The organism is Tardiphaga sp. 709 (assembly GCF_032401055.1).
In the GTDB taxonomy this organism is placed as follows: domain Bacteria; phylum Pseudomonadota; class Alphaproteobacteria; order Rhizobiales; family Xanthobacteraceae; genus Tardiphaga.
This window is the reverse complement of the sequence record NZ_CP135529.1, coordinates 5,823,337-6,054,022: the sequence shown is the minus strand read 5'-3', so window position 1 is coordinate 6,054,022 and position 230,686 is coordinate 5,823,337. Positions and strand designations below refer to the sequence as shown.

204 protein-coding genes and 4 pseudogenes (2 of these 208 running past the window's edge) are annotated in these 230,686 nt (G+C 61.9%); 95 read left to right on the top strand and 113 right to left on the bottom strand.

The genetic code is table 11. The annotated features are described in order from the left end of the window. The 11 genes from RSO67_RS28925 to RSO67_RS28875 form a co-directional block, all read right to left on the bottom strand. Positions 1 to 454: the 5' portion of an aminotransferase gene (locus RSO67_RS28925; protein WP_315841664.1), read on the bottom strand. 701 nt of this gene lie to the left of the window's left edge; only the first 454 of its 1,155 coding nucleotides appear in the window; its start codon is at positions 452 to 454; its stop codon lies off the left edge, out of view. Between the two features lie 7 nt (positions 455 to 461). Beyond that, positions 462 to 794: a rhodanese-like domain-containing protein gene (locus RSO67_RS28920; protein ID WP_315841663.1), complete on the bottom strand. Its 333-nt coding sequence runs from the start codon at positions 792 to 794 to the stop codon at positions 462 to 464. A gap of 168 nt (positions 795 to 962) precedes the next feature. After that, positions 963 to 2,885, bottom strand: a complete 1,923-nt coding sequence (locus RSO67_RS28915; protein WP_315841662.1) for a potassium transporter Kup — start codon at positions 2,883 to 2,885, stop codon at positions 963 to 965. 124 nt (positions 2,886 to 3,009) lie between these two features. After that, positions 3,010 to 4,911: a potassium transporter Kup gene (locus RSO67_RS28910; RefSeq protein ID WP_315841661.1), complete on the bottom strand. Its 1,902-nt coding sequence runs from the start codon at positions 4,909 to 4,911 to the stop codon at positions 3,010 to 3,012. A gap of 170 nt (positions 4,912 to 5,081) precedes the next feature. After that, positions 5,082 to 5,906 (bottom strand): flagellar motor protein MotB, encoded by an 825-nt coding sequence (locus RSO67_RS28905; protein ID WP_315841660.1) that lies wholly within the window; start codon positions 5,904 to 5,906, stop codon positions 5,082 to 5,084. A gap of 30 nt (positions 5,907 to 5,936) precedes the next feature. Next, entirely contained in the window at positions 5,937 to 6,710 is a 774-nt protein-coding gene (locus RSO67_RS28900) for a motility protein A (protein ID WP_068730581.1), read from the bottom strand. 213 nt (positions 6,711 to 6,923) lie between these two features. Next, positions 6,924 to 7,670, bottom strand: coding sequence for a class I SAM-dependent methyltransferase (locus RSO67_RS28895; protein ID WP_315841659.1), 747 nt, complete (start codon positions 7,668 to 7,670; stop codon positions 6,924 to 6,926). 132 nt (positions 7,671 to 7,802) lie between these two features. Further along, entirely contained in the window at positions 7,803 to 8,522 is a 720-nt protein-coding gene (locus RSO67_RS28890; RefSeq protein ID WP_315841658.1) for an RraA family protein, read from the bottom strand. A 158-nt stretch (positions 8,523 to 8,680) separates the two neighbouring features. Continuing rightward, entirely contained in the window at positions 8,681 to 9,556 is an 876-nt protein-coding gene (gene pssA / locus RSO67_RS28885; protein WP_093758909.1) for a CDP-diacylglycerol--serine O-phosphatidyltransferase, read from the bottom strand. Positions 9,557 to 9,636: 80 nt separating this feature from the next. Then, entirely contained in the window at positions 9,637 to 10,335 is a 699-nt protein-coding gene (locus RSO67_RS28880; protein WP_068730577.1) for a phosphatidylserine decarboxylase, read from the bottom strand. Positions 10,336 to 10,386: 51 nt separating this feature from the next. Next, on the bottom strand, positions 10,387 to 12,342 hold the full coding sequence (locus tag RSO67_RS28875) for an ABC transporter ATP-binding protein/permease (RefSeq protein ID WP_315841657.1): 1,956 nt from the start codon (positions 12,340 to 12,342) through the stop codon (positions 10,387 to 10,389). A 209-nt stretch (positions 12,343 to 12,551) separates the two neighbouring features. Here RSO67_RS28875 and RSO67_RS28870 point away from each other — a divergent pair, with 209 nt between their 5' ends. Continuing rightward, the gene (locus tag RSO67_RS28870) at positions 12,552 to 13,157 is read left to right on the top strand and encodes a TIGR00730 family Rossman fold protein (protein WP_092151626.1); all 606 of its coding nucleotides are present in this window, start codon (positions 12,552 to 12,554) and stop codon (positions 13,155 to 13,157) included. Positions 13,158 to 13,163: 6 nt separating this feature from the next. Here the strand turns inward: RSO67_RS28870 and RSO67_RS28865 are convergent, their stop codons facing one another. From RSO67_RS28865 to cysS, 3 genes are all read right to left on the bottom strand, one after another. Next, a complete protein-coding gene (locus RSO67_RS28865; RefSeq protein ID WP_315841656.1) occupies positions 13,164 to 13,556 on the bottom strand; it encodes a VOC family protein in 393 nt (130 codons plus the stop codon). Positions 13,557 to 13,587: 31 nt separating this feature from the next. Beyond that, on the bottom strand, positions 13,588 to 14,082 hold the full coding sequence (locus tag RSO67_RS28860) for a GNAT family N-acetyltransferase (RefSeq protein WP_315844389.1): 495 nt from the start codon (positions 14,080 to 14,082) through the stop codon (positions 13,588 to 13,590). Positions 14,083 to 14,197: 115 nt separating this feature from the next. Further along, positions 14,198 to 15,592: a cysteine--tRNA ligase gene (gene cysS / locus RSO67_RS28855; protein ID WP_315841655.1), complete on the bottom strand. Its 1,395-nt coding sequence runs from the start codon at positions 15,590 to 15,592 to the stop codon at positions 14,198 to 14,200. Positions 15,593 to 15,894: 302 nt separating this feature from the next. Here cysS and RSO67_RS28850 point away from each other — a divergent pair, with 302 nt between their 5' ends. From RSO67_RS28850 to RSO67_RS28840, 3 genes are all read left to right on the top strand, one after another. Beyond that, positions 15,895 to 16,200: a hypothetical protein gene (locus tag RSO67_RS28850; RefSeq protein WP_089267154.1), complete on the top strand. Its 306-nt coding sequence runs from the start codon at positions 15,895 to 15,897 to the stop codon at positions 16,198 to 16,200. A 230-nt stretch (positions 16,201 to 16,430) separates the two neighbouring features. Continuing rightward, positions 16,431 to 17,615: a DUF2865 domain-containing protein gene (locus tag RSO67_RS28845; RefSeq protein WP_315841654.1), complete on the top strand. Its 1,185-nt coding sequence runs from the start codon at positions 16,431 to 16,433 to the stop codon at positions 17,613 to 17,615. Between the two features lie 108 nt (positions 17,616 to 17,723). Beyond that, entirely contained in the window at positions 17,724 to 19,781 is a 2,058-nt protein-coding gene (locus RSO67_RS28840; RefSeq protein WP_315841653.1) for a DUF1217 domain-containing protein, read from the top strand. Positions 19,782 to 19,836: 55 nt separating this feature from the next. Here RSO67_RS28840 and RSO67_RS28835 read toward each other — a convergent pair whose 3' ends face one another. From RSO67_RS28835 to RSO67_RS28825, 3 genes are read right to left on the bottom strand one after another with little or no spacing between them, the layout of a single operon-like run. Further along, on the bottom strand, positions 19,837 to 21,588 hold the full coding sequence (locus tag RSO67_RS28835) for an NAD+ synthase (protein WP_315841652.1): 1,752 nt from the start codon (positions 21,586 to 21,588) through the stop codon (positions 19,837 to 19,839). A gap of 43 nt (positions 21,589 to 21,631) precedes the next feature. Further along, complete coding sequence (locus tag RSO67_RS28830) at positions 21,632 to 21,985, bottom strand: diacylglycerol kinase (RefSeq protein ID WP_315841651.1); 354 nt, start codon at positions 21,983 to 21,985, stop codon at positions 21,632 to 21,634. Positions 21,986 to 21,987: 2 nt separating this feature from the next. Continuing rightward, on the bottom strand, positions 21,988 to 23,376 hold the full coding sequence (locus RSO67_RS28825) for a class II 3-deoxy-7-phosphoheptulonate synthase (protein ID WP_315841650.1): 1,389 nt from the start codon (positions 23,374 to 23,376) through the stop codon (positions 21,988 to 21,990). 159 nt (positions 23,377 to 23,535) lie between these two features. Here RSO67_RS28825 and RSO67_RS28820 point away from each other — a divergent pair, with 159 nt between their 5' ends. Further along, entirely contained in the window at positions 23,536 to 24,456 is a 921-nt protein-coding gene (locus RSO67_RS28820; protein WP_315841649.1) for an alpha/beta fold hydrolase, read from the top strand. 118 nt (positions 24,457 to 24,574) lie between these two features. Here RSO67_RS28820 and gor read toward each other — a convergent pair whose 3' ends face one another. The 3 genes from gor to rpiA are packed head-to-tail and all read right to left on the bottom strand — an operon-like array spanning position 24,575 to position 27,279. Next, the gene (gor, locus tag RSO67_RS28815) at positions 24,575 to 25,963 is read right to left on the bottom strand and encodes a glutathione-disulfide reductase (RefSeq protein ID WP_315841648.1); all 1,389 of its coding nucleotides are present in this window, start codon (positions 25,961 to 25,963) and stop codon (positions 24,575 to 24,577) included. A gap of 54 nt (positions 25,964 to 26,017) precedes the next feature. Next, a complete protein-coding gene (locus RSO67_RS28810; RefSeq protein WP_093758922.1) occupies positions 26,018 to 26,557 on the bottom strand; it encodes a DUF2059 domain-containing protein in 540 nt (179 codons plus the stop codon). Between the two features lie 23 nt (positions 26,558 to 26,580). Continuing rightward, on the bottom strand, positions 26,581 to 27,279 hold the full coding sequence (gene rpiA, locus RSO67_RS28805) for a ribose-5-phosphate isomerase RpiA (RefSeq protein ID WP_315841647.1): 699 nt from the start codon (positions 27,277 to 27,279) through the stop codon (positions 26,581 to 26,583). A gap of 192 nt (positions 27,280 to 27,471) precedes the next feature. On the opposite strand from rpiA, the gene RSO67_RS28800 reads away from it, so the two are divergent. The 6 genes from RSO67_RS28800 to RSO67_RS28775 all read left to right on the top strand — a co-directional run bounded on the left by RSO67_RS28800 (position 27,472) and on the right by RSO67_RS28775 (position 32,489). Continuing rightward, a complete protein-coding gene (locus tag RSO67_RS28800; protein ID WP_315841646.1) occupies positions 27,472 to 28,155 on the top strand; it encodes an HAD family hydrolase in 684 nt (227 codons plus the stop codon). A 148-nt stretch (positions 28,156 to 28,303) separates the two neighbouring features. Next, on the top strand, positions 28,304 to 28,747 hold the full coding sequence (locus RSO67_RS28795) for a hypothetical protein (RefSeq protein ID WP_089267143.1): 444 nt from the start codon (positions 28,304 to 28,306) through the stop codon (positions 28,745 to 28,747). 112 nt (positions 28,748 to 28,859) lie between these two features. Then, complete coding sequence (gene moaA / locus RSO67_RS28790) at positions 28,860 to 29,891, top strand: GTP 3',8-cyclase MoaA (RefSeq protein WP_315841645.1); 1,032 nt, start codon at positions 28,860 to 28,862, stop codon at positions 29,889 to 29,891. Positions 29,892 to 30,077: 186 nt separating this feature from the next. Further along, a complete protein-coding gene (locus RSO67_RS28785; protein WP_315841644.1) occupies positions 30,078 to 30,614 on the top strand; it encodes a TRAP transporter small permease subunit in 537 nt (178 codons plus the stop codon). Positions 30,615 to 30,689: 75 nt separating this feature from the next. Then, positions 30,690 to 32,099 carry a TRAP transporter large permease subunit gene (locus RSO67_RS28780; RefSeq protein ID WP_120290994.1) on the top strand — a complete coding sequence of 470 codons (1,410 nt, stop codon included), beginning with the start codon at positions 30,690 to 30,692 and terminating at the stop codon, positions 32,097 to 32,099. A 42-nt stretch (positions 32,100 to 32,141) separates the two neighbouring features. After that, positions 32,142 to 32,489 (top strand): GFA family protein, encoded by a 348-nt coding sequence (locus RSO67_RS28775; protein WP_315841643.1) that lies wholly within the window; start codon positions 32,142 to 32,144, stop codon positions 32,487 to 32,489. A gap of 5 nt (positions 32,490 to 32,494) precedes the next feature. Here the strand turns inward: RSO67_RS28775 and RSO67_RS28770 are convergent, their stop codons facing one another. From RSO67_RS28770 to apbC, 3 genes are all read right to left on the bottom strand, one after another. Beyond that, complete coding sequence (locus tag RSO67_RS28770) at positions 32,495 to 33,244, bottom strand: 2-keto-4-pentenoate hydratase (RefSeq protein ID WP_315841642.1); 750 nt, start codon at positions 33,242 to 33,244, stop codon at positions 32,495 to 32,497. Between the two features lie 152 nt (positions 33,245 to 33,396). Continuing rightward, complete coding sequence (locus RSO67_RS28765; protein ID WP_089267138.1) at positions 33,397 to 34,485, bottom strand: TRAP transporter substrate-binding protein; 1,089 nt, start codon at positions 34,483 to 34,485, stop codon at positions 33,397 to 33,399. Between the two features lie 203 nt (positions 34,486 to 34,688). Next, positions 34,689 to 35,870, bottom strand: a complete 1,182-nt coding sequence (gene apbC / locus RSO67_RS28760; RefSeq protein ID WP_315841641.1) for an iron-sulfur cluster carrier protein ApbC — start codon at positions 35,868 to 35,870, stop codon at positions 34,689 to 34,691. A gap of 313 nt (positions 35,871 to 36,183) precedes the next feature. On the opposite strand from apbC, the gene RSO67_RS28755 reads away from it, so the two are divergent. The 4 genes from RSO67_RS28755 (at position 36,184) to RSO67_RS28740 (ending at position 39,623) form a co-directional block, all read left to right on the top strand. Continuing rightward, positions 36,184 to 37,053, top strand: coding sequence for an NAD(P)-dependent oxidoreductase (locus tag RSO67_RS28755; protein WP_315841640.1), 870 nt, complete (start codon positions 36,184 to 36,186; stop codon positions 37,051 to 37,053). A 184-nt stretch (positions 37,054 to 37,237) separates the two neighbouring features. Continuing rightward, a complete protein-coding gene (locus RSO67_RS28750; RefSeq protein WP_315841639.1) occupies positions 37,238 to 38,839 on the top strand; it encodes a sensor histidine kinase in 1,602 nt (533 codons plus the stop codon). Positions 38,840 to 38,884: 45 nt separating this feature from the next. Continuing rightward, on the top strand, positions 38,885 to 39,100 hold the full coding sequence (locus RSO67_RS28745; RefSeq protein ID WP_315844388.1) for a DUF1289 domain-containing protein: 216 nt from the start codon (positions 38,885 to 38,887) through the stop codon (positions 39,098 to 39,100). Between the two features lie 10 nt (positions 39,101 to 39,110). Further along, positions 39,111 to 39,623 carry a TIGR02281 family clan AA aspartic protease gene (locus RSO67_RS28740; protein WP_315841638.1) on the top strand — a complete coding sequence of 171 codons (513 nt, stop codon included), beginning with the start codon at positions 39,111 to 39,113 and terminating at the stop codon, positions 39,621 to 39,623. Between the two features lie 5 nt (positions 39,624 to 39,628). Here RSO67_RS28740 and dusA read toward each other — a convergent pair whose 3' ends face one another. Together dusA and serA are read right to left on the bottom strand one after the other, a co-directional pair. Beyond that, positions 39,629 to 40,588, bottom strand: a complete 960-nt coding sequence (gene dusA / locus RSO67_RS28735; protein ID WP_315844387.1) for a tRNA dihydrouridine(20/20a) synthase DusA — start codon at positions 40,586 to 40,588, stop codon at positions 39,629 to 39,631. A gap of 74 nt (positions 40,589 to 40,662) precedes the next feature. Further along, on the bottom strand, positions 40,663 to 41,925 hold the full coding sequence (serA, locus tag RSO67_RS28730; protein ID WP_315844386.1) for a phosphoglycerate dehydrogenase: 1,263 nt from the start codon (positions 41,923 to 41,925) through the stop codon (positions 40,663 to 40,665). 484 nt (positions 41,926 to 42,409) lie between these two features. Between serA and RSO67_RS30565 the strand changes: the two are divergent. From RSO67_RS30565 to RSO67_RS28695, 6 genes and pseudogenes are all read left to right on the top strand, one after another. After that, positions 42,410 to 43,493: pseudogene (locus RSO67_RS30565) on the top strand (NAD(P)/FAD-dependent oxidoreductase). Between the two features lie 207 nt (positions 43,494 to 43,700). Beyond that, positions 43,701 to 44,507 carry an FAD binding domain-containing protein gene (locus RSO67_RS28715; RefSeq protein ID WP_315841635.1) on the top strand — a complete coding sequence of 269 codons (807 nt, stop codon included), beginning with the start codon at positions 43,701 to 43,703 and terminating at the stop codon, positions 44,505 to 44,507. Continuing rightward, entirely contained in the window at positions 44,504 to 46,858 is a 2,355-nt protein-coding gene (locus RSO67_RS28710) for a xanthine dehydrogenase family protein molybdopterin-binding subunit (RefSeq protein WP_315841634.1), read from the top strand. Before RSO67_RS28715 ends, RSO67_RS28710 begins: the two co-directional genes overlap by 4 nt. Further along, positions 46,855 to 47,334, top strand: coding sequence for a (2Fe-2S)-binding protein (locus RSO67_RS28705; protein ID WP_315841633.1), 480 nt, complete (start codon positions 46,855 to 46,857; stop codon positions 47,332 to 47,334). Before RSO67_RS28710 ends, RSO67_RS28705 begins: the two co-directional genes overlap by 4 nt. Further along, positions 47,331 to 47,732 (top strand): hypothetical protein, encoded by a 402-nt coding sequence (locus RSO67_RS28700; RefSeq protein WP_315841632.1) that lies wholly within the window; start codon positions 47,331 to 47,333, stop codon positions 47,730 to 47,732. Before RSO67_RS28705 ends, RSO67_RS28700 begins: the two co-directional genes overlap by 4 nt. Positions 47,733 to 47,743: 11 nt before the next feature. Beyond that, positions 47,744 to 49,642, top strand: a complete 1,899-nt coding sequence (locus RSO67_RS28695; protein WP_315841631.1) for a xanthine dehydrogenase family protein molybdopterin-binding subunit — start codon at positions 47,744 to 47,746, stop codon at positions 49,640 to 49,642. Here the strand turns inward: RSO67_RS28695 and RSO67_RS28690 are convergent, their stop codons facing one another. From RSO67_RS28690 to RSO67_RS28655, 8 genes are all read right to left on the bottom strand, one after another. Continuing rightward, on the bottom strand, positions 49,643 to 50,104 hold the full coding sequence (locus RSO67_RS28690) for a MarR family winged helix-turn-helix transcriptional regulator (protein WP_120290968.1): 462 nt from the start codon (positions 50,102 to 50,104) through the stop codon (positions 49,643 to 49,645). A gap of 69 nt (positions 50,105 to 50,173) precedes the next feature. Beyond that, positions 50,174 to 50,902, bottom strand: a complete 729-nt coding sequence (locus tag RSO67_RS28685) for an ABC transporter ATP-binding protein (protein WP_315841630.1) — start codon at positions 50,900 to 50,902, stop codon at positions 50,174 to 50,176. Continuing rightward, a complete protein-coding gene (locus RSO67_RS28680) occupies positions 50,902 to 51,669 on the bottom strand; it encodes an ABC transporter ATP-binding protein (RefSeq protein WP_315841629.1) in 768 nt (255 codons plus the stop codon). Before RSO67_RS28680 ends, RSO67_RS28685 begins: the two co-directional genes overlap by 1 nt. Then, positions 51,666 to 53,564, bottom strand: coding sequence for an ABC transporter permease (locus RSO67_RS28675; protein ID WP_315841628.1), 1,899 nt, complete (start codon positions 53,562 to 53,564; stop codon positions 51,666 to 51,668). The genes RSO67_RS28680 and RSO67_RS28675 overlap by 4 nt, the downstream gene beginning before the upstream one ends. A 70-nt stretch (positions 53,565 to 53,634) precedes the next feature. Further along, on the bottom strand, positions 53,635 to 54,855 hold the full coding sequence (locus tag RSO67_RS28670; RefSeq protein ID WP_120291209.1) for an ABC transporter substrate-binding protein: 1,221 nt from the start codon (positions 54,853 to 54,855) through the stop codon (positions 53,635 to 53,637). 305 nt (positions 54,856 to 55,160) lie between these two features. Continuing rightward, positions 55,161 to 55,970, bottom strand: coding sequence for an SDR family NAD(P)-dependent oxidoreductase (locus tag RSO67_RS28665; protein ID WP_315841627.1), 810 nt, complete (start codon positions 55,968 to 55,970; stop codon positions 55,161 to 55,163). Between the two features lie 42 nt (positions 55,971 to 56,012). Continuing rightward, the gene (locus tag RSO67_RS28660; RefSeq protein WP_315841626.1) at positions 56,013 to 56,801 is read right to left on the bottom strand and encodes an enoyl-CoA hydratase-related protein; all 789 of its coding nucleotides are present in this window, start codon (positions 56,799 to 56,801) and stop codon (positions 56,013 to 56,015) included. A 3-nt stretch (positions 56,802 to 56,804) separates the two neighbouring features. After that, on the bottom strand, positions 56,805 to 57,665 hold the full coding sequence (locus tag RSO67_RS28655) for an alpha/beta hydrolase (RefSeq protein WP_315841625.1): 861 nt from the start codon (positions 57,663 to 57,665) through the stop codon (positions 56,805 to 56,807). A 186-nt stretch (positions 57,666 to 57,851) separates the two neighbouring features. Here RSO67_RS28655 and RSO67_RS28650 point away from each other — a divergent pair, with 186 nt between their 5' ends. From RSO67_RS28650 to RSO67_RS28640, 3 genes are read left to right on the top strand one after another with little or no spacing between them, the layout of a single operon-like run. Beyond that, the gene (locus tag RSO67_RS28650; RefSeq protein WP_315841624.1) at positions 57,852 to 58,832 is read left to right on the top strand and encodes an ABC transporter substrate-binding protein; all 981 of its coding nucleotides are present in this window, start codon (positions 57,852 to 57,854) and stop codon (positions 58,830 to 58,832) included. Continuing rightward, positions 58,822 to 59,637 (top strand): ABC transporter permease, encoded by an 816-nt coding sequence (locus RSO67_RS28645; RefSeq protein ID WP_089267120.1) that lies wholly within the window; start codon positions 58,822 to 58,824, stop codon positions 59,635 to 59,637. The genes RSO67_RS28650 and RSO67_RS28645 overlap by 11 nt, the downstream gene beginning before the upstream one ends. Next, positions 59,634 to 60,416: an ABC transporter ATP-binding protein gene (locus RSO67_RS28640; RefSeq protein ID WP_315841623.1), complete on the top strand. Its 783-nt coding sequence runs from the start codon at positions 59,634 to 59,636 to the stop codon at positions 60,414 to 60,416. Before RSO67_RS28645 ends, RSO67_RS28640 begins: the two co-directional genes overlap by 4 nt. 128 nt (positions 60,417 to 60,544) lie before the next feature. Here the strand turns inward: RSO67_RS28640 and RSO67_RS28635 are convergent, their stop codons facing one another. Then, complete coding sequence (locus RSO67_RS28635) at positions 60,545 to 61,393, bottom strand: cyclase family protein (RefSeq protein ID WP_158005655.1); 849 nt, start codon at positions 61,391 to 61,393, stop codon at positions 60,545 to 60,547. A gap of 295 nt (positions 61,394 to 61,688) precedes the next feature. On the opposite strand from RSO67_RS28635, the gene pncB reads away from it, so the two are divergent. Next, on the top strand, positions 61,689 to 62,990 hold the full coding sequence (pncB, locus tag RSO67_RS28630; protein ID WP_315841621.1) for a nicotinate phosphoribosyltransferase: 1,302 nt from the start codon (positions 61,689 to 61,691) through the stop codon (positions 62,988 to 62,990). A 74-nt stretch (positions 62,991 to 63,064) separates the two neighbouring features. Here the strand turns inward: pncB and RSO67_RS28625 are convergent, their stop codons facing one another. After that, positions 63,065 to 65,227, bottom strand: coding sequence for an acetate--CoA ligase family protein (locus tag RSO67_RS28625; RefSeq protein ID WP_315841620.1), 2,163 nt, complete (start codon positions 65,225 to 65,227; stop codon positions 63,065 to 63,067). Positions 65,228 to 65,414: 187 nt separating this feature from the next. On the opposite strand from RSO67_RS28625, the gene RSO67_RS28620 reads away from it, so the two are divergent. The 3 genes from RSO67_RS28620 to frc all read left to right on the top strand — a co-directional run bounded on the left by RSO67_RS28620 (position 65,415) and on the right by frc (position 69,328). Continuing rightward, the gene (locus RSO67_RS28620) at positions 65,415 to 66,146 is read left to right on the top strand and encodes a GntR family transcriptional regulator (RefSeq protein WP_068730533.1); all 732 of its coding nucleotides are present in this window, start codon (positions 65,415 to 65,417) and stop codon (positions 66,144 to 66,146) included. Between the two features lie 85 nt (positions 66,147 to 66,231). Further along, positions 66,232 to 67,971, top strand: a complete 1,740-nt coding sequence (gene oxc / locus RSO67_RS28615) for an oxalyl-CoA decarboxylase (RefSeq protein ID WP_315841619.1) — start codon at positions 66,232 to 66,234, stop codon at positions 67,969 to 67,971. Between the two features lie 79 nt (positions 67,972 to 68,050). Next, the gene (gene frc, locus RSO67_RS28610; RefSeq protein ID WP_120290951.1) at positions 68,051 to 69,328 is read left to right on the top strand and encodes a formyl-CoA transferase; all 1,278 of its coding nucleotides are present in this window, start codon (positions 68,051 to 68,053) and stop codon (positions 69,326 to 69,328) included. Between the two features lie 204 nt (positions 69,329 to 69,532). On the opposite strand, the gene RSO67_RS28605 is transcribed toward frc, so the two are convergent. After that, positions 69,533 to 70,237, bottom strand: a complete 705-nt coding sequence (locus RSO67_RS28605; protein WP_315841618.1) for a substrate-binding domain-containing protein — start codon at positions 70,235 to 70,237, stop codon at positions 69,533 to 69,535. A gap of 272 nt (positions 70,238 to 70,509) precedes the next feature. Here RSO67_RS28605 and RSO67_RS28600 point away from each other — a divergent pair, with 272 nt between their 5' ends. From RSO67_RS28600 to RSO67_RS28545, 12 genes and pseudogenes are all read left to right on the top strand, one after another. Continuing rightward, complete coding sequence (locus tag RSO67_RS28600; protein ID WP_170849697.1) at positions 70,510 to 70,647, top strand: hypothetical protein; 138 nt, start codon at positions 70,510 to 70,512, stop codon at positions 70,645 to 70,647. A 499-nt stretch (positions 70,648 to 71,146) separates the two neighbouring features. Then, positions 71,147 to 72,160, top strand: coding sequence for a tripartite tricarboxylate transporter substrate binding protein (locus RSO67_RS28595; protein ID WP_315841617.1), 1,014 nt, complete (start codon positions 71,147 to 71,149; stop codon positions 72,158 to 72,160). A gap of 91 nt (positions 72,161 to 72,251) precedes the next feature. Then, a complete protein-coding gene (locus tag RSO67_RS28590; RefSeq protein WP_315841616.1) occupies positions 72,252 to 72,749 on the top strand; it encodes a tripartite tricarboxylate transporter TctB family protein in 498 nt (165 codons plus the stop codon). A 57-nt stretch (positions 72,750 to 72,806) separates the two neighbouring features. Next, positions 72,807 to 74,312, top strand: a complete 1,506-nt coding sequence (locus tag RSO67_RS28585; RefSeq protein ID WP_089267113.1) for a tripartite tricarboxylate transporter permease — start codon at positions 72,807 to 72,809, stop codon at positions 74,310 to 74,312. 209 nt (positions 74,313 to 74,521) lie between these two features. Further along, positions 74,522 to 75,811 carry an oxalate/formate MFS antiporter gene (gene oxlT / locus RSO67_RS28580; protein WP_089267112.1) on the top strand — a complete coding sequence of 430 codons (1,290 nt, stop codon included), beginning with the start codon at positions 74,522 to 74,524 and terminating at the stop codon, positions 75,809 to 75,811. A 231-nt stretch (positions 75,812 to 76,042) separates the two neighbouring features. After that, positions 76,043 to 77,353, top strand: a complete 1,311-nt coding sequence (oxlT, locus tag RSO67_RS28575) for an oxalate/formate MFS antiporter (protein WP_315841615.1) — start codon at positions 76,043 to 76,045, stop codon at positions 77,351 to 77,353. A gap of 273 nt (positions 77,354 to 77,626) precedes the next feature. Next, entirely contained in the window at positions 77,627 to 78,058 is a 432-nt protein-coding gene (locus tag RSO67_RS28570; protein ID WP_089267110.1) for a CBS domain-containing protein, read from the top strand. A 35-nt stretch (positions 78,059 to 78,093) separates the two neighbouring features. After that, positions 78,094 to 78,213, top strand: a pseudogene (locus RSO67_RS28565) (2-hydroxyhepta-2,4-diene-1,7-dioate isomerase); the annotation flags it as partial. Between the two features lie 150 nt (positions 78,214 to 78,363). After that, positions 78,364 to 79,359, top strand: a complete 996-nt coding sequence (locus RSO67_RS28560; protein WP_315841614.1) for a nitronate monooxygenase family protein — start codon at positions 78,364 to 78,366, stop codon at positions 79,357 to 79,359. A gap of 20 nt (positions 79,360 to 79,379) precedes the next feature. After that, positions 79,380 to 80,348, top strand: a complete 969-nt coding sequence (locus RSO67_RS28555) for a zinc-binding dehydrogenase (RefSeq protein WP_315841613.1) — start codon at positions 79,380 to 79,382, stop codon at positions 80,346 to 80,348. A 244-nt stretch (positions 80,349 to 80,592) separates the two neighbouring features. Further along, positions 80,593 to 82,917: a PAS domain-containing sensor histidine kinase gene (locus RSO67_RS28550; protein WP_315841612.1), complete on the top strand. Its 2,325-nt coding sequence runs from the start codon at positions 80,593 to 80,595 to the stop codon at positions 82,915 to 82,917. A 253-nt stretch (positions 82,918 to 83,170) separates the two neighbouring features. Beyond that, positions 83,171 to 84,142: a tripartite tricarboxylate transporter substrate binding protein gene (locus RSO67_RS28545; RefSeq protein ID WP_315841611.1), complete on the top strand. Its 972-nt coding sequence runs from the start codon at positions 83,171 to 83,173 to the stop codon at positions 84,140 to 84,142. Positions 84,143 to 84,273: 131 nt separating this feature from the next. Here the strand turns inward: RSO67_RS28545 and RSO67_RS28540 are convergent, their stop codons facing one another. The 5 genes from RSO67_RS28540 to RSO67_RS28520 form a co-directional block, all read right to left on the bottom strand. After that, positions 84,274 to 86,493, bottom strand: coding sequence for a TonB-dependent siderophore receptor (locus RSO67_RS28540; protein ID WP_315841610.1), 2,220 nt, complete (start codon positions 86,491 to 86,493; stop codon positions 84,274 to 84,276). A 325-nt stretch (positions 86,494 to 86,818) separates the two neighbouring features. Beyond that, on the bottom strand, positions 86,819 to 87,829 hold the full coding sequence (locus tag RSO67_RS28535; RefSeq protein ID WP_315841609.1) for a hypothetical protein: 1,011 nt from the start codon (positions 87,827 to 87,829) through the stop codon (positions 86,819 to 86,821). Positions 87,830 to 88,075: 246 nt separating this feature from the next. Further along, positions 88,076 to 91,039: a bifunctional [glutamine synthetase] adenylyltransferase/[glutamine synthetase]-adenylyl-L-tyrosine phosphorylase gene (locus tag RSO67_RS28530; protein ID WP_315841608.1), complete on the bottom strand. Its 2,964-nt coding sequence runs from the start codon at positions 91,037 to 91,039 to the stop codon at positions 88,076 to 88,078. Then, positions 91,036 to 92,496 (bottom strand): sensor histidine kinase, encoded by a 1,461-nt coding sequence (locus RSO67_RS28525; RefSeq protein WP_315841607.1) that lies wholly within the window; start codon positions 92,494 to 92,496, stop codon positions 91,036 to 91,038. Before RSO67_RS28525 ends, RSO67_RS28530 begins: the two co-directional genes overlap by 4 nt. 141 nt (positions 92,497 to 92,637) lie before the next feature. Continuing rightward, the gene (locus RSO67_RS28520; RefSeq protein WP_315841606.1) at positions 92,638 to 94,221 is read right to left on the bottom strand and encodes a winged helix-turn-helix domain-containing tetratricopeptide repeat protein; all 1,584 of its coding nucleotides are present in this window, start codon (positions 94,219 to 94,221) and stop codon (positions 92,638 to 92,640) included. A 248-nt stretch (positions 94,222 to 94,469) separates the two neighbouring features. Between RSO67_RS28520 and RSO67_RS28515 the strand changes: the two genes are divergently transcribed. Genes RSO67_RS28515 through RSO67_RS28505 form a run of 3 tightly spaced genes read left to right on the top strand, consistent with a single transcriptional unit; the run spans position 94,470 to position 96,921 of the window. Further along, a complete protein-coding gene (locus tag RSO67_RS28515; RefSeq protein ID WP_315841605.1) occupies positions 94,470 to 95,210 on the top strand; it encodes an SDR family oxidoreductase in 741 nt (246 codons plus the stop codon). 38 nt (positions 95,211 to 95,248) lie between these two features. After that, on the top strand, positions 95,249 to 96,223 hold the full coding sequence (locus RSO67_RS28510) for an alpha/beta fold hydrolase (RefSeq protein ID WP_410001790.1): 975 nt from the start codon (positions 95,249 to 95,251) through the stop codon (positions 96,221 to 96,223). 41 nt (positions 96,224 to 96,264) lie between these two features. After that, positions 96,265 to 96,921 (top strand): HD domain-containing protein, encoded by a 657-nt coding sequence (locus RSO67_RS28505; RefSeq protein ID WP_315841604.1) that lies wholly within the window; start codon positions 96,265 to 96,267, stop codon positions 96,919 to 96,921. Between the two features lie 21 nt (positions 96,922 to 96,942). Here the strand turns inward: RSO67_RS28505 and RSO67_RS28500 are convergent, their stop codons facing one another. The 4 genes from RSO67_RS28500 to RSO67_RS28485 form a co-directional block, all read right to left on the bottom strand. After that, a complete protein-coding gene (locus RSO67_RS28500; protein WP_315844384.1) occupies positions 96,943 to 97,623 on the bottom strand; it encodes a response regulator transcription factor in 681 nt (226 codons plus the stop codon). 280 nt (positions 97,624 to 97,903) lie between these two features. Beyond that, on the bottom strand, positions 97,904 to 99,496 hold the full coding sequence (locus RSO67_RS28495; protein ID WP_315841603.1) for a Do family serine endopeptidase: 1,593 nt from the start codon (positions 99,494 to 99,496) through the stop codon (positions 97,904 to 97,906). Positions 99,497 to 99,685: 189 nt separating this feature from the next. Next, positions 99,686 to 100,078 (bottom strand): carboxymuconolactone decarboxylase family protein, encoded by a 393-nt coding sequence (locus RSO67_RS28490; protein ID WP_315841602.1) that lies wholly within the window; start codon positions 100,076 to 100,078, stop codon positions 99,686 to 99,688. 38 nt (positions 100,079 to 100,116) lie between these two features. After that, positions 100,117 to 101,085 carry a tripartite tricarboxylate transporter substrate binding protein gene (locus RSO67_RS28485; RefSeq protein ID WP_315841601.1) on the bottom strand — a complete coding sequence of 323 codons (969 nt, stop codon included), beginning with the start codon at positions 101,083 to 101,085 and terminating at the stop codon, positions 100,117 to 100,119. Between the two features lie 136 nt (positions 101,086 to 101,221). On the opposite strand from RSO67_RS28485, the gene RSO67_RS28480 reads away from it, so the two are divergent. Beyond that, positions 101,222 to 102,121, top strand: coding sequence for an amidohydrolase family protein (locus RSO67_RS28480; protein WP_315841600.1), 900 nt, complete (start codon positions 101,222 to 101,224; stop codon positions 102,119 to 102,121). Positions 102,122 to 102,127: 6 nt separating this feature from the next. Beyond that, positions 102,128 to 102,814: a GntR family transcriptional regulator gene (locus tag RSO67_RS28475; protein ID WP_315841599.1), complete on the top strand. Its 687-nt coding sequence runs from the start codon at positions 102,128 to 102,130 to the stop codon at positions 102,812 to 102,814. Between the two features lie 21 nt (positions 102,815 to 102,835). Here RSO67_RS28475 and RSO67_RS28470 read toward each other — a convergent pair whose 3' ends face one another. Genes RSO67_RS28470 through ccmI form a run of 4 tightly spaced genes read right to left on the bottom strand, consistent with a single transcriptional unit; the run spans position 102,836 to position 106,930 of the window. Next, on the bottom strand, positions 102,836 to 103,333 hold the full coding sequence (locus RSO67_RS28470) for a cytochrome c-type biogenesis protein (RefSeq protein WP_315841598.1): 498 nt from the start codon (positions 103,331 to 103,333) through the stop codon (positions 102,836 to 102,838). Between the two features lie 4 nt (positions 103,334 to 103,337). Next, positions 103,338 to 105,320: a heme lyase CcmF/NrfE family subunit gene (locus RSO67_RS28465; RefSeq protein ID WP_315841597.1), complete on the bottom strand. Its 1,983-nt coding sequence runs from the start codon at positions 105,318 to 105,320 to the stop codon at positions 103,338 to 103,340. Continuing rightward, positions 105,317 to 105,805, bottom strand: a complete 489-nt coding sequence (gene ccmE, locus RSO67_RS28460; protein ID WP_315841596.1) for a cytochrome c maturation protein CcmE — start codon at positions 105,803 to 105,805, stop codon at positions 105,317 to 105,319. Before ccmE ends, RSO67_RS28465 begins: the two co-directional genes overlap by 4 nt. A 6-nt stretch (positions 105,806 to 105,811) precedes the next feature. Further along, the gene (ccmI, locus tag RSO67_RS28455; RefSeq protein WP_315841595.1) at positions 105,812 to 106,930 is read right to left on the bottom strand and encodes a c-type cytochrome biogenesis protein CcmI; all 1,119 of its coding nucleotides are present in this window, start codon (positions 106,928 to 106,930) and stop codon (positions 105,812 to 105,814) included. 373 nt (positions 106,931 to 107,303) lie between these two features. On the opposite strand from ccmI, the gene RSO67_RS28450 reads away from it, so the two are divergent. Further along, positions 107,304 to 107,921, top strand: coding sequence for a glutathione S-transferase (locus RSO67_RS28450; RefSeq protein WP_315841594.1), 618 nt, complete (start codon positions 107,304 to 107,306; stop codon positions 107,919 to 107,921). A gap of 57 nt (positions 107,922 to 107,978) precedes the next feature. After that, the gene (locus RSO67_RS28445) at positions 107,979 to 110,054 is read left to right on the top strand and encodes a pyridoxamine 5'-phosphate oxidase family protein (RefSeq protein ID WP_315841593.1); all 2,076 of its coding nucleotides are present in this window, start codon (positions 107,979 to 107,981) and stop codon (positions 110,052 to 110,054) included. 59 nt (positions 110,055 to 110,113) lie between these two features. On the opposite strand, the gene RSO67_RS28440 is transcribed toward RSO67_RS28445, so the two are convergent. The 10 genes from RSO67_RS28440 to RSO67_RS28395 form a co-directional block, all read right to left on the bottom strand. Next, complete coding sequence (locus RSO67_RS28440; protein ID WP_315841592.1) at positions 110,114 to 111,493, bottom strand: hypothetical protein; 1,380 nt, start codon at positions 111,491 to 111,493, stop codon at positions 110,114 to 110,116. A gap of 99 nt (positions 111,494 to 111,592) precedes the next feature. Next, positions 111,593 to 112,063 carry an RT0821/Lpp0805 family surface protein gene (locus RSO67_RS28435; RefSeq protein WP_315841591.1) on the bottom strand — a complete coding sequence of 157 codons (471 nt, stop codon included), beginning with the start codon at positions 112,061 to 112,063 and terminating at the stop codon, positions 111,593 to 111,595. A gap of 98 nt (positions 112,064 to 112,161) precedes the next feature. Then, a complete protein-coding gene (locus tag RSO67_RS28430; protein WP_315841590.1) occupies positions 112,162 to 113,538 on the bottom strand; it encodes a sensor histidine kinase in 1,377 nt (458 codons plus the stop codon). A 22-nt stretch (positions 113,539 to 113,560) separates the two neighbouring features. Continuing rightward, positions 113,561 to 114,226, bottom strand: coding sequence for a response regulator transcription factor (locus RSO67_RS28425; RefSeq protein WP_089267078.1), 666 nt, complete (start codon positions 114,224 to 114,226; stop codon positions 113,561 to 113,563). A gap of 75 nt (positions 114,227 to 114,301) precedes the next feature. Continuing rightward, positions 114,302 to 114,760: a hypothetical protein gene (locus tag RSO67_RS28420; RefSeq protein WP_315841589.1), complete on the bottom strand. Its 459-nt coding sequence runs from the start codon at positions 114,758 to 114,760 to the stop codon at positions 114,302 to 114,304. Further along, a complete protein-coding gene (locus tag RSO67_RS28415) occupies positions 114,744 to 115,226 on the bottom strand; it encodes a hypothetical protein (RefSeq protein ID WP_315841588.1) in 483 nt (160 codons plus the stop codon). The genes RSO67_RS28420 and RSO67_RS28415 overlap by 17 nt, the downstream gene beginning before the upstream one ends. 74 nt (positions 115,227 to 115,300) lie before the next feature. After that, on the bottom strand, positions 115,301 to 115,468 hold the full coding sequence (locus tag RSO67_RS28410; RefSeq protein ID WP_315841587.1) for a hypothetical protein: 168 nt from the start codon (positions 115,466 to 115,468) through the stop codon (positions 115,301 to 115,303). Between the two features lie 252 nt (positions 115,469 to 115,720). Then, a complete protein-coding gene (locus RSO67_RS28405; protein ID WP_315841586.1) occupies positions 115,721 to 116,029 on the bottom strand; it encodes a DUF3551 domain-containing protein in 309 nt (102 codons plus the stop codon). 29 nt (positions 116,030 to 116,058) lie between these two features. Beyond that, entirely contained in the window at positions 116,059 to 116,343 is a 285-nt protein-coding gene (locus RSO67_RS28400; RefSeq protein WP_315841585.1) for a DUF3551 domain-containing protein, read from the bottom strand. A gap of 165 nt (positions 116,344 to 116,508) precedes the next feature. Further along, positions 116,509 to 116,673, bottom strand: a complete 165-nt coding sequence (locus RSO67_RS28395; RefSeq protein WP_093759013.1) for a Flp family type IVb pilin — start codon at positions 116,671 to 116,673, stop codon at positions 116,509 to 116,511. 230 nt (positions 116,674 to 116,903) lie between these two features. Here RSO67_RS28395 and RSO67_RS28390 point away from each other — a divergent pair, with 230 nt between their 5' ends. Further along, entirely contained in the window at positions 116,904 to 118,391 is a 1,488-nt protein-coding gene (locus RSO67_RS28390) for a serine hydrolase (protein ID WP_315841584.1), read from the top strand. A 19-nt stretch (positions 118,392 to 118,410) separates the two neighbouring features. On the opposite strand, the gene RSO67_RS28385 is transcribed toward RSO67_RS28390, so the two are convergent. Together RSO67_RS28385 and RSO67_RS28380 are read right to left on the bottom strand one after the other, a co-directional pair. Then, positions 118,411 to 120,024 carry an MDR family MFS transporter gene (locus tag RSO67_RS28385; protein ID WP_315841583.1) on the bottom strand — a complete coding sequence of 538 codons (1,614 nt, stop codon included), beginning with the start codon at positions 120,022 to 120,024 and terminating at the stop codon, positions 118,411 to 118,413. Between the two features lie 194 nt (positions 120,025 to 120,218). Next, on the bottom strand, positions 120,219 to 120,731 hold the full coding sequence (locus RSO67_RS28380) for a YcgN family cysteine cluster protein (RefSeq protein WP_315841582.1): 513 nt from the start codon (positions 120,729 to 120,731) through the stop codon (positions 120,219 to 120,221). A 294-nt stretch (positions 120,732 to 121,025) separates the two neighbouring features. Here RSO67_RS28380 and RSO67_RS28375 point away from each other — a divergent pair, with 294 nt between their 5' ends. From RSO67_RS28375 to RSO67_RS28365, 3 genes are read left to right on the top strand one after another with little or no spacing between them, the layout of a single operon-like run. After that, on the top strand, positions 121,026 to 123,314 hold the full coding sequence (locus RSO67_RS28375) for a PBP1A family penicillin-binding protein (RefSeq protein WP_315841581.1): 2,289 nt from the start codon (positions 121,026 to 121,028) through the stop codon (positions 123,312 to 123,314). 24 nt (positions 123,315 to 123,338) lie between these two features. Beyond that, positions 123,339 to 123,917, top strand: coding sequence for a DUF1214 domain-containing protein (locus RSO67_RS28370; RefSeq protein WP_315841580.1), 579 nt, complete (start codon positions 123,339 to 123,341; stop codon positions 123,915 to 123,917). Continuing rightward, entirely contained in the window at positions 123,914 to 124,492 is a 579-nt protein-coding gene (locus RSO67_RS28365; protein WP_315841579.1) for a DUF1254 domain-containing protein, read from the top strand. Before RSO67_RS28370 ends, RSO67_RS28365 begins: the two co-directional genes overlap by 4 nt. A gap of 22 nt (positions 124,493 to 124,514) precedes the next feature. Here the strand turns inward: RSO67_RS28365 and RSO67_RS28360 are convergent, their stop codons facing one another. Further along, positions 124,515 to 125,654: a helix-turn-helix transcriptional regulator gene (locus RSO67_RS28360; protein WP_315841578.1), complete on the bottom strand. Its 1,140-nt coding sequence runs from the start codon at positions 125,652 to 125,654 to the stop codon at positions 124,515 to 124,517. 350 nt (positions 125,655 to 126,004) lie between these two features. Here RSO67_RS28360 and RSO67_RS28355 point away from each other — a divergent pair, with 350 nt between their 5' ends. Together RSO67_RS28355 and RSO67_RS28350 are read left to right on the top strand one after the other, a co-directional pair. Next, positions 126,005 to 126,694, top strand: a complete 690-nt coding sequence (locus tag RSO67_RS28355; RefSeq protein WP_315841577.1) for a porin family protein — start codon at positions 126,005 to 126,007, stop codon at positions 126,692 to 126,694. A gap of 132 nt (positions 126,695 to 126,826) precedes the next feature. Further along, the gene (locus RSO67_RS28350) at positions 126,827 to 127,807 is read left to right on the top strand and encodes a sterol desaturase family protein (protein WP_315841576.1); all 981 of its coding nucleotides are present in this window, start codon (positions 126,827 to 126,829) and stop codon (positions 127,805 to 127,807) included. 32 nt (positions 127,808 to 127,839) lie between these two features. On the opposite strand, the gene RSO67_RS28345 is transcribed toward RSO67_RS28350, so the two are convergent. After that, positions 127,840 to 128,631: a hypothetical protein gene (locus tag RSO67_RS28345; protein WP_315841575.1), complete on the bottom strand. Its 792-nt coding sequence runs from the start codon at positions 128,629 to 128,631 to the stop codon at positions 127,840 to 127,842. A gap of 16 nt (positions 128,632 to 128,647) precedes the next feature. Further along, positions 128,648 to 128,854: a hypothetical protein gene (locus tag RSO67_RS28340; RefSeq protein WP_068730489.1), complete on the bottom strand. Its 207-nt coding sequence runs from the start codon at positions 128,852 to 128,854 to the stop codon at positions 128,648 to 128,650. Positions 128,855 to 129,115: 261 nt separating this feature from the next. On the opposite strand from RSO67_RS28340, the gene RSO67_RS28335 reads away from it, so the two are divergent. Further along, on the top strand, positions 129,116 to 130,093 hold the full coding sequence (locus tag RSO67_RS28335) for a DUF2336 domain-containing protein (protein WP_315841574.1): 978 nt from the start codon (positions 129,116 to 129,118) through the stop codon (positions 130,091 to 130,093). 59 nt (positions 130,094 to 130,152) lie between these two features. Here the strand turns inward: RSO67_RS28335 and RSO67_RS28330 are convergent, their stop codons facing one another. Further along, positions 130,153 to 130,500, bottom strand: a complete 348-nt coding sequence (locus tag RSO67_RS28330; RefSeq protein ID WP_093759025.1) for a DUF1491 family protein — start codon at positions 130,498 to 130,500, stop codon at positions 130,153 to 130,155. 138 nt (positions 130,501 to 130,638) lie between these two features. On the opposite strand from RSO67_RS28330, the gene RSO67_RS28325 reads away from it, so the two are divergent. Together RSO67_RS28325 and RSO67_RS28320 are read left to right on the top strand one after the other, a co-directional pair. Further along, a complete protein-coding gene (locus RSO67_RS28325; RefSeq protein ID WP_315841573.1) occupies positions 130,639 to 131,073 on the top strand; it encodes a type II toxin-antitoxin system RelE/ParE family toxin in 435 nt (144 codons plus the stop codon). Then, positions 131,042 to 131,329, top strand: coding sequence for a helix-turn-helix transcriptional regulator (locus tag RSO67_RS28320; RefSeq protein ID WP_315841572.1), 288 nt, complete (start codon positions 131,042 to 131,044; stop codon positions 131,327 to 131,329). The genes RSO67_RS28325 and RSO67_RS28320 overlap by 32 nt, the downstream gene beginning before the upstream one ends. 32 nt (positions 131,330 to 131,361) lie before the next feature. Here the strand turns inward: RSO67_RS28320 and RSO67_RS28315 are convergent, their stop codons facing one another. Beyond that, the gene (locus RSO67_RS28315; protein WP_315841571.1) at positions 131,362 to 132,090 is read right to left on the bottom strand and encodes a peptidoglycan-binding domain-containing protein; all 729 of its coding nucleotides are present in this window, start codon (positions 132,088 to 132,090) and stop codon (positions 131,362 to 131,364) included. Beyond that, the gene (locus RSO67_RS28310) at positions 132,083 to 133,924 is read right to left on the bottom strand and encodes a PAS domain-containing sensor histidine kinase (RefSeq protein ID WP_315841570.1); all 1,842 of its coding nucleotides are present in this window, start codon (positions 133,922 to 133,924) and stop codon (positions 132,083 to 132,085) included. The genes RSO67_RS28315 and RSO67_RS28310 overlap by 8 nt, the downstream gene beginning before the upstream one ends. 409 nt (positions 133,925 to 134,333) lie before the next feature. Between RSO67_RS28310 and RSO67_RS28305 the strand changes: the two genes are divergently transcribed. Both RSO67_RS28305 and RSO67_RS28300 read left to right on the top strand, forming a co-directional pair. Further along, the gene (locus tag RSO67_RS28305; protein WP_315841569.1) at positions 134,334 to 134,723 is read left to right on the top strand and encodes a DUF5330 domain-containing protein; all 390 of its coding nucleotides are present in this window, start codon (positions 134,334 to 134,336) and stop codon (positions 134,721 to 134,723) included. Positions 134,724 to 134,815: 92 nt separating this feature from the next. Next, on the top strand, positions 134,816 to 135,259 hold the full coding sequence (locus RSO67_RS28300; RefSeq protein WP_068734257.1) for a SufE family protein: 444 nt from the start codon (positions 134,816 to 134,818) through the stop codon (positions 135,257 to 135,259). 72 nt (positions 135,260 to 135,331) lie between these two features. Here the strand turns inward: RSO67_RS28300 and thrS are convergent, their stop codons facing one another. The 4 genes from thrS to RSO67_RS28280 all read right to left on the bottom strand — a co-directional run bounded on the left by thrS (position 135,332) and on the right by RSO67_RS28280 (position 139,441). Continuing rightward, positions 135,332 to 136,744 (bottom strand): threonine--tRNA ligase, encoded by a 1,413-nt coding sequence (gene thrS, locus RSO67_RS28295; protein WP_315841568.1) that lies wholly within the window; start codon positions 136,742 to 136,744, stop codon positions 135,332 to 135,334. Between the two features lie 135 nt (positions 136,745 to 136,879). Then, the gene (locus tag RSO67_RS28290; RefSeq protein WP_315841567.1) at positions 136,880 to 137,476 is read right to left on the bottom strand and encodes a DUF6456 domain-containing protein; all 597 of its coding nucleotides are present in this window, start codon (positions 137,474 to 137,476) and stop codon (positions 136,880 to 136,882) included. A gap of 524 nt (positions 137,477 to 138,000) precedes the next feature. After that, a complete protein-coding gene (locus tag RSO67_RS28285) occupies positions 138,001 to 138,414 on the bottom strand; it encodes a MucR family transcriptional regulator (RefSeq protein WP_315841566.1) in 414 nt (137 codons plus the stop codon). Between the two features lie 163 nt (positions 138,415 to 138,577). Next, complete coding sequence (locus RSO67_RS28280; RefSeq protein ID WP_315841565.1) at positions 138,578 to 139,441, bottom strand: DUF308 domain-containing protein; 864 nt, start codon at positions 139,439 to 139,441, stop codon at positions 138,578 to 138,580. Between the two features lie 353 nt (positions 139,442 to 139,794). Between RSO67_RS28280 and RSO67_RS28275 the strand changes: the two genes are divergently transcribed. Continuing rightward, positions 139,795 to 141,444 carry a glycosyltransferase family 39 protein gene (locus tag RSO67_RS28275; RefSeq protein ID WP_315841564.1) on the top strand — a complete coding sequence of 550 codons (1,650 nt, stop codon included), beginning with the start codon at positions 139,795 to 139,797 and terminating at the stop codon, positions 141,442 to 141,444. 44 nt (positions 141,445 to 141,488) lie between these two features. On the opposite strand, the gene RSO67_RS28270 is transcribed toward RSO67_RS28275, so the two are convergent. Further along, positions 141,489 to 142,202: a DNA helicase gene (locus RSO67_RS28270; RefSeq protein WP_315841563.1), complete on the bottom strand. Its 714-nt coding sequence runs from the start codon at positions 142,200 to 142,202 to the stop codon at positions 141,489 to 141,491. 226 nt (positions 142,203 to 142,428) lie between these two features. Between RSO67_RS28270 and bla the strand changes: the two genes are divergently transcribed. Beyond that, positions 142,429 to 143,298, top strand: a complete 870-nt coding sequence (bla, locus tag RSO67_RS28265) for a class A beta-lactamase (RefSeq protein WP_315841562.1) — start codon at positions 142,429 to 142,431, stop codon at positions 143,296 to 143,298. Here the strand turns inward: bla and RSO67_RS28260 are convergent. Then, positions 143,258 to 144,214, bottom strand: coding sequence for a DMT family transporter (locus RSO67_RS28260; protein ID WP_315841561.1), 957 nt, complete (start codon positions 144,212 to 144,214; stop codon positions 143,258 to 143,260). The genes bla and RSO67_RS28260 overlap by 41 nt on opposite strands. Positions 144,215 to 144,323: 109 nt before the next feature. Between RSO67_RS28260 and RSO67_RS28255 the strand changes: the two genes are divergently transcribed. Beyond that, the gene (locus RSO67_RS28255) at positions 144,324 to 145,820 is read left to right on the top strand and encodes a PLP-dependent aminotransferase family protein (protein WP_315841560.1); all 1,497 of its coding nucleotides are present in this window, start codon (positions 144,324 to 144,326) and stop codon (positions 145,818 to 145,820) included. Between the two features lie 7 nt (positions 145,821 to 145,827). On the opposite strand, the gene RSO67_RS28250 is transcribed toward RSO67_RS28255, so the two are convergent. Both RSO67_RS28250 and RSO67_RS28245 read right to left on the bottom strand, forming a co-directional pair. Beyond that, the gene (locus RSO67_RS28250) at positions 145,828 to 146,199 is read right to left on the bottom strand and encodes a nuclear transport factor 2 family protein (protein WP_315841559.1); all 372 of its coding nucleotides are present in this window, start codon (positions 146,197 to 146,199) and stop codon (positions 145,828 to 145,830) included. 42 nt (positions 146,200 to 146,241) lie between these two features. Beyond that, on the bottom strand, positions 146,242 to 146,958 hold the full coding sequence (locus tag RSO67_RS28245; RefSeq protein WP_315841558.1) for a DJ-1/PfpI family protein: 717 nt from the start codon (positions 146,956 to 146,958) through the stop codon (positions 146,242 to 146,244). A gap of 61 nt (positions 146,959 to 147,019) precedes the next feature. Here RSO67_RS28245 and RSO67_RS28240 point away from each other — a divergent pair, with 61 nt between their 5' ends. After that, the gene (locus tag RSO67_RS28240; RefSeq protein WP_315844383.1) at positions 147,020 to 148,024 is read left to right on the top strand and encodes a GlxA family transcriptional regulator; all 1,005 of its coding nucleotides are present in this window, start codon (positions 147,020 to 147,022) and stop codon (positions 148,022 to 148,024) included. 129 nt (positions 148,025 to 148,153) lie between these two features. Beyond that, on the top strand, positions 148,154 to 148,936 hold the full coding sequence (locus tag RSO67_RS28235) for a class II aldolase/adducin family protein (protein ID WP_315841557.1): 783 nt from the start codon (positions 148,154 to 148,156) through the stop codon (positions 148,934 to 148,936). A gap of 122 nt (positions 148,937 to 149,058) precedes the next feature. Here RSO67_RS28235 and RSO67_RS28230 read toward each other — a convergent pair whose 3' ends face one another. The 4 genes from RSO67_RS28230 to RSO67_RS28215 all read right to left on the bottom strand — a co-directional run bounded on the left by RSO67_RS28230 (position 149,059) and on the right by RSO67_RS28215 (position 153,965). After that, positions 149,059 to 149,274, bottom strand: a complete 216-nt coding sequence (locus RSO67_RS28230) for a hypothetical protein (protein ID WP_315841556.1) — start codon at positions 149,272 to 149,274, stop codon at positions 149,059 to 149,061. 213 nt (positions 149,275 to 149,487) lie between these two features. After that, positions 149,488 to 150,891, bottom strand: a complete 1,404-nt coding sequence (locus RSO67_RS28225) for a M20/M25/M40 family metallo-hydrolase (RefSeq protein ID WP_315841555.1) — start codon at positions 150,889 to 150,891, stop codon at positions 149,488 to 149,490. Positions 150,892 to 150,903: 12 nt separating this feature from the next. Next, positions 150,904 to 152,196 carry a glycosyltransferase family 87 protein gene (locus RSO67_RS28220; RefSeq protein WP_315844382.1) on the bottom strand — a complete coding sequence of 431 codons (1,293 nt, stop codon included), beginning with the start codon at positions 152,194 to 152,196 and terminating at the stop codon, positions 150,904 to 150,906. Between the two features lie 140 nt (positions 152,197 to 152,336). Beyond that, positions 152,337 to 153,965 carry a helicase HerA-like domain-containing protein gene (locus RSO67_RS28215; RefSeq protein WP_315841554.1) on the bottom strand — a complete coding sequence of 543 codons (1,629 nt, stop codon included), beginning with the start codon at positions 153,963 to 153,965 and terminating at the stop codon, positions 152,337 to 152,339. Between the two features lie 369 nt (positions 153,966 to 154,334). Between RSO67_RS28215 and RSO67_RS28210 the strand changes: the two genes are divergently transcribed. The 16 genes and pseudogenes from RSO67_RS28210 to RSO67_RS28135 all read left to right on the top strand — a co-directional run bounded on the left by RSO67_RS28210 (position 154,335) and on the right by RSO67_RS28135 (position 167,259). Beyond that, the gene (locus RSO67_RS28210) at positions 154,335 to 154,700 is read left to right on the top strand and encodes a hypothetical protein (RefSeq protein ID WP_068734292.1); all 366 of its coding nucleotides are present in this window, start codon (positions 154,335 to 154,337) and stop codon (positions 154,698 to 154,700) included. A gap of 59 nt (positions 154,701 to 154,759) precedes the next feature. Beyond that, positions 154,760 to 155,167, top strand: a complete 408-nt coding sequence (locus RSO67_RS28205) for a DUF4332 domain-containing protein (RefSeq protein WP_089267001.1) — start codon at positions 154,760 to 154,762, stop codon at positions 155,165 to 155,167. A gap of 135 nt (positions 155,168 to 155,302) precedes the next feature. Beyond that, on the top strand, positions 155,303 to 156,148 hold the full coding sequence (gene folP, locus RSO67_RS28200; protein WP_315841553.1) for a dihydropteroate synthase: 846 nt from the start codon (positions 155,303 to 155,305) through the stop codon (positions 156,146 to 156,148). Next, positions 156,145 to 156,510, top strand: coding sequence for a dihydroneopterin aldolase (gene folB / locus RSO67_RS28195; RefSeq protein WP_089266999.1), 366 nt, complete (start codon positions 156,145 to 156,147; stop codon positions 156,508 to 156,510). Before folP ends, folB begins: the two co-directional genes overlap by 4 nt. 3 nt (positions 156,511 to 156,513) lie before the next feature. After that, positions 156,514 to 157,005 carry a 2-amino-4-hydroxy-6-hydroxymethyldihydropteridine diphosphokinase gene (gene folK / locus RSO67_RS28190; RefSeq protein ID WP_315841552.1) on the top strand — a complete coding sequence of 164 codons (492 nt, stop codon included), beginning with the start codon at positions 156,514 to 156,516 and terminating at the stop codon, positions 157,003 to 157,005. 348 nt (positions 157,006 to 157,353) lie between these two features. After that, positions 157,354 to 159,224, top strand: a pseudogene (locus RSO67_RS28185) (methylmalonyl-CoA mutase family protein). Between the two features lie 11 nt (positions 159,225 to 159,235). Further along, positions 159,236 to 159,703, top strand: coding sequence for a GFA family protein (locus RSO67_RS28180; protein ID WP_315841551.1), 468 nt, complete (start codon positions 159,236 to 159,238; stop codon positions 159,701 to 159,703). Between the two features lie 16 nt (positions 159,704 to 159,719). Then, positions 159,720 to 160,079, top strand: a complete 360-nt coding sequence (locus RSO67_RS28175; protein ID WP_315841550.1) for a hypothetical protein — start codon at positions 159,720 to 159,722, stop codon at positions 160,077 to 160,079. Between the two features lie 128 nt (positions 160,080 to 160,207). Beyond that, positions 160,208 to 162,361, top strand: a complete 2,154-nt coding sequence (scpA, locus tag RSO67_RS28170) for a methylmalonyl-CoA mutase (protein ID WP_315841549.1) — start codon at positions 160,208 to 160,210, stop codon at positions 162,359 to 162,361. 35 nt (positions 162,362 to 162,396) lie between these two features. Next, positions 162,397 to 162,711: a nucleotidyltransferase family protein gene (locus RSO67_RS28165; RefSeq protein ID WP_315841548.1), complete on the top strand. Its 315-nt coding sequence runs from the start codon at positions 162,397 to 162,399 to the stop codon at positions 162,709 to 162,711. Next, positions 162,711 to 163,049, top strand: coding sequence for a DUF86 domain-containing protein (locus RSO67_RS28160; RefSeq protein WP_315841547.1), 339 nt, complete (start codon positions 162,711 to 162,713; stop codon positions 163,047 to 163,049). The genes RSO67_RS28165 and RSO67_RS28160 overlap by 1 nt, the downstream gene beginning before the upstream one ends. Before the next feature lie 8 nt (positions 163,050 to 163,057). After that, complete coding sequence (locus RSO67_RS28155; RefSeq protein ID WP_315841546.1) at positions 163,058 to 163,840, top strand: DUF3298 and DUF4163 domain-containing protein; 783 nt, start codon at positions 163,058 to 163,060, stop codon at positions 163,838 to 163,840. Then, positions 163,837 to 164,823: a methylmalonyl Co-A mutase-associated GTPase MeaB gene (gene meaB / locus RSO67_RS28150; protein WP_315841544.1), complete on the top strand. Its 987-nt coding sequence runs from the start codon at positions 163,837 to 163,839 to the stop codon at positions 164,821 to 164,823. The genes RSO67_RS28155 and meaB overlap by 4 nt, the downstream gene beginning before the upstream one ends. Before the next feature lies 1 nt (position 164,824). Beyond that, the gene (locus tag RSO67_RS28145; RefSeq protein WP_315841543.1) at positions 164,825 to 165,481 is read left to right on the top strand and encodes a pyroglutamyl-peptidase I; all 657 of its coding nucleotides are present in this window, start codon (positions 164,825 to 164,827) and stop codon (positions 165,479 to 165,481) included. Between the two features lie 153 nt (positions 165,482 to 165,634). Continuing rightward, positions 165,635 to 166,888: a multidrug effflux MFS transporter gene (locus RSO67_RS28140; protein WP_315841542.1), complete on the top strand. Its 1,254-nt coding sequence runs from the start codon at positions 165,635 to 165,637 to the stop codon at positions 166,886 to 166,888. 113 nt (positions 166,889 to 167,001) lie between these two features. Then, complete coding sequence (locus tag RSO67_RS28135) at positions 167,002 to 167,259, top strand: hypothetical protein (protein WP_120291172.1); 258 nt, start codon at positions 167,002 to 167,004, stop codon at positions 167,257 to 167,259. A 102-nt stretch (positions 167,260 to 167,361) separates the two neighbouring features. Here RSO67_RS28135 and RSO67_RS28130 read toward each other — a convergent pair whose 3' ends face one another. Both RSO67_RS28130 and RSO67_RS28125 read right to left on the bottom strand, forming a co-directional pair. Next, on the bottom strand, positions 167,362 to 167,649 hold the full coding sequence (locus RSO67_RS28130) for an MAPEG family protein (protein ID WP_315841541.1): 288 nt from the start codon (positions 167,647 to 167,649) through the stop codon (positions 167,362 to 167,364). Between the two features lie 201 nt (positions 167,650 to 167,850). Further along, the gene (locus RSO67_RS28125) at positions 167,851 to 168,240 is read right to left on the bottom strand and encodes a DoxX family protein (protein WP_315841540.1); all 390 of its coding nucleotides are present in this window, start codon (positions 168,238 to 168,240) and stop codon (positions 167,851 to 167,853) included. Positions 168,241 to 168,389: 149 nt separating this feature from the next. Here RSO67_RS28125 and RSO67_RS28120 point away from each other — a divergent pair, with 149 nt between their 5' ends. Together RSO67_RS28120 and RSO67_RS28115 are read left to right on the top strand one after the other, a co-directional pair. Next, complete coding sequence (locus tag RSO67_RS28120) at positions 168,390 to 168,770, top strand: helix-turn-helix domain-containing protein (protein WP_315841539.1); 381 nt, start codon at positions 168,390 to 168,392, stop codon at positions 168,768 to 168,770. 1,100 nt (positions 168,771 to 169,870) lie between these two features. Then, on the top strand, positions 169,871 to 171,241 hold the full coding sequence (locus RSO67_RS28115) for a TIGR03808 family TAT-translocated repetitive protein (protein ID WP_315841538.1): 1,371 nt from the start codon (positions 169,871 to 169,873) through the stop codon (positions 171,239 to 171,241). On the opposite strand, the gene RSO67_RS28110 is transcribed toward RSO67_RS28115, so the two are convergent. From RSO67_RS28110 to RSO67_RS28095, 4 genes are all read right to left on the bottom strand, one after another. Beyond that, the gene (locus tag RSO67_RS28110; RefSeq protein ID WP_315841536.1) at positions 171,238 to 171,756 is read right to left on the bottom strand and encodes a TIGR03809 family protein; all 519 of its coding nucleotides are present in this window, start codon (positions 171,754 to 171,756) and stop codon (positions 171,238 to 171,240) included. The two genes, RSO67_RS28115 and RSO67_RS28110, sit on opposite strands and share 4 nt — an antisense overlap. Before the next feature lie 407 nt (positions 171,757 to 172,163). Next, positions 172,164 to 173,918 (bottom strand): S8 family serine peptidase, encoded by a 1,755-nt coding sequence (locus RSO67_RS28105; protein ID WP_315841535.1) that lies wholly within the window; start codon positions 173,916 to 173,918, stop codon positions 172,164 to 172,166. Between the two features lie 79 nt (positions 173,919 to 173,997). Further along, positions 173,998 to 174,726 carry a hypothetical protein gene (locus RSO67_RS28100; RefSeq protein WP_315841534.1) on the bottom strand — a complete coding sequence of 243 codons (729 nt, stop codon included), beginning with the start codon at positions 174,724 to 174,726 and terminating at the stop codon, positions 173,998 to 174,000. Beyond that, a complete protein-coding gene (locus tag RSO67_RS28095) occupies positions 174,723 to 175,292 on the bottom strand; it encodes a sigma-70 family RNA polymerase sigma factor (protein WP_089266985.1) in 570 nt (189 codons plus the stop codon). The genes RSO67_RS28100 and RSO67_RS28095 overlap by 4 nt, the downstream gene beginning before the upstream one ends. A gap of 630 nt (positions 175,293 to 175,922) precedes the next feature. Here RSO67_RS28095 and RSO67_RS28090 point away from each other — a divergent pair. The 4 genes from RSO67_RS28090 (at position 175,923) to RSO67_RS28075 (ending at position 180,665) form a co-directional block, all read left to right on the top strand. After that, positions 175,923 to 176,993, top strand: a complete 1,071-nt coding sequence (locus tag RSO67_RS28090) for a GGDEF domain-containing protein (protein ID WP_315841533.1) — start codon at positions 175,923 to 175,925, stop codon at positions 176,991 to 176,993. 69 nt (positions 176,994 to 177,062) lie between these two features. Beyond that, on the top strand, positions 177,063 to 178,175 hold the full coding sequence (locus RSO67_RS28085; RefSeq protein ID WP_315841532.1) for a DUF2336 domain-containing protein: 1,113 nt from the start codon (positions 177,063 to 177,065) through the stop codon (positions 178,173 to 178,175). Between the two features lie 190 nt (positions 178,176 to 178,365). Next, a complete protein-coding gene (locus RSO67_RS28080; RefSeq protein ID WP_315841531.1) occupies positions 178,366 to 179,340 on the top strand; it encodes an NAD-dependent epimerase/dehydratase family protein in 975 nt (324 codons plus the stop codon). Further along, positions 179,337 to 180,665 (top strand): flavin-containing monooxygenase, encoded by a 1,329-nt coding sequence (locus RSO67_RS28075; protein ID WP_315841530.1) that lies wholly within the window; start codon positions 179,337 to 179,339, stop codon positions 180,663 to 180,665. Before RSO67_RS28080 ends, RSO67_RS28075 begins: the two co-directional genes overlap by 4 nt. A gap of 40 nt (positions 180,666 to 180,705) precedes the next feature. Here the strand turns inward: RSO67_RS28075 and RSO67_RS28070 are convergent, their stop codons facing one another. Both RSO67_RS28070 and RSO67_RS28065 read right to left on the bottom strand, forming a co-directional pair. After that, complete coding sequence (locus tag RSO67_RS28070; protein WP_315841529.1) at positions 180,706 to 181,344, bottom strand: DUF1109 domain-containing protein; 639 nt, start codon at positions 181,342 to 181,344, stop codon at positions 180,706 to 180,708. 2 nt (positions 181,345 to 181,346) lie between these two features. Further along, positions 181,347 to 181,892 (bottom strand): sigma-70 family RNA polymerase sigma factor, encoded by a 546-nt coding sequence (locus RSO67_RS28065; RefSeq protein WP_315841528.1) that lies wholly within the window; start codon positions 181,890 to 181,892, stop codon positions 181,347 to 181,349. Positions 181,893 to 182,222: 330 nt separating this feature from the next. Between RSO67_RS28065 and RSO67_RS28060 the strand changes: the two genes are divergently transcribed. Together RSO67_RS28060 and RSO67_RS28055 are read left to right on the top strand one after the other, a co-directional pair. Continuing rightward, entirely contained in the window at positions 182,223 to 182,906 is a 684-nt protein-coding gene (locus RSO67_RS28060) for a hypothetical protein (protein ID WP_315841527.1), read from the top strand. A 77-nt stretch (positions 182,907 to 182,983) separates the two neighbouring features. After that, on the top strand, positions 182,984 to 183,763 hold the full coding sequence (locus tag RSO67_RS28055) for an enoyl-CoA hydratase (RefSeq protein ID WP_315841526.1): 780 nt from the start codon (positions 182,984 to 182,986) through the stop codon (positions 183,761 to 183,763). On the opposite strand, the gene RSO67_RS28050 is transcribed toward RSO67_RS28055, so the two are convergent. Beyond that, a complete protein-coding gene (locus RSO67_RS28050; RefSeq protein WP_315841525.1) occupies positions 183,760 to 185,610 on the bottom strand; it encodes an acetyl-CoA hydrolase/transferase C-terminal domain-containing protein in 1,851 nt (616 codons plus the stop codon). The genes RSO67_RS28055 and RSO67_RS28050 overlap by 4 nt on opposite strands. Before the next feature lie 330 nt (positions 185,611 to 185,940). On the opposite strand from RSO67_RS28050, the gene RSO67_RS28045 reads away from it, so the two are divergent. Continuing rightward, a complete protein-coding gene (locus tag RSO67_RS28045) occupies positions 185,941 to 187,356 on the top strand; it encodes a TolC family outer membrane protein (protein ID WP_410001789.1) in 1,416 nt (471 codons plus the stop codon). 1 nt (position 187,357) lies between these two features. Here the strand turns inward: RSO67_RS28045 and RSO67_RS28040 are convergent, their stop codons facing one another. From RSO67_RS28040 to RSO67_RS28025, 4 genes and pseudogenes are all read right to left on the bottom strand, one after another. Then, the gene (locus RSO67_RS28040; protein ID WP_315841523.1) at positions 187,358 to 189,922 is read right to left on the bottom strand and encodes an HWE histidine kinase domain-containing protein; all 2,565 of its coding nucleotides are present in this window, start codon (positions 189,920 to 189,922) and stop codon (positions 187,358 to 187,360) included. Between the two features lie 251 nt (positions 189,923 to 190,173). Further along, a pseudogene (locus RSO67_RS28035) lies at positions 190,174 to 193,297 on the bottom strand (efflux RND transporter permease subunit). Between the two features lie 36 nt (positions 193,298 to 193,333). Further along, positions 193,334 to 194,503 (bottom strand): efflux RND transporter periplasmic adaptor subunit, encoded by a 1,170-nt coding sequence (locus RSO67_RS28030; protein WP_315841522.1) that lies wholly within the window; start codon positions 194,501 to 194,503, stop codon positions 193,334 to 193,336. Between the two features lie 220 nt (positions 194,504 to 194,723). Next, positions 194,724 to 196,121: a CoA transferase gene (locus tag RSO67_RS28025; protein ID WP_315841521.1), complete on the bottom strand. Its 1,398-nt coding sequence runs from the start codon at positions 196,119 to 196,121 to the stop codon at positions 194,724 to 194,726. Between the two features lie 98 nt (positions 196,122 to 196,219). Here RSO67_RS28025 and RSO67_RS28020 point away from each other — a divergent pair, with 98 nt between their 5' ends. Beyond that, positions 196,220 to 196,507, top strand: coding sequence for a hypothetical protein (locus RSO67_RS28020; RefSeq protein WP_089266972.1), 288 nt, complete (start codon positions 196,220 to 196,222; stop codon positions 196,505 to 196,507). A gap of 32 nt (positions 196,508 to 196,539) precedes the next feature. Here the strand turns inward: RSO67_RS28020 and RSO67_RS28015 are convergent, their stop codons facing one another. The 3 genes from RSO67_RS28015 to RSO67_RS28005 are packed head-to-tail and all read right to left on the bottom strand — an operon-like array spanning position 196,540 to position 202,158. Further along, a complete protein-coding gene (locus RSO67_RS28015; RefSeq protein WP_315841520.1) occupies positions 196,540 to 199,890 on the bottom strand; it encodes an error-prone DNA polymerase in 3,351 nt (1,116 codons plus the stop codon). Then, positions 199,887 to 201,473, bottom strand: a complete 1,587-nt coding sequence (locus RSO67_RS28010) for a DNA polymerase Y family protein (protein ID WP_315841519.1) — start codon at positions 201,471 to 201,473, stop codon at positions 199,887 to 199,889. Before RSO67_RS28010 ends, RSO67_RS28015 begins: the two co-directional genes overlap by 4 nt. Further along, the gene (locus RSO67_RS28005; protein ID WP_315841518.1) at positions 201,367 to 202,158 is read right to left on the bottom strand and encodes a DNA repair protein; all 792 of its coding nucleotides are present in this window, start codon (positions 202,156 to 202,158) and stop codon (positions 201,367 to 201,369) included. The genes RSO67_RS28010 and RSO67_RS28005 overlap by 107 nt, the downstream gene beginning before the upstream one ends. A gap of 159 nt (positions 202,159 to 202,317) precedes the next feature. Here RSO67_RS28005 and RSO67_RS28000 point away from each other — a divergent pair, with 159 nt between their 5' ends. Then, positions 202,318 to 203,559 (top strand): putative DNA modification/repair radical SAM protein, encoded by a 1,242-nt coding sequence (locus tag RSO67_RS28000; protein WP_315841517.1) that lies wholly within the window; start codon positions 202,318 to 202,320, stop codon positions 203,557 to 203,559. A gap of 21 nt (positions 203,560 to 203,580) precedes the next feature. Further along, positions 203,581 to 205,044, top strand: a complete 1,464-nt coding sequence (locus tag RSO67_RS27995) for a UdgX family uracil-DNA binding protein (protein WP_315841516.1) — start codon at positions 203,581 to 203,583, stop codon at positions 205,042 to 205,044. Positions 205,045 to 205,047: 3 nt separating this feature from the next. Here RSO67_RS27995 and RSO67_RS27990 read toward each other — a convergent pair whose 3' ends face one another. The 12 genes from RSO67_RS27990 to RSO67_RS27935 form a co-directional block, all read right to left on the bottom strand. Further along, entirely contained in the window at positions 205,048 to 205,791 is a 744-nt protein-coding gene (locus RSO67_RS27990; protein ID WP_315841515.1) for a hypothetical protein, read from the bottom strand. A 127-nt stretch (positions 205,792 to 205,918) separates the two neighbouring features. Then, a complete protein-coding gene (locus RSO67_RS27985; protein ID WP_315841514.1) occupies positions 205,919 to 209,008 on the bottom strand; it encodes a MexW/MexI family multidrug efflux RND transporter permease subunit in 3,090 nt (1,029 codons plus the stop codon). A 116-nt stretch (positions 209,009 to 209,124) separates the two neighbouring features. Beyond that, the gene (locus RSO67_RS27980; protein ID WP_315841513.1) at positions 209,125 to 210,321 is read right to left on the bottom strand and encodes an efflux RND transporter periplasmic adaptor subunit; all 1,197 of its coding nucleotides are present in this window, start codon (positions 210,319 to 210,321) and stop codon (positions 209,125 to 209,127) included. A gap of 1 nt (position 210,322) precedes the next feature. Then, on the bottom strand, positions 210,323 to 211,030 hold the full coding sequence (locus RSO67_RS27975; protein WP_315841512.1) for a helix-turn-helix domain-containing protein: 708 nt from the start codon (positions 211,028 to 211,030) through the stop codon (positions 210,323 to 210,325). 386 nt (positions 211,031 to 211,416) lie between these two features. Continuing rightward, entirely contained in the window at positions 211,417 to 212,280 is an 864-nt protein-coding gene (locus RSO67_RS27970) for a sugar phosphate isomerase/epimerase family protein (RefSeq protein ID WP_315841511.1), read from the bottom strand. Position 212,281: 1 nt separating this feature from the next. Then, positions 212,282 to 213,481 carry a dihydrodipicolinate synthase family protein gene (locus RSO67_RS27965; RefSeq protein WP_315841510.1) on the bottom strand — a complete coding sequence of 400 codons (1,200 nt, stop codon included), beginning with the start codon at positions 213,479 to 213,481 and terminating at the stop codon, positions 212,282 to 212,284. A gap of 8 nt (positions 213,482 to 213,489) precedes the next feature. Then, positions 213,490 to 214,641 (bottom strand): Gfo/Idh/MocA family oxidoreductase, encoded by a 1,152-nt coding sequence (locus RSO67_RS27960; protein WP_315841509.1) that lies wholly within the window; start codon positions 214,639 to 214,641, stop codon positions 213,490 to 213,492. A 2-nt stretch (positions 214,642 to 214,643) separates the two neighbouring features. Next, positions 214,644 to 216,056 (bottom strand): hypothetical protein, encoded by a 1,413-nt coding sequence (locus RSO67_RS27955; RefSeq protein WP_315844381.1) that lies wholly within the window; start codon positions 216,054 to 216,056, stop codon positions 214,644 to 214,646. An 11-nt stretch (positions 216,057 to 216,067) separates the two neighbouring features. Then, positions 216,068 to 216,919 carry an ABC transporter ATP-binding protein gene (locus RSO67_RS27950; RefSeq protein WP_315841508.1) on the bottom strand — a complete coding sequence of 284 codons (852 nt, stop codon included), beginning with the start codon at positions 216,917 to 216,919 and terminating at the stop codon, positions 216,068 to 216,070. A gap of 50 nt (positions 216,920 to 216,969) precedes the next feature. Next, positions 216,970 to 217,962, bottom strand: a complete 993-nt coding sequence (locus RSO67_RS27945) for an ABC transporter substrate-binding protein (protein WP_315841507.1) — start codon at positions 217,960 to 217,962, stop codon at positions 216,970 to 216,972. A 73-nt stretch (positions 217,963 to 218,035) separates the two neighbouring features. Continuing rightward, entirely contained in the window at positions 218,036 to 218,767 is a 732-nt protein-coding gene (locus tag RSO67_RS27940; RefSeq protein WP_410001921.1) for an ABC transporter permease, read from the bottom strand. 194 nt (positions 218,768 to 218,961) lie between these two features. Next, positions 218,962 to 219,621, bottom strand: a complete 660-nt coding sequence (locus RSO67_RS27935) for a TetR/AcrR family transcriptional regulator (RefSeq protein WP_315844380.1) — start codon at positions 219,619 to 219,621, stop codon at positions 218,962 to 218,964. 231 nt (positions 219,622 to 219,852) lie between these two features. Here RSO67_RS27935 and RSO67_RS27930 point away from each other — a divergent pair, with 231 nt between their 5' ends. Continuing rightward, complete coding sequence (locus tag RSO67_RS27930; protein WP_315841505.1) at positions 219,853 to 220,614, top strand: sulfite exporter TauE/SafE family protein; 762 nt, start codon at positions 219,853 to 219,855, stop codon at positions 220,612 to 220,614. Between the two features lie 95 nt (positions 220,615 to 220,709). Here RSO67_RS27930 and RSO67_RS27925 read toward each other — a convergent pair whose 3' ends face one another. Then, a complete protein-coding gene (locus RSO67_RS27925; RefSeq protein ID WP_315841504.1) occupies positions 220,710 to 221,555 on the bottom strand; it encodes a VOC family protein in 846 nt (281 codons plus the stop codon). Positions 221,556 to 221,759: 204 nt separating this feature from the next. Between RSO67_RS27925 and RSO67_RS27920 the strand changes: the two genes are divergently transcribed. Both RSO67_RS27920 and RSO67_RS27915 read left to right on the top strand, forming a co-directional pair. Beyond that, positions 221,760 to 222,653, top strand: coding sequence for a sugar kinase (locus RSO67_RS27920; RefSeq protein ID WP_120291164.1), 894 nt, complete (start codon positions 221,760 to 221,762; stop codon positions 222,651 to 222,653). Positions 222,654 to 222,657: 4 nt separating this feature from the next. Then, entirely contained in the window at positions 222,658 to 223,569 is a 912-nt protein-coding gene (locus RSO67_RS27915) for a ribokinase (protein WP_315841503.1), read from the top strand. A 2-nt stretch (positions 223,570 to 223,571) separates the two neighbouring features. Here the strand turns inward: RSO67_RS27915 and RSO67_RS27910 are convergent, their stop codons facing one another. Further along, entirely contained in the window at positions 223,572 to 225,278 is a 1,707-nt protein-coding gene (locus RSO67_RS27910) for an IlvD/Edd family dehydratase (RefSeq protein ID WP_315841502.1), read from the bottom strand. A gap of 88 nt (positions 225,279 to 225,366) precedes the next feature. Next, positions 225,367 to 226,182 carry an NAD(P)-dependent oxidoreductase gene (locus tag RSO67_RS27905; RefSeq protein ID WP_315841501.1) on the bottom strand — a complete coding sequence of 272 codons (816 nt, stop codon included), beginning with the start codon at positions 226,180 to 226,182 and terminating at the stop codon, positions 225,367 to 225,369. Between the two features lie 146 nt (positions 226,183 to 226,328). Between RSO67_RS27905 and RSO67_RS27900 the strand changes: the two genes are divergently transcribed. Beyond that, a complete protein-coding gene (locus tag RSO67_RS27900) occupies positions 226,329 to 227,288 on the top strand; it encodes an SMP-30/gluconolactonase/LRE family protein (RefSeq protein ID WP_315841500.1) in 960 nt (319 codons plus the stop codon). A 134-nt stretch (positions 227,289 to 227,422) separates the two neighbouring features. On the opposite strand, the gene RSO67_RS27895 is transcribed toward RSO67_RS27900, so the two are convergent. From RSO67_RS27895 to RSO67_RS27885, 3 genes are all read right to left on the bottom strand, one after another. Then, positions 227,423 to 228,853: an aldehyde dehydrogenase family protein gene (locus tag RSO67_RS27895; protein WP_068738114.1), complete on the bottom strand. Its 1,431-nt coding sequence runs from the start codon at positions 228,851 to 228,853 to the stop codon at positions 227,423 to 227,425. Between the two features lie 275 nt (positions 228,854 to 229,128). Then, the gene (locus RSO67_RS27890; RefSeq protein ID WP_315841499.1) at positions 229,129 to 230,103 is read right to left on the bottom strand and encodes a DMT family transporter; all 975 of its coding nucleotides are present in this window, start codon (positions 230,101 to 230,103) and stop codon (positions 229,129 to 229,131) included. A gap of 155 nt (positions 230,104 to 230,258) precedes the next feature. Beyond that, positions 230,259 to 230,686 carry the 3' end of a cytochrome c gene (locus RSO67_RS27885; protein ID WP_315841498.1) on the bottom strand. 493 nt of this gene lie beyond the right edge of the window, so 428 of the gene's 921 nt are visible here — the last part of the coding sequence; the start codon falls outside the window, past its right edge; it ends in the stop codon at positions 230,259 to 230,261.

The following is a 230,686-nucleotide window of genomic DNA, read 5'->3' as shown; positions in this document are numbered from 1 at the left end:
CCGCGCGCAAATCTTCTTCCGTGAGACGCCAATGGGGTGGCTTGAGGCTGACGAGACGCGGAATGCCGCCGGCCTGGCGGATGATCGGCAGATAGGAATCATAGACCGGCTGAAAGCACACGACTTCGTCGCCGGGCTCGACCACCGCAAGGATCGACGAGGTCAATGCCTCGGTACCGCCGGAGGTCACCATCACCTCCGTCATCGGATCGAGCGAGAGCTTGTGCCAATGCTGGTAATGCGTGGCGATCGCCTGACGCAGCTCCGGGATGCCCATCATCGACGGATACTGGTTGTAACCGTTCAGCACAGCATCGGCGGCCGCCTGACGGATATCGTCGGGGCCGGGATGGTCGGGAAAGCCCTGCCCGAGATTGATGGCGTTATGGTCGCGCGCAAGCTGCGACATCGCCTCGAACACCGTGACGGGCAGCTCAGAGAAGATCTTGTTCATCGAGCGATCAGCCAGCCTTGGTCGGCAGGCCCGCAGCCTTCCACCCCAGAATGCCGCCGGCGAGATGCTTGTCATAGGCAAGGCCATCGGCCTGGGCGGCCAGCGAGGCGGTCACCGAGCGCTTGCCGGAGCGGCACGCAAACACGATCTGCTTGCCCGCCGGATCGGGCAGATCGGCGCTATCGAAGCCCGACAGCGGCACCACCACGGCATCCGGATAGGCCTCGACCGCGACCTCGTTGGGTTCGCGTACATCGACCAGCAGATACTTGCCGTCGGCGATCCCCTTGGACACTTCCTCCGGCGTCAAATCGTGAACGGTATGAGCTTCGCCTGCCACCACAACCTCCTGCCGCCCCGGTGTCCGGAGCGAATACGAAGGGGCGGAAACGCCCCTGTTTTCGGGCGCCAACGTCGCCTCTCGCGCCGCGAAAATCAAGCGTCGGAAGAGCTTATTGTCGGGCCTGATCTTGCCCGAAAGCCGCAAGCCCACTTTTCGGGATCAGGCCTAGATAGTCACCTGCGTGCCCACTTCGACCACCCTCCCTGTGGGGATCTGGAAATAGTCGGTCGCGTCATTGGCGGTGCGGCTGAGCGCGATGAACAAATGGTCCTGCCAGCGCGGCATGCCGGAATGCGCCGCAGGCTTCAGCGCCCTGCGCGACAGGAAGAACGACGTCGACATGATGTCGAACTGCCAGCCGGTCTTGCGCGCAATCGCCAGGGATTTCGGCACATTCGGCGATTCCATGAAGCCGAAGCGCAGCGTCACTTTCGAGAAGGTCGCGCTGATCTCTTCCATACGCACGCGTTCGCTCGGATCGATGCGCGGCGTCGGTGCGGTTTCGATGGTGAGAATAACGTTCTTCTCGTGAAGCACTTTGTAGTGTTTCAGACTATGCATCAGCGCCGTCGGCGCACTCTGCGGATCACTGGTGAGAAATACCGCCGTGCCGGCCACGCGCTGTGGCGGACGTTTCTCCAGCATGGCCACGAGATCGGCCAGCGGAAACTCCAGCTTGCGCGACTTCTCGAACAGCAGGCGGCTACCGCGCCGCCACGTATACATCATGAGAATGATCACGCCGCCCATCACCAGCGGCACCCAGCCGCCGTCGAACACCTTCAAGAGATTCGCGGTGAGGAACGTGACGTCGATCACCAGAAACGGCACGATCAGCGCCGCAGCCGCGATCGGCGACCACTTCCAGCCGCGCCAGATCACCACAAAGCCCATCATCGCAGTGACGACCATGGTGCCGGTGACCGAGATGCCATAGGCCGAGGCCAGCGAGCTCGATGACTTGAACAGCACGACAAGCACGATCACTGCAATGAACAGCAGCATATTGACGCGCGGAATGTAGATCTGGCCGGAATGCGACTCCGATGTGTGCCGGATTTCGAAACGCGGCAGCAGGCCAAGCTGGATCGCCTGCTGCGTCAGCGAATAGGCGCCGGTGATCACGGCTTGGCTCGCAATCACAGTGGCAGTCGCCGCGAGGATCACCATGGGGATCAGCGCCCAGTCGGGAAACATCAGATAGAACGGATTTTCCAGCGCGGTGGGATCATGCATCACCAGCGCAGCCTGGCCGAAATAGTTGATGGCCAGCGACGGCAGCACGAGAAACAGCCAGGCCAGCTGGATCGGTTTTTTGCCGAAATGGCCGAGATCGGCATAAAGCGCTTCGGCGCCGGTCACGGCGAGAAACACTGCGCCCAACGTCACGAAGGCGATGATGCCGTGATGGAACATGAAGTAGATCGCATGCACGGGATTGAGTGCCGCCAGCACTTCAGGATGCTTCACAATCTGCGGAATGGCCGCTACCGCGATCACGACGAACCATAGGCACATAATCGGTCCGAAGAACGTCGCGACCTTCGCAGTGCCGCGCGATTGCACGGCGAAAAGCGCCACAAGGATCACGATGGTGAGCGGTACGACATAGGGATCGAAGGCGGTGGTGACGAGCTTGACGCCCTCAATGGCTGACAGGACCGACAGTGCCGGCGTAATCACGGCGTCGCCGTAGAACAGCGCCGCGGCGATAATGCCGAGCATCACCACCACCGGCCCGCTCGATCCGATCGCGCGCTGGGCCAGCGCCATCAGGGCCAGCGGGCCACCCTCGCCGTTATTGTCGGCGCGCAGCAGCAGCACGACATATTTGAGCGTGACCACGATGATCAGTGCCCACAGGATCAGCGAGAGGACGCCCAGGATTGCTTCATTGTCGATGCCGGGCGCCTTGTGGCCCCCGGCCGCGACCAGCGCCTCACGGAGCGCGTAAAGCGGGCTGGTGCCGATGTCACCATAGACGACGCCGATACTGCCCATGACGAGCGAGCCGAAGCTGGCCGTCGAGTGCCCATGGGTAGGGTCCGCCGGGGATGCCGCGGCGGGAGATGCGCTATCGATGGTCATGGAAACGGCCTCGAAGACTTCTGAATCGCAGGTCTCTGAACAGCGGGGCAGCGAGGCCGTTCCCGGCCCCGATGATCACACCCGTTATAGCGCAAATCGGGGAACCGGACATGACAAAAGATGCTTAGATCGTCACCTGAGTACCGACCTCCACCACGCGTCCGGTGGGGATCTGGAAATAGTCGGTGGCGTCGTTCGCCGAACGGCTGAGCGCAATGAACAGATGATCCTGCCACAGCGGCATACCGGATTGCGCCGACGGCTTCAGCGAGCGCCGCGACACGAAGAACGACGTCGCCATGATGTCGAATTGCCAGCCGAGCTTACGCGCGACGACCAGCGCCTTGGGGACGTTTGGCGATTCCATGAAGCCGAAACGCAGCTTCACCATCGAGAACTTGTCGCTGATATTCTCCATACGAACGCGTTCGCCGAGATCGACCTTCGGCGTCTGCGCGGTCTCGATGGTCAGGATCACGTTGTGTTCGTGCAGAACCTTGTTGTGCTTCAGATTATGCAGCAGCGCCGTCGGCACGAATTCGGGATCGCTGGTGAGAAACACCGCGGTGCCCTTCACGATATGCGGGGGGCGCTTTTCCAGACTCTTGATGAGATCGCGCAACGGCACTTCGATACGGCGCGTCTTGGTGATCAGGATCGCCGCGCCGCGGCGCCAGGTCCAGATCATGCCGGCCATCAGCACGCCGAACAGCAACGGCACCCAAGCGCCTTCCAGCAGCTTCAGGAGATTGGCGCTGAGGAAGGCCAGATCAACGAACACCAGCGGCGCTATGATCGCAGCGGCAGTCGCGGCCTTCCAGTTCCACAGCTTCCAGATCACCACGAAGCCCATGATACCATCAGCCACCATGGTGGTGGAGACCGCGATGCCATAGGCCGAGGCCAGACCACTCGACGATTTGAACAGCAGCACCAGCAGCAGCACACCGATCAGCAGCAGACGATTGACCCGAGGCAAATAGATCTGGCCGGCATGGGTCTCGGAGGTGAAGCGCACTTCGAAGCGCGGCAGCAGGCCAAGCTGCACCGCCTGACGCACCAATGAATAGGCACCGGTGATCACCGCTTGGCTCGCGATCACGGTAGCGGCCGTCGCCAGCGCGATCAGCGGCAACAGCATCGATTCAGGTGCCATCCGATAGAACGGATTTTCGATCGCGGCCGGGTTCGACAGCACGAGCGCGCCCTGCCCGAAATAATTGATCATCAACGCCGGCAGCACGAAGAAGAACCAGCCGTATTGAATTGGTCTGCGACCGAAATGGCCGAGATCCGCGTAGAGCGCCTCACCGCCGGTCACGGCCAGGAAGACTGCGCCCAAGGTGACGAGACCAATGGTGCCGTGGCTCAACATGAACTGTACGGCATAATATGGATTGATCGCTTTCAGCACGGTCGGATCATCCGAGATGTGCGAAGCACCCATCAATGCCAGCGTCGTGAACCAGATGATCATCACCGGCCCGAAGGCGGATGCCACCTTGGCGGTACCGATCCGCTGAACGGAAAACAGCACCACGAGAATCGCGACCGTAACCGGCACGACATAGGGTTCGAGCGCGGGCGCCTTGAGTTTCAGACCTTCCACCGCCGACAGCACCGAAATCGCGGGAGTGATCATGGAATCGCCGATGAACATCGAGGCGCCGATCACGCCCAGTACCATCAGCGGCAAGCTCCGCCGACCCAAGGCACGCTGGCCGAGCGCCATCAGCGACAGCGTCCCGCCCTCGCCATTGTTGTCGGCGCGCAGCAGGAACAGCACGTATTTCGCTGTCACGACGATGAACAGCGCCCACAGGATCAATGAGAGCACGCCGAGCACGATGACGGGCGTCACCGGGGCGCCATGCGTCGCGCCGTGTACCGCCTCGCGGAAAGCGTAAAGTGGCGACGTTCCGATGTCGCCAAATACGACGCCGATACTGCCGACCGTGAGCGACCAGAAGCCGGTATGAACCGGAACTTCGATCGGTCCCTCGCCTGTTGTTTCCGTAACGGCCATTCTGCTCGTAACGCCTCTGGACAATCCGGACCCGGCTATGGCGCGCCGGGCAATGCCAGTCAACCGGGACACTAGCCTATACTGCCGCAGATCGCTTATCGGGAGCGCAGCAAAAATCGGCATTGCCCAGCAAAAAAGAGGCTGGAGCAGTAAAAAAGGAATTGACTGTTTTACGGCTTGAGGTTTGGCGGCAGCGGGGGGTCTTCCCGCATCAGCGTAATGGTCACCCGCCGGTTGGCAGCCATGGTCGGATCGTCGGGGAATAGCGGCTGGCTGTCCGCCTTGCCCGACACCGAGAAGATATGGGACGACGGCAGCCCTTCCCGTTCCAGAATCTGTCGAACGACATTGGCGCGATCGGCCGACAGATCGAATGCATCGTATTCGCTGCGCGCCGGTACGAAGCCCGCGGCGGTGTGACCGACGATAGCCACGCGCAGCGGTGTTGCCTTTAGTGGCCCGGCGAGCTTCTGCAGCAACAGACGTGTGCGCTCATAGGGAACCTTGGATCCGTCAGCAAACATCGAGCGGCCGTTCTGGTCGATGATTTCCAGATTGAGGCCCTGCTTGGTTTCCTCGAACATGATGTTCTTGGAGATCTCGTTGATCTCCGGCATGTCCTGCAGCGCCTGCCGCAGTGACGCCGAGGCGAGCGCGAATTCGCGGTCCATCTTCAGCTTGGCGCCCGCGGGACGGCCGCCCTTCTCGCTCGGACTGGTGACGTTGGACGCATCGTCCGGCGACACATGGTCCTTGTTCTTCGTCTGGCCGCGCGTCGGCAGACCATCGGATTCGATCACGCCCGAATATCGCGCATCGGATTGCACGCCGAAGGCTTCGCGGACCGAGCCGGCAACGATCTTGAGTTTGGCGCCGTCAGGGCTGGAGAATGCCACGAGCATGACGAAGTAGCTGAGCAGCAGCGCCATCAGGTCGGCGAAGGTCACGAACCAGCCGTGGCCGCCGTGTGCTTCTCCGCGCTTTTTCTTCGCCATCGGACGTGCTCCGAGCCTGCCTCCAGTGTATTACGCTGGGACCGGCTCACTTTCGTCATGGCGGTGCTTCTCGGGCAGATAGGCCAGCAGCATTTCGCGCACCAGCGCCGGGCTCTTCGAGTCGCGGATCATCAGGATGCCGTCGATGATGAGCGTGCGGTTGGTCTCTTCATCGAGCACCTTGACGTGCAGTTTGTCGGCGATGGGCAGACAGATCAGGTTGCCGACGATCGCGCCATACAGCGTCGCCAGCAGCGCGACGGCCATGAACGGTCCGAGCTTGGACGGATCGGACATGTTCGAGAACATCTGCACCATGCCCAGCAGCGTACCGATCATGCCGAAGGCCGGCGCGCAATCGCCGATGGCGCGGTAGATCTTCGAGCCTTCGTCGAGATGCATGAGGAAATTGTCGCGGTCGCGCTCAAGATTGTCGCGGATGAATTCGAGGTCGTAGCCGTCGGCAACGAAGCGGATTCCCTTGGCGAGGAATGCATCATCAGTTTCGACTTTTTCGAGTCCGACCGGTCCCTGCTTCCTTGCGATTTCCGCGATGCGAGCGAGTTCGTCAACGAGATCACGAGCGTTCAGACGGCTCAGCGTGAACGCAAATTTGGCGCCGAGCGGAATGCCATGAAGGATGGACGAGAGCGGAAAGCGGATCAGCGTCGCGGCAAACGAACCGCCGAAAATGATGATAACGGCATGGATGTCGTAGAACATCCCGAAGCTGCCGCCCATGAGGACCAGGGTACACAGCACAATGATGCCAGCGACAAAACCGACGAGTGTTGTGATATCCATGTCAACTCCGACGCTATACACGTATCGAACGACGCCCGTCCTGGACGGCGGCACGCCTCGAGATCAGGCCGCGCGAAGGTACCTTAGCGATACTGCGATTAAGGACGCGTTACCGCTTCACGGTTCATTAACGACAGATTAATGACGCGCGAGCGTGCGTGGAACGATACTGAAAGTTCGTTCAGCAGACAGATTGAGGGCGACTGTGCGGCGTCAGACAGCGCGCCGGACGACCACGAAGGTACGTGATCCCGGTGCGTGGGTCGGGTCATCGAGAAACTCGATGGGCTTGAGCCCAGCGGCCACGCAGAAGTCGGCGATCGTGCTCTTCGGCAGCGGCTTTGCACCACGCCACGACGTATCCGCCGTCAGCGGATCCTTGCCGAGCATCATCTTCAGGCGCTGGATGACAGGCGTCGGGACGAACTTGGCGATATGCCAGAGGATAGTCGGATACTCATGCGCCGTTCGGAAGTGAATGAGTCCAAGCGCGGATGGACGCAGGATGCGGGCGACCTCGACCAGATTGGCCTTCACGACGTCATGCGACGGCATGTGCTGAAAGACCTCATATGACCATACGAAATCCGCAGTTTCGGACGCCAAGGGAAACACGACGCCATTGCCGGCGACGAAGTCGAGATTGCTGAACGCCGCTGCCGCCGCCTTGGCCTTTTCCACCATGACGTCAGACACATCGATGCCGACAGCCCTGGTGAAACGCCGGCCAAGCGCCTGCGTGAAACGTCCGACGCCGCAGCCGATATCGACCGCCGTCTTGCCGACGGGATCAAGTGCATATTTTGCGAGAACAGGATCGATCAGCAGCGTTGCGCGTTCGCGACCGAGTGCGAAGAATTTTTCGGGATCGTGATCCCACAGCTCGGTCTCGACGTAAAAGAACGGGTCACGATTTGCTCGCTCATTCCAAGCTTTCTTCATATCCTTGGTCTGAGGCAATACCGTCTCCAATACCCGTCTCCACGGCGGAACGGGCAGTTAGCCCGAAGCCCTCCGGCCGCGCAAGCAACCGGAGCTGGTTCGGGTTGATCGGCATCTAACCTTTATCGTTAGTCTTAATAGCCCCGGATTTCAGTGTATTTCCGACGAGCGCGCCATCGCCTCTTTCAGCTTCTCGAGCGTGAATGACGGACTGCGCGCAATATCGAGAATGGGTGTCTCGCGCCGCCCGCACAGCTCCGCCGCTTCCGGCAGTTTCGCGGCGACATCGAGCGGGATCACAACCGCGCCGTGTTGATCGGCATGGATCAGATCGTCCGAACGAACACTCATGCCGGCCACGCGTATTTCATTGCCGAACTCGCTTACATGCACATGCGCATGCGACGGACCGATCGTGCCGGCGAGCGCTTGGAAGTCCGGGGCCCATTGCGGGATATCGCGGATCGAGCCATCGGTGACCACACCGAGGCAACCGAGCGCCTTGTGTACGGCGCTGTTCACCTCACCCCAGAACGCGCCATAGCCCGCGTCGGGCCCGTCGATATCCTGGATCACGCTGATGCGCGGACCGATGCCCGTACCGACATACTCGTAGTAAGCGAGCCGCCGCGCCTTCTGCTCCGCGGCAGGCAGACCAGACGCCATGGTCGCGCGAATGCTCGCGGTGCGCGCATAGCCGACGATGGGCGGCAGATTCGGAAACGGACAAACCAGCGGACGCGTGGTGTAGCCGATCAACCGGCGCTCGGGGGCGACGATCTCCATCGCATTGCAGATGGTCGGCGTGTCGTAGCGGCCCAGTGCTTCCAGAACGGATGCGGGCAGCGGACCGGTCGCGGAATTCGTCACGGCGTTTCTCCTGTGTGTGATTATCGCATCCCGTCTTCGCGGGACGTCGTCGTCGCTGAGTGACTTCGGATATAGCCGACTTCACTGCATGCCCAAAACGAAATGCAGCCGCTTTCGTCGTGGAAAGCGGCTGCATGAATTGTTCGCGAGATGGACAATCAGTTCAGGCGTGCGGGCCGATCATCCGGTGCGATCTCAGGTGCCCCCGGCGTATAGGGCGTCGACGCATGGGGCGCCGCCGGATCGACAGGGACCACCGACTGCGCGGCGAGCGCACGTTCCTGATCGCGATACGATTTCCAGCCCAGCGGAAGGCTCAGCAGATACATGATCGAGAGCGCCGACAGGATGTGCCAGGGGTAGCCGATCAGCAGCGCGATGAAGAGCACGACGCCGACGAACACCGGCAGCACCAGCTCACGCGGCACCCGCATGTTCACGGCCTTGCCGGAGAACACCGGCAGCCGCGACACCATCAGGAAGCCGACCAGCAGCGTGTAGAGGGTCGTCAGGATGGCGGGCGGCATCGGCATGCCCAGGAAGCCCAGATAGATCGGCAGCATCACGGTGAGCGCGCCCAGCGGCGCCGGCATGCCCGTGAAAAAGTTCGCGGCAAAGGCCGGCTTGTCCGGATCGTCCATAGTGGCGTTGAAACGCGCCAGCCGCAGACTGCCGGCGATGGCGAACACCATCGCGGCGATCCAGCCAGCATTGCTGAGATCATGGAGCTGCCAGAAATACAGGATCAGGCCAGGCGCAACGCCGAAATTGACGAAGTCAGCCAGGCTGTCGAGCTCGGCGCCGAATTTGGACTGGCCTTTGATCATGCGGGCGACACGGCCATCGACACCATCGAGCACGGCCGCGAAGACGATGGCCGCAACCGCGAGTTCCATCCGGCCCTCGGTGGACAGGCGGATCGCCGTCAGGCCGGCGCAGATCGCCAGCAGCGTGATCATGTTCGGCACCAGCATCCGGATCGGAATGGTCCGGAACCGGCGGCGGCGCGTCTCGGGAGACTGGTCAGGAGGCATTTGCATGGCGTGATCCTAGCAAATCCCACCCTGCTCCGCCATTGTGGCGTCCTGCCGCCCAAACCGGCAGGAAATCGGGGTTAATCGACGCGGTAGGTCCGGCCGCCGTCACCGATCCGGAAATCGGCCAGCACGGTCTCGCCGGCAATCGCGGTCTGCCCCACGGCCACCAGCGCCTTGCTGCCTTCCGGCAGGTAGATATCCAGCCGGGAGCCGAAGCGAATGAGGCCAAAGCGCTCGCCGGCGCTCAGGGTCTGGCCCTCGCGCACGAAGGACACGATCCGGCGCGCCACAAGCCCGGCGATCTGCACCACGCCGATCCGGCCGCCGGGGGTCGAAATCACCAGCGAATTGCGCTCATTGTCCTCGCTGGCCTTGTCCAGCTCAGCATTGATGAACTTGCCCGGCCGATAGGCAATGCGCTCGATCCGGCCAGCCACCGGGCTGCGGTTTACGTGGACGTTGAAGACGCTCATGAACACCGAGATACGCAGCAGCGGCTGGTCGCCAAGGCCGAGTTCGGCCGGCGGCAGCACCGGCTGCACCATCGACACTTTCCCGTCGGCGGGCGACACCACGACACCCTCGCGGGTCGGGGTTACGCGGACCGGATCGCGGAAGAACAGCGCACACCAGACCGTCAGGACCGTGCCGATCCATCCGAGCGGCGTCCAGATCCAGAACAGCACCAGGCTCGCCAGCGCAAAGGCGCCAATGAACGGATAGCCTTCCTTGTGGATCGGCGGGATCTGGCCACGGATGGAATTTGCGATGGACATGGGTGCTTAAAACCTGGGTTCGGGCAGAATCTGGCCCTGCTTTAGCAGAGATTATTCCGCCGCGTCAGGCGTCATCAGGCGATCGTCGTCGACCGGCGGCGGAGTGCGATTGGGGGCGATGGCATCGTCGCCTATCTGGGCGAGCCGTTCGCGGGCCTCCTGGGCCTCGCGCTGCCGGTTCCACATGCTGGCATAGAGACCGCCGGCGGCCAGCAACTGGCCATGGGTGCCGCGCTCGGCGATCCGGCCCTGGTCGAGCACGATGATCTCGTCGGCGCCGACAATGGTGGACAGTCGATGCGCAATCACCAGCGAGGTACGGCCCTGCGAGACCTTCTCCAGCGCGTCCTGGATCTCCTGCTCGGTATGGCTATCGAGCGCCGACGTCGCTTCGTCGAGCAGCAAGATCGGCGGGCCCTTCAGCACGGTCCGCGCAATGGCCACGCGCTGCTTCTCGCCGCCGGAGAGTTTCAGTCCGCGCTCGCCCACTTCGGTCTCGTAGCCCTTCGGCGACATCCGGATGAACGGGTCGATCTGCGCCATCCGGGCAGCTTCCTCGACCTCTTCGTCCGTCGCGTCCCAGCGGCCGTAGCGGATGTTGTAGCGAATGGTGTCGTTGAACAGCACGGTGTCCTGCGGGACCATGCCGATCGACTGGCGCAACGAGGCCTGCGTGACATTGCGAATGTTCTGGCCGTCGATGGAGATCGTGCCACCGGACACGTCATAGAGCCGGAACAGCAGCCGCGAGATCGTCGACTTGCCGGCGCCCGACGGGCCGACGATGGCGACGGTCTTGCCGGCCGGCACCTCGAAGGAGAGCCCCTTCAAGATTGGCCGCTCCGGATCGTAGGCGAAACGTACATCGTCGAAGCGCACAGCGCCGGATGTCACCAGCAGCGGCTTGGCTCCTGGAATATCCTTCACTTCCGGATTGCGGTTCAGGACACCGAACATCTTCTCGATGTCGATGATCGCCTGCTTGATCTCGCGATAGACCATGCCCATGAAATTCAGCGGCTGGTACAGCTGGATCATCATGGCGTTGATCATGACAAAATCGCCCACCGTGTGGGTGCCGTTGCGCACGCCGACCGCACACATCAGCATGGTCGATGTCAGACCGAGCGTGAAGATGATCGCCTGCCCGGTATTGAGGACAGCCAGCGAGGTATAGGTCTTGACGCTGGCGCGCTCGAAGCGCTCGACGGTCTTGTCATAGCGTTCGGCCTCACGCGTTTCGGCGCTGAAATATTTGACCGTCTCGTAGTTCAGCAGCGAGTCGATCGCCTTGGTATTCGCCTCGGTATCGGACTCGTTCATATTGCGGCGGATGGCGATGCGCCACTCGGTCGCCAGATACGTATAATACATGTAGACGACCACGGTGATCGCTACGACCAGCACATAGCGCCAGTCGAACTGCCAGAGCAGCACACCCATCACCAGCAACAGCTCGACGATGGTCGGCACCAGTTGCAGGATCACCATGCGCACGATGACTTCGATGCCTGCGCGGCCGCGTTCGAGCACGCGCGTCAAACCACCGGTCTTGCGCTCCAGATGAAAGCGCAGCGACAGTTCGTGCATATGGACGAAAGTGAGATAGGCCAGCTTGCGCACTGCATGCATCGCCACTTTGGCAAAGATGCCGTCGCGCCATTGCGTGAAGATCGCCATCAGCACGCGGATCGCGCCGTAGCTGACGGTCATGGCGACCGGCGATGCGATCAGCCACAGCGTCCAGTTCGAGGACTGGACCGGAGCCGTATCGGCGCCGGTCAGCGCATCGATCGCCCATTTGAAGGTGAACGGCACTGTCAGGGTGGCCGCCTTGGCGACCAGCAGCAGCAGCATGGACCAGACGACGCGCATCTTCAGGTCGTCGCGGTCGCCCGGCCAGATATAGGGCCACAAATGGGCGAGCGTTCCGAACAGCGTGCCGCGCTCGATATAGGCCGGGTTGGGAGCTGTCTCGTCGTTCAGCGCGGGATCGGAATCAGACATGCACGGCGCCTGGAGCGAACGGAGCTGCGGCCCGGGGCCGGCTCAAAATGGAGGTCGATTTCATTAGAATGCATATAGGCGCTTTGCCGGAACGTCGCACCCTCGCGGAGCATTCTTTTCCCTGCGGAGAGGTGTCCCGGGCAGGAATTTCCCGTATCGCGTTCATTCCGTGTCTTGACGCTGTTATCCCGCAGTGCCACATGGATTCCATGAGCACAATTAAAACGATTTGCGTCTATTGCGGCTCCGGCCCCGGTACCAATCCCAGTTTCGTCGAATCAGCCGTTACGCTCGGCAAGATCATGGCCGAGCAAGGTATCGGCCTAGTCTATGGCGGCGGCTCCATCGGCCTGATGGGCGCGGTAGCCAAGTCCGTGCTGGACAATGGCGGACGGGTCACCGGCATCATCCCGGAATTCCTGACCAAGCGCGAAAACGCGCTGACCGCCGCCCAGGAACTGATCGTCACCCACGACATGCATGAGCGCAAACGGCTGATGTTTGAGCGGTCGGACGCCTTCGTCGCCCTGCCCGGCGGCATCGGCACGTTGGAAGAGCTGGTCGAACAGCTCACCTGGCAACAGCTCGGCCGCCACAGCAAGCCGATCCTGATGGCCAATATCGATAACTTCTGGGAGCCGCTGCTCGAGCTGCTCAAACACATGCGCTCGACCGCCTTCATCCGGCCGACACTGCCGCTGGACGTGCTGACGGCCGACCGTGCCGAAGACATCCTGCCCCGGCTCCGCACCGCTGCGGCACTGGCCTCCGACGAAGCCAAGAAGCTGGCTCCGGACGTCGCGACGCGGCTCTGAGGCCTTCTACGACGTGGTGGCGTCGTCCTTCGGGAACGTCACCACCTCGATGCGATTGCCATCGGCATCGGCGATGAAAGTCGCATAGTAGCGCACGCGATCATGCGGCCGCAGCGAGGGCGCACTTTCCGAGACACCGCCGGCGGCCATGGCTGCCGCATAAAACGCATCAACCTCATCCGTCGTCTTCGCGCGCAGACAAAGATGCACACCGCTATCAAGCGGTAGCGGTGCCATGCCTGCACGCAGATTGAGCCAGATTTCGGGATAGGTCTTGCCGAACCCAACCATTGCCGGCCGTGTTACCAGCCGGGTCATGCCAAGCGGCGCGAAACTACGCTCGTAGAAGGGCACGGCACGTTCGAGATTGCTGACCGCGATGGAGATGTGATCGATCATCGGTCTTCCTCCCCTGCCTTCTTCATTCGATTTAGGACACCCCGGCTTCGCCCAGCGTCTTCTGCATCGTGGTGTTGGCAAGCCACTCATCATTCAGCGGCACGCTGTTGCGCTGTGTCGGGATATATCCGCGTTTCTTGAAGAAGGGCTCGGCGGTGTCGCTGGCATCCACGGTCAGCAGCTTGGCGCCGCGTGCACCTGCCAGCTTCTCGATCGCATCGATCAGCAGCGATGCCACACCCTGCAGGGCGGCATTGGGATGCACGTAAAGCAGATCGATGTGGTTGGCGCCTTTCAGCGATGCAAAGCCGACCGGCACGCCGTCCAGCGTCGCGATCAGCGTGAGTTGCGACGCCAGCCGCTTGCCGAAGGCCACCTCGTCGTCGACCGTTGCAGCCCAGGCTTCCTGCTGCGCTTCGCTGTAATCGTCGCCCGTCAATTCCTCGATGCTGGCCACATAGATCGCAGCCGCAATCGCGGTGTCATCCGGCAGGAACGGCCGCAGTGCCGGTTTCGCCTCGCCCATCGCGCTCACCAGAAATCCACCAGCTTCAGCGCCAGCGCTATCGCGCCGATGATCAGCGCCCATTTCAGCGCAATGTAATATTTCCAGTGCTTTGGAAACGGTGTGTCGGGTCGGCTCATCGCGCGATCTCCCAAGTGGTGCCTTCCTTCGAGTCCTTGATGACGACGCCCATGGCGGCAAGTTCGTCGCGGATACGATCGGACTCCTTGAAGTCCTTGCGAACCCGCGCGGCTGTACGATCCGCAATCAAACCATCGACCTTTGCTGCATCGATCCCGCTGGCCTGTTGTTTGCGTCCATTCCATGCAGCAGCCGTTTCCGACAGGAAACCGAGCGCACGCAACGACGCTGCAAATTGACTGCGATCGCCGTCATTGCCTGCTGCCGCACTGTTGCGAAGACCGTGCAACGCCGCAACAGCCAGCGACGTATTCAGATCGTCGAACATCGGCTCCATCACCTTGTCGGAGACGTCGCCACCTGTTGCATCCGCTGCGACCCAATACCAGTCATCGAGCGTCTTGGCGCTTTCTTCCAGACCTTTCACGGTCCAGTCGATCGGCGAACGATAGTGTGTCTTCAGCATGTTCAGGCGCAGCACTTCGCCCGGCCAATCTTGCAGCAGTTCACGGATCGTGAAGAAGTTGCCGAGGCTCTTCGACATCTTCTCGCCTTCGACCTGCAGGAAGCCGTTATGCATCCAGTAATTCGCCATCGCATGCGTACCGTGCGCGCAGCGCGACTGGGCGATTTCGTTTTCATGATGCGGGAAGATCAGGTCGAGGCCGCCGCCATGAATGTCGAAGATCGTGCCAAGATAGGCCTCCGCCATTGCCGAGCACTCGATGTGCCAGCCCGGACGGCCCCTGCCCCACGGGCTTTCCCAGCCGGGTTCTTCGGCGGATGACTGCTTCCACAACACGAAGTCGGTCGGATGCTTCTTGTGCGCATCGACGGCGACGCGCGCGCCGGCCTGCTGGTCTTCCAGTTTGCGGCCGGAGAGTGCGCCATAGTCGGCCATCGACTGGGTGTCGAACAACACTTCGCCCGCAGCCTCATAGGCATGGCCGCGCGCGATCAATTCCCTGATCAGCGTGACCATATCGGTCTTGCCGTCGGGCCGCGGCAGCACGAAGTCCGTCGCCCGCGGCTGCACTGTCGGCGACAAGCATCCCAGCGCCGCGACATCCGCCTGAAACTGGTTGGCCGTGGTCTCGGTGACCCGGCGGATTGCCTCGTTCAGCGGCAGGCCCGGAAAATCGCGCAACGCGCGGTCGTTGATCTTGTCGTCGACGTCGGTGATGTTGCGGACATAGGTGACCTTGTCGGCGCCGTAGATGTGCCGCAGCAGCCGGAACAGCACGTCGAACACGATCACCGGGCGCGCATTGCCGATATGGGCGAAGTCGTAGACCGTCGGCCCGCAGACATACATCCGGACGTTGTCGGCATCGATCGGCGTGAAGACGCGCTTCTCGCGGGTCAGAGTGTCGTAAAGGCGCAGTTCCATGGATGTCCGTCCCTTGCGGCCGGGCGTCTCCTCATCCCTCTTGAGATTGATCTCGTGTGAGAAAAGACGGCCTCAGCCAGCGAATCGCTAGCTCTTAATCTCGCGGCAAATGCCACAAATGGCGAGAGAACCGTTCATCGGGGCACCATGGGGCAACCCCAGGTGGCCCGTCAAGGGTGTGGAACTATGCCGTAAAGGGCTGATTTCGGCCTCAATCCATCGCTACGCCGCTCATGGTTAATGATTGTTAATCTTTGGGGCGTATCGAATGAGGGCGAATTTCCTCATTCATTCGGTGAGTTATGAAATCCATTTCAGTCGTTCTGACGGCGGCATTTGTTCTGGCCGCTTCCTCGGCCTTTGCCGATTCCCGCGTCTTCATCATCGCCAACCAGTCTGACGGTTACGGTATCGACCAGTGCCTCGCCCGCGGCGAGAAATGCGGCGCGCATGCCGCCCTGTCCTATTGCAAATCGCGCGCCTTCGACCAGGCCGTCGCCTATCGCCGCGTCGATCCCGATGAAGTGACCGGCTCGGTCCCGACGTCAGGCAGCGCCTGCCATCACGGCAAATGCGACGAATTCGTTGCGATTACCTGCCAGCGCTGACATCCCCCGGCTTGCGACTTTCTTGCGTCACGCTTGCGGCCACAGTGAGGCCCCGGAAACGACGTGACCCTGCCGCGAGAAGCAGCTATGGAAAGCCGCGTTCGCCGCCGCATTTTCATCGCGCGCGTCTGGCAACGTCGGCGAGAGGTTGGCGGCGGTATCGAAGCGCGATGCCGCACCACCCCGCTTGTTTCTGTCTCGCTCGCTTCTGACTCGCGCATTGGCCGGATATGTCTGACACTGTGACTGCTTCCCTTTCTCGCTGGGCTTTCGTTGGTGCCGCACTGGTTGGTGCGCTGTCGCTGGGCACTCCTGCATCGGCGCAGAACGGACCGCCCCCGGCCTATCCCGCGCAGCAGGTCTATCCGCCGAGCCAGGCGCAGCAGCAGGGCTCTGGCAATCCGATGTGCGGGCGCCTCGAGGCGCAGCTTGCGACCATCGATCGCGGTAACGGCCTCGATCCCGCGCGCGCCGAACAGCTTCGCCGCTATGAGGACGCCGCGTCCAAGCAGCAAAGCGAGCTCGACCGCGTTTCTGCGCAGGCCAAGCGGATGGGCTGCGACAGTTCCGGCTTCTTCTCGCTGTTCAATGGACAGTCGCAGCAGTGCGGCCCGGTCAACAATCAGATCCAGCAGATGCGCGGCAATCTGGATCAGATCACCAGCAATCTCGAACGCCTGCGCGTCGGCACGCCCGGCAGTTCGGACCGTGATACCCAGCGCCGCTCGGTGCTGCTGGCCCTCGCGCAGAACAATTGCGGCCCGCAATACGCCGCCGCTGCGCAGCGCGCCGCCCCGCAGAATTCAGGCCCCGGCGGTTTCCTGAGCAACCTGTTCGGCAATAACGAACCAAGCCCCGGCGCGCCGCCGCTGGACGGCAATATGTCGCCCGTTCCGTCCGGCACCTACCGCACCGTCTGCGTGCGCACCTGCGACGGCTTCTATTTCCCGATCTCGTTCGCGACGATCCCGGCGCGTTTCGGCGATGACGAGCGGACCTGCAAGAATCTCTGCCCGGCCTCCGACGCCAACCTGTTCACCTATCGCAATCCCGGCGAGGACATGAACTCGGCCGTCTCGGTTTCGGGGCAGCCCTATTCGTCATCGCCGAACGCTTTCAAGTATCGCACCGAATTCAATCCGTCGTGTTCCTGCAAGGCGCAAGGCCAGACCTGGTCCGAGGCGTTGAAGAATGTCGACGACAAATCAGCAGCGGAGAATGGTGACATCATCGTCACCGAGGAACGTGCCAAGCGGATGTCGCAGCCGCAAAAGGGCATGCCTGCCGCCTTGAAGAAGGGCGCAGCACCGGAGGCGCCAGCAGCAGCAGTTCCCGCGCAACCGGCGGCGCCGTCCACACCGGGCCAGATCCGCACGGTCGGTCCGCAATTCCTGCCGAACAACGCGCCGCGGTAGGCCCCGTGACGTCGCCCAGCCAGGCAGGGCGACGAGCGCACGGCCCCTGCGTCCAGCTTCGGACAACCTCCGAACGGTAGGCTCACGCCAAACCGCGAGGGTGTTCGGATGGTCTCGACTTATCTCAACTATAATATCGTCTCCCGCAATCTCACCCAATCGCTGACGCGGGTCTCGCAACAGGCCACCGTCTCGCGGGATACGGCCTATTACAAAGAGAACATCGGCAAGGTGAAAACCGTCGATGATCTCCTGAATGACTATCGGCTCTATACTTATGCAACGACGGCCTATGGTCTGGAGGACATGGCCTATGCCAAGGCCTTCCTGCGCAAGGTGCTGGAAAGCGATCTCTCCGACGCCAACAGTTTTGCCAACAAGCTGAGCGACAAACGCTACCGGGATTTCGCAGCGGCCTTCCCCTTCGGGACCACCAGCAGCAGCACCAACACCGCCCAGTCCGAGAACCAGGCCGACGACATGATCGGTCTGTACACGGCCGTAGCGCAGCGCGGGGTCGATGCCATCGACGCGAACAAGAACTACTACAATCTCACGATCGAAAAGATCACCAACGTCAATGGCCTGCTCGCCGACGACAAGCTGCGGAATTATGTTTTCTCGGCCTTCGGCATCGACAAGAATCGCTGGTCCCAGGACACGATCAGCAAGGTGCTGAGCAGCGATCCGTCCGATCCGAACAGCTATGTCAATTCCGTTTGGGTGTCGCAGAAAGCCGACATCAATGCGAATATCACCAAGGCCCAGGCAGCGATGCTCGACGCCGCCAGCAAGATCGACACATACATGGCGGCATTGAAACAGCCGGGCGCCGATATGGCCGACCTGCGCCAGAAGATCGAGCTGGAGCGCGCGCGCGGATCGATGAATGAGGTCAGCATCCTCAGCTATAAGGATGCACTCGAGACGATCGACAGCTATGTGGCGCTTGCGGGCGCTTTCGAGTTCTCGCCCGACGGCACGTTGCCCACCGGAACGTCTGCCCAGACAGCCGCGCAGCTGAGCGACACCCATGCCAAATATGTCAACAGCCAGGGCGCGACCTATCTCGCAGCGGACGAAAAGTACGCGGCATCGCTGATCAAGCAGTATCGCGCCGGTCTCGCCAAGGTGACCACGGTCGATGCTTTTCTCAAGACGCCAAACGTCTATAATTTTGCTCTGAAAGCATTTGGCCTTGATCCCGAAGAGGTTTCGCCGACGATCATCAAAAACGTGCTCAAAAGCGATCCGGACGATCCAAAGAGCTACGTGAACAAGCTGCACGACGACCGATACGTTCAGCTCGCTCGGGCATTCAATTTCGACAGCAGCGGACATATCACGACGCCTGTGGTGGCGCAGGACGCCGCGGAAGTCACCCAGGTGATGAAGGACTACATCATCGCCAAGACACGCTTCACGAAGGACAAGGAACAGGCCGAGCTGCGCAAGGCGGCCGACAAGGACGCGGTCTATTATCAGAAAAACATCGCCAATATCGAGAGCGTGAAGGATCTGCTTGCCGACAGGAAGCTCATCGACATCGCGCTCGTCGCCAAGGACCTCGACCCCGCCAAGGTGACCACCGCCGATCTGCGCAAGATGTTCGATTCCGACCTGAACGACCCCAAGAGCTTCGTCAACACGCAGAAGGATCCGCGTTTCGCGGAGCTGGTGGCCTCGTTCAATTTCGACGACGACGGCGAGATCGCGCGGCTACCGAAATTCGGGCCGCAGACCCGCGACCAGTTCATGGAAACCCAGCACAAATATCTGCAACAGACGCTGGAGACGCAGCAGGGCGAAAGCAATCCCGGCGTGCGGCTCGCGCTCTACTTCGAGCGCAAGGCGCCGAGCATCACCTCGGCATATGACCTGCTTGCAGACAAGGCGCTGGCGGAAGTGTTCCGCACCATCTTCAGCCTGCCGGACGAGGTCGGCGCGATGGATATCGATCAGCAGGCCAAGGTGGTGGAGAAACACCTCAATCTGAAGGACCTCGCCGATCCCGCCAAGCTGGCCAAACTGCTGAACCGTTTCTCGGCGCTGTATGACATCAAGAACAGCACCAGCGCCGCATCCTCACCCGTCGTCACCCTGTTTCAGGGCGGTGGCGTCCTGAGCGATTCAACCTTTGCGGCGGTGGCCAAAACGGCGCGGTGACGGGATCACGCGCCGATACACGACGGGTTTGTAGGGCGTCATTCGCCCTACAGCTTCATTCGAACGCTTCGCTGGTGCCCTTGCCGGGCCGCGTCACCAAGTCCTCATCGGGCCTCGGCAATGGATTGGCCAAATCGCGAAACTTGTTGGTGATCGGATAGCGGCGATCCCTACCAAAGTTCTTCCGCGTTACTTTCACGCCCGGTGCCGCCTGCCGGCGCTTGTATTCGGCGATGTTGAGCAGCCGGTCGATCCGCGTCACCACGTCCTTCTCGTAACCGGCGGCCACGATCTCCGACAACGGCTCCTCGCGTTCGACCAGGCGTTCGAGAATGCCATCGAGAATACCGTAGGGAGGTAGCGAGTCCTGGTCGGTCTGGTTTTCGCGCAGTTCGGCCGTGGGCGGACGGATAATGATGTTGTTGGGGATCACTTCGCCATCGGGACCGAGCGCGCCTTCGGGCTTCCATGAATTGCGCAAGGTCGAGATACGGAACACCTGGGTCTTGTAGAGATCCTTGATCGGATTGAAGCCGCCATTCATATCGCCATAGAGCGTGGCATAGCCTACCGACATTTCCGACTTGTTGCCTGTCGTGACGACCATCGCGCCGGTCTTGTTGGAGACGGCCATCAACAGCGTACCACGGGTGCGCGCTTGCAGGTTCTCTTCGGTGATGTCGCGCGCGAGACCCTTGAAGGTATCGGCAAGGATCTTCTCGAAGCCGTTGACCGCATCGGCGATGGGCAGGATCTCGTAACGGAAACCCAGCGCCTTCGCGAGCTTGTCGGCATCGTCGAGCGACACCTGCGCGGTGTAGCGGAATGGCAGCATGATGCCGCGCACGCGGTCGGCGCCGAGCGCATCCACGGCGATCGCGGCGCAAAGCGCGGAGTCGATACCGCCGGAGATGCCCATCAGCACGCCGGGGAAGCCGTTCTTGTTGACGTAATCGCGCAAGCCAAGCACACAGGCGGCGTAGTCGCCCTCGTCGCCTTCCGGTACCGGTGCGATCGGTCCGTCGCAGCGCCAGTGGCCGTCGATCTTCTCGAATGTCAGCGTCGTGATGCTCTCGGTGAAGGACGGCAATTGCGCGCCCAGCGAGCGGTCGGCATTGAGCACAAAGCTCGCGCCGTCGAACACCAGTTCGTCCTGACCGCCGACCTGATTAAGGTAGACCATCGGTAGATGGCTCTCGGTGACGCGGGCGACCTGCACCGACAAGCGCAGATCCGTCTTGCCGCGGGCATATGGCGAACCGTTCGGCACGATCAGGATTTCGGCGCCGGTCTCGGTCAGCGTCTCGACCACGTCTTCGTAATCGGCGGACTCTTCCATCCAGGTGTCTTCGCAGATCGGCACGCCGACGCGCAGGCCGCGGATGGTGACGGGTCCCGAGACCGAGCCGCGCGCGAAGACGCGCTTTTCGTCGAACACACCGTAATTCGGCAGATTGACCTTGAAGCGGATCGCGGCGATGCGGCCTTCGTCAAGCAACGCGCAGGCATTGTAGAGCTTGCCGCCGTCGACCCAGGGCGAACCGATCAGCACGGCCGGACCACCGTCCGCGGTCTCGCGTGCCAGATTCTCGATGGCCGCCCGGCAGGCCGCCTGAAAGGCCGGTTTCAGCACCAGGTCTTCCGGTGGGTAGCCGGCGATAAACAATTCAGGAAACACGATCAGCGTCGCGCCGTCGGCTTGGGCCTGCGCCCGCGCGGCGCGCGCCTTGGCGGCATTGCCGGTGATATCACCGACGATGGGATTGAGCTGGGCGAGCGTGACGGTGAAGCGCGTCAATTCTGTCATGGAAACATCCAAGCCTACCGGCTCACCCTTCGCAACTGCGGGATTAGAAGATGCCTATGCGCTCACCGAGCGCATACAGCCAGGTCATGCCGGCAATCACCAGTGCGACGCCGACGGCCGCCGATCCCATGTCCTTCACACGCCCGATCTGCGGATCGTGTTCGGTGGTGAGCCGGTCGGCCAGTTTCTCGATGGCGGTGTTGAGGAGTTCGACGGTGAGCAGCAGCAAAACCACCGCCACCAGCTCGAGCCGGCGCGCTGCGGTGGTGCCGATGAGGAATGACAGCGGCACCGCGAGGAGCAGCGCAAACAGCTCCTCGCGAATGGCCTGCTCCGATCGCGTTGCGAAGGTCAGGCCATTCCAGGTGTTGATGGTGGCCCGCCAGAGGCGCGACAAGTTTAGAGACCCGATGCCACCGGCAGCGGCTCCGCCCTGTCGACGCGGGACGTCTTCAGCAGTTCGGCGATCAGGAACGCCATGTCGATGGACTGCTCGGCATTCAGGCGCGGATCGCAGACCGTGTGGTAGCGGTCGTTGAGGTCCTCGTCCGAAATAGCGCGCGCGCCACCGGTGCATTCCGTCACGTTCTGGCCGGTCATCTCCAGATGTACGCCGCCGGCATGGGTGCCTTCGGCCGCATGAATCTGGAAGAACGACTTTACCTCGGACAGGATGCGGTCGAACGGCCGGGTCTTGTAGCCGGAATTCGACGTGATCGTGTTGCCGTGCATCGGATCGCACGACCATACCACCGAGCGCCCTTCCTTCTGCACCGCGCGGATGAAGCCCGGCAGATGCTCCCCCACCTTCTCGTGACCGAAGCGGTTGATCAGCGTGAGGCGGCCGGGCTCATTGTCCGGATTGAGGACGTCGATCAGCTTCAGCAGTTCATCAGGCTTCAGCGACGGGCCGCACTTCAGGCCGATCGGATTCTTGATGCCGCGGAAGTATTCGACATGGGCATGATCGAGCTGCCGCGTACGGTCGCCGATCCAGATCATATGGCCCGAGGTCGCGTACCAGTCGCCCGTCGTGGAATCGACGCGCGTGAAGGCCTGCTCGTAACCGAGCAGCAGCGCTTCGTGGCTGGTGTAGAAATCCGTCGAACGCAGTTCCGGATGGCTTTCCAGATTGAGGCCGCAGGCGCGCATGAAGTTCAGCGCGTCCGAGATGCGGTCGGCCAGTTCCTTGTAACGGCGCGACTGCTGCGAATCCTTCAGGAAGCCGAGCATCCACTGATGCACGCTGCCGAGATTGGCGAAGCCGCCGGTCGCGAAAGCGCGCAGCAGATTCAGCGTCGCCGCCGACTGGCGATAGGCCATCAGCTGGCGCTGCGGATCGGGCACGCGGGATTCTGGCGTGAAGGCGATGTCATTGATGATGTCGCCGCGATAGCTCGGCAGTTCGACGCCGTTGAGCTTCTCCATCGGCGAGGACCGCGGCTTGGCGAACTGACCGGCGATACGGCCGATCTTCACCACGGGCAGCGCGCCGGCATAGGTCAGCACCACCGACATCTGCAGGAAGGCTCGGAAGAAATCGCGGATATTGTTGGCGCCATGCTCGGCAAAGCTCTCGGCGCAATCGCCGCCCTGCAGCAGGAAGGCTTCGCCGGCAGCCACGCGGGCGAGCGACTTCTTCAGATTGCGCGCTTCACCTGCAAAAACCAGCGGCGGAAACGTGGCAAGCTGCGCCTCGACATCGCCAAGGGCCTTGAGATCCGGGTATTCCGGCATTTGCAGCACGGGCTTGCCGCGCCAGCTGTCGGGCGTCCAACGCTCGGACATCACTTCTCTCCTGAAAACCGCGCTTTATGGCTGCGGAGGCCGCGTTATACACAGCACAGATGGGGATCGCCAGTTCGAAATCCACATTGCGCCCCAAGCCCTTGCAGCCAAAGCCGAATTCGCATTTGCTAGGCTCGGGTAAGGAACATATGGGACACCATGGGAGAAACTGCGGTGTCGGAGGCTGCACTGGACGACGCTTTTGCCGATGACATTACCTTCCAGGCGACCGACGGCTATTCGTTGGGCGCGACGCTGTACCTGCCCCGCGGCGCCCGCACTCACGCGGTTCTGATCAATTCCGCAACCGCCGTTCCCCGCAAAATCTACAGAGGCTTCGCCAGCTACCTCGCGAGCCGTGGCTGTGCCGTGCTGACCTATGACTACCGCGGCACCGGGGATTCGCGGCCCAAGGCCGATCCCCTGTCCGGCCGGTCGAACGCTCTGGTGGGTTTCAAGGCGTCCATGACCGACTGGGCTGCGCTCGATGTCACCGCCGCGGTGATCTGGATGCGCGAGCGCTACAAGGCAATGCCACTTGCCTTTGTCGGCCATTCCTTCGGCGGTCAGGCGCTCGGCCTGATCCCCAACAATTCCGAGGTGTCACGCGCCCTGCTCATCGCGGCACAGGCCGGCACCTGGCGACTGATGACGCCGCCTGAGGGCTACCGCATCTACGCGCTGATGAAATTCGTCGGCGCACCGCTGGCGCGCGTCATCGGCTATGCACCCGGCAGGATCGGCCTCGGCTACGACCTGCCACGCGACGTGTTTCTGGAATGGGCGGGCTGGGTCACCAGCGATCGCTACTTCTTCGACGACCGCAAGCTCAGGGCGCTGGTGAATTTCCCGCGCTATCGCGGCGAGATGCGGGCCCTGAGCTTCTCGGACGATCCATGGGCCACACGCGCCGCCGTGGAAATGCTCTGTGCCGGCTTCACGTCGATCAAGCCGGAGATCGACAGTATCCGCCCCATCGAAGCCGGCTCGAAAAAGGTCGGCCATTTCGGATTCTTCCGGCCGGAACACCGCGACACACTGTGGCGCGGCGCTGCCGAATGGATCCAGATGGAGAAATAGCGGAGATCGTAGGATGGGTAGAGCGCAGCGAAACCCATCAATCTCTTCGGTGAAAGCGATGGGTTTCGCGAAGACGCTCTACCCATCCTACGATCGCAACGACGACGCCCTGGTCAAACTATTCCGCGGCAGCTTCACGCACGTAGCGCGCGGTCGGCGTGCGCATCGTCACCAGCTCCTCGGCCGCACTCGGATGCACGGCCACCGTGGCGTCGAAGTCAGCCTTGGTCGCCTTCAGCTTCACGCAGATGCCCAGCACCTGGATGAGTTCGGCCGCTTCCGGTCCGACGATATGGGCGCCGACCACGATATCCGTCGCGCCGTCGACCACCAGCTTCATCAGCACCCGGCTTTCGCTGCCGGAGATGGTCGACTTGATCGACCGGAAATTGGTCTTGTAGATATCGACGTGGCTGAAGGTGGCGCGCGCCTCTTCTTCGCTCATGCCGACGGTGCCGACCTCCGGCTGGGTGAACACGGCGGTCGGGATATTGCTGTGATCGACCTTCACGGTCTTCTTGCCGAATACCGTATCGGCAAAGGCGTGGCCTTCGCGAATCGCCACCGGCGTCAGGTTGATGCGGTTGGTGACGTCGCCGACCGCGTAGATATGCGGCACATTGGTCTGCGAGAACTCGTTGACGATGATGCCGCCATGGGCGGGCTTGAGTGCAACGCCAGCCTTCTCAAGACCGAGATTGGCGGTGTTCGGATTGCGGCCGATCGCGAACAACACCTGATCGGATGCGATGCTTGCGCCACTGGACAGATGCGTCGTGAATTCGTGCCGGTGTTTCTCGACCTTGGTCACCGTGCAGCCGGTCAGGATGGTGATGCCATCCTTTTCCATCTCGCTGCGGACATGGGCGCGCACGTCTTCATCGAAGCCGCGCAGGATGTTGTCGCCGCGATAGATCACCGTCACGTCGGAGCCCAATCCTGCAAAGATGCAGGCGAATTCGAGCGCGATATAGCCGCCGCCTTGGATCACGATGCGCCTCGGCAGTTCGGGCAGATGAAACACCTCGTTGGAGGAGATCACATGCTCAATGCCGGGAATCACAGGCCCATGATTGGGCGCGCCACCGGTCGCAATCAGGATATGCTTGGCGTTTACCGTCTCGCCGGTGCCGAGGCGCAGCGTGTGCGGATCCTCGAATACTGCGCGGGTCTTGACGGTCGTCGCGCCGGTCTTCTCCACATTGGACTGATAGATGCCCTCGAGCCGGGCGATCTCCTTGTCCTTGTTTGCGATGAAGGTCGACCAGTCGAACGTCGCCGTCGGGATCGTCCATCCGAAGCCCGCGGCATCGTCGATCTCGCGCTGGACGTGCGAGGCATAGACCATCAGCTTCTTCGGCACGCAGCCGCGTATCACGCAGGTGCCGCCGAAGCGATATTCCTCGGCCACCATGACCTTCGCGCCGTAGCCGGCAGCGATACGGGCGGCGCGCACGCCGCCTGAACCGCCACCAATGACAAACAGATCGACGTCGATGTCAGCCATGATCGCTCCGAACTGCGGACTGAGGCCCGGGATGACGGGCCTCAGCTTACGCCCTTAGATTTCCTTGCCGCGCTTGCGCATTTCAGCGCGGAACAGGCCGTTGACCTGCTCCGAAAACTGCTGCGCCCACTGCTGCATATAGGTCATGCTGGCGGAAATCGACTGGGGCTCCTGCACCAGAAGTTTCTGGCCAAGCGGCGATTTGTAGAAGGTCGCAAGGTCCTTCAACTCCGCCTCGGTGAAGTCGCTGGCATAGATCTTCGCCATCTGCTCGGTGATCTCCTTGTCGCGCCCGGCCATCGTCTGCGCGATGGTGATGGCGACCTCATTGAGATCCTTCTGATAGTTCAGATTGCTCTGCAGCAGCGAATCCTTGACGCGCTGAACCATGTTCGGCACCGCATTGGCATACATCGCGCTGGCGTTCTTCATCGCCAGAATTTCCTTGGCGTAAGCGATCGCAGCTGGCGATGCCGGCTTGATCGGACGAGCCTGTCCTTCCGGAGATGCCTGCTGCGCGGAGACCGGCAGCGCGATCACTGCAACGCTGAGCGCCAGACCAGCGGACAGCAGCATGTGCGAGAGCTTCTTCATTCCAATTCTCCTTGATTGCGCCGTTACGGACGCTCGAAAACGCGAATTCCCTGCGATCCTGCCAGCATGGCGGTGCTTGCCAGACTGATAAACAAACCGTGCTCGACCACTCCCGGAATGGCGCCGAGCAGCCCAGCCAGTCGGGGCGCATCGGTGATGGTCCCGAGCCGGGCGTCGATGATCCAGTGGCCACCATCGGTGACGAAAGCATGGCCGTCCTTGCCACCACGAATAGTCATTTCGCCGTGCAACCCGCACTTGGCGAACACATCGGCAATCGCGCGGCGCGTTGCCGACAGGCCGAACGGGATCACTTCCACAGGCAGCGGGAAGCGGCCGAGGGTCGGCACCCATTTGGAATCGTCGGCGATGACAATCATGCGGTCGGACGCCGCCGCCACGATCTTCTCGCGCAGCAATGCGCCGCCGCCGCCCTTGATGAGATTCAGCGCCGGATCGACTTCGTCGGCACCGTCGACCGTGAGATCGAGCCGATCGACCTCGTCGAGTGTGGTCAGCGGCACGCCGCAACGTTCGGCATCGGCCCGCGTGGCCTCGGACGTCGGAACGCCAATAACCTTGAGACCACCCGCCACGCGTTCACCGAGCAATTCGACGAAATGCTTCGCCGTCGATCCCGTGCCGAGTCCGAGCTTCATGCCGTCGCGTACGTGCTCAAGTGCCTTGGCGGCAGCCTGTCGTTTCAGCTCGTCCATATTCATCGGCGCGGCGGTCCTTGCAGTTCAAAAACGGTCCCGCGGACGGGATGCGCCGCATATCTAGCGACGTTTGGGGGCAAGGAACAGGGCGAAGGACGTGCTTTCCCTTGGAATGCAGGCCTGCATTCCAAGGGGGATGCTGGGCTACGTCCGCCCCCCTTGCGGGATCGGCCGCGGACCGGTAGCGATCCGCTCATGACCCAAGCACCCCTCGTCGTTTTCGACCTCGACGGCACCCTCGTCGATACCGCCCCTGATCTCATCAGCGCGCTGAATCATGTGCTCCATCAGGAGGGGTTGGCCCCCGTCCCGCTGGAATCCGCGCGGAAAATGATCGGCCAGGGCGCCCGGCGCCTGATCGAACGCGGGCTCGAGCTGGAAGGGCGCGAAATGAGCCCGGATGAGGTCACACGCCTGACCGAGGATTTCATCGCTTATTACGCGGAGCATATCGCCGACGAGTCGCGCCCCTTCGAGGGGCTGATTGCGGCGCTCGACGAGATGGCGGGGCGTGGCTACCGCTTCGCGGTCTGCACCAACAAGCTGGAATGGTTGTCGAAGCTGCTGCTCGACAAGCTGGAGCTGACGGACCGATTCGCGGCGATCTGCGGCGCTGACACCTTCGGCGTCGCGAAGCCCGACCCCGTCATCCTGCAGCAGACGGTAGCGCGTGCCGGTGGCGTGATGTCGTCCGTTGTCATGGTCGGAGATGCCGGCCCCGATGTCGGTGTGGCGCGGCGGGCCAATGTCCCGGTGATCGGCGTTACATTCGGCTATACCGATGTCCCGATTATCGATCTCAAGCCCGACATCGTGATCGACCATTTCCGCGATCTACCGACGACCGTCGACTGCCTGTTGCCCCGCCGCCTCGCCTAGCCTGTTCAGATAATTGAGTTTCTCAGATTATTTGGCGACTTCGTTAACCATCAATTAACTATAAGCGGCCTGCGTGTTGCGTCATATGTACGACGCTCCTATGGTTGCCGGGGATGGCGGCTAGCCGCAAAACGTGACGGATATACCCATGCGTAGAGTAATAGTTTTGGCAGCGGCAGGCCTGAGCCTGGCCGGTTGCACGTCGTTCTCCATGGACGCATTCAAGTCGGCACCGGAACCGGTTACCGTGCAGTTCGACTCGGTTCCGCCCGGCGCAGAAGTGGTCACGTCGATTGGCCCGAGCTGCAAGACCCCGTGCTCGCTGCCTCTGGCAACGGAAACCGGGTTCAGCGCAACCTTTACCCTCGCAAAATTCCAGCCGATGACAGTTCCGGTGACCGTCACCCGCGTTCCCGGGGATTTCACCTCACCGGCACGGACCACGGTCGATCCGAGCCCGGTCGTCGCCGAACTGCAGCCCGCAACGCCGCCACGCCGCGCCCGCAAGGCTGCAAAGCGTGCAGCAGCGCCTGCCGCGGCCCCGGCCGCCGCGGCATCTGCGGCGGGCTCGCCGTTCCCCGCCCCTCGCTGATCCACCAAACATATACGTTGGCGTGATTGTGCCAGCTGCAACCCGTGACTAGATTGAACGTGCGGCGTTTTTCGCCGCGCGAGCAATTCATGTTTTGCAGTCAGGCATCTGAATGACCGTCTCCGAGTTGAGCCCCGCCCTGGCCTCCTCTGCCATGACCGACCCCTTCGGTCGGCGGATCAGCTATTTGCGTGTCTCGGTCACGGATCGCTGCGATCTGCGCTGCTTCTACTGCATGTCGGAAGATATGACCTTCCTGCCCAAGGCCGACCTGCTGACGCTGGAAGAACTCGACCGGCTCTGTTCCGCATTCATCGCCAAGGGCGTCACCAAGCTGCGACTCACTGGCGGCGAACCGCTCGTCCGACGCAACGTCATGGGCCTCGTGCGTTCGCTGTCGCGCCACCTCAAGACCGGCGCACTGAAAGAGCTGACGCTGACCACCAACGGCTCGCTGCTGTCCAAATATGCCGCTGAGCTGGCCGATTGCGGCGTGAAGCGCATCAATGTCTCCCTGGACACGCTCGATCCCGCGAAATTCCGCACCATCACGCGCTGGGGCGATCTCTCCAAGGTGCTGACCGGCATCGACGCCGCGCAGGCAGCGGGCCTTGCCGTGAAGATCAATACCGTCGCCTTAAAGAACATGAATGAGCACGAGATCCCCTCATTGGTCGAATGGGCGCACGGCCGCGACATGGCACTGACCCTGATCGAAGTGATGCCCATGGGCGATATCGGCGAAGGTCGCATCGACCAGTATGTACCGCTGTCGCTGCTGCGCACGCGGCTCGCGGGTCAGTTCACGATGACGGATCTCCCGGACGACACCGGCGGTCCCGCCCGCTATGTCCGCGTTGCCGAAACTGGCGGCAAGATCGGCTTCATCACACCGATGACCCATAATTTCTGCGAATCCTGCAACCGCGTCCGCATCACCTGCACCGGCACGATTCACACCTGTTTGGGCCACGAGGATGCATCCGACCTGCGCAAGCCGCTGCGGGCTTCCGCCGACAATGACCTCCTGAACGCCACGATCGACCGCGCCATCGGCCTGAAGCCGAAGGGGCACGATTTCATCATCGATCGCCGCCACAACCGGCCGAGCGTCAGCCGGCATATGAGCGTGACCGGGGGGTAACCCCACCGGCGGTGCTCCGTCCTCCCCCTCGACCAATGGCCTGCGACAAACCGTCAATTTCCGATTGACGATTGCATGACGCGCTGAAATGGTGCCGCCGAATTCTTTCGCCCAGCGGAAAAAGCTACGCTTTCTCAGTGAGAAAGACGTGATGAGCGGACAGCGGGGCGACTTTCGGGGGAAACTGTGGACGTACTCAAATTCACACGTGCGATCGATGCACTGAGCGATGTGTTCGGCTTCATCGCCAAGTGGCTCGTGCTGCTCGCCTGCCTCGTCAGCGCCGGCAACGCCACGATCCGTTATCTCTTCAACTATTCGTCGAACGGCTGGCTCGAAATCCAGTGGTACATGTTCGCCGGCATCGTGTTTTTCGGCGCGGCGCAGACACTGCGCCTCAATGAGCATGTGCGCGTCGATCTGCTCTATTCGGCGGTCTCCGATCGCGCGCGGCTGTGGATCGACATCATCGGCCTCTGCATCTTCCTGCTGCCAGCGATGACATACCTCACTTACATGACGTTCCCGTTTTTCCTGAATTCCTGGAATTCGCAGGAGGTCTCCAGTAATGCGGGCGGCCTGATCCTGTGGCCAGTGAAGCTTGTGCTGCCGCTCGGCTTCGGTCTGCTGCTACTGCAGGGTCTGGCCGAACTCGCCAAGCGCATCGCCGCGCTCGCCGGCGTCGTCCAGATCGACACCCATTACGAAGCGCCGCTGCAATAGCGGCGTTCGCTTTTTCAGCCTCTCGCATTTCGACCAATCCGTTCGATAGAACCAGTTCGATAGTCAGGACCACCGATGTTTTCCTACGGCGTGTTCCCCCCGCTGATGTTCGGCACCATGATCTGCTTCATGGTGTTCGGCTTCCCGGTCGCCTTCTCGCTGGCCGCGGTCGGCCTGTTCTTCGGCATTCTCGGCATCTTCACCGGTCACTTCGATCCGTCCTTCCTGCAGGCGCTGCCGTTTCGCTTCTACGGCACGATCTCCAACGACCTGCTGCTGTCGATCCCGTTCTTCACCTTCATGGGCGCGATCCTCGAGCGCTGCGGCCTTGCTGAAGACCTGCTCGAAGGCACCGGCCAGTTGTTCGGCAAGATCCCCGGCGGTCTCGCTTATGCGGTGATTCTCGTCGGCGCCGTGCTCGGCGCCATCACCGGCACCGTTGCTGCTTCGGTCATCGCCATGGGCGTGATCTCGCTGCCGATCATGATGCGCTACGGCTACGACATGAAGCTCGCCACCGGCGTCATCGCCGCATCGGGCACCATCACGCAGCTCATCCCCCCGTCGCTGGTGCTGATCGTGCTCGCCGACCAGCTCGGCCGTTCGGTCGGCGACATGTATCTCGGCGCCATCGGCCCCTCGATCATCCAGGTCGTGATCTTCATTCTCTACATCGTCGTATTGTCGATCCTGAAGCCGAGCGCGATGCCGCCGATCCCGGAACATGCGCGCGAGCCCATGAACTGGAAGCTCATCAGCCGTGTGCTGTGGGGCATGATCCCCTCAATCGTGCTGATCTTCCTGGTGCTCGGCACCATCGGCCTCGGCCTCGCGACGCCAACCGAAGCCGGCGCCATGGGTGCGGTTGGCGCCATGGTGCTCGCCGCGCTGCATCGCCGCCTGACCTGGCCGCTGATCGACCAGGCGATGACATCGACCATGCGCCTGACCTCGATGGTGGTGTTCATCCTGATCGGCTCGACCTGCTTCAGCCTCGTCTTCCAGGGCATGGATGGCGCACGCTGGATTGAACATCTGCTCACCGGCCTGCCCGGCGGTGCGATCGGCTTCCTGATCTTCGTGAACATCTTCGTGTTCTTCCTGGCGTTCTTCCTCGACTTCTTCGAGATCGCCTTCATCATCATCCCGTTGCTGGCGCCGGTCGCGGCCAAGCTCGGCATCGATCTCGTATGGTTCGGCGTGCTGCTCTGCGTGAACATGCAGACGTCATTCATGCATCCGCCGTTCGGCTTCGCGCTGTTCTATCTGCGCGGCATTGCACCGCCCGAAGTGAAGAGCCGCGATATCTATCTCGGCGCGCTGCCATGGGTTGGGATGCAGATCATCCTGGTGATCATCGTGATCTACTGGCCCGGTCTCGTGACCTACTGGATCGACAACACGGCTGTGGATACGTCCAACGTGAAGATCGAGATTCCGCAAATCGAAATGCCTGCGATGCCCGACTTCGGGCCGGCAAAGTAGCGGATGACGTCGCTATCGCGCATGACGATCAGGGGATAGCCGATGCTGCATGAAGGAAGCTGCCATTGCGGCAACATTGCCTTTGAAGTCGAGGGCGACTTCAATTCGGCCATCGACTGCAACTGTTCGATGTGTCGGCGACGCGGCGGCCTGCTCGCTTTCGTTCCACGCGACAAACTGGTGCTGAAGACCGCGAAAGAAAGCCTGTCGACCTATACGTTCAATCACCACGCCATTCAGCATCACTTCTGCAGCACCTGCGGCATTGCCCCGTTCGGCGAAGGAAAAGCACCCAACGGAATGATGATGGCATCGGTCAATGTGCGCTGCCTGCCTGCGGTCGATCTGAGCGCTCTGGAAATCCAGCAGTTCGACGGCAAGGATCGCTAACGCGATCAGCCGACAAACATTATCTCGGCCTCGCCGAGCTTTTCAAATCGCACCACACAGCGATCGCCAGGCTTCAGGAACGGCAGCCCGGTCCAGCTGCCTGTGGTCACGATCTGACCGACCTTCACGCCGCCACCTGCGCGCATCATGTTCGCCAGCGCGACAGCGCCCGCGATGGGATCGTCGGTGGGATGGCCACCCTTGCGTTCGATCCGGATTTCACCATTCACGATGAACGTCATCTGCAGGTTCGGCAAATCGAGATGTGACCAGTCGGCCATCTCAGGCCCGAGCACCAGCCCGCCATTGATGCCGCAATCGGCAAGCTGCTCGAGCTTTGGCCGGCTCAGCGGCTCGCGAAAACGACTGGAGACCACCTCGATCACCGGAAGCACCGCGACGGCCTCTGCGATCTCGTCGCGGGTGTAAGCCTCGCTGCGCGCCGGCAGATTGCGGGTAAAGCGGAAGGCGACCTCGCCCTCGACGCCGAGATGCGGGACTTCAGCCACCGACATACGCGCCGGGCTCGAACGGATCATTCGGGCTTCGATCAGACCGCGCGTCGGTTCACCCTCGGGCGGCGCACCGGCCTTGAAGGCACCGATGGGCTGTCCAACGAGAAAGGACACGCGATCCTGAATCTCGTGCGCCTCTCCAACCGAAGATGGCGTGACCGGGAGTCCCTCGATCTGCGTCCCACTGCGGCGCGCCTCGGCAAGGATTTCTGCAGCGGCGGCGATCTCTGATTCGGTCATGGCGGCATCTCTCAAGGACACAGGCTTCGCGGTGTGTGCGAGACTTAGCGGATTTCTACGCCCGGCAATACCGCGCGGCACGCGCGCGTGCTCCAACAAAAAGCCCGACCTTCTCGCGAAGGCCGGGCTTCATGTTTGATCAAGGCTTAAGATCAGCCGCGGGTACGCGAGCGGATCATGAAGCTGTCGAAGGTGTATTCGGCAACCTGCCACCACAGATATTCGTCCGAACGATAGGCCTGCATCGCGTCGATCGACTTCTTGAAGTCGGCGTTCTTCGCGGAAATTTCAGCCCAGAGTTCGTTGGTGGCCTTGAGGCAGGCGTCCAGAACTTCATTGGTGAACGGACGCAGCTGCGTGCCACCGGCGACGAGCTGCTTCAACGCCGCCGGGTTCTGCATGTCGTAACGAGCGGCCATCCAGCTGTTGGCATTGGCGCAGGCATTGGTGAGGATCGCCTGATAGCTCTTCGGCAGCGCGTTGTACTTCTCGAGGTTAGTGAAGGCATGGACCGTTGGGCCGCCTTCCCAGAAACCTGGATAGTAGTAGTACTTCGCGACCTTCTGGAAGCCGAGCTTCTGATCGTCATATGGACCGACCCACTCGGCAGCATCGATGGTGCCTTTTTCCAGCGACGGATAGATGTCGCCGCCGGCGAGCTGCTGCGGCACGACGCCGACCTTCTGCAACACCTGACCGGCAATGCCGCCGATGCGCATCTTGAGGCCGGAGAGATCGGCAACAGTCTTGATCTCCTTGCGGAACCAACCGCCCATCTGCGTGCCGGTATTGCCGCAGGGATGACCGATGACGCCAAATTTCTTGAAGAACTCGTTGCCGAGCTGTTCGCCGCCGCCCTGATACCACCAGGAATTCTGCTGGCGCGCGTTCAGGCCGAACGGCACCGACGCGTAGATGGCGAAGGTCGGGTCCTTGCCGACATAGTAGTAAGACACAGTGTGGCACATTTCGACGGTGCCGTTCGAGGTCGCATCGAGCGCCTGCAGACCGGGGACCAGTTCACCGGCCGCGAAGACCTGGATCTGGAATTTGTTGTCGGTCATTTCGGCGACCTGCTTCGCCATCATCTCGGCGCCGCCATAGATGGTGTCGAGCGACTTCGGGAAGCTCGATGCGAGGCGCCATTTGACCTCGGGCGCGGACTGCGCGATCGCCGGCGAGGCAACGGCGGCCACCGCGGCGCCGGCCGTCGAAACCTTCAAAAACTCACGACGCTTCATTCAAGCTCTCCTTTTGCGGGCGTTTTCCCTAGAATTCCTTTGAGCATATTCAGCGGCAAATCGTTACGCGATTCAACCGAAGACGCTCTGGTGCAGAGGCTGTCTAACACGGTTATTCAGCCGCGGAAAACACGACGAACGTCGTTGCCAGCCCAATTGAACGAAAGTTCTATGCGACATCTCGGCCGCGGCCACCGGCCGGCTTACGCAGCCGCAATAACGCCCTGCAACCGGTCGCGGATCTGCGTGCCGATGGCCCGATAGATCGCGGCGTGGGGGCCGTTGGGCTCGCTCACGACCACCGGCGTGCCGGCATCCGACATGGCGCGGATGGACATGTGCAGCGGCACTTCGCCGAGGAACGGCACCTTGAGCCGCTCGGCCTCATGACGGGCGCCGCCATGGCCGAAAATGTCCGATCGGGTGCCGCATTCCGGGCACTGGAAATAACTCATGTTCTCGATGATGCCGAGCACGGGCACGTTGACTTTGGTGAACATCGCAAGGCCGCGCCGCGCGTCGATCAGCGCCAGATCCTGCGGCGTCGAGACGATCACAGCGCCCTTCAGGGGGACGTTCTGCGCCAGCGTGAGCTGTGCATCTCCAGTGCCAGGGGGCATGTCGACGATAAGGACGTCGAGCGTGCCCCAGGCGACATCGCGCAGCATCTGGGTGATCGCCGACATCACCATCGGCCCGCGCCAGATCATCGCGGTTTCCTCCTCGACGAGGAAGCCGATCGACATGATCGACAGACCGAAGCGTTCGATCGGGATCATCTTCCTGTTGTCGTCCAGGGTCGGCTTTTCATTGATGCCGGTCAGCCGCGGCACCGAAGGACCATAGATATCGGCGTCGAGCAAACCGACCTTCAGGCCGAGATCGCGCAGCCCCAGCGCCAGATTGAGTGCCGTCGTGGACTTGCCGACACCGCCCTTCCCCGAGGCCACCGCGATGATCGCGGCGACGCCAGGAATCTCAGCCTGTTTTGACATTGGCGAGTTGGCCGGGTTGGCGTGCGGGCGATGCGCCGAGACCGGCTGTACGCCGCCGGACTGCGGACCGTGCGAATGCCCGCCGGGGCCATGAGAATGCCCTGCATGGTCGTGGCGCTGCGGCGCAGGCGGTGCGCTGCCCGGCTTGCGCTCGGCGGTCAGCGCGACCATTGCGCCGGAGACACCAGGGATCGCTCGCACTGCGGCTTCCGCCTGCGCGCGCACGCTTTCCCAGGCCCGCGCTTCAGCGGCGTCCACATTGATCGAAAACAGCACCTTGCCGTCCGTCACGACGATCTCGGACAAAACATCCGCATGGATCAGCGGCACGCCGCGCGGCGATGTCACCTTGGCCAGACCATCCAGAACCTGCTGCTTCGAAACGCTCAATGCGTGTCTCCCGATCGACGGACAAACTAGACCGCACAGATAGAGAACTTCCGCCCTAAGTCCATGCCGTTTCTAGGCTATGTTGAGAATTCCGAGATTGCTCTGGCACAAGACCGGCATGAGATTTTCTTTCGCAGCGCACCATAAGCGACTGCAGCCATGAGTGGTAACGGGGGCTTTGCCGCGTCCTGTGCAGCGACTATGCTGGCGCTCCTCATCACCCGCGATCTCGCCGCCACGAACCAGGGCGGCGCCTCACTTCCCAACAGTCGACGTTCGGCAGCAAAGCCGACAGCATCCAAAGGGTACGGACATGGCTAAAGTTGCATTTATCGGTCTCGGCGTCATGGGTTTCCCTATGGCCGGTCACCTTGCCGCCAAGGGCGGCCACGAGGTCACCGTCTACAACCGCAACGCAGCCAAGGCCAAGGCATGGGTGGAGAAGTTCGGCGGCAAGTCCGCACCAACCCCGAAAGCGGCTGCCGAAGGCCAGGACTTCGTGATGTGCTGCGTCGGCAATGACGACGACCTGCGCTCGGTCACCACAAGCGCCGATGGCGCATTCTCCGGCATGGCCAAGGGCGCGATCTTCGTCGACCACACCACCGCCTCCGCCGAAGTGGCGCGCGAACTCGATGCGGCTGCGACCAAGGCCGGCTTCCACTTCATCGACGCGCCGGTGTCCGGCGGCCAGGCCGGCGCCGAAAACGGCGCCCTCACTGTGATGTGCGGCGGCGACGCCAAGGTCTATGCCAAGGTCGAGCCGATCATCACGGCCTACGCCAAGATGCAGAAGCTGCTCGGTCCCGCAGGCTCCGGCCAGCTCACCAAGATGGTCAACCAGATCTGCATCGCCGGCCTCGTCGAGGCACTGTCCGAAGGCATTCACTTCGCCAAGAAGGCCGGTCTCGACGTCAATGCGGTGGTCGAGGTGATCTCCAAGGGCGCCGCGCAGTCGTGGCAGATGGAGAACCGTCACAAGACCATGAATGACGGAAAATTCGACTTCGGCTTCGCCGTCGAATGGATGCGCAAGGACCTCTCGATTTGTCTCGCCGAGGCCCGCCGCAACGGTGCCAGCCTGCCGGTCACGGCAACTGTCGATCAGTTCTACGGCGAGGTCGAAGCACTCGGCGGCAAGCGATGGGACACTTCAAGTCTCTTGGCAAGATTGCCCCGGTAACCATCTAGGTTTCCTGAACAAATCACGGTGGAGCGGCGCCCTACAGGCGCCCTCCGTCGATACCATTTTTATTGAATATTAACCGGATTACTTCGTTCTTTAAGGCACCTCTTAATGATTGTGCGGCACAGATAGGGTCTGTGAAAAACCGCACGCGTTTGCGTGCAGGATTTGTGTACGAGTGATGAGTGAGCCCGCCGCCAGGCCCGAGGTCGTCCAGCTTCCGGCTGAAACGCCCGTCGCTGTTCCGCCGCGCAATCGCCGGGCGGCACAACAGCGGGTGCGCGAAGCGCGCGACCGGCTGACCTCGACTTCAGGAACACGCCCCGCATTCGATCGCGAACTGCTCCGCCAATACGCCCAGACCCGCCTCTCCGCCTCGCTTGTCATCACGCTGCTGGTCGTCGGCACAGGCATCCTGTTCGGGTTCTGGATGCAGCCGCTGCCGGCCGCCGCATGGTCATGCGGCATGCTGTGCATTCACGCGGTGATCCTGCGCGCCTGCAATCGCTATCTGGCGGAAACACCGACACCCAGCAGCACGCATAAATGGCGGCTGCGCTTTATCTTTCTGGACCTGCTCTACGGCCTGTCGTGGACAGTGATCCTGGTGCATCCGACCGGCGTCGACGTCGTCTCCAATTCACTGATGATGTTCCTGATGCTGCTGGTGGTCGCGGTCTCCAGCATGCTCGCCGCGAGCCTCCCGATTGCCGCCTTTGCCGCCACCGCGCCGGTGACCCTCGGCGTGGCGCTGAGCTTCATCCTGCGCGGCACCTTCGACAACTACGTGCTGGCCGTTCTGGCTGTCGCCGCCGAAGGCTATTTCGCCCTGCTCGCACAACGTCTGCACTCGACGACGCTTGCGACGCTGGAAGCTCGCGCCGAGAAAGACGCGCTGATCGGCGAACTCGAACAAGCCAAGGCAATCTCCGACGAAGCACGCCACCGCGCTGAAGCCGCCAATGTCGCCAAATCGCGCTTTCTTGCGCAGATGAGCCATGAATTGCGCACGCCACTGAACGCCATTCTCGGCTTCTCCGAAGTGATGAAGAGCGAAATCTTCGGCGGCCATGCCGTGCCAGTCTACAAGGACTATTCCGCCGACATCCATAATTCCGGCGTGCACCTTCTGAATCTCATCAACGAGATCCTCGATCTGTCACGCATCGAAGCCGGCCGCTACGAACTCAACGAAGAAGCCGTCTCGCTCGTGCATGTCGTCGCGGACTGCCATCATCTCCTGAAGCTGCGCGCATTGAGCCGCGGCATCACCATCCACGAAGTGTTCGAACACGGCATGCCGCGGGTCTGGGGCGACGAGCGCGCCTGCCGGCAGATCGTGCTGAACCTGCTGTCCAATTCGATCAAGTTCACGCCGCAGGGCGGCGAGATCTGGCTCAAGGTCGGCTGGACCGCCTCCGGCGGGCAGTATTTGAGCTGCAAGGACACTGGCTCGGGCATCGCCGAAGAAGAGATTCCGATCGTGCTGGCGTCGTTCGGTCAGGGATCGAACTCGATCAAATCTGCCGAACAGGGCGCGGGTCTCGGTCTGCCGATCGCCAAGAGCTTGGTCGACATGCATGGCGGCACCTTCACGCTGAAATCGAAGCTGCGGGTCGGCACCGAAGTGATCATCACCTTCCCACCGGAGCGCGTGATGTCGGCACTTGCGCCGATGACGCCCGATGCACCGCCGTTACAGCCGGAATACGAGACGAACATCGCCGATGAAAAGCGTCGGGTCCGCAACAAACCCATCATGAATGCAGGAACCGGGCTGTGATTTCGACGCTTGCGCAAGCAAGCCGATCCGCTTCAATATTACGGAATGAGCAAAGAAACACCGTGCATCGCAGTCTGCTTCATCGATCCCAAGACCAAGCTCTGCCTCGGCTGCGGACGCACGCTGCCGGAGATCGCGCGCTGGGGAAAAATGGACAGCGCGGAGCGTCTGGATACGATGGCGCTGCTGCCGGCCCGCATGGCCGAGGCCGGGCTGGAGCCTTCGTCGACATACGCAAGGAAGACATCCGCGGCCACCTGAGAGGCTCGCCATGAGCCGGGTCTTTCTTCTCGTCGCCGTCATCGTCGCGACCGCGGGCGCCGCCCTCGCTTATGGCGATCCCAAACAAATTTCCAAGGCCGGCAATCTCGTCACAGAAATTTTGCGCAAGCAGAGCCCGCCGCCACTGCGGCTGGTCGACGTCCCGCGCGGCAACACTGGCGAGTTCGGACTTCAGGTCAAGATCAACGGCGTCAAGACGGCGATGGTGATCGATACCGGCGCAACCTCGGTGGTGCTGACTTATGAGACCGCAAAGGCCGCGGGCCTGCCGCTCGAATTGCTCGACTACAATGTCGACGTCGAGACTGCCGGCGGTCGCACCAAGGCGGCACGATTGACGCTGGATCGTCTGGCCGTCGGCAAACTGGTGGAGCGTTCGGTGCCGGCACTGGTGGTGCCGCGTGGGCAGATGAAGACCAATCTGCTCGGCATGAGTTTTCTCGATCGCCTGGAAAGCTGGGAAGTCCGCGCCGACAGGCTGATGCTGCGCGGCTATCCGTAACCGGATTAGGCCGCTTCTGACACCGCCGGTTCATCCTCGACCAGCGCTATCGCATCGCGCAGTACATTGATGCCAGCGCCATGCTTGACGCCGTTCTCCGCAAGATGGCGCCGGAACGCGCGCGCACCGCGCACCGCGTGAAACGCGCCGACAAAATGCCTAGTGATCGAGTGCAGCCGCGTGCCTTGCGCGAGCTGATCCTCGATATAGGGCATCATCGCCTCGAACGCGTCTTTCATCGTCGCATGCGGCGCCGGCTCGCCGAACAATTCGGGATCCACCGACAGCAAGCGCCAAGGCTCCTGATAGGCGGCACGGCCGAGCATCGCGCCATCCACATGCACGAGATGAGCAACGGCTTCAGTGACACCGACGATGCCGCCATTGATCACGATCGGCACGCCGGGCATCGCCGCCTTCAGCCGATAGACACGGTCGTAATTCAGCGGCGGAATGTTGCGGTTCTCTTTCGGCGACAGGCCATTGAGCCACGCCTTGCGCGCATGCACGATCAGGCCGTCGGCGCCGGCGGCGACCACCGCTCGTGCCAGCGTATCGAGCGCCACTTCGGGATCCTGATCGTCGATGCCGATGCGGCACTTCACGGTGACCGGCACGTCCGCGGCCTGCTTCATCGCGGCCACACCGCGCGCCACCAGATCGGGCTCCGCCATCAGACACGCCCCGAAGCGCCCGTCCTTCACGCGATCCGAAGGACAGCCGACATTGATGTTGATTTCGTCATAGCCGAAATCCGCACCGATCTTTGCAGCCTCTGCGAGGTGCGCCGGCTCCGAACCACCAAGCTGCAGCGCCACCGGATGTTCGCTGGCGTCAAAGCCAAGCAACCGCCTACGATCGCCATGGATCACGGCGCCCGTCGTCAGCATCTCCGTATAGAGCCGCGCCCGCTTTGACAGTATCCGGTGAAATACCCTGCAATGGGTATCCGACCAGTCCATCATGGGCGCGACGGAGAAACGGATGTCCTCGTACTTCAAGCGTTTAATCCATGTCGTTCGTGCAGCAGAACTACCGCTCAGTCCTTGTATTCATACAACAAGCGGGCGCGGATGGTACCTTCCAGCGCCCGAATATCCGCCAGCACCCGCTCGCTGTCCGCCGCCGATGCATCGGCATCGAGCACGACATAGCCGATGTCGTTGTTGGTCTCGTAATATTGCGCGGCGATGTTGACCGCATGACGCGCCAGTACCTCGTTCAGCCGCCCCAGCATGCCCGGAACGTTGCGCTGGACCTGGATGAATCGTGTACCTGACGGGCGCGCCGGCAGTTGTACCTGCGGGAAGTTCACCGTGCCCATAGTCGACCCGCTGTCGCTGTAGTCGATCAGTTTGCGTGCGACTTCCGCGCCTATGCGCTCCTGAGCCTCTTCGGTGGAGCCGCCGACATGCGGCGTCAGGATGACGTTCTCCAGACCCTGCAGCGGCGTAACGAAGCGCTCCTGATTGGAGCTGGGCTCGACGGGGAATACGTCGACGGCTGCACCACGCACTTTGCCCTGGCGCAGTGCATCGGCCAGCGCATCGAGATCGACCACCGTGCCGCGGCTGTTGTTGATGAAATAGGCGCCGTCCTTCATGGCGGCGAACTCGTCGTGACCGATCATCCCCTGCGTGGCCGGTGTCTCCGGCACATGCATGCTGACCACATCGCTCTGCGCCAGCAGTTCCTGCAGGCTTCCGACAGGTTCGGTGTTGCCGTGACGCAATCGATCGGTGTGATCGTAGAAGATCACGCGCATGCCCAGCGCTTCCGCCAGGTTCGAGAGCTGCGAGCCGATGCTGCCGTAACCGACGATGCCGAGCGTCTTGCCGCGCACCTCATAGCTGTTATTGGCGGATTTCTCCCAACCGCCTTCATGCGCCAGATTGGAGCGCGAGATAATCCGGCGGAACAGCATGACGATCTCGCCGATCACGAGCTCGGCGACCGAGCGTGTATTCGAGAACGGCGCATTGAACACGGGAATGCCGCTGCGGCGCGCCGCGTCGATGTCCACCTGATTGGTGCCGACGCTGAAGCAGCCGATCGCGATCAGCCGGTCCGCGGCATCGAGCACGTCCTGGGTGATCTGCGTGCGCGACCGGATACCGAGAATGTGTACGCCCTTGAGCGCTTCCTTCAGCTCATTGCCACCGAGCGCCTTGGAGAGCCGCGTCACGCTCGAATAGCCCGCCGCCTCGATCAGCTCGACCGCGCTGTCGTTCACGCCTTCGAGCAGAAGGATTTTGATCTTGTCTTTCGGGAGGGAAAGCTGCGGCAAAGGCAGGCTATTCATGGTCACGGTCGCGGCGTCCTTTGAGCAATGAATGAGATAGAAACCACGCTGGAGCGGTAAAGCCCCGGTTGGTCCGGCTCACATCGTCTGGTTTGGTTTGGCGCCTGTTTAACGTCACCGCGCCGATCTTGCTACGGGTATCTAACCCGTTGAAATCACTTATCTCTGATCCAAAGTCGGAAGACCCCGCCTGGCTACCTGCCCCGGGTCGGCAAGAATCTGGCCCCAGCCAGCACGCACAACGAAGTCCCGCAAGGAACGGAACAGGGCCCGGGAAATTGTCAGTGCGCGGCGCGGACAGCGCCTTCCTTCCCCAGCCTCATGGTGCCCCATTTCCGATCTCGATCCCGATACCACCGAGCACGCTGATTTGCGCGGCGGACATTCGCCGTGGTTTGCCGGCCCGCAGCATGCCCCCCGTCCGTCCGTCACCGAAGACATCACATGCGATGCGCTGATCGTCGGCGGCGGCATCACCGGCGCCCTGATGGCCGAGCAACTGACGCGGCAAGGACTGGATGTGGTCATTGTCGACCGCGAATTGCCGGGGCGCGGCAGTACAGTAGCGAGCACGTCGATGCTGCTGTGGGAGATCGATCGTTCGCTTCAGGAGCTGACACATCTCTATGGCTATGAGCGCGCCGCGCGTGCTTATCGCGCCAGCTATGACGCCGTCTATGGATTGAAGGCGCTGGTCCGGACGCTCGACCTGCGATGCGACATGCGCGCGAAGGAATCGCTCTATCTTGCCGCAGGCGAGAGTGCCAAAGGGCTGATCGAAGAACACGCGCTTCGCGCGCGCGCTGGCCTGCCCGGCACACTTCTCGATCACAAGGCCCTCCTGTCCGAATACGACATTGCCCGGGCGGGTGCCATCGTCTCGCCGGACTCGGCGGATTCCGATCCGTTACGACTAGCGCTGGCGCTGCTGAATGTTGCGACGTCGCGCGGTGCGCGATTGTTCGAAGCGGAGACGGCCACGTTCGACTCCGCAGGCCACGCCGTCGGCGTTCAATTGACGGACGGCCGTACCGTCGAGGCGCGCCACGTCGTGCTGGCGACGGGCTATGTGATGCCCGACATCGTGCAAACCACCGTGCAAAAGCCGTCATCGAGTTGGGCTATCGCGACAAAACCGCAGCCGGATAGAACTCTGGCGTGATGGCGTGCTGATCTGGGAAGACAGCAAGGATTATCTCTACGCCCGAACCACCGCATCCGGCCGCATCATCATCGGCGGCGAAGACAGCGACGAGATCATCGATCCCGATGCACGCGACGCCCTCATCCCGGCCAAGGCGCGCGCGCTGACGGACAAGCTTGCTGCCCTTTGGCCACGCGCCGAGCTTGCCATCGACTATCGCTGGGCCGGCACCTTCGACACCACGCGCGACGGCCTGCCGCTGATCGGCCCGGTGCCGGGTCATCCGCATCTCTATGCCGCCTATGGCTATGGCGGGAACGGCATCACCTTCAGCTATCTCGCAGCGCAACTGATCGGCGGGATGATCGCGGGCAAACGCTCGCCATTACTGGATGACTTCGCGCTGCAGCGCGATATCGCCTGAAACTTAGCGCGCTCGACTCGGCAAATTCAGCTATCCCCGTGTGATCAAAACGCAGGCGGCGAACGCTCCGTTTTGCGTCAGCGACCCTGATTGACTTCCAAAAGGCGATTGTTAGCATACAAGTGAATTTTGGCCCTCCTGCTCGGGGTTTTCCGCATGAAGCCGGCGCCGTTCACCAGGCATGTTCCACGCACCGTGGATGAGGTTGTGAGTGCATTGGCCGAGTTTGCGCCGCTCGACGGCCGCATTCTGGCGGGCGGCCAGAGCCTGGTGCCGATCATGGCGTTCCGCATGGCGCGGCCGGCGCATTTGATCGATATCAATGAGGTCGAAGGGCTCGACCGCCTCGCTGTCGACGGCGATTATCTCTCGATTGGCGCGCGGGTGCGCCACGGCGCATTCCACAAGCCTGTCATCGACGGTCCGCTTGGTAAGCTCCTCGCTTTCGTGGTCAGCCACATCGCGCATTATCCAATCCGCATGCGCGGGACTTTTTGTGGCAGCCTCGCCCATGCCGACCCTGCATCGGAATGGTGCCTCGTCGCAGCGACGCTGAACGCGCAACTGGTCGTGAAGAGCGTGCGTGGTGAGCGCATCGTCCCTGTCACCGACTTCCTCGAAGGCATCATGTCGACATCGCTGGCCGAGGACGAGTTCCTCGCCGAAGCGCGCTTGCCGCTGCTGCCCGACGATACCAAGTTCGGCTTCTACGAGTTCAGCCGCCGTGCGGGCGATTTTGCGATGTCTGCCGCGCTCGTCACCTATCGCCTCGTCAATGGCGTGATCACCGATGCGCATGTCGGCATTGGTGGTGCCGAAGACCGTGCACGACGGATCACTGAGGCCGAAGACGTGTTGATCGGTCAGATTCCCTCGCCGGACCTGTTCGTCGCTGCCGGTGAAGCCGCGGCGAATGCGATCGAGCCGCTGGAGGATATCCAGACCACGGCCGAGTATCGCTGCGATCTGGTCCGCGCCGTGACGCGCCGCGCGCTGGAGCGCTCGACGCAATGACGGTCCACACCAAGGGCTCCGGTACGACCTGGGTCGGGCGTTCGATCCGCCGGCTCGAGGACCCCGCCCTCGTCACCGGTCGCGGCCGCTTCACGGCGGATATGCCGGCCACTCACTGGGTGCGCTTCGTCCGCAGCAGCGTCGCTGCCGGAAGGATCGAGAATATCACGGCACCAGAGGGCGCAGGCATCGTCACGGCCAAGGACCTCGCAAAGCTGAAGCCGATCCGGCCGATGCTGAGCAAGTTCAACTATGTCGCCGTGGGTCAGCCGATCCTTGCCGATGGCGTGGTGCGGTTCACAGGTGAGTCCATCGCGGCCGTCTACGCACCGAGCAAGGATCAGGCGGAGGACATCGCCGATCAGGTCGAGGTCGAGATATCCGAAGGCGCACCGCTGATCGATGCGATGGATGCGCTCGCCGAAGACGCTCCGCTGGTTCACGCCGACACCAAACACAACGTGATCGTCGAGGGTCGCATCGCGACACCCGGCTTCGAGGATGTCTGGAAGACCGCGCACAACGTGTTGCGCGTCGATGCCCGCTCGCGGCGTCAGAATGCGACGCCGATGGAAGCCCGCGCCGGCCATGCCGCCTATGATGGTTCGACCGGCCGCGTCACGCTGACCTGCACCACGCAGATGCCGCATCTGACACGCACGGCGGTGTGCGACATCCTCGGCATTCCCGAATCCGATTTGCGCGTCGTCGCGCCCGATGTCGGCGGCGGCTTCGGCCAGAAAATGTCGCTCGCGCCGGAATATGTGCTGCTGGTCTGGCTGGCGCGCAAACTGCGCAGCTCCGTGGCCTGGACCGAGGATCGCCGCGAGAACCTGATTGCGAGCTTTCACAGCCGCGACCAGCATGTGCAGCTCGAAGGCGCGTTCGACAAGAACGGTAAGCTGCTCGCTTTGCGCGGCGATATCGTCGCCAATATCGGCGCCTATTCCTGCTTTCCCACGACCTGCGGCGTCGAACCCTTGATGGCGCTGGCCGAACTCCCCGGCCCTTACGATGTGCGCGCCTATGATTGTCGGTCGCGCGGCGTGATGACCAATACCTGTCCGATGGCGCCCTATCGCGGCGTCTCGCGGCCGGTCATCACCTTCGTGCTCGAACGTCTCATGGACAAGGCTGCCGCCGCCTTCGGCATAGAGCCGACCGAACTGCGGCGTCGAAATCTCATCGACAAGTTTCCCTATACGTCGGCGACCGGGCTCGTCTTCGATGACGGTAGCTATAAGGAAACCATGGAGATGGCCATCAAGGCCATCGACCTCGACGCATTCCGCAAGCGCCAGAAGATCGCGCGCGATGCCGGCCGCTATCTCGGTATCGGCTTTGCCACCTTCTCCGAGCGTACTGGCTATGGCAGCCCGGCTTTCGCGGCACGCGGGATGGAGATCACGCCGGGCTTCGAGACCGTGTATCTGACCATCGATCCCTCGGGCTTCGTCGAAGCGCGGATCGGCTCGTCGCCGCATGGCCAGGGACTGCGCACATCACTGGCGCAGATCATCGCCGACGAGATCGGCATCGATCCGGAATTCATCAAGGTGGTTCACGGCGACACAGACCGCTCGCCCTATGGCTGGGGCACCTTTGCCAGCCGTTCGTTGGTGCTGTCGGGCGGCGCCAGCCTGCTGGCCGCGCAAAAGATCCGCGCCAAACTGCTGAAGATGGCGAGCCATTTCCTTGAAGCAGCGCCCGAAGACATCACGCTGCAGTCCGGCTCGGCGCATGTCATCGGGACTGATCGCTCCGTCACCATCGCGTCGATGGCGCGTGCAGCCTATCACCAGACCCACATCTTCAAGGGCGAGATCGAACCGGGTCTCACCGAGATCGGCACCTACGATCCGTCGGGCACCTTCTCCAATGCCTGCCACGTCGCCATTGTCGAAGTCGATATCGAGACCGGCCGTGTGGAGATGGAGAAATTTCTGGTCGCGGAGGATGCCGGGCTGATCATCAATCCGATGATCGCCGACGGCCAGGTCCATGGCGGTGTGGCGCAGGGCATCGGCAACGCGCTGCTGGAAGAGATCATCTATGACGAGACCGGCAACATCCTGACCAGCACGCTGGCGGATTTTCTGCCGCCGACGACGCACGAAATTCCCGAAATCGAGCTGCATCACATCGAAACTCTGACCGGCAATTCCATCACCAAGGCCAAGGGCCTCGGCGAAGGCGGCGCCATCGGTGCGCCGGCAGCGGTGATCTCGGCGATCAACGATGCGCTCTCACCATTCGAAGTCTCCATCGACGAAATGCCGGCGACGCCGCAGCGCATTCGGGCGGCCCTGCGCAGCAGCGGAAAATTGCCAAGCAACGGAAAACTTGCATGAGCGACAAGACCGACATCACCCTCATCATCAACGGTCAGTCCCACGCTATTCGCGTGGAGTCGCGCCGGACCCTCGCCGACGCGATCCGCGAGGACTGTGGCCAGACCGGCACGCATATCGGTTGCGAGCACGGCGTCTGCGGTGCCTGCACGGTGCTGGTCAATGGCGAGCCGGTGCGCTCCTGCCTGATGTTCGCACAACAGGCAGACGGCAAGCAGATCCGTACCGTCGAAGGTCTCGCCTATGGCGAGGAGATGCACCCCATGCAGCGCGCCTTCATGGAGAACCACGGCCTGCAATGCGGCTTCTGCACGCCCGGCTTCCTGATGCTCGCCGTCGGCGTGCTGGAGCGCGAGCCGGATATTTCCGACCACGATCTGGTCGACGTGCTGTCGTCGAACCTGTGTCGCTGCACCGGGTATCAGAACATCATCAAGGCGGTGCGCGCCGCTGCGGTGGAGATGCGTCAGTCGTGAGTGCTGCCGCGAAAGCGACCTTGGTCGGCAAGTCCGTCCTCCGCAAGGAAGACGGCCCGTTGCTGCGTGGCCAGGGTAAATTTGCTGCGGACATCAATTTCCCGAACCAGCTTTACATGCGCGTAGTGCGCTCGACCTACGCCCACGGCAATATCGTCTCGGTCGATCTCGCGCCGGCTCTGGCGATTCCGGGCGTGGTCGCCGCCTGGAGCTTTGCCGATGTCGCCGAGATTCCGCCGATTGATTTCCGTCTGACGCGGCTGGAGCAACTCGCCGCCTATCGCCAGACCATTCTGGCCAAGGACAAGGTGCGCTATGTCGGCGATCCCGTCGCCGTCGTGTTCGCCGAAGACTCTATCTTGCCGAAGATGCCGCCGAGCATGTCGAAGTCGAGATAGAAGAACTGCCGGTGATCCTGCAGGCCGATGGCGAGATCGGCGAGTTCCGCGACGGACTACCGACCGAGACCGCGCTGATCGAGAAAGGTTATGGCGACGTCGATGGAGCCTTCGCCAATGCCCATGCCGTAGTCAGCCTTTCGCTCTCCATCGGCCGTCATTCCGGCGTTCCCCTGGAGACGCGCGGCGCCATCGGCCGCTATATCGCCGAGACCGACATGCTGGAAATGTACGGTGCTGCGAAAGTCCCGCACTGGAATCGCGACCAGCTTGCGAAGATGTTCGGCCGCACCGCTGCCAACACCAATCTGTTCGAAGGCCATGTTGGTGGCGGCTTCGGCGTTCGCGGCGAGATGTATCCCGAGGACGTATTGGTATGTCTGGCGGCGCTGCGCCTCGGCCGTCCCGTGAAATGGATCGAGGACCGCCGCGAGCATCTGATCGCGGCCAATCACTCCCGGCAGCAGACCCATCACATTCGGGCTGCCATCGACAAAGACGGAAACATCCTGGCCATCGACAACGAGTTCTTCCACGATCAGGGCGGCTATATGCGCACGCATGCCGCGACCGTGCCTGACCTCGCCGCCGCGATGCTGCCCGGTCCCTATCGCATTCCCGCCTATCGCGTGCTCGGCCATATCCGCCTGACGAATAAGACGCCCGGCGGGACTTATCGCGCGCCCGGGCGCTATGAGAGCACTTTTGTGCGCGAACGATTGCTGGATGCGGTTGCGGCCAAGGTGGGCATCGACGGCGTCGAGGTCCGACGCCGCAACCTCATCGCGCTAAGCGCGATGCCGGTGACGCGTGCGCTGGAAACGCTTGGCACCGACATCGTGCTGGATTCCGGCGATTATCCGAAACTGCTGGACAAGGCGCTGGATGGCATTGGCTGGGACGCGTTGCAGACGCAGATTGCGCAGCGCCGGAAAGCCGGCGAACTGGTCGGCTCCGGTGTCGCCATGTTCGTCGAGAAAAGCGGTCTTGGCCCGTTCGACGATGTGCGGATCAATGTCGGGACCGACGGGCTCGTGGAAGTCGTCACCGGCGCCGCTTCGGTGGGCCAAGGCGTCGAAACTGTCATCGCTCAGATTTGCGCAGAGAAACTCGGCGCCAGCTATGACAATGTCAGCGTGATCCACGGCCAGACCAACCGTATCGCCAGAGGCCTCGGCGCCTTCGCCTCGCGCGTCTCCGTGATGACGGGCGAAGCGACGCGGCAGGCCGCGCTGAAACTGCGCGATAAGGCTCTGGCTGCGGCAGCCGAATTGATGCAATTGTCCGCCGATCAACTCGACATTGTCGACGGTCACATCATCCGTCTCGATGGCAGCACCGGCCCGTCCATGACACTTGCCGAGATCGCAAAAGCGCTCGAACCGGGAAGCAATCTGCTCGGCGACGACGAACCTGGCCTGTTCGCCGAAGCGTCGTTCGAATCCAAGCATATGACCTACCCATACGGCGTCCATGTCGCCGTCGTCTCACTGGCGCGCGATACAGGCGGCATCAGCGTCGAGCGGTATCTTGTCGCCTATGACATCGGCAAGGCGATCAACCCGATGCTGGTCGATGGCCAAATCGTTGGCGGCGTGGCCCAAGGCATCGGTGGTGCGCTCTATGAAGAGTTCACCTACGACGACCGCGGCGAACCGCTGGCGGTAACCTTCGCCGACTATCTGATGCCGACGGCGCGCGAAGTGCCTGATGTGGAAGTGATCATTTCCGAGGATGCGCCGAGCCCGCTCAACCCGATGGGGCTCAAGGGCGCCGGCGAAGGCGGCACCAATGCCGTGGGCGCGGCGATTGCAGCGGCGATCGACGACGCGCTCGGCCAGCCCGGGGCTATCACGCAGCTGCCGGTCTCGCCGCAGAGGATCAAAGCCCTGCTCAATAGCAAGATGTGATCAGGTGATCTTCTTCAGCAACCGCGTCAGTGTGCGTTGCTCTTCGGCGGTCAAGGGGCGCAGCGTTTTGGCGCTGACCTCCGCTGCAACGCGGATTGCGGCATCGACCACACGGGCGCCCTTCTCGGTCAGCGACACTGCACGGCGACGGCGATCCGTAGGGTCGCTACCGGTGGTGATGAATCCGCGCAGGCCCAGCCGATCCACAACCCCCTTGATGGTCGCGGCATCGAGATAGACCAGCCGCCCGAGATGGTTCTGTGAACTCGGGCCGACCTCATGCAGCTTCGCCAGCACCGCGAATTGCGTCTGGGTCAGATCCTCGATCATGTTGGACATGAAGATGGAGGTGTGGCGCTGCATCGCCACGCGCATCAGGAAGCCGACCTGGGAGTCGAGGACATAGTCCGGCGATGGCTCCGCGGTCGGAAGGGCCTTCAGCTTGGTCGGTTTCTGCGCCATGTCGTCCCCGATGATCTCTTGCTAGTTATGAACGATCTTCGGTTGCCGCGACAGTTGAAGTTTTGGTCGTTACACCGTCAAATAAGCGCGTTGAATGTCAATATTCTCCGCCAGCTCGGCCATGGTGCCATCCCATTGGATCTGGCCCTTTTCGAGGACATAGGCCCTGTCCGAGACCAGTTCGGCAAAATGCACATTCTGCTCCGACAGCAGAATCGACACCCCGGCCTTTTTCAATTCGAGAATGGTGTTGGCCATCAGTTCGACGATCAGGGGGGCAACGCCCTCGGACGGCTCGTCCAGCAGGATCAGCAGCGGATTGCCCATCAGCGTCCGCGCCACGGTGAGCATCTGCTGTTCGCCACCGCTCATCCGCCCTCCCGGACGGTTCGGCATTTCGCCCAAGTTCGGGAACAGCGCCAGCAACTTCTCCTCGGTCCAGACCGGCGCCGCTACGCCGTCGCTGAACTTGCGCGGCGGCTGGCGGCCGATATCCAGATTTTCCAGCACCGTCAGATCGGAGAAGATGCGGCGGTCCTCCGGCGTGAAACCGAGGCCGAGCCGCGCAATCTCGTAAGGCTGCCGGCCGGAGATATCGTGGCCATCGAACTGGACCTTGCCGGTAGACTGCGCCATCAGGCCCATGATGGCCTTCATGGTCGTGGTCTTGCCGGCGCCGTTGCGGCCCATCAGTGCCACCACTTCGCCGCGCCCAACCTGCAGGCTGAGATCATAGAGAATCTGCGCAGCGCCATAGGAGGCACCGAGATTTTCGACCGAGAGCATCGGGGCACTCATCAGTGGGCCTTCGATTTCTGGAAGGTCTTGCCGGTGCCGAAATACACTTCCCTCACCTGCGGATTGTCACGGATCGACTTGGCATCGCCATCGGCGATCAGCCGGCCCCGCGCCAACACGATGATGCGATCAGCGAAGGCGAACACCACATCCATCGAATGCTCGGTGAACAGCACGGAGATGCCCTTCTCGATCACCAGACGTTTCACCAGCGCGATCAGATCGTTGCGCTCCTTGGGCGCCATGCCGGCGGTCGGCTCGTCCATGAGCAGCAGACGGGGATCGCTGGCGAGCGCAATCGCCAGTTCGACGCGCTTGACGTCGCCATAAGCCAGCTCGCGGCTGGGCCGATCGGCGGCATCCTGCATGCCGACCTGGGCCAGCAGTTCGAGTGCGCGTTCGCGATGCAGCGAGGATGCCGGCTTCCACAGCCGATAAACCTGATTGGCGTGCGAGATCAGCGCCATCTGCACATTCTCGATAACCGTCATCGAGTTGAAGGTGGCGGCGACCTGAAAGGTACGACCGATACCAAGGCGCCAGATATCGCGTGGTTTCTTGCCGTTGAGCTTCGCCCCTTCGAACCAGATCTCGCCGGAATCCGGCGGCAGCTGGCCGTTGATCATGTTGAAGCAGGTCGACTTGCCGGCGCCGTTGGGGCCGATCAGCGCGAGGAATTCGCCGCGCTTGATATCGAACGACACCTCGTTGACGGCGCGCACGCCGCCGAAGGATTTCGAGAGCGAACGAATGGCGAGGTCGCTCATGATGCGGCCTTTGATGTTGTCTTGCGCCGCGAGATCAGTTTGACGAAGCCGCCGACGATGCCACTCGGGAAGGCCAGTACTAGCAGCAGGATGATGCCGCCGAGCAGGGCCCGCCAGTACTCTGTCGAACGCATCATGAAATCCTGCAGCACCGCATAGACCGAGGCACCGACGATCGGGCCGGTCAGCGTCTGGATGCCACCGAGAAGAACCATGACGAGACCATCAATGGAGCGGCTGACGCCGATGGTCTCCGGCGAAATCGAGCCCTTAGCGAAGGCGAACAACCCACCGGCAATGCCGCAGACCGCGCCGGCAATGGCGAAAGCGAGCCAGTGCACGCGCTTGACGTCGAGACCGATCGCTTCGGCGCGCAAGGGAGAGTCACGCCCTGCCCGCATCGCGTAACCGAATGGCGCGAACAGGAATTTGCGGAGCAGCAACACGCCGAGCGCGGCCAGTGCGAGTGTCAGGAAATAGAATGCCCCACGGCTGTCGAATGGCGCCGACGGCCACACCCCGAGCACGCCGTTGGAGCCGCCGGTGAGTGTTTCCCACTGGAACACGGCCGCCCATACGATCTGGGCGAAGGCGAGCGTGAGCATCGCCAGATAGACACCGGACAGACGCACGGCGAACCAGCCGAACAGCAGCGCGCCGACCAGCGCTAGCACTGGCGCGGCTGCCAGCGCGAGTCCCATCGGCGCAGCAAACCATTTCACCAGTAGCGCTGCGCCGTAAGCACCGAGGCCAAAATAGGCCGCGTGGCCGAAGGAATGCATGCCGCCCGGCCCCATGATGAAATGAAGGCTGGTCGCGAACAACACGGCGATCAACACGTCGATGCCGAGCACCAGCGTATAGGGTGAGCTCTTGGCGATCAGCGGCAGGCACACGAGGACGACCAGAAGAATGAGGCCGGCAATCTTCGTGGCCGTTGTCGCCGGACGCAGCGGCTCTTCGGGCTCCGCGACACTGCGCACAGCCACCTGCTCCCGACCGAGCAAACCATAAGGCCGCGCGATCAGCACCGCGGCCATCACGAGAAATTCGGCCACCAGCGTCAGTTTGGAGAAATTCACCGTAAAGCCGCCAAAATTCACGACGCCGAGGCCGATGCACAGCGCCTTGACCTCGGCGATGATGACTGCGGCGAGATAGGCCCCAGAGATCGAACCCATGCCACCGACCACGACGACGACGAAGGCGTCGCCGATCACGATCAGGTCGGTCGCCAGTGTCGCCGGCTCACGCGCAATCTGCAATGCGCCGCCAAGGCCAGCGAGCAAAGCGCCGAGCGCAAACACGCCCGTGAACAGCATGGCCTGGTTGACGCCGAGCGCACCCACCATCTCACGGTCCTGCGTGGCTGCGCGCATCAAGCGACCGAAGCGGGTCTTGGCCAGCGCCAGATGCAGCATCCACAGCACGAACGGGCCGACGAAAATCAGGAAGATATCGTAAGTGGGTAGCCGGCGGCCAAGCACCTCGATGGAGCCGGTCAGGCCTGGCGCGCGCGGGCCAAGCAAATCCTCAGGACCCCAGATCCACAGCGTCGCGTCGTTGATAACGAGCACCAGCGCGAAAGTGGCGAGCAATTGAAACAGTTCGGGCGCGCGATAGATCCGCCGCAGCAGAAGGATTTCGATCGCAGCGCCGATCAGGGCCACCAGCAATGCGGTCAGAACAATGCCGCCCCAGAAGCCGACGGCACCGCCGACCTTGGTGGCGATGCTGTAGGCGATATAGGTCCCGATCATATAGAGGGACCCGTGAGCGATATTAACGATCCGGGTGACGCCGAAAATCAGCGACAGCCCGGCTGCTACAAAGAACAGGCCGGAGGCAGCCGACAGGCCGTTCAGTGCCTGAAACAAAAACGCGTTGAAACTCATCGGAGGAATCCCCCTCCCCGCGTTGAACCTGCGGGGAGAGTATCAACGGCGATCATCGTCGTACTTCCTGTTACTCGGTCGCGGGACGGAGCTTCTTCACTTCGGCGTCGCTAGGCAGCACCGATGCACCATCGACATATTTAAAGTCGGCCATGGTACCCTTGCCGCCCTCAAGCGCGATCTTGCCGACATAGGCCCCCATGGTCGCCTGGTGATCGCTGGCGCGATACATAAACGGACCGAACGGGCTGTCGAGCTTCAGACCTTCGAAGGCCGTAATCAGCTTGTCGGTGTCCGTCGAACCTGCCTTGGCGATACCGGCAGCCAGAGACGTCATCGTGACATAGCCGACGATCGAACCGAGACGCGGATAGTCGTTGTACTTCTTCTGATAGGCCGTCAGGAAAGCCAGGTATTCCGGGGTCTTGATCTTGTCCCAGGGATAGCCGGTGACGATCCAGCCGACCGGCGCTTCTTCCTTCACCGGATCGAGATATTCCGGTTCGCCCGACAGCAGGCTCACGACGGTGCGATCCTTGAACACGCCGCGCGTGGTACCTTCACGGACCAGCTTGGAGAAGTCTGCGCCGAACAGCACATTGAAGATCGCGTCCGGCTTGGCATCGTCGATGGCCTGCACCACGGCGCCGGCATCCACCTTGCCGAGCGGCGGTGCCTGCTCGGTGACGAATTCGATGTCAGGCTGCTTGGCCTTCATCATTTCCTTGAAGGTCGCGACCGCCGCCTGGCCGTATTCGAAGTTCGGATAGACCAGCGCCCAACGCTTCTTCTTGGCAGCCAGCGCATCCGGCAACAGCATTGCGACCTGCATATAGGTCGTGGCACGCAGGCGGAACGTATACTTGTTGCCGTTCTGCCAGGTGATCTTATCGGTCAGCGGCTCTGCGGCGAGAAAGAACACTTTCTTCTTGCCGGCGAATTCGGTCACCGCAAGACCGATATGCGACAGGAACGTGCCGGCGATAATGTTGACACCTTCGCGCGTCACCAGCTCATCGGCCACGCGCACGGCATCGCCCGGCGTCGAGCCATCATCGCGCGAGATCACTTCAAGCTTCTTACCGAGCACGCCGCCCTTGGCATTGATCTGTTCGATCGCCAGCTCCCAGCCCTTCTTGTAGGGATCGAGGAACGCGGTCTGTGTCTTGTAGCTGTTGAGCTCACCGATCTTGATCGTATCCTGCGCGAGAACCGCGTGGCCGAACGACAATGTCAGTGCGCCGGCCATTGTGCCGGCAATCGCGAGTGAGTGAAGGGAACGAGCCGTCATCATGATCGAACTCCGTTGTGATCGACGTTTGCGATAGAAGTGATTCTCGCCGAAGCCTTCGCAAGAAACGGATCAACCGTTCGCCCTTGCGTCGCTTGCAGCCCCATGTTTGCAACGCGAATTAGTTTGTACGCAAATAGTCCGGCGCACCCTCTTCGTTGTCAAGACCGGTCTTGGTGCAACATGCCTAGCACATCGCCGAAGTTTTGATCATCTGATGTCGGCCGATGCGCGCGCATCTGCGACCGAATTTCGCAGAGCTGCGCGGCAGCGATATTCCGCCGCCGCGCGCCTGATTTTGACGACTATCGATCGCGGAAACGATCCATCAGCGCCTTGTCCTGACCGCCATCGATTTCGATCATGGTGCCGTTCGCCATCTGCACGAGTGGTGACGCGAGCATGACGACGAGATTTGCAACTTCCTCGACTTCGGCGATGCGGCCGAGCGGGATCGAAGCGGGCGCCAGCTTGTCGGCTTCCTCGTAGGAAATCTTCATATCGCGCGACATGGCGTTGACGAGGCCAGCCCAGCGCTCGGTACGAACCGGGCCCGGATTGACGGCGCAGAACGAGATGTTGTGACGGCCATACTGACCTGCGAGCGACAGGGTCATGTTCTGACCGGCAGCGTTCGCCGCACCCGGCGCGATTTCCCAATAGGATGGCTTGACGCCGTCATTGCCGATCAGGTTGACGACACGACCGCCGCCCTGCTTGACCATGATCGGCAGCGCGTAGCGCAGGCAGCGCACATAGCCCATGAATTTGAGCTGCAGCGCCTGCTCCCAGTCGGCTTCGGTGAGCGTCTCGATCACGCCGCCCGGTGCCGAACCGGCATTGTTGATCATCAGATCGATGCTGCCGAGTTCCTTGGCGGCCTTCTCGACGAAAGCCTTGGCATCCGCATCCTTGGTGAGGTCGGCTGATATCGCGACCACCGTCACCCCGTAGGCATTGCGGATTTCCTCAGCAGTTTTCTCCAGCGGCTCCATGCGACGAGCGCAGATGGCGACATTGACGCCCTCCTTCGCCAGCGTCATGGCGATCGCCTTGCCGATACCTTCGCTGCCGCCGGTGACGAGAGCGCATTTGCCTTTGAGTTGGAGATCCATGTGCGTGTCCTTCTTGGGTTGGCAGAAATGGAAATGATAAATTCAGCTTCCCGCAAAACGCGGGGGTCGTTTCTCGGCAAAGGCCTTGCGGCCTTCGGCGTAGTCGGCGCTGGCGTCGGCCGCAGCATAGAACTGCTCGGCTTCCGCCAGGAGTTCGGCGTTGTTGGTGGTCAGCGCACGGATTGCAGCCTTGGCGGCCTTGATGGTCAGCGGCGCGTTGCCGGCGATCTTCGTTGCAAGCTCGCCAGCCAGCGTTTCAATGTCAGCCTTCGGTGCGATGACATGCACCGCGCCCAGCGCATGGGCGCGCATGGCAGGCAGACGATCGGCCGTAAACAAGACCTGCCGCGTCGCGCCGGCGCCGAACACGCGGATGAAGCGAGCAATGCCGCGCGGATCGTAGCCTAGACCAAGCTTGGCGGCGGGTACGGCGAAGAAGGCATCGTCCGCAGCAACGCGCATGTCGCAACTCGCAGCAACGGATGACCCGGCGCCCATGCAGCCGCCATAGATCAACCCGATGGTCGGCTGCGGAATCGCCTCGATGGCCAGACAGGTATTCTCGACCAGATCGTCATAGGCCCGGGCATTGCCTTCGCCTGATCGAGCCGTGGCAAAGTCGGAAATGTCTGCGCCCGCGGAAAACATCAGGTCGCCCTCTCCGCGGATGACGACGACGCGGATATCCTTGCGGGTAGCGACGTCGCCGGCAAAGGCGGCGATCTTGTTCCACATCGCCGTGGAGATCGCGTTACGTCGGGCCGGATTGGCCAGACGCAGCGTCGCGATGCCGTCCGCAATATCAACGATGATATCGCTGGGCGCGCTCATCGCTCAGACCGCCGGCTTGTGCGACATCCAGCGGCCGGACTCGGCCGCCGGGAAAAGCTCAGCCAGCGCTGCATTGAATGCCGCCGGCTCTTCACTGGTGATGGTATGGCCGGCACGCGGCAATACCAGAAGACCTGCCGTCGGCACCGTGCGCTTGAGGAAGATGCTGGGATCGAGGCACCAATCGTCCTCGTCGCCAACTATGATCAGCAGTGGCGGCGTGAATTTCTCGAGCTGCGGCTTCATCTCCCACAGCATCGGGCGCTTGGCCTGCAGCTCGCGCATGGTCAACGCGTGCCCGACCGGGGAGTGATCGGCCAACATACGTGCGAATTCGGCAAAGCCGCGCGGGTCCTTGTTCTTATGGGTTTGACGCGTCGCACCATCAGCGTAACGCGCTGCAGCGGTCGGAAAATCGACCGTCTCGAACATCTTGGCGGTTTCGCGCGAGGCTGCACGGCCCTGCTCCACGAAAGCGGGATCGGGGCTGGAGCCGTAACCGCAGCTCGCGGCCGTCACCGACAAACAGCGGTCCGGATAGTGGATGCCGACATGCAGCGCCGTCGATGCGCCCATGGAATGACCGACGATATGCGCCTTGTCGATCTTCAGTGCATCCATCAGTGCGATGACGTCATCGCGCGCAATATCCTGGCCGTAACGTGCTGGATCGGTCGGCACATCCGATGGCGGATAACCGCGCTGGCTGTAGGTGACGCAACGATAGGAGCGCGAGAAGTAACGAAGCTGCGGCTCCCAGGTGCGGTAATCTCCCGCATACTCATGGACGAAAACCACAGGACTCCCGGTACCGACTTCCTCATAATAGAGTTGCGTCCCGTCGGGCGTCGTCACGTGCGGCATCGTCGCCTCCTGCAGTCAGAGCAGATTTCATTTGCACACAAACGAAATGCTAGTAGCGTTATTTCACGACTGCAAGAGGATTTAGTGGATTCAATTTTGGCATATCATTTGCTTACAAACAAATATCGCAACGCCGCATAAACCCATCGAAAAGCCACGCGCCACAACGTTTCTTGAGGAGATGTCATGACCGGACTTTCGCGACGCGCCTTCACAATGGGCACGGCTGCTACGCTGATGAGCACCGCGCTCGCAACAAATTCGCAGGCGCAGGCGCCGACAAAAATCCGCGTGGGTAGTCTGACACTTCCCGTCTTCGCGCCGATCATCATCAACATCATGAAGGCGCAGAAGTTCGATACCAAGAACGGTTTCGAGGCCGAAGTTCAGGTCTACCCTTCTTTCTCCTCTTATTATGCGGGCCTCGCCACCGGCGAAATCGACACGCTGATCGGCGGCCCCACCTACTTCCAGAAGCTGCGCCTCGAAGGCGTGCCGCTGCAAATCGTCGCAACAGGTGCCACGCTCGCCGATCTCGTCATCATCACCAAGGATCCGGCCATCAAGTCGCTGGCCGACCTGAAAGGCAAGCAACTCGCCGCCGACATGGGCAGCGGGCAATTCCAGATCCTGTCGATCTACGCAAAATCTAAAAAAATGGACCTGGCCAAGGACACGACATTGGTTAACGCGAATTTCGCTGTAGCGCGTGCGCAGCTCGCCGCTGGCCGCGTCGATGCCGCGATGATCATCGAGCCGATCGCCACGATGATGATGAAAGACGATCCGTCGCTGAAGATCATCTTCAACGCCAACGACGGCTGGAAAGAGATCGCGGGCACCACCGGCTGGGAGCTGGTCTATGCCATGCGCGAGGACACGATCAAGAAGGCCCCGGACGCGCCCAAGAAATTCGTCGCTGCGCTGGCGGACGTTACCAAATATCTGCGCAGCGATCCGGATGGTGCCGACAAGATCGCAGTCGAGACCGTGAAGCTGCCGCCCGGCATCTTGAAGGAAGCCGTGCTCGCCAAGCGCTGGGACTTCGACGCCAAGCCAGCCTGGGACGCCACCGAACGCAAGAGCATCTGGGATACGTTCGAGCGCGCCGTTGCCGCCGGCTTCCATCCAAAGCTGCCTGACGAAGCGATCATCTATGCCCCCTGACGAACCGAGACCTGCCACGCCATTCGAGGAGCCGATCTTCGAAAGGTCACCGCGAAGCCTGATGATCTCCAGCCTGCCGCGCGAGACGATCATATCGATCGTGCTCTTCGCAGCGGTCTGGCAGGTCATGTCCTATCTGGCACCGTCGCTGGGCATCCCCGCTTTCGCGATCCCGGGCCTCGGCCGTATTGCCGAAAGCCTGACCAAGATCACCCCGCTCGACGTTGCGGTGACGCTGGGCCGCGTGCTGCTGTCGCTGGTCGTGTCATTCGTCATCGGCCTGCTGGTCGCAGTGCTGATGTATCTGTCTGACAGCGTCGAGAAATATCTGCGCCCGATGGTGCGGATCCTGATGGCGGTACCGGTCGTCTCCTGGATCCTGTTCGCGGTATTGTGGTTCAAGGGCGTCGAATTCCGCATCGTCTTCGTGCTGGTCGTGGTCTGCGCCCCCGTCTTCACCGTCGATGCCCTCGACAACATGCGCGAGGTGTCGCGCGATCTGAAGCAGATGATCCGCTCCTTCCGGCCCACGCCGCTGCAGTTCTTCCACAAGCTGATGCTCCCGGCGATCACGCCGGGGATCATCACGAGCTGGAAGATCACGCTCAGCCTGGCCATACGCGTCGTGACCATCGCTGAACTCGTCGGCGCAGTGACCGGCATCGGGCATCAGCTCTCGGTCGCGCAGGAATTGTTCTCGGTGGCCGACGTGTTTGCCTGGACGCTGGTGCTGGTTGTGCTGCTGTTCTTCCTCGAAGCATTGCTCGTCAGGCTTGAAACGCACGTATTGCGGTGGCGGGCATGACCGAAGCTTCAGCGCCCATCGAGATTTCCGGCCTGCGCAAGGTCTTCCGCCAGACCACATCGGGTCAATCGATTACGGCCATCGACCAGTTGTCGCTGCGGATCGATCCCGGCGAACTCATCGCCATAGTCGGCAAGACCGGCTGCGGAAAGTCAACGCTGTTCGATCTGTTGATCGGCCTCGAACATCCCACCGCCGGCAGTATCACCATCGGCGGAAAAACCCCCTATAACGACTTCAACGCCTTCCGCGGCAAGATCGCGACGATCTTCCAGCAGGACCGGCTGTTTCCCTGGCGCTCCGCGCTCGACAACGTCAAGCTGCCCCTCGAACTGATCGGCATCGCCGAGGACATTCAGCAGGAGCGTGCGATGACCTGGCTGAAACGGCTCGGTCTGGAGAAGTTCGCTAACGCCTATCCGCGCGAACTTTCCGGCGGCATGCGCCAGCGTGTTGCGATTGCGCGCGCCTTTGCCGTACAGCCGGAGATCCTGTTGGCCGATGAGTCCTTCAGTGCGCTCGATGAAGTCACGGCCAATGAGCTGCGCAAGACCTTCGTCGAACTGGCACGAGAGTTTAAATCGACGGCGATCCTGATCACGCATCAGCTCGAAGAAGCCATGGCAGTGGGCGACCGCATCGTGGTGTTTGGAAAGTCGGCGACCTTGCTCACCGATATCAGGATGGCGGACTGGGATCGCGCCGACTATCCCCTGCTCCGCGAAGGCATCCAGAATACGCTGCAGGCAAACGCGCCGGATGCGAGACTGAGGCGCTAGACAACGATCCACCAACCTCTCCACGTCGTGCCGGGGCTTGTCCCGGGCATCCACGACTTGGCCGCTAGTTCAGACGGACGTGGATGGCCGGGACAAGCCCGGCCATGACGGTGTCGACCTAGGCTACATCACCCCATGATCGCCTTTGCGGCATTGCCCATGGCTTCCACCGACGCATCGCCCGTATCCGTGAAGCACAGGATACGACACGGGCATGACTCAAGCCCGTCATAACGCCAGGGGAATGCGCCGATCAGGCAGCGCTGGTTCAGCATCAGCTCGATGTCGCCGCCGATATTCTCCGCATGCAACAGGCCTTCCTGAAACGCGTAGTTGTGGAACGGGAACATGTCGGCAGAGACATGCCGGCCCGAGAGCTTGTGCGTGTATTCGAAAGTGCCGAAGAACTCAGCCGGCGTCTTGCCGTGCTTCTTGGTGAACTGCGCAGCGATGTCCGGACGCATATTGCGGATTGAAGTATTCATCGAGTGATCGCAGGACCCTGTGTCCATGCCGAACCACTTGATCTTCTTCTCCAGCATCCAATGCAGCGTGTCGAGGTTCGGACCGGGGTGATAGCAGAAGTACTTCACCAGATCCTGCTGCGCCTGCCCTTCGTAATATTTGTGCCAGCCGGTGTGCAGGATCAGAATGTCGCCTTCGCGAATATCTGCCCCTGACTTTTCGAGCATCTCTGGCGTGATCACCGCCCAGTCGTGCATCTGGCTGGAGATATCGACGACAACGCCGCGATTGAACAGGTAATCCAGCGGCAGCGAGGCCATATCGCCCTTGCGCCCGTCGGTGGCGTGCATCGCGCCGTCGAAATGGGTGCCGGCATGCAGCGCCGTCTCGATCCGCTGCGCCACGATCATCTGCGTCTGCAGGTTCTGCGCATAATACATCTTGTTGCCGGCATAGCCCACCCAGCCGGGCGTGTGGATGTTCATGACGTGGGAGAGATCGACGACTTTCATGGTGCTGTCCTTCATCGTTTCGGGGCGCCCACCGGCAGGTGGAAATCGTAAGCATGCAAACAATTCTGCGCAATGCCCGCAGATGCAGGATCAGGGCCAGAAACAGACCGACAAAGGACGGGCTGCCACGACAATCCTCGATTGTGAAAGCGCGGTTCAGCGCTTGCGTTGACATCGATAAACCCGGCGGATACGCCAATTTAATGAACTGCTGCAAAGACAGCGTCAGCGATGCGGCCACTGCCGTTTCGGTGCAGGTGCCACGATCAGGCACGTTACCAGGAGTGGCGTTGCCATGATGGATTTCGCCACCCGGGTCCACAATCACAACTACCGGCTTGATCCGATCATCCGGTCATTGCTGGACACCGACTTCTACAAATTCCTGATGCACCAGTTCATCTGGATGCTTTATCCGAAGGTGCCCGTGACCTTCGGCCTGATCAACCGGACCAAGACCGTCCGCCTTGCCGAGATCATTCCGGAAGCGGTGCTGCGCGCGCAGCTCGATCATGCCCGCACGCTTTCATTCCGGGAGAACGAACTGATCTGGCTGGCCGGCAACCGCTTCTACGGCCGCCGCGACATTTTCCGTCCGGAATATATCGAATATCTGCGCAGCTTCAGGTTGCCTGACTACAAGCTTGAGACCATCGATGGTCAATATGTCCTCACCTTCGAAGGTGACTGGGCCGAAGTCACGATGTGGGAGATCTACGCGCTCGCCATCGTCAGCGAATTGCGGTCGCGGATCGCCATGGCCACGCTGGATAAGTTCGAGCTGGATATTCTCTACGCCCAGACCAAGACCAAGATCTGGAACAAGATCAAGAAGCTGAAATCCTATCCGGACATGCGGCTCGCCGAATTCGGCACCCGTCGCCGCCATGGCTTCCTGTGGCAGGAATGGGTGACGGACGCGATGGCCAACGAGCTTGGCCGCAGCTTCGTCGGAACGTCGAACGCCCTGCTCGCCTTCAAGCATTCATTCGAAGCAATCGGCACCAATTCGCACGAATTGCCGATGGTGTTCGCCTGCCTCGCCGAGAATGACGAACAGTTGAAGACCGCACAATATGACGTGCTGGCGAAGTGGCAGGAGGTCTATGACGGCGAGCTCTTGATCATCTTGCCCGACACATTCGGAATGACGCAGTTCCTGCGCGATGCGCCGGCCTGGGCCTCGAAATGGACCGGTATGCGCATGGACAGCAAGGAGCCGGTTGCGGCGGGCGAAGAGATGATCGCCTGGTACGCCATGCGTGGCGAAGATCCGCGCAAGAAGCGCGCAATGTTCAGCGACGGTCTCGAAGTCGATCTGATGATCGATCTGCATCAGCGCTTCCGCGGGCGCATCCGCGAGAGCTTCGGCTGGGGCACCATGGCCACCAACGACTTCCGCGGCGCGCATCCGCGCGGGCTCGATTCACTCGACCCAATCAGCCTGGTCTGCAAGGTCACCTATGCCAACGGCCGCTCGGCGGTGAAGCTCTCGGACAATCCGGCCAAGACGACCGGCAGCAGCCCTGCAGAGATCGAACGCTATCTGCGCATCTTCGGCCGTGAGGGCGTCGCCGAACAGCCGGTGATCGTATAGCCAGAACCGCAAACGCAAAAAAGCGCCGCCCGGTTTCCCGGACGGCGCTTTGTTTTTGTGTATCGGAAGGCCGCTTACAGAAGCCCCGCTCCCCGCGCCCACTTGTACTTGGCGCCGAGCACCTCGACCGGAAGTTCGGTCGAATAGGCGTAAGCCGGAATGCCGTTCTGGTAGAGATATTCGGCGGCTTCCTCGACTTCCACATCGCCCGCGAGCGAAGCCACCATCGGCTTCTCGATGCCCTTGGCCTTCATCTCGTTCTTGATCTCGACCATGTTGCGCGCGAACACCATCGGCGGCGTCACGATCGTGTGCCAGTAGCCGAGGATCAGCGAGTGGATGCGATCATCGGTGAGGCCCAGCTTCACGGTGTTGACGTAAGTGATCGGCGGTTCGCCACCGGTGATGTCGACCGGGTTGCCGGCGGCGCCGAACGGCGGGATGAACTTGCGGAACGCCGCATCCAGATCCGGCGGCATCGCCATCAGCGACATGCCGTTATCGACCACCGCATCCGACAGCAGCACGCCCGAACCACCAGCACCGGTGATGATCAGCACGTTCTCGCCCTTCGGCGTCGGCAGCACGGGAATGCCACGGGCGAATTCGAGCAGCTGGCGTAGCGAGCGGGCGCGAATGACGCCCGACTGCTTCAGCACGTCCTCATAGATCTTGTCGTTGCCGGCGAGCGCGCCGGTATGCGACGAGGCCGCCTTGGCGCCGGCCGAGGTGCGGCCGGCCTTCAGTACGACGACCGGCTTCTTCTTGGAGACGCGCTTGGCGGCTTCCGCGAAGGCACGGCCATCCTTCAGATCCTCGCAGTGCTGCGCGATGATCGTGGTGTTGGGATCTTGCTCGAAGAAGGCGAGCAGATCGTCCTCGTCGATGTCGCTCTTGTTGCCGAGACCGACGATGGCCGACACGCCCATCTTGGCGGAGCGCGAGAAGCCGATGATCGCCATGCCGATGCCGCCGGACTGCGACGACAGCGCCGCTGAGCCCTTCACGTCATAGGCTGTACAGAACGTCGCGCAGAGATTGGCCGGGGTGTAATAGAAGCCGTAGATATTCGGCCCCATCAGACGCACGTCGTATTTCTTGCCGATCGCGACGATTTCTTCCTGCAGCGCAGGCTCGTTGGCTTCGGCAAAGCCCGACGGGATCAGCACCGCGCCCGGAATTTTCTTCTCGCCACATTCGATCAGCGCGCCGGCCACGAACTTGGCGGGAATCGCGAATACCGCGGTGTCGATCACGCCCGGAACATCCTTGACGCTCTTATAGGCCTTGCGGCCCATGATCTCTTCGGCCTTCGGATGAATCGGATAGATGTCGCCCTTGTAGCCGCCGTTGATGAGGTTCTTCATCACCGAATTGCCGATCTTGCCATCTTCGGCAGAGGCACCGATCACGGCGACGGCCTTCGGCATCATGATGCGGTTCATCGCCGTGACGATTTCGGCGTTGGAGCGCGGCGCGGGGCGCGGTTTGTAGTCGAAATCGACGACGATACGCACGTCGGCGGCAATCGCGTCTTTCTTGGTGGCGAAAACCGGGTTGAGATCGAGTTCGACCATTTCAGGGAAATCGCTGACGAGCTGCGACACCTTGACGATGATGTCGGCCAGCGCTTCACGATTGGCAGGATCGCCGCCACGTACGCCATGCAGCATCTCGGCAGCCTGGATGCCATCGAGCATCGACAGCGCGTCATCATTGGTCGCGGGCGCGAGGCGGAAAGTGACGTCCTTCAGCACTTCGACGAGCACGCCGCCCAGGCCGAAGGCCACCAGCTTGCCGAACGAACCATCGGTGATCGAACCGATGATCACTTCGGTGCCGCCCATCAGCATCTGCTGAACCTGGATACCTTCTATCTTGGCGTCGGCCTTGTACTTCTTGGCATTGGCCAGAATGGTGTCGTAAGCCTTCTGCGCGTCTTCGGCGGTCTTGACGCCGACGATGACGCCGCCCGCTTCGGTCTTGTGGAGAATGTCCGGCGAGACGATCTTCATCACGACCGGGAAGCCCATGCCGCTTGCCATCTTGGCAGCGTCAGCGGCTGAGGTGGCCACGCCTTCCTTCGGCACGGGAATGCCGTAGGCGTCACACACAAGCTTGCCCTCGGGGGCGGTCAGGCTGGTGCGCTTGTCGGCTTTGACCGCATCGAGAACTTTGCGGACGGCCTGTTTAGCCGATGGTGTTGCTTCTTTGACGGCAAGATTCGATTGGGACATGGCTTCCTCCTTCACGTCTTTTCCAATAGACGGATTGATGGCATTTGGTATGCCAGAAACTTGATTGTCAAGGCGCGTTGCAGCGCAAAATTGCTGAAATAGCTGTCATCTTGACACGCTGGCATCTGGTATGCCAAAAATTATTGACGTTATTTCTGTGGTAGGACATCTCGACTGGAGATGATTCATGCCCACGCGAAAACAAACCAAGGCGCCGTCCGTCATGTCTGAAGCCGATATCGCGATCGTTCGGATTGCACCGGAGACCAGCTTCAAGACCAAGGCCTATGAAGCCTTGAAAGAAGCCATTCTTAAGATGGACATCTACACCTCGCCAGATCCGGTGATGCTCGACGAGCGCGCTCTGTCGGAACGGCTCGGTGTCAGCCGCACGCCTATCCGCGAAGCCATTGCGATGCTGGAGCAGGATGGCTTTGTAAAGACCGTGCCACGCCGCGGCATCGTCGTTGTCAGAAAGACCAAGGTCGAGATCGTCGACATGATCCGCGCCTGGGCGGCGCTGGAAAGCATGGCCGCGCGTCTGATCACGACCACCGCACGCAAGAAAGATATCTCGGCGCTGCGCGACTTCTTCAAGGACTTCAACAAGGACCGTCTGCCACAGGACCACGTTGAGGAATATTCGAAAGCGAATATCGCTTTCCACCAGGCACTGATCTCGCTCAGCGAATCGCCAGTGCTGGTCGATATGACCAACGATATTCTGCTGCATGTGCGTGGCTATCGTCAGCTGACCATCGGACGCACGGACCGTACGGCGACGTCCCTGCCCGAACATCTGGCCATCATCGAAGCGCTTGAGGAGCGCAACACCGAGCTTGCGGAAAAGCGCGCGCGCGATCACACGCTCGGTCTGGCTTCTTATGTCGAAGCCCACGGCCAGGAATTGTTTACGTAAGCGCCGTCTCGCGACGGTTCACCACTCCGCACCACGTCCAATTGAGCAACGACCAACAGTCACAAGAAAAGTCAGGGAGAGCGGGATGTCCGCAGTAGTCCAGAGCATCGATACCAACGCAGCCGCCGAGCAGGAATTGACCGATGGCTTCCATCTGATCATCGATGCTCTCAAGCTCAATGGCCTCAACACGATCTATGGCGTGCCGGGCATTCCGATTACCGACTTCGGCCGCATGGCGCAGGCCGAGGGGATCCGGGTGCTGTCGTTCCGCCACGAACAGGCCGCAGGCTATGCCGCATCGATCGCCGGCTATCTCACCAAGAAGCCCGGCGTCTGCTTGACTGTGTCCGCCCCCGGCTTCCTCAACGGCCTCACGGCGCTGGCCCACGCCACTACCAACTGCTTCCCAATGATCCTGATCTCCGGCTCGTCCGAGCGTGAGATCGTCGATCTGCAGCAGGGCGACTACGAGGAAATGGATCAGCTCGCGGTCGCCAAGCCGCTCTGCAAGGCCGCGTTCCGCGTGCTGCATGCGGCCGACATCGGCATCGGCCTCGCCCGCGCCATCCGCGCCGCAGTGTCCGGCCGTCCCGGCGGTGTCTATCTCGATCTGCCGGCCAAGCTGTTCGGTCAGGTGATGAATGCCGATGCAGGCAAAAAGTCGCTCGTGAAGGTGATCGACGCCGCGCCGGCGCAGATCCCTGCCCCGGATTCGATCAAGCGCGCGCTCGACGTGCTGAAATCGGCGAAGAAGCCGCTGATCATTCTCGGCAAGGGCGCCGCCTATGCGCAGGCCGACGATGCTGTGAAGGCACTCGTCGAGACATCCGGCATTCCGTTCCTGCCCATGAGCATGGCCAAGGGCCTTCTGCCTGACACTCATCCGCAGTGTGCGGGTGCTGCACGTTCGACGGTCCTGAAAGACAGCGACGTCGTCATGCTGATTGGCGCACGCCTGAACTGGCTGCTGTCGCACGGCAAGGGCAAGGCCTGGGGCAGCGCGCCCAAGAAGTTCATCCAGATCGACATCGAGCCGAAGGAAATGGATTCCAACGTCGAGATCGTCGCGCCCGTCGTTGGCGATATCGGCTCCTGCGTCACCGCCCTGCTCGATGGCATGGGCAAGAGCTGGCAGAAGGCATCGTCCGACTGGACATCAGCAGTCACCACGAAGCGCGACGAGAACGTCGCGAAGATGGCGCCGAAGCTGATGAACAACAATTCGCCGATGGATTACCACGGCGCGCTCGGCGTTCTGCGCACCATCATCGCCGAACGTCCGGATGCCATGCTCGTGAATGAAGGCGCAAACACGCTCGATCTCGCTCGCGGCATCGTCGACATGTATCAGCCGCGCAAGCGCATCGATGTCGGCACCTGGGGCATCATGGGCATCGGCATGGGTTATTGCATCGCCGCGGCCGTCGAAACCGGCAAACCTGTCCTCGCGATCGAAGGCGACAGCGCATTCGGTTTCTCCGGCATGGAGGTGGAGACGATCTGTCGCTACAATCTGCCGGTCTGCATCGTCGTCTTCAACAATGACGGCATCTATCGCGGCACCGACGTCAATCCGACCGGCGGTTCCGACGTGGCGCCGACGGTCTTCGTCAAGGGCTCACGCTACGACAAGATGATGGAAGCCTTTGGTGGCGTCGGCGTGAACGCGACCTCGCCCGACGAACTCAAGCGCGCCGTCAATGCGGCGATGGATTCCGGCAAGCCGACGCTCATCAATGCGGTGATCGATCCGGCGGCCGGCAGCGAGAGCGGCCGTATCGGCAACCTCAATCCGCAGAGCGTGCTCAGCAAGAAGAAATAACACATCAGGCGGGGTCGCGAGACCCCGTCTCCTTTTCTCATATGCCGAGGCGGCAAAACTAGTTTACGGGAGCAAAACAATGACACAGGCGCTCAAAGGCGTTCGCATTCTGGATTTCACCCACGTTCAATCTGGCCCGACCTGCACGCAGTTGCTGGCATGGTTCGGCGCCGATGTGATCAAGGTCGAACGCCCCGGCGTTGGCGACATCACCCGCGGCCAGCTACAGGACGTGCCGAATGTGGACAGCCTGTATTTCACCATGCTGAACCACAACAAGCGCTCGATCACCCTCGACACCAAGAACCCGAAGGGCAAGGAAGTCCTCACCGCGCTGATGAAAGAGTGCGATGTCCTGGTCGAGAACTTCGGACCCGGCGTGCTCGACCGCATGGGCTTCCCGTTCGAAAAGATTCAGCAGATCAACCCGAAGATGATCGTCGCTTCGATCAAGGGGTTTGGTCCCGGTCCCTATGAGGACTGCAAGGTCTATGAGAACGTCGCGCAGTGCACCGGCGGCGCAGCTTCCACCACCGGCTTCCGCGACGGCCTGCCACTCGTCACCGGCGCACAGATCGGCGATAGCGGCACTGGCCTGCATCTCGCACTCGGCATCGTCACCGCGCTGTATCAGCGCACGCAAACCGGCAAGGGCCAGAAGGTCACCGCCGCGATGCAGGACGGCGTGCTCAACCTGTCGCGCGTCAAGCTGCGCGACCAGCAGCGCCTCGCTCACGGTCCGCTCAAGGAATACAGCCAGTTCGGCGAAGGCATTCCGTTCGGCGATGCCGTGCCCCGCGCCGGCAACGACTCCGGCGGTGGTCAGCCCGGCCGCATCCTGAAGTGCAAGGGCTGGGAAACCGACCCGAACGCCTACATCTACTTCATCACTCAAGCGCCGGTGTGGGAGAAGATCTGCGACGTGATCGGCGAACCGACCTGGAAGACCGACCCGGCCTATGCCAAGCCGGCGGTGCGCCTGCCCAAGCTCAACGCGATCTTCGCGCGCATCGAACAGTGGACGATGACCAAGACCAAGTTCGAGGCGATGGAAATCCTGAACCAGGACGACATCCCGTGCGGCCCGATCCTGTCCATGAAGGAATTGGCCGAAGACCAGTCGCTCCGCGCCACCGGCACCGTGGTCGAGGTCGATCACCCCGAGCGCGGCAAGTATCTGTCGGTTGGTAATCCGATTAAGCTATCGGAAAGCCCCACCGAAGTGACCCGCTCGCCCCTGCTCGGCGAACATACCGACGAAATCCTCAGGCAAGTGCTGGGCTTCAGCGATCATCAGGTGGCCGAAATCCACGACTCCGGCGCACTCGATCCGCCGCGCAAGGTTGCGGCAGAGTAAAGGCGAAGCGCAAGCATTCAAGTCACGCGAAAGGCCGCCAATGTGCGGCCTTTTTCGCGTCGTCCAAGCGCTGTCCGCTCAGCCGTCATTGCGAGGAACCTTGCGACGAAGCAATCCAGTCTTCGTTTGTGGCGTCTGATTGCTTCGCCGCGCTCGCAATGACAGCTGAGATGTCGCCTCGCACTGCACTTTCGCGGTCTGTTGCTACAGCTCGTAACGATACACGCCGTGAGATCTGAGGTAGGCGTCCAGCCCGGAATCCGAAAGGAACTGGACAAGCTGCAACGCTTTTTCAAGACGGCTTTTCCGATGGACAAACATCGACATATCGATGTGCAGACCGAGTTCAGGCGGAAAGTTCGCAACGGGTGCGACGCCGGGAGCAGCTATGATCCTCGAAAGCGGCGCGATGGCGTACTGTACTTCGCCGTTGGCGACAGCGATCGGCGGCTCGCCAGCGCCCATCGGACGCAAGCGATCTCGGATGTGCTCCTGCAGGCCCATCATTTCGACGGCTTTCAAGAACGTCTTCCCGCTGGTCCCTATGGAGGTGTATGCGATCGAGTCCGCGCTCAACAGGAGCTTGCGCACGGCTTCATGTGAACTGGCGACGCCGTCCGGCGCAGCTGCGGCAGCTCCGATCGTTAGCGGAACGCGCCCGAACGGCACGTGGATATCCGGAAAAACGCACCCAAGCGAGATCATCTCGTCGACATACCAGGGATTAGTCAGCCCGACGTCGAAGTCTTCGCCGTCCATGATACGCTTTGCAACGGCCGGATTCACGTCGTACTTCGCTTGAACCGCAATGCCGTGCTGCCGCTCGAACTGCGGCAGTAGTTCCTCGATCTCCGCATATACTGCCACGGCACTCATGAACGTCAGCCTGTGTTCGGTGGTTGTAGCCATGCGCCCCTCCCCCGCTTCGCTAACATAGTCGGCAAGCCTCCATCCCATGTTGGCGAACGTCAATCTGTCCGAGATGGCCGTCGCCCGCGGCGCCATCTTTGCGAAAGGCTAGCGCCAAACTTCAATAAGAAAATCAAATCGATCCATATCGCACTGCAAAATCCTCATGCTGCCATGCAAACAAGACAATTGTCCTTGGCATCTGGTATACGTACATTGATCCCAGATGATGAGGCGCCAAGACGCGGGGGCCTCCAGCAAAGGATCAAATCATGTCGAAGACTGCTTCTCTCGACCTCACCACGTCCACCAGCTTCTTCGCTCGCTTCATGGCCTCGCTTGATCGCGCGCTGATGGCCAGCGCACGCATCTCGGCCCGCAACGGCGACCTGCCGCGCTTCGGCCTGTAAGGCTGCGATCTCACTACTTTTGCGCGGCCAACCCGCGCAAAATTCTCTGCGTTCCTCCCGACGACTGGCCCCGGATTTCCGGGGCCATTTTTTTTGTTTGTGTAGTTGCATCGCAGCGACGTCTCGCGCTCCCTGCGACATTTCAGCCTCCCCGGCTTTTAACGGCTCTAATCGCTTGCCGCTTGGCATATCGCATACCAAAATGCGCAAACGGTAATGCTTCACGTCTGAATAGAAAGCATACCTTGGGAGGACAAAGGCTGCGCTGCCTTCGCGGGCACGCGATGCCGTATGCGCCATGACAGAGCGACCCAGACCCACTCATCCTTTTTGCAGGCGAGCCGCTTCAATGCTCGACAGTCTGACGTGCGCATATGGCGCACGCAAGGGCGTGTTTGCACACCTGCAGTCAGGACATTCGAAGGAAGACCCGACCACGCACTGACGATTTCAAAGTCGACGAACGATCGACGCTATCAGAACGAATGGGAGAGAAACAATGAAACGCCTAGGTTCATGTCTCACGCTGGCCGCCGCTGCATCCATTCTCTGCCTGGGAGCGTCTCTCCCGGCATCTGCTGCATGGGAGCCGACGCGCCCCGTCGAATTGATCGTTCCCGCGGGCACCGGCGGCGGCGCCGATCAGATGGCGCGCACCATTCAGGGCATCATCACCAAGCACAGTCTGATGAAGCAGCCGCTTGTCGTCATCAACAAGTCGGGTGGCGCGGGCGGTGAAGGTTTTCTCGACGTGAAGTCGGCGAACAACAATCCGCACAAGATCATCATCACGCTCTCTAACCTGTTCACGACACCGCTCGCCACCGGCATTCCCTTCAACTGGAAGGATCTCACTCCAGTCGCGATGCTGGCGCTCGACGAGTTCGTACTGTGGGTAAATGCCGACAAACCGTACAAGACGGTGAAGGACTATATCGACGCCGTGAAGGCCGCACCGGCCGGCACGATCAAGATGGGCGGCACCGGCTCGAAGCAGGAAGACCAGATCATCACGGTCGCAGTCGAGAAAGCGATCGGCAGCAAGTTCACTTACATCCCCTACAAGGGCGGCGGTGAAGTCGCGGTGCAGCTCGTTGGCCAGCATGTCGATTCAACCGTGAACAATCCGATCGAGGCTGTCGCGCAGTGGCGCGGCGGCAAGGTGCGTCCGCTCTGCGTGTTCGACAGCAAGCCGATGGCCTATGACGAGCAGGTTGCTGACGGCAAGGGCTGGAAGGACATTCCGACCTGCAAGTCGCAGGGGCTCGATATCGAATATGTGATGCTGCGCGGCATCTTCATGGGGCCGAAAGCGACGAAGGATCAGATCGAGTATTATGTCGAACTGTTCAAGAAGGTCCGCGCGACGCCCGAGTGGCAGGACCTGATGAAGAGCGGCGCCTTCAACACGACCTTCATGACCGGCGGCGAGTACGCCAGCTGGGTTGGCACCGAAGAGAAGCGCCACGAGACCCTGATGAAGGAAGCCGGCTTCCTCGCACAAGGCAACTGACGCGGGCGCTATGAGGCCGGACCTGATCCGCACATCAGGTCCGGCACATGCGACATGCTGATAGACGCAGATCTCTCACACAGAGTTGTCCATGACCACGCAGAAATCTCACAACGCAGGCCCGTCTCACAAATCGGTCGAAGCCGGCGTCACCACCGTCATCGGCCTGTTCGGCGCCATCGTCGTCTATGGCAGCGTCAAGGCCGGCATCAACTGGGGCGCAGAGGGACCGAAAGCCGGATTCTTTCCGTTCTATATTGGGCTGTTCATTATCATCTCCAGCCTCGTCAATATTTGGAACACGCTGCGCGAGGACGACGACAGCCTGTTCGCCGAATGGGGCCAGCTGCGCCAGGTCTTCAGCGTCGTCATTCCCACCGGCATCTATGTCGGCGTCCTGCCGTTCATCGGCCTCTATGTGTCGTCGATGATTTTCATCGCATGGTTCATGCGTTGGCTCGGCAAATATGAGTGGCCGATCATCGCCGCTATCTCTCTTGGCATGCCTGTCGTCACCTACCTGATCTTCGAACGCTGGTTTCTCGTGCCGCTCCCCAAGGGGCCCCTCGAGGATCTGCTCGGTCTCTGATTTCCGCGATCTTTAATTCCGTTACGTCTGCCGGTCTCTTTCTGAGGACTACTCGAAATGGAAGAAATTGCTAATCTGTTCCAGGGCTTTGCGGTCGCGCTGCAGCCATTCAACATCGCGGTGATGGTGCTCGGCATCGTGCTTGGCGTCATCATCGGCGTGCTGCCCGGCCTTGGCGGCGCCAATGGCGTTGCGATCCTGCTGCCCCTCACCTTCAGCATGCCGCCGACATCGGCCATCATCATGCTGTCCTGCATCTATTGGGGCGCATTGTTCGGAGGTGCGATCACCTCGATTCTGTTCAACATACCCGGAGAGCCATGGTCGGTGGCCACGACATTCGACGGCTATCCGATGGCGCAGCAGGGCAAGGCTGCCGAAGCACTGACAGCCGCCTTCACGTCCTCTTTTGTCGGCGCCCTGTTCGCCGTCGTCATGATTACCCTGGTCGCGCCGTTGGTCGCAGGCTTCGCCTTACGATTTGGGCCGGCGGAGAAATTCGCTGTCTACTTCCTGGCGTTCTGCAGTTTCGTCGGGCTGAGTAAGGAGCCACCTTTCAAGACAATCGCTGCCATGATGATCGGATTCGCGCTCGCCGCCGTTGGTCTCGATTCCATCACCGGACAGCTGCGGCTCACGTTCGGCTCGACCGAACTCCTCAATGGCTTCGACTTCCTGATCGCCGTCATCGGCCTGTTCGGCCTCGGCGAGATCTTCCTCACCATGGAGGAAGGACTGCGCTTCCAGGGCGGCAAGGCGAAGATCGATCTTCGCGTCGTGCTACGTACCTGGATGAGCTTGCCGCAATACTGGATGACGTCATTGCGCTCCTGCGTCATCGGCTGCTGGATGGGTGTTACGCCCGCAGGCGCGACACCCGCGTCCTTTATGAGTTACGGCATCGCCAAGCGCGTCTCCAAGAACGGCAATAACTTCGGCAAGGGCGAGATCGAAGGCGTTATCGCTCCGGAAACGGCCGCGCATGCTGCCGGTACCGCGGCCCTGCTTCCGATGCTCTCGCTCGGCGTCCCCGGCTCGCCAACTGCCGCTGTGCTTCTTGGTGGTCTGCTGATCTGGGGCCTGCAGCCTGGCCCGATGCTATTCGTCGAGCAGAAGGAGTTCGTCTGGGGCCTGATCGCCTCGATGTATCTCGGCAACCTCGTCGGCCTGATCATCGTGCTGACCTGCGTACCGATCTTCGCAGCGATCCTGCGGGTTCCATTCAGCATCATCGCACCTCTTATCCTGGTGCTCTGTGCGATCGGAGCTTACTCCGTCCACAACTCGACCTTCGACGTGGTGATGATGCTGGTATTCGGAATCATCGGTTACGCACTGAAGAAGTGTAACTATCCCCTCGCCCCGCTGGTGCTGGCCATCGTGCTCGGCGACAAGGCCGAGGAAGCCTTCCGGCAGTCATTGCTGGGCTCACAGGGATCGCTCGGGATCTTCTTCTCGAACACACTGGTCAGCAGCATCATGATCCTCGGCCTGATCGCGCTGTTCTGGTCGGTGATCCAGAACGGCTTCACCCGGCTGCGTACTCGCACTGCAGCAGCGTAAGTAACGATACAAATAACTGTTCAAACCCAAAAGCCGGCGGTCTGGACTGCCGGCTTTGTGCTGTCTTGTAGTATCGCAGTACAGCATTCAGTCATGCGAAACTTGCAGCGGCAAATTGGCAAGATTTCGCTTGTTAGTTGGCATATCATATACCAAACTATCCTTCGCAGCTGTCGAGCTCTCAATAGAACAGCGCTTTAGGAGGAACTATGACTGATGCAGTTCACGGGGTGGCGCCAGCTGCCGCACGTGTCAGCGATGCCTACCGCTGGACACAACTCGCCATCGGCGTTGGCGCGATGGTGATGATCGCCAACTATCAATACGGCTGGACGTTCTTCGTCCCCGACATCCAGAAGAAGTTCGGCTGGGATCGTGCGTCGATCCAGTGGGCCTTCACCCTCTTCGTTCTGTTCGAGACTTGGCTGGTGCCGGTCGAAGGATGGTTCGTCGATAAATACGGCCCGAAGCTCGTCGTCCTTATCGGCGGCATCCTCTGCGGCATCGGCTGGGCGATCAATGCACAGGCGGAAACGCTCAACGGCTTCTATCTCGGCATGATCGTTGCGGGCATCGGCGCTGGCGGCGTCTACGGCACCTGCGTCGGCAATGCCCTGAAGTGGTTTCCTGACAAGCGCGGCCTCGCGGCTGGCATCACCGCTGCAGGCTTTGGTGCCGGCTCCGCCCTCACGGTCGCGCCGATCCAGGCCATGATCCAGGATTCCGGCTTCCAGACCGCATTTCTGTATTTCGGTCTCGGACAAGGCATCATCATCGTGATCCTCTCCTTCTTCCTGTTCGCGCCAAAGGCTGGACAGGTACCGGCGGTCACGCAGAACGCCAACGTGATCCAGACCCGCCGCAACTACGCGCCGACGGAAGTCATCCGCCATCCGATCTTCTGGCTGATGTACTTCATGTTCGTGATCGTCGGTGCCGGCGGCCTGATGGTGACGGCCAACCTGAAGCCCATTGCGGCCGACTGGAAGATCGACAACGTACCCGTCACGCTGATGGCCATGACGATGACGGCGGTCACCTTCGCAGCCACCATCGACCGCGTACTCAACGGCCTGACACGTCCGTTCTTCGGCTGGATCTCCGACATGATCGGCCGCGAGAACACGATGTTCATCGCCTTCGGCATGGAAGGCGTCGGCATCTGGGCGCTGTATATGTGGGGTCACGATCCGCTGTGGTTCGTGCTGTTGTCGGGCTTTGTGTTCTTCGCCTGGGGTGAGATCTATTCGCTCTTCCCATCGACCTGCACCGACACCTTCGGCTCCAAGTTCGCAACGACCAATGCCGGCCTGCTCTATACGGCAAAGGGGACGGCAGCACTTCTGGTGCCGGTTGCGAACTACATGCAGCAGTCATCGGGCACGTGGGACAGCGTCTTTCTCATTGCAGCCGGCGCCAACATCCTGGCTTCACTGCTCGCCATTGCGGTGCTGAAGCCTTGGCGTAAGGTCGTCGTCAGCAAGGCGCTTGCGACCTAAAACGCAAAAAGACTCAAGAAAACAACGCGCTCAGCCCCGGCTGGGCGCGTTTTGCGTGGGCGATGCGCTGCTCGCCAAGGCGTGATCGCCTTCAGGCAACAATCGGCCAAGACCACCTTGCATCGTGGAATATAATATACCAGTCTCCGACCAAGCGACGCCTGCGGCAATACGCCACAACCTTAGCGACACCACGCCGCGAGGGAAAAAGCGCGCATCGGAGGAAACACGATGGCTCAGCCAGACTTCACCACCGCGTCCAACCCACCCGGCAGCTTCCGCTGGATCCAACTCGTGATGGGCATCGTCTGCATGGCGATGATCGCCAACCTGCAATATGGATGGACGCTGTTCGTCGACCCCATCGACGCCAAGTATCACTGGGGTCGCGCCGCGATCCAGCTCGCCTTCACGCTGTTCGTCGTCGTCGAAACCTGGCTGGTGCCGGTCGAAGCGTGGTTCGTCGATAAATACGGTCCGCGCGTCGTCATCATGTTCGGCGGAGCCATGATCAGTCTCGCCTGGGTGCTGAACTCCTATGCGGACTCACTGGTGATGCTTTACGCCGGCGCCGTCGTCGGCGGCATCGGCGCAGGTTCCGTCTACGGCACCTGCGTCGGCAACGCGCTGAAGTGGTTTCCCGATCGCCGCGGCCTCGCTGCCGGCGCCACAGCAGCAGGCTTCGGCGCCGGCGCTGCGATCACCGTCGTGCCGATCGCGCATATGATTGCCGAGAGCGGCTATCAACATGCCTTCTTCACCTTCGGCATCGGTCAAGGCCTGATCGTGTTCGTGCTCGCCTTCTTCATGCGTCCGCCTGGGCAGGCCGTGCCGGTGACGAGGAAACAACTCAATCTGCCGCAGACCAAGACGGATTTCACGCCGCCGCAAGTGCTGCGCAGCCCGATCTTCTGGGTCATGTATCTGGTCTTCGTGATGGTCGCCGCCGGTGGTTTGATGACCGCAGCGCAGATCGCGCCCATCGCGCACGACTACAATATTGCGAATTCTCCGGTGACATTGGCCGGCTTCCAGATGGCAGCACTGACCTTCGCCATCTCGCTCGATCGCATCTTTGACGGGTTCGGCCGCCCGCTCTTCGGTTGGTTGTCCGATCAGATCGGCCGTGAACACACCATGTTCATCGCCTTCGGCACCGCCGCGGTGATGCTGCTGACGCTGTCGGCCTATGGTCACAACCCACTCGTCTTCGTACTGGCGACGGCGGTCTATTTCGGCGTGTTCGGTGAGATCTACAGTCTGTTCCCAGCGACGTCAGGCGACACGTTCGGCGCCAAATATGCCGCGACGAATAACGGCATGCTCTACACCGCGAAGGGCACGGCGGCATTGTTGGTACCGCTCGCGAGCCTGATTGCAGCGAGCTATGGATGGCAGGCCGTGTTTGTGATCGCCGTTGCACTCAATGCCACGGCCGCTTTGCTCGCCTTGTTCGTCATCAAGCCGATGCGGCGCGCATTCATTCTGGGAAGCGAACCTGTGGTGACGGAAGCGGCACCGCAGAGCGCCAAAACCGCCTGATCGATCGGGCTATGCCGAGAAGGGGCGCACGCGAGTGCGCCCCTTTTTCATGCCCAACTGGCATGCCAGACACCCAACTGGATTCGCCGGTGCGATAGAAGCAGGTCGAAAAACACACGCCACGCAGCAAATAAACGTCAGAAACACTGACTTTCTTTCTTGATCCACCGCCCCTCGATATGCTGGTTTCTGCGTTGACAACTGGCATACCGTATACCAATCTTGCGCTTACAAGATCGATCCTCAGCCGATCAGCCAAGGGAGGTTATTGCCATGCAAGTCGGAGATATCCTGCGTAGGAAGAGCACCCGTATCGCCACTGTCCGCATGAACGAGACCGTCGCCATCGCGGCGCAGTTGCTCCGGACAGGCAATATCAGCGCACTGGTCGTGAAGGACGTGTGCCGCACCGAGGGCAACACCGCGGTCGGCATGTTCTCCGAACGCGACGTGGTTCGCGCGATCGCCGAACACGGCGCCGCCGGCGTCAATCGCAAGGTCTCGGATATGATCTCGGTCCAGGAATTGATTTCCTGCCACTCGACCGACACGCTCGAACACGTCCGCCACCTGATGAACAAGCATCACATTCGGCATGTCCCGGTCATCGACGATCACACGCTGATCGGCGTGATCAGCATCCGCGACATCAGCAGAGCACTCGACCATGAGGATGCACCGCAAGCGCATGCAGCGGTCGCCTGAGGCCTAGCCTCAAGCTCACTTCGCGTTCCAGATCGCCCGGCGATCTGATCTGCTGCGGCACCTCCATCGGCGTCGGCGTGATGAAGGAGCCGGTCAAAACCGTGACCATCGCCATCGATGGGATCGGCGCGCTGCATAACGAATTCCACCAATAGGAATTAGGCACCGCCCCGCACTATCCGCATGGCGCACCGCCGGCTGTCCGATGGACATTCCGGCGGTGCAACGGCATCCTCCGCCCCCGAAAGATCAACAAGCCACATCGGGCACACCCGATGCGCCTGCGAGGGAACAGAGGACCAATCATGATCAAGACGCGCTTCACCGAGCTCGTGGGTGTCGAACACCCGATCGTCCAGGGCGGCATGCAATGGGTCGGCCGCGCCGAGCTCGTCGCCGCAGTGGCCAATGCCGGTGCGCTTGGCCTGATCACCGCACTGACCCAGCCGACGCCAGAAGACCTCACCAAGGAAATCGCGCGCTGCCGCGATATGACCGACAAGCCGTTCGGTGTGAACCTGACCATTCTGCCGACCATCAAGCCACCGCCTTATGCGGAATATCGCCAGGCCATCATCGAGGCCGGCATCAAGGTGGTCGAGACCGCCGGCAACAAGCCGCAGGAACACGTCGCCGAATTCAAGAAGCACGGCATCAAGGTCATCCATAAATGCACCAGCGTGCGCCACGGCCTCTCCGCCGAGCGTATGGGCGTCGATGCGATCTCGATCGATGGCTTTGAATGCGCCGGACATCCCGGCGAGGATGACACCCCCGGCCTGATCCTGATCCCGGCCGCAGCCGACAAGATCAAGATCCCGATGATCGCCTCGGGCGGCTTCGGCGATGGCCGCGGCCTTGTCGCCGCGCTCGCGCTTGGTGCCGAGGGCATCAATATGGGCACGCGCTTCATGTGCACCAAGGAAAGCCCGATCCATCAGCTGGTGAAGGAGCGCATCGTCGCCAATGACGAACGCGAGACCGACCTGATCTTCCGCACCATGCGCAATACCTCGCGCGTCGCCAGGAATGCGGTGAGCAAACAGGTCGTCGCGATGGAGAAGGAAGGCGCCACTTTCGAGCAGATCAGGGAACTCGTCGCCGGTGCCCGCGGCAAGCTGGTCTATGCGCACGGCGATGCCGAAGATGGCATCTGGTCGGCGGGCCAGGTCCAGGGCCTGATCCACGACATCCCGAGCTGCCAGGAACTGGTGGCGCGCATCATGCACGACGCCGAGACGATCATTCGCGCGCGCTTCGAAGCCATGCTTGGTGGCGGCCAGCGCCAGGCCGCTGAATAGACGGAACGGAAAGCAGAGCCATGAAAGCTTATGTCTACGGCGCCAACGGCGCTGCGATCGGTGATGCCCCGAAACCCTCACCCACGGGCACGCAGGTGCTGGTCAGAGTGAAGGCCTGCGGCCTCAACCGCGCCGACCTCGGCATGACCAAAGGGCACGTCCACGGCGCTGCCGGCGGCGTCGGTACGGTGCTGGGAATGGAATGGGCGGGCGAAATCGCCGAACTCGGCCCGGAGGCCAAGGGCGTCAAGGTCGGGGATCGCGTGATGGGTTCCGGCGGTGCGGCCTTTGCCGAATTCGCCGTCACCGATCACGGCCGGCTGTTCCACATGCCAACCAGCATGAGTTTCGAGGATGCCTGCACCCTGCCCGTCGCCATCACCACGATGCACAATGCGCTGGTGACGAATGGCGGACTGCAGCCCGGCCAATCGGTCCTGATCCAGGGCGCCAGTTCCGGCGTCGGCCTGATGGCGCTGCAGATCGCCAGGCTCAAGGGCGCAAAGACGGTGATCGGTTCATCCACCGACGCCGCACGTCGCGCCCGGCTGAAGGACTTCGGCGCCGACCTCGCCATCGATTCGAAAGATGCCGGCTGGGTCGATCAGGTGCTCAAGGCCACGGGTGGCGACGGCGTCGATCTGATCGTCGACCAGATCTCGGGGCCCGTCGCCAATCAGAACCTGAAAGCCACGAAGGTGATGGGACGCATCGTCAATGTCGGCCGGCTCGGCGGCACGCATGGCGATTTCAATTTCGATCTCCATGCCGCACGCCGCATCAACTATATCGGCGTGACCTTCCGCACGAGATCACTGCAGGAGATTCGCGACATCTTCAGCGCGGTGCGTGCGGACATCTGGCCCGCCGTCGAAGCAGGCCAACTGAAACTGCCGATCGACAAGGTCTACGCATTCGACGACATCGGAACGGCGTTCAACCACATGGAAGCCAACAAGCATCTCGGCAAGATCGTGGTCACGTTGTAACGCGCGCCCTGCGAGTCATTGATTTCAACGCCGCGCGTGATTCTCATGCGCGGCGTTCCTGTTTCGGACTCATGCAAGTACCGAACAGTGATGAAATTCTCCGGTGGATACGATTTATTTCACGTTAACGTTTCGTTGACTCTCGACAGCCCCCGCAAAGTGGATTCTTATTGGTCTTGCGATTCGAAGTGGCGGGGCAGTTGTTTCGAGCGACGCGGGCGAGATTCTTCGAGGGGGCTTAGGTATGGCGCGTGCGCATGCGGACAACGCATGCGTCCAATCCGATTCGATCAAAGGATTGGCGCAGTCTATCGCGAAGCCGGCCTATCACAGGCTGCTGATCGCAGAGCCGGCACTTCGCCGGGCCGTCCCCACACTCATCATCGCTTTTCTCATCACGATCTTCTTCGGCGCCTTCGTGCAGGTGGTCGATCAGAGCCGGCAGAAGCAATCCTCGATGAAGCGCGATCTCGCAGCGCTCGCCGATCTGCTCGCCGAGCGTCTCGAACGCAACGGCACCATCCGTCAGGATCGTTCTGCTGCCGTCGAGCGCCTGCAGAGCCTGCTGCCCAGTCTGATTCCATCCTGGGGGATCGCTGGGGGACGCCACGTCATCGTGCTGGGCGCCGATCAAAGCATTCTCGCGCGCGTGCCGATCGACCTGCCACCGGGCGACGCCAATCGCATCCTCGACGTCCTCAGCGCGACGCAGGCCATGGCTGCGCAGGGTCCACGCACTGACGTTGTCGATGTGAAACTGCCCGACAACAGTCATGCATTGGCCACCCGACGCATCGTCAAGGCGCTGCCGGGTCAGGTGGTCGTCATTCAGGAGAACAACGAGCCGATCTGGCGCTCGGACTCCGCGCTGTCGATCACGCTCTCGGCCACCACCGGTTTCGTGGTGCTGATCCTCGGCTTCGCCTTCCACTGGCAATCGACCCGCGCCCGCGAAGGCGACGCGATCAACGACGCCGTACGCGGCCGTATCGACACCGCCCTCAATCGAGGCCGCTGCGGATTGTGGGACTGGGATCTGTCGCGCGGCCGCATCTTCTGGTCGCAGTCGATGTTCACCATGCTGGGCCTCGACAGCCGCAGCGACCTGCTGACCTTCGGCGAAGTCAACGCGCTGGTACAATCCGACGACATCAACCTGTTCGAGATCGCCGACCAGTTGATTTCGTTCAAGATCGATCACATCGACCAGACCTTCCGCATGCAGCACAGCAACGGCCACTGGATCTGGCTGCAATTGCGCTGCGAACTCGCGCAGGGCCAGAACGATGGCAGCCAGCACCTGATCGGCATCGCCATCGACGTCACCGAACAGAAAAGCCTCGCCGAGAAGACCGTCGAGGCCGACGTCCGGCTGCGCGACGCCATCGAGACCATCCCCGAAGCCTTCGTGCTGTGGGACGCGGAAGATCGCCTGGTGCTCTGCAACTCGCATTTCCAGCGCCTGCACAAGCTGCCGGACTCGGCGGTGTCGCCGGGGACGTCCTACGAGACCGTGCTCGAAGTCGGCAGCATGCCCGAGGTCCGCTCGCGTCTCGCGGAATCCGGCGCTGCGGCCCCTGGCGCGCGAACCTTCGAAGCGCAGATCGAGGACGGTAGCTGGCTGCATATCAGCGAGCGCCGCACCAAGGACGGCGGCTACGTCTCCGTCGGCACCGACATCACCCGTATCAAGGAGCACGAGCACAAGCTGGTCGACAACGATCTACGCCTTCGCGCCAGCGTCATCGATCTCAAGCATTCCCAGGCCGCGCTAGAGAAACAAGCGCTCGAACTTGCGGACCTCGCCCAGAAATATTCCGACGAGAAGAACCGCGCCGAGGAAGCCAACCAGACCAAGTCGAAATTCCTGGCCAATATGAGCCACGAACTGCGCACGCCGCTGAATGCCATCATCGGCTTCTCGGAAATCATGGGCAGCGGCATGTTCGGCAATCTCGGCTCCGACAAATATGCCGAATACTGCCACGACATTCTCACCAGTGGTCACTACCTGCTCGAAGTCATCAATGACATTCTCGATATGTCGAAGATCGAGGCAGGTCGTATGCAGCTGGACCTTGAGCCGCTCGATCTCGGACAGACGCTGTCCGAAGCGCTGCGTGTCGTCTCTGGCCGCGCCGACGACAAGAATCTGACACTCAGTGCCGACATCGCGGCTGATGCACCGGTGGTGGCCGACCGCCGCGCCATCAAGCAGATCCTCGTCAATCTGCTCTCGAATGCCGTGAAGTTCACACCCGATGGCGGCCGTGTCACCGTGCGCAGCCGCGTTCTGCGCGACTCCGTGGCCCTGATGATCGCCGATAGTGGCATCGGCATCGCCCCGCAGTCGCTGAAGCGTCTGGGACGCCCGTTCGAGCAGGTCGAGAGCCAGCTCGCCAAGACCTATCACGGCTCGGGCCTCGGCCTCGCTATCGCCAAATCGCTCACCAACCTGCATGGCGGATCGATGAAGCTGCGCTCCAAGCTCGGCACCGGCACCGTGGTCTGCGTCACCATCCCGCTCCGCGGCAGACACGGGCCAGCGGAAATCTCCGAGGCCGCCTAGGCTTCGATTGCTTACCGCTGACCGGGCCGAGCCAACGCCCATGGCATGACACTCAAGCGTCAAATGGCCGCTTGGGAGGCCACTACCCGTACCTATACTAAAGGTTGCAGATCGCTATATTGGCGCGTCGACACGGCCGATCTGAACTGGGTCCGCGATTCTCTTCAGCACATGGATGAGCCGTCCAGACAAGAGCGACACGGAGATTGTCGCCTGTTCAATAAACAAAAGCACTCCAGTGGAGGAAACGAAGATGAAATTCAGCCATCTCGCCGCGGCGGCATTCTGTCTGACAGTGCCGGGCATGGCCATCGCGCAAGACTATCCCTCGAAATCCGTCACAGTGATCGTGCCTTTCACGGCCGGCGGCGCCAGCGATACGACAGCGCGCATGACCACACAAAAGATGCAGGAAAGCTTCGGGCAGTCCTTCATCATCGAGAACAAACCCGGCGCCAACGGCTCCATTGGCGCAACGCAACTCGCTCGCTCAAAGCCGGATGGCTACACACTGATGGTGGGCTCGATCGGGGTCATCGCGATCAATCCGGTGCTTTACAAGGACCCGGGCTATCACCCGCTCCAGAATTTCGATCTGCTCAGTGTCGCTGTCCGCAATCCCAACGTGCTGATCACCCGCCCCGATTTCCCGGCCAATACCGTCCAGGAACTCATCGACTATCTCAAGAAGAATCCGGACAAGGTCACCTTTGCCTCATCGGGCGTGGGCTCGTCCGACCATCTGACGGCCGTGTTGTTCTGGCAGAAAACGGGGACCACCGGTATCCACACGCCCTACAAGGGCGGCTCGCAGGCCCATACGGACCTGATGGGCGGGCATGTCGACGTCTCGTTCCAGAATCTCGGCGCAGTCGCCAACTACATCCGAAGCGGCAAGATGAAAATTCTGGCCGTTACCAGTGACACGCGCTCCGATTCATTCCCGCAGACGCCAACGATGAAGGAAGTCGGCGTCGACGATCTCAATATCTATTCCTGGCAGGCCTTCGTCGCACCCAAGGGCCTTCCGACCGATGTGAAGACCAAGCTCGAGACATCGATCACCACCGCCCTCACCTCGCCCGATCTCAGGAAGCGGCTGACCGATAGCGGCTTCGAGGTCGTCGCCAATACGAGTGCGGAATTTCAGAGCTTTCTGGAAAAAGAACTCACCCGCTGGAAGACGGTTGTCGAGATCGGCAAGGTGAAGCCGGAGCAGCAATAACCGCATGGCGAAACGCCACGCACATCTGAGCAGGTGAATACGCGCTCACCAAAAGCAAAAGCTGCGGCCGCCATGATGACATCACAGTGGCCGCTCGTCAGACCGATCTGACACGCAGACGATCGACGATATCAGAAATTGAACGTCGTCGAGACCATGTAAGTCCGCGGCGCACCGAGAATGACGTAGCCTTCGTTGGTCGAGGCCTGCCAATAGTTGGTATCGAGCAGGTTCTCGACCGAGAAGCGCACGACCACCGGCTTGGCATTCCACGGCGATGCGAACGTGTAGCGCGCACCGGCGTCATAGCGGGTCCAACTCGGGCCGTAGACCGTGTTGGCCTGGTCCGACCAGTATGACCCCGTATAAATCGCCCGGCCTGTCAGGGTCAGCCCAGGAATGAAGGGCACATCCCATTCGCCGCCCAGATTGAACTGCGTATCAGGAATGTTGAAGGCGTAGCGGCCATCATAGGCGCCCTTCTCTGTCCTTTGCTGGCGCGCATCAAGGAACATGACGCCGCCGAGCAAACGAACACCGTCGGTGACCTCACCGAATGTATTGATCTCGACGCCGCGATTGCGGACCTCGCCGGACTGCGTAAGGATGGACGGCGAAACCGAACTATCGACCAACTGCATCGGCTTCAAAATGTCGAATGCACTAACCGTTGTCGTGATGCGTCCCCAATCCACCTTCACACCCATCTCATGCTGCTTGGTGCGATAGGGCGGCAACACCGAACCCTCGTTCTGATACCCACTCCCGACGATGATCCCCGCCTCCAGTGCCTCAATGTAATTGGCGTAGACCGAGACATTCTCCAGCGGCTTGATGACCAGCGCATAGGCGGGTGTGGTGGCTGACGAATCGTAGCCGCCCGTCCTGATCCCGGTTCCCTGGGCGAAGGATTCAGACTCCACATACTGATGCCGTACACCGACGGTCAGCTGGATACGCCCGTTCAAGACCGACATCGTATCAGCAATGCCGACGCTCGTCAGATCGAATATACCGGTTGTCTTCGGAGCACCGACGTCACGAATTGAAACCGGGCCCGAACGCGGATTGTACAAGTTCGAAAAGAAATTCGTTGCACCGGAGACATTGATGATCCCGGTATCGGCCGACGATGTCCCCGCATTGACATTGATCGCATGGTTGACCGGTCCCGTATCGACATTGGCACGCAATCCGACCTGCGCCGCGGTCCTCTCATGCTTCTGGTTGTTGCGCCGCGACAATCCGTTGAACTCTCCATCCAGATTCGTCACGCGAATGTCGGAATAGAGATAGCGCGTGTTGCTGGTCCCGATGCCCGCCTGTGCATAGGCCGTCAGGTTATCAGTGATATCCACTTCGCCCTGCACGATCGCATAGCGCGATTCCGAATCCCAGAAGCCCCAGCTCGGCATGTAGTTCGCGCGTGCGTCCGGCGGCGTCGGAACCGCGCGAAGTCCGTTGATATCGACGAAGCGGGTCATCGCCGTGACCCTGTTGTGCTCGTAGCCGATATCCGCGGACAGCCGCACGCGCTCGCCGCGATAGTCCAACCCAAGGAAAGCGTTCCCGACTTCCTGACTCTGATTGGCCAGCTCGGTGCTGCCGCCGTTGTAGCTGCCGTTGAAGCGGACGCCGAACTCCTTGAACTCGCCAAACCGCCGGCCGACATCCAGATGCGTGCCGAACTGCGAAATCGACGAATAGGTATTGGTGAGCTGCGCGAACGGCACTTCGCCGGCACGCTTGGTCACGAGGTTGACGCTGCCGCCAACACCGCCGCCGCTTGGCGGCATGCCGTTCAGCAACGCGGACGGCCCCTTCAACACCTCCACCCGCTCGATCGCCGCAAGCGACGACAGCGAGAACGCCGAGGCAATGCCGTACAGGCCATTGATGCCGTATCCCTCGCTGCCGACGCTGAAGCCGCGGATATTGACCCGATCGAAACCGCTGAGACGCGGCACGGTAACACGCACCGACGGATCGTTCGCGAACACGTCGTCGAGCTTGCGCGCTTGCTGATCCTGAATGGTCTGTGCCGTGTAGCTCGTCTGGTTGAACGGCGTATCCATCACGCCGCGATTACCAAGCAGACCAACCTGGCTACCGGACGCAACTTGCCCGCCGGCATATGCCGCCGGCAGCGCGCCGATCATGCCGGTCGGGGGCGTCGCGGGTACGCGGCGTTCCACGGGCCGAGGCGTTGCCCGCGGCGTGACTGCGGCATTTCGGCGCGGCGCGACACGACGGACCGCACGCGGCGTCGGCGCATGCACTTCAACGGCGGGCAGCGCTTGCGACGTCTGCGCAATGGCGCCCTCACCGGTGTCCAATAACAGCGCAACCATACTGGCTGCAGCTAAAAGGGTTTTCCTGTGAAGTGTAGTCCTGCGCATCATTTGAATAGTCGCCCCAAAAAACATCGTCGACTTCTGTCGACTAACTCAAAGGGGCCTACAGGATGACATGGTGCGGTCACAATGCGGCGCGTCTAGATTCTATCTAATGCTTCACGCCGCTTCATACGCGCAACGCCGCATGCAACTCACTACCGTTCGCATGCGATTTGACACAGACGATGAATTCTGCAGGACTTTGTTTTACTCTGGAACCCTGCAGACTATCAGATTGGATAGCAACGCGCTCGCATGCCCTCGCGCGCAATCACGATCATCACTGGCGCTTTGACGTGACGTGAACGTGCCCGACCTGATTGGCCTGGGACGTAAACCAGACCACACCATTCGGCCCTTTCGTCATGCCGAAAGGCTGCGCGTTCTCCGTCTTTAGATCGAAGAACGTAACTTCACCCGCTGGCGTAATGCGCCCGATCTTGTGAGATTTGAAAGCGGTGAACCAGACATTGCCATCAGCTCCCGCGGCGATACCAATGGGGCGCGTTTCCGATGGCAATGGGAACTCCTTGATCTCGCCGGCCATGGAAATTCTGCCGATGTGATCGGAGCCATTCAGCGAAAACCAGAGATGATCGTCGGGCCCAACCGTGATGTCGCGCGGGCGGGACTTCGAATTGCCAAGCGGAAATTCGGTGATCTTTCCTGTCTTGACGTCAAGTCGTCCGATCTTTCCCGCACCGCTTTCCGTGAACCACAAATTCTGATCCGGACCTGTCACCACGCCATAGGCTTCTGCATTCTCGGTCGGGATTGCGAACTCCGAGAACTCACCGGTCAGCGTCACGCGGCCGATCTTGTTCGCCGCCATTTCCGCAAACCAGATCTGGCCATCCGGACCGACCGCAATACCGCGCGGCCATGATCCCGTGTTGTATTTCGTGGGAGTCGTGGCCTGTGAAGGGATCACGAATGTACCGTTGAATTCCCCTTTGGTTGAAATCCGGCGAATGGCGTTCTCTTCGCGTGACGTGAACCAAAGATTGCCGTCAGGGCCAGACGTGATCCCCTGAATAACTCCGACCTGATCGCCCGGAACGCGGAAGGAACTCATCTCACCGCTCGGCGTAACCCGAAAAATCTGGTGCTTGATAACTTCCGTCACCCACAAGTTCCCATCCGCGCCGACGACGATTGCTTGCGGGCGCTGCCCCTCCCCGGGAAGTGACTTCTCGATCAGGGAGATTTCATCCGCCTTCGCCCCGGTCGGAGCAAATGCAGCGATCAAGGCAAAAGCAACAGTAGCGGCGCGGACGCCTAGAACCTGCATGTCGACTCCATATCGGCTATTTCATTTCAGTGCTGGTGCATGACGGCATCGCTGACACTGCGACATTCGGGCGCAGGCAGCTGCGACATCTCGAGCCGTATTTCATCGGCAAGCGAGATGCGGACCTACAGGACGTCGGGGTGCGGCCACAATGCGGCGCGTTTAGAATCTATCCAGCCGTTCACGCGAGATCATGCGCAGCCGGTCACACACAACCCGCGTCAACACAGAGTGCTGACCGCGCCTCTACTTCTGGCCTGCCACGACCGAGAGGAACACCTGGCGGACGTCAGCCTGCGTCTCACGGACGCGTGCCTGCAGCGAAGAGAAGTCCGGCTCGTTGCTCACGCGCGCAAGCATCCGTAGCAGATCCGTGCCTGCCGTCTCCGGCTTGAACTTGTCGCTCACGCATAGCCGCAGCACCTGCGTGAGGTCGTGATAGAGCCGCACCGCCGGACGCAGCACATCGACAGCAGCCGGCGACAGAATGCCCAGTCGCGCCGCATTCTCCAGCACCTGCTGCGTACTGATGCTGAGGATCTCGGGCTTCGCTGCGGCATGTACCAGCTGCAGATATTGCGCGATGAATTCGATATCGACCATGCCACCTGCGGCATGTTTCAAGTCCCAGATATCGTCTTCGCCCTTCTCCTCGGCGATGGCCTGACGCATCTCGGCAACATCGTTGGCGATGATCGTGGTTTCACGCGGACGCGTCAGCACATCGCGGATGACCAGTTCAATTTTCTCGCGGAACGCCGGCGTCGCCGAAATCACCCGCGCGCGCGTCAGCGCCATGTGCTCCCAGGTCCAGGCCTCGGTCTCCTGATATTCAGCGAAGGAGTCGATGCGCGACGCCAACGGACCAGCCCGACCCGACGGGCGAAGCCGCATATCGACCTCGTACAGCACGCCATAATTGGTGCGCGTGGTGAATGCGCTGATCAGGCGTTGCGTCAACCGCGCGAAATACTGCGCGCCGTGCAGCGGGCGCGGTCCATCGGAGTCCGGCGCGTCGTGATCGAAGTCGTAAATCAAAATCAGATCGAGATCGGACGCCGCCGTCATCTCGCGGCTGCCGAGCTTGCCCATGGCCACGATTGCGGTCTGCTGGTCCTTGATGCGGCCGTGCTGGGCGACGAACTGATCGAGCACCAGCCCGTGCAGCGTATGCGCAATGCCTTCGGCGACGTCGGCGAACGCAATTCCGGCCTGCTGCGCCGACACCGTGCCCGACAGGATACGCGTGCCGATCAGGAACAGGCTTTCCTGGCCGAACAGCCTCAGACGATCGAGAAACTCTTCATAGGAATTGGCATCTACGAGCGTCGCCGCAAGACGCGCCGACAATTCGCGCTGGTCCGGCATGGCGCCGAAGAAACGCGGATCGATGAGGCCGTCCATGATCTGCGGCTGCCGCGCCAGCATGTCACCCAGACGCGGCGCCGCGCCAAGTACAAGCGCCACCAGCGCGACGAGATCGCGGTTCTGGCTGAGCAGCGAGATCAGCCGGCCGCCGCGCTGCAACGCCTGCAGAAAGCGGTCGAACGCGACGACCGCAAGGTCAGGCTCCTCGGCATCGGCCAGCCCGACGATCAGCGAAGGCACGAATTCCATGAATGCTTGCCGCGTGCCCTCATATTTGAGCGCGCGATAGTCATCCGTCATCCAATGCTGCACCGTCTCCGCCACCATGGCAGGCTTGCGGAAACCGAGCTTGGTGAAATGTTCGAGCAGCCGCTGATCCGTTGCCCCCGCTTTGTAGTCGACAGCCGGAAGATGGACGTTATCGGTGGGATCGCCTTCGAACAGGCGGCCATAATGCCCCTGCACGCAATTGAGATGCCCGAGCAAGTCACTGGCAAATGACTCGCGGCTGTCATAGCCGAAGAAGCGCGCAAAGCGTTCCATGTCACCGACGTCATCGGGCAGCGAGTGAGTCTGTTCGTCGGCCACCATCTGCAGCCGGTGCTCGACACGGCGCAGGAAATCATAGGCGAGCGTCAGTTCGTCGCGCGCCTCAAAGGTGATCCAGTTGCTGGCAGCGAGAATGTTCAGCGCCTCCAGCGTCGGTCGCACGCGCAATTCCGGATGGCGTCCGCCGGCAATCAACTGCTGGGTCTGCGCGAAGAACTCGATCTCGCGGATGCCCCCGCGCCCGACCTTGACATTGTGGCCCTCGACGGAGATTTCATTCTGCCCGCGAAACGTCTGCATCTGCCGTTTCATGTCATGGACGTCGGCCAGCGCTGCGAAATCAAGATGCTTGCGCCACACGAACGGCGCGATCTCGGCCAGCAGGGCCTCACCGGCCTTGAAGTCACCGGCGCAAGGGAACGCCTTGATCATTGCCGCGCGTTCCCATGTGCGCCCCTCGCGCTCATAGTAATGCAGCGCTGACGCGGTCGAGACCGCCACCGGCGTTGAGGCCGGATCTGGCCGCAGCCGCAGATCGACGCGGAACACATAGCCGTCGCCGGTGCGCTGCTGCAGCAGCCGCGACACGCCCTGCGCAATACGCACGAAGAATGAATTCGGCTCGATATCCTCGGCCAGCGTATGCGCCTCGAGATCGAAGAAAACGATCAGGTCGATGTCGCTCGAATAGTTCAGCTCGCCGGCGCCCATCTTGCCCATGGCCAGCACGATCAGGCCGCTGCCCTGCTCCGGATTCTCCGGATCCGGCGGCAGGATGCGCTTGCGTGCCGCGTCCTGGCGCAGCAGATAGCGCACCGTCGTCTGGACGGAGGACACAGCGAGATCGGTCAGCGCCCGCGTGACCCGCATCACCGGCCAGACGCCACCGATATCGCACAGCGCAATCAACAAGGCCGCTTCGGATTTCATGCGTCGCAGCAGATGCATGACATCGGGATCGCCGCCAGCGGCAGCGACATTCGCCGAGGTCTCGGCGATCAGAGTGGTGAGATGGCGATCGGGATCGCAATGCAGCAGCCGCAATGCACGTGCGGCATCGGCACGGATCAGATCGAGCAGATAGGGCGACGCCTCGGCGATGCCGAGCAGGATCGCCCTGGCATGCGGAAATTGGTCGGCGATCGCACGAAATGCGGCGGCATCGTCCGGCGCGATATCGGCGAGCCATTCGCCGAAGCGCTGCTCGGCATCGGCGGGGGCGAACAGCTGCGGTCCGCTGACGAATTGCGCGGCCAGCGGAAGCTGGCCCTCGCCTGTTGCGGCTGAAGTCATGCCGACTTCTGTGGCACATTCCCTGTTTGACCCGCAAGGCCTTCGGCGGCCACTGCCGGCAGCGCCAACGTGACCCGCAACCCTGGATGATTGTCGCCGAGCTGCAATTCACCGCCGTGCAGCGTGGCCACGGCAGATGCGAGGCTGAGACCGAGGCCGGAACCCGGCAGTGTACGGCTCGCTTCCAGCCGCACGAAGCGCTCCACCGCATGTTTCCGGTCGGCTTCGGGGATGCCGGGACCATGATCGGACACGCTGAGCAGCACCTGATCGCCCTCGCGCCGCGCCTCGATCACGATGTCCTTGGCAGCCGCAGCGTCCGCGCTATCGGCATTCTCGTCCGTGATCGCAGGTTTGCCATATTTGATGGCGTTTTCGACGAGATTGGCGAGCGCCTGGCTGATCAATTCGCGATTGCCGCGCAGCGGCGCAGCCGCGGTCTTGACGGTCAGCGTAAGATCGCTGTCTTCAGCAAGCGGTTCATAGAGCTCGTGGATGCCCTCGGCCACTTCAGCAGCGTCGAAATTGTCCATATTGCCGCGCGCCTGCCCTGATTCAGCACGTGCGATCATCAGCAGCGCATTGAAGGTCCGGATCAGGCCATCGGATTCCTCAATGGTGCGTTCGAGCGCCGCGCGATATTCGGCCTCGTTGCTGGATCGTGCCAGCGCCTCCTCGGCCCGATTGCGCAGCCGCGTGAGCGGCGTCTTGAGGTCATGGGCGATATTGTCCGAGACTTCCTTCAGTCCTGTCATCAGCGCTTCAATGCGCTCCAGCATGGCATTGAGATTTTCCGCGAGACGGTCGAGTTCGTCGCCGCTGCGTCCGACCGGCAGACGGCCGGAGAGATCACCCGCCATGATGCGCTGCGTGGTGCCGGTCATGGCGTCGATCCGCCGCAGCACGCGGCTGGCGACGAAGATGCCGCCGCCGAGTCCAAGGACGACGACGATCAGCACCGACCACTTCGCGGCATCGCCGACGATGTCGAACAGACGCCGGCGTTCCTCGAGATCATGGCCGATCAGCAGCCTGAAGCCGCTGCTCAATTGCGTCACCTTCACCAGTGCGCGATGGTTGGACGAGTCGGGATCATCGAGCCGGCGATAGGCGGTCTCGGACCAGCCCGTGGTCGCCATCACGCCTGGCGCCAGTGAGGACACGTTGCCGGCGATGGATTGACCCGCCGGTGTCGTGATCAGATAGAGGTTGGCGCCAGGACGCAGCGCCCGGTTCTCGATGGCACCCACGATTCCCCGCAAGCCGCGCCGCCCGAATAGATCGCTCAGCTCGATCATTTCGTCATCGACCGTGGTCGTGATCTGATCGTTGATCAGCCGGTGTGTATTCCAGGCGAAATAGCCGAGCAGCGATGCTGCAAACAGCGCGAACAGCAGCAGATAGGCCAACGTCAACCGGAAGGCCGTCGTGCGAAACAGTTTACCGATAGCCGTCACGGGTCACGCTCGGGACGTGCGGAAATGGAAGGTTCTGGAAGTCATGCCCTGTTCTAGCAGGCGCAAGCTGTAACAAACAGGGCATGAATATGAGATGTTGGTAATGTCGCCGTGCTGTGGGAATTTTATCTTTCAGCCGGTTCACTCCGGAAGGCCGGCCTTTCGCAGGCCTTCCGATGCAAGTGCGAAGTCCTGCGGTCGCCGCACCAGCAGCCAGTCGTCAATATTACTGAGCCGCAATGTGGGATCGAGCCGGCGCACATGGCCCATCGCCTCACGCGCCTCTTCCATTCGCCCACCCAGAGCATGCGCGGCCGCCTGGAATGCGGCGACACGGAGAATGTTCGGCACCTCGCGCGACGCCTCCCGCAAGCAATCCAGCGCGACATCGAAGCGTCGCGAATAGAGATGCGACATCGCGATTCCCGTATGCATCTGGAATGTCTCGGGATCGAGCGGACTGAGCCGCATGGCGCGTGAAAAATAGGCGATGGCCTCGTCATGCTCGCCGAGCGAAACGCGTTGATAGCCCCCGAGGTACCAGATCGTCGAGAGATTGGGATTGAGCACCAGCGCACGATCGACATAGGCGACGCAGGCATGCAGGTCGCCGCCGAAATGTGGCCAGGCATGGCCGCCGCGTGTCAGCGCGACCGCGTCGTTCTTGCCAAGCGTCACAGCGCGCTCGGCAAGCCGCGCCGCTTCACGCCCGTCAGCCACACGATCGGAAAGCCAGCGGTTCATCTTGCGCCAGTAGAAGCATCCCGCGGCCATCCCATAGGCCGCAGCGAAGTCGGGATCGAGCTCGATGGCTTTGTAGAAATTCACCAATGCCGCATCGATCCCGTCGCGCGTCGACGCATGAAAATTCGCCAGCCCACGGAGATAGTAGTCATAGGCGTCGAGGCTATCGGTCGGCTTCCGCTTGGCGCGTTCGATCTCAGCGGATTCAAGCTGCGGCGCGATAGCGCCCACGACGCTTTCCGTAACCTGGTCCTGCAGATCGAAGATGTCATCGACGACGCTCTCGAAGCGCTCGCCCCACAGATGCATGCCCGTGGTGGTATCGACGAGCTGTCCGGTGATGCGCACACGGTTCGCCACACGGCGCACGCTGCCTTCCAGTACATAGCGCACGCCAAGTTCGCGTCCGACCTCGCGGACGTCCACGGCACGGCCTTTAAACGTGAAACTGGAATTGCGGGCGATGACGAACAGCCAGCGAAGCCGCGACAGCGCGAGGATGATGTCCTCGACCATGCCATCGACGAAATAGTCCTGCTGCGGATCGCCGCTCAGATTGAGGAACGGCAATACTGCGATGGACGGCCGATCGGGCAACGTCAGCGCGGCGTCCGGGTTCGCCGTCGATGTGGTGTGATCGGCAACCGCCGCGTCAGACTGCGCCGGCATTGCCGTCTCGGTCACATCGCCGACGAAACGAAAGCCCTTGCGCGCCACCGTCTTCAGCAGCCGCTGTTCATCGCCGCTATCGCCCAGCGCCTTGCGTACCGCATTGATGTGACTGGCCAGCGTCGATTCGGAGACGATCCGTCCCGCCCACACGGCATCGAGAAGGGCATCCTTGCTGACGACGTGGTCGCGGTTCTTCACCAGATGCAGCAGCAGGTCGAAAGCCTGCGGCGTGATCGCCACCTTGTCGCTGCCATGCGACAACTCTCTGCGGTCGGGATCGAGGACATAGCCTGCGAACAGATACGGCACTCGGCGCTCCATGACTGCCTGCGTTTTCGGCCGGCGGCAATGAACCGTCAAGACCTTCAGGAGGCAACAGAACCGACCCCACAACTGGCCTGTCGCGCACCATCGGGAGCGACGTGCCAGCCGGCCTCTTCTGAACGAACATCCAAGCGAAACTCAAGAGAAAACGAAGATTGCGGCAAAGTCTTCCTGTGCGCCGCGGCGCATGGTCCGCCCACACGATCGTCACCGTGTAAAAGGGAGAAAATACCATGAAAATCGTCGTCATCGGAGGTAGCGGCCTCATCGGTACGCAGGTCGTGAGCGGCTTGAGGAAGCTGGGCCACAAGGTCCTCGCCGCCTCGCCGTCGACGGGCGTCAACACCCTGACGCGGGAAGGACTGGCCGAGGCCATGTCCGGGACAAACGTCGTCATCGACGTGGCGAATTCGCCATTATTCGAGGACGGACCAGTGATGGAATTCTTCCAGACATCCAGCCGCAACCTGCTCGCGGCGGAAAAAGCCGCAGACGTCCAGCATCATCTGGCCCTGTCTGTGGTCGGGACCGAGCGCCTTCAGGCCAGCGGCTATTTCCGTGCCAAGCTGGCCCAGGAGGATCTCATCAAGGCGTCCGGAATGCCTTACACGATCCTGCGGGCGACGCAGTTCTTCGAATTCATCCCCGCCATCGTGCAAGGCGGCGTGGACGGCAACGTGATTCGCCTGGCGCCGGCCCTGATCCAGCCCATCGCGTCTGCGGACGTGGCAGCCGCCATGGTGGACCTTGCCCTGGGCACCCCAGTGAACGGCATCGTCGAGGTGGCCGGGCCCGAACCGCTCCCGCTCGATGCACTCGGGCGCAAATATCTGACGGCAAAGCAGGACCCACGCCAGGTCATCGCCGATATCCACGTGGGTTATTTCGGCACGCCGATCAATGATCGCTCCCTGACGCCCGATGCCGGCGCGCGCATCGGAGCGATCCATCTCGACGACTGGCTCAAGGGTTGATCGACGCAAGCTGCCTCTCCGCCAACCAAGGACCGACCATGACCGACGACGTTCCGCGCTCGACACCCTCCCGCCGCGACCTGCTCTCAGCTGCCGCCGTCACCGCGATCACTGCCGGCTTGCCCTCGATCGCCGAGGGCAAGGCCGGGGACAAGCCAACCAAACCTCACGCGCACAAAGGACATCGCACCATGAGCACCATCACCACAAAGGACGGCACCGAGATCTATTACAAGGACTGGGGCAAGGGCCCGGTCGTCACCTTCTCCCACGGCTGGCCGCTCAACGCGGACGCGTGGGACGGCCAGATGCTGTTTCTCGCCCAGCATGGCTACCGTGTCGTCGCCCATGACCGCCGCGGTCATGGCCGCTCTAGCCAGGCCTCGAACAATAATGACATGAACGGCTATGCCGACGATCTCGCCGCAGTCATCGAGACGCTCGATCTGAAGGACGCGACGCTGGTCGGCCATTCCACTGGCGGCGGCGAAGTCGCACGCTACATCGGCCGCCACGGCACCAGGCGCGTGAAGAAGGCGGTGCTGATCGCGGCGGTGCCACCGATCATGCTGAAGACACCAGCCAATCCGGAAGGATTGCCGATCGAGGTGTTTGACGGCATCCGCGCCGGTGTGGCCGGAGATCGGTCGCAATATTACAAGAATCTGGCGATCGCCTTCTACGGCGCCAACCGGCCCGGCGCGAAAGTCTCGCAGGGCACGCTGGATCAGTTCTGGCTGTGGAGCATGCAGGCTGGCGCGAAGAACGCCTATGAGAGCGTGAAGGCGTTCTCGGAAACGGACTTCACGGAAGACCTGAAGAAGTTCGACATCCCTACCCTCGTCCTGCATGGCGAGGACGATCAGATCGTGCCCGTGAAGGATTCCGCGGTGAAATCCGCCAAGCTGATCAAGGGTGCCAAGGATGTCTATTATCCCGGCGCACCGCACGGCATCACGGCGACCCATGCGGATCAGGTCAATGCCGAGCTGCTGAAATTCCTGAAGAGCTAGCACAAGCAACCTTCACGGTCCGGTAGAGCGAGGCGACGAACATGCAACAGATCAATGGCAGGCAACTGGCGGGAGTAACCGTCCCCGATACGGCCATCATCGCCAGCGCGATCGACCACGCCCGAAACAGTTGCGAACCGTACTTGTTCAACCATGTCGTCAGGTCATGGTTGTTTGCGGTGCGGCTCGCTCAACTGCAGAACATCGAGCACGACGGCGAGGTTCTCGCCGTCGCAGCACTGCTGCATGACATCACGCTCAATGAACGCTTCGCCGGGCCGCGTCGCTTCGAAGTGGAAGGCGCCGACCTCGCGCGTCTCTTTGCACGGGAGCATGGCTTCGACCGAAGCCGTGCACAGTTGATCTGGGATAGCGTTGCGCTCAATTCCACGCCGTCGATTGGGCTGTTCAAGGAAGCGGAAGTCGCGCTCTGCACCGCCGGCATCTGCTTCGACGTCGTCGGCTTGCAGTACGAGCTTATTCCGCCGAGCGAAGTTGCGGCAATTGTCGCGGAATTTCCACGTTTGGGAATGAAGCAGAAAATGACTCGCTGCTTCTGCCATATCGCCCGGACCCAACCCGGCACCACTTACGACAACTTCATTCGCGATTTCGGCGAACGTTTCGTGGCGGGCTACAAGGCAAGCTCCGTCGTCGAACTGGTGATGGGCGCGCCGTTCGACGAAGAACAGCCATAGATAGCGTGACGGGACCGCCGCTTACTTCATGCCGTCGCGGATCATATAGCCGGCGCCGCGAATAGTATGCAGCAGCGGACGCTCAAAACCCTTGTCGATCTTTGAGCGCAGGCGCGAGATATGAACATCGATCACGTTGGTTTGCGGATCGAAGTGATAATCCCAGACGTTTTCCAGCAGCATGGTGCGGGTGACCACCTGCCCGGCATGTTTCATGAGATATTCGAGCAGCCGAAATTCGCGGGGCTGCAGGATCAGTTCCTGGCCACCGCGCGTCACGCCATGGGACAGCCGGTCGAGTTCGAGATCACCGACGCGATAGGTCGTCTCTTCGGCGGGACCGCCCTGGCGGCGCGACAGCACTTCGACGCGCGCGAGCAGCTCGGCGAATGAATAAGGTTTTGGCAGATAATCGTCACCGCCGGCGCGCAGGCCCTTGATGCGGTCGTCGACCTGGCCCAGCGCCGACAGGATCAGCGCCGGCGTCCGGTTACCCTTGTCACGCAGACCCCCGATGACGGAGAGTCCATCGCGCTTCGGCAACATGCGATCGACCACCAGCACGTCGTAATCGCCGGAATCGGCGAGCGCGAAACCTTCCTCGCCATCGCTGGCGTGATCGGCGACATGGCCGACCTCACGGAAAGCCTTGACCAGATAGTCGGCGGATTCGCGGTCGTCTTCGATGATGAGCAGACGCATCTGGGGATCGGATTCGCTGTGAATATTGTGAGTCTCGGTCACCATGGCGCGCACCGGGCTTTCATGCAAGGCGGCGGAATGCCCGCCGGTTATCCTTTGGGGCAGAAAGAAGAATAGGCGGTGAAGCTGGGGGAAACTTCACCGCCCATTGGCCTTTCAACGGAAGGGGGCTGTTTTCCATCGAAAGGGAGCAGTGGGAGCGAGTTTGTGGCTCGCCCCCTGGAAAGAGCCGTCAGCGGGGGCGACTATGCCGGCGACACTCTCCGTTCATGTGCGGTGATCAGCTCTTCGCGAGGGGAACGGCGACGAACTTCGAGGAGCCGTTCGAGCGAACCCTGATCAGCACGCTATTCTTGTTGTCGTTGTGCGCGGCGACAATCGCCTCGCGCACATCGCCGGGATTGGTCACGCTCTTGCCAGCGACTTCGAGAATGACGTCGCCTTCTTTGAAGCCACGCTCGGCAGCGGCGCTCTTCGGATCGACGCCGGTCACGACGACACCGTCCTTGCCGGCACCGGCGACACTGCTCGCGGGCGAGACCGTGAGGCCAAGCCGCGGCACGTCGGAGCCGCGCGACGAAGATCCCTTGTCACCGCTGTCGATGTCGGCCTTCGCCTCCACCGTGTTCGGCAACTGGCCGAGGGTCATGGACAGAACCTTGTCCTCACCCTTGTGCAGCACGTTGATCTTCACCGTGTTGCCCGGCGCGAAGCCGCCAATGGTACGGGCGAGTTCGCGTGCATCCTTGACCGGCGTGCCATTCACCGCGGTGATGACGTCGCCCGACTTGATGCCGGCCTTGGCTGCCGGACCGTCGGCCTGCGGCTCAGCGACCAGCGCGCCTTCCGCCTTCTTCAGGCCGAGACTGTCAGCGATATCCTGGGTCACCGGCTGGATCTGCACGCCGATCCAGCCACGCGAGACCGAACCCTTGTCCTTGAGCTGCGCGATCACCGTCTTCACGGTGGAGGCCGGAATCGAGAACGCGATGCCGACGCTGCCGCCCGAGGGCGAATAGATCGCGGTGTTGACGCCCATCACCTCACCAGAGGTGTCAAAAGCCGGACCACCCGAATTGCCCTTGTTCACGGGCGCATCGATCTGGATGAAATCGTCATACGGACCGCTGCCGATGTCACGGCCCGAGGCCGAGACGATGCCTGCGGTCACGGTGCCGCCAAGGCCGAACGGGTTGCCGACTGCCAGCACCCAATCACCGATCCGCGGTTTGCCGTCGGCGAGCTTGGCGAACGGGAAATCGGTGCGGCCTTCGACCTTGATCAGTGCCAGATCGGTGCGCGGATCGGTGCCGATCACCTTGGCCGAATAGGTCTTGCCGTCATCGGTATTTACCTCAACCTTGTCGGCGCCATCGACCACGTGATTGTTGGTTACGGCGAAACCGTCAGCCGAGATGAAGAAGCCCGAGCCCTGACCGCTGACGACGCCGCGGCCGCCGCGCGGACCACCGCGCATGCCCGGGGGCACGCCGTCCTGGCCGAAGCGCTTGAAGAAGCGCTCCATCGGGGAGCCCGGCTGGAACGGCGAGTCGCCGTTGTTGTCGTCATCCTTCGATGCGACCTTTTCCTTCATGTTGACCTTGACCGAGATCACCGACGGCTTCACGCGCTCGACGATATCGGCGAAGCCGACCGGCTGCGCGGCCTGCGACTTGACCTGCTTGTCGACCTGCGCATGCGCAGTGGTCGTGAAGATGTCGACGGGACCGTTGGACGGCGACAGGCCATAAGCGGCAACACCAAGGCCCGCAACGACCGACGCCATCAGCGCGAATTTACGCGCAGAGAACAGCGAACGGCGGGACGCCTTGTAGGACGGCAATTCGGAAAAATCGTTGGGGCGGTCGGACATCGAGAAAATCTCCAGAGCAACGGCGCGGGGGGCAAGGCGCCTTGTGTGGTCTGAAGATGGAGGTTTCCACCTTACCGCGGGCTGGCAGGGGAATTAAGGTTTGGTAATCTGGGAGATGCAGGTGTGGCGGGGTGACGCAGGGAAAAACGCGCCTGAATCACCCCGATATCGGCAGATGCAGCGGCGGTATCAGCCGGTCTTTTGACCCGTCTCCGGGAACAGACCGGCCAGGATTTCGCCGGCCATGTTGAAGGCTGCAACGCCGCGGAACAGCGCCGCGATTCCGGCGCTTGCGTGCAGTTCCTCGAGCGTGGCCCCGGCCTTGATCGCAGCCTTTGCGTGATTGGCAGCAGCTTCGGACGTCTGGACCAGCAGGATCGCGAACGACATCAGTTGCACTGTCTTCTGATCCAGCGCCGTCGGCGTCAGCGCCGCAATCCGCCAGTCCTCCAGCGCCGTGACCAGAGCGGGATCGACCCGCATGCCCAGTTCCAGCCGCTTGGCGATCTTCGGCGGCGTGAAGCCAATCATCCCCTCGTAGCGGGATTTCAATTCGTCGAGCTCAGCAATTTTCTTCGTCATATGATTCCCGTTTTCAAATCGATCTTGGCATGAGGTCCCTACTCGACCTTGGCACCCGCCGTCTTGACCACTTGGCCCCATTTTTCCGACTCGGCGCGCAGAAACGCCGCGAACGCGTCGCCTGACAATGTGCCGGGCTCGGCGCCGACATCGGCGAGACGCTTCACCATGTCGGGGTCCTTCAGCACCTTGGTCACCCCGTCGATCAGCACCTTCGTCACATCCGGCGGCATCTTGGCCGGCGCGACGAGGCCAAACCATGACGACGCCTCGAAATTCGCGACACCCGCCTCCGCCATGGTCGGCAGCTCCGGGAACAGAGGCGAACGTGCTGCGCCGGCGACAGCGATCGCGCGGATCGTGCCGCCCTGAACCTGCGGACGAACCGCCGGCATATTGTCGAACATCATCGGGATCTGACCCGCGATCAGGTCATTCATTGCCGGTGCCGCGCCGCGATAGGGCACGTGGACAATATCGATGCCGGCACGGGCTTTCAGTAACTCGCCCGCCAGATGATTGGTCGATCCCAAGCCGGACGAGCCGAAATTGAGTTTGCCCGGCGACGCCTTGGCGAGCGCGATCAGCTCAGCCACCGTCGTCGCCTTCACGCCGGGATTGACGGCCAACACGATCGGAACCGATGCGATCAGTGCCACCGGCGTGAAGTCCTGCGCGGGATTGAAGGGGAGTTGCGCATAGAGCGACTGATTGACCGCGAGCGGTCCGGGCGCCGTCAGCAGCAACGTATAGCCATCAGCGGGCGAGCGCGCGACTGCATCCGCGCCAATGTTGCCGCCGCCGCCGGCACGGTTATCGATCACCACCGGCTGTCCCCAGAGCTCCTGCAGCTTGGTGCCGAGCAAGCGGGCAACGACGTCGTTCGATCCACCGGCCGGAAACGGCACCACGATCTTGATGCCGCGTTCGGGAAATCCTGCATGGGCCACCTGGCCGACCAGCGAAACCATGACCAGAGCCACCAGTGCAGAAACCACGTGCCGCATGCGAACCTCCAAATAATCGATTTTTCTTGCTTCGTCGATTTTATGTTGGCACTACTTAAGGCTGTCGTCAAATCGACTGATTGCCACCGTTTATTTTCAGCGAACAAAGATCGCTTATTTGAAGGGAGTTGCCACGATGAGTGCGCATACGCCTGGCGCCCCACCGAAGCCCTGCCCCGGCCCCGACCGCCATCCGAAGCGTCCGGCATTCGTGATGCCGCGTGGTGCCTGCGATACCCATGTCCACGTCTTCGGTCCGCAGGCCGAATTTCCGTTCAGCGAACAGCGCAGCTACACGCCCGAAGACTGCACCTATGACGACCTGATGCAGCTCCACGAAACGCTCGGGATCGACCGCGCCGTCATCGTGCACGGCGGTGCTCACGGCACCGACAATAGCGCGACGCTCGCGGCCCTCGACCTCAATCCGCGACGGCTGCGCGGGGTTGCCGTGATCCCGTCGGGCCTGCCGCAGCAGGAGCTGGAAGACATGCACCTCCGCGGCATGCGGGGCTGCCGGATGTCCACCGTCGTCAGCGGCGGCGCATCTTTCGCGCATTTGCGCGGCCTCGCGGACGAGACGTTCGATTTCGGCTGGCATCTCGTGCTGCATTTCAACAGAGCGAGCGAACTGGTCGACGTCGCGCCGCAACTGATGCAGGTCCGTAGTCCGTTCGTGCTGGATCACCTCGCCCGGATCAGCGCTGCGGAAGGCGTTGACTCCGAACCGTTCCGAACCTTGCTGGGATTGCTCGACACCGAGCGCTGCTGGATCAAGCTCGCCAGCCTGTATCGCCTCTCTGCAGAGCCCTATCCGCATCGCGACATGCTGCCGATGATCGCGCGCGTGGTCGAAGCGCGCCCCGACCGCATCCTCTGGGGCAGCAACTGGCCGCATCCGATCTGCCCGGTCGCGATGCCGAACGATGGCGACCTCGTCGATCTCATCCCGCTCTGGCTGCCGGATGCCAAAGCGCAGCAAATGGCACTGGTGGATAATCCGGCTTCGCTCTACGGTTTCGGGAGCATCGGATAGGCCATCATGAGCACCGCACGCACCACCACGGCCGGCGCGATCCCGACCACATTGTCCACCACGCTGGTCGCCCGCTTGCGGGACTCGATCATGCGCGGCGAGCTGATGCCCGGCAGCAAACTCAATCTCGATCGCCTGCGCACCGCTTTCGGCGTCAGCCTCAGCCCGCTGCGCGAAGCGCTGTGTCGTCTGGAGAATGACGGGCTCGTCGCGCTGATCGACCAGCGCGGCTATCGCGTCACGCCAGTCTCTGCGAGCAATCTTGCCGAGATCATCCGGCTGCGCGTCGAACTCGAAGGCCTCGCCGTCAAGGAAGCCATCGAACATGGCGACGTCGCTTGGGAAGGACGCGTGCTCGGCTCGCTGCATCAGCTTAGCCGCTGCAAGCGCGGCTCACGCTCGGCCGCCGAACAGGAAGCCTGGGAGATTGCGCATCGCGCCTTCCACGCCGAACTGATCTCGGCATGCCAGATGCCGCTGCTGCGGCAGTTCTGTGCGACGCTGCACGACCAGAGCGATCGCTATCGTCGCATCTTCCTGAAGAAGCATCAGCCGGATCGCGATGTGCCTGCAGAACACACGGCCATGGCCCATGCGATGATCGAACGGCGCACCCGCGATGCAACGCGGATCTTGAAGGAGCACATTGAACGCACGGGTCGGAATATCCAGGCGGTGTTACCGGCCGAATAGACCGCCGCGGCAACAGCTCCACTAGGTCGATGTCGTCTCGTTCTGCGCCGCGATCAGCTTTTCGATCCGCGCCTCTTCCTCGGCGGTGAGTTTCATCACGGCATCATCATCGCTGCCGCCTGCACTCCCGCGCCGCCGGTTGTGCCACCACAAGGCGAAGCCACCACCGATCAGCACCAGTGGCGTCAGCAGCCACAGCAGCAGCGTGTGCAGGTTGAGCCGCGGCTTCAGCAGCACGAATTCGCCATAGCGCGCCACCAGGAAATCCAGCACCTGCTTGTCGCTTTCGCCGGTGGCGATGCGCTCGCGTACCAAGAGACGCAGGTCGCGCGCCAGCGGCGCATCGGAATCGTCGATGGACTGGTTCTGGCAGACCATGCAGCGCAGCTCCTTCGACAGGTTGCGCGCGCGGCCTTCCTGGGCCGGGTCCTTCATGATCTCGTCCGGCTGCACCGCATGGGCGAGCGGCGCACCGAGCAGGAACATGACGGCGATGAGGCTTGCGACAATGCGTGTCACGCCGTCACTCCGCCGGCTGCAATGCGCGCGATGCCTTTGCCGGCTTCGGCGCGCCGACGCGTAGCCGCCGGTCGGACAGTGACAGCAGTCCGCCAAAAGCCATCAGCACCGGTCCCCACCAGATCATCAGCACCAGCGGCTTGTGATACATCCGCACGGCAACCGCGCCGCCCGCGGCTTCCTCCCCGAGCGAAATATAGAGCTGGCTGGCGCCGCGCGAGAGCAGCGCGGCTTCCGTGGTGGAGGACTGCCGCGCCGCGAAGTTACGTTTCGACGGTGTCATCTCGCCGATCTCGTCACCACCGCGCGTCACCCTGAAGCGTGCGATGCTTTCACGGAAATTCGGCCCCTGCCGCTGCGTCACATCCTTGAGCGTGAGCTCATAGCCGGCAAGCTTCGCCACATCGTTCGGCTGCATGGTGCCGATATATTCGGTATTCCACGTGCTCTCGCAAACGATGCCGATCAGCGCGACGCCGATGCCGGCATGGGCGAAGGCCGTGCCCCAAGCCGCGCGCGGCAATCCGCGCGCGCGACGGAATGCGGCGCCGAACGGCAGGCGAAACAGCATGGTGCGCTCGGCGATATCGACGATCGATCCGGCAATGACGAACACGCCGAGCCCGATCGCCAGCGGTGCCAGCGCCGCGCCGCCCGTGGTCCATGCCCAGATCAGTGCCACCGCCAGCAGCGCGGCAATGCCGGCCGCCATCAGCCTCTGCGTGACGCCTCTGAGATCGCCACGCTTCCACGCCAGCAGCGGCCCGAACGGCATCGCCAGCAGCAGCGGCACGAATAGCGGCCCGAAAGTGAGATTGAAGAACGGCGCGCCCACCGAGATTTTCTCGCCGGTCAGCATTTCCAGCGCCAGCGGATACAGTGTGCCGATGAACACGGTGGCGCAAGCCGTGGTGAGGAATAGGTTGTTCAGCACCAGCGCGCCCTCGCGCGAGATCGGCGCGAACAGTCCGCCCTGCTTCAGCGACGACGCGCGCCCCAGATACAGCATCAGGCTGCCGCCGATGAACAGGCACAGGATCAGCAGGATGAACACGCCGCGCGTCGGGTCCGTCGCAAAAGCATGGACGGAGGTGAGGACGCCAGAGCGCACCAGGAAGGTGCCGAGCAGCGACAGCGAGAAAGTCAGGATCGCGAGAAGTATGGTCCAGACCTTCAGCGCATTGCGCTTCTCCATCACCACGGCGGAATGCAGCAGCGCAGTGCCGGACAGCCATGGCATCAATGATGCATTCTCGACGGGATCCCAGAACCACCAGCCGCCCCAGCCAAGTTCGTAATAGGCCCAGTACGAACCCATCGCGATGCCCAGTGTCAGGAAGATCCATGCCACCAGCGTCCATGGCCGCACCCAACGCGCCCAGGCGGCATCGATACGCCCTTCGATCAGCGCGGCGACGGCGAAGGAGAAGGCGATGGAGAAGCCGACGTAGCCGAGATAGAGCATCGGCGGATGCACCGCGAGGCCGATATCCTGCAGCACCGGATTGAGATCGCGGCCCTCGAGCGGCGGCTGCGCCAGCCGCAGGAATGGATTCGAGGTCATCAGGATGAACATATAGAACGCCGCAGCGATCCAGCCCTGCACCGCCAGCACATGCGCGCGCAGCGACAGCGGCAGATTATTGCCGAAGGCGGCGACGAGCCCGCCGAACAGTGCGAGGATCGACACCCACAGCAGCATCGAGCCTTCGTGGTTTCCCCACACACCGGTGATCTTGTAGAGCAGCGGCTTTGCGGAATGCGAATTCTCGAACACGTTTGCGACGGAGAAATCCGACGTGACGTAGAGCGTCGTCAGCGCGAGAAACGACAGCCCCGCAAACAGCAACTGCGCCAGTGCCGTGGAGCGCGCGACATTCATCAATGCGGGATCGCGCAGGCGCGCACCGACGATCGGCACCGTCGACTGGATGAGCGCCAGCGCGAGCGCCAGCACCAGTGCGTAATGTCCGGCTTCGGCAATCACTGCGTCACCACGGGCTTGGCAGCGCCCTGCGACATTACCGGCTTGCCGTCAGCGCCTTCCTGCCACCGCCCCTGCTTTTTCAGCGCGTCAGCGACTTCCTTCGGCATGTAGTTCTCGTCGTGCTTCGCCAGCACGGTGTCGGCCTTGAACACGCCCGACGCATCCATCGCGCCTTCGGCGACAACGCCCTGCCCCTCGCGGAACAGATCCGGCAGGATGCCTTTATAATTCACCGGCAGCGTCGCGCCGCCATCGGACACCTTGAAGCTGACAGCCAGATTGTCGCCGCGCACCAGCGAGCCTTGCTCGACCATGCCGCCGAGACGGAAGCGCTTGCCAACCGGTATCTGCTTTTCGGCAACCATCTGCGGTGTCGAGAAGAACACGATGGAGTCGCGCAGCGCGTTGAGCACGAGTCCGGCCGCGATGGCGAGCACCACCAGCGCTCCACCAATCATCGTCAATCTTCGCTGCTTGCGCGTCATTGGAAGTCACCCATCCAGCCCGGAATCTTTCAGGCCATCGTTCAGCTTGCGCAGCCGCTCGGCATCCGTGCCGACCGCCTCCCGTGCATCCGCCAGCGCGCTCTTTGCCTTGTCGCGCTCACCGAGCACCATATAGGCCCGCACCAGCCGCAACCATCCCTCGACGTCGCTGCCGTCCTGCTTGAGCCGCGTGGCGAGCCGGTCGACCATGCCGTGGATCATCGCATTGCGGTCACCGGCATTCATGCCCTGTACCGACGCGATCGTGTCTTCCGACAGAGCCGGCAGGTTCGGGCCTGATTTCGGAGCGCTGCCGCCGACGCGCGCCAGGGCCGCCGTGACCACCGGACGCCATGGCGCATCCGCAGGTCCCTTTGCCAGCATGTCGCGCCAGATCACCGCAGCGTCGCTGCCACGCCCATCCTGCTCGGCCGCGAGGCCCAGGAAGTAGCGTGCCTTGACCTCACCGGCATCGAGCGCGACAGCGCGTTCGAATTCGGTCTTGGCATCCGCGGTGATGACACCATTGGCGGCCATCGCCATGGCCTCGCCGAGATCGGCGCGTCGCGCAGCCGTATCGCCGGCATAGGTGATCGCATTGCGGAACGCGCGCACCGCGTCGTCGGTACGGCCGATCTTCGCCAGCACCGGTGCCAGCACGGTCCAGCCGCGACCGTCGGTCGGGTTTTTCTCGAGATGCTGCTCGACCTGTGCGACGAGATTGTCCAGCGGCTGGGTGGGACTCGGCGACTGATTGCGCGCGGCGAGCGGAAAGTCCGGCATGGCAGGCGAACCGAGCGGCAGATAGAAGCCGACGGCCAGCAGCGGCAGGCCGATCAGCGCCACCAGCGCCACCGCGCGGCGAAACCCAGGACTGCTGCCCACGGACGCCGCGCCCTCCGCATCAACGGCCGCCAGCAGACGACGGCTGATCTCGACACGCGCCGCTTCCGCCTCGGTCGGCCCGATCAGGCCGGCGGTGGTATCGCGGGAGATTTCGACGAGCTGATCCCGGTAGACGGTGGCCTCGGTGCCCCCCGCATCGGAGCGGGTCCGGCCAAGCGGCCACAACACGGCGAAAGTCGCCGCGGCGGTCATCAAGGCGAACACAAACCATAAGGCCATCAATGGGTTCCGGCGTAGTCTTGAGTCGATCTAAACAACATCTTTGCCGGGTTACACCATGACCACCGACGCCGCGCAATTGACTTTTATGCCATCGCGACGTCCGGCGGCTTGTTCTGGATCAAGGATTGCGGCGGCTGCGAGCCCGCTTTCCGAGTAACGCCCCTCCGTGACGTGGATGTTCTCCGGGAAGACCCATCGACGCGATTGACGAAACCGCTATCGGCCCTGTCGCGCGCCGACAAAAGCCGCGGTTATTTCATCCGGTGCAATGATGAAGTGCGCAGAGCGTGCATTCTCGCGCGCCGGATCATGAAGCAACTTGCATTCGCTGAACGGGAATGAACCCGACCACGAATTCAGGATCAAGATAATGAAGCTCTATCACCATCCACTGTCCGGCCACTCTCATCGCGCGCATCTGTTCGCTTCGCTCCTTGGCCTGCCCCACGAACTCATCGAGGTTGACCTGAAGTCGGGCGCACACAAGACGCCGGATTTCCTTGCGCTCAATCCGTTCGGTCAGGTGCCGGTCCTCGATGACAGTGGCACCATTGTCTCCGACTCGAACGCCATACTCGTTTATCTCGCCAAGGCATCCGGCCGAGCCGAGTGGCTGCCCGATGACGCGAAGGGAAGCGCGGCCATCCAGCGCTGGCTGTCTGTCGCTGCAGGCCAACTGGCCTATGGTCCTGCCGCTGCACGGCTGATCACCGTTTTCGGCAGGAACTTCAATCCAGAGGAAGTGATCTCGCGTGCGCACGCCTTGTTGGCACTAGTCGAAGCGCATCTCGCCGATCGCGACTGGCTCGTTGGCAATGGTCCGACCATCGCGGATGTGGCGCTCTACAGCTACATCGCAAGCGCGCCGGAAGGAAATGTCGATCTGTCCGGCTATCCGAAGGTGAACGCCTTCTTGCGCCGCATCGAAGCGCTGCCCGGCTTTGTGCCTTTCGCCAAGACACCCGTCGGCCTCGCGGCTGCGGCTTAACTGCGTGTGTCGGGCGTATCCAGGCATACGCCCGACACCGCTAACGAGAGCGGACCGATGACCGACACCATATCGCTATCAAAACTGGACATCTGGCACGCCGGCGAGAAGGCGATCCAGGAAAAGGTCGGCGTTTCGGCTCATATGGATGAGCTCGGCAAGCGTATCGTGCGCGATTACATGCCGACGCAACACCGGGATTTCTACGCCCAGATCCCCTTCATCGCGCTCGGCAGCGTCGACGGCGCAGGCGACGCATGGGCCACATTTGTCACCGGCAAACCCGGCTTTATCTCATCGCCAACAGCGCAATCGCTCGATATCGATGTCGTCAGGGAGCCAAGCGATCCCGCCAGCGAAGGTATGCACGAGGGCGATGCAATCGGCCTGCTCGGCATCGAACTCCACACGCGCAGACGCAATCGCGTCAACGGCATCATCGGGCCGTCGGACAATGACGCCATTCATTTTGACGTCGACCAAAGTTTCGGCAATTGCCCGCGCTACATCCAGCTCCGCGATTATGAATTCGTCCACGATCCACGCGAACTGTTTACGGGAAATATCGAAGAGAAAGCCGAAATCGACGCAACGGCACGCCGCATGATCGAAGCCGCCGACATGTTCTTTGTCGCGTCCTATGTCGAGCGAGAATCCCGTCGACAGGTCGACGTCTCGAGCCGCGGCGGCAATCCCGGTTTCGTGCGCATTGCCGACGACGGCACGCTCACAATCCCGGATTTCGCCGGCAATCTCTTCTTCGCCACGCTGGGCAACATCCTCGTCAACGGCAAAGCCGGGCTCTTGTTTGTCGATTACGCGACCGGCGACGTTCTGCAGATGACCGGTGACGCCCGCGTCATCCTGGACTCGCCAGAGATCGCCGCCTTCCAGGGCGCCGAGCGCCTTTGGCAATTCAACGCGCGGCGTATCGTTCTTCGGCGCGGCGCCCTGTCCCTGCGCTGGTCGTCCCGGCCCGACGGATGGGCTCCGAGCACTCTCATGACAGGCAACTGGGAGCAGGCAGCTGGTCGTTTGCGGGCTGCTGAACTTGCGACCAAGTGGCGGCCATTCAAGGTCATCAACGTCGTCGATGAGAACGCAACGGTGAGGTCGTTCCATCTGGAGCCGACTGACGGCGCCGGCCTCCTCCCTCATCGCGCCGGACAGTATCTCCCGATCAGACTGCCCATTGACGGAGCGGAAAAGACCGCCATCCGAACCTATACGCTGTCAGTCGCTCCTTCGGATCACGTCTACCGCATCAGCGTCAAACGCGACGGACTGGTGTCGCAGCGGCTACACGACGGCATCAAGGTCGGCGACGTCATCGAAGCGCGGGCGCCGGCCGGCGAATTTACAATCGATGCCGCCGAGGAGCGGCCGGCGGTGCTGCTGGCGGGTGGCATCGGCATCACACCGATGCTCGCGATGCTACGGCACGTGGTCTATGAGGGCCTTCGAACGCAGAAAGTTCGGCCGACCGTCCTGGTTCAGGCAGCCCGCGCGAAGCAGGATCGCGCTTTCGGGAGCGAGCTGGACGAACTCGAAAACTCGGCAGGAGGAGCCGTCCGCATTATCCGCGTTCTCGGCGATGTCGCGGATGCCGACGAAGGCACCGACTACGACGCTGCAGGGCGTATCGACATGGCCCTGCTGTCACGGTTCATGCCGATGGAGGACTACGATTTCTATCTTTGCGGCCCCTCCGGATTCATGCAGTCGCTCTATGACGGTCTTCGTGCATTGAACATCGCTGACAACCGTATCCACGCCGAAGCATTCGGCCCCGCATCACTGGTGCGAACCGTCGACAGCCCGGCGACAGCACCGGCGCGCCGGCCATCGTCATCGACATCGGTCCATGTGGTGTTCGCGGAGTCTGCGAAGGAAGCGCGCTGGACGCCAGAGTCGGGATCGTTGCTCGACCTCGCGGAATCGCGCGGCCTGAGCCCAGATTTCGGTTGTCGTGAGGGGCATTGCGGCACCTGCCGAACGAAGCTCCTGGCGGGAACGGTCACCTATGTCACAGAACCTGCCGCTGCGGTGGCCGATGATGAAGTGCTGATCTGCTGCGCCGTCCCGGCCGCACGTGACGGCAGCGAAACCAATCGCATTCAATTGGCGCTCTGATCTCGGAATGAGGCGATGCGGATGTCACGTCGCCGACGAGCCATTTCGCATCGCCTGGCCTAGCCGGCCCGCTTCGGCTTGCGCTCGACCACGACCATGGCCTGTTCGGCGGCGCGGCTCATCAGCGAGGCGTATTCCTGGCCGAACAACACCTGGCAGAAGCGGATAGCGGCCTTGGCCTGCATCTGCCGGTAGCTACGGACGCGGGCATCGCCGGCGCGGAGCGACTGCACCAACGACTCCGTGGACTTCTCGACATATTGCTGCAGGTCGGAATAGGTCCGTAGCGTCACCTCGTTGATGGCCAGTTCGCTGGCATAGGTCCGGCACACCGCGACGAAATTGATCAGCGCCACGGTCTCCTCGACCTCGGCGAAATCGATCGTCGCCGTCGCGGCAATATCCTTGTCGGGGCGCTGGCGCAGCAGACGCCGCACCCTGCCCGGCACGCTCTCGATCTCCGACTGCAGCGTCGAGGAAATCTCCACCCGGATCGCCGCCATCTGGCGCCCCCAGGTCGAGTCGTTGCGCATGTCGAGTTCGGTGCGCAGGCCGCGCACGCCGTCATGAGTGATCTTGAGATGTTCGGGCGCGCTGTCGAGCTTGCCACGCCTGATATCGGAGCGCAGTTCTGCTGCGACGCGATTGAGATCGGACAGCGCCATGGTCACGGCAACGCCATAGGGTGTGGCGGCCACGCGGATTTCATCGTCCGAGGCCGCGATCTTCACCGCCAGACGAATGATCTGCCATGGCGCCGCCAGCCGCTGCATCACCAGCGAGAGTGCGAAAGGCAGCACCTGCGGCGTGGTCAGCGTCGGCACGTTCAGCGCGCTATTCACCGAGGCGATCTGGCTATCACCGAAGCTGCGCAGCACGCTCGGCAGCTTGCCGGCAAAACCGTCGAGTTGCTCGCGCGCCTTCAGCACCGCGCCGATGGACGGCAGGTCCTCGACAGCATGGGTCGGCCCGATGCGGGCCGCGCCGCGATTGCCCGACGTGGCAGCGGTAATGGCGGCTGCTGCCGCCTGCTGGAATTTCTTGACGGCACGTTCGATGTCCGATGCGCTCGGCTCAGGCGATGCAGAGACGGCCGCCTCGAACTCGCGCACGGCGTCTGCGGCGTCGCGCTCCAGCCACTGCCAGATCGGCAGCAGCGAGGCGCGCCGGATCTGTCCGGGCCGGACATTGCCGACGCCTTCCACCAGGAACGGCTCGAGCGATTTGAAGACGAGACGGGTCGGATCCTCGACCCGCGGGCGCACTGCATTCTCGTGGCCGCGAACCACGCCGCGCAGCAGGTCGAGCACGAAATTGGCGACCACGACGTCTTCGCCGCGCTCGATCGCGCGCTCATATTCGCGCATCAGCAGCATCTGCGACTGCTCGGGCAGTTGCGCCAGATACTCCCGCAAGCGATCGATCGAGGTTTTGTTCATGCAGCCTAGGAATCCGTGCTTTCCGGTCGATCTACAACCGAAAATCGCCACCGATTTTTGTAGCAGGCGCCCCGTTAAGAAGGCGTTGAGGAACCGGGATCAGGCCGCCGCCCAAGTGCCTTCAGGGCTGCGACAGGCGGTGCCGCGGGCGGTCTTGAGGTCACCATTGACGGTGACGGTGTGGGAAAAGCCGCGGCATTCCCGGCCCTTCTGGTTGTAGGCCGGTCCGGCAACGATATTGCCATAGCGTCCCGACGTGGCGTTGCGCCAGGGCACCGGCGCGCCGGGGGCACCGCGGTCGAGGGCGGCGATCTGGGCCTCGTAGGCCAGCCGGCGATCCTCGTCGTTCAACTGCGCGCCCAGCTTAGCGCCGATCAAGCCGCCAAAGGCGGCATTGGTCACCGCCGCCGCTGCGTTTTCCTCGGACAGGCCGACGGCCGACTTGGTGCTGCTATAGGCCCGGGCGATCGTATCGGTGCCGAGGCTCAGCCCGCCGTCTGACGTCGTCACGTCGCACCCACCCAGCGCCAGCGCAACAGCGACAACACAGAAGGCGTTGAACTTGACCATGGACCGCAGACCCCAAACGCAAACCGGAACACAGGAAACGTCAAAGACGTTACGAACGGGATAATTCGGGCGACAACGGGGCGCAAGAAGGCCGGAACTCAGACACCCGGCAGCACCAGTTCGGCCCGCAGCCCGCCGATCGGCGCCTTGCCAAGCGTCAGGCTACCGCCATACAGCGCTGCCAGATCGACCACGATGGACAGACCCAGACCTGACCCCGGCTTGGTCTCGTCGAGCCGCTGGCCGCGGCGCGCGACCTGGGCGCGCTCGGTATCGGACAGCCCGCGTCCGTCGTCATCGACGATGATCCGCAGCTTCGACGCCGGATCGGCACCACCGGTGCGCTCGACCTGCACGCCGATGGTGACGTGGGAGTCCGCCCATTTGCAGGCGTTGTCGACGAGGTTGCCGACCATCTCCTCGATGTCCTGTTTTTCACCACGGAATTTCGCCGCGGCATCGGCCTCAAGGTCGATGGTGATGCCGCGATCCCGGTGAATCTTCTGCATTGTCCGGCACAACGCCTCCAGCGCCGGCGCGACATCGGTGACGGTGCCGACGATGGTGACGCGCGCCGCGATCCGCGCACGCTCGAGATGATGCGTGACCTGATCGCGCATCACATCGGCCTGCTCCAGCACCTTGCTCGCAAAGGGGTCGATACCACGGCTGTTCGCCTCGTTGACGATGACCGACAGCGGCGTCTTGATGGCGTGGGCGAGATTGCCGACATGGGTGCGCGCGCGCTCGACGATGGCGCGGTTGGCATCGAGCAGCGCGTTCATCTCGCCCGCCAGAGGTGAGATCTCGACAGGGAATGTGCCCTCCAGCCGCTCGGCGCGGCCGGAGCGGATATCGGCGATGGCATCGGACATGCGCTTCAGCGGCGCGAGGCCGAAGCGGACCTGGAAGATCGTGGTAAGCACGAGCACGATCGAGAGTGCAGCGAACGTGCCGCCAAGGTAATAGTCGAAGGTGCGGGTTTCCTCGAAAATCTCGGTGGCGTCGCCGGCAACGCTGATGCGGAATTTGCCGTCGGCGCCGAGATCGACGGGACGCTCCACCATGCGCAGGCGCTGGTCTTCCGGCCCGTCCACATAGCCCTGGCGGATCCCCGACGCCGTCAGCTCGATGCCTTGATCCTCGAGCTTCGGAAGCTTCTTGTCCCATAGCGAGCGCGAGGCCCGCATCTCGGTCTTCGCGCCTTCGGTGGGCGCGATTTCCCAGTACCAGCCCGACAGCGGCAGTTCGAACAGCGGCTCGCCGAGCGATGGCGTATCGTGATCGGGCGCGTCCGGCGGATTGGCGACTTCCGCCACCAGGGTACGGAGATAGAGATTGAGGCGGCGATCGAAGGCGCGCTCGGTGGCGCTGCGATAGACCGAGGACAGGACGATGCCGGTGATCAGGAGGATCACCACCACCCAGGCCGTCGCCGACAGGAACAGCCGCGTTGCGAGCGAGCTGTTGCGCATCAGCGCATGATCCCGGAGATGATCACGGCTGCGGCGGCGTGAGCAGATAGCCGAGGCCGCGCACGGTCTGGATGATATCGACGTCGAGCTTCTTGCGGATGCGGCCGACGAACACCTCGATGGTGTTGCTGTCGCGATCGAAATCCTGATCGTAGAGGTGCTCGACCAGTTCGGTGCGCGAGATCACCCGACCGGTATGGTGCATCAGATAGGACAGCAGCCGGTATTCGTGTGATGTCATCTTGATCGGATTGCCGGAGACGCTGACGCGGCCGGTGCGGGTATCCAGCGACACAGGTCCGCAAGTCAGTTCGGACTGAGCATGGCCGGTGGAGCGGCGCAGCAGCGCGCGGATACGGGCCAGCACCTCTTCGAGGTGGAACGGTTTGGCGACGTAATCGTCGGCGCCGGCATCGAAGCCCTGCACCTTGTCGCTCCAGCGGTCGCGCGCGGTGAGGATCAGCACCGGCATGATGCGGTTGTTGCGGCGCCAGGCTTCCAGCACCGAAATGCCGTCCATCTTCGGCAGGCCGATATCGAGCACCACGGCGTCATAGGGCTCGCTGTCGCCGAGGAAATGCCCCTCCTCGCCATCGAAGGCGCGATCGACGACATAGCCGGCATCGGTCAGCGCCGTGGTGAGCTGACGGTTGAGGTCGGGATCATCTTCAACGACAAGCAGGCGCAAATGACTTCTCCGCGTTCACAATCCGAATTGATGCCCGGACGCGTGAACACTCCATGAATGGCGACGGCGCCAACCTTACTTTTTCTTCACGACCGCTTTCACCAGCTTCTCGACCAGGCCGGGTGAATCCTGCCCGGTGAGTGCACTGACCTTTTCGCGGGTACGGCCGCTGATATAGACGCCTAGCACGCCGAAACGGAACCCCCAATAGGTCACCAGCAGCGCCGTGGCATTGACCAGCGCATTGATGGTCTGGATGTCGCCGGTCCAGAATTCGTGCATCAGAACACACCACAGCGCGGCGCATTCTACCGTCAATTCTCCGACCAGTGCGATGCGCCCGGCCTTCTCAGATGCAAGCGGGGCGCGGCCCATTGCCTGTGCGCGCACCCACTCGGCACCAGCGCGGGTCTTGCCCGCACCGCGGCCGCCGATCATCAGCCAGGTCAGCCACGGCGCGCCATTCGCCGCCAGTACGGGCGGGAGCTGGTGCCGATGCGCAAAGACGTCCCAGCGCTCATTCAGGAATCCCATCTCGCCTCGTGTCAGCCCCGCCAGCAGAAAGTTGCGCCCCTCCTCGGAGGCGTTTTGCAAGACGTTCAGAAAGTCTTTGACGGAGTTCGTCGAGGTCTCGCGGGCGGTCGTCATCTTCTGCAGACCCTTGCTCGTCGTCGACGCGCGCCTTCTTCAATTCGATCAGCGTACGCGCCAGCACCGCCAGCGTGCGGGCGCGACGTTCGGATTCGGTGCGCAGCGCTTCATCCCCGCCTATGCGCCCGACGATGTTCTCGATTAGATCCAGTTCGCGTTCGATGACTTTGGTGACACGCTCAACCAATGGACCGCGCGATCCGGGCTTCGCCCTATCATCGGACGTCATGTTGTCAGCAGGTGCGTCATCAATTGCATCGGGCAATACGAACGCCGGGGTTTCCTCAGTACTCACGACAGCAGCCCGCGCCGGCTTTCTCGCCGGGCGGGCCATTGGCTTTCTGACCATGTTGGGAACTCTTTGCTGCTGTCAGTCGATCATGCCGGACTGACTGAAATTGATCGGCAGATCCCAGGAACCGATCACGTCCTGAAGAACACAAACCAGACCACGCCAAGGATCAGCACAGCGAGGCCGAGGCTGATCGCCAAAAGCGCGAGGATCGACGGGCCCGGTTCGGCCTGGCGTGCCTCTGTCGCGGATTCGACGATCTGTTCGTTTTCCTTGGTTGCCGAATTCCTGATTACCATGGCACCCTCATTTCGCTTGCTGTTGGACGCCGTCATGAAATTTCTAGCGGCACCGTATGGAAAGCAACGCCGGATTGAGGTCGATGTTCCGGGCCATTCACCGCAACTACTCAGCAACGGCGTTTCCTGCGAACCCACTTGTGGAGCATGCCGTAAAGCTACTTCGACAGCGCGACGCTGTCAAGGCTAAAAATCCTAGATTTTGAATTTAGTCCTTAAATCGGAATTTTATCCGCGCAATCAACGCGCTGGCTATCGCGGCGGCTGCGACCACGCCGCTCCCGGCGCTCCGGTGATCTTGCCGGGATAGTCGATATTGACCACGCAATTGCCGCGCAGCTCGGCCGCAGCCTGCAGACACTGCTGATAGTCGAAGAACCGGCAGATCTGCGGCACACTCCCCGGCCCGCGAGGGCCGCCGGTCAACACGCAGAACGGTGGAATCCCTGAGCGGGCTGCGACCGATGGCCGCGCCTGCGCAGACTCCACGGTCCGCAACGCGACCGACGCGATGGTGAGCGCAGCCACGGTCCATACGAGCCCACGAATCCATGTTGTCATCGATGCGTCCCTTACGAACGGGCGATCACTTACCGCGCGCGCCGGCGACGTTTTGGCGCCGGTTCCGCAGCAGCTCCGCCGCGATACTCGACATTGCCCACACAGTTGCCTCGCGTACCGACTGCAGCATTGATGCATTGCTGGTAGTCCGAAAAGATGCAGTTGCTCACATAGGAGGATTCGCCGTTGGCGCCACTCTGGGCGATGCAGAATTGCGCACCAGCCGCCGAGGCCGGTGTCGCTCCCGCGAGGACGAATGCCGCAAATCCCAAACCGGCAAATGCCGAAAGATTCAAACGCGAATTCAATGTCATGATGGTCATCCATATGAAAATGCGCAGGCTCCAGGCCCGCGCACGATCATATAGGGTGCAGCAGCACAATCGATAGGACATTCACGACATTGCGTTTCGACAAGACAGCCATGTCCTTTGTCGATTGCAATGGCAGTGCGCCGGCTCCGGCCGGTCTTCGCTGCTCTATTTCAGCGACGTATTCACGGCGGCATAACGCCCGTTCAGCGTGGTGCCAAGGCCCTGCACGGCGACGATGATCGCGAGGCTGATACCGGCAGCGATCAGCGCATATTCGATGGCCGTTGCACCGGACTCATCGTCAATAAATTTCGAAATCAAACGCAACACGGAAATCTCCTCATACGGCCGCGGATTTCTTCCACGCCGTCCCCTGAAAACTGCACTCAACCTAAGCGGCAGAGGTTGCAGGAAGGTTCATGAACAGGATCAATTATGAATTAATCATGCGGTAACTATGTGTGAGCTCGCCCGGGGCAGCGAGACTTGGGAGTATCGTGGAGCCGGGTATCGTCTGCATTTCAGCTTACGCTTAACCAGAAGTGTCGAGGCTTGTCCCAATGGCATTTGAACCTGTCGCAGGCAGCCAATCCGTTGCGGCGTTTATTCCCGAATTCAAAGATCTTGTCGTAGAGGTCATGAAGGAGTGGAAGGTCCCGGGCCTCGCGGTCGCTATCGTGCAAGACTTGGAGGTTGCGTTCGTCGGGACCTACGGCCTTCGCGATATCAAAGCCGGCCTGAAAGTCACGACGGATACGCAATTTCAAATCATGTCTGTCTCGAAGTCGTTCGCTGCTACGGGCCTGGCTCTGTTGGTTGACGAGCAACGCGTGGATTGGAAGAAGCCGGTGCGGGAATACATCCCGGAATTCCGGCTCTACGACGCCGTTGCGAGCGACCGCGTCACGGTGCGCGACCTGCTATGCCACCATTCCGGATTGCCACGTCACGATTGGATCTGGCTGCCCGGCGATCTGTCACCCGCCCAAATGCTGGCAGCGCTGCGCTATCTCGAACCAAGCGCCGACATTCGCAGCGCCTTTCAGTACTCGAACCTCGGCTACCTCATTGCGAGCATGGTGGCCGAGCGCGTCAGCGGCCAGAGCTGGGCCGAATTCACCCGCTCGCTGACCGACAAGCTGGACATGAAGGTGACGTTCACTGTGGAGGAACTTGCCGCAGCCACCGACGCGGCCGTGCCCTACGGGATGATGGGAGACATTTGTCAGCGCACGAAACTCTGGCCCATCAGCGTGCCGGCTGCGGGCGGCATGAGCACGTCGATTACAAGCTTCGCGAACTGGCTTTGTTTTCATCTCGGCCAGGGCGCGTTTGAAGGACAACGTCTTCTGTCATCCGGCTTGATACAAGAGCTCCAGAAGCCGCGCGTGCATGTCGGGGCAACCGGCTTCGCCGAGTACAGCGATGTGCATTACGGTTTCGGCTTCCGCTCGCACTGGTATCGCGGAGAGCGCGTCGTGTGGCACGGAGGCGGCTTCACCGGCACGAACGCGCTGATGATGATGTTGCCCGATCGGGGCGTCGGTGTCGCAGTGCTCGCCAATAATGGCATGGCTCCGATACTCGCTCCGCACATCCTCGCGAATTATGTCTTCGACCGCGTCTGCGGCAAGGAACCGGTACCCTGCTTCGATCGCTTCCGCGAGCAACGCCGCAAATTCGTGACGCAATACGAGGCCTGGCTGCAGGCCGGCAAAGCCGCACCGACGCCGGCCACCCAGCAGCCCCGTGACCTCGCGGATTATGCCGGTGACTACGAGCATCCAGGTTACGGCCGGATGACGATCACGCATGCCGAAGGCAAATTGCATTGGGCGTTTCGCGGCATGTCGGAGCCGCTCACGCATCAAAACTCGGACACGTTCGAGCTCCCAGAGGCGCCCAAGTCACCCGGCGGCCTGATGCCAAGCCGGCTTTCCCTCTCATTTTCCACCGGCCGCGACGGGGATATTGCGAGCGTGGCAGTCCCGCTCGACCCGCTGGTCAAGTACATCGCCTTCACACGCATTGCAGCGGGGCATGCCTGAAGTCGGATGACGGCTTCGCCTATTCCGAAACCAGTGACGGCTTCGCCTTTGCCGGCCCTGCCAGCGGGCGCTCTTCCATCAGCAGCAGGAACAGCGTCGACAGCGCCAGCAGAGCTGCCGCGGCTTCAAACACGTAGCGGAAGGCACTGACCATATCGCTGGCCGCTATCGGATGCCTGCTGGCGGCATGTTCGCCTGATATCGAGATGTCCGTGCCGAGCGCCATCAACAGGATGGTGGTGAAGGCGGCGACGGTGAACGACGCCATCAGCGCGCGGAAGAAGTTCATCGCGCCGGTGGCGGTGCCGATCTGTGGTCGCGGCACAGCGTTCTGGATCGAGACGAGGCTGACGGGAAACACAGTGCCGAGGCCGATGGAGAACAGGCCGAGCATCGTGAGCAGCGCCCATAGGGGCAGCGGCGTCATCAGCGCCAGCAGCAGGCCCATCAGCGCCGACATGGCGGTGCCGGCGATAGCCACGCGCTTGTAGTGTTTCGCCTTGGTCATCATGTGGCCGGCAAAGGCGGCGCCGCCGACCGACACCGCCGCGATGGGGATCAGCGCGACGCCGGCTTCGCCTGCGGTCAGGCCGTAGACCACTTCGTAATAGAGCGGCATGTGCACGGTCAGCCCGAGCATCGCGCCCATGGCGCAGCCACCGGCGGCCATTGCGAAAGGCACCACCGAGCCGGACATCAGCGGCAACGGCAGGAACGGCTCGTCGTGATGGATCGCATGCCAGATGAAGGCGAAAGCCATCACAGCCGCAGCGCCGATCATTGCGACGATCGTCGGCGACGCCCAGGAGAATTTGGTGCCCCCCCATGTCAGCACCAGCATGAAGACAACGGCCGATGCCATCAGCAGCAGGCCGCCGAGCCAGTCGACCTTGCGGCGGCGATGAAACACAGGAAGCTTCTTCATCTTCGGCAGCAACAGCGCCAGCGATCCCACACCGAGCGGAATGTTGATCCAGAAGATCATCGACCAGTGCAGATGTTCGGCGAACAGCCCACCGATGATCGGACCGCCAATGCCGGCCGCCACCCACACGCCACTGAAATAAGCCTGATACTGGCCGCGCTCACGCGGCGACACCACGTCGGAAATCACCACCTGCACGATGGGCAGGATGCCGCCGCCGCCGAGGCCCTGCAAAGCGCGCGCGATAATAAGCACGATCATGTTCGGCGCCAGGGCGCACATGATCGAGCCAACCATGAACAGCGACATCGCGGTGATGATCATGGCGCGGCGGCCATAGATATCGCTGAGCGTGCCGAACACCGGCGCCACTGCGGTCGATGCCAAGAGATAGGCGGTGATGACCCAGGACAGATTGTTCACATCGGCGAATTGCCGGCCGATGGTCGGCAGCGCGGTGGCAACGATAGTCTGGTCGAGCGCCGCCAGGAACATGGTCAGCAGCAGGCTCATCAGGATGGTGCGGACTTCGGCGGGGGTCAGCGGCGCCTTCAGGGCAGCAGGCGCGTCGCCGGGTTCGATGACTTCCGTGGGAATCCGCGACAGTTCCTGCGCGAGTTCATCCGACAGGAACTCATCCGACGGGATTTCCTCGGGCAATACCTGATCATCGGCCGCTGACCGGCTCTGTCGCTCGATCTTATTCATGAAACTTTGGATTCAAAGGACCTGGGAGGTAACCGGAGAGCCAGATCGGCGCGAACTCCCACGCACAGACTCTCCTTGGAAGAAATCTATTCCCCCGCCCCGTTCAGCAACAGTTGTTTCCTTGCATGGGAGCGTCCCACGGCAATCATCAGACCGTCATATGCGCGTGATCGGACGCCGCGCGACGCAGAATTCTAGGCCGGCCGCTTCTTCAGCCTCGCCTTGCGCGGCAGCAGCGCCGGCCAGGTCACGATGTGATCCTGCAACTCGTCGTCGGAGATCGTGTCCTCATTGCCCTCGACCCGCCCCCGCACCGAAACGCCGGCCTCGTGCACCGTGTCCGGACTTCCGGAGATCAGCGGATGCCACCAGTAGAGATCCCGCCCCTCGGCCGCGAGCTTGTAGCCGCAGCTCGGCGGCAGCCAGCTCAGGGTGCGGACATTGTCGGGCGTCAGCCGCACGCAATCGGGAACCTGGTCGGAGCGGTTCGGATAGTCCTTGCAGGCGCAGAGGCCGGCGTCGAGCAAGCGGCAAGCCACATGGGTGTAATAGATCTTGCCGGTATCTTCGTCTTCCAGCTTTTCCAGACAGCAGCGTCCGCAGCCGTCGCAGAGGCTTTCCCACTCGCCGTCGGACATCTCTTCCAACGTCTTGGTTTTCCAGAACATTCCCGCTTGTGCGGAAGGACGCGGGGGACGCGCTGTCATGCGATTTGAATCGATCCAGTTTGGGGCGAAAAGCCGTTCTAGGAGCAGCCGCATCGCCTCTGCAAGCAACATCGTGATGAAGGCTTCGCAAACAAGGGCAAAATCCGGCGGGCCGTTAGCCCTTTCGTGCAAATGATAAGCAATGCCATTGGTTTATCCGCCCTGCTCGGCTAGAACTTGACCGACTCTCCGGCGGCCGCAAACCTGCCGCCGGGTTGCCGCATTATTTCAGCATGACGTCCGCGCGGTGCCCGGTGGGTGGCACGCGAGCGCTGCAACAAACCAAGGGCCCCCGTGCCTCAGATCGTGCCATCCCGTTGGAAGACCAAATTCCGGCATTTCCTGCTGGATCTGGATGCGCGCATCGATTCCGGCCTGTTCTCGTCCGGCCGCGGCACCCGCGAACTGTGGGAACGCTACTCCACCTTCATGGACCGCTTCTATGTCGGTCGCTGGAAGCGCTGGGTGTTCATCGAGCCGCTGTCGGAAATGGCAACCATCGGCCTCGGCGGTCTCATCCTGATGCTCGCTTTGGCGCAGCCGGCGTTTCGCGAAACCGCCGATGAAGACTGGCTGAAGAAATCCGATCTCGCAGTGACGTTTTTGGATCGCTACGGCAATCCGATCGGCAGCCGCGGCATCAAGCACAACGACTCCATTCCGCTGGAAGATTTCCCGGATAACCTGATCAAGGCCACCCTCGCCACCGAGGACCGCCGCTTCTACGATCACTTCGGCATCGACATCGCCGGCACCGCGCGCGCGCTGGTGACCAATGCGCAGGCCGGCGGCGTGCGCCAGGGCGGCTCGTCGCTGACGCAGCAGCTCGCCAAGAACCTGTTCCTGTCGAACGAGCGCACCATCGAGCGCAAGGTCAACGAAGCGTTCCTCGCCATCTGGCTGGAAACCCGCCTGACCAAGAACGAGATTCTGAAGCTCTATCTCGACCGCGCTTACATGGGCGGCGGCACGTTCGGCGTCGACGGCGCCGCGCATTTCTATTTCAACAAATCCGCGCGCGACGTGAACCTCGCCGAAGCGGCGATGCTCGCCGGCCTGTTCAAGGCCCCGACCAAATACGCGCCGCATATCAACCTGCCCGCAGCGCGTGCCCGCGCCAACGTGGTGCTCGACAATCTCGTCGATGCCGGCTTCATGACCGAAGGTCAGGTGTTCGGCGCCCGGCGTAATCCCGCCGTCGCCGTCGATCGTCGTCAGGAAATCTCGCCGAACTACTATCTCGACTGGGCCTTCGACGAGATGCGCAAGCTCGTCGATACATTCCCGAAATCCTATGTCGAACGCGTCTTCGTGGTCCGCACCGCCATCGACATGAATGTGCAGCGCGCCGCCGAAGCCGCCGTGGAAAACCAGCTCCGCCAGTTCGGCCGCGACTATCATGCGACGCAGGCCGCCACCGTCGTGTCGGATCTCGAAGGCGGCGTCCGCGCCATGGTGGGTGGCCGCGACTATGGCGCAAGCCAGTTCAACCGCGCGGTGGACGCGATGCGCCAGCCAGGTTCGTCGTTCAAGCCCTATGTCTACACAACGGCGCTGCTCAACGGTTACAAGCCGACCTCGATCATCCTCGACGGCCCGGTCTGTATCGGCAACTGGTGCCCGCAGAACTACGGCCACTCCTATTCCGGCAACGTGACGCTGACGCAGGCGATCACCCGTTCGATCAACGTCGTGCCGGTGAAGATCTCGATAGCGCTCGGCAAGGGCGCGCAGAATCCGGCCAAGGCCGGCCGCGTCAAGATCGTGGAGACCGCGCGCCGCTTCGGCATCACGGCGCCGTTGCTTGATACGCCGTCGCTGCCGATCGGCTCCACCGAAGTCACCGTGCTTGAACACGCCGTCGCCTATGCGACTTTCCCGAACAAGGGGCGCTCGTCGAAGCCACATGCCGTGCTGGAGGTGCGCACCGGCGCCGGCGACCTCGTCTGGCGGTTCGACCGCGATGGTCCGAAACAGTTGCAGGCGATCCCGGCCTCCGTTGCCGCAGATATGGCCGGCATGATGAGCCACGTGGTCAGCGAAGGCACCGCGCGCCGCGCCGCGCTGGACGGCATCCCGACAGCAGGCAAGACCGGCACCACGAATGCGTATCGCGACGCCTGGTTCGTCGGCTACACCGGCAATTTCAGCTGCGCAGTCTGGTACGGCAATGACGACTACTCGCCGACCAACCGCATGACGGGCGGTTCGCTGCCGGCACAGACATGGCACGACATCATGGTCGCCGCCCATCAGGGTATCGAGATCAAGGAAATCCCGGGCGTCGGCGCGGGTACCAAGAATCCTGCCGCAGCCGTCTCATCCGTGATGGCCGCCAACGCGCAGGACGCCAAGCCCGGCCCGCCGCCGGTGCTGACGCGCCGCGGCGCCGACGTCCTGCTGCGTGTCGAGAAGCTGCTCGACGACGCCGGCAAGACCGCAGGCCGCACATCATCCAACGAACCGTCGAAGCCTCGCGCCTCCTCCGCGCTGGCCTTCCCCGAGAGCTACGCGTCGGCGAATGATGCACCGGATGCCAAGACGACCACATCCGCAACCGCCCCCGCGTCGCGCAAGAACTGAAGCTGCTATCATGACGGTGCGCACGTGCGGCTGATCTTCCTCACGCTTCTGGCGCTCGCGATCGCCACTGCTGTCGGTCTCGGTCTGACCTGGACCACCGCGACCCGCGGCACAGACCTTGGCACACTCACCATCGGTGCATGGACTGCGCGCCCGCGTACCGGCACGAGCGAGATCGATCCCTATGCGCGCGCGTCCATTGCGCGGTCGGGCGAATTGCCGATCGGCACGGGCGACGGCGTCACCTTCACTGCCACCACCGACGACAAGAAAAAGCCGCTGGACGGTCGCTGCGATATCGTCGTGTCAGGCGTGACACCGGCTGCACGTTTCTGGACGCTCTCGCTCTATGACACCAAAGGCCGTCTGGTGCCCAACACATTGCAGCGCTACGGCTTCACCAGCCAGGAAGTGGTGCGCAATGCCGATGGCGCGTTCGAGATCCGCATCGCTGCGCGCTCGCGCGCGGGCAACTGGCTGCCGACATCAGCGTTGGAACGCTATGTGTTGATGCTGCGGCTCTACGATACGCCGGTTGGCGTTGCCACCCGGACGCAGAAAGACGCACCGATGCCCACCATTGCCACGGTGAGCTGCCCATGATCCGGCTGCTGTTCGCAATCATCGGTGGTGTCGTGCTCGGCGGCATCGTGCATCTTGTCAGCGTGCTGGCACTGCCGCGCATCGCCACGCAAGATGCCTATTCTCGCCTCGCTTCGGTGACGAAAGAAAATGCGGTGACAGCATTGCCGCAGACCGAGCCGGCCAATGCGCTGCTGCCGTTCATGGACCCGGCCTTCGCCATGGCCGTCTGCCGCTACGATCTGGCCAAAGGACCGATCAAACTGACCGTGCCGGTCAGCCAGTCCTACACATCGGTGTCGTTCTACACCCGCAGCGACGTCGCCTATTACGCGATCAACGACCGCTCCGCTGGCCGCCGCGTCATCGAGCTGGATCTCATGACCGAGGCACAGCACGAGGCCCTGCCCGAGGAAGAGGACGTCACATCCGCCGACCGCCTCATCATCGACTCGCCGACCGCGACCGGCCTGATCGTGCTGAAGGCGCTCGCCGCCGAACCCGGCCTGATGATCCAGGCCCAGGCATCCCTCGCCGCTTCGAATTGTCGGGTGCAGACCGATCCGCCGGCTGCGCCGGTGAAGGGCAAGCGCTGAGCGCTCGCTGTCGCGCCATCAGCTATCCCGTTGCCAGCGGCGTGCCGATATCCGCCACGAGCTTCACGAGATCAGCCTGCCGTGACCTGCCGGTCTTGGCGTAGATCCGGTTGAGATGCGTCTTCAGCGTATTCTCTGAGATCCCGAGCGAAGCGGCGGTCTGGGACGGGTTGAGCCCCTTTCCGGCGCTCACGAGCACGCGCGCTTCGGCAGGCGTGAGCTCGAACAGCGTCGTCAACACGGCCTCCGGCATTGGAGAGGCCGACGTCGTAGTCGAGACGAAGACGGCCGCACATGCGGGACGGAAAGCGGCGCGCGCCGTACCATCAGTCAAAGGCAAGACATAGGCGACGGCGGGCGGTTGCCCTGCCGCCGACACCGGCAAGCCAATGCCTTTGCCGCCGAGTGAGACGTCCGATGCAGCGCTTGCGATCGCCTGCAGCAAGGCGTCGCCCATCAATGCGTTCTGTGCCTGAATGGTTCGCCCCTGGCGCAGGATCGGACCATCCGTTGCAAACATGCGTTCGGCACTTGCATTGGCATGGAGCACCGATCCGACCGCGTCGGTCAGCACGACGGGCACTGCAAGGTTCTCGAGAGATTCGCGAAACAGATGCGCCGTCACGCGCACGTCATCGAGCAGGTCGCTGATCATCGCAGCCCTGCGCAAATGCGGAGACAGCAAGGTCAGAAACCGTTGATCCTCGGCAGATACGGCAGCCTTGTCCGCCCAGGTGGTGCAGCCAAGCAGACCGATGCGATCCGGCGTGTGGACGAATTTGACAATGCACCCTTCGCGCAATCCCTGCGGTCCGGCCCAATTGCGAAAGAACGCGGTCTGCTGCAATTCACTTTCGGGCATCAGCGAGAGCGTCGATACAGGCGTATCGATGTCGCCGACGACAGCAGCTTTCAGGCCCGGAATATCATCGAAACTGTAGTCCTGCAGCGCGCGCATGCGCTCGGCATCCCAGGGCGATTGGGCAGCAAACCGGCCGTGATTGTCCGACGTGCCAGCGAGTGCAATCGTGGTGTAGGCCGCGTCCATCGTCTGCGTGATGCGGGTGAGAACACTCGACCATCCCTCACGGTTCAGAACGCAGTCGTAGATATCTCCGATGATTGAAGAGAGTACGTCATTGTCGACAACGTCCATAAGCATTCCAAATCCGTGATTGCGCGCGCTCTGGTGTGGCAGGGCGAGATCGAAGTCAATTTCCGGATGCGCACACGCAGCATATTTTACCACATCATACTTTGGGGTGACGACACGAAATCCCGCAACGCGTAGCAGTGGCGAAGGCGATTCCGGACTTTCGGGGGCGCATATGAGGGGCCTGCTGTCCGGTGGTCCTGCATGGAAGTCACGTCTCGAAGTGCTGGAGAGCTCGATGTCGAAATCTGCTAAATTGGCCCTGTGATCGGCTGCGTATTGTCTGCTTCAACGCCCGCGCTAACCGCGGACAATCTCGCTCAACCGCACTACAAGGCGCCCCTCGTTGCGCCGGCTCCGTGGAGCTGGACCGGGTTTTATGTTGGCGCCCATGCCGGATATGGCTGGAACGATGCGAAAGTTTCGCTGGTCCCCGGCGCCACCTGGGGAGCCGTGGTGGGCAATGGCTGATCGACAACGGCAGCCCTGCCCTCCAAACATCCGGTGCGCTGGGCGGCCTGCAAGCCGGTTACAATTTTCAGACTGCCAACTGGGTGTGGGGCGTCGAAGCGGACTTCTCGTTCGCAGACATCAAAGGGGGCCGAAGCACCGGTTCATTGGTCCGACCTCCGGCGGCGACGTTGGCAGACCGCTCATTCACCGAGCATGACAACGTGAAATGGGTTTCAACATTCCGCGGGCGGCTGGGCTACGCCGTACAACAAGACCTGCTGGTCTACGCAACCGGTGGCCTCGCGGTTGGACGTCACGATTTCTCGCAAGCCGTCGTTCGATCCGTGGGTTTCAGCTTCAATGATATCCGCAACTCCGTAAGCGAGACCAAAGTCGGCTGGGCGGCAGGCGCCGGCCTCGAATATGCGCTGTCGCGCAACTGGTCGGTCAAAGGAGAGTATCTGTATATCGACTTGGGCAAGGTCGGCACGACCGGGGACAGCAACACGGCGCCCGGTTTTGGCCTCACCATCAACAGCTCAAGCCAGGCCACACTGCATACTGCGCGCGCGGGGTTGAATTATAAATTCGACTAGGACGATCTGCCGCGACCATTTCCCGCGTAGAAAACGTCTAGGGACCCCTCTGGCGTAATCTGCCTGCAATCTCCCGCAGCGAAGCTCCGCATCCATCGCCGACCCACGAATCGGCGCGAATGCGGGGCCTCCATGCAACACGACCAAGAGCCGTCCCATACGGCCGTCACCTATCTCCTGTCCCTGATCTGGTGGCCGCTGCTGTATTTCGGGGCGCTGCTCGGTGCCGGTATGGCTTTCGCCAGCGATGCCCCGCTGTTCTGGTTCAATGTCGTCTATGCCGCGCTTCTGCTGACGATTGTGCTGCTCGAACGCATGACGCCGCATCGCGCCGAATGGCTGGAGCATGATGGCGAAACGCTGAATGATCTCGGTCACACGCTGCTGACCAAGGGGGCGGCGCAACTGGCCGTCGCGGCGACCTCGATTGTGCCGATGGCGGTGGCGACCGTGACGCGTGCAGACGATCACGCCTCGCATCTGTGGCCGACACAGTGGCCGCTGATCGCGCAGGTCGTGCTGGCGCTGGTGATTGCCGAATTCGGCCTCTACTGGTCACACCGGATCGCGCATGAAAACCTGTTCTTCTGGCGCTTCCATGCGCTTCATCACAGCGTGGTCCGGCTCTGGGTGGTGAATACCGGACGCTTCCACGTGATCGACTCGCTGATCAAGATGGCGCTCAGCCAGGCGCCGCTCTACCTGCTCGATGCGCCGTTGCCGGTCTTCCTCTGGGTCGGCGCGGTGACGGCCATCACCGGCCTCCTGACCCATTGCAATGTGGAGACGCGCACGGCGCTGTTCGATCCGATCTTTGCGACGCCAAAACTGCATCGCTGGCACCATTCGAAAACGCTCAAGGAAGGCAACAGCAACTATTGCGAGAACATCATGGTGTGGGATCATGCGTTCGGCACCTATCTCAATCCCGCCAAGGCGTCGCCGGATCGGCTCGGCATCAGTGGCAACGTCGCATCGGATTTTTTGGGACAGATCGTGCAGCCGTTTTCGCGCAAGGGCGCGCGGCAGATTCTTGGCCGCCAGACCAAGCCGGATGATCAGGTGAAGCCAGTGGAAACGTCCGACGCCGTGGCGCGGATCAGCGAAGCGTAATCCGCCCTACGCTTCCAGCCCTACACGTCCAACTATCCGCCGACCTGAAGCACCTTGCCGGGGCGCACTGGCGTGAGACTGCCGGCCACGGCCGTAGTCTGCGCCGCCAATTCGCCGATCAGCATATCGGCGCTGGACGCCATGCCATCGGGGGCGTGGATCACCATGCGTTCCAGCGCCCACTTATAGGACGACACCCGGCGCTGCAGGCATTGCTCGACCCACTGCACGATCAGCGCGTTCTCATCCATGCGCGCGATGGCGTCGACGCGCTCCTTCGGCTCCAGCGCCGACACCAGCTTCAGGCTGGCATTGCGCTTGCGATCGAGCTCGACGACTTTCGCAGCCGTCGCATAGAAGGCTTCGAAGCGAAGGATGTCGTCGCGCGCGTCATCCATCAGCACGCTGTAGCGCGACGTATGCGAGCGATGCGGCTCGTCGATCAGCAGCCGGCCATAGGCCGTGCGATCGAAGATGACATTCTGCCGCCATGGCGATGCGATCGGCTTGTAGTCGCCGAACACACTCTTCCACAGGGGGCGCGAATGCGGCGGCTCGATCAAGGGATAAGCGAGATCGCGCATCTGGCGTTCGAGATCGGTGAGCTGGAATTCCGAGGACTTCAGGCCGACGCTGCCGGTGGCCTCGACGCCGATCCAGCGATGCATGTCGTCGGTCACCGCATTGTTGCGGGTACGGCCGAAATCGCCGCCGGCGCAGCCACCGAGCGTGCTGCCGATCAAACTCGCAACTATGAAACACAGCGCAAAAAACGACGTCTTGCGCCGAAGCCGTATCCGGTTCGGATGGGATATCGCGGACATCAGGATAGATCCGGGATCAGGAACGGGCGCGGCGCTTGCGGCGGCGTCCCGGCGCAGTGCCCTCTTCCGGGCCGCTGCCACCATTGCTGTCGTCGATCTGACGCTCGATTCGGATCACCGGCAGGATCAGGATTTCTGCGGAGGTTTCGCGGGGAGATGGCGCCACATTCACGCCCAGCCGTCGCGCTGCCGCATCCGCCGGGAACTTGATGATGGTGCTCATTATCCAGTCTCTCCGCGCCGCTTCGCCCGTTTTGCCGACGCACGGTCATTAAGGACATTCATGGTTAATGGCGTGTTAACGCCACGCTTGTCGTCGGGACAACGGCTCGGAGACACCATCAGCAGATGCGCATGCAGCTCGCGCCGCATGACTGAAGCGACTCGTCGGAATCAGATCTGCCTCGGCCAGCGGCCCATGGTTAAACACATATTAATGCGTCCGCGATAATTTGAGGCAAGGTTCCCTTAGTAAGCGTATGCCATGCCTGCCTCACCTCCGATGTTTCCGGGCTTTGACGGATTGCTGACGCTCTCGCGTCGCGAAGGTGTGGACGTGCGACCGACCTTGCTGCGCGTGCTGACGGATCTTTATGTCCAGGCGCCGAACCATACGATCGACGAAGAGAAACAGTTCGTCGAACTCACCGCGCGCCTGATCGATCAGGTCGATGACGCCACCCGCGCCGCGGTGCGCGCGCGGCTGTCGATCTATCCGAACACCCCGCGCGCGATCCTCAGCCGGCTCAATCTGCACCCGACCGAACCCGGCCAATCGGTGCCGCTCGCGCAGCCTATCTCCGCCGCCGAGTCTCCCGCGCCGACCGTGAAGCAGCCGAGCGAAGCGCAGATGCGTGTCGCCGCCAATATGGCCATGGCACCCAGGGACGCGTCCGAGATCAGCACGCTGTTCTTTGCCGCATCGAGTAGCGAGCGTGCGCAGATCCTGCATAATCTCGCTGAAACGCCGCTGCGATCTTCCGCCCGGATTCCGCAAGCGCGCGCCGCACGCGCCATGCACATTCTTGAAATGGCCGCCTTCGCCGAAGACCGCGACAACTTTGCGCGCGAGTTGAGCGAAGCCCTGATGCTGCCTGCCGCCATTGCCGAACAGGTCGTCAGCGACCCCGGCGGCGAGCCGCTTGCCTGCTGCGCCAAGGCGCTTGGCATGCGGAGCGACATCTTCCAGCGCGTGCTGCTGTTCCTCAATCCGGAATTCGGCACGTCGGTGACCAATGTCTACCGGATCGCGCGGATGTATGACGTGCTGAGCGAACGCTCGGCACTGATCATGGTGGCCGCCTGGCGCGGCGCGCATATGGCCGCGACGCGCGCCAAATTCCGCCCCGCACTCTATGACGATGAACGCCAGCGCGCGCGGCCAAGCATGCCGCAGGCACGGCCGGGCGTGCAGCCGGGCGAGGATATCACGCGCGTGACGCGGAATTCGTCGGGGCGCTAGAGCATGATCCCGAAAAGTGGATGCCGGTTTTCGGATCGGATCATGCTCCGATAAAGACTCTAACCCTTCGCCAATTCGAGAAAATGCCGCCCAGCCTTGTCCTCGGTTTCGACGATCCAGACGTCGGGATCGAACGAGATTTCCTTCTGCAGACGTTCTTCGATCTTGCGTTCTTCGACCGGCTGCGGCGGCGACGGCGCGAAGACGCGATCGACAGGGCGGCTCTCGTCATAGGCGCTTTGCGGCGCCGGCGTGTATAGCATCGCGGTGCCATCCAGCAGCGCGACCTTCACGAACACGGCGCCCGCCTCCTCCGCACCACGACGGCGCACGGCGCCGAACACGCCCTCGGTCTGGCAGCGGCGCAGATATGCGGCCACCCAAATCGCTGATTTCAATCGTGACATCGCTTGATTATTCCAGAGAGAGCGAAAACGCGAGGTGACCCAGTTACCGGGGGCGAAACCTAAAATGTTTCATTGACGCGACGCTGCTTTATAGTATTATAACTATAGCGCGCAACGTCGCCTGGCATCAATATCAGAATGTCACCCACCGACACACCCCTGGAATTCGTAGGGTCGTCGAAAGACGATCTTTCAGAATTTCCAGTGTCTGTGAAGCTATGCGTTGGCTTTGCTTTGCGTGCAGCCCAAAAAGGCAAAAAACACCCCGACGCGAAGCCTTTGAAGGGTTTCCACGGCGCGGGCGTTGTCGAGATCGTCTCTGATTTTGATGGGAATACGTTTCGGGCGGTCTACACGGTCAAACTGAAGGGCATGGTCTACGTTCTCCACGCATTTCAAAAGAAATCGAAAACCGGAATCCAGACGCCCAAATCCGAGATTGACCTGATCAAATCCCGTCTGAGAGACGCGCAGACGCTTTACCAACATGCCATGGAGGGCAGCAATGAAAAAACCGACAAGCACAAAGAGCAGCGGCAACGTGTTCGCCGACCTCGGCCTGCCAAACGCTGACGAGCATCTGATCAAAGCCGAGATCGTTCTCGGCATTGCCGCACGCATCAAAAGCAAAGGGCTAACTCAGGCACAGGCGTCCAAGCTGATTGGCCTTGCCCAGCCAGACGTCTCCAAGTTGCTGCGCGGACAGTTCAGCGGCTACTCTTATGAGCGCCTGTTTGGATTTCTGGTTGCCCTCGGCGAGCGCGTGAAAATCGAGGTGTCGGACGCAAAGACGAAGAAGCAGGCGCGCGTCGAACTCGAAATGTCGTGAACCGCCCTAGCGGGCTAGCCGCAGGGCTGGCGCTAGTCGATCGCGCGTCCGGTGACGGTGGCGAGTTCGCGCACCATGCGATCGGACACCTGCCCGGTCACCGGAAGCTTGCGTTCGCGCTCGAAGCGCTGGATCGCAGCCGCAGTGTCCGAGCCGACATTGCCGGTCGGCTTGAGCTGACCATAGCCGTATTCGGTGAGCGCACGCTGAACAGCGGCGACACGGCGCGTATTGGTGATGAGATCGCCAAGCGGATCGGTGCGGGTCGCATTCGGGATCGCCGCAGGCGGGCGTGCCACGGCGCCCGTGGTCGCCGGTGACGCCGGTGGTGCCGGCGCCTTCAGGAGATTGCCGACCGGATCAGCCGCGCGCTGTTCGACGGGCTTTGCCGCGAGCGATGGCTTCGGCTCATTGGCGCTGTTGACCGGCTTGGAATCCAGCATGCGGGAATCGAGCTTGGTGTCCGACGAAGCAGCATCCAGCGGACGCGGCTTGGGCAGCGGATTGGCGACCTGCGCCGGTGCCGGAAACGCAACGACGGTGCTCGAACCGAACATCGGCGACGGATGATGGCCCTTCTGCAGGAAAATGGCATTGGCGATGATGGCGCTGACCGCGGCGAATGCGATCAACCCGGCGACCATGTCCTTCGGGCTGTGCAGCAGCACGCGCAGGACGATGCCGCGCTCCGCGGGCTCATCGACGATGGCGACGGCGCGGCCGCGTTTGGACTTGATCGCTTTGGAACTGGCTTTAGGCACTCTTCTTCACCTGATGGGCTTGGTCGGACGGCGCGGTGCGCGCCGCGGGATTCAAGATCGCGATATTGCTGACGTGTTCAGCCTGCGGCGTAAACTCCAGCGGCAGCGCGATTGTGATGGTGGTGCCTTCGTCGATCCGGCTCTGCACCTGCATCTCGCCACCATGCATGCCGACGAGGCTCTTCACAATGGACAGGCCGAGGCCGGTGCCCTCATGGCGCCGCTGATAGGTCTTGCCGGCCTGGAAGAACGGATCGCCGATGCGGGCGAGATCGTCCGATGCAATGCCGACGCCGGTATCGCTGACGCGCAGCATCAAGCGTGATCCTTCGATGCCCGCTGCCACGGTGACGCTGCCGCCGCGCTCGGTGAACTTGATGGCATTGGACACGAGATTGAGCAGTATCTGGCGGAATGCGCGCGGATCGCCATTGACCTCAGGCAGATCCTTCGGCGCATCGGTGATGAGATCGATGCCGTTCTCGCGCGCCTTCAGCGCCAACAGATTGCAGCAATTGATCAACGCCGGACGCGGCGCGAAGGGCTCCGGCGAAATCTCGAAATTGCCGGATTCCAGCTTCGACATGTCGAGGATGCCGTTGACCACCGACAGCAGGTGCTGGCCGGAATCGTTGATGAGCTGGGCATATTCCTTGCGCTTGGTCGCATCGAGCATCATCAGCTCTTCCTGCACCAGCATGTCGGAGAAGCCGATAATGGCGTTCAGCGGCGTGCGCAGCTCGTGGCTCATGGTGGCGAGGAAGCGCGTCTTGGACGCATCGGCGCGCTCGGCCTCGATGCGGGCCTGCGCCAGTGCCTCTTCCTGCAGTTTGCGGTCGGTAACATCGCGCAGCACCGCAACGACTTCCGCATCGGCATTGGGCGACGAGATATCAGCGCCCTGCTCCATCGGCCGGCAGCGCATTTCAACCCAGATGAATTCGGACCCGGATGGGCGCAGGCGCTCATTGCCGCGCACAACATCGCGGCGCAGGCGGAATTCGACGCTGCGGGCTTCGCCGCCGCGCGCGGCGTCAGACAGAGCCGTCAGATAGGCCGGGCGATCCGCGACATGGACGCGATCGAACAGGCCATGGCCGAGCAGCCGCTGCGCCGGGGCGCCGACCAGTGCTTCAGCCGCCGGCGAAATGAACTGCACGGCGCCATTGTGACGATGACGCGAGATCACGTCGCTCATATTGCGCGCCAGCAGGCGATAACGGTCTTCCTCGACATAAAGCAGCGAGACGCTGGTGCGCGCCAGCGACTCCGCGCCGAAGGCGAGACCGGCAGCGTAGATGGTAGCGGACGCGACGCCGAAGGCCATGAACACGCCATGGCCGGCGACACCGGCTTCGGATACGGGCAACCAATCGAGGCTGGTCAGCACGATGAGAATGCCGACGCAGGATAGCGCCAGCGCCGATGCAAAGGCGACGATACGGCGCGAAGCCGAGAGTGCCGCCTCGATCGGCACCACGACAAGCCAGATCGCCGCGAACGAATTGATGCCACCGGTGGAGATCGCCATCATCATCACGAGGCCGGCGAGTGCGACGGACGACAGCACCTGTGCGCTTTCATAGCGGCCGGTACGCGACAGAAAATATGAGCAGAGGATCGGCGCCATCAGCCAGGCGAAAGCCGCGACCTCAATCGCGTTCGGCGCGCCGCGCAGCGCGAGATAGACAGGAAAAGCCGCAAAGGCCGCAAGGCTGCCGAGCAAACGCGGCGCCATGAATGCACGATGACGCGCACTCGTCAGCGCATCGTAGCGCACTGAAGGGTGCAGCATGGCATCAAGGCAGTCGCGAATGATGGTCGATACTGTCACTGCTCTCGCTTCGGCTTGATCGTCAAATTCAGACGCGCCGAAACGCCTCCTTTTATCGTTGCGCCAACGTGTCAGAGCGACATTAAGCGAACACTAAAGTGACCGCCGCGTTCGCCATGCCTAACGTGTAAGTGCTGATTTAAGAGGAGTTTTCGCGTTTCCATTCGACAACGATGGTGAACGAGACGTTTCAATCGCGGCGCCCATATGGTTTCGAAAGTGTGCATCCCCAACATCGTGTCGGAAAACCCACGCGCCGCTCATCAATGGAAAATTTACGCCAAACCGAATGAAGCGAATTTTCGTCGATTTAACCGCATCGCAAATACTTGCAATTTATCGACTGCTGCTAACTTCGATCCCAATTGCGACAAATCGCAACGGTTCGAAGAGACTAACGGGGTTCGCGATGTTCTTCCTGCTTCGCATGGCATTCTGGCTCGGGCTCGTGCTCGTGCTGCTGCCAAGGGACAAGACGCCAGAGTCGGACAAGCTGCCTCAGATCGGCGCGTCCGATGCGGTATCGGCTGCGAGTGCGGCAATGTCCGACATGGCCCAATTCTGCAAGCGCCAGCCGGCAACCTGCGAAGTCGGCGGCCATGCGGCCACCGTGATCGGCGAACGTGCCAAGGACGGCGCGAAGAAAATCTACCAGATCATCACCGAGAAGAAGCCCGATACCACCGGCTCGATCGGTGGCGAAGGCGAAAATCAGGGCGCGGTCGCCATGGCCCGGCCCGACACGCTCACCCAGGACGACCTCGCCGCCGAATGGCAGCCCCCCACCGTTGCTCCCTAAACGGCTGATTGCGGCGGATAATTACCGCAAACGGCGGTCGCTTTCGGCGCTGTTCGTCCCTATATAGGGCCTGACATTGCTTGCAGGCCCCGATGACCACGATTGACGATATCCGCGATAATTTCGAGCTACTCGAGGACTGGGACGACCGCTACCGGTACGTCATCGAACTCGGGCGCAGCCTCACGCCGATGCCGGATGAGGAACATTCCTCCGCCAACAAGGTCAACGGCTGCGCGAGCCAGGTCTGGCTGTCGCGCCAGGTCGCCCGCGACCACGGCACGCCGGTGCTCAGCTATCTCGGCGACAGCGACGCGCATATCGTTCGCGGGCTGATCGCGATCCTGCTGACGCTGTATTCGGGCCGCAAAGCCGAGGATATTCTGGCCACCGACGCCATCAAGGTGTTCGACGAGCTCGGCTTCAAGGAACACCTCACGCCGCAGCGCTCCAACGGCCTGCGTGCCATGGTCGAGCGCATCCGCCGGGACGCCACGGAGACCCTGGCAGATGCGAACCAGGGCGTGACCCCATAGGCTCGAGCGTCCGCAGGCGCTGCGCCAAACGCCCGCCAGGGATCCACTGATCGGAGCGCAGCTGACGCACGTTTATCGTGCTTCAGCGCCAAGCGCGCCCGACCGCGCCCTCGCCTGCAGGCGAGACACCGCCTCGGCCAGAGGAACGCCGGCCTGCGAGCCATCGCGCTCGCGCAGGCTCACCCGGCCGTCCCTCATCTCGCGCCCGCCGACGATAGCCATCACCGGCACGGCCATGTCATGCGCCGCCACGATGCGCCGCGAAAGCGTATCGGCGCCGTCATAGGCAACGGCCCTAATCCCCGCATCCTCGAACGCCGCCGCAACGTCAGCGCCGTATGCGGCCTGATCTTTCGAGATCGGCGCAACCGCGACCTGATCCGGCGACAACCAGAAAGGAAGCACGCCGCCGTGGTGCTCGAGCAGGATCGCGATGATGCGGCCGAACGATCCGAAGATCGCGTGGTGGATCATTAGGGGCCTTGCGCGGCTGCCGTCGGCGGCGATGTAGGACGCGTCGAGCCGCTGCGGGAGAACGCTGTCGAGCTGCACCGTGCCACACTGCCAGGATCGTCCCAGCCGGTCGCGCAACGCGAATTCCAGCTTCGGTCCGTAGAACGCGCCTTCGCCAGGATTGATTTGAGGCGCGAGGCCGCATTGCCGCGCGGCATCGCCGAGCTTCGCCTCCGACCAGTCCCACGTCGCGTCGTCGCCAGCGCGCACCGCCGGACGCGTCGACAGCGCCACTTCGTAGTCGGGAAAACCAAGATCGCGATAGACCTCGCCCAGCAAAGCGATGAAGCGCGCGACTTCGTCCTCCACGTCCTGCTCGCGGCAGAACACATGCGCATCGTCCTGCTCGAAGGCGCGCGTTCGCATGATGCCGTGGAGCGAACCGGATGGCTCATTGCGGTGGCAAGCGCCAAATTCGGCATAGCGGATTGGAAGCTCGCGCCACGAGCGCAGACCCTTGTTGAAGATCTGCACGTGGCAAGGGCATGACATCGGCTTCAGTGCCATCGTCTGCTCGCCGTCTTCGACCCGGAACATGTGCTCGCGGAATTTGTCCCAGTGGCCGCTGCGGCTCCAGAACTCCTTTGGCAGCAGCTGTGGTGTTTGGACCTCGGCATAGCCGGCTTGACGCATCTTGCGCCGGAGATAGTCCTCCAGCACCCGATAGATTGCGTAGCCACGCGGATGCCAGAACACCATGCCCGGCGCATCGTCCTGTAGGTGCCAGAGTTTGAGTTGTATGCCGAGATTTCTGTGATCGAGATCGTCCATTGCTGTGTCCTTACGAGGGGAAAAGCGCGGACGGGGATCATCAAAAACAGAAAAGGCCCCGTCCGTCGCCGGCGGGGCCTTTTCTGGTTGAAGTACGCTTGTCTCTAGCGCGCGCGACCAGAAGGCGATCCGCCGTGAGCGGTCGCCGTGGTGGTCAATGCAGCTGATCGAAGCTCGTTCATGCGCTGTATATGGCGGCAAAACGCACAGGCGTCAACGCAAGCCGCTTGGCGTCGCGGAAACGATGATGCGCGGGCCTGTGAGCGCGGCCAACGACCTGGCCGCCGTCAAGCTCGCATCCATCCGCATCTGGCTGCGTGCGATTGAGTCCATGGCCTAGCTCTCGAACGCCGCATCATCTGCGAGCCAGGTTCGCACTTGCGATGGCTGTCCCCTGACCTCACTGGCGAAGCCGTAATGCCGCGCGAGGCGATCCAGCGCGAGTTGCAACACGACCTTGGCGGAGCGCGCCGGCCAGTTGCGTTCACGCTCGACGTCTTCGAGGCCGCGCAGAAAACAGCACACGTCCATCAAAACCCCTGAAAATTCGGGCCCGCAGGCCTCCAGCGCCTGACTGACGCGCTGGCGCGACGTCACCATGACGTCCGTCATCTCGCCGGGACTGCTGCCGGCCCCGCGTGGTCGGCCGCCGGTCGGCGCGGCCCAGTTCGCCGTCATGCGCGGCGCCATGTTGCCGCGCGTGAAATCGGCGCGCAGCTTTTCGCCGGCGATGAACTGATGCGGGCTGATCATGCTGCGGCCATCGCGGCCCTTGCGCCGGGCCAGCCAGCCGAGCGGGCTTTCACTGTCATTGACGAGGACGCTGGCGACGCCGTCCTCGGTGAGTATCTGCCGCGTTTCCAGCGACAGATGCTGCGCGCGATGGTGATCGACGTGATCGGGATGCCTGGTGGTGCTGCGGGACGTTTTCATCGGGGCGACTCCATTTAGGATAATAAGCTCACATCCTGAATGGCCCGGCAAGTAGAATTTTAGACTTTATTCCTTTGTGGGCTTTTATTCAGAAGAACCAGTACCTTCGCACGATCGCTCGAAGCTGCGGCGTTGAGAAAGCAGGTTTCCGGCGGCGACTGCGATTGATCCGCGGCCGGCGCGCGCAGAGTTCATCGCAGTCCTCGGCCACGACCTGCGGGCAAAGCCCACTCCCGTCGTCCGACAGATCATTTCCAGAATTCGCGGCACGGTATCGATGCGCGGGATGGCCTCAACGTCTGCTTGAAAGTCTCCCGTCATACCCGCCAAGTTCACGTATCGCCTGCCTGTGTTGTCACACACCAATGGCGCGTGGCGGGAGATGTATCCCGCATCCAGACGTAGAACTTTCTTCGTCTCCGATTTGTTCTATATTGGTTCCTGCGGATGGAACCTGACTTTATTGCTTAGCTTTATTTGTGCGGATTACTTGCCCAGATCGCTTGCCCGGGTCACCTGTCAGGTCACTTGCGCCGGCGGCGCTGCTGGCCCAGCCCCATTTTCTTGGCGAGCTGCGAACGCGCCACCGCATAGTTCGGCGCGACCATCGGATAGTCGGCCGGCAGTCCCCACTTCTCGCGATACTGTTCCGGCGTCATCGAGTACTGCGTGCGCAGATGGCGCTTCAACGACTTGAAGCGTTTGCCGTCCTCAAGACAGATCAGATATTCGGCGGTCATCGATTTCTTGACGGACACGGCCGGCTTGGCCGGCTCTGCCGCGACCTCCGGCCGGCCGTTCGACACCCGCACCAGGGCGGCGTGAACCTGACCGATCAGCGCCGGCAGTTCGGACGCCGGTGTTGGATTGTGACCGACATAGGCCGACACGATCGTCGCCGTGAGATCGATGAAGCTCTTGCCGGCGATGTCGTTCATGGTCCGTCGTCTTTCAAGGATTGGAGCCGCACTTTACTTGACAATCATGCGGGCATTACAGCCACAAGGGCAATAACAACGTATAGCGCGCCGGTTTCATTCTGCGTGCAAGATTAGTCGAGATCAGCTGAAAGTGACCGCCAACGGAAATGGCTGAACGGCGTCAGCCCCTGTTGTCGAGATGCTCACGCAACTCGTCGATCGAGGCGAAGCGCATCATGCCTTCGGGCATCTGCGCCTCGATGGAGCCGTCGGAATACAGCGAATAGGCCATGCCATCGACGACCCCCGATTTCAGCACGGTGACGTCCGGTGCTTGCGGCGGCTCTTCAGCCGGCGTCGGCGGAACGTAACGATCCGGGATCAGCGCGGCATCCGGCAGCTTGTCGCTTGGCGAGGACGAGGTACGAGCGGCGCGGCGGATCGCGTCGGAGCGCGACCGATCCGGCTGCGGCCAGGCATCCTCGAAACTCTTCGGCTGCTCGGCGGGCGCCTCCGGCGTTGGCATGGCCGCCTCGAAAGCGGCTGCGGCTTCGGCCCTCTCCCGCTCCCGGCGCGATGACTGGAACAGCAGATTGCGACGCTTCGGCTCCTCGGGCACCGGTGCCTCGGCGGCAGCGGAGGCAAGCCGCTCACGGTCGCGCAGCACTTCGTCCTGCCACGGGGGAACACCTGGCTCCGGAACGGCAGGCCGAGCGGCCGGCTGGTCACGGCTGAACAGCGGGGCCGGCGCGGGCGCGTCATCCGCCTCCTCTGCGTCCTCCCCCGGGACCGGCGGCAACTTCAGTTCCCGGCGCGGCAGCCGGGGCGACGGAACCGGTTCATCGATCTCGCCCTGCGGCCCAAACTTCTTCAGCTCGCCGACGGCGAGCGCCATGCTGACCATGATCAGGCCGGTGCAGGCCCCGACCGTTCCAGTCAGGATCAGGGTATTGCCGAAGCCGAATTCCTTGACCGGAATGCCGAAGCCGATCGCGGCAAGGCCCGCCAGAATGACCCCGATCCCGGCAATCAGCAGCAATTTCATAGTCTTCGAACTCCTCGACGGACCACTCGCGAGTCTCGTCATGGGTGCCACGATAGCGTCATATTGCGTGCACCGCCAAACGGCATTTTGCGTTCATCCCTTGTACATCGGCCTGGTGGTAGGTTTTGGGGAGAGTTTTCTTCCACCGGAGACAACAGGTTTGGGACAGCAGACGCCGATCTATCCCTAAACGGTAAAGCTTTTACCTTGTCCTGTTTGTTGCAACGCATTAAGAAACTTCAGCCACAATTCTCAATTACTTCAAAAGAGAAGTGCGCTATATCGATGCCGGGGAAACGAGGCTCAAAGAGCGCTAAAGCCGAGCCATTGGGGACACCGGGTTATCCATCGCCATGTCATCGATTACGACTGCGGCCATCGACACGCCAGTAAGGCGCTCGGTGGAACGGACGTGTGACGACCTCGCCATCCTGGCGCTAGTCGTTGTCAGTATCGTCGCAAGCTTCACGTTCCGGGACTACGGTCTCGGATGGGACGACTATACCCACGCTGAATATGCAGATCTTCTATTGAAGATGTACGGGTCGGGGTTCACCGACACCGGCGCTTTGTCGTTTGCAAATCTCTACATGTATGGCGGCGGCTTCGATATGGCGGCCGCGCTGCTGCACAAAATCATCCCGCTGGAGCTGTTCGAGACGCGCCGTCTGCTCGGCGCGATCGTCGGCGTCATCGGCCTCGGCGTCACATGGCGTCTCGGGCGCCGCGTCGCCGGCCCCGTGGGCGGCCTCGCCACGCTGTTGCTGCTGGCGCTGTGTCCGACCTTCTACGGCCATATGTTCATGAACCCGAAGGATGCGCCCTTCGCCGTGGCGATGGTCATCCTGATGCTCGGGCTTGTCCGCCTTGCGCAGGAATATCCAAACCCGTCGCCGCGCACGGTCCTGATCCTCGGCCTCGGTGCCGGCTGCGCGATCGGCTGTCGCATTCTCGCCGGCCTCACGCTGATCTACGCAGTGATCGGTTTCATGCCGCTGTGGATCGAGGATGTCCGCGCCAATGGCGTGCGCGAGAGCGTGCACCGCTTGCTGCATGTGCTCTACGTGCTGCTGCCGGGCCTCGCTTTCGGCTATCTGATCATGGGCCTGATCTGGCCGTGGTCGATTCTCGAGCCCGCCAATCCGCTGCGCGCACTGGGCTACTTCTCTCACTTCTTCGAGAAGCCGTGGAAGGAGATGTTCGACGGCGCGATGATCTCGGTGCCGGACATGCCGTGGTCCTATCTGCCGACGCTGTTCGCGCTGCAGCTTCCGGAAGTGCTGCTCAGCCTCACCTTCGGCGGCATCGCGCTGACCATCATGTCGCTGTCGCGCGACACCGTGCCGGCGCGTCGCAAGACCATCCTGTTGATGCTGACCTTTGCCGCCACATTGCCGCTGGTGATCGCCATGGTGAAGCGCCCGGCGCTGTATAACGGCATCCGGCATTTCATCTTCGTGCTCCCGCCGATGGCCGTGCTCGGCGGCGCGGCTTTCGCGGCGCTGATGGATTGGCTGCGCGTCAATCATCGCGGCTCGCAAGCGGCTGCCGTTGCCGTGTTCTCCTTCGGCCTGATGCTGCCGACGGCCGAGATGATCCGGCTGCATCCGTATCAGTACACCCACTTCAACTACATCGCCGGCACCGTTCGCCAGGCCGATGCGCTGTACATGCTGGACTATTGGGGCCTTGCGCTGAAGCAGGCCTCCGACGCGCTGCGCGAGCAGATCATCGAGCGCCAGGAAAGCCCGCCGGTCGGCCGCAAGTGGAAGGTTGCCGTGTGCGGCCCGCAGCGTCCGGCACAAGTCGCGCTCGGTCCCGACTTCACCATCGGCTGGGACAGCCAGTCGGCCGACTTTGCAATGACGCTTGGCGAGTTCTACTGCAAAGGCCTCACGGCCCCCGTGATTGCCGAGATCAAGCGCGACGACGTCGTCTTCGCCAAGGTCTACGACATCCGCGGCAGCAGCATTTCGAGCCTGCTCGCGATCCCCGCGCCTTAGCGTTCCGGCACCATAGGCGCCGGAACAACAGAAGCTCGTGGGTTTCAACGCGCCGCCTGAAACCTGATGTCGCCGTTGTTCAGAAAACACGTCTTGCTGAACAGGCCGAGATCGACAGGATTCGGCAACCGAACATCGTCCAGATCGGGATATGGCTTCACGAAGGGGTCGTAAGACCGGTGGATCTGCGAGATGAAGACGAAGATCAGCCCGCGTTCCCTCGCGAATGACTGCAGCGCGCGCACCTGCACCATCAAGGCCGGGTTCTCGCGTTTCTGATCGAGCAGTTGCAGATAGTCGATCACCACAAGCGTGCCGCGCGGCGCATCCGCCAGTTTCCGGGCGACGTAGTCGGCGCAGATGTCGTCGGAATTGTCGAATTCGAACAGAGTATCGAAACGCGCCCGCTCCACACCGATGGCACTGAAACGGTCCAGCACGTCCTTTTCAGCGTATTCCAGCGAGAAGAACACGCTGCGATGGCCGGATCGCATCGCCTCTACGGCGAGCTTCAGGCTCATCAGCGTCTTGCCTTGACCCGGGCGCGCGCCGACCAGCACGAGATCGCCGGGAGACAGTTGTTCGAACAGTTTCGCGGCAGGTGTCACCGAAGACATCCTCGCGACGAGCAGGCTCCAGGCACCGAAGCCTTCCTGCACAGCAACCCGGTCGAGTGCCTCGTGCAGCGGAATGTTATTGGTGCGGGATAGAAGCCTGGCCTTGCGCTTCAAGTGATAAACAGGTGCAGAAAGACGCATCGTGAGAACCTCCTGGTGCGAGCGTTGTCACAACCCCTCCTTATGCTTGATGCTCGAACAGTTGGTTCGGTGATCAGAGAGCCCGGTATGATCGATACTTTCCCGCTGGAGGGGGAGGCGTGGGCCGCGCCAGAATCAGAGTGTAGCGCAATCCCCTTCCCCGCGAAATTGCCGATATCCAATCGCTCGCCATCAATTCTCCCTCTTCGCCCGCGAATGACACGCCATGATGATCAATCGACGCACATTGCTGGCGGCTGCGCCGGCGCTCATGGCCTGGCCGGCCTTTGCCAAGGAAACAGCAAAGGACGCGCCGGCAGCGTTGCTGGCTTATGAACGCGACACCGGCGGGCGGATCGGCGTCTATGCCGAAAACCTGAAGACGGGCGCAAAGATCGCGTGGCGCGCCAATGAGCGCTTCGTGATGTGCAGCACGTTCAAGGCATCGCTCGCCGCCTGCGTGCTCGCCCGCATCGACCGGGGTGAGGACAAGCTCGATCAGATGATCCCCTATGCCGCCGCCGACCTTCTGCAATATGCGCCGGTCGCGCGCGACAATCTCGCCCAGGGCGCGCTGTCGGTGGCCGACATGTGCAAGGCCATCGTCGAACTCAGCGACAACACCTGCGCCAATATGCTGCTGGCGCGCGTCGGCGGTCCGGCCGCCCTCACCGCCTTCTGGAACAGGACCGGCGACAGCGTCTCGCGCCTCGATCACAACGAACCGCTTTTGAACCGCTCGCGCCCTGGCAATCCGCAGGACACAACCACGCCTGCCGCGATGGCCGGCAATGTCAAACGCTTCGTCACCGGCAATGTGCTGACGCCCGCATCGCGCGATCAGCTCACCGACTGGATGGTGAACTGCAAGACCGGCGACAAGCGCTTGCGCGCCGGGTTGCCGAAGACATGGAAGATCGGCGACAAGACGGGCAATAACGGCAAGGACGCCGCCGGCGACATCGCCGTGACCTGGCCGAAGCCGGACCAACCCGTCGTCATCGCCGCCTATACGCAGGGCGGCACGCCGACGGCTCCACAATTGGAGACGGTGTTCACGGCGATTGGCGAGATGATCGGGCAGAGGCTGGGATAGGCTGCGCGGCGATTGCAGCGTCCGGCTTTGAACGCGACATCGTTCCGATGACAATCCCGCCAAGGATCATGGCCATGGCGGCGATCAGCGACAGCTCGATCGCCTCGCCCAGCACCAGCGCGGAAATCGCAACGCCCATCACCGGTGTTGCCAGCAGGCCGAGGGACGTAATGGTCGCCGGCAGGCTGCGGTTGATGATCACCATCGCCCAATGCGCCAGCGCCGTGCCGAAGATCCCGCCGAACAGCAATGCGCCGACAAGTTCGCGCGTCCAGGCGATATCGGGGACGCCTTCGCGCATCAGCGCCAACACTGTCAGCAGCACGCTCGCGAGCAGCGCCTGCCAGAATACGAGTTGAAACGGCTCGGAGATCCAGCGGTGGCCGCGGACATAGACGATATTCGCCGCCCAGCACAAAGCTGCAAGCAATAGCAGCCCGCTGCCGATCAGCGCACTGCCGTTGCTCCAGTCGAATGCCGACGGGTTGAACATGACCGCGATGCCGGCAAGACCGAGCACGATGCCGGCGAGACGTTCTCGCGGAACGGGTTCGCGCAGCAGCAGCCACGCGGCCGGCGCGACCCAGAGCGGCGTGGTGTAGCCGAGCACGATGGAGCGACCGACCGGCACGAATTGCAGGCCGAAGGCAACCAGCACCGAGAATAGGCCCATATGCAGCACCGCGACACTGACGATCACAGGCATGTCGCCGCGGCGCGGCACGATGAATTGCCGGCGCGCCAAGGTAATTGCTGCCAGAGCGAGCGTGGCAATCACGGCGCGGATCGCCACCGACCACAGCGGCGAAATGTGCTGCACCAGAAATTTCGTCAGCGTCCAGTTCAGTCCCCACATGGTCACGACGACGGCAAACAACAGCAGCGCCGTGCGGCGCGACAGGGGATGTTCAGACATGGCTTCATCTCACGGCTTCGGTGCATGGCGCACTCGACAGACCGATGACACTAGGTTTTACTGGTCCCAATCAAAGATCCATTCCAGTAAAAATGACTGAGCCAGTTTGATGGACGACATTCTCGCGGGGCTGATCGATATCGAGCGCGGGTCCGCAAGCGGCGAAACGTTGACGCGGCAGCTCTACGATCAGCTCCGCGCGTCGATCCTGAGCGGCGCGCTGCCGCCGGGCCATCGCCTGCCGTCGAGCCGCGACTGCGCGCTGCAGCTCGGCCTCGCGCGCAACACCGTCTCGACCGTCATCGATCAACTGGCCATGGAAGGCTATCTCGACGTCGCGCAGGGACGACGCCCGACGGTCGCCGCCGCCGAGCGCAAGGCGTTGCTCACCGGACGCAACATCGCCGGCAAGACGCCGAAGCCGCTCGGCCTGTCGCGCTGGGCCGAGCGCGTGCAGAAGTCGGATTGGCCGTTCATCAACAAAGGGCGGCCACTGCTGTTGGCTCCGGCGCTGGCAGATGCGCGGCTGTTTCCCCACGACATCTGGGCGCGCTGCCTGCGCCGCGCGGCGCGACGCGGATCGACCGGCGATCCCGCCATCAATCGCGCCTCGTTGCGCAACGCCCTGCTGCGCCATCTCATCGCCTATCGCGGCGTGCGGGCCGAGGCACGACAGATCATCCTGATGCCATCGGCGCAGTCTGCGCTTGAACTCATCGCGCGCGTGCTACTCAATGCCGGCGATCTCGCCTGGGTCGAAAGCCCCGGCTACGGCGGCGCATATGCGGCGCTCAATGCGGCCGGCGCGACCATGCGCGGCATTTCGCTGGATGGCAGCGGCCTATCCATCAAAGGCCGGCGCGATCGCCCGCGGCTGATCTTCGTGACCCCGTCGCATCAGCATCCCACCGGACGGCTGATGCCTGTGAGCCGGCGGCAGCAATTGCTTGCATTTGCCAATGACATCGGGGCTGCCATCGTCGAGGACGACTATGACAGCGAATTCCACTATGACGGCCGCCCCGTCGCCGCCCTACAGGGCCTCGATGACAGCGGCCGCGTGTTCTATGTGGGCACGTTCTCGAAACCGATGTTCGCGGATGTGCGCAGCGGCTACGCCATCGTGCCGCCGGATCTTGCCGACCTGTTCGAAAAAGCGCAGCGCCACGGCAGCCATATCGTGCCGGCGCCGGTGCAGGATGCGCTGGCCGAATTCATCGACGACGATCACTTCGCGGCGCATATCCGCAAGATGACGCGTGTCTATCGCAGCCGGCGCGATCACCTGCTGCAGGCGCTGCAAGTTCATGCCGGCGATCACCTGACGATCGAACCGCCGGCCGGTGGCATGCAGTTGCTTGCCCATCTCGATCTCGATCGCGACGACCGCGCCATTTCGGCACGACTTGCCGAGCTCGGCGTGACCGGCCGCCCGCTATCGATGTATTTCACCGGACCTGTGACCGGCCAGGGATTGTTCATGGGCTTTTCCGCCTGGAACGAACAGGAGATCGACAAGGCCGCCGCCATCGTCGGACAGGTGCTGCGCGCCACAGCTCCGCCACGCGGCCGCTCCGGCAAGGCACCGAAGCGGCCGAAGGGCTGACGCTATCTTACGCGGCTGCGGCCAGCTTCTTCTCGACGGCCAGCGCCGCCGGCAGCGGTCGCCACAGCACCGTCATTTCCTGGATCAGACCGGCGTCGTTCAGACGCCAGTAGTCGACGCCATCCAGCTGTTCTGTTCCAACGGTGATACCGAAGAAGGCGGACACGTGTTCCGGGCCCTGCAGCACTTCGCGGAAGTCGAAGGTGTCGACGACACCCAGCAGCGCCGTGACCACCGGCCGGATTGCTGCTTTGCCCGTGAATGGCTCGGCAGCAAGCGGCGTCTTCAGCACGATGTCGTCGGCCATGTGGCTGAGCATGGCTTCAAGATTCTTGCTCTGCATCGCTGCAGTGAAGGCGTGGATATGCGTGAGATTCATAGTCGCATTCCTTCTAATTGTACGATAAGCGGCTTGCGCCGCTCACTCCGCAGGCGTCGGCACGATGATGCCGAGCTTCGTCGCGATGCGTTGTGCGGTGGCCTCGCGTTGCGCCGTCATGCCGGCAACGGCTGTTCGTGCCTGCTGCAATACGGCAGCCGGCGCCGTCTCCGGCGTGCCGCTGTTGAACGGCGGCTCCGGTGCATATTCCATGTAGAGCTGGATGCCCTTCGCCACGTCGTCGCCGCGCAATTCCGCAGCCAGACGCAGCGCGCCATCGATGCCGGAGGTGACGCCGGCAGCAAATATCCAGTCGCCGTCGATCACCACGCGCTCGTTGACCGGCGTCGCACCGAAATAGCGCAGCAGATGAAACGACGCCCAATGCGTGGTCGCGCGGCGCCCCATCAGCAGGCCGGCAGCGCCGCAGATCAGCGCGCCGGTGCAGACCGAGAAGACGCGCGCATGTCCGGCCTGTGCCCTGATCCAGTCGAGCACGACCGTATCCTCCATCAGCGCTTCCTGACCGAAACCGCCGGGGACATGCAGCACGTCGAGCTTGGGCGCATCCGCAATGGCGGCATCGGGCGTGATGCGCAGTCCCCTGTGGTCGCGCACGGGATCGGCGGTCTTGCCATAGATGCGGTAGGTGGTGTTCGGAATGCGGGACAGGACTTCGAACGGGCCGGTGAGATCGATCTGGTCGAGCCCCTCGAACAGCAACGAGCCGATCTGGAGATGCTGGTCTGGCGGGATCATCGGTTCCTCCGAATATTTGTGAATGGACAAGGTGACCCTAGCCCGGCACACTCTGGCGGAAATGCCAAAGAACCCTCGTTCTCCGCCAAACACCGGTTCGACGATCCCGCGCGCCATAGACGTCCTGGCGTTCCCGATGGTGCAATTGCTCGACGTGTCCGGCCCGCTGCAGGTGTTCGCCTCGGTCAACGAGATCATGCAGCGCCAGGGCAAGCCCGCGCCCTATGCGCTGCGCGTAATCGCGCGGGGCGGCCATAGCGTCACCGCCTCTGCCGGCCTCGGACTGGCGGCAAGCGATCTGCCGCGCCACGCCGAGCCGATCGACACGCTGCTCATCGCCGGCGGTCCCGGCGTGCACGCCGCCGCGTCCGATCCCACTGTCGTCGCCTGGGTGCGCAAGCGCGCGGGCAAGGCGCGGCGCACTGCCTCGGTCTGCACCGGCGCCTTCCTGCTCGCCTCGACCGGCCTACTGGACGGCCGCCGCGCCGCGACCCACTGGTCCTGGTGTTCCGAACTCGCGCAGCGCTTTCCCGACGTGCATGTCGAGTCCGATCCGATCTTCGTGCGCGACGGCGCGTTCTGGACATCAGCCGGCGTGACCGCGGGAATCGATCTCGCGCTGGCGCTGGTGGAAGAAGACCTCGGACGCAGCGTCGCGCTGATGGTGGCGCGTCATCTCGTGGTGTTTCTCAAGCGCCCCGGCGGCCAGTCGCAATTCAGCGCAGCATTGTCGCTGCAGACCGCGGACGACAAGTTCGGCGCGCTGCATGACTGGATCGGCAAGCATCTCGCCGACGACATCTCGCTGCCCATGCTCGCCGAACAGGCCGGCATGAGCGAACGCAGCTTCAGCCGGCACTATGCGGACGCCACCGGCATCACGCCCGCCCGCGCCGTCGAACAGTTGCGCGTCGAAGCCGCGCGGCGGCTGCTCTCGGAAACGAAACTGCCGGTAAAACGCATTTCGCAGCGCTGCGGCTTCGGTTCCGAAGAAACCATGCGGCGCAGCTTCCTGCGATTGCTTTCTGCTACGCCGCAAGACTATCGCGCGCGTTTCAGTTCCTGAATGTCGTAATCGGGCCTTCTGCCGCCCCGAAAGCATGTCTGCCGCGCAAACCGTCCGGCTTGCTGCTCCGCCGGCACCGGACTAGACTCGCGCCACGGAACAACCAAACATCCATCCGGGAGTTGACCTATGTCACCAGCCGAAGCCGCTCACCTGAAAGAAGTGCCGAAGCATATGAGCGAAGGCGAATGGGCGCAGCGCGTCAATCTCGCCGCGGCCTATCGCCTCGTCGCGCTCTATGGCTGGGACGATCTCATCGACACCCACATTTCCGCCCGCGTGCCCGGCCCCGAGCATCACTTCCTGATCAATCCCTATGGCCTGATCTTCGAGGAGATCACGGCATCGTCGCTGGTCAAGGTCGACCTCGACGGCAACCAGCTCTCCGAAAGCGAATACAGCATCAACCCGGCCGGCTTCACCATCCATTCGGCGATCCATGAAGTCCGCGAAGACGCCGGCTGCGTGATGCATCTGCATACGCCGGACGGCACTGCGGTCGCCTCCTGCATGGAAGGCCTGCAGCCGCTGAACCAGACCGCGCAGCTCGTGATCCCCGAACTCGCCTATCACGACTATGAAGGCGTCGCGCTCGATCACGACGAACGTCCGCGCCTGCAAAAGGATCTCGGCACCAAGAACGCCATGTTGCTGCGCAATCACGGCACGCTGACCGTCGGCCGCTCGGTCGCCTCGGCCTTCGAGCGCATGTACTATCTGGAGCGCGCCTGCACCATGCAGGTCCGCACCCGGATGCTCGGCCCGACCGCCTATCCGGTCGACCAGATCGTCATCGACAAGAACGCCGCGCTGGTGGGCAATCCCGACAAGGCCGAACTGCGCTCGACCAAGCTGGTCTGGCCGCCGATGCTGCGCAAACTCGACCGTCGCGACCCGTCTTACAAGACCTGAGATTTGGTGCTATAGAGAGGTTACATACCTCTACACAGTGATTCAAAACGCCGTCCAATTCCGGACGGCGTTTTTATGTTTGGTGCATGCTGTCATTCCGGGGCGCTCGCACTTGCCTGGGATCACGGCCGCATGAACGCAAAGTCCGTATCGGGATCGCAATTGTCGGCGACGAAACGCAGCTCCGACTGAACGTCAGCCACGGTCCTCGTCTCCAGATATTTCGAGACCACGAGATTCACCAGGGAGCGACAGACGCTGTCCTGATCGACCCCGGCGGCTTCTGCAGCGGTCATGGCTGCCGAAAAATGAGTTCTGGCGATTTCGGATGCGGACACGGCGTTCTCCCTTTTTTATCGTTCGATCAGGAAAGCCTGACGCAAGCCTTGATGTGGGTCAACGCGAAGGCATGCTCGTCATTCCGGGGCGCGAACGCCGCTTGGCGATCGCGCCCCGGAATCTCGACATCGGAATCTCCGACAGTGCCAGGCTACATCGGGATTCCGGGTTCGCCCGCAAGAGCGGGCGCCCCAGAAGGACGAATGCGCGGCTTACTTCTTCACCTCAGCCAGCGCAGCAATGATCCGCGCCCACGACCGGATGCCCTTATGGAAGCTCTTGAGGTCGTACTTCTCGTTCGGCGAATGGATATTGTCGTCATCGAGGCCGAAGCCGATCAGGAGCGAGTCCAGACCGAGCGTGCGCTTGAAATCGGCGACGATGGGAATCGATGCGCCGGAGCCGATCAGCAGCGCCTGCTTGCCCCATTCGTCGGTCAGCGCATCGCGCGCAGCGGCGAGCGGCTTCATGTTCCAGTCCAGCGCGATGGCCGGCGCATTGGAATGATCGAGAAACTCCGCGCTGCAATCGCCCGGCAGTTGCGACGTGACGAAAGCCCGGAACGCATCGCGGATCTTCCCGGGGTCCTGGCCCTCGACGATGCGGAACGAAACTTTCGCCGAAGCATGCGAGGCGATCACTGTCTTGGAGCCCTCGCCCGTATAGCCGCCGACAATGCCGTTGATGTCACAGGTCGGACGCGACGTGATCTGTTCGATCAGTTCGCGGCCCTTCTCGCCGGCCGGAATAGAAAGACCGATCGGCTTGAGGAAGCTCTCCGCGGTGAGACCGAGGCCCTTCCACTGCGCCAGAATATCGGCCGGTAAGTCCTTCACGCCATCATAGAAGCCGGGAATGGTGATGCGGCCATTGTCGTCGTGCAGCTTACCGAGAATATTGGTCAGCACGCGGATCGGATTGCGCGCACCGCCGCCATAGATGCCGGAATGCAGATCGCGATTGGCCGCGGTGATCTTCACTTCTTCATAGACGAGCCCGCGCAGCGACGTGGTGATCGCTGGGGTACTCGGGTCCCACATGCCGGTGTCGCAGACCACCGCGAAATCGGCGGCGAGATCTTTCTTGTTGGCTTCGAGGAACGGCACGAAGTTCTTCGAGCCGACTTCCTCCTCGCCTTCGATGCAGATGGTGAGATCGATCGGCACCGAGCCCGTGACATTCACCCAGGCCCGGCAGGCTTCCACGAAGGTCGAGAGCTGGCCTTTGTCGTCCTGCGCACCGCGCGCAACGATGATGTCGCGGCCATCGGCATGTTTGGTGACCACCGGCTCAAACGGCGGACGATGCCACAGGTTCAGCGGATCGACCGGCTGAACGTCATAGTGACCGTAAAACAGAACATGCGGCCGCTTGCCGGTGTTGCCCTTGGCGGTGGCGACGATGGCGGGATGGCCCGCGGTCGGCCGTACCTCGGCGTTGAAGCCCAGGCCCTCGATCTCGCCGGCCAGATGCTTTGCCGCCGCCTTGCAGTCCTCGGCGAAAGCCGGATCGGCGGAAATCGACTTGATCCGCAGCAGCGCGAACAACCGCTCCAGAGCCTTGTCGAAATCGGCATCGACGCGATCGAGAACGGATGCAAGCTGCGTATTGGACATGAGCGAATTTCCTTAAGCGTGATGGTCCGGAACTTCGGTGGAATCTAGCAGCACCGGCGGGTGGTGCATATGCCAGATCAGGCCGCCTGCCAGCAGCGCGGTCGCCAGAAGATTATTGCCCCAGGCCTGCAGCATGGCCGGGAAGACCGGGATCGACAGCGCCATCAGCACGCCAACGATGCCAAGCAGCCACCATGTCCCGCTCCGTACATTCGGCCTGGGATCATCGGCGGCGCGATGCATCAGCACCGTGAGCGGCAGGAACAGCCACATGAAGTAATATTGCCGCGCCAGCGGCGATGCCACCGTCATCAGGCAGAACAGGATGCCGAGTTCTTCGGCACGTGAGCGCGGCGTGAGTTTCGATCGCGGCAAAAGCGACCAGATGAAACCGAGGCCGATCAGACCGGAGACTGCGAGCACGATCAGGTTCGCGGTCTTGTAGCTGACATCGATCACGTTCATCGTGGCCGATCCACGCTTGCGATCGTCCTGGAAATAATCGATCGGCCGCACCAGGCGATGCGTCATCGCGATGATCGACTGGTTGACCCAAGACCAGTTCTGCTCGTCGCGCTGGCCGAAGCCTTTCTCGGAGCTGGAGCCGACCATTTCGGTGTACCAGGTCTTCACCTCAGCCGCATTGCGCTCGAAGCCGCGAAACGGCGCCGGCACGACATAGAGGAGCAGCAGCGTGCAGATGATCATGCTCGCCGAGGCCGCCCAGTGCCGCCGCCAGATCAGATAGGGCAGCACCGCCACCGGAAACACCTTGATGGCGGTTGCCAGCGCGAACATGCTGCCGCCAAGCCACGGCCGATCCTTCTGCATCCACCAGAAGCCGAGCAGCATCATCGCCAGCAGTACCAGATTGGGCTGGCCGAGATCGTACATGTCGAACACGAAGGTGATGGTCGCAAAGCCCGGCAGCGCCGCGAGCCACGCCGCCGGAATCTTCTTCGAGCCGGTCATGGCATTGGAGAGCTGGCTGGTGATCGCCCAGGCCGCTGAATTCAGGATCGAGAGCAAGAGATAAAGTGGGACCTTGCCGAACCAGCTCGGCAGCGCCAGCAAAACCGCGGACAGCGGCGGATAGATGAAATCCAGCGCACCATTGGTCTTCGCCTCATAGAGCGGCGCACCATGCAACACCTGCCGCCCGGCCCAGAACCACAGCGCGTAGTCCTTGGTCTTGCCGTGACCGAAGATTTCCGGGACGAGCACATCCGCTGTCAGCAGGACGCAGGTCAGAAGAAACAGTACGTCCAGCGGCTGCCGCAAGGACGGCCACCGCAAAACCGGCATTTCGCCGTCACTTTTCGTCACTTCGCAGTCCCGCTTCAAAGACCCGCCGGCACGGCGCGGTTCAGACCGCGGTGGGTAGCAGATGGCGCTGCGACCTGCAAAGCCGCGGGCGGGTGCATAATGGACAGTCTGGACGGTCCCTACCGCTTCAAAATCCCGCCAAGCGTCCCGCGCACGATCTCGCGGCCGATCGAGCTTCCCAGCGAGCCGCCGATCTGCTTGCCGACATTGGCGACGATGCCGCCGACGACCTTGTTGGTCACGCTGCGGGTGACGCTGCGCGCAATCACCTGGCCGGTGGAGAGCCTGTTGCGGCCGGTATTGGTGCCGAAGATGGTGCCGACGATGGCACCGAGCTGGCCCAAAAATCCACCACCGCCGCCACCACCGCCCGCCGCGTCGCCGGCCTCGGCGGGCGTCGCCGCCGTGCCGGCGATGCGCTTCTGCAGTGTCTCGTAGGCGGATTCGGAATCGATCGCGGTGTCGTATTTGCCCTTCACCGGGCTGGCATTCATGATCGCCTTGCGCTCCTCAGGCGTGATCGGCCCGATACGTGCGGTCGGCGGACGCACCATGATGCGTTCGACCATCGCAGGCGTGCCGTTGCCTTCGAGGAACGAGACCAGTGCCTCGCCCTTGCCGAGTTCGGTAATAACCGTGGCCGTGTCGAGTTTCGGATTGGCACGGAAGGTCTGTGCTGCCGCCTGCACCGCCTTCTGATCCCGCGGCGTGAAGGCGCGCAAGGCGTGCTGAACGCGGTTGCCAAGCTGGGCGAGTACGCGATCGGGCACATCGATCGGGTTCTGGGTGACGAAATAGACACCGACACCCTTGGAGCGGATCAGGCGCACCACCTGTTCGATCTTGTCGAGCAGTGCCTTCGGCGCATCGTTGAACAGGAGATGCGCTTCGTCGAAGAAGAATACCAGCTTGGGCTTCGGCAGATCGCCGACTTCGGGCAATTCCTCAAACAGCTCCGAGAGCAGCCACAGCAGGAAGGTTGCGTAGAGCCGCGGGCTCGACATCAGCTTGTCGGCGACGAGGATATTGACCATGCCGCGGCCGTCGCGGTCGGTCTTGAGAAAATCTTTCAGCTCCAGCGCCGGCTCGCCGAAGAATTTATCGGCGCCCTGGTTCTCCAGCACGAGCAATTGACGCTGGATGGTACCGATTGTCGCCTTGGTGACGTTTCCGAAGCTCAAGGCCGATTTGCGGACATCCGCAAGTGGATCGACCTCGTCCTTCTTGGCGGTCATTGGCACGATGGCGTCGAGCAGTGCGCGCAGATCCTTCATGTCGAGCAGCGTCAGGCCGTTCTCGTCGGCGACGCGGAAGGCGACGTTGAGCACGCCTTCCTGCACATCGTTGAGATCGAGCAGCCGTGCCAGCAACAGTGGCCCCATCTCCGAGATGGTCGCGCGCACGGGGTGTCCCTGCTCGCCGAACACGTCCCAGAACACGGTCGAGAACTGGTCAGGCTGGAACGTCAGCGCCATCTCCTTGGCGCGCTGCAAAATGAAGTCCTTGCCCTCGCCGACTTCGGCGATACCCGAGAGGTCGCCCTTGATGTCCGCAGCGAAGACCGGCACACCGGCACGTGCAAAGCCCTCCGCCATCACCTGCAGCGATACGGTTTTACCTGTTCCCGTCGCGCCCGTGACGAGACCGTGGCGATTACCGAGGGCCAGCGTCAGCCATGCCGGTTGGTCGCCCTTGCCGATGAAGATCTTGCCGTCGGTATCGCCTGACTTCAGTTCGGTGGTCGCCATCGGATCGCCTCTGTCGCGCGCATCAAGAAAAAGATTTCAAAAAAATTTGCGGCTCACCATGATCTTACCGCATCTTGGCGAGCGATTGAAACGCAAAGCGTTCCCGCCACACCTGAAACCCGTCCGTTGTTTCTACTGACGAAACGCAAGCCATATTTTTTTGCTGTTTCCAAAGTACGGCGCTGTCGCATCTGCGAACAATTGACCAAAATTTCACGTTTGCTCTTGCATTGGTGCAACACTCGATACGCGATCACACTGAATCGCACGTCGGGCGAGTTGGCGCGCTTGTAATTCAGAATCACAGCGGCTCAAGATCACTTTTCAACATAAGGGCATCGGCACTCAACCGGTGTGAGGCGGGGCATCATGGACGAATTAATCAAAGCGCTGACCGCAAAGGTCGGCATCGATGAAGCCGTGGCTGAAAAGGCTGTCGGCATTATCTTGGGGTTCCTGCGCAAGGAAGCACCGGCCGCGCCGGTCAATGCGCTCATCGAAAAAATTCCAGGTGCGGATGCAGCCATCGCATCGTCAGAGGGCGGCGGTGGATTGAGCAGCCTGATGGGCGGCGGCATCATGGCCCTGGGCAGCAAGCTGATGGGTCTTGGCCTCGGCATGGGCGAGATCCAGAGCGTCGCGCGCGAACTGTTCAAGTTCGGCCGCGAGAAGATCGGCGCCGATGCCATGGACGAGATCGTTGCCGGCACACCTGGCCTGAGCCAGTTCTCCTGACCGTCTGTTACGTCAGCAGCCGCGCGTAAGCGTCAAGCATCTTCATACGTCTGAGTACCATGACATATCCCATCTCCAAGATTGACGGTTTGACGGCCTTCGCCGCGACCAAACTTAAAAAAGCAGGCATCCGCACCATGGAAGGGCTGCTGGACGCCGCTCACTCTGCCAAATGCCGCAAGGAACTCGCCGCCAAGACCGGGTTCAGCGAACAGCAACTGCTCGAATGGGCGAACCTCGCCGACTACCTGCGCATCCCCGGCATGGGCAAGGCCAAAGCCGAACTGCTCCGCGCCTCCGGCGTCAACACGGTACGCGAATTGACCCACCGCAACCCGTCCCGCCTCGCTCAGGCGATGCGCGAGGCCAACGACAAGCGCAAGCTGGTGCGGGTGATGCCCTCGGAGAAGTCGGTCGGCGACCTGATCGAGAAGGCCCGCCAGCTGCCGCTGAAGATTTCGTATTGAGCGCGTAGCGCGGGCTCCTCTTCTCCCTCCCCCAAGCGTGGCGTAGCCCACGCGCCGTGGGGAGGGATAAGAAAGCGCCATCGCGGCAACCACCCCTCATCTTGACTCCCTCCCCCGACCGCGCAAAGCGACCTCATGATCGCGCGTCCGACCACGTCTGCTCCGACCGCCCACCCGGTGCTGGCCGCGCTGCTGGCATCGCCGGTGCCTGCCGTGATGGGCATCCTGAACGTCACCCCGGACTCCTTCTCCGATGGCGGCCAGTTCGATGCCCCGGAACGCGCGCTGGCGCAGGCCAGGCGCATGATCGCCGAGGGCGCCGGGATCGTCGACATCGGCGCCGAGTCCACGCGGCCCTATGGGTCCCGGCCTGTTACCGCCGATGAAGAATGGGCGCGGCTCGTGCCGGTGCTGGCCGACGTCGTCGCGCTCGGCACGCCGGTATCGATCGACAGCATGAAGGCGTCCGTCGTCGCGAAAGCGCTCGCCGCCGGCGTCGCCATCGCCAATGACATCTGGGGACTGCAGCGCGATCCCGACATGGCGCGCGTCATCGCCGAGCACAACGCGCCTGTCGTCGTCATGCATAACCGCGACGACGTCGATGGCAGCATCGATATCGTCGCCGACATGAAAGACTTTTTCGCGCGCTCGCTGGAGATCGCCGCCAGGGCCGGCATTCCCGCGGGCCACATCGTGCTCGACCCCGGCATCGGCTTCGGCAAGACACCTGAGCAGAGCATGATTGCGCTGGCGCGGTTCGACGAGCTGACCAGTTTCGGCCTGCCGGTGCTGATCGCCGCCTCGCGCAAGAAATTCATATCCACCGTCGTTCCGTCGGAGCCGCAGCAGCGCATCGGCGGATCGCTCGCCGCGCATCTGCTCGCGGTGCGGCACGGCGCCAAAATCGTCCGCGCCCATGACGTCGCGGAAACCGTTCAGGCCCTGCGCGTCACCGCAGCCATCGAGGACTTAAGATGACCGACATGATCTTCATCAAGGGCGTATCCGTGCATGCCCATCACGGCGTGCTTGATTACGAAGGCGTGGTCGGGCAGCGCTTCGTCATCGATCTCGAACTCGATGCCGATATCGATCTTGCCTCGCGCACCGACCGCCTCGCCGATACCGTGTCCTATGCCAATGTCGTCGCCACCGCGATCGCCGCTTTCAAGGACACCAATTACAAGCTGCTAGAGCGCGCCGCCGGAGCGGTGGCCGATGCGGTGCTCGCGGATTTTCCGCGCATCAGCTCCGTCAAGGTCACCGTGCACAAGCCGCACGCGCCGATCGCCGCGATCTTCGACGACGTCGGCGTGGTGCTGCGCAGGTCGCGGGCGTAACCGATGGCCAGCGTCCTCATCGCACTCGGCGGCAATGTCGGCGATGTCCGCATGACCTTCCGCAAGGCGATCGGCAATATCTGCGGCATGACGCAGGCCGCGCTGATCGAACGCTCGGCAGACTACAGCACGCCGCCGGCGGGCGATGTGCCGCAGGACCACTTCGTCAATGCGGCCATCGAGATCGAGACCGAACTCGATCCGCACGCGCTGTTGTTCACGCTGCACAGGATCGAACACAAATTCGGCCGCAACCGCGTTGCCGAGGGCCACTGGGGTCCGCGTCCGCTCGATCTCGACATGATCGCTTATGACGACGTCGTCATCGCCAAGCCGGAACTACACCTGCCGCATCCCCGCGCCACCGAACGCGCCTTCGTCCTGGTGCCGCTGGCCGAGATCGCCCCGGACCGGGTGATATCAGGCAAGACAGTGAGCGAGCATCTGAAGGCCCTCTCAACCGACGGCATCGAGCGGCTGCCGAATCTAGATTGAGCGCCGGCCCTCTAACCTCTTCCCCGCATCCCGTGCACAGCGAAGCTTCGCTAGGCGGGGAGAGGTCGCCGCGCCTTAGCGGCGGGTGAGGGGCAGCGCGCCGCCCTATCGTCACGACGTCATTCGCGGATCCCACCGTGCGATCCGCTCCGACCAGATTGGTTTAGCTCTGTGCCCCGCCCCTCACCCGTCGTCGCTGCGCGACGCCACCCTCTCCCCGCATTGCGGGGAGAGGGAAGAACGCCCCAATTCCGCGCAGGGCCATGCCCGAACAGGCATTGGCAACCCCTTCTCGGCATGGCATTTTCCGGCTCAACAACGAAGCAATGGCGGGAGTGAAGTTCCTAAATGTCGACTGCGACTGACGACCTGCGGCTGGCAGCCGATTTTGCGCCTGCGAGTTACGATGACTGGCGCAAGCTCGTCGATGGCGTGCTGAAAGGCGTAGCGTTCGAGAAGCTGATCAGCAAGACCTATGACGGCGTCAAGATCCAGCCGATCTATCCGCGCGCCCGGGATGCCGCCCCGATCGCCGGCCGCCCGCCCGCCGCGCCCTGGCAGATCATGCAGCGGATCGACCACCCGGATGCCGGCAAGTCGAACAAGCAGGCCCTGCACGATCTGGAAAACGGCGCCACTGGTCTCACGCTGGTGTTCGAAGGCGCCAACGGCGCGCGGGGGTTCGGCCTCGTCGCCTCGCCAGAAACCATCGAGACGCTGTTCGACGGTATCTATCTCGACGCCGGGATCGGCATCGAACTCCATGCCGGACCGCAGTCACGCATGGCCGTGACGCATCTGGCCGATTACATCAAAACGAAGGGCATCGATCCCGCCACATGCGATATCCGCTTTGGCCTCGATCCCATCGGCGCCACCGCAGTGTGGGGCACCAGCGCCTATAACTGGTGGGAGATGGCGCCCGCCGTCACCGACACCATCAAGAAGCTCGCCGCGCAAGGCTTCAAGGGCCCGTTCGCCGTTGCCGACGGCCGCATCATCCACGATGCCGGCGGCTCCGAAGTGCAGGAACTGTCTTACGTCCTCGCGGTGATGGTGTCCTATCTGCGCGCGATGGAAGACCACAACATTCCGCTCGAGACGGCCCGCAGCATGGTCTATGCGCGTCTCGCGGCTGATGCCGATCAGTTTCTCACCATGGCGAAATTCCGCGCGCTGCGCCTGCTCTGGGCGCGCATCGAGGAAAGCTGCGGCCTGACACCGAAGCCGATGTTCATCGCTGCCGACACCGCATGGCGTATGCTCACGCAGCGTGATCCCTATGTGAACATGCTGCGCGCCACCATGGCGACATTCGCTGCCGGTCTCGGCGGTGCCAACTCCATCTGCGTGCTGCCGCATACGCTGGCGCTCGGCCTGCCCGACGGTTTCGCGCGCCGTGCTGCACGCAACACCCAATTGGTGCTGCTGGAAGAGTCCAATCTCGCCAAGGTCACCGATCCCGCCGCCGGCGCCGGCGGCATCGAGGCGCTGACGCGCGAACTGTGCGACGCCGCATGGGCCCAGTTCCAGGACATCGAAAAAGCCGGCGGCGCCTTCCAGGCGCTGGGCAACAACCTGATCCAGCCGAAGGTCGCCGCCACCCGTGCTGCACGTCAGGCCAGCGTCGCCAAGCGCCGCGAAGTGCTCACCGGCGCCAGCGAATTCCCGAACCTGCATGAAGCACGTGCCAGTGTGCTGAAGGTCAAGCCGATCCCCGGCAAGCCCTATGGCAAGGACAAGATCAAGTTCAACCCGCTCGAACCGATCCGGCTGGCCTCGCCCTTCGAGGCGCTGCGCGACAAGTCGGATCACCTGCTGGCCCGTAAGGGTGCCCGTCCGAAGGTGTTCCTGGCCAATCTCGGCACGCCCGCCGATTTCACGGCGCGCGCGACCTTCGCCAAGAGTTTTTCGAGACCGGCGGCATCGAAGCCCTCGATAGCGACGGCTTCTCCGATCCCGCCGTACTCGCCAAGGCCTGGAAGGCCTCCGGCGCCGCGCTGGTATGTATCTGCTCGTCCGACAAGCTCTATGCCGGCCAGGCCGCGCCCGCAGCAAAAGCGCTTCAGGCTGCCGGCGCGAAGCATATCTATCTGGCAGGCCGCCCCGGCGACCTCGAAGCGCCCTTGCGCGACGCAGGCGTTAGGGATTTTATCATTGCCGGCGGCGATGCGCTGGCGATGCTGGTGCAGGCCTATGATCTGCTAAATTCGGCCTGATGGAGTAAGCCATGACGGCAACGGCGAGCAAACCCGCGCTGACCGGCGGCTGCCAATGCGGCGCGATCCGCTTTGCGCTGTCGGCTGCGCCGACCCGGGTCAGCATCTGCCATTGCCGCATGTGCCAGAAGGCCACCGGCGCGCCATTCGCCTCGCTCGCCGATATCCCGAACGAGAACTTTGCGTGGACCCGCGGCAAGCCGGCGGCGTTCAAGTCATCGTCGATTGCGGAACGTGACTTCTGCGCCAAATGCGGCACGCCGCTGAGCTATCGCGCCATCGGCGGCCCCAAGATCGAGATCATGACCGGCGCCTTCGACCGGCCGGACCGCGTGGTGCCGACGCAGCAATTCGGCACGGAGTCACGCCTGGGCTGGGTCGGCAACGTGTCGAACCTGCCGAGCAAGACGACGATGCAGAATTACGGACCGGAGAAATGCGCGGAAGTGTTCAGCTATCAGCATCCGGATCATGATTGAGACATGAGAGCGACACATGCGCTTCGGGATCAATCTGCGAGGAGACCTGGCGAAACTCGACGATGCCGAGATTGCAGCACGTTACGAGAAGCTGATTGCGGAAAAAGAGCGGCGAATTCAAACGCTGCCGTCTTCTCTCAAATACAGAGTCTTTCGCTGGTTGTTCGTCGAGCAGCCCGGCCGCGGGCTTTTGCATGGCCGAATCTTCTACAAATTCTATGCTCAACTCTTTCGGCTGGCGATTGCACTCGGGGCGCAGGACTGGGTGCGCGACGAAGCGGTCGAGCACTATTATTCAGAATGCGAGTTCAAGGATGTCCGGGACGAGATTAAACGACGCGTGCGCTGGCGCAAGTTATCGGTCGCCGGATCATGACTGATATGAGATGCACGCAACCAACAACACGTCATGCCCGGCGAATGCCGGGTATCCACGTCTTAGCCACAAAGCAAGACGTGGATGGCCGGGACAAGCCCGGCCATGACGACCGAGGGTAAACGACCATGACCAAGATTCCTGATTTCACCAACGTCGCCTTCTCGCCCATCGCCGCGGGCGCGCCGTCGCAGGGCGAACCGTGGCTGACGCCGGAAGGCATTCTGGTGAAGCCGGGCTATGGCGAAGCCGACGTCGCCGGCATCGATTTCCTCGATACCTATCCCGGCATCGCGCCATTCCTGCGCGGCCCCTACCCGACCATGTATGTCAACCAGCCCTGGACGATCCGGCAATATGCCGGGTTCTCCACCGCGGAAGATTCCAACGCCTTCTATCGGCGCAATCTCGCCGCCGGCCAGAAGGGCCTCTCGGTCGCCTTCGATCTCGCCACCCATCGCGGCTATGACTCGGACCATCCGCGCGTGTCGGGTGACGTCGGCATGGCCGGCGTGGCGATCGACTCCATCTATGACATGCGCACGCTGTTCGCCGGCATTCCGCTCGACCAGATGAGCGTGTCGATGACCATGAACGGCGCGGTGCTGCCGATCCTCGCGCTCTATGTCGCCGCCGCCGAAGAACAGGGCGTGCCGCCGGAGAAGCTCACAGGCACCATTCAGAATGACATTCTGAAAGAGTTCATGGTGCGCAACACCTATATCTACCCGCCGACGCCCTCGATGCGGATCATCTCGGACATCTTCGCCTACACCTCGCAAAAGATGCCCAAGTACAATTCGATTTCGATCTCCGGCTATCACATGCAGGAAGCCGGCGCGACGCAGGATCTCGAACTCGCTTACACGCTCGCCGACGGTGTCGAATATCTCCGTGCTGGCCTCGCCGCCGGTATCGATGTCGACCGCTTCGCACCGCGCCTGTCGTTCTTCTGGGCAATCGGCATGAACTTCTTCATGGAAGTCGCCAAGATGCGCGCCGCGCGGCTGCTCTGGGCCAAGCTGCTGACGCAGTTCAATCCGAAGGATCCGAAGTCGCTGTCGCTGCGCACCCATTGCCAGACCTCGGGCTGGTCGCTGACCGCGCAGGACGTCTACAACAACGTGATGCGCACCACCATCGAGGCGATGGCGGCGACGCAGGGCCACACCCAGTCGCTGCACACCAACGCGCTCGACGAGGCGCTGGCGCTGCCCACCGACTTCTCGGCGCGCATCGCCCGTAACACGCAGCTATTTTTGCAGCAGGAAACCGGCACCAACCGCATCATCGATCCGTGGGGCGGCTCCTATTACGTCGAGCGCCTGACCCACGACCTTGCGACCAAGGCCTGGGCGCATATCCAGGAAGTGGAAGAGCTCGGCGGCATGGCCAAGGCCATCGAGGCCGGCGTGCCCAAGCTGCGCATCGAAGAGGCTTCCGCCAAGACCCAGGCGCGCATCGATGCCGGCCGTCAGGCGGTGATCGGCGTCAACAAGTACAAGCCGGAAAATGAAGAAGCGCTCGACGTGCTCAAGGTGGAAAACTCCACTGTGCGCCGGCTGCAGATCGACAAATTGAAGAGGCTTCGTGGCGAGCGCAGCCAGGCCGACGTCGATGCCGCACTGGCGGCACTGACGCGCTCGGCCAAGGACGGCAACGGCAACCTGCTGGCGCTGGCGATCGATGCCGCGCGGGCCAAGGCCACCGTCGGCGAGATCTCGGACGCGATGGAAAAGGTGTTCGGCCGCCACCGCGCTGAGATCAAATCAATTACCGGTGTCTACAAGCGCGAGGCGTCCACCATGAACGACAAGGTCCAGAAGGTTCAGGCGCTGATCGATGCCTTCGAGGACGCCGAGGGCCGCCGCCCGCGTATTCTCGTCGCGAAAATCGGTCAGGACGGTCACGACCGCGGCCAGAAGGTGATCGCCTCGGCCTTCGCCGATGTCGGCTTCGACGTCGATATCGGGCCGCTATTCGCCACCGCCGATGAAGCCGCGCGGCAGGCCGTCGAAAACGACGTCCACATCCTCGGCCTCTCCTCGCTGGCCGCCGCCCATCTCACCGCAGTGCCGGAGCTGAAGGCCGCGCTGAAGAAACAGGGCCGCGAGGACATCATGATCATCATTGGCGGCGTCGTCCCCCCGCAGGATTACGACGAACTCTACAAGGCCGGCGCCGAGGCGATCTTCCCGCCCGGCACGGTGATCTCGGAGGCAGCGGAAGAGCTGATCCACAAGCTGAATGCACGGCTGGGACACAGCGAGGCGGCGGAGTAGCTGCGCTTTTCACCCAGATATGCTAGCGTCCTTGCATGACAGACGTGGCCGATACTGAACTGGACATCATCCTCGCCAAGCTGCGCGACATCGCTCCTGCGATCCGCGCCGAAGGCGTCACGCGGCTGGCCATATTCGGCTCGCGTGCCCGCGGCGATGCACGGCCGGACAGTGATCTGGATGTGCTCGTCGATATAAAGCCTGAAGCGTCCTTTTCTTTGCTCGATCTGATTGGCGTGCAGCACTTGATCGACGATGCGACGGGTCTGCAAACACAGGCGACGATGCGCCGCTCGCTCGATCCGCGTATCGCTGAGCGTATTGCCGACGACATCGTCGAGGTCTTCTGATGAAGCCGACGGCGGCCGAGAGAATCGGCCACATCAACGAGGCCATCGATACCATTCGACGCGGGGTACACGGCCACACACTTGTAACGTTCACAGACGACACGATCCTCAGAGCAGCCGTCGAGCGCCTTCTCGGAAACATCAGCGAAGCCTCGCGCCACATTCCCGACGACCTGAAGTCGGAGGCACACGAGATCAACTGGCGCAGGCTTGCCGACTTGGGCAATTGGCTTCGCCACGCCTACCATCGTACGGACGCTGGCCTGTTGTGGACGATGGTGGAAGAGGATCTGGAACCTCTTAAATCGTTTGTCGCCCGTCATACACAAATCAAATAGCTGGCTTCATGCAATCCTCTATCCGGATCTTTCTGTTTGTCTCGCTGACATGCAATCTATTTGCAGGGTTTGCCCTCGCCGCCGAGCCGACACCCGACATCCAGCTCAAGGCCAAATACACCGAGGTTGCCGTCTTCTTCGATGCCGCGATCAAGTCCGATGCGCCGCTGCTGAAATATCTCACATCCGCCAGCAATGGCTGGGCTGCGAAGACGCTCAAGGAACTGGCCGAGCAGCGCAAGGACATGCGGGATCTGCCTGCGGACATCCGCAACCGGCCCTGGGAATCGGAGCGCAGCTATACGCAGAGCTCGCTCGTCTCCGGCCGCTATGTCAGCATCATCCGCGCGGACTACAACTACACCGGCGGTGCACATCCCAATCGGGCCAATGACACGCTGCTGTGGGACAGGCAGGGCGGCAAGATGATCAGCATCCGCCCGTTCTTCAACGAACTTGCCGATGGTGGGCCGGCGATGACGGCGATCCGCGATGCGGTCGTCGCCGATCTAAAAGTCGAGAAGAAACAGCGCGACAACGACAATCCCGACATGAGCCTCGTCGACGCGCTGGAGCCGAAGCTGCTCAAGATCGGGCCGGTATCGCTGGCGCCGTCGACGTCAGCCGGCAAGAGCTCCGGCCTCAGCTTCCATTACGGCCCCTATGCGGTCGGCTCCTATGCCGAAGGCGATTACCACGCCTTCGTGCCGTGGGAGAAGCTCAAGCCCTATCTGTCGGCCGAGGGCGGCGCGATCTTCGCCGGCGAGCGGCCGAAGGACGACGACAAGTGACGAAAGCCCCCATCGATATCGACGCGCTCGCCAAAGACCTCCGCGCCGGCTCCCGCGCCGCGCTGGCGCGGGCGATCACGCTGGTGGAAAGCCGCCGTGCCGATCATCAGACCGCCGCGCGCGAGCTCGTGCAAGCGCTGTTGCCCGCTACAGGCAAGGCGTTTCGCGTCGGCATCACCGGCTCGCCCGGTGTCGGCAAATCGACCACCATCGATGTGCTCGGCATGTATCTGATCGAGCGCGGCCACAAGGTCGCCGTGCTGGCGGTCGATCCGTCCTCGGCGCGCACCGGTGGATCGATCCTCGGCGACAAGACGCGGATGAACGATCTGTCGGCTCATCCGAACGCCTTCATCCGCCCCTCGCCGTCCTCCGGCACGCTCGGCGGCGTCGCGGCAAAAACCCGCGAGGCCATGTTACTGTGTGAAGCCGCCGGCTTCGACGTGGTGCTGGTGGAAACCGTCGGCATCGGCCAGTCGGAAACCGCGGTCTGCGACATGACCGATTTCTTTCTTGCACTGATGCTGCCCGGCGGTGGCGATGAGTTGCAGGGGATCAAGAAAGGCCTGATCGAACTCGCTGACATGATCGCCATCAACAAGTCCGATGGCGACAACCTGAAGCGCGCCAATATCACCGCTGGGGATTATCGCGGCGCGCTCCATATCCTCGCGCCGCGCTCGGAGCACTGGCATCCGCCGGTCGTGACCTATTCGGCATTGACCAGGACGGGTATCGCCGAGCTCTGGGACAAGGTCGTCGCGCATCGCACGGCGATGAACGCGTCCGGCGATTTCGCCGCCCGCCGCCGCGAGCAGCAGGTAAAATGGATGTGGACCATGCTGGAGGATCGTTTGAAGGCGCGGCTGCGCAGCGATCCCGGCATTCGCAGCAAGGTCAAACAAGTCGAACGCGACGTCGCCGACGGCATGATGACGCCTGCCGTCGCGGCGGAGGCGATCGTCACGCTGTTGAAGGATTGAGATGAGCAGCGCCCCGCGCATCCTCATCACCGGCTTCGGCCCGTTCCCCGGCGCGCCGTTCAATCCGACACAGGCGCTGGTGCGAAAACTCGCAACGCTGCGCCGTCCTGCTTTCGCCGACGTCACCCGCATCGCGCATATTTTCGACGTCACCTATGCCACCGTCGACCGCGAATTGCCCGAGCTGATCGCGCGCCATCGTCCGGATGCTCTGCTGATGTTCGGCCTCGCCGCGCGCACGCCCTATGTCCGGATCGAGACGCGCGCCCGCAACGCGGTGTCCATGCTATGGCCCGATGCCGGCCACGCCACGGTGCGCCGCGCCAGCATCGTACCTGGCGCCGGCGCGCAGATGTTCGGCCCGCACACGGCGCGTCTGTTCCGGGCCGCCCTCGCTGGCGGCACCGATGTGCGCCCCTCACGCGATGCAGGCCGCTATCTCTGCAATTACCTTTCGTGGCGCAGCATTGAGGCCACCCGCGCGCCGAACGGGCCACGCCTCGCGGCCTTCGTCCATGTGCCGCTGCTGGCGCAAGACACTGCGTCGCGTCGCATGACCTCCGACGAGCTTACCGATACCGGTGAAGCGATCCTGCTGGAAATGATCCGCATGACCCGGGTCAAACTGCGTGATGCGGCCAGGAATTCCCGGGTTTGAGACCGTCGAAACGACGCTCCCGGCTATTTTCTGAACATTAATTCATAAATTGGGGAAATTCCGCCGGTTTCCGCGACGCAGCCATGCCGAAAGTCAACTTGTGCGTCGCAGCATGAAGACCCTAATGGCGGGAATACTTCCAAGGACAGCTTTGTGACCGACATCAACGCCGACGCCCCCCTTGTGGTGTCATCGACCCATAGTCCAATGAAATTTGGCGAATTTGTCGTCGTGATCGCTTCGATCATGGCGCTGAATCCGCTCGCCATGGACATCATGCTGCCGGCGCTGCCGCATATCGGTGCGGCCTTCAAAGTCCCTGATGCCAACCACCTTCAGAGCGTCCTCTCGGTCTTCCTGCTCGGCTTCGGCGTGGCCCAATTCGCCATCGGCCCGCTGTCGGACCGCTACGGCCGGCGTCCCATCCTGCTCGGCGGAATGGCCGTCTATTGCGCTGCGAGCGTGCTCGCGCTGTTCGCACCGTCGTTCGAAATCCTGTTGCTGGCCCGCCTGCTGCAGGGCATCGGCACCGCGGCGACGCGCGTGATCGCGGTGTCGATCGTCCGGGACTGCTATGCCGGCCGCCGCATGGCCAGCGTCATGTCACTGGCCATCATGGTTTTCATTTCCGTGCCGGTCATCGCCCCGTCTCTCGGCCAAGCCCTGATGGTTCTCACGGAATGGCGCGGCATCTTTGTCGTGCTGATGCTGTACGGCCTGCTGACGCTGGCCTGGAGTGCCTGGCGAATGCCGGAGACGCTGCCGGCCGCCAAACGCCGCTCGCTCGCCATTCGTGATGTGCTCTATGCCTATCGGCAAACCGTCAGCCATCGGCAGACGCTCGGTTACGGCCTCGCTGCCGGCATCCTGCAGGGCGCACTGTTCGCTTTCGTGTTTACGTCGCAGCAGGTGTTCACCGAGATTTTCCATCTCGGGCCATATTTCCCGCTTGCCTTTGCTTCCATCGCTTTCGGCGTCGCTGCGGCCAGCTTCTTCAACTCGCGCGTCGTCCATCGCCTTGGCATGCGGGCACTCTCCCACGGCGCCCTGCTCGGTTTCGTCACTGCTGGCGCGGCGATGTTATTGGCCGTGGCGATGGGCTTCATGCCGCTATGGTTGTTCATCGCGCTGTCGATGCTGATGATGTTTGCCTTCGGCCTGATGTTCTCGAATTTCACCGCACTGGCGATGGAGCCGCAGGGCCACATCGCCGGCACGGCCTCCTCGCTCTACGGGACGCTGACCACGCTGCTGGGTATCGCCATCGGCACGGTTATCGGCCAGCACTATGACGGCACTCTACTGCCGTTCGCGACCGGCCTTTTTCTTTGCACCCTCACTGCATTCGCGGTGATCCTCGTGGTGGAAAAGGGCCGCCTGTTCAAGCCTCACAAGATGGTGAGCTGAACGCTCTCGCGACGCAGCCGAATGGCCGTCGCGCAATTTTGAAATGTCTGGGAATACGTCGGGGCGAACCCGGCGCCGCCATGAACGTTATCAATTTTTACCGGAGCAATCCGATGCCCTACGCACTGTTCTGTGACGACGCGAAACTGAGTAAATCCTATCCGACCGAAGCCGACGTGTGGAAACTTGCCGCCGAGAGCGGCCTTGTCACCGATGTCGAAGCCAAGAATTCGAAGCCGACACCGCGCCGCGTGCTCGACAACGACTACGAGATCCGCCCGTGTCAGGCCGAGCCCGGCGAATGCCCGGAAAAGAACGAACGCGACGCCCAGGCCGAGAAGGATTTCCAGCTCGCGCTGACGGGACGATAGACGGCAACACCTCGCGCAGGCTCGAAAGAACGTCATTCCGGTAGCAATAAACTCTCCGACGTGACGTAAGGATGGTGACGGTGCTCCGTTCAGCTTCCGCATTCACCAGGGGACGGCGTCCATGATGAGCCGTCCAGCCGCAACAACCAGAGCCACGTAAGTAAAGAGCATCCCGAAGCCGCGCACGGGCGCCGATCCCCGAAACATGCCGATCGCATGCAGCAGCCGCCCAAACGCAAGCGTTGCTCCGGTGGCGACGACCAGCCAGACCGGGGCGGCATGAGCCTCGACCATGCCCAGCGAGATAACCCCGAGAGGCACGTACTCGATAAAATTTCCTTGGGCGCGGATGCGTCGGCGCAGCGTTTCATCCGCGCTGTCGCCGACCATCTCCCCGACCGTTGCGCGCGGAGGGAAACTGGCAGCGACAGAGCAACAAGGGACACGGCGAAAGCCGCCACAAAGATGGACGTGACAGGAAGCGTTGTCATGGCTAGCGCGCGCTGTCGATAATCGCGCCGCCGTCGGCGGTGAAGCTATTCATGTTCATTTCCTTCGATCGCTATTGTCGTGCTGGTTGTTTTCTGCGCGTCAGAACATCGCCGCAAGCGCGTAAGGCGACGAGATTTCGCGGGCAGCGTTCTGCGTGGCAAATGAGGCGATGAGCAATGCGAGGCCGATCACGGCGGGCAACGCGGCGCTGGGCTTCCGGACGGCGACGTGCGCCAGGGCTGCCAACAGCAAGTGATAGAACATGCCCGCATAAGCGAGATCGCTGAGCGCGACGTTGACGTGCAACAGGATTGCAGCCGGGCCCAGGACCTTCACGACGATCATGAATGGCACGAAGTAAGCCGGATATCCGAGGTCGGCCAGAGCCTGTCGGACCCAATTCCCTTTCGTGAGGTACATGAAGGCGGAGGTCAGATACAGCAGGGCCAATAGCGCCGTGCTGATCCAATAAGTGTAGATCGTAGCCATGTGGTTGTCATGATTGCTGGTGGGACAGCAACATCCTTTCTTCGTGTTGATTTGCCTTGCAGGCGCCTATGCGCAGCGCCTTTGCGCGTGCATCGAAAATGTCAATCAAGATTGATTTTTACAAGTAGGATGAATAACCTACTGCAAGTATGGAAAAGCAGACCATGGCCGATAAAGAGAAAAACATGCACGAAGAGATGCGGCGTGCGTTCGCGCTGCTCTCAGGCAAGTGGAAGCTTGAAATCATGTGGCTGCTCAATCAGCGGGTTTACCGTTTCGGGGAGTTACGAAAGGCAATCCCCGGCATCACCCAGCACATGCTCACGGCACAACTCCGCGAACTCGAAGCCGACGGTCTGATATCACGCACCGTGTTCGCAGAAGTGCCGCTCCGGGTCGAATATGAGATTACGCAGAAAGCGCGCGGGCTCGGCCCCACGATGGAAGCGCTGACGGCGTGGTGGAACAAATATGGAAAGACCGTACCGGCGAAGCCGAGTGCCCGTGGCCGCAAACCCAGGGGCGACTGAATCCTGCGACACTGTCTGTCGGGAGCGGGGAATCCCGACCCACACTCGTCATTCCCCGGCAAACCAATTGGTTTGCCTGAGGGACGGACCGCGCAGCGGGCCGGCATGAGCCCAGAATCCCCGAGTGTTTTGCGCTGTCTGGAGACTCCCATGCTGAGATTCCGGGTTCGCGTCCGGCAAGTGCCGGCCACGCCCCGGAATGACAGTGTGGGGCGGCAAGACAGCGCCCAAACATTTTTTCCTATCTCCCGTTGACAGCACCCCCATCAGGTTTATATTCCCCTTCGTCCTGCCCCACCGAGAGGGGCGATCGCGATCGTCACGTTCGCGGGGTGGGATGCGGTGGACGCCGGAGATGCGGCGTTACGCGGTTCATGGGTGACGTCTGTCTTCGGGCAGGACGGATCTGCGCCAGCACTGCCACTGGCAAGGAGACGGCCGGCCTTGAGATGGAAAGACCCTCTGGACAGTGTGACGGACGACCAAGTCAAAACGCGTCCGGCTTACTCGCTTGAGGCACCCTGTCCCATTCGCCTTGGGACTGTAATTTTGGTGATCGGATCGTTCGCCATGGCAACGCGCAAGCAACCGAAAAAACACCGTATGCGGAACGCTGGGTACTTGCTCGGCGCCTCCGAAAGTCCTGATGCACATTACCCTTGCGGAAGACCGCATTGGCATCAGGCCCAAGGGTGCAACGGGCACCCGGCGTTCCGCACGCCCTCTTTCAGGAGGGTGGGAATGCGAAACACGACGGCGCCCCCGCGCCGCAAACAATGGGGGTGATGACGCATGTCTGAAGCACAGTGGCTGTTTGACAGTTGAATCCGCGAATGACGTGACGCGCTATCGGCGCCACACCCGCCGCCGTCATGCGCGGGCTTGTCCCGCGTATCCACGTCTAGGCCATACGCTAGGAAAGACGTAGATGGCCGGAACAAGTCCGGCCATGACGACCGAAAACGTAGCGCGAGGCCGTCGGCAGGTGAGCGCCTCATTAACCCTACCCTGCACATTCATCGCGGCCGCTCTCGCCTGGCAACGTCACACACATCATCTTGCGTTACGTCATCAGCGGACATCCACCGGGACCTTGAACCATGGACCTGCATCGCCGCCATCTGCTGACTGCGTCCGGCGCAGGTCTCGCCGCCGGCGCATTCGCTGCATCAAGTGACGCGGCACGCGCCGCCCCGCTCACCTCAACGCTCGGGCGCGACGCCACGCAATATGGCGTGCGTGCCAATAGCCAGGACGACCAGACCCGCGCATTGCAACGCGCCATCGACGAGGCGGCGCGCGCGCAGGCACCGCTGGCATTGCCGCCCGGCAACTATCGCACCGGCATGCTCAGGCTCGCGCGCGGCTCGCAGATCATCGGCATGCGCGGCGCAACGACCCTCACCTTCAGCGGCGGCGCGTCACTGCTATCAGGCGAAGGCGCGGACTATGTCAGCCTCAGCGGCCTCACGCTGGACGGCAACTTCGCCAAACTGCCGCCGCGGCGCGGGCTGCTGCACATGGTGCAGGCGCGCGAACTCCGCATCACCGATTGCACCGTCACCAATAGCGGCGGCGCGGGCATCTGGCTGGACAACGCGGCGGGCGCGATCACCGGCAATACACTTACCAACATCGCCACCACCGCGATCGTCTCCTTCGATGCGCAGGGATTGATCGTCGCGCAAAACACCATTTCCGGCACCAGCAGCAACGGCATCGAGATACTGCGCACCGCCATCGGCGATGACGGCACGCAAGTGATCGACAATCGTATCGAGGACATCAAGGCCGGTCCCGGCGGTTCCGGTCAGTATGGCAACGCCATCAACGCATTTCGTGCGGGCAATGTCATTGTGTCCGGCAATCGCATCCGCAACTGCGACTACTCGGCCGTGCGCGGCAATTCCGCATCGAACATCCACATCACCGGCAACAGCGTGTCGAGCGTGCGCGAAGTCGCGCTCTATTCGGAATTCGCCTTCGAGGCTGCGGTCATTGTCAACAACACCGTCGATGGCGCAGCGCTCGGCGTCTCTGTCTGCAACTTCAACGAGGGCGGACGCATCGCCGTCGTGCAAGGCAATATTATCCGCAACCTGCTGCCGAAGCGGCCGATCGGCACAGCGCCCGACGACGATGCCGGCATAGGCATCTATATCGAGGCGGACGCCAGCGTCAGCGGCAATGTCGTCGAGAACGCGCCGTCCTTCGGCATGATCGCCGGCTGGGGCAAGTATCTGCGCGATGTCGCCATCACCGGCAACGTGGTGCGCAACAGTTTTATCGGCATCGGTGTATCGATCGCACCGGGAGCCGGCACCGCGCTGGTCAGCAACAACATGATTTCGGGCGCGCCACGCGGCGCTGTTGTCGGCCTCGATCATGCGAAGCCGGTGACACCTGACCTCACCACGGATGGCGCACAGCGCTATCAGCAGGTGGCAGTGTCCGGCAATACGGTGCGTTAAAGCGCTGTCCGCAGCATCGGATAGCGCGCGCTCATGACGAGAGGATCGAGCGCCTTCTGCCAATCCAGATCTGCCGGAGTCACCGTCGCCTGCCGAGGTGGCGCCTGCCGCAACAGGGTTTCGATCGGGATCAGGACGGGCGAAGCCGGTTCAGCCGCTGGCTCGATGTCGGGCTGCAACGGCGCAACCACCGCCGCTGCAACGACAGGAGCCGCAACGGCAACAGGCCGTGGTTCGGGGGCGCGCGGCGCCCGGTAGATCACCCCTTCCGAAGACAGCACGCGCCTCACAGCGGCGGTCTCGCCCTCGACCATCAGCCGCCAGCGTTCAACCGCGTCCTTGGCTTCCTGAATGTTGTCGAGAAACTCGGCTTCACTGTGAAAACGGCGCCACCGCCCGCTCTCGAACAATTCTGTCAGGTAATCCAGCCGGCTCTCGGCAAGAGCGCACCAGCGCTGGGCCAGTGGCCGACCAATGCCGGCATGCGGGTAAGGAAAATTCAGGTGAGATGACATGGAAATGTCCGCAAGAGAAAAAACGGACGCAAAGCAACAAACGAATCACTCACCAATACTTGGAGAGTTTCTGTGGAAAAGTTTTCGGGGTCCAGCGCAATGTGGTCAAACTTGGACAATTGCGTTGAAAACACGTGAGAAAGCCCCGTCAAACCTAATGTATTGCAGTCAAGCCTTGCTTGAGCCTTGCTCGATGCCCGGCCATGCACCGGCAATCTATGACCTGAAGGTTAAAATTTTTGGTTAACAAAAACGAAAGACCCGCCCGGGGGGACAACCGGACGGGTCAAGCTATACCGGCGCGAATGTTTGGGCGCATGCGCCGGATACGGCCTCGTTGGGGAGGGAATGCCGCTCCCACATCCATATGTCCGGTCCACCCGGCCAAACGTTCAACGATCAGGCGATTATTTTTGGACGTCTGACGCCATCGACGGCGACGACGCCTCGACCGCACGTGTCGTCGGCGCAGGCGCGGTGACGACAACAGGCGTCACAGGCGCAGGCGCTGTCGCCACGGGTTGCTGAGCGCCCTGCACTGCCGATACCGCACTATAGGCATCCGCTGCGCCGGCACCGAACAGGTCGTCACGGCCGGGCGCGCCAAGATCACGCGCGGTTGTCATCAGGACGCTGCGGATCTCGTTCGGCCGCAGTTGCGAATTGCGCTCGATCATCAATGCGGCGAGCCCACTGATGTAAGCCGCCGAGAACGAGGTGCCGGACGTCATCTGGTACTTGTTGTCCGGCGCGGGCAGAAAAATATCGACGCCCGGCGCAGCTACCGCGATATGGCTGCCACGGTTCGACGCGGTGAACAGCCTGTCATACGCATCGGTGGCGCTGACAGCGATCACGTTGGGGTTTGCAGCGGGATAAAGCGGCGGCGATTTCGGCCCGGCATTGCCTGACGCCGCGACCATCACGATGCCCTTGCTGGCCGATGCCGCAATACCGCGCTCGATCAGCGGATCCTGCGGGCCCGCAAAGCTCATATTGATGACCTGGGCGCCATTCAATGCCGCGTGGTTGATGCCCTTGAGGATGATGAAAGACGAACTCTCGGCACCGCCCTGCGAAACGCCAAAGGCACGAATGGCAAGAATGCGCGCGCGCGGCGCACTGCCCATCAGACGCGCATGCGATACGATCGCCCCCGCAATGCCAGTGCCGTGCACATGCGCACCTTCCTTGCTGCCGAGCACATCGAACGACCCCACGATGGCGTCAGCCAGTTCGGGATGCGCGACGTCGATGCCGGAGTCGATCACGGCAACCGTGACATTGGCACCAGCGGACAGCTTGTGCGCTTCGGGCAGACGCAGCTTCGCCAGCGCATATTGCGCGGGATCGCCCTCGCCCGGTGCCGGCGTTGTCACCTGGTCCTGCAGCACATAACGGAAATTGGGTTGCACAGCACGCACGTCAGCCTCGGCGCGCATCTGGGACTCAACGGTCTCGACCGAGCGATTGTCGGTGATGCGGAACAGGCTGATATTGGCGCCGATCAGCGGAAAATCCTGCGACGACAGACGCTCCAGGCGCAGACGGCGCACCAGCGCATCTGTCTGATCCGGCGTCAGCGCACCGTCGAGTTCGGCGATGATCTGCCGTGGGACATAACGCGTGTTCAGGGCCGCCTGTGGGCCATTGCTGCGCGGTCCACCGCGGGCATTCTGGCTGCGCGGCGTCGGGCCGCCGCCACCCAGATCTGCAACGAATGGCTTCTCGTTGCACTCGCCGGATGCCGCGCGATTGGCATAGGCGCAGCTCGGATAGGTGTTCGGCGAATAACGCACATAAGGAATGGTCGGCAGCACGCCCACGATCTTCGGCGGGAGCGGCGTACGCCCTGGCCGCGAGGATATGGGCGGTGTCCGGCTGGCTGTCGTCCCGATCGCCGCCCCGCGCGGGCCGACGCTGGTGATACCGACGCGACCGGCAATGGGCCCGCGGCTCGCGATATTCGGACCGCGGCCGGCAATGCGGCCCGCGCCCGCAGCGATGTTCGGATTGATGCGCGGCGTTGTGCTGGGAGCGATCGTGGGAACGCGCGATCCGATATTGAGACTCGGCGAGCGCATCATGCTCTGCGCATCAGCGACCGAAAGGCTGAACGGCCATGCGACGGCGAGCGAAAGCACAGCGGCCGTGCATTTCATCATTGATCTGGAGGCACCACGATCATGTCTCATGAACAGGCCTCGCACGCATAATGCGGATCGGATTAACCGACGGCGCCTATTGCGCCTGAACCGCCATGCTGACGATCTTCTCGTTCTCCAGCCGGCGGATTAGCCCGGCGATCTGGTCCTTGGTCATTACCCGATTGCCGAACTGCAACCGGAACAACCCGTCCTTGCCGCTATCGACAATCGTGCCCTGATAGCCATCGAGCAGCGCTGTGATGTCAGACACCCGCGCAGTCGGCGCAAAACGGACGAACAGGCGCGTCGGAGCTTCTACCGAGGCCGGTGCGATCGAGCGGACGATAGCCGTCGGTGCACTCGCTGGCGCCGGCGCGGCTTCATAGGACGCGGTCTGGAATGTGCGTGTATCGCGCTGCATCAGTACGGTGCCGATGACACCTGCCTGCAGCATGATCGCGAGCGCGCCAACAGCGGCCGAAGCCGCCAGCGTCCGCGGCGAAAGCGATGCGAAAAATCCGGAAATCCGCGCCGACAGACCGACCGATGTCGATCCGCTGCGCACCGGCTCGGCGTCAATCGCGGCAAACAGCTTCTGCATCGCCCGTGAGGACGGCGCACCGAGGCTCTCATTGAGGCCAATGGTCTCCGCGTATTCTTCCTGGATCACGGCATATTGCTTCGCCAGTTCCGGATCCTTGGCCAGTGCATCATCGACGCGGCGAGCATCACGCGCGTTGAGCGTGCCCGCGGCGTGCCAAGGCAGCAATGCCTCGATCTCGCCTGGCTCCTGGGTCGGCACTTTGTTGCTCATCGCCATCATGGCCAGCCTCGTTCAATGCCGGCTGCCTTGAGCAGATCGGCTAATTTCTTGCGCGCATAAAACAGGCGCGTCTTGACGGTGTTCTCGGGAATTCCAACGATCTCGGCCACCTCTTCCACGGACTTCTCGTGGTAGTAGACGAGATCGACGATTTCCCGATGCTCGGGCGAAAGAGATGTCAGGCACTTCCGCAACGCGTCACTGGTATCCTTTTTCTGAACCGACACTTCGGGATTATCGGACGTATCCTCGATTGCGTTGGCCGTCTCGTCGTCCAGTTCGGCGTCCTTGCGCTTACGCAGCGCGGACAGCGCCTTGAACCTCGTAATCGCCAGGAGCCAGGTCGAGACCGCGGAACGGCCTTCGAATTTGCCTGCCTGCCGCCACACATCCAGGAACACCTCGCTGATAAGATCCTCAGCAATCTGTTCGTTCCGCACCAGCCGAAGGCCGAAGCGAAACACCCGGACATGGTGCCTGCCATAAAGCACCTGCATGGCAAGACGGTCGCCTTGCGCAATCCGGGCGATCAGAATCTCATCCGATGCCGCCTGTGTTGCACTCACTGCCCGTCTCGCAATGTTGGTCTGAATGAGGATGTAAGAGGTTCGATTGACAAGATAAAATCTTCTCGAATGGGCAGGAATATACCGGTCGCGGCTGTTTTAAACCGCACCGAACGGGCTTTTACCGCCCTTTTCTTGGGCGGAATGGGTAACAGGTAGCATAATGCTGGGGCATTTCCGACCCGAACGCCAGCGATTCACACGGCAACCTTACCAAGTCGTGGCTTCCGGAACACCCTTGAGACGGCGGAACCTGCATTTTGCAGCCACATCCCGAAACCCTCGTCAATGAATACCGTAACTTATCCTGGCGGCTTGTCCGCCACATCAAGTCAACTCGCCCGGGCCCGTCATCGGTCCGGGCATTTTTACTTAAACAACAAAGCTATTCTTGAAACCTTCTGGCAGTCCCGCTGGACGCGACCTGTCAACATTTGTCGCCGAGAGCAGCTAATGAGTAGCCGGTTACCAGATTTGGCTGACGGCAATAGATACCAAACCTAAAGGCTTTGAGCACTAGAGTTCCATCATCAAAACCCATCGATGGGCTCAATGACCGCAGCCGCTTCATCAGTCTTGAATCCAGTCAACGGCGACTTCGAAGCCGTCGATGGAGAGTTGCGGTCTGATATGCTGGCACGTCGCCTGAAGCGGCGGCGCCAAATGCTCGCATTGGCGGCCGCCAGTCATGCCGTCAACGTCGTGCTGCTTTTCGTCTTCCTTGCAGCAGGCACCATCGATGGCACGATCGTCGCGGCCTATGCCGGCTGCGCTTTTGCCTCTGTCCTGATCTTCCTCGCGATCTCCGAAAGCGGCCTGACGGATGACTGGCGCGATCACTTCTTCGCAGCGCCCTACACGGCTGTCACTTACGCACTTCTGCTCGCCTTCGTTTACACCGCGCCCAATGTCGCCGTCGTGTTTCTCTGCGCATTGTTTCTTGTGGCCAATGTCATCGCCTTGCGTACCTCGCCCCGTGAAGGTGTCGGCGCCTGGAGCGTCATGACCGGCGGCCTCGCGCTGCTGTATTTCTTCGTCGATCTGCCCTTGACGTTGCCCTCCGGCAATTCCCTCGAGCGCTTCGGCACCTTGCTGACATTCTCGATGACCATCGCCCGCAGTATGTTCATTGGCATTTTCTCCAGCTCGCTACGCGATGCGCTGTTTCGGCGCCGCGTTGAGCTCGAAGCCGCCTACAAGCGCATCGAAGAGCTAGCGGAGCTCGACGAACTGACGGGATCGTTCAATCGCCGCTGCATCATGCGGCTGCTCGACGATGAAATCATTCGGGCACAGCGCAGCAATACGCCCTGCACCGCCGCGCTGATCGATCTCGACTGGTTCAAGCGGATTAACGACAATTTCGGGCATCCGACCGGCGACGAAGTGCTGCGGACCTTCGCCATCACCATTTTCGCCAATATACGCAGCATCGACAAATTCGGCCGCTATGGCGGCGAGGAATTCCTCCTGGTGCTGCCGGACACGCCGCATGACAAGGCCGTGCAAATGCTCGACCGTCTGCGCGCAATCGTCGAAGCACTGGATTGGAGCGCATTTTCCGACGGCTTGACCGTGACGATTTCGGGCGGCGTTGCGACATTGGGTCCGAACGACACGCCAGACACCTTACTCGCACGCGCCGACAGCGCACTCTATGCCGCCAAGGAGCGCGGACGAAATCGAATTGCAAGCGCCTGAACGAATTTCACGAACCCTGGCCGCAACATATTGGCGGCAGGACACGATTAGAGTTACGGGATTTGATTTATGTCTTCGAAGTCACCGTTATCGGCAAATTTACTCGACGAACTTGACGCCGCACTGGCCCACGGAACGGTCGCACGGCGCGTCGAAACCCTGCGCCGTGTCACGGATCTGTTCGTCAACAATGCCGTGGATTACTCCGACGCGCAGATCGCGGTGTTCGACGACATTTTCGATTGCCTGCTGACGCATATGGAAGCGTCTGCAAGGGCCCTTCTGGCCGAGCGACTGGCACCCGTCTCTGTTGCACCACCCCGGGTCATCCGGACCCTCGCATTCGACGAATTGATCGAAGTCGCCGCACCCGTGCTCTCTCAATCGGAGCAGCTCGACGACCATGCCCTGATCGAGAATGCACGCACCAAAAGCCAGGAACACCTGCTGGCGATCTCGACGCGCAAGGTCCTGAGCGGCGCCCTGACGGATGTTCTCGTCGAGCGCGGCAATGACGCCGTCGTCACCAGCACCGTCAACAACCGCGGCGCCGACATTTCGGAGCACGGTTACAATACCCTGCTCTCCCGGGCCGAGGGCAACGACACGATCGCGACGTGTGTTGGCCTGCGTCCCTCCATTCCGCGTCACCACTATCTGAAGCTCGTCGCCAAGGCGTCGGCCTCGGTTCGGGCGAAGCTGGAAGCCGCCCGCGTACACCACACCGCCGACATATCTCTGGTGGTTCAGCAGGTCGCGCGGCGGGCTCGCTCCGCACCAGGCAGCATCAGTCAGCAGACCGTCATAGCCCATGGTCTCGTGCGCTCGCTGTTTGAAGACGGTCGGCTGGATGAAAACGAAGTGGCGAAATTCGCCGAAGCCGGCAAGTTCGACGAGGCTAACGCCGCGCTCGCCTGCCTGGCCAACGTGCCAATCTCCGTCGCGGAAACCATGATGGTCGAATCCCGCAGCGAGGGCATTTTCATTCTGTGCAAGGTCGCGAATTTTTCGTGGAAGACGGTCAAGACCATCATCAACATGCGCGAGCAACTCGCTGGAGCGCAAATGTCTGACAGCGCGACCGACCGGGAGACCTATGAGCGCCTCCGCATCTCCGCGGCGCAACAAGTCCTGCGCTTCCACCGTATGCAGCAGGCGACGTCCGACCTACCTGCCGCCTGACGTTTGTCAGTCGACATGTTTCCACGCGAATGGCCGCAGTCTGGCCATTGAGACGGAGCGCCGCAACGCCAATTGCGCTGAGCAGCCATTCCGTCAGCAGGCATCGACTTGCCGGTGAAGGCGCTGATAGTGATGCCTCGATCACGGCGAATAACGCCGGAACGGGTTGGCATCAAGCAGGGCAGGATTCATGCGCGTCTTGATTACAGGCGCCGGTGGCTTCATCGGCAGAACACTCACTTCTGCGCTGCTTCAAGCAGGCGCGCTCACCAATACTGCAGGCACAAGCGAAACAATCGAGGAGCTCCTCCTTCTCGACACACATCTGCCGCCAGCATCCGACCGACGTGTGAGGCACTTGCAAGCCGACATCGACGCACCCGATACGCTGAAGAAAATCGCTGCATGGAAACCCCATAGCGTGTTTCATCTCGCCGCTGCGCTGACCAGCGCCGCAGAACAGGACCCGGCGCGCGCGCTGGCGGTGAATGTTTCGGCGCTGGCGGAATTGATCGACGCCATCGGCGCGAAGGATGCTCCGCCCCGCCTGATCTTTCCAAGTTCGATCGCGGTCTTCGGGGGGTTATTGCCTGATCATGTCGATGACGATCATTTGCAGCGTCCACAAACCTCCTATGGCACGCACAAGGCCATCGCCGAATTGATGCTGGCGGACGCCACGCGTCACGGAATGGTCGATGCACGCGCCCTGCGCCTGCCGATCGTGCTGGTACACCCCGGCCCGCCAACACAGTCGGTATCTGACCGTATCGCAGGCATCGTTCGTGATGGCGTCGCCGGAAAGCCGTCGATTTGCCCATTGCGCGCGGACACGAAAGTGCCGATCGTTTCGGTGGAGACCGTTGCACAGAATTTGATCACGCTTCACAATGCCGATCCAGCCAAGATGCGCGGCAAACGCGCGCTCAATCAACCTGCTTTGACGATCAGCATGGAAGACATTATTGAATCGATTGCACGTGTCACCAACACCACGCCGAACGTGACCTATGCCCTCGATCCCGATCTCAAGAAGATCGTCGATAGCTGGCCGAAAGGTTTCATCTCCACCCGCGCGCCATCCCTCGGCGTCGTCGCTGACAAGAGTTTCGAGGACATCGTGAGCCAGTATCGCCAGCGTCTTGCCGAAAAATCTGCTGCATGACCGAACCTGCAGTCGACATCTGCATCATTGGCGCCGGCTCATCCGGCATTGCCGTTGCCAAGGCCCTGCACGACAAGGGGCTCAGTTTCGATATCTACGAGAAGGGTTCAAATATCGGCGGGATGTGGCGCTACGGCAATGACAATGGCCTGTCTTGCGCCTATCGCAGTCTGCATATCGACACCAGCCGCAGCAATCTCGGCTATTCCGATTTTCCGATTCCAGCCGACAAGCCTGATTTCCTGTCACACCAGCAATTGCTGGATTATCTTGAAGCCTATGCTGACCGGTTTGGCGCACGATCTCGCATCCGCTTCAACTCCGAAGTGATCTCGGTCGAAAAGACCGACGACGGCTGGCGCGTAACGACGAAGGAAGGCACCCGCGAATACAAGACGGTGATTGTCGCCAACGGCCATCTCTGGGATCCGCGTTGGCCGACCTTCTCTGGCACATTCAACGGCACGGCGATTCATTCCAGCCAGTATCGCACCGCGCAGCCTTTCGAGGACAAGAAGGTGCTGGTCGTTGGCATCGGAAATTCGGCCGTCGATATCGCCGTCGATCTTTGCAAGCGCGCCAGCAGCGTCGTGCTGTCCGCGCGAACCGGCGCCCATATCATGCCGAAATACATGATGGGCATCCCGATCGATCGCTGGTCGGCCTTCTTCGCGCGCAAGCTGAAATTCCCGACACTGCTGACACGCATGATCATGGCACGTCTGATCTATCTTGCCGTCGGCGATCAGACCCGCTTCGGCGTGCCAAAGCCGAAACATCCCATGTGGCGCGAACATGCGACGTTGAGCCAGGAGTTGCTGCCTTATATCGGCCACGGCTGGATCAGCATCAAGCCGAACGTCACCTCGCTGGAGGGGGACGCCATCGCCTTCGCCGATGGCACGCAGGAAAGCTTCGACGCGGTGATCTACGCGACCGGTTACAAGGCCAGCTTCCCGTTCCTCGCGCCAGAGATCTTCTCGGTGCCGGAAGACGGTGGCATGGTTGATCTCTATCGGCGCATGACGCCGCCGAACCGACCAGGCCTGTTCTTTGCCGGATTGGTGCAGCCCATTGGGCCAACCATTCCACTGGTCGAAATCCAGGCTCGGTGGATCGCAGCCGTACTGACAGGCAAAGTCGCCCTACCCAGCCCCGGCGATATGGCGCTCGAGGTCCGCGACTTCCACCAGAGGAAGATCAGCACCTGGCTGAATTCCGCGCGCTACACGTTGGAAGTCGACTTCAAGGACTATGCCAGCGAGTTGAACGGAGACATCGCGAAAGCGGCGAGCGGCCGTCCTGCGGCCGTGGCATCGGCCTGACATAATTCATTTTTCGCGGAACACGTGGCTCGCGCGCTGCTCAATAGCGCAGTACTTTCGAGCCGATTGCTGCCCCCAGCGCCGCCACGACGAGGGCTGCGAGCGTGTACCAGGTCGCGACAAACAGCGGCGAGTCGTCCGCGCAATGCGCGGCGTAAAACGTCGCCCCGAGGCCGGCTGACATAAATCCCGCGAGCGCACCGGCAACGGCGGGGCGTGACGGCGCGCCGTGGCGTAGTGCGATCATCGCGCCGCCGAGGATCGGCAGCGACAGCAAGGTGATCGCCGCCGAACACAGCGACGAGTTTCTGCCGATAATGCGCACCATCATCGGCGCGCGCTGCGGCATCGTCATTTCGACGATCAACGCGACGATCAGAATAAACGGCGACAGCAGCAACAGCCAGATCCAGCGGCCCAACGACGCCTCGGGCCGGGACAGATGGACACTGATCACGATGGCTGGAATGGCAAGCGCCAGAGTCACCAGAAACTTCGTATCGAAGAACGGATTGCGCATGGCCGACATGAAGTCCGGGCGAATGCCAAGCGTCACCAGCAACATCGCCGCCACGACCGGCAGTGTGACCAACAAGGCCATCGCGAGCTGCGTGCTCACGGGACGTGCCCTTTGATCGTTGTCGGCAGCCAGCGTCTGAATCAGGCGATCGGTATCCATAGTCAATCCTTTCGCAGCTTGGCTGCGAGGCTCGCGAGCCCACGATGCAACGCCACGCGCACGGCGCCTTCGGTCATCGACAATTTCGACGCCGTAGTCTTGATGGATGCGCTCTCCACCGCGATCGATCGCAACACGTCGCGCTGCCGCGGTGGAAGATCGGAGAGATGATTGGATATCTCGACCGTGGGAAATGTTTCGGCCGGTGGCTCGCTCGGAATCGTCTCAGCAAAATCGTCGATGTTGACGAAGGTCCGACGCCCGCGCCGGCGGAGCGCATCGATCAATTTGTTGCGGGCGATCGCAAACAGCCATGGCGCGAACGGCGCGTTCGCGTCCCAGGTCTGCCGCTTCAAATGCACCGCCAGCAAAATGTCCTGCACAATATCCTCCGCCTGATCAGGCGGCTGGCCAGCCCGTGACAGGCCCTGCCGCGCTCCGGCACGCAGCACGGGCGTGACCGACTTCAACAGGCGATGATAAGCAACGCTATCCCCTGCATTGGCCGACCGCATGAGATCGGTCCATTCGTCGTCACGTCCGCGCACGCGCGCTCCTAAAGCCAATTCGGCGGATAATTCAGTTTGTTACGCCAGCTGTGAGAAAAATCACGGAACCGTGAACCCGTTGCCTGCGCCCCAACCCCGAGCCGAAGATTTCAAAGACATCCGGCTCATAGCATCGAACCGTCAGAGTGACATCCGTCGCCTTGATTTCAAAGGCAGATTTTTGCTGACGCCTGTGGAGACGATGACTGCAGAAGTGTTCGTGCCCCGTTTTTGCCGGACTCGTCCGAAGATTCCCTTTTTTGCCCCGGTGTGAACACCTGCGCAGTTTCCCTTGCGGCCATTGGGGGCCGGTATTTTGGGGAGATTTCCATGAACATCAGAGCCAGCGGGCGTGCGGCATTGGTCATCGCAGCCGGATTATGGATCTGCACATCGGCACCGCTTCACGCGACCGAAAACGACACCGCGGCGTCCGAGCCGGCCGCAGCGGTCGGCAGCGCCGCAGACACATCCGCCGAACCAGCAACGAACGCCACCAAGCACCGCAGTGCCAGGAAGAGCGAAACGAAATCGCGCAAGTCCGACCGACAGGCAACCAAAGCGTCGAAAAAGCCCGCTGAGGAGGACACCGCCAAGACGGAAGACGCGAAGCCGGGGAGCAGCAATACCGCCATCCCATCATTGGTCGCCAATGCCAACGCGCAATGGCCCTCCGAGACCGCAGCGACCAACACCTACAACATGTCCTCGCAAGCCGGCAGCGCGCTTGGCCAAATCGGCGGCCAGCAGGAACAGCCCGCAACGACCTCGCCGGATTCCAGCGCCAGCAATGCGCAGCTCGTGGCCGCTGACCAGCTCAACGACCTCGATCGTGCCATCAGCGACGACAAGCCGCCGCTGACGCTCGCAAAGGCCACCATCGATACGCCAGCACCGGAAGTCGTCAGCGAGAACGGCACGACCTGGGACAAGACCTCCCTCGTTGGCAAGATCTTCATCGCCTTCGGCGGTTTGCTGACCATGGCCTCTGCGGCCCGTATGTTTATGGCTTGAACCCCATCCCCTGAGCGGGCAAATTGCGCGGAGCCGCCGATCCTGGCGGCTTCGGCAAAAAATCCGCGGGATGGAACATGAGCAGCTACGAACACCTCATCGTTGAGCGCAAAGGCGCGGTCGGCATCATCACGCTGAATCGCCCGAAGATGCTCAATGCGCTTTCTTTCGGTGTGTTCAGCGAAATCAAGATCGCCGTCGACGAGCTGGAAGCGGACACCGCCGTGGGCTGCATCATCGTGACCGGCAGCGAGAAGGCATTTGCCGCCGGCGCGGATATCAAGGAGATGCAGCCAAAGAGCTTCATCGACATGTTCTCCAGCGACTTCACGTCAATCGGCGGCGACCGTGTCGCTACCTGTACCAAACCGACCATTGCTGCAGTCAGCGGCTACGCGCTCGGTGGCGGCTGCGAACTCGCCATGATGTGCGACATCATGATCGCCGCAGACACCGCAAAGTTCGGCCAGCCGGAAATCACACTCGGCACCATTCCCGGCATCGGCGGCACCCAGCGCCTCACGCGCGCCATCGGCAAATCAAAGGCGATGGACCTCTGCCTGACGGGCCGCATGATGGATGCAGCCGAAGCCGAGCGCTCCGGTCTCGTCAGCCGCATTGTCCCGGCCGACAAGCTGATGGAAGAAGCCACCGCCATGGCGGAAAAGATCGCCGCCATGTCGCGGCCGGTGGCGACGATGGCGAAGAACGCCGTCAATCGCGCCTTTGAGACGCCGCTCACCGAAGGCCTCAAGGTCGAACGCGATCTGTTTCACGCGACATTCGCGCTGGAAGACCGTTCAGAAGGCATGGCCGCTTTCATCGAGAAGCGGAAGCCGGTCAACAAGAACCGCTAGGCTGAGCCGCTGCGCGCGAGCGCGGCGGACACCAGCACACGATAGGCACGTTCGGCCCATGTGGCCGGACAATCGAGCCCGAGCCGCGCCAGCGCTGCTTCATCTGACGCACTCGGTGCGTGTGTCGTGCCCTGCCAGAACAGGCCTGCGAGCCGTTGTGGCGACACCGATGCCGCGCTCAGGACCTGCAGCGCAGGGATCAGGCGCTGCTCCACATCAGTGAAATCGCTGCCAAACGGAAACATGGGCAGAAGACCGGCGTCCCGCGCCGGCTTGAGGGCAGCGGAGATGCGCTCGGGCACGTTGTCGCGATACGCCGCAGGAATGTCATAGCTTTTGGGAAGCTTTCCAGCCTCCTTGGCTTGTCGCATCAGCTCCGGCTGAAAGCGCGAGTCCGACACCTGCAGCATGGCCGCGATCACATCGGCGTCCGATTTTCCGCGCAGATCGGCGACACCATACTCTGTCACGATGATATCGCGCAGATGTCGCGGGATCGTGGTGTGACCATAACTCCAACGAATGTTCGAGATAGGCTTCTTGCCGGCACGTGTCGCTTCGAGAGTCAGGATCGAACGCGCGCCGTCCAGAGCGAAAGCCTGTGAGACGAAATTGTACTGTCCGCCGACGCCGCTCACGACTTGGCCGTTCTCGAGGCCGTCCGAGATCGCAGCGCCCATCAGCGTCGCCATCATCGTGTTGTTGACGAAGCGTGCATCGACGCGCGCACGGCGTTTGGCATCTTCATCACCGTAGAGTTCGTTGGTGAATGACACCGGCATCATCTGGATTTTCGCCAGACGTTCCGGCGCCATGTCGCGCAGCGCCTGATAGAATGCCTTCGGCCCAAGAAAGAACGCGCCGTGCACGATGGTGCCACCCACCTCGCGCTTGAGAATGCCCGCATCAATCAAGCCGAGAAACGCCTCGAACAGCATTTCACTGACGCCATAGAGACCGCGGTCGAACGTCGCGACTTCCTTCGGAGGCGCGTCGGGGACAAGGCGCTGCATCAGACTGCGGAACGCCGCATTGTCGCGGTGGCGAACGATCAGGCCCTGCGCCAGCGCATCCCCCACTTGTCCAATGCCGATCTGCAGCGTGCCGCCATCGCGCACCAGGCCTGCAGCGTGTAATCCAATCGCATATTTGGTGTCGTTGACCGGTTCGGACGGTGGCGCAAACAGCGGAAATTCAGTCTCGGGACTTTCGAGCACCGCGTGAAACTCATCGCCGGTGAGATCACCCTGCCCTGGCATGAAAGGCAATTCCGAATTGACCTGACCGATCAACTTGAACGAGACACGCCCTTCGTTGCGCGCCCGCATCAGATCAAGCGTGGTGTCGGTATTGCAGCTCAGACTGTAGCGCGCAGCCCCGTCAACGACGCGCTTCGACACCAGTTGCGTGATCACGTTAAGCCCACGCGTCAGAAGATAAGACGCCGCATGGGTGTAGTTCGCTGAAATATAGTGTTGCTGTGCATCGGCAACCCGCAGCCATTTTCCCGCAAGGAAGAAGAATTCGTTGACTTGAATGTTTGGCGGGAGCTCGCCTTTATGCAACGCGTTTGCATAAGCGAGATCGGGATAGCCCCCGAACAGCCGCTCGATCACCGGATTGATGAAGCGCTTCTCCAGCTCGCTGGATGGTTTTGGCTTCTCCAGTGTCAGGGCAGAAAAGAACGTCAGCCTGATGCTGCGATCGGCCAGCGCGCGCTGATAGAGCGCATTGATAATATGGTTGGCCTTACCCAGCCCCAGCGGCAGCCCGACCACGAGCGTCGTCCCCACGTCGCGAATGATGTCTTCGGCGATGGCGTCGGGATCAGTGAATATCTTGGGCATAGGCATTCCGGCTGGGCAGGATCGGCAGCTCCTCAGCGCAATCACGCAGCAAAGCCGGACAGAGTTACCACTGCGTGCGGTTATTCAGAAATGTGCCCGACATGCAACACACGCGGCCATGTGAAGCGGGTTTATTCGTCGCATTCACCGAGCGCCTCATCCACCCTAGGGTCCTGATCAATCAAGCAAATCGGGGCAGCCAAATGCCCTGTGGGGAAAGCGCAAAAGCCCGGAGGTTCTTCGCCGGATGGTTTGCCTGCAAAGGCAACGCCCTCTAAACATACCTAGACGTCAGCGGGGGCGGACGTCCGAAGATTGCTTTGGGATAATATGGTTCGTCACGGCATATTTGGCCTCGCCGCAAGGCGCGCGCTTCGGACAGGCATGGCCCTGAGCCTGATTGGCTATGGCATTTTTGCTGCGGTCGATGCCCGTGCCGAAACGGTGTCGGAAGCCCTTGCCAAAGCCTATCAATCCAATCCGCAGCTGAACGGCGAACGGGCTCGCCAGCGCGCCACCGATGAGAACGTTCCGCAGGCGATGGCCGGCTACCGGCCTCAGGTAGCAGCCACGCTGAGCTATGGCCTTCAGGCCGTACGCAACCTGCTCATAGACAACACCATCCAGGGCGCAACGCTAAAGCCATGGACGATCGGCGTAACGGTCACCCAGACGCTTTATAACGGAAACAAGACAGCCAACAGTGTCCGCGTCGCGGAATTGCAGGTCCAGTCTGGCCGGGAAGCGCTGCGCAATGTCGGCCAGGGCGTGCTGCTGGATGCTGTCGTTGCCTATACCAACGTTCTCGCCAACCAATCGCTGGTTGAAGCCCAACGCGCCAACGTCACCTCCCTGCGCGAAACCCTCGGCATCGCCCAGAAGCGGCTCAACGCCGGGGACGTCACGCCCACCGACACGTCACAGGCGGAAGCGCGACTGGCGCGTGGCCAGGCCGATCTCAACGCCGCCGAGGTCAATCTCGCCATCAGCCAGGCGACTTATACGCAGGTGATTGGTGCTGCACCCTCGCGGCTCAGTCCGGCGGAACCGATGGATCGGCTGCTGCCGCGCAACCGCGACGATGCCCTCAATCAGGCTTTCAAGGCGCACCCCGCCGTGCTGGCAGCCGGCTACGATGTCGACGTGGCGACCACGACGATCAAGGTGGCGGAGAGCAGCCTATTGCCTACTCTGACGCTGCAGGGCAGCGCCAGCAAATCCAGCCAATCTGATCCGACGCTTGGCACTTTTGGCACCGACCAGGCTTCGATTGTCGGCCAATTGACTGCGCCGATCTATGACGGCGGTCTCGGTGCTGCGCAGACGCGGCAGGCCAAGGAACTGTCGTCGGTCAGCCGCCTGGTGCTCGAACAGGTCCGCAATCAGGCCCGCACCGCAGTCGTCGGTGCATGGGTGTCAAATGAAGGCGCCAAGACTGCTGTCAGCGCTGCGGAAGCCGAAGTACGCGCCGCTGGCGTTGCACTACAAGGCGTACAGCGCGAGGCCCAGGGCGGTCAGCGTACCACTGTCGATGTCCTGAACTCACAGCAGGATCTCGTACAGGCAAAAGCACGCCTGATTGGCGCGCAACGTGACCGGGTCATCGCATCCTATTCGCTGCTCAGCGCAATCGGCAGGCTGGATGTGAAGACGCTTGGGCTGAACACGCCGGACTACTTGCCGGAAGTTCACTATCATCAGGTGCGCGACGCCTGGCACGGGCTGCGCACGCCCTCGGGGCAGTAACCTATCCGGCCGAACTCTTCTTCGCCATCGCCGTGGTCATCGCAGCGACCAGCGATGCGAGGTCGTAGGGTTTGCGTACAATCGGTACGTCCTCCATCGACGCCGGGATCAGGCTGGTTTCGCCATAGCCTGTGGCGAAGACGAAGGGGATGCCCCGCTCGCGCAATGCCTGGGCCACCGGTACCGAACTGCCATTGCCGAGATTGACGTCGAGGATGGCCACATCAGGCCTCATGATCGTCAGCGCGATCAATGCCTCCTTGACCGAAGATGCCGTCTCGACCGATGCCGCGCCCTCTTGGGTCAACATGGTCTCGACGTCCATGGCAATCAGAAGCTGGTCCTCGACCATCAACACCTTCAAGCCGCGCATCGACGCCATCGGCTTGTCATCCCCGCGTCGGGCGCGCACGTTGCGCGCCGCCACCGGCGCGGGCCAGACAACGAAGCGCGCCGGGATGAGCAACCGCACGCGCGTGCCGGCCGGCTCATAATCGACATCGCTTTCACCCCCGAGATCATAGGGAATGCTGCGACTGATCAGCATCGATCCAAAGCCCGGCCGCAATGGCGGTGTGACAAGGGGGCCGTCGCGCTCAAGCCAGTGGATTTCGCAATCGCCGATATCGGTGCGTTTCCACTGGAGCGACAAGCGCCCCGTGCTTACGGAAAGCGCGCCATATTTGGCGGCATTGGTAGCCAGTTCGTGCAGCACCAGTGCGAGTACCGAATAGGCTCGAGCGTCGAGCGAAACATCGGGCCCGGTCACCTCGATCGCTTTTACCGACTCGCGATACGGCGAAAATTCCGCATCGAGCAATCCCTTTAACGCACCGCCACCCGCGCCGCGGATGACCTGATCATGCGCAAGCGACAAGGCCTGAATACGTCCCTTCAGGGAAGCGACATAATCCTCGATGCTGCGGCCATCCTCGACCGGGTGCGAGACCAGCGATTTGATCAGTGCCAGGATATTCTTGACGCGATGATTGAGCTCTTCATTCAGCATTTTCTGGCGCAGGTCTGCCTTGTGCCGCTCATCCGCCAGTAATTCGTTGTGGCGAAGCACCACTTCCACCAAAGCCGAGCGCACAGCCTCGGCGGTGTCGCGCTCGTTTTGCAGCCATGGCTGGGATTGGCGCTGCACGGTCTCCTTCCAGATCGCGAAGCTCTTGCGCGGCGTCAGTCGATCGCCCAATGGACCGATTTCGTATGTCTTGTTGGGATCACCCGCCCAGTTCAGGGTTTGCGTAACTTCGCTGCGAAAAAACAGGAGATAGTCGCGCGGTAACTGCGACAGGGGCACGGCCAACACCCCGGAAACGGCAGCGGCATAATCTTCAGCCGCCGGTAATCGATCTGACAATGCGCTCGTCGCCCACACCCTGCCCTCGGCCACCGTATTGATGAAGCCCATCAGCGCCGGCACTGCCGCAGCCGGCGGCGCATTGCCATAAGACGTCCAGGTCTTGTTGAGGTAAAGGCCAACGCCGTCACACGGCATCAGCACACTAAAATCGCGAATACTTTCCTTGAGCAGGTCTCCGACATCGCCGTGATGCGAAACATTGTGCAATAGCTGGTCGAGATAGCGCCGCGCGCTTTCGCTAGCGGCCAGTTTGCGTTTTTGAAGAAGCCCGGCCAGTTGCATGGAAAAGAACTCACCGAACATCTCTGCAGCAACGCGTTTCTCCATGGAGAGCGCGCGTGGTGCATAATGATGACAGGCGATCAGCCCCCACAGCACGCCGTCGTGGATGATGGAAATCGACATCGACGCACCGACGCCCATATTGCGCAGATACTCGCAGTGGATCGGCGAAACGCTGCGCAAATGTGCAAAGGACAGGTCGAGCGGTTCACCGGATGTGTCGAACTCCGGCTCAATGGCCACGCGCTCACCGCTCGCATCAGAGACAATACGCACGGTGTTCTGGACGTAAAGCACCCTCGCCTGCTGCGGGATGTCGCTGGCCGGGAAGTGCTGTCCCAGAAAGCTCTCGAGATCGCCGCGGCGCGCCTCGCTGATCACCCGGCCGGAACCATCGTGAGCGAATTGATAGACCATCACCCGGTCGTAGCCGAGTGCGCCACGCAGCAGCCGCGCCGCATTGTCGAACAGCACGTCGAGATCGTTGCATTGGCCGATACGACCGATCAGCAAGCGTGACAGCTCCAGAGGTGGTGTCGCCTCGCTGGCGTCCACAGGCTCGAATTCGATGATGTTGACGCCCTTGTGCCGATGCACAGCGACGTTGAACGCGGTCGGCGAATGCGCGACCTTGAAATCGATCAGCAATCCCGGGCGCTGCTGGTTGCCCCATTTGGCGATGGCATTGCGAATATCGTGCGCCGGCCCCTCGCCGATCAGATCATCCAGCCTGCGGCCATTGATGTCTCCGGCGCCAATCCCAAGCATCGGGCCAGCATTGACCGAATGGCGCCGGACCATCCCGACGGAGCCATCGCAGGCGAGCAGACAACCATAGGGTTGAACACTGCCGGGGATGTGGATTGGCTCGCGGTCGCAATTGGTCAGGTCGACAGAGGCGGTCTTGGTGAGCATCAAAAGGTCTCTGAAAAGAGGCGGCTCTCGAAACGACAACCGCCAGCATGGCACGGCTGCGCGTTTGAAAAAAGATCAGCAAATACAGCGTTCAAGAGCACCTACCGCAACGCGCACGGGGCTTGGAATAGCCCGATGGGGAACCGGTCAACGGGCAAGCGCCGGTTTCGATCCATTTCGAGGACGGTTTTTTAGGTATGGATCATTGGGCTGCCTCAGCGCAGCCAAAGCCGCTCCCGTCGCAAGCTGGTTTAACGCGCCCGACTCGAGAAGAACGAGATCAGCACCGGCAGCGTGATCAGGATCACTAGCGGCGCCAGCATCATGCCGGTGACAACGACGACCGCCAGCGGCTTCTGGACCTGAGACCCGATACCCTCCGACAGCGCCGCTGGCAGCAGGCCGACGCCCGCGACGATGCAGGTCATGAGCACCGGCCGCAGTTGCAACTCGCCGGTCCGGATCACAGCCTTGATCTCGCTCGTAGCCCTCGTCGATCAGCTGATTGTATTGCGACAGGATCAGGATGCCGTCCATGACAGCAATGCCGAACAGCGCGATGAAGCCGATCGCCGCCGATACGCTGAACGGAATACCCGTGATCAGCAGGCCGAGCACGCCGCCAAAGATTGCCATCGGGATCACGCTCATGGCCAGCAGCGTGTCGGCCATCGAGCCAAAGTTGAACCAGAGCAGCACGCCTATCAGAGCGAGACTGATCGGCACCACGATGGAAAGCCGTGCGATAGCGTCCTGAAGGTTGCCGAACTCGCCGACCCATTCGGTCCGCGAACCCGGAGGTAGCTGGATCAGCGCCGCAACCTTGTCCTGCGCTTCCTGAATGGCGCTGCCAAGATCGCGTTCGCGTACCGAGAACTTGATCGGCAGATAACGCTCCTGGTTCTCGCGATAGATATAGGCCGCACCCGAGACGAGATTGATCGATGCCACTTCACTTAGCGGGATCTGCGCGATCGTGCCGTTCGGACCGGGCGCGCCGATGCGCAAATTCTGGATCGCCTCAGCGCTACGGCGATATTCCGGCGCCAGCCGCACCATGATCGGGAAATGCCGATCGCTACCGGGCTCATAGAGATCGCCTGCAGAGTCGCCGCCGATGGCGACCTTGATGGTGGCGTTGATATCGCCCGGCGACAATCCGTAACGCGCAGCCTTGGCGCGATCGACGTCAATCTGGATGGTTGGCTGCCCCAGCGATGTGAACACGGCGAGATCCGTCACGCCCTGCACCGTCGACAGTACGGCCTTGATCTCGTTAGCGGTCTTGGTGAGTGCATCCAGATCGTTGCCGTAGAGCTTGATCGAGTTCTCGCCCTTCACGCCAGAGACGGCTTCGGAGACGTTGTCCTGCAGATATTGCGAGAAATTGAACTCGACGCCGGGAAATTTCGTCTGCAGTTCCTTGAGCAGGCGCGCCGTGAGCGCATCCTTGTCCTGCGGCGCCGGCCATTCGGAGGCAGGTTTTAGCGGGGCGAAGAATTCGGCGTTGAACAAGCCAGCCGCGTCAGTGCCGTCATCGGGACGGCCGTGCTGCGAGACGACGGATTCTACCTCGGGCTGCTGGCGGATCAGCCTGCGCATCTCGTTGACGTAAGTGTTGCCTTCCTGCAGCGAGATCGTCGGCGGCAGCGTGGCGCGGATCCAGAGATTGCCCTCTTCCAGCTTCGGCAGAAATTCCAGGCCGAGGAAACGCGCCATGAAGAAAGTCACGACGACGAGACCGATCGCAATACCCAATACGATCTTTCGGCTGGCGACCGCCCAGTGCAGCACCGGCATATAGAGGCGATGCAGCTGGCGCATGATCCAGGTTTCGGTCTCCTGGACATGCGCCGGCAGAATGATCGCGCTCAGCGCAGGCGTGACGGTGAATGTCGCGATAAGGCCGCCGGCGAGCGCATAAGCGTAGGTCCGCGCCATCGGCCCAAAGATATTACCTTCAACGCCGGACAGCGTGAACAGCGGCAGGAACGCGGCGATGATGATCGCGGCGGCAAAGAAGATCGAGCGCGACACGTCAGCGGATGCGCTGAGGATGCCATGTTTCTTCATGCCCATGATGGTCTCGGGCGAGATGTGGCTACGCTCCGCTTCGGAAAGCTCCGTTGTCTGGGTCAGCCGTCTGAAGATGGCCTCTACCATGATGACCGTACCATCGACGATCAGGCCGAAATCGATAGCGCCCACCGATAGCAGGTTGGCGGATTCGCCGCGTAGCACCAGAATGATGACAGCGAAAAACAGGGCGAACGGAATAGTGGCGCCGACGATCAGCGCGCTGCGCAGGTTGCCGAGAAACATCCATTGCAGCAGCACGATCAGCAGGATGCCAACGACCATGTTGTGCAGCACCGTATGCGTGGTGGTGTCGATCAAGTCCTTGCGGTCATAGATGCGTTCGATCCGCACACCGGGCGGCAGGATGCCTCCGCGATTGATCTGCTGCACCAGTTGTTCGACGCGCGCGATGGTCGGCGAACTCTTCTCGCCGCGGCGCATCAGCACGATGCCTTGGACGATATCGTCCTCCTGATTGAGACCGGCAATGCCGAGGCGCGGCTTCTCGCCGACCGACACCGTGGCGACATCCTTGACCAGAACCGGATTGCCGTTGGTCTGGGAGATCATCGTATTGGAAAGGTCGTCGATCGACCGAATGAGGCCGACGCCGCGCACCACGGCCGATTGCGCGCCGATATTCACGGTGTTGCCGCCGACATTGATATTGGCGTTGCCGACGGCGGTCAGCAGTTGCGGCAGCGTCAAGCCATAGGCAACTAGCTTGCTGAAGTCGACCTGGATTTCATAGGTTTTGGTCTTGCCACCCCAACCAATGACGTCGATGACGCCCGGCACCGCACGAAAGCGGCGCTGCATCACCCAGTCCTGAAGGGTCTTGAGATCGAGTACGCTGTAGTTCGGCGGTCCCACCAGACGATAACGGAAGATTTCACCCACCGCGGAGATCGGCGATATCGTCGGCTGTGCATTGCCGGGCAAGGTCCCGAGCTGCGACAACCGGTTCAGGACTTGCTGCAACGCTTCGTCATAGGTGTAGTCGAACGAAAACTGCAGTTTGACGTCGGAGAGACCGTAGAGCGAGATGGTGCGGATCGTCTTGAGGTTCTTGATGCCCGCGACCTGCGCTTCGATCGGAATCGTGATGTAGCGCTCGATTTCCTCGGCAGAGAGGCCGTTGCTCTGCGTCACAATATCGACCATCGGCGGGGTCGGATCGGGATAGGCTTCGATGTTCAGCTGATTGAACGCAAACAAACCGCCGACGAATACGGCGACGAACATCGCCACCATCAGGAAGCGACGGTCGACGGCCAGGGCAACAAGACGATCCATCCAGATCGGACCTTTCAGAAGAGCCGAAGCTGGGGGTTAGCTGGCGGAGGCCGCGCGATCGATAAACAGGCTGCCTTTGGTGACGATGCGTTCACCGGCTTTCAGGTTGCCATGGACCTCGACGAGATTGCCATTGGTCATACCGGTCTTGATCGTGCGCAGCTCGATGGTCTTGTCGTCATGCGCGACCCAGACGCGGACCTGATCGCCTTCATAGATCAGCGCCGTTTTCGGCACGCCTATCGTTGGCTGGTCGCCAGGCGCGTAGATCGTCACGGTGGTGAACATTTCGGGCTTCAGCAAACCGTTGCTGTTGTCCAGCGTAGCGCGGACCAGCAGACGGCGCGTCGCGGGATCGAGCGCTGTCGCGACATAGCTGATGCGGCCAGTGAGCACGCGGCCCGGCAGCGCCAGTGCGGTAAAGCTCATTTCCTGACCGATCTGCACGGCAGCAGCTTCGGTCTCACGTACGAAGGCCGTGAGCCACACTGATGAGAGATCGCCGATCACGAAAACCGGATCGGCAGCGCCGGCGCTGATGTACTGGCCGGGGCCGATCTTGCGCTGAACCACCGTGCCTGCAAGCGGCGCATAGATCGTCGTTTCCGGATTGATGCGGCCCTTCTCCTGAAACGCCGTGATGGCGTCTTCCGAGAGGCCAAGAATACGCAGGCGATTGCGTGCGGCTTCGAGTGCTGTGTCGGCGGTGCGCAGATCGTTCTGTGCCTGCAGCAGCGTGGCCTGGCTCTGCTGATAGTCTTTCAGCGGCACAGCCTTGCCTTCGAACAGGTCGCGGGCGCGCTTGTCCTGGATCTGTGCGAGGTCGAATTGCGACTTCGCCTTGTTGAGCGCCGTAGTCGCGGCAACGAAATCATTCTGCGCGCCGACGGTGTCGGCCGCTTCGATCACAAAGAGCGGTTGGCCCTTTTCGACGTGGTCGCCTGGTTTGGCGAGCAGCTTGGTGACGCGGCCGGCATAGGGTGAAAAGATCGGGGTCGAGCGGTCTTCATCGACAGCGATCTTGCCCTCGGTGACGTGTTCGGCACGGAAGGCACGCACGGTGACCGGCTCGATGGTCAGGCTGGCCCATTCAGACGGCGACGTCGTATAGCGCTGCGGATTCTTCCGCGACTGGCTCGAAACGTCGGAATGCCCCTTCGACGGGGTGGACAGCCGCGCGTAGCCGATGCCTGCGGCGACCAGCATGGCAGCAATGCAACCGCCCGCAATCAGGCGTTTTGCGCTAAACAGCTGAGATCGTTGATCTAAATTCGTCACTGTCCAGTCCTTGGTAGGAAACGCACTTATTCCGCGGCGATTTGTCCCATTCACGCGCTAATAGTGCGCATCTGGGCGTTCAGACAATCTAAAAACGCGTGTGCACTTACGAATCTTCGTTAAAATTTTGAAATCCTGCGAATGGGTTTCAATTGCCGGACGGCCATACCGCCGGATGGCTGCCGAGGGGCATGGCCGGACGCGCCCACGATGCCGGGGTTCGCGATAACACAGCTGCATGACGGACCGCCGACAACTGGCCAAATCCGGACGGCATATCCTCAGTAAAGGCTTTGACCATCTCTCCCTTCAGGTCTTCGACCGCGAGACCCTCCGCGATCCTTCCCATATCCCACAGCCATTGACCGGTGCGGGCAAGAGAGACCTGCACGTGCCAGCTACCGCCTTCACGCGCCTGACGTGCACGTGCGATCATGGCGCCGAATGCCATTAAGTAGCCTGTGGCGTGATCAAGCATCTGGGCCGGTAACTCCCTGGGCCCATCGACGCCGGCCGCCTGCCCTTCGGCATGGTTGAAGCCGGTCGCGCATTGGACAAGGGAGTCGAAGCCGCGGCGCCCGGCCCATGGCCCGGAACGGGCATAGGCGGAGAGCGAGACATAGACGATACCGGGACTGACACGGACCGCCTCCTCCGGCGAGAAGCCGAGCGCCGCGAGCGACTGCGGGCGATAGCCCTGCGAGAAGATATCCGCCTGCGCGAGCAATCCTCGTAAGGTGTCGCGCCCCTGCTCGCTCCGGAGATCCACGAAGCTCGAGAGCTTGCCGCGGCCGGTATCGACGGTGAGCCACGGGATCGCCGGCAGATCTGGACTGGAGACCAGCATGACATCCGCGCCATGGGCCGCAAGCGTACGACCAGCGACGGGACCGGCGATGACGCGTGAGAGATCGAGTACGCGCAGACCGGCAAGCGGCCGGGCGCCGATCGGCCACAGCTTTGGTTCGGCGTCACCGATCCGGGTGATCTCGACCAGCGGCAGTTCAGCAACGGCTGTGGCCTGCGGCAGCGCCATCCATTCGTCGCGCGATCGCATCAGCGCCACGACACCGCCGGCCGCATAGGCCGCGGTCTCGAAGGCCTCGCCGTTCCAGTGCATCAGAGCGGCCTGCACGGCTTCGCGCTCCGGCGCGCATGACAGCACCTGGCAGACAGCGTCGCGATGATGCGGAAAATTGGTATGCAGCCGGACGAATTTTCCGTCGCCGGTCTTGTAGACACCAGCGATTACGTCCCAGGCGGGCGGCGGCGGATTACCGTCGCAGCGCAGATAGCGCTCGCTGCGGCATTCGACGATGGCGTGGCGCATGTCGACGGCGACAGTCTGCGTCTGCCCGCTGCGTAGCCGCCAGATCTCGGCAGCCGCAATTCCGGCCGCAGCGATGCTGACCTGAGCGGCTGCACCGACATGGAATGACGATGGCAATTGCGGCTCATTGCCGGTCAGCGCGACACGCTGGAGCGCCGCAATATCACCGCCAACCTGCCGCCAGAGGTCGGCGAGCAGTTCACGAATGCCGTACATCAACGCTCTCCCCCTTTCCCACGCCACCGATTCAGCTCACGCTTCCAGGTGACCACATCCGTCATCGCATCATCTTGTACAAGCATGGAGGAGAGACCATGGCCACCATCGATCCATTGACAGCCGGTGCCGTGGTGCTGGCAACGGCTGCCACCGACGCGGTCTATGTGATGTTCACCTCTGCGGTGGTGGCCCGTCGGCGCATACCTGCGGCCACCTGGAGCAGCGTCTGGTATGTACTCTCGTCCTATGCCGTCATCAGCTATACCGAAAACTGGATGTATGTGGGTTTCGCCGCCGTCGGTTCATGGATCGGCGCCTATGCCACTATTACTTTCCTGCACCGGCCACCCGGCGGACCGCCAGTCGGTGCATCACCTGAATAGGTAATATCGGCTGAATGGTTTCTGAACGGCGCTTAATGGAAATCCCGCGAGCGCGGCAGTATCCGGACATTGCGCGGATGGCGAATGCGCTGGGCGGGATTGTCGGGATGCTCGCGGCGATCGTCATTGACCGGTTCGGGGCCTGACAGCATTTGTCGGGGTCCGCCAAGCGCATCGTTGCCAAGATACTTCAGGTCGTCCGAGCGATCGATCAGCCGTTCGGCAACCAGATGGACGACCTTTTCTGGACTACTCTGGATGCGCCCCTCGACCAGGACGAGTCTGGAACCCATGACCTCCCTGCGGAACTGCTCCATCACCTTCGGCCATACCACGATATTGGCGATGCCGGTCTCGTCCTCCAGTGTCATGAAGACCACGCCATTGGCACTGCCCGGCCGCTGCCGCACCAGCACGACGCCGGCACAGCGCACGCGCCGTCTGTCATTGGCATGCACAATGCTCGCGCAGGTCACCACTTTTTCCCGCGTGAAATTCGCGCGCAGGAACTCCATCGGATGTCCCTTCAGCGACAGCCGGATGGTCTGATAATCGGCGACCACCTGTTCGGGCAAAGGCATCTGCGGCAGCGGTGCCGCATGTTCGTCCGGCTGTTCGCGAGCGCTCGCAATCTCGAACAACGGCAACGGCACATCATCGGGCAGTCGCCTCACCGCCCATAGTGCGGCACGGCGATCGAGCCCAATCGAGCGAAATGCATCGGCATCGGCCAGCATGATCAGCGCGCGTTTTGGCAAAGCCGTATCGCGGGCGAAATCTTCCAGCGAGGTGAAAAGCTGTCGCTCTCGCGCGGCAACGATGCGCTTGCCCCAATCTTCTCCCGGCGGCTTGCCAGCTTTTTCACGTTCGCGCTCCTCATCCGGATCCGCCCATTTGAATCCATCGATCTGGCGAAAGCCGAGGCGAACAGCGCAATGCCTTCTGCTCCGTTCTTCCAGAGTATTCTGCGAATGGCTGAAGGACACGTCGATCTCGCGCACATCGACGCCGTTGTCGCGCGCATCACGCACGATCTGCGAAGGTGCATAAAACCCCATCGGCTGTGAGTTCAACAGCCCGCAGCAGAATGCATCCGGATGATAATGTTTCAGCCATGACGAGACATAGACAAGTTGCGCGAAGCTAGCCGCATGGCTTTCGGGGAAACCGTAGCTTCCAAACCCTTTGATTTGATCGAAACAGCTTACCGAAAACTCCTTCGGATACCCCCGCGCGATCATGCTGTTCACCATTTTCTCTTCAAAGGTGTGCATGGTGCCGACATTGCGAAACGTTGCCATCGCTCGCCGCAATCCGTTAGCCTCTTCAGGCGTAAACTTCGCGGCCTCGATAGCGATGCGCATTGCCTGCTCCTGAAACAGCGGAACGCCAAGGGTCTTATGCAGAACGTTTCGCAACTCGTCCTCATCGCCATGTTCAGGTGACGGCGATGGATAATTGACCTTCTCGATTCCGTTTCTCCGCTTCAGATAGGGATGCACCATGTTGCCCTGGATCGGGCCCGGGCGAACAATCGCGACTTCGATGACGAGATCGTAGAAGGTGCGCGGCTTTAGGCGCGGCAACATGTTCATCTGCGCGCGACTTTCGACCTGAAACACGCCGAGGGATTCACCGCGCTGGAGCATCTGGTAAACCGGATCATCATCCTTGGATTTGATGTCCTTGAGTTCGTAACGCTGTCCTTTGTGATAAGCGACCAGATCCAAACATTTCCGGATGCAGGTCAGCATGCCCAGCGCGAGCACATCGACCTTCATCATCTTCATCGTGTCGACATCGTCCTTGTCCCATTCGATGAAGGTACGGTCGTCCATCGCCGCATTGCCGATCGGCACATAGGTGTCGAGCCGATCCTGCGTCAGCACATAGCCGCCGACATGCTGTGACAGATGGCGCGGAAATTCGATCAGCTCGGTGGCAAGCTCGACTGCACGCATGATCATCGGATTGGATGGATCAAGCCCCGCCTGTTTGACCTGCATCTCGTTGAGGCCCTTGCCCCAACTGCCCCAGACAGTGTCGGCCAATGCCGAGGTGACGTCCTCGGTCAGCCCCAGCGCCTTGCCGACATCACGGATCGCCGAGCGCGGCCGGTAATGAATGACGGTGGCGATGATGGCCGCGCGATGCCGGCCGTAGCGGCGATAAACATATTGCATCACCTCCTCGCGCCGGACGTGTTCAAAATCGACGTCGATGTCCGGCGGCTCCAGACGTTCCTTGGAGATGAAGCGCTCGAACAGGAGATCGACCTCGGCGGGATTCACCGAGGTGATGTCGAGCATGTAGCAAACTGCCGAATTGGCAGCCGAGCCCCGCCCCTGACACAGGATATCCTGGCTGCGCGCATAGCGAACGATGTCATGCACGGTCAGGAAGTAATGCGCATAACCGAGCTCGGCGATGAGCGCGAGCTCCTTGCGTAAGGTGGCTTCGAGCGTCTCATCGACACTATTCGGGAAATGCCGGGCATATCCCTCCCAGGTCAGATCCGCGAGATGCTGCTGCGCGGTCTTTCCCGGCGGGACCGGTTCGTCGGGATATTGGTATTGGAGTTGGTTCAGTGAAAACGTGATGCGATCGGCAAAACGGATGGTCTCGCGGATCGCATCCGGATAATCGCGAAACAACCGCGCCATTTCAGCAGCCGGCTTGAGATGCCGCTCGGCATTCATTTCCAGCACGCGGCCGGCCTGCTCGATGGTGGTCTTTTCACGGATACAACTGACCACGTCCTGCAGGATGCGGCGATTTGGCGTGTGATAGAGCACGTCATTGGTGGCGATCAGGGGTACACGCGCAGTGGATGCGATGCGCTGCAGCTTTGCCAGACGACGCTTGTCATCCCCGCGATGAAACGGACTGGCGCCAAGCCAGATGCCTTCCGCCGGCAGGCCCGATAGTGCATCGAGCGTGCGCAGGACAAGATCACTGTCGATCCGATAGGTCGGCATTAGAACAAGCAACACCCCTTCGCTCAACTCCGCGAGATCGCCGAGCTGCAGCAGGCATTCACCCTTGTTGCCACGCAGCTTGCCCATGCTGAGCAACCGGCACAGTCGACCATAGGCAGCGCGATCGCACGGATAGGCAAGGATGTCGGGCGTAGCGTCATTGAAAACCAGCCGCGTGCCGATCAGAAGCTTCGGTTTGTAGACCAGATCCTTGTGGTCCAGCTCGGCAAGGGCCCGCACCACACCGGCCATGGTGTTGTGATCGGCAATGCCAATGGCATAAAGCCGCTCGGCACTGGCCTGATGCACATAGTTCTGCGGATGCGACGCGCCGCGCAGGAACGAAAAATTGCTGGTGACGCCAATTTCAGCATAGTCAGGCGCGCCAGCGCCGCCCGTGCTCATGCGAACAGCCCATGCACGAACCATTGCGGCGAAACGACTTGATCGTCCGCATCCCTGATCTCGCCATACAGCCCGTCGCGAAAGAGCCAGAAGCGTTGACCTGCCTCATCCTCGACACGAAAGTAATCGCGCGTCGGCTTCGCCTCCTGCGCACGCCACCACTCCATCGACATACGCTCCGGGCCCTCCACATGGATAACGTTGTGGGAGACGCGTCGCCAGGTGAACTTCTTCGGTGGCTTGTCTGGAAACTCCGCGAGCGGAACATCGATCAGTTCGGGCTGCTCGAACAACCGTAACGGCCGCAAAGGCGGCTCGTCTTCACGTACCGGCCATGCTGCCTGCATCGCGGCAGCCAGATGATGCTGTGCCGGCACCCCCAGCATCGCGCGTTCCGGAATATGACTCTCGACAGGCAGATAGACCAGCACACGCCGCGGCCCGATCCGCGCAGCAATACGGTCGATCAGATCGGCCAGTTCATCGTTCGCATGCACATTAGCATCGAGGTCGCGCTGCTGCTGCACGACAATCTCGGTGCGGCTGGCCGACAGGCGGATCATATCGAAGCCGAATCCGGGATCGAGCGGATCGGCAATCGCGTCCAGTCGCTCGCGGAACAACCGGTCGATTACCTCGCCCTGGGTCACCGGCTGACCGGTTTCCGCCGTGATCACGCGCACTGCGCCATCGGTGCGGAAGAACGCCGCTTCCAGCCGCCGCGCGCCCTTGCCTTGCCTGTCCATCGCATCGATCAGCGTGCGTGCCAGCTTTGCCAGTGTCAGCGTAATCACGCCATCGGTGGCAATCGGTTCGGCGAAACGTTGCTCGACGATATAATCCGGCAGCGGCTTGCGCGGCGAGATCGGCGCATCGCTTTGCCCCAGCGCCTGCTCCAGCAGCGTCGTGAATTCCGCACCGAAACGTGCGCTGATTTCGGGGCGCGAGCGCGAGGCGACATCGCCGATGGTCTTCAAGCCGGCGCGGCGCAATCCACGGATGATCGCCTCATCGGCGCCGAGCGTGAACAACGGCAGCGGCGTCACTGCCTTGGCCTCCTCGCCCGCGGCGATGATCCGGCCATGTGCATATCGACTGAGCGTGCGCGCGCATGTCGCTGTCCCCGCAATCGCTGCACTGACAATAAAACCCTGTCGCAACAGCGCCGCGCAGAGCTGCTTCATCAGTGCGGCCTCGCCACCGAACAGATGGGCACAGCCGGTGATGTCGAGAAACAGACCATGCGGCAGATCCAGCGCCACGAGTGGCGTGAAGCGGTCGCACCAATCGGCGATGTCGGTCAGTACCTGCGTATCGGCAACAGGATCAGCATCGAACACCTGAATGTCCGGACAGACCGCACGGGCATTGGCGAGCGGCAGACCTGGTTCAAGGCCGAGCTTAGCCGCGGCATCGTCCAGCGCGGAAATCTGCAGCGCATTGCTTTGCTTGGCGACGACAATACTTGCTTGCAGATTAGCTGGCGCGCCGTTGCGCGCGAGCTGACGTTTGATGCGGTCGGTTGGCAGGCGCGGCAGCCACAGGCTGAGGATGCGCCGATGTGTCACGGAAAACGCACTCATCACACTTCCATTCCATGATCCATTGCCCGTTCGAGCCATGACGATTTCGAACCAGTTGTACGTCGAGCATGGGCGCGCCCCATGATTGCCAGGGCTTGAATGGCGGCGAATGCGCGGAGCGGATGATCCAGCGCGTCTCTGCCGTACTCGAGGCCGGAACGCCTGCAGTCCGCAGCAACAGGCACGTGACGCCAGAGCCGCGCGCTGCCAGCGTGAGCTTGCGGCTGCCGACCAAGTCGAACTGCTTGCTGTCGCCCCAAGTCTCCAGCACGACGCTGCCCAGCGCATCGCAGGCCAGCGCATCAGCCGTGGTCCGCAATGCCGTCTCCACATCGGGCGCGCGCACAGTGACCAGCAAGCGCGGATCGAGACCGAGTTCCCGCCAGCCGCTCATGGCCAGCGCGCCGCATTCGCGTTCGGAGAAATCCTGCCGGATCCACAGCAGCGGCCGCTTTGCCGAGACACGATGCGCAAGGCCGGCGACAAAGCCCGTGGCCGCCGCGCTGTGACGGCCTTCGGCGAACACCTCATGCATGGTGCCACGTGCGAGCCCGCCTTGCAGCGCCGCGTCCGCCTCGGCATGACCGAGCGACACGCGATCCGGCGCATAGGTATCGCTGTGGGTCTCGATGCGTTCGATGCTGCCGCGCAATTGCGCGAGCGTGGCCATGCGTGCGCCGGTCATGCGCCGCTCCTCGAAATTGTTTTGCCGTGGCGGGTTTTTAGTGAACCCATTGCCGGCCCATTTGTTCATGATATGTTCTATAAAGCTAAGATGGCAAGCCGAGTCAATCGGGATCATCAGCCGCTTTTTTAGCATTTGAAATCAAAGGGATTTTTGAACATGGACGTGAAGCGCAAGCTGGAGATCCTGGCAGATGCCGCGAAATACGACGCGTCCTGTGCGTCCAGCGGTACCGAGAAACGGGACTCCCGCGACGGCAAAGGCATTGGCTCGACCGATGCAGGCATGGGGATCTGTCATTCCTATGCGCCGGACGGCCGCTGCATCTCGCTGCTGAAGATCCTGCTCACCAATGCCTGCAATTACGATTGCCTTTATTGCGTCAACCGGGCCTCCAGCAATGTGACGCGCGCCCGCTTCACCGTCGACGAAGTGGTGCAGCTGACGCTGGATTTCTACCGGCGCAATTACATCGAGGGACTGTTTCTCTCGTCGGGCATCATCCGCAGCGCCGATTACACGATGGAACAGGTTGTCGCCGTCGCGCGAAAACTGCGCGAGGAGCATCATTTCCGCGGCTATATCCATCTCAAGACTATTCCGGAAGCCGACGATGTACTGATCACCGAGGCCGGCAAATATGCCGACCGCCTCTCCATCAATATCGAGGTGCCCGAGGAGGACAGTTTGGCGAAGCTGGCGCCGGAGAAAGACGTCCGCGCCATTCGTCGCACCATGGGTCGATTGCGGTTGAAGCTCGATGAAGCCCGCGAGGGTCGCAAGCCGACGCCGCGCGGCAAGGTCGGGCCGCGTTTTGCGCCCGCGGGGCAAAGCACGCAGATGATCGTCGGCGCCGACAGCGCCAATGATTCAACCATCATCCGGACCTCGGCCAATCTCTACGGGTCCTACAATCTCAAGCGCGTCTATTACTCCGCCTTCAGCCCGATCCCCGATGCCAGTCGTTCGCTGCCGCTGCGAGCCCCGCCGCTGATCCGCGAGCATCGGCTGTATCAGGCCGACTGGCTGATGCGCTTCTACGGCTTCGACGCCGACGAGATCGTCGATGACAGCCACGGCATGCTGTCGCTGGACATGGACCCGAAACTCGCCTGGGCGCTGCGACACCGCGAGCGCTTCCCGCTCGACGTCAACCGCGCCAGCCGCGAAGACCTTTTGCGCGTGCCCGGTTTCGGCGCCAAGGCTGTGCAGCGGATCATCGAAACGCGCCGCATCTCGTCGATCCGCGTCGGTGATCTCGCCCGGCTGCATATCCCGCGGAACAAGGCACTGCCTTTCATCGTTCTTCCGGATCATCGCCCCGCCGTGAATTTGCTGGACAGCGCAAAACTGGCGGAGCGGTTCAAACCGAAGGCAACCCAATTGGGATTTGGATTCTAGAATTTCATTTCAGGAGACCCGATGCACAGTATCGTGCTGGAGAGCGACACCGATTTCGAAGGCTGGCGCAGGGCGGCACGCAAACTGGCGCTCAACAACATTGCCCCCGGCGATGTGACATGGACGGTTGCAGGCGCCGAGCCTGAATTGTTTTCTGCCTCGCCAGCAACGTCGCTATCCGACGCTGCAAAAGGCACGTTCAACGTTCCGGCCAAATTCGTCGAACTCGCCGAAACTGCGATCCTGCATCGCGATCCCGAACGCTTCGCCCTGCTCTATCGTTTGCTATGGCGGCTACGCGACAATCCCGATCTGATCCATGTCGCGATCGATTCCGACATTGCGAAATTGCAGGCGATGGCCAAGGCTGTCCGGCGCGACGAGCATAAGATGCATGCTTTCGTGCGGTTTCGCGAAATCGGCCGCGAGCCGAAGTCGCATTTCGTCGCCTGGTTCGAGCCCGAACATCACATCGTCGAACTCGCCGCGCCGTTCTTCGCGCGGCGCTTTGCCGACATGGCGTGGTCGATCCTGACGCCGGATCTCTGTGCGCATTGGGACGGTCACGCGATTTCCATCACGCCCGGTGTCAGCAAGGCCGATGCGCCGACCAAGGATCGGCTCGAAGAGGTGTGGCTGACCTATTACGCCAACATCTTCAACCCGGCGCGGTTGAAGACCAAGGCAATGCAAAACGAGATGCCGAAGAAATACTGGCACAACCTGCCCGAAGCCGCGCTGATCAAGCCGCTGATCGCGGAAGCTGAACGCATCACAGGTGACATGATCGCGGCAGAAGCCAGCGCGCCCAAGAAACCGCAACGTCGGGAGGAGACGATGGTCAAGTCGCATGCAACCAAAATGGCCGAACATACCGGGAAGGAAAATCTTGCCGCATTGCGCGACGAAGCCGATGATTGCCGTGCCTGCCATTTGTGGAAAGATGCGACGCAAACCGTGTTCGGCGAAGGCCCGCAGCATGCTTCTGTGATGATGGTCGGCGAACAGCCCGGCGACAAAGAAGATCTTGCCGGCAAGCCGTTCGTCGGACCGGCCGGACAGATGCTCGACAAGGCGCTGAAGGAAGCCGGCATTGTCAGGGAAAAGGTCTATGTCACCAATGCCGTGAAGCATTTCAAATTCGTGCCACGCGGAAAATTCCGCCTGCATCAGAGGCCGGCGACGCCGGAAATCAAGGCGTGCCGTCCCTGGTATGAGCGCGAAAAAGCGTCCGTGAAACCCGAGCTCGTCGTCGCGATGGGCGCGACAGCCGCGCAAAGCGTGCTCGGCAAGATCACGCCGATCGGCAAGACGCGCGGCCGGATCATCGAGGCTGACGACGGCACGCAGGTCTTGGTCACCGTGCATCCGTCCTATCTGCTGCGCCTGCCCAATGAAGATGCCAAAGCGCGCGAATACGCGCACTTCGTCGACGATCTGCGGATCGTCGCCGCGCATCTCAGCAAATCAGCGCGCGCTGCCTGACGGTCAGATCACGAATTCACGCATCACACGCCGCGTATCCATCTCGAATTCGAGATCGACCACCGGTGGCCGCGCAAAATGCCAGGTCATGCCCTGCCGCGACGCACCGCGCTTGACCAGTTCATCGGCCACCACGGGATGGAAATCCTGCACCGTGTAGATCTGCGTTGCGGTGGTGTCCTTCCACGAGAAGCCGAAGGTGCCGAGGCGTTCTTCCATATTGCTCATGGTCATCCGCGTTTTCTCCCGGAACGCGTCCGGCGAGGTCTCGCGATAGCGCGTGATGCGCTCGGGATATGTGCCGGGACCGCCCCGCGCTTCAGCGCCGCCGGCGATCACGAAACTCGATTTGGCGCCCAACGCCGGCCGCGTGAACGAGAACGCGTAAAACGACGGTTCACTCGGCGGATCGATCTCGAGGCACACATTGCTGCGCGCGACGGGATTGTTGGTGCCGTCGAAGATGCCCCATTCAGCAAGCGTCTTGACATAGTGCTCGTTGAACTTCCGAAAGCCCGCTTCGTCGACCACTGCAGGCGAGCGCAGTTCGCAGGCGCAGAACGATGTCAGCGGGCGATCGGCCGCGAGAATGTAATCGGCAATACGCGCGAACCCATCGGCCAATGGCAGCCATGTGTCGAAACGCACGCGCTCGATCTCGAAATCCGCATTGGCGGCAACGCCGCTGGAATACTGAAACACTGCGGGAATATAGCGATAATTGCCGGCCGGAAAATCGCGGGTCATGGGGTGGGTCCTGTGGGGGCAATGCGGGCCGCCAAAAGATAATGGCGGATCGCATGAAGCGATCCGCCATCCAACCTCAAACCATGTGGCCCCGCAAGCTCAGCTTCGCAAGGCCGCGTCGGTGCGATCAAGCTGTCCGCGTGTGCTCCAGATCGAATTCCTCGATCTGCTTGGCGCGTTCCGTTTCCTTGCTGGCGCGGTGATCGGTGGCGACAGCGACATACACCGCGGGCAGCACGAACAGCGTGAACAGCGTGCCGATCATCATGCCGGAGACGACCACGAGGCCGATCGAGAAGCGGCTCGCAGCGCCTGCGCCCGCTGCAGTCAGCAGCGGCAGCAGGCCGGTGACCATCGCGGCCGTGGTCATCAGAATCGGACGCAGACGCACGCGGGCGGCCATCTCGATGGCCGAGCGACGATCGAGGCCTTCCTTGAGCTGCAACTCGTTGGCGAACTCCACCATCAGGATGCCGTGCTTCGAGATCAGGCCCACCAGCGTCAGCAGACCGACTTGGGTATAGATGTTGATCGTCGCCAGACCGAAGAACAGCGGGATCAACGCGCCCAGGATCGCCATCGGCACCGTGATCATGATCACCAGCGGATCGCGCAGACTTTCGAACTGCGCCGCCAGCACCAGGAAGATGATGATCAGCGCGAAGCCGAACGCCACCGCGAGCTGGTTACCCTCCTGCACATATTGCCGACTGTCGGCGAGATAGTCGTGGTTGAATCCCGAGGGCAGTTGCTTGGCCGCCCCTTCGAGGAAGTCGACCGCCTGCCCCACCGTCACGCCGGGCATCGGCACCGCCTGGAAGGTCGCCGAGTTCAGCTGGTTATAGTGCGACAGCGCGTTCGGGTTGGTGCCCGTTTCGACCTTCACCAGCGTCGATAACGGCACCTGCTGACCCGTGATCGTCGGCACATAGTAGTTCGCCAGCGAATCCTGCGAGAGCCGCATGCCGCGCGGCACCTGCGGGATCACCTGGTAGGAGCGCCCCTCGAGGTTGAAGCGGTTGGTGTAGTTGCCGCCGAGCAGCGTCGCCAGCGTATTGCCGATGCTCGACATCGTAATGCCGAGGTCGTTGGCCTTGGAGCGATCGATGGAGACGCGCACGACCGGCTGATTGAAATCGAGATCGCTGTCGCTGACGATGAACAGGCCGCTCTTGCGCGCGGTGTCCTTCAACTTGACCATCTCTTCATAGACCGACTGGAAACCGTTGGTCGAGCTGATCACCATCTGGATCGGCAGACCGCCGGGACCGCCCGGCAGCGCCGGAAGGTTAAATGCGAAGGCGTTGACACCCTCGATCTTGCTGAGTTCGGCCTGCACCAGCGGCTTCAGCTGCGTGGACGAACGCTTGCGCTCGTCCCACGGCTTCAGCAGCATGCCGGCGATGCCGTTGCTCGGACCGTTGGTGCCGTTGATGATGAAGCGCAGATCGGTTTCCGGGAACTTCTTGAACGCCTCATCCATGCGATCGCCGTAGAAATCCGCGTAGTCGATATTGGCGTATTTCGGTGCCTTGGTCACCGCAAACAGAATGCCCTGATCTTCCTCGGGCGCCAGCTCCTTCGACGTATTCATGTACATGAAGCCGACGAGACCGAGGATCACAACGGCGAACATCGCCGTGATGGGGCGATAGTCCAGCGAGCGATCGAGCTGCCGGCCATACCAGCGCGTGGTAGCGCCGAACACCTTGTCCACCTTCTTGGCGAACCAGCCCGGCTCTTCCTGCTTCAACAGCACCGAGCACATCATCGGTGACAGCGTCAGCGCGATAACGCCGGATACGATCACCGAGCCCGCCAGCGTGAAGGCGAATTCGCGGAACAGCGCACCGGTCAAACCGCCGATGAAGCCGATCGGCGCATACACCGCCGCCAGCGTGATGGTCATGGAGATGACCGGGCCAACGATCTCGCGCGCACCTTCGAGCGACGCCTGCACCGGCGATTTACCCTCCTCCAGATGGCGGTGGATGTTTTCCACCACCACGATGGCGTCGTCGACCACGAGGCCGATGGCGAGCACCATCGCCAGCAGGGTCAGCAGATTGATACTGAAGCCCATGACGAGCATGAGGCTGCAGACGCCAACCAGCGACAGCGGGATCGTTACCACCGGAATGATGACCGAGCGGAACGAAGCCAGGAATAGGAAGATGACCACGATCACGATGCCAACGGCTTCGATCAGCGTGTGCTCGACTTCCTCGATCGACGACGTGATGAACTTGGTGGAATCGTAGGCGACCTTCATCTTCAGCGATGGCGGCAGGTTACGCTCGAGTTCGGGGAACAGCGCGCGCACGCCCTTGACGATGTTGAGCGGATTGCCGAGCGGCGTCGACTGCACGCCGATAAAGATCGCGCGCTCACCACTAAACGCCACGCTCGCGTCCGTACTCTGCGCGGCAAGCTCGACGGTGGCGATATCCTCCATACGGACAAAGCCGCCATCCTTGGCTTTCACCGTCATGCGCTTGAATTGCTCGACGTTCTGCAGGTCGGTATTCGCCGTCACATTGGAGACGATGTAATAGCCTTTGGTCTGCCCCGCTGCCGCCTGGAAGTTGTTGGCGCGAATCGCCGCAGCGACATCGTCCGGAGATACACCGCGGCCCTGCATGCGCAGCGGATCGAGCCACAGGCGCATCGCGAAGGTCTGACCGCCGAGGATTTCGGCCGACGCCACGCCGTCCACCGTCGACAGGATCGGCTGCACCGCGCGCGTCAGGTAATCGGAGATCGCCGAGCCGGACAGTTCCTCACTGGAGAAGCCGAGATACATGACGGCCGTGGTCGAACCGGTCGATTTCAGAATGACGGGGTCGTTGGCTTCCTTCGGAATCAGGTACTTTACCGAATTGACCTTCGACAGAACTTCGGTGAGCGCGGCATTGGGATCGACGTTGAGCTTGATATAGACCGAGATCAGGCTCTGGCCCTGCGTCGATGCCGACGTCATGTAGTCGATGCCTTCGGCAGCCGCGACGGCCTGCTCGATCGGCGTGGTGATAAAGCCCTGCATCAGGTCCGGCGACGCGCCGGGATACACCGTGGTGACGGTGATCACGGTATTCGACAGTTTCGGATACTGACGGATCGGCAGGCTGGTTGCAGCCTTGAAACCGATCAGCAGGATCAGCAGGCTGACGACCAGTGCCAGCACCGGGCGCTTGATGAAGATATCCGTGAAGACCATTGCGGTCGCTCCGTCATCGGCACCATCTGCCGGCCATCACAGGCCGCGCGACGATGCGAGAAAATTCATTCAGATGAACCGGGACGGACCGCATTTCGCGGCCCGTCCATCGGGTTTCAGTTCAGCGGCGGCTTCGCCGGAATCTGCGGCAATGGATCGGTCGAGATCGACACCAGCGCACCGGACTGCAACTTGAGCTGTCCGACCGCCACGACGCGATCACCGGCTTTCAGGCCCTGCGTGATCACTGCACGGCCATCGATGCGGTCGCCAGTGCGCACGAAGGTGCGCACCGCCGAGAGCTCGCTCTTGCCATCGTCGGTCTTCTTCTCGGTGATCAGGTAAACCGAGTCACCATAGAGCGTGTAGTCGACTGCAGTCTCCGGCACGGTGATGACAGCCGGTTTGTTCGGCAGCACCACGGTGGTGGTCGCGAACATGCCCGGCTTCAGGATGCCTTCCGGATTCTGCAGCGTCGCCTGAACACGAATGTTGCGCGTATCCGCGCTGATCTGCGGCTCGATCGTGGTGATCTTGCCCTCGAACTTGCGGCCCGGATAAGCGTCCACCGAAATGCGCACAGCCTGACCGACCTGCAGCTTGCCGGAGTCTTTTTCCGTGACCGTGAAGTTGTTGTAGACGGCGGACAGGTCGGTGAGCGACACGATCTGCGTGCCGGCCGTCAGGTACTGGCCGACTTCGACCCGACGCGTGCCGAGCACGCCGTCGAACGGCGCGCGCACCTGCTTCTGCGAAATCACCGCTTCGGTCTTGGCGATATTGGCCTGCGCCTGATCATACGCCGCCTGCGTGGTGTCGACGGTGGCCTGCGGACCAACCTGACGCTCGGCGAGCTGTTTGGCGCGGTCGAGATTGATGCGTGCCACGGTGGCAGCCGCCTTGAAGTTGGCGAGGTCGCCCTGGTCCGGTCCGTCGAACAGCTGCACCAGCGGCTGGCCGGCCTTGACGGTCGCGCCCGCGGTGAACTGGATGTCGGTAATGCGGCCGTTGACGTCGGAGGTGACGTTGACCTGATGCACGGCGGCGAGATCGCCGACGGCGCTGATCAGGTTGGGCACCACTTCGGACTTGGCATCGGCAACGCTCACCACAGTCGGCGGCGGCTTCATGGTGGCGAAGAACTGCTTGATCATGTGGGCGCGGAACGCGTTGAAGCCCACCAGGCCGCCCACCAGGATCGCCAGCAGAATGCCAACGATGATGAACCAACGCACCATCCGCGGACGCGGACGCGGCTTCTCGACAGTCGCGCGCGGCGCCGTGCTGCTGCTGGGTTCGGTCGTGAGTGTCATGTCATGCGCTTTCTGTCGTAGTCGCTGGCATCAGGTACGCCGGAAGCTCGCGATCGATATACATCGCGATCGCCGTGTCTTTCAGTCCGATACCGCGGAGAATAAACTCACAAAGTTGCCGCTCGTTGTCGGCGGTGCTGGCATAAGGCAAACAGGGAACCGAGGGAAGGCGCGATAACGCCGCCATCATCGCAGTGTGGTGCGCAAACCAGAAAAGACCCATCGGCTCTTTTCCGATCCGGACCGCATCGCCCGTCCGGACAGCGTCTTCAAGTGACGCCGTAAAGGTCGGGCCGATCAGTTCGCCGATCTTGTCGAACAGCAGCCGGGCGAATTCGCCGTCCTGCAACTGGCTGATGACCATTAGCCGCAGGCGCTGCGCCTCTTCATGATCGGGATCGGGATCGCGCGGAATGTCGAGGAAGTGCCCGACCATGCCGCGAATCAAAATCACCAGCGTCTCGGTCGACGGCGGCAAACCGAGCAACTTGTTCAGTGCGGGATCGGCTTCGCATTCCTCCGCCAGGATCTCGGCATAGAGCGCCGACTTGGTCGGGAAGTGCTTGAACAGCAAGCCTTCTGAAATCGACGCCGCAGCCGCCACGCTCTTGGTCGTCGTGCCGGCAAATCCATTGCGCGCAAAGCATCGCTTCGCCGCGCTGAGGATCAGCTCGCGCCTGAGGTCATGGGTCATTCGAAGTGTGCTCATAGCGTCGTGAGTAAGCACTCACCTCTATTCGTGTCAAGAAAATGGTGCGTTGCATCCGGAGAATGACTGCAGGTGGTATCTGGCCGCCACAGTGTTGCATCCTCACGACGCAAATGCGCCCGAGCTATGCGCCCCCCTCAAGATGAGGGGTGGCAGCGCGCCGTGAGGCGCAAAGGGTGGTTTCTGTCGCGATTCGCTCCACCGGAACGCCGGTAAGCTGCAACCGCGCAACGCCTCACGGCGCGCCACACCGCAGACAAGTTTACGCAGTCTGCGACTGCTATGGGCGATTTCTGTTCCTGGGGCCGCGCTTCCTGGGACGCGGCCTCTGCAGGTTTCCCCGCTTTGGCCTGTCAGGTTCGTGCGTTTCGACGCTAAACCGTGCTTTACACCACCGTCTTGTGCCGCTCGATACAGGTCGTCAGCACCTCGTCCATCGACTTGCTCCACCAGTTCTCCGAGAAGATCTCGATCTCGGAATAACCGGCGAAGCCCTGCGCTTCCACAGCAGCACGTGCGCTGCGGATATCGATGACACCGTCGCCCATCATGCCGCGGTCGTTGAGGATATCCTTCGTCGGCACCAGCCAGTCGCAAACGTGAAATGCGAGCAGACGGTCCTGCCCTGCCCGCGCGATCTGCGCGTGCAGCTCCGGATCCCACCAGATGTGATAGACGTCGAGGGCGACGCCGAGCATGCCGGTGCGGTTGGGATCGAGCCGGTCGCAGATATCAAGCGCCTGTTCGGTGGTGTTCACGCAGGCGCGGTCGGCGGCGTAAGCCGGATGCAGCGGCTCGATGGCCAGCGGCATCTTCGCTTGACTCGCATATTCCATCATCTCGGCGATGCCATCATCGACCTGCGCGCGCGCATTGATGATGTTCTTCGAAGGCGCAGAGCCCGGCCGTGAATATTGCGGCAACCCGCCGACGACGAGCACGATGCACGGTGAGCCCAATGCCACCGCTTCATCGACGCAGCGCTTGTTGTCGTCGCGCTGCTGCTGGCGATGGGCTTCGTCCGAGACGAACATCCCGCCGCGGCAATAACCGGACAGTTCGAGATCATGATCCCGCACCGCCTTCACGGCCTTGTCGAGACCGACATGGGCGACCTGATCGCGCCACGGCGAGACGCCGCGGATCTTGTGACGTGCACAGGCCTCGGCGATCGCGACGAAGTCGCCCTGCTTGCGGACTGTCGCCGTGTTCAGCGACAGCCAGCGATGGTCGTTGGAAAAGTCACGCATCTCAGGCTTCGATCCCGCGCGTTGCCATGATCGCCTTCATGCGCTGCGTCGCCAATTCGGGATTGGCGAGCAGACCCGCCTTGTCGGCGAGGCGAAACAGTTCGGCGAGATGCTGGGTCGAGCGCGTGCTCTCCTGCCCGCCGATCATGGTGAAGTGGTCCTGATGGCCGTTGAGATAGGCCATGAACACGATACCGGTTTTGTAGAACCGCGTCGGCGCCTTAAAGATGTGACGCGACAGCGGCACCGTTGGGCCGAGTACGTCGTGGAAGCCGGCCTCGTCGCCTGCCGCCAGACGCGACAATGCATAAGACGCGGCCGGCGCGATGGCATCGAAGATGCCGAGCAGCGCGTGCGAGAAGCCCTTGTCGTCGCCGGCGATCAGTTCCGCATAGTTGAAATCGTCGCCAGTATACATCTTGACCTTGGGATCAAGACGGCGACGCATGTCGATCTCGCGCTGCGCATCGAGCAGCGACACCTTGACGCCGTCGACCTTGGCGGCGTTACGGTTGATGACATCGACCGCGATATCCATCGCGGTGTCGAGGCTCGACGTGCCCCAGTAATTCGCCAACGCCGGATCGAACATGTCGCCGAGCCAGTGGATGATCACCGGCTGCGCCGACTGCGACAGGATGCGGTCATAGACGCGGCCGTAATCCTCGGCGCTCTTGCCGAGCTTGGCCAGCGCACGCGACGCCATCAGGATGATGCGACCGCCGACCTTCTCGATGGCTTCGAACTGCTGTTCGTAGGCCTTGATCACGTCATCAATCGACCTGGCATCCTCCACCGCGAGGTGATCGGTGCCGGCGCCCGAGAATACCAGCGCGCCGCGCGGCTTGGCCGCCGCGACGGAGCGCGTGATGAGTTCGAGCGAGGTCGGCCAGTCCATACCCATGCCGCGCTGAGCGGTGTCCATCGCTTCTGCGACGCCGAGACCGAGATCCCAGACGTGTTCACGAAATGCGATGGTGCGGTCCCAATCGATGGTCTGATTGAGCCACGGATCGCACTCCGCCAGCGGGTCGGCGACGATATGCGCCGCCGAGAAGGCGATGCGGTTCAGCGCGCCTTCCAGCTTGGCCGGAAACGTGCGCGATGCTGCGAGACGATAGGTCTCGATCGAACGATCGGCCTTCGGCAGTTTCAGCGACAGCGACGACGCAGTCGACGTGGGCATGACTGGCTTGTTCATGGCGAACCTCAGACCTTGAGTGCGGGAACGTCGATCCAGCGGCGCTCCTTCCAGCTTTCCAGCGCGCATTCGACGAGCTGCACGCCCTTGGCGCCTTCGAGCAGCGTGTACTTGTAGGGCGCATCCTCACAGACGTGACGGATGAACATTTCCCACTGCTCCTTGAAGCCGTTGTCGTAGACGGCGTTGTCCGGAACCTTCTGCCAGTCGGCATAGAAGTCGTGGGTGCGCTTCTCGTCGGGATTCCAGATCGGGCGCGGCGTCGCCTGACGGGCCTGGATCATGCATTCGGTGAGACCGGCAACGGCTGAACCGTGGGTGCCGTCGACCTGGAAAGTCACGAGGTCATCGCGATAGACGCGCGTGGCCCAGGACATGTTCATATGCGCGATGACGCCGCCCTTCAGCTTGAAGGTCGCATAAGCCGAGTCGTCGGCGGTCGCCGTGTACTTCTTGCCCTGCTCGTCCCAGCGCGCCGGGATGTCAGTGGTGCCAAGGCAAGTGAGGCTCTCGACTTCGCCGAACAGGTTGTCGAGCACGTACCGCCAGTGGCAGACCATGTCGAGGATCATGCCGCCGCCATCTTCGGCGCGGTAGTTCCAAGACGGGCGCTGGGCTTCCTGCCAGTCGCCTTCGAATACCCAGTAGCCAAACTCGCCGCGCACCGAGAGCATCTTGCCGAAGAAACCGCTGTCGCGCAGCATCGCCAGCTTCTTCAGACCGGGCAGGAATAGCTTGTCCTGCACGGTGCCGTGCTTGAGACCCCTGGCGTTCGCCTTCTTGATGACGTCGAGCGCGGCTTCGAGATTGGTCGCGATCGGCTTCTCGCAATAGATATGCTTGCCGGCCTCGATGGCGCGGTTGAGCAGACCCGGGCGTGCCTGCGTGGTCGCCGCATCGAAGAAGATGGTGTCGTTCTTGTCGGCGAAGGCCTTGTCGAGATCGGTGGTCCAGCGCTCGATGCCGTACTTCTTGGCGAGGCCTTCGATCTTCTCGGCATTGCGGCCGACCAGGATCGGATCCGGCATCATGCGATCGCCGTTCTTCAGGGTCACGCCGCCCTGCGCACGGATCGCAACGATCGAGCGCACGAGATGCTGGTTGAGACCCATACGGCCGGTGATGCCGTTCATGATGATGCCGAGGCGGTGGACAGCCATAGTCAGGACTCCTGGAGAACTTTAGTTTGAGAATGATCGGATGAAGCGAGCTGGAGTGGCGCCAGCGCCGACCAGTCCGGATGTGCGCCGGATGCAAATCCGGCAGAGGTCAGTGATCCCGTGAGGAGATCGCCGTTGTGGATCTGCAACCGGACGATATCGCCGTCGCGGCTGTAGAGATCGGGATGGGCTTTGAGGAACGCTTCGGCCTCGCCTTCCGGCGCGGTACCGAAGCCATCGACGTAATGATGGCCGTTGCGCTCGGCATGGGTGACGCCGATCAGCGCGCCAAGCGCCAGATCCTGCTGCACGCCGAGGCCGGCCTGGCAGGTGAGATCCTCACCGGTGATGAAGTGCCCGACGCCCTGCGCGCTCCACGCGGCAGCACGGGTCGCATTCGCAATCGACTTGTAGAAGCCCTTGCAGGATTTCGAGGAAATGCCCCGATAGCCCAGCACCTTGGCGGCGGGGAATGCGTCCCAATTGTCGTCGGCTTCGTCGATGATGAAATTGCGCGACGACAAATTGCCGAGCGGTGACTCCCGCGTGATGTCACGCGGCATCGGCTGTTCGATGTAAAGTAACTTGGATGCAATCGGCGCCAGTGCGCTGTCATTGTCGAGGCGATCGACCAGCGCGCCGAGCGCGTTGAGATCGGCATATTGCTCATTGGCGTCGAGCGAGACCTGGTAGTCATAAGGCAGCGTCTTTAGCGCCTGACCAATGCGCGTCAGCCGTGCTGCATCCGCTTCCGGATTGCCGTTCATCTTGAGCTTGAAGTAGCGCGCACCGCTATTCTCACGGGGGTCGGCGACACCGCCCTCGCCTTCGATGGTGTCATCAAGGCCGACGGTGTGGCGCAGCGCGACGCGCTCAAGCCGGTGACGGCTGGCCAGGAACGTCGCGATGTCGTCGGCGCCGAGATCGGGAGCAAGACGCGCGGTAAGACCGGTGACGTTGGCCTTCATGCCCGTGAAGAAATCCGTGCCCAAGCCACGCAGCAGTGCGTCGAGCACAGCCTTGTCGATTTCCGCCGGACCGAAGCTTGCAGCCAGCGGTGGAATATCCGCATCAGCGCAGGCCGTCATCTGCTCGCCAATACAGGCGGCATGCAGGCCGAAGGCGGAGATGAAGCCGGACTGCGCGCGATAGAGCTCTTTCGCGATTGCCAGCGACTGCCGGAGCTCATTCACGGTGTCATCGATAGCGAGATGCGGCCGCTTGTCGAACCACTTCGGCACCATCAGCTCGGCGGATGCGCCGACGAACACGCCCCTGCCCTCGACCTCAAGCTCGACCCGCACGAAAGCCTGCGGCGCTGCATTGACCGTCACAGCGCCAAAGCGAAACGGCCGCACGAACGCCACGTGGCGCTCGAACAGCGTAATGTCTCGCAAGGCGATCCGTGTCGACATGGACATGGGCCTTAGTCCAGCGTGCTGTTGGTCATGAAATGCTTGCGGATGCGCGCGACCAGATCGGTGAAGATCGGGTTCGACATCGCATCGAGCGTGCGCTCGCGGCCGAGCGGCACGTCGTAGATCGCAGCGATGCCGCCAGGGCGCTCGGTCATGACCAGCACCTTGTCGGCAAGGAACACCGCTTCCGGAATCGAATGGGTGATAAGGAGAATTGTCTTGCCGGTGGTGCGCTGAATACGCGACAGCTCGACATTCATCTTCTCGCGCGTCATGGCGTCGAGCGCGCCGAACGGCTCGTCCATCATCATGATCTTGGGATCGTGCACCAGCGCGCGGCAGATCGAAGCGCGCTGTTGCATACCGCCGGACAGCTGCCACGGCAGCTTCTTCTCGAAACCCTCGAGGCCCACCATCTTCAGCAGTTCCTTGGCGCGGTCCATATACTGGGCGCGCGGCAGGTTCTTCATGTCGATGGGCATCAACACGTTGTTGATGATGTTCCGCCACGGCAGCAGCAGCGCGTTCTGGAACACGATGCCGACATCGCCATGGGGCTCGGTGACTTTCTTGCCGTCGACGTGGATTTCGCCTGATGTCGGCGCAAGAAGACCCGAGATCAGTTTGAGCAGCGTGGACTTGCCGCAGCCGGACGGGCCGACCACGACGAAGAACTCGCCGTCATTGATGTGGAAATCCAGGGGACGCAGCGACTGCACCTGGCCGTCGCCGGTCCCATAGGTCTTGGAGACGCCGGAGAGATTGATCCCCGACGCCTTCGATGGTGTGGACTGCTCAGATACGACGCGAAGATGCACACTCGGTTGATCGACGCTCATGGTCCTCATCGCTGCAGTCATTAAGGCTAGTCCTGTTGGTTTCGTCAGTTTTGTCGAGATAGCCGGGCCGGTTACTTCGGCAGATATTCGTTGGTGTAGAAAGCCTTCGGATTGTCCTTGGCCTTGGCTTCCAGACCGCCGTACTCGACCATCAGTTCTACCGATTCCTTCATGTTCTGATCGGTGACCTGGAACGGGCGCTTACCCTTGGTTTCCGGCGTCGTGTAAAGCGGGATGGTGAGCTCGAAGCCCTGGGTCAGGGTCTCGATCTTGCCGCCCTTCGGGTTGGCATCGAGGATCGCCTGCGCGGCAGCCTTCGGCTCCTTCGACGCAGCTTCGACGGCCTTGGTGGTGGCCGACATGAATCGCTTCACGAGATCCGGATTGGCCTTGGCATAGTCGGTATTGGTGATGATGCCCGACGACACCAGATGAATGCCGTAATCGGCGAACTTGATCGGATACACATCCTTGCCGGTGGCATCCTTGATCTTCATGGACTGGTCCATGACGTAGCCGAGCAGCAGGTCAGCCTGGCCGTTGATAACGGCGTTGAGCTTGGTCTGTCCGTCGCCGGCGACGGTCTTGAAATCGGATTCCTTGAGGCCGGCCTTCTTGAGGAACAGCGGCCAGATCTGGGTCATGGAATCCGCCGGCGTGATCGCCACGGTCTTGCCCTTGATATCGTCCGGCTTCTTGATGTTCTTGTCGACGAAGCCCATCACCGACATGGCCGAGGTCTGCAGCAGCACGCCGGTGGCGATCACCGGGGCGCCCTTCACAGCTGCGCGCATCATGGTGGGAACGTCGACATAGCCGAAATTCACGCTCTTGGCAGCAACAGCCTGCACGGTGGCAGCGGAACCGCGGCCTTCCTGAATGTCGAGATCGATGCCTTCGGCTTCATAGATGCCCTTGGCCTTGCCGTAATAGAACGGCGAATGCTCACCATAGACATACCAGTTGAGCATCAGCGTCACCTTGTCGGCGGCAGCCGCCGGCGTGGCGAGTGCGAGCGAGAGCGTGATCGCAGCAGTCGAAACAGCAGTAACCCATTTCAGCATTTTTAGCCTCCCATTGAAGCAGGTGATCGCGGCCCGTTTCGCCGGACCGCTTGTTTGGAATTGCAGGTCCCGATCAGGACCCGATGAAGACATCCGCGCGCTGGCTGACGTGCCAGGGAATCGCAAAGCGTTCGATACGATCGACCAGCCAGAACAGAATGACGCCGAGCAGCGCGAGGATCACGAGAGCCGCAAACATCGTCGGCAGATCGAAGGTGCCGATCGAGCGCTGCAGCACATAACCGATGCCGGAATTGGAGCCGACGAATTCACCGACCACAGCGCCGACAACGGCGAGCGTGACGGACACCTTGAGACCGGAGAAGATCGCCGGCAGCGCGTGCGGCAGGTTCACCGCGCAAAATACGCGCAAGCGGCTGCCCTTCATCGCGCGGGCGAGATCGACCATGTCGGGATCGACCGACTTGAAGCCCTGCACTGCCGACACGACGACCGGGAAAAAGCCGAGCAGGAAGGCGGCGATGATCTTTGGCACGATACCGAAGCCGAACCACACCACGAACAAGGGTGCGATAGCGACTTTCGGGATCGACTGGGAGAACACCAGCAGTGGATAGACATAACTCTCGACGGTCCTGGAGCCGGCGATCAGCATAGCGATGGGAATGCCGAACACCGCGGACGCGAGGAAGCCGAGCAGCGTGGCGTAGGTCGTCGGCCCTGACTGCGCAAGCAGTTCGGGCCAGTCGGTGTAGAGCACCTTCACGACGTCGCCGGGCGCAGGGATCTGATAGGCGGGAATGTTGAAGATACGGATCGCCAGATCCCAGCCGAGAACGATCATCACCAGCAACAGGAATGGGCGCAGCCATGAGGCGTTCAGCAGCTTCGATACACTGCCGGGTGCTTTCTTCTCACTCACGCGTCTCGTCTCCCAGATGCCGGCTTTGCGGTCGCATTTAACTCGTTGGATAAATACAGCGCATGGCTTCGCCGTTGTCAATTGGGCGCTTAACTAGCAAAAATTACACAATGATTTCAGGCGCTTTGGCGGGCCGGCGTGTGGACAACCGTCGCCGGCGGGAGCTGAAATTCGGCCACGGATCGGCCGGTGAGCGCCGCCAGGACGAGCGCCACCATATGGGCCAGCCGCTCGTCCCTCGCCTCTTTCGCGAGGAGATCCCTGCCGAAGATCACACTGAGCGTGGCGTTGTTGCCGATATAGAAAAAGCTCAACGCAGCGATGGAAATGTAGAGCTGCACAGGATCCATCGCGACCTTGAAATCGCCCGTTGCCACCCCGCGCAGAACCACCGTGCGGATCATCTCCACGAATGGCGAATGCATCGACTTCACCTTGGTGGAGCGCTTGATGTGCTTTGCGCGCTCCAGATTCTCGGTGTTGAGCAGCGCGAGGAATTCCGGGTTGCGGATAAAGTAGTTCCAGGTGAAGGCGATCAGGCTCTCGATGGCCTCGGGCGGATCGAGATGTTCGAGATCGAGCGTGCGTTCTTCGGCGCGTATCTGCTCATAGGCACCTTCGAGTACCGCAAGATAGAGCGCATCCTTGTTGCCGACGTGATAGTAGAGCATGCGTTTGTTGGCGCCGGCCTGTGCAGCAATGCGATCGACGCGCGCACCGGCGAGGCCCTTGCTCGCGAATTCCTTCTTGGCAGCCTCGAGAATGCGCAGACGCATCCCTTCCGGGTCACGCTGCCACTTCAATGCTTTCTTCGGCGCTTTTTTAGTTGTTTTTGCCAAACCCGGATCCCGTCGCTCAGCGGAATGACGCAACAGCCGCACGTCTATCGCGTGTAGCATGCGTTTGCCCGCTTGAGAACAAAGCATGTTCCGGGCCATATGCGCAAACGGGCATCGCCTTTTGCGGGTGCCGTCGCTATCACTGCCCTGCCCCAACCGGACCTGCTTGTGCCTGCCATCATCACAGACCCGTTCTTCTATGCCGTCGCCATTCCGGCAGTGATTTTCCTTGGCCTCTCCAAAGGCGGCTTCTCCGGCGTCGGCATTGCCGCCACGCCGCTGCTGGCGCTGTATCTGCCACCGCTGGAAGCGGCCGCCTTGCTGCTGCCGGTGCTGATCACGCAGGACCTGATCTCGATCTATGTCTATCGCCGCGAATGGGACGGATCGAATCTGAAGATCATGTTGCCGGGCGCGGTCGCCGGCATGACGCTGGCGTGGCTGCTCGCCTCCTATATTTCCGACAATGCCGTGCGTATCACCGTCGGTCTGATCGGCCTCATCTTCGTGATCGATGTCTGGCGCAAGCGCGCCCGGATCGAACCGACCCGCATGGGTCCGGCCGGCGGCGTGTTCTGGGGCGCGGTATCTGGCTTCACATCCTTCATGACCCAGGCCGGCGGCCCGCCATTCCAGGTCTATGTGCTGCCGCAGCGGCTGCCGAAACTGGTGCTGGTCGGCACCACGACGATCTTCTTCGCCGTGGTCAATGCGCTGAAGATCGTGCCCTACTTCGCGCTCGGCCAATTCCACGCCGGCAATTTCGCGACATCGCTGGCACTGCTGCCGATGGCCATCATCGCGAACTTCATGGGCATCTGGCTGGTGAAACACACGCCCACCAACCTGTTCTACAACATCGCTTATGCGCTGCTGCTCGTGATCTCGCTGGTGCTGCTATGGCAGGGTTGTTCGATGTTGTGGCGGTAGGTGGCAATACGTAGGATGGGTAGAGCGCAGCGAAACCCATCGCTTTCATGCGTAAATGATGGGTTTCGCGAAGACGCTCTACCCATCCTACACCTCTACACATCCTTCCCCGTCCGCTCGATCAGCAGCGTCGGGATTCCGCAGGTGCCATCGCGGAGGCTGACAACACGGGTGCCCGGCTTGCGGCCACTACGCACCTCCGACACGTTGACATGCGCGGCGAGCAAACGCTCGCGGGCGGCATCGACGTCGGCAACGCGCCAGGTCATGCCCCAGAGCTTGTCGCGATTCTTGTCGGCCTTGTCGTCGGGGCGGTGCACGACCTCGACGATCAGATCGCCGCAGCGGAAGAACATCAGATGGCCCCACTCCGGATTGGAGCGATCCAGCGCCATGTCGAGGCCCAGTCGCGCGCCATAGAGCGCCGCGGCGCGCTCCGGATCCTGCGTGGCGACAACGATATGGTCGAGGCCAAGGAAAGGCGTATCGCCCACCGGAGGCGACACCGGGCGCTCGTCGGACAGTTCGAGAAAGAATTGACGGACGCCGCGCGTCGCGTCCGTCGCCGCGCGGGTACGCTTCCAGGAGAGTGTGGCGCCGGTCTCGGTATCCCTGCTCTCGACCTCGGCAATGGGATCAGGCTTCAGCGCCAGGCGATCGAGCCGGCGATGCATCTTCGCGATATCGCCAGTCCGGAAACAGATGCTGGCCAGCGTCGCGCCCTGCTCCGGCAGCACGGCCCTGATGCGATCGGCGGCCGGGCCGTGACCGACAGGCGCCATCAGCTCGACCGACATATTGGCCACCGTGAAGATCGCCATGGCCGCACCGTCGCTGGTGCTGCGCCAGGCGGGCGCGCGGGCGAACAGGGTCTGATAGGTGGCGATCCCCACCTCCAGGTCCTCCAGCAAAATGACGACGTGATCCAGCCCGGTGATCATCGCATCCCTCCCGTCTTCGTGGCGTTGTTGTGATCGAACTATGCCAGTTTTCGAGCCGCAATGCTGAAAACCGACTTCGCCCGGCTGCGGCATCCTGCGGCATCGCACAATTTCGGTGGTGACCTCGTCGCAGGCGCTGTTAAGCTGACTGATGCGCCGTCTCCGGACGGGTGCAGCCATCCCTCAGGCGAGACGGACGGATTCATGAAGGCACTCTTTATCGGACAGACCTATATCGACGTCACGTTCATCACCGACCATATGCCGACCGGCGACGAGAAGCATGTCGCCTCCGACTATGCCGTGTCATTCGGCGGCAATGCGGTCACCGCCGCCTTCTGCTGCGCCAAGCTGGGCATCGTGCCCGATCTGATCGCCACCGTCGCCAATGACTGGCTTGGCCGCATGTTCATGGACATGTCGGCGAAATACGCCATCGAGGTTCATCCGCGCAAAGTGGCGAGTTCGTCGCTGTCCTTCATCATGCCGAAAGACGGCAAGCGTGCCATCGTCCGCTGCCGTGACGACGAACACATTCATCCCTTCCCGCTGCTCAATCTCGGCGCCTGCCGCGCGCTGCATATCGACGGCCATCAGCCCGATGCCGCAATCCACTATGCGAAACTATGCCGCGAGGCCGGCATCCTCACCTCACTCGACGGCGGCGGATTGCGCACCAACACCCATGAGTTGCTGGAATTCATCGACGTCGCCATCGTTGCCGAACGTCTGTGCGAGCAGATGGACCTGACGCCGGAGAAGATGCTCGATTATCTCAAGAGCCGTGGCTGCCGCGTCGGCGGCGTCACGCTCGGCGAGAAAGGCCTGCTCTGGTATGACGAGGCCGGCACCGTGCACACACTGCCCGCGCTGCCGATCCCGCGCGAGAAGGTGATCGATACCAATGGCGCCGGCGATGTCTTCCACGGCGCTTACGTCTATTCGTATCTGGCCAATCCCGGCCATAGCTGGGCCGAACATTTCAAATTCGCGCGGGCCGCATCGACCTTCAAGATCCAACGCCTGGGCAATGAAGCGGGCCTGCCGACATTGGCTGACATCGCGGCAGTGCGTGAGGAATATCGGGCACAGGTGTGACCACATGGGCCGGATTGTCGTCGCCGGCAGCATCAATATGGATGTAGTCGCGACCGCCGACCGCCATCCGGCGATCGGCGAAACCGTGACAGGCCGCGAGGTGTTGTATTTTCCCGGCGGCAAGGGCGCCAATCAGGCGGTTGCTGCGGCGAAACTTGGTGCAGCGACCATGCTGATCGGCTGTACCGGTGCGGATGCCTTCGGGCGTGACACCAGGGCATTTCTGGCCATGCAAGGCGTCGATCTCGCTCACGTGCGTGAGGTCGCTGGCGTTGGCACTGGAACGGCGATCATCACCGTCGCGAATGCCGACAACACAATCATTGTCGTTCCCGGCGCCAATGCGCTGGTGAGTGCGGCCGAAGTCGCCGCGCCCGCACTCCGGCGGGGCGACGTTGCCGTCAGCCAATTCGAGATTCCGCTGCCGGCCATCAGAGCTTTCTTCACACGGGCTCGCGCGGCCGGCGCGATAACGATCCTCAATCCGGCACCGGCGATACCGATTGACCGTGAGCTCATGGCTCTGGTCGATATCTTGATCCTCAATGAAAGCGAGCTCGGCCTGCTCGTAGGTGTCGAGCTGCATGAAACAGATCCCGATGCGCGATTTGTCGATGCCGCTTCGACAGTACAGACTGATCATCGGCCGAACATCTGCATCACGCTGGGAGGGCGTGGCGTGATCGCGCTCGTGGATGGAGAGATTCATCTCGAAGCCGCCCGCCCGGTGAAGGCGATTGACACTACCGGTGCCGGCGACTGTTTCGTGGGCGCTGTTGCCGCACAGCTTGCGGATGGGCATTCCCTGCAGAGTGCCATTGGCTATGCCAATGTCGCCGCCTCGCTTTGCGTGCAGCGGATGGGCGCCGGCCCGTCGATGCCGACGGCGCAAGAAGTGTCCGACGCGCTCGAATAGCGTCAGCCCTTCCCCTTCGCCGTCATGAAGTCGAAATCGCAGCCGTCATCGGCCTGCAGGATCGTGGTGTGGAACAGATGCGCATAGCCGCGCTTGGCCCAATCGGGCGTAGTCGCTGGTGGCAACGCGGCCTGGCGCTTCGCGAGCTCGGCATCGTCGACCAACAGATCGATCGACCGTTTCGCCACATCCAGACGGATCATGTCGCCGTTCTTCACAAGCGCCAGCGGACCGCCTACGGCGCTTTCCGGCGTGATGTGCAGCACAATGGTGCCGAAGGCCGTGCCGCTCATGCGCGCGTCGGAGATGCGGACCATGTCCTTCACGCCTGATCGGGCGAGCTTCATCGGGATCGGCAGATAGCCCGCCTCCGGCATACCCGGCGCGCCCTTCGGGCCGGCGTTGCGCAGCACCAGCACGTCATCGGCATTGACGTCGAGATCGGGATCGTCGACGCGGTTGGTCATGTCCTCAACGGACTCGAACACCACGGCACGGCCGGTGTGCTGCATCAGCTTCGGCGACGCGGCGGAATGCTTGATGACGGCGCTGCGCGGCGCCAGATTACCGTGCAGGATCGCCAGCCCGCCTTCGCGCTTGATCGGATTGTCCTTCGAGCGGATCACGTCCTGGCCCGGCACCTCTTCGGCATTGGCAACGATCTCGCGCAGCGTCTCGCCGGTGACAGATTTTGCATCGAGGTCGATGAGATCGCCGAGCTGCTGCATCAGCTTGGGCACGCCGCCGGCATGATGGAAGTGCTCCATATAGTGATCGCCCGACGGCTTCAGATCAACCAGCACCGGCACATCGCGGCCAAGCTCGTCGAAAGCAGCGAGATCGATCCGGTTCGGCGTACGGTTGGCCATCGCGGTGAGATGAATGAGGCCATTGGTCGAGCCGCCGATCGCTTGCAGCACCACCTGCGCATTGCGGAACGAACCCGGCGTCAGAAATTCGCTCGGCTTCGGCCCCTTGTTCTTCGCGAGCGTTGCGGCAACCTTGCCGCTGGCTTCGGCCGAACGAAAGCGCTCCGCATGCGGCGCGGGGATCGTCGCGCTCATCGGCAGCGACAGGCCCATCGCCTCGGTAATGCAGGCCATGGTCGACGCCGTGCCCATCACCATGCAGGTGCCAACCGATGGCGCGAGGCGCGCGTTGACGTCGTCGATTTCCTGCTGGTCGATCTCGCCGGCGCGGAACTTGCCCCACATGCGGCGGCAATCGGTGCAGGCGCCGAGCACCTCGCCCTTGTGATGGCCGACCACCATTGGACCGACCGGGATCACCACGGTCGGCAGATCCACTGAGAGCGCCGCCATGATCTGCGCCGGCAGAGTCTTGTCGCAACCACCGATCACAACCACCGCATCCATTGGCTGCGCCTTGATCATCTCCTCGGTATCCATCGCCATCAGGTTGCGCAGATACATCGAGGTCGGATGGGCGAAGCTTTCGCCGATCGAGATGGTCGGAAACACCATCGGCAGCGCGCCGGCGAGCATCACGCCGCGCTTCACGGCCTCGATGATCTGGGGCGAATTGCCGTGGCAGGGATTGTAATCGCTATGGGTGTTGGTGATCCCCACGATGGGCCGATCCAGCGCATCGTCGGAATAGCCCATGGCCTTGATGAAGGCCTTGCGCAGGAACAGCGAGAAGCCCGCATCGCCATAACTGGTCAGCCCCTTGCGCAATCCGTCGGCCATGTCGCGTTCCCATTCCAAGCTTGTTTTGAATGCTTCTTATGAAGCCGCCAAAATTCTTGTCAATGTGCGCGACGGACTGGCTGTGCCCCTATTTCGGCTCCCACACCTTGCTGAAATCACCAGCGAATTCGGCACTGCAAAACGCCCCGCCCTGATAGAAATCACCGACCGGATCGGGTTTCATCTTCGCCTGTTCCGCCATTGCGTGTTCGCGATGATCTTCGGCTTTGCCAGTTGGGCGATAGCCGAGCTCATAGGCGCGGGAGTTATCCCACCAGGCACGCTCGTTATAGGAGGCGCCATACAGCACCTCGAAATGGATGGCGGGATGTTCGAGGCCGATCTGGCAGAGCTGCACCAGATCCTCCGGCTTCAGCCAGATCGACAGCCGGCGCTGGTCCAGCGGACGGTCGCCGAAATTGCCGATCCGCAGACACGTCACCGACAGCCCGTATTTATCAGCATAGAGCGAGCCCACCGCTTCGCCGAACACCTTGCTGACGCCGTAGCGGCTGTCCGGCCGCGCCGTGACGTCCGGGGGAATCTTGCTGTGGCGTGGATAGAAGCCGACCGCGTGGTTCGATGACGCGAAGATGATGCGCTTGACGCCCTTCTTGCGCGCAGCCTCGAACAGATTGTAGCCGCCGATGATATTGGCCTGCAGGATGGTGTCCCATGGCCCCTCCACCGAGAAACCGCCGAAATGCAGGATGCCGTCGACGCCCTCGCAGATCGCCTCCACGGCGGCGAGATCGGCGAGGTCGGCCTGTTTGAAATTCTCGGTCGGCTTGAGATTTGGCGGCGTTGTGAGATCGCTCAGCACGAGGTCCGGATAGATCGGCGGCAGCAATTCGCGCAAGCGCGTGCCGATTCCGCCAGATGCGCCCGTCATCAAGATCTTCATTCCGTCCCTCGTAATGTTGTCAGTTGTCAGACAAGTATGGCGCGGCGCGAGCGCAACGGCAAGGCAGGGCAAGCGGCATTGCTTGCCGCTCACCCTTGCCGATGTTAGCAAACACATCCGAGGAAACGACAGGGAACGAGACGCCAATGTCCGACACATCATCGCCCGGCTGGCGCCCGGCGACCTATTATCCCGATCCCGCTATTCACACCCTTGATCCCCGCTTCGAAAAATACTGGATCAAGCTCGGCGCCATCGAACGCATCGCCACCGGCATGCGCTGGGCCGAAGGACCGGTATGGTTCGGCGACGGGCGATATCTGTTGTGCTCCGACATTCCCAACAACCGCATTATCAAATGGGAAGAGGAAACCGGCGCGGTCAGCGATTTCCGCAGACCGTCGAATTACGGCAATGGCAACACGCGAGATCGCCAGGGACGCCTGATCACCTGCGAGCACGGCCGCCGCATCACCCGCACCGAATATGACGGTTCCATCACGGTACTAATGGATAATTTCGAAGGCAAGAAACTGAACTCACCGAACGATGTCGTCGTGAAATCCGACGGCTCGATCTGGTTCACCGATCCGCCGTTCGGCCTGATGAGCGACTATGAGGGCAACAAGGCGCCATCCGAGATCGGACAGAATATCTATCGCATCGATGGCAATACGTTGAAGTCCACCATCGTCGCCGATGATGTGCTCGGCCCGAACGGACTGTGTTTTTCGCCCGACGAGAAGCTGCTCTATGTCGTGGAATCCCGCGGCGTGCCGAACCGCAAGATTCTCGCTTACGACGTTGCCGCCGACGGCAAGACGCTGAAGAACAAGCGCGTACTGATCGATGCGGGCCCAGGCACGCCCGACGGCATGCGCTGCGATATCGACGGCAATCTGTGGTGCGGCTGGGGCATGGGCAAGCCCGAGCTCGACGGCGTGTTCATCTTCGCACCAGATGGCGAACAGATCGGCCGCATCGCGCTGCCCGAGCGCTGCGCCAATGTCTGTTTCGGCGGTGTGAAACGCAACCGGCTGTTCATGGCATCGAGCCAGTCGATCTATGCGGTGTATGTCAACACGCAGGGGGCGCTGGGGGGATAGGCACGAACCTCTCTATTGTCCTCCCCACGAAGGCGGGGACGATGGTCGATAGTGATGTGCCAGAAACAAAAACGCCGGGGCGTTACCGCCCCGGCGCCTGTCAGTCACGAAGCTGTTGCTTCGAATGCGCGGTCTTAAGCCGCGGTGTAGCCGGCGATCGCCTTGACCTCGAGGAAGTCCTCAAGACCGTGCTTGCCCCATTCGCGGCCGTTGCCGGACTGCTTGTAGCCGCCGAACGGCGCGGTGCGGTCGTTCGGAGCGCCCTGCAGGTTGACGTTGCCGGCGCGGATGCGACGGCCGAACTTGCGGGCGTTCTCAACCGTGTCAGCCGAGACATAGCCAGCAAGGCCGTAGGGCGTGTCGTTGGCGATGCGGAGCGCGTCGGCTTCGTCCTTGGACCCCATGATCACAAGCACCGGCCCGAAGATTTCCTCGCGCGCGATGGTCATGTTCTCGGTGACGTCGGCGAAGATCGTCGGGCGGACATAGAAGCCCTTATTGACGCCTTCCGGCAGACCCGGACCGCCGGCAACCAGCGTGGCGCCTTCCTCGATGCCCTTCTGGATCAGGCCCTGGATCTTGTCCCACTGGCCGCGATTGACCACCGGACCGATGACAGTGCCGTCGGCACGGGGATCGCCGGCCTTGGTCTTGTCAGCCTGCGCTTTCGCGATGGCAGCGATTTCCTTCATCTTCGCCTGCGGCACGATCATGCGGCTCGGTGCGTTGCACGACTGTCCGGAATTGTTGAACATGTGCGCGACGCCGCCGGTGACGGCCTTCACGAAGTCGGCGCCGTCGAGGATCACGTTCGGCGACTTGCCGCCGAGTTCCTGGCTGACGCGCTTCACGGTGTTCGCGGCGCGCTTGGCGACGTCGATACCGGCGCGGGTCGAACCGGTGAAGGAGATCATGTCGATGTCGGGATGTTCGCTCATGGCGACGCCGACGTCGGGGCCCAGACCATTCACGAGGTTGAACACACCCTTCGGCACGCCGGCTTCATGGAGGATTTCCGCGAAGATCAAGGCCGAGGTCGGGGTGTATTCCGACGGCTTCAGCAGCATGGTGCAGCCGGCGGCGAGCGCGGGTGCGACCTTGCAGGCGATCTGGTTGAGCGGCCAATTCCACGGGGTGATCATGCCGACGACGCCAATCGGCTCCTTCGTGATCATGGCGGCGTTATGCGCCTCGTCGAACTTGTAGGTCTTCAGCACGTCGAGCGTGGCGACGAGGTGACCGAGGCCGGCACCGGCCTGCAGCTTCTCGGCCATCGGCAGCGGAGCGCCCATCTCGTCGGAGACCGACGCGCCGATATCCGACATGCGGGTCTTGTAGACCGCGATGATCTTTTCGAGCAGCGCGATGCGCTCTTCACGGGTGGTCTGGGAGAACGTCTCGAAAGCGCGCTTGGCAGCGGCGACAGCCTTGTCGACGTCGGCCTTGGAGCCCAGCGCAATGTCATACATCGCATCTTCAGTCGCCGGATTCACGACAGGGGTTGTCTTCTTGACGACGGGATCGACCCAGGCGCCATCGATGTAGAATTGCAGGCGGTTGACCATTGGTAACCTCTTTGATTTCGGGAACGTCTGTCGTCGGAAAACGCTGTGCAGCCGGGTCTATCTGGGAAGGAACGACACGTCCGGCAAGCACCCTTGCGCGGTCATTTCGCCTCATGAGCCCGTCATGCACGGGGTGCCGCGTGAAAGCAGCAAATGCATATAAATCCAGCCGCGTGGCAGGAGCAAGGCCCCGTGATTTGCGCGCGTTCTAAAATCGAAATGTCGCAACTTGCCAGCGAAGCGCAGTGTGCATTGCAACAAAATTGACCGAAAAATTAGCGCGACTTTGCGCGGACGGCAATGGGCGCATCCGGATCGGCTTCATCATCGGCCATGGTGGAAATCGGCGACATCGGTGTGTCACGCAGCCGCTTCAGGCCGAGATGGCGTTCGCGCAGGATGACGAAGATGCCTGCGCCCGCGACGATTACCGCGCCGCCGACCACGTAAGGCGTCGGCACTTCGCCGAACATCCAGAAACCGAGCAGGAAGGCCCACAGCATCGCCGTGTAGTCGAACGGCGCCAGGAAGGAAGCCGGCGCGTAGCGATAGCTCTCGGTGAACAGCATCTGGCCGAGGCCGCCGGAAATGCCGATGCCGATCAGCAGCGCCAGTTCGAAACTCGTCGGCCAGCGCCAGCCGAATGGCGCCGTGAGCAGTGATGCGCCCATCACGATCAGCGTCATGAAGATGACGATGGCCGAGGACGATTCCGTTGCGGTCAGCCGGCGGATCTGGATGGTCGCACCGCCCGACGAGAAGGCATTGAGCAGCGCCAGCGACAGACCGATGATCATCGACGTGGTCAGCGCCGCGTGGTCGTGGAAATACGGCGACAGCATCAGGATCACGCCGGAAAAGCCGATCGCCACCGCCGACCAGCGATAGGCGTGGACCTGCTCCTTCAGAAAGATCGCGGCGAAGACCACGGTGATCAGTGGCGCGATGAAGGCAATGGCGGTGACATCCGCGATCGGCAATCGCGCCAGAGCGCCGAAGGTGCAGAACGTCCCGATCACGCTGAACGAGCCGCGCACCAGATGCGCGGAGACGCGGTTGGTGCGCAGCGCCCCGCGCAACTGGCCGCGCCAGCCGAAAAACAGCACGATCGGGATCAGCGCAAACAACCCGCGGGCAAACACGATCTCACCAAGCGGCACGTCACTGCCGAGATAGCGGCCCTGCGCGCCCATCAAGGCAAACGCCATGGTGCTGGCAATCTTCAGCGACACGGCTTTGAAGATGTTCATGAGTTCGGGGAAATGGAGATCGGGGGAATCGTGGGGGTCTTCATGTTGCAGCACACAATCACGTGAGACCCGTCACGAAAACCACCGATGCGACATGGCTTTTCGGGTTTCCATGCAGGGCTGCACCGCCACAACCCAACCTTGCGCGGGCAGCTTTAGCCCTTTTTGGCGGGCCTTGGCGGCCCCTCTACCGGGGGCAGCGACTTCAGATAGAGCGCCATCGCCGAGCGGTCGTCTGCGCTCAACTGGGAGGTATTGCGGATCACGCGGGCCATGGCGCCGCCGGCGGTGTCGCCGTCCGGGGTTTGTCCGGTTTCGAGAAAATACGCGATGTCCTTCTCGCTCCAGTCACCGAGGCGCTTCTGGGTGATGTTGGGCACCCAGCCCTCACCGTCGGGATTGGGACCACCGGCAAAGCGCTGTGCCGTCACGATGCCACCCAGCGCGTTGCGCGGGCTGTGGCACTCAGCACAGTGGCCCAGCGCATTGACCAGATAGCTGCCACGATTCCACTGCGGCGATTTCGACGCATCCGCCACGAATGGCTTGCCATCGAGGAACAGCAGTTTCCAGACACCGAGAT

Coding starts and splice junctions, on each gene's coding strand:
- RSO67_RS28010 (WP_315841519.1), bottom strand. CDS start 201,473: ATGAGTGCGTTTTCCGTGACACATCGGCGCATCCTCAGCCTGTGGCTG.
- RSO67_RS28380 (WP_315841582.1), bottom strand. CDS start 120,731: ATGACAGCGCGTCCCCCGCGTCCTTCCGCACAAGCGGGAATGTTCTGG.
- RSO67_RS28420 (WP_315841589.1), bottom strand. CDS start 114,760: ATGGGATTCCTGAATGAGCGCTGGGACGTCTTTGCGCATCGGCACCAG.
- RSO67_RS27910 (WP_315841502.1), bottom strand. CDS start 225,278: ATGGCCGACGGATTGCGCAAGGGGCTGACCAGTTATGGCGATGCGGGC.
- RSO67_RS28640 (WP_315841623.1), top strand. CDS start 59,634: ATGACCGAAGCTTCAGCGCCCATCGAGATTTCCGGCCTGCGCAAGGTC.
- RSO67_RS28800 (WP_315841646.1), top strand. CDS start 27,472: ATGACCCAAGCACCCCTCGTCGTTTTCGACCTCGACGGCACCCTCGTC.
- RSO67_RS28665 (WP_315841627.1), bottom strand. CDS start 55,970: ATGGATCTCCAACTCAAAGGCAAATGCGCTCTCGTCACCGGCGGCAGC.
- RSO67_RS28300 (WP_068734257.1), top strand. CDS start 134,816: ATGACCACGATTGACGATATCCGCGATAATTTCGAGCTACTCGAGGAC.
- RSO67_RS28305 (WP_315841569.1), top strand. CDS start 134,334: ATGTTCTTCCTGCTTCGCATGGCATTCTGGCTCGGGCTCGTGCTCGTG.
- pncB (WP_315841621.1), top strand. CDS start 61,689: ATGATGGATTTCGCCACCCGGGTCCACAATCACAACTACCGGCTTGAT.
- RSO67_RS28210 (WP_068734292.1), top strand. CDS start 154,335: ATGGACGAATTAATCAAAGCGCTGACCGCAAAGGTCGGCATCGATGAA.
- RSO67_RS27905 (WP_315841501.1), bottom strand. CDS start 226,182: ATGAAGATCTTGATGACGGGCGCATCTGGCGGAATCGGCACGCGCTTG.
- RSO67_RS28360 (WP_315841578.1), bottom strand. CDS start 125,654: ATGCTTATGGACGTTGTCGACAATGACGTACTCTCTTCAATCATCGGA.
- RSO67_RS28060 (WP_315841527.1), top strand. CDS start 182,223: ATGAACATCAGAGCCAGCGGGCGTGCGGCATTGGTCATCGCAGCCGGA.
- RSO67_RS28535 (WP_315841609.1), bottom strand. CDS start 87,829: ATGCAGGTTCTAGGCGTCCGCGCCGCTACTGTTGCTTTTGCCTTGATC.
- RSO67_RS28410 (WP_315841587.1), bottom strand. CDS start 115,468: ATGGTAATCAGGAATTCGGCAACCAAGGAAAACGAACAGATCGTCGAA.
- RSO67_RS28490 (WP_315841602.1), bottom strand. CDS start 100,078: ATGACGAAGAAAATTGCTGAGCTCGACGAATTGAAATCCCGCTACGAG.
- RSO67_RS27925 (WP_315841504.1), bottom strand. CDS start 221,555: ATGATCACCGGGCTGGATCACGTCGTCATTTTGCTGGAGGACCTGGAG.
- frc (WP_120290951.1), top strand. CDS start 68,051: ATGACACAGGCGCTCAAAGGCGTTCGCATTCTGGATTTCACCCACGTT.
- RSO67_RS28220 (WP_315844382.1), bottom strand. CDS start 152,196: ATGCCGGTTTTGCGGTGGCCGTCCTTGCGGCAGCCGCTGGACGTACTG.
- RSO67_RS28430 (WP_315841590.1), bottom strand. CDS start 113,538: ATGCGCAACAGCTCGCTCGCAACGCGGCTGTTCCTGTCGGCGACGGCC.
- RSO67_RS28860 (WP_315844389.1), bottom strand. CDS start 14,082: ATGGGCGAGGCGAAACCGGCACTGCGGCCGTTCCTGCCGGATGACACC.
- RSO67_RS28590 (WP_315841616.1), top strand. CDS start 72,252: ATGACCACGCAGAAATCTCACAACGCAGGCCCGTCTCACAAATCGGTC.
- RSO67_RS27955 (WP_315844381.1), bottom strand. CDS start 216,056: ATGTCGACACGGATCGCCTTGCGAGACATTACGCTGTTCGAGCGCCAC.
- gor (WP_315841648.1), bottom strand. CDS start 25,963: ATGGCTGACATCGACGTCGATCTGTTTGTCATTGGTGGCGGTTCAGGC.
- RSO67_RS28450 (WP_315841594.1), top strand. CDS start 107,304: ATGAAGCTCTATCACCATCCACTGTCCGGCCACTCTCATCGCGCGCAT.
- RSO67_RS28270 (WP_315841563.1), bottom strand. CDS start 142,202: ATGCGTCTTTCTGCACCTGTTTATCACTTGAAGCGCAAGGCCAGGCTT.
- RSO67_RS28685 (WP_315841630.1), bottom strand. CDS start 50,902: ATGAGTGCCCCGATGCTCTCGGTCGAAAATCTCGGTGCCTCCTATGGC.
- RSO67_RS28710 (WP_315841634.1), top strand. CDS start 44,504: ATGACGGTCCACACCAAGGGCTCCGGTACGACCTGGGTCGGGCGTTCG.
- RSO67_RS28075 (WP_315841530.1), top strand. CDS start 179,337: ATGACCGAACCTGCAGTCGACATCTGCATCATTGGCGCCGGCTCATCC.
- RSO67_RS28350 (WP_315841576.1), top strand. CDS start 126,827: ATGCAACACGACCAAGAGCCGTCCCATACGGCCGTCACCTATCTCCTG.
- RSO67_RS28030 (WP_315841522.1), bottom strand. CDS start 194,503: ATGCTGGTCGCCGCAGGCATCGGCTACGCGCGGCTGTCCACCCCGTCG.
- RSO67_RS28330 (WP_093759025.1), bottom strand. CDS start 130,500: ATGTCACGATTGAAATCAGCGATTTGGGTGGCCGCATATCTGCGCCGC.
- RSO67_RS28880 (WP_068730577.1), bottom strand. CDS start 10,335: ATGTCCATCGCAAATTCCATCCGTGGCCAGATCCCGCCGATCCACAAG.
- RSO67_RS28915 (WP_315841662.1), bottom strand. CDS start 2,885: ATGACCATCGATAGCGCATCTCCCGCCGCGGCATCCCCGGCGGACCCT.
- RSO67_RS28335 (WP_315841574.1), top strand. CDS start 129,116: ATGCCTGCCTCACCTCCGATGTTTCCGGGCTTTGACGGATTGCTGACG.
- RSO67_RS28675 (WP_315841628.1), bottom strand. CDS start 53,564: ATGAGTTTCAACGCGTTTTTGTTTCAGGCACTGAACGGCCTGTCGGCT.
- RSO67_RS28120 (WP_315841539.1), top strand. CDS start 168,390: ATGGAAAAGCAGACCATGGCCGATAAAGAGAAAAACATGCACGAAGAG.
- RSO67_RS27935 (WP_315844380.1), bottom strand. CDS start 219,621: ATGCGTCTGCGCATTCTCGAGGCTGCCAAGAAGGAATTCGCGAGCAAG.
- RSO67_RS28545 (WP_315841611.1), top strand. CDS start 83,171: ATGAAATTCAGCCATCTCGCCGCGGCGGCATTCTGTCTGACAGTGCCG.
- oxlT (WP_315841615.1), top strand. CDS start 76,043: ATGGCTCAGCCAGACTTCACCACCGCGTCCAACCCACCCGGCAGCTTC.
- RSO67_RS28180 (WP_315841551.1), top strand. CDS start 159,236: ATGACGGCAACGGCGAGCAAACCCGCGCTGACCGGCGGCTGCCAATGC.
- RSO67_RS28000 (WP_315841517.1), top strand. CDS start 202,318: ATGGACGTGAAGCGCAAGCTGGAGATCCTGGCAGATGCCGCGAAATAC.
- RSO67_RS27975 (WP_315841512.1), bottom strand. CDS start 211,030: ATGAGCACACTTCGAATGACCCATGACCTCAGGCGCGAGCTGATCCTC.
- RSO67_RS27960 (WP_315841509.1), bottom strand. CDS start 214,641: ATGGCTGTCCACCGCCTCGGCATCATCATGAACGGCATCACCGGCCGT.
- dusA (WP_315844387.1), bottom strand. CDS start 40,588: ATGATGGACTGGTCGGATACCCATTGCAGGGTATTTCACCGGATACTG.
- RSO67_RS28135 (WP_120291172.1), top strand. CDS start 167,002: ATGCCCTACGCACTGTTCTGTGACGACGCGAAACTGAGTAAATCCTAT.
- folP (WP_315841553.1), top strand. CDS start 155,303: ATGATCGCGCGTCCGACCACGTCTGCTCCGACCGCCCACCCGGTGCTG.
- RSO67_RS27915 (WP_315841503.1), top strand. CDS start 222,658: ATGGGCCGGATTGTCGTCGCCGGCAGCATCAATATGGATGTAGTCGCG.
- RSO67_RS28540 (WP_315841610.1), bottom strand. CDS start 86,493: ATGGTTGCGCTGTTATTGGACACCGGTGAGGGCGCCATTGCGCAGACG.
- RSO67_RS28835 (WP_315841652.1), bottom strand. CDS start 21,588: ATGACAGAATTGACGCGCTTCACCGTCACGCTCGCCCAGCTCAATCCC.
- RSO67_RS28690 (WP_120290968.1), bottom strand. CDS start 50,104: ATGGCGCAGAAACCGACCAAGCTGAAGGCCCTTCCGACCGCGGAGCCA.
- RSO67_RS28840 (WP_315841653.1), top strand. CDS start 17,724: ATGGTCTCGACTTATCTCAACTATAATATCGTCTCCCGCAATCTCACC.
- RSO67_RS27985 (WP_315841514.1), bottom strand. CDS start 209,008: ATGGTCTTCACGGATATCTTCATCAAGCGCCCGGTGCTGGCACTGGTC.
- RSO67_RS28645 (WP_089267120.1), top strand. CDS start 58,822: ATGCCCCCTGACGAACCGAGACCTGCCACGCCATTCGAGGAGCCGATC.
- RSO67_RS28595 (WP_315841617.1), top strand. CDS start 71,147: ATGAAACGCCTAGGTTCATGTCTCACGCTGGCCGCCGCTGCATCCATT.
- RSO67_RS28015 (WP_315841520.1), bottom strand. CDS start 199,890: ATGAGCACGGGCGGCGCTGGCGCGCCTGACTATGCTGAAATTGGCGTC.
- RSO67_RS28025 (WP_315841521.1), bottom strand. CDS start 196,121: ATGTACGGCATTCGTGAACTGCTCGCCGACCTCTGGCGGCAGGTTGGC.
- RSO67_RS28475 (WP_315841599.1), top strand. CDS start 102,128: ATGAGCACCGCACGCACCACCACGGCCGGCGCGATCCCGACCACATTG.
- RSO67_RS27895 (WP_068738114.1), bottom strand. CDS start 228,853: ATGGTCAACCGCCTGCAATTCTACATCGATGGCGCCTGGGTCGATCCC.
- RSO67_RS28130 (WP_315841541.1), bottom strand. CDS start 167,649: ATGGTCGGCGACAGCGCGGATGAAACGCTGCGCCGACGCATCCGCGCC.
- RSO67_RS28820 (WP_315841649.1), top strand. CDS start 23,536: ATGGGAGAAACTGCGGTGTCGGAGGCTGCACTGGACGACGCTTTTGCC.
- RSO67_RS28765 (WP_089267138.1), bottom strand. CDS start 34,485: ATGAAGCGTCGTGAGTTTTTGAAGGTTTCGACGGCCGGCGCCGCGGTG.
- RSO67_RS28005 (WP_315841518.1), bottom strand. CDS start 202,158: ATGACCGGCGCACGCATGGCCACGCTCGCGCAATTGCGCGGCAGCATC.
- RSO67_RS28485 (WP_315841601.1), bottom strand. CDS start 101,085: ATGCGGCACGTGGTTTCTGCACTGGTGGCTCTGGTCATGGTTTCGCTG.
- RSO67_RS28365 (WP_315841579.1), top strand. CDS start 123,914: ATGATCCGGCTGCTGTTCGCAATCATCGGTGGTGTCGTGCTCGGCGGC.
- RSO67_RS28440 (WP_315841592.1), bottom strand. CDS start 111,493: ATGAACAAAACCTCGATCGATCGCTTGCGGGAGTATCTGGCGCAACTG.
- RSO67_RS27920 (WP_120291164.1), top strand. CDS start 221,760: ATGAAGGCACTCTTTATCGGACAGACCTATATCGACGTCACGTTCATC.
- RSO67_RS28905 (WP_315841660.1), bottom strand. CDS start 5,906: ATGGCGAAGAAAAAGCGCGGAGAAGCACACGGCGGCCACGGCTGGTTC.
- RSO67_RS28040 (WP_315841523.1), bottom strand. CDS start 189,922: ATGCTCACCAAGACCGCCTCTGTCGACCTGACCAATTGCGACCGCGAG.
- RSO67_RS28340 (WP_068730489.1), bottom strand. CDS start 128,854: ATGAGCACCATCATCAAGTTCCCGGCGGATGCGGCAGCGCGACGGCTG.
- RSO67_RS28020 (WP_089266972.1), top strand. CDS start 196,220: ATGGCCACCATCGATCCATTGACAGCCGGTGCCGTGGTGCTGGCAACG.
- RSO67_RS28680 (WP_315841629.1), bottom strand. CDS start 51,669: ATGAGCGACCTCGCCATTCGTTCGCTCTCGAAATCCTTCGGCGGCGTG.
- RSO67_RS28530 (WP_315841608.1), bottom strand. CDS start 91,039: ATGACTTCAGCCGCAACAGGCGAGGGCCAGCTTCCGCTGGCCGCGCAA.
- rpiA (WP_315841647.1), bottom strand. CDS start 27,279: ATGAATATGGACGAGCTGAAACGACAGGCTGCCGCCAAGGCACTTGAG.
- RSO67_RS28500 (WP_315844384.1), bottom strand. CDS start 97,623: ATGCGTCTGCTCATCATCGAAGACGACCGCGAATCCGCCGACTATCTG.
- RSO67_RS28910 (WP_315841661.1), bottom strand. CDS start 4,911: ATGGCCGTTACGGAAACAACAGGCGAGGGACCGATCGAAGTTCCGGTT.
- RSO67_RS28250 (WP_315841559.1), bottom strand. CDS start 146,199: ATGAATCTCACGCATATCCACGCCTTCACTGCAGCGATGCAGAGCAAG.
- RSO67_RS28110 (WP_315841536.1), bottom strand. CDS start 171,756: ATGTCATCTCACCTGAATTTTCCTTACCCGCATGCCGGCATTGGTCGG.
- RSO67_RS28325 (WP_315841573.1), top strand. CDS start 130,639: ATGTCACCCACCGACACACCCCTGGAATTCGTAGGGTCGTCGAAAGAC.
- scpA (WP_315841549.1), top strand. CDS start 160,208: ATGACCAAGATTCCTGATTTCACCAACGTCGCCTTCTCGCCCATCGCC.
- RSO67_RS28810 (WP_093758922.1), bottom strand. CDS start 26,557: ATGAAGAAGCTCTCGCACATGCTGCTGTCCGCTGGTCTGGCGCTCAGC.
- RSO67_RS28280 (WP_315841565.1), bottom strand. CDS start 139,441: ATGAAATTGCTGCTGATTGCCGGGATCGGGGTCATTCTGGCGGGCCTT.
- RSO67_RS28435 (WP_315841591.1), bottom strand. CDS start 112,063: ATGGTCAAGTTCAACGCCTTCTGTGTTGTCGCTGTTGCGCTGGCGCTG.
- RSO67_RS28275 (WP_315841564.1), top strand. CDS start 139,795: ATGTCATCGATTACGACTGCGGCCATCGACACGCCAGTAAGGCGCTCG.
- RSO67_RS28385 (WP_315841583.1), bottom strand. CDS start 120,024: ATGAATAAGATCGAGCGACAGAGCCGGTCAGCGGCCGATGATCAGGTA.
- RSO67_RS28865 (WP_315841656.1), bottom strand. CDS start 13,556: ATGATCGATCACATCTCCATCGCGGTCAGCAATCTCGAACGTGCCGTG.
- RSO67_RS27945 (WP_315841507.1), bottom strand. CDS start 217,962: ATGCTGAAATGGGTTACTGCTGTTTCGACTGCTGCGATCACGCTCTCG.
- RSO67_RS28125 (WP_315841540.1), bottom strand. CDS start 168,240: ATGGCTACGATCTACACTTATTGGATCAGCACGGCGCTATTGGCCCTG.
- RSO67_RS28225 (WP_315841555.1), bottom strand. CDS start 150,891: ATGTCCAATACGCAGCTTGCATCCGTTCTCGATCGCGTCGATGCCGAT.
- ccmI (WP_315841595.1), bottom strand. CDS start 106,930: ATGGCCTTATGGTTTGTGTTCGCCTTGATGACCGCCGCGGCGACTTTC.
- RSO67_RS28850 (WP_089267154.1), top strand. CDS start 15,895: ATGAAATCCATTTCAGTCGTTCTGACGGCGGCATTTGTTCTGGCCGCT.
- RSO67_RS28740 (WP_315841638.1), top strand. CDS start 39,111: ATGAGCCGGGTCTTTCTTCTCGTCGCCGTCATCGTCGCGACCGCGGGC.
- RSO67_RS28345 (WP_315841575.1), bottom strand. CDS start 128,631: ATGTCCGCGATATCCCATCCGAACCGGATACGGCTTCGGCGCAAGACG.
- RSO67_RS28045 (WP_410001789.1), top strand. CDS start 185,941: ATGGTTCGTCACGGCATATTTGGCCTCGCCGCAAGGCGCGCGCTTCGG.
- RSO67_RS28605 (WP_315841618.1), bottom strand. CDS start 70,237: ATGGCTACAACCACCGAACACAGGCTGACGTTCATGAGTGCCGTGGCA.
- RSO67_RS28285 (WP_315841566.1), bottom strand. CDS start 138,414: ATGAACGACATCGCCGGCAAGAGCTTCATCGATCTCACGGCGACGATC.
- RSO67_RS28105 (WP_315841535.1), bottom strand. CDS start 173,918: ATGAAATGCACGGCCGCTGTGCTTTCGCTCGCCGTCGCATGGCCGTTC.
- RSO67_RS28070 (WP_315841529.1), bottom strand. CDS start 181,344: ATGGATACCGATCGCCTGATTCAGACGCTGGCTGCCGACAACGATCAA.
- RSO67_RS28705 (WP_315841633.1), top strand. CDS start 46,855: ATGAGCGACAAGACCGACATCACCCTCATCATCAACGGTCAGTCCCAC.
- folK (WP_315841552.1), top strand. CDS start 156,514: ATGGCCAGCGTCCTCATCGCACTCGGCGGCAATGTCGGCGATGTCCGC.
- RSO67_RS28660 (WP_315841626.1), bottom strand. CDS start 56,801: ATGAGCGCGCCCAGCGATATCATCGTTGATATTGCGGACGGCATCGCG.
- RSO67_RS28795 (WP_089267143.1), top strand. CDS start 28,304: ATGCGTAGAGTAATAGTTTTGGCAGCGGCAGGCCTGAGCCTGGCCGGT.
- RSO67_RS28555 (WP_315841613.1), top strand. CDS start 79,380: ATGAAAGCTTATGTCTACGGCGCCAACGGCGCTGCGATCGGTGATGCC.
- serA (WP_315844386.1), bottom strand. CDS start 41,925: ATGAATAGCCTGCCTTTGCCGCAGCTTTCCCTCCCGAAAGACAAGATC.
- RSO67_RS28770 (WP_315841642.1), bottom strand. CDS start 33,244: ATGACCGAATCAGAGATCGCCGCCGCTGCAGAAATCCTTGCCGAGGCG.
- RSO67_RS28480 (WP_315841600.1), top strand. CDS start 101,222: ATGAGTGCGCATACGCCTGGCGCCCCACCGAAGCCCTGCCCCGGCCCC.
- RSO67_RS28050 (WP_315841525.1), bottom strand. CDS start 185,610: ATGCCCAAGATATTCACTGATCCCGACGCCATCGCCGAAGACATCATT.
- RSO67_RS28240 (WP_315844383.1), top strand. CDS start 147,020: ATGCCAAAGAACCCTCGTTCTCCGCCAAACACCGGTTCGACGATCCCG.
- RSO67_RS28625 (WP_315841620.1), bottom strand. CDS start 65,227: ATGTCCCAATCGAATCTTGCCGTCAAAGAAGCAACACCATCGGCTAAA.
- RSO67_RS28160 (WP_315841547.1), top strand. CDS start 162,711: ATGAAGCCGACGGCGGCCGAGAGAATCGGCCACATCAACGAGGCCATC.
- RSO67_RS28090 (WP_315841533.1), top strand. CDS start 175,923: ATGCTGGCACGTCGCCTGAAGCGGCGGCGCCAAATGCTCGCATTGGCG.
- RSO67_RS28870 (WP_092151626.1), top strand. CDS start 12,552: ATGAGCACAATTAAAACGATTTGCGTCTATTGCGGCTCCGGCCCCGGT.
- RSO67_RS28550 (WP_315841612.1), top strand. CDS start 80,593: ATGGCGCGTGCGCATGCGGACAACGCATGCGTCCAATCCGATTCGATC.
- RSO67_RS28585 (WP_089267113.1), top strand. CDS start 72,807: ATGGAAGAAATTGCTAATCTGTTCCAGGGCTTTGCGGTCGCGCTGCAG.
- RSO67_RS28560 (WP_315841614.1), top strand. CDS start 78,364: ATGATCAAGACGCGCTTCACCGAGCTCGTGGGTGTCGAACACCCGATC.
- RSO67_RS28845 (WP_315841654.1), top strand. CDS start 16,431: ATGTCTGACACTGTGACTGCTTCCCTTTCTCGCTGGGCTTTCGTTGGT.
- oxc (WP_315841619.1), top strand. CDS start 66,232: ATGTCCGCAGTAGTCCAGAGCATCGATACCAACGCAGCCGCCGAGCAG.
- RSO67_RS28100 (WP_315841534.1), bottom strand. CDS start 174,726: ATGATGGCGATGAGCAACAAAGTGCCGACCCAGGAGCCAGGCGAGATC.
- RSO67_RS27990 (WP_315841515.1), bottom strand. CDS start 205,791: ATGACCCGCGATTTTCCGGCCGGCAATTATCGCTATATTCCCGCAGTG.
- RSO67_RS28620 (WP_068730533.1), top strand. CDS start 65,415: ATGCCCACGCGAAAACAAACCAAGGCGCCGTCCGTCATGTCTGAAGCC.
- RSO67_RS28400 (WP_315841585.1), bottom strand. CDS start 116,343: ATGACATTGAATTCGCGTTTGAATCTTTCGGCATTTGCCGGTTTGGGA.
- RSO67_RS27950 (WP_315841508.1), bottom strand. CDS start 216,919: ATGACTGCAGCGATGAGGACCATGAGCGTCGATCAACCGAGTGTGCAT.
- RSO67_RS28495 (WP_315841603.1), bottom strand. CDS start 99,496: ATGTCCGACCGCCCCAACGATTTTTCCGAATTGCCGTCCTACAAGGCG.
- RSO67_RS27980 (WP_315841513.1), bottom strand. CDS start 210,321: ATGACACTCACGACCGAACCCAGCAGCAGCACGGCGCCGCGCGCGACT.
- RSO67_RS28875 (WP_315841657.1), bottom strand. CDS start 12,342: ATGTCTGATTCCGATCCCGCGCTGAACGACGAGACAGCTCCCAACCCG.
- RSO67_RS27900 (WP_315841500.1), top strand. CDS start 226,329: ATGTCCGACACATCATCGCCCGGCTGGCGCCCGGCGACCTATTATCCC.
- RSO67_RS28570 (WP_089267110.1), top strand. CDS start 77,627: ATGCAAGTCGGAGATATCCTGCGTAGGAAGAGCACCCGTATCGCCACT.
- RSO67_RS28155 (WP_315841546.1), top strand. CDS start 163,058: ATGCAATCCTCTATCCGGATCTTTCTGTTTGTCTCGCTGACATGCAAT.
- RSO67_RS27970 (WP_315841511.1), bottom strand. CDS start 212,280: ATGCGTGACTTTTCCAACGACCATCGCTGGCTGTCGCTGAACACGGCG.
- RSO67_RS28245 (WP_315841558.1), bottom strand. CDS start 146,958: ATGATCCCGCCAGACCAGCATCTCCAGATCGGCTCGTTGCTGTTCGAG.
- RSO67_RS28775 (WP_315841643.1), top strand. CDS start 32,142: ATGCTGCATGAAGGAAGCTGCCATTGCGGCAACATTGCCTTTGAAGTC.
- oxlT (WP_089267112.1), top strand. CDS start 74,522: ATGACTGATGCAGTTCACGGGGTGGCGCCAGCTGCCGCACGTGTCAGC.
- RSO67_RS28085 (WP_315841532.1), top strand. CDS start 177,063: ATGTCTTCGAAGTCACCGTTATCGGCAAATTTACTCGACGAACTTGAC.
- RSO67_RS28260 (WP_315841561.1), bottom strand. CDS start 144,214: ATGTCTGAACATCCCCTGTCGCGCCGCACGGCGCTGCTGTTGTTTGCC.
- RSO67_RS27890 (WP_315841499.1), bottom strand. CDS start 230,103: ATGAACATCTTCAAAGCCGTGTCGCTGAAGATTGCCAGCACCATGGCG.
- RSO67_RS28655 (WP_315841625.1), bottom strand. CDS start 57,665: ATGCCGCACGTGACGACGCCCGACGGGACGCAACTCTATTATGAGGAA.
- RSO67_RS28175 (WP_315841550.1), top strand. CDS start 159,720: ATGCGCTTCGGGATCAATCTGCGAGGAGACCTGGCGAAACTCGACGAT.
- RSO67_RS28205 (WP_089267001.1), top strand. CDS start 154,760: ATGACATATCCCATCTCCAAGATTGACGGTTTGACGGCCTTCGCCGCG.
- RSO67_RS28235 (WP_315841557.1), top strand. CDS start 148,154: ATGTCACCAGCCGAAGCCGCTCACCTGAAAGAAGTGCCGAAGCATATG.
- RSO67_RS28080 (WP_315841531.1), top strand. CDS start 178,366: ATGCGCGTCTTGATTACAGGCGCCGGTGGCTTCATCGGCAGAACACTC.
- RSO67_RS28255 (WP_315841560.1), top strand. CDS start 144,324: ATGGACGACATTCTCGCGGGGCTGATCGATATCGAGCGCGGGTCCGCA.
- RSO67_RS28290 (WP_315841567.1), bottom strand. CDS start 137,476: ATGAAAACGTCCCGCAGCACCACCAGGCATCCCGATCACGTCGATCAC.
- RSO67_RS28515 (WP_315841605.1), top strand. CDS start 94,470: ATGAAAATCGTCGTCATCGGAGGTAGCGGCCTCATCGGTACGCAGGTC.
- RSO67_RS28415 (WP_315841588.1), bottom strand. CDS start 115,226: ATGGTCAGAAAGCCAATGGCCCGCCCGGCGAGAAAGCCGGCGCGGGCT.
- RSO67_RS28510 (WP_410001790.1), top strand. CDS start 95,249: ATGACCGACGACGTTCCGCGCTCGACACCCTCCCGCCGCGACCTGCTC.
- RSO67_RS28055 (WP_315841526.1), top strand. CDS start 182,984: ATGAGCAGCTACGAACACCTCATCGTTGAGCGCAAAGGCGCGGTCGGC.
- moaA (WP_315841645.1), top strand. CDS start 28,860: ATGACCGTCTCCGAGTTGAGCCCCGCCCTGGCCTCCTCTGCCATGACC.
- RSO67_RS28750 (WP_315841639.1), top strand. CDS start 37,238: ATGAGTGAGCCCGCCGCCAGGCCCGAGGTCGTCCAGCTTCCGGCTGAA.
- RSO67_RS28165 (WP_315841548.1), top strand. CDS start 162,397: ATGACAGACGTGGCCGATACTGAACTGGACATCATCCTCGCCAAGCTG.
- RSO67_RS28670 (WP_120291209.1), bottom strand. CDS start 54,855: ATGACGGCTCGTTCCCTTCACTCACTCGCGATTGCCGGCACAATGGCC.
- RSO67_RS28780 (WP_120290994.1), top strand. CDS start 30,690: ATGTTTTCCTACGGCGTGTTCCCCCCGCTGATGTTCGGCACCATGATC.
- RSO67_RS28650 (WP_315841624.1), top strand. CDS start 57,852: ATGACCGGACTTTCGCGACGCGCCTTCACAATGGGCACGGCTGCTACG.
- RSO67_RS27940 (WP_410001921.1), bottom strand. CDS start 218,767: ATGATCGTTCTCGGCTGGGATCTGGCGATCCGTATCTTCAACATTCCC.
- RSO67_RS28215 (WP_315841554.1), bottom strand. CDS start 153,965: ATGGCGACCACCGAACTGAAGTCAGGCGATACCGACGGCAAGATCTTC.
- RSO67_RS27995 (WP_315841516.1), top strand. CDS start 203,581: ATGCACAGTATCGTGCTGGAGAGCGACACCGATTTCGAAGGCTGGCGC.
- ccmE (WP_315841596.1), bottom strand. CDS start 105,805: ATGACGCGCAAGCAGCGAAGATTGACGATGATTGGTGGAGCGCTGGTG.
- RSO67_RS28145 (WP_315841543.1), top strand. CDS start 164,825: ATGAGCAGCGCCCCGCGCATCCTCATCACCGGCTTCGGCCCGTTCCCC.
- RSO67_RS28825 (WP_315841650.1), bottom strand. CDS start 23,376: ATGTCCGAGCGTTGGACGCCCGACAGCTGGCGCGGCAAGCCCGTGCTG.
- RSO67_RS28115 (WP_315841538.1), top strand. CDS start 169,871: ATGGACCTGCATCGCCGCCATCTGCTGACTGCGTCCGGCGCAGGTCTC.
- RSO67_RS28755 (WP_315841640.1), top strand. CDS start 36,184: ATGGCTAAAGTTGCATTTATCGGTCTCGGCGTCATGGGTTTCCCTATG.
- RSO67_RS28900 (WP_068730581.1), bottom strand. CDS start 6,710: ATGGATATCACAACACTCGTCGGTTTTGTCGCTGGCATCATTGTGCTG.
- RSO67_RS28600 (WP_170849697.1), top strand. CDS start 70,510: ATGTCGAAGACTGCTTCTCTCGACCTCACCACGTCCACCAGCTTCTTC.
- RSO67_RS28745 (WP_315844388.1), top strand. CDS start 38,885: ATGAGCAAAGAAACACCGTGCATCGCAGTCTGCTTCATCGATCCCAAG.
- RSO67_RS28505 (WP_315841604.1), top strand. CDS start 96,265: ATGCAACAGATCAATGGCAGGCAACTGGCGGGAGTAACCGTCCCCGAT.
- RSO67_RS28390 (WP_315841584.1), top strand. CDS start 116,904: ATGGCATTTGAACCTGTCGCAGGCAGCCAATCCGTTGCGGCGTTTATT.
- RSO67_RS27965 (WP_315841510.1), bottom strand. CDS start 213,481: ATGAACAAGCCAGTCATGCCCACGTCGACTGCGTCGTCGCTGTCGCTG.
- pssA (WP_093758909.1), bottom strand. CDS start 9,556: ATGCCTCCTGACCAGTCTCCCGAGACGCGCCGCCGCCGGTTCCGGACC.
- RSO67_RS28445 (WP_315841593.1), top strand. CDS start 107,979: ATGACCGACACCATATCGCTATCAAAACTGGACATCTGGCACGCCGGC.
- bla (WP_315841562.1), top strand. CDS start 142,429: ATGATGATCAATCGACGCACATTGCTGGCGGCTGCGCCGGCGCTCATG.
- folB (WP_089266999.1), top strand. CDS start 156,145: ATGACCGACATGATCTTCATCAAGGGCGTATCCGTGCATGCCCATCAC.
- RSO67_RS28405 (WP_315841586.1), bottom strand. CDS start 116,029: ATGACAACATGGATTCGTGGGCTCGTATGGACCGTGGCTGCGCTCACC.
- cysS (WP_315841655.1), bottom strand. CDS start 15,592: ATGGAACTGCGCCTTTACGACACTCTGACCCGCGAGAAGCGCGTCTTC.
- RSO67_RS28635 (WP_158005655.1), bottom strand. CDS start 61,393: ATGAAAGTCGTCGATCTCTCCCACGTCATGAACATCCACACGCCCGGC.